Raw genomic sequence first — 226,995 nt, 5'->3', positions numbered from 1 at the left:
GGCTGTGCTGCACCGGCATCGCGAGGCCGGCGACCGGGTTGTGATCGCCACCGGCGCGCCGCCGGAGCTGGCGCGCGCGATCCTGGCCTTCGTCGCGCACGAGGCGGTGCCGGTGATCGGCACCCAGGTCGGGCCGCGCCTGGGCGCGATCGTCGCCGTGCGCCACTGCCACGCCGAGGAAAAGATGCGGATGCTGCGCGAGCGCGGGCTGGGCGAGGTCGACATCGCCTATTCGGACTCCAGCGCCGACCTGCCGCTGCTGCTGGCGGCGACGTCGCCGGTGGTGGTGAATCCCAAGCACGACAGCGTGGAGATGTTCCGGCGCACCCTGCCGGCGGGCACGCCGATCCTCAACTGGGGATGCCGGGACCGTGGCGGGGAGCCGGTGGCGGGCGTCGCAAAAGAGTAGGGGATGTCGCCCTACGCGTCGCCCAGTCGCTTGATGAACCGCACCGTCCCGTCGCTGAAGCCGCAGGCGCGGTAGAACGCGTGCGCGTCGGTGCGCTGCGAACCGCTGGCCAGCTCCAGCCGGGCGGCGCCACCTGTACGGGCGCGGCGCTCGGCCTCGCGCAGCAGCTGGCGGCCCAGGCCCTGGCCGCGGGCCGATGCGCTGACCACCAGCGCCGTGATGCGGCAGGTGAGCGTATCCAGCGGCAGGTAGTACATGAAATCCAGCGCCACCAGCCCCGCGACGGCGCCCTCCACGCGCGCGACCACCAGCGCCTGGCGGTCGTTGTCGAGGATCGTGCGGATCCGGCGCGCGGCATCCTCCTCGTCGCAGGGGTAGCCCAGCTCGCAGAGCAGGGCGGCGACATCGTCGGCGTCGATCGGGCCCACGCAGCGCAGGTCGGCGTCCGGCAGGTCGCCGCGATACGCGAACGGGCCGCCGCTCATCGAGTCCCGTAAAGCACGATCGTCTTGCCGCGGGCGTGGAGCTTGCCGTCGATCTGCAGCTTCTTCAGCACCCGGCCCGCCATCTCGCGCGAGCAGCCGACCAGGCGCGCCAGCTCCTGCCGCGATACCCGCAGCTGGGTCCCTTCCGGGTGGCTCATCGCCTCCGGCTCGCGGGTCAGGTCGTGCAGGGTGCGGATGATGCGGTCGGTGACGTCGAGGAAGGCCAGACGCCCGGCCTTGCGGCTGGTGTCGAGCAGGCGCCGTGACAGCTGCACGCCGATCGCGAACATGATCGAGGTGGCGTCGTTGGCCAGGGTGCCGTCCAGCAGCTGGTACAGCCGCTCGTAGCTGATCTCGGCCAGCTCGGTCGGGACGCGCGTGCGCAGGATCACCTCGCGCACGTCCGTCTCGATGAACAGCCCCATCTCGCCGACGAATTCGCCGTTGCCGAAATAGCCGAGCACCAGCTCGCGGCCGTCGTCCTCCTCGGTGATGATGCTGACCGAGCCACTGATGACGAAGTACAGCGTGCTGGCGGGATCGCCAGGGCGGAACACCTCCGTGCGCGGCGGATAGCGCCGACGATGGCAGTGGGCGAGGAAGCGTTCGATGGTCGCGGGGGACGGTGCCATCGGATGGGAAGGGCGGCGATAGCTGCTGATCAGGGCCACAGGGCTTTGCTTCATGCAAGGGGGAACGGGGGAACCGCCGAGATTAGGCCGTCCGTGGCCCCGGGGCAAACGGCGTTGCCCCATGGCCACCCACTTTGCCGCATAATTCCGCACTTCGTCCGTCCGCCCGGGGACCGTCCGACGTGGTCAAACCACTGCCTCGCCTGAAGCTCCAGGGCTTCAACAATCTCACCAAGTCGCTGTCGTTCAACATCTACGACGTGTGCTATGCCTCGTCGGAAGACGAGCGCAGGCGCTACATCGAGTACATCGATGAGCAGTACGACGCCGATCGCCTGACCCAGATCCTGTCCGACGTGGCCGAGATCATCGGCGCCAACATCCTCAATATCGCCCGCCAGGACTACGATCCGCAGGGCGCGTCGGTGACCATGCTCATCTCCGAGGAGCCGATCATCGACAAGAAGGACGCCGGCAAGGAGATCATCTCCGAAGCCGTGGTCGCGCACCTGGACAAGTCGCACATCACCGTCCACACCTATCCGGAAACCCACCCGGACAACGGCATCGCGACCTTTCGCGCCGACATCGACGTGTCGACCTGCGGCGTGATCTCGCCGCTGAAGGCGCTGAACTACCTGATCGAGAGCCTCGAGTCCGACATCGTGGTGATGGACTACCGCGTGCGTGGGTTCACCCGCGACATCAAGGGCAAGAAGCACTTCATCGACCACAAGATCAACTCGATCCAGGACTACCTGGCCAAGAACATCAGGGCGCGCTACGAGATGCTCGACGTCAACGTCTACCAGGAAAACATCTTCCACACCAAGTTGCACCTGAAAGAGTTCGACCTGGACCAGTACCTGTTCGAGGAAAAGGCGCGCAACCTCTCGTTCAAGGAGCGGATGAAGATCGAGGCGCGGCTCAAGCGCGAGATCGAGGAGCTGTACCACGGGCGCAACCTGATCGACTGAGCCCCGCGCGGGATGGTCGATACGGCAAGGCCCCGCATTGCGGGGCCTTTTGCGTCGTGGAGCGTGCTTGTCGCCAGCGCTTCAGGCCCGGTACGCCACCGCCTTCATGAACTTCGACGCGGCCGCCATCAGGCTCGGGATCGGCTGCGGCAGGATGCGCGCGCCGGCCATCTCCGCGTTGAGCGCGTGGCGGGCCTCGTCGATCTTCATCTGCTGCAGGATCTTGCGGCTGCGCCGGTCGGCGTCGGGCAGCGTCTGCAGGTGTTCGTCCAGGTGCGCCTCGACCTGGCGCTCGGTCTCGACCACGAAGCCGAGGTTCCAGCCATCGCCGCGCAGCCCGGCCGCCAGCCCCAGCACGTAGCTGCCGCCGTACCAGAGCGGGTTGAACAGGCTGGGACGGCTGTCCAGCTCGCGCAGGCGGTCGGCGCACCAGGCCAGGTGGTCAGTTTCCTCCTGCGCCGCCTCGAGCAGGTGTTCGCGGGTGGCGTCCTCGCGGGCGACGGCGGCCTGGCCGAAGTACAGGCCCTGCGCGCAGACCTCGCCCACATGGTTGATCCGCATCAGGCCCGCGGCGTGGCGGCGCTCGCCGGGCGAGAGCGCGGCATCGGGCGTGGTGCCAGCGGGGTTGTCGCGGCTGGCGGCGGGCTGGCCGAGCAGGGTCTCCAGCGCCCGCTGCGCCTCGACCAGGACGCGGTCGAGCGGATTGAGACGACGCGGCGCGGCGCGCGGCGGGGCGGGGATCGTGGCCGGAAGGGTCGGGGCGGGGGTGTCTGGCATGCTGTCTTCCCAGGGGCGGCGCCGGTCGGAAGCCGCCATGTTGGCGCCTGGCACTGCCCGGCGCCAGCGCGGGAGCCCGCTGGCTTGCACGCGCCGGGCGTGCGGGCTACAATTCCGCTTCTGTGTTCCACCCCCACAACGCGAGGCGAAGTTCCGGTCACGGAACCAGCCCGACCAGGCACCCGCCCGGAGTCACTCAATGAAGACCTTTACCGCCAAGTCCGAGACCGTCCAGCGCGACTGGTATCTCGTCGACGCCACCGGCAAGACGCTGGGCCGCCTGAGTTCCGAACTCGCGCGCCGCCTGCGCGGCAAGCACAAGCCCGTCTACACCCCGCACGTCGACACCGGCGATTACCTCATCGTAATCAACGCCGAGAAGATCACGGTGACCGGCAAGAAGCTGACCGACAAGCTCTACCACCGCTTCACCGGCTATATCGGCAACCTCAAGACCGAGTCCCTGGGCCAGGCGCTGGAGCGCCACCCCGAGCGCGTGATCGAGATGGCGGTCAAGGGCATGCTGCCGAAGAACACGCTCGGCCGCGCCATGTACCGCAAGCTCAAGGTGTACAAGGGTGCCGAGCACCCGCACGCCGCCCAGCAGCCCCAGTCCCTGGATATCTAAACGATGGCTATCACCCAGAATTACGGCACCGGCCGTCGCAAGTCCGCCACCGCCCGCGTGTTCCTGCGCAAGGGCAGCGGCAACATCACCGTCAACGGCCTTCCGCTGGACAAGTTCTTCGGCCGCGAGACCGCGCGCATGATCGTGCGCCAGCCGCTGGAACTGACCAAGAACACCGAGAGCTTCGACATCCTCGTCACCGCCGCTGGCGGCGGCACCACCGGCCAGGCCGGTGCGATCCGCTTGGGCATCGCCCGCGCGCTGGTCGAGTACGACGAGACGCTGAAGATCGAGCTGCGCAAGGCGGGCTTCGTGACCCGCGATGCGCGCGAAGTCGAGCGCAAGAAGGTCGGCCTGCACAAGGCACGCCGCGCCACGCAGTTCTCCAAGCGTTAATGCTGCACTGACGCCACCGCATTGCGGTGGCGTTACAATCCGCGCCATAGCCCCGTCGCCAAGCGGTAAGGCACCTGACTCTGACTCAGGCATTCGGTGGTTCGAATCCATCCGGGGCTGCCACATCAAGCTGGGTGCTGCGGCATCCGCGTTCTCGAGAGACCCGCCTTGTGGCGGGTCTTTTCGTTTGCGCGCCAACTGCGTGCCCCCACCCCAGCCCTCCCCTGCACGCGGGGGAGGGGGCAGAGGCGTGTTGGCCGACGGGACGCGCGGGCGGACTCCCTCCCCCGCCTGCGGGGGAGGGCTGGGGTGGGGGCCCGCCGAAGCTACGCACCGTAAAGTGCATACATATCCCCCGAAGACCATTCACCCCCGCCGTCCGCACGCTAGAATTCGCCGATGACGGCTTCCTTCCTCCCGCCTCTGTCCGATGCGCGCCGCGTGCTGGACGATCTCCGCGTGCGCGGCTATGCCGTACTGCCCGCCGCAGAAGTGCTGGCGCTTGCGCAGGTGGGGCCGGAAGACCTGCGCGCGCTCGAACCGGGCTGGGATGACTTGCCGCCCGACGACTATCTGCGCGACGGCGGCCGCTACCGCAGCCGTCGCCATTCCTGCTTCGTCGTCGACGGCGAACAGGTGCAGCAGGCCTCCCACCGCGCCCACTGGCAGTCGCTCGACTACAACGCCTTGCACGGCGGCATGCTGCGCATGTTCGAGCCGGTCGGTCCGCAAACCATCGCCGCCCCGGCCTGGACCTCGCTGCTGCGCGGCCTGGGCCAGTGGTGCTCGGCGCTGCACGGCATGCAGCCCTGGTACGTGGAGGCGCACCAGTTCCGCATCGACACCGCCGACGGCATCGGTCGGCCAACGCCCGAGGGCGCGCATCGTGACGGCGTGGATTTCGTCGCCGTGATCCTGGTCGGGCGCCACGACATCAAGGGTGGCGAGACGCGGGTGTTCCAGGCCGAGGGCCCGGACGGGCAGCGTTTCACCCTGTTCGAACCGTGGTCGCTGCTGTTCCTCGATGACACCAGGGTGATCCACGAATCCACCCCGATCCAGCCGGCCTCGGACGATGCGCCAGGGCATCGGGATACCCTGGTGCTGACCTTCCGCGCCGGCGCCTTCCAGGGCGACGACTGAGCGGGCGCGCGTTGCCGTCACCACGGCACGACCGCATCACTGCCCGAAGTGTCATCCCGACCGCAGCCCGCCTGAAGTGTCATCTCGATCGCATCACCGCCCGAAGTGTCATCTCGAGCGCAGCGAGAGATCTCGCCCGGCCGGCCCCTGATGCCGCAGCCTGATCATTCGCTGCATCGGGGCTGACATTCCTCCGCCTGGCCAGCGCACCGAAAGGCATCCGCGCCAGCCCGCTGGTTACAATTGAAATCACGAATCCCGTTCCGGAGCAGGCATGAAACTCGGTTCACTCAAGGAAGGCGGCCGCGACGGCACCCTGGTCGTCGTCTCGCGCGACCTCACCCGCGCGGTGCGCGCGGCGGGTATCGCCCCGACCCTGCAGCGCGCGCTGGAGGACTGGGACAACACCGCGCCGCGCCTCAACGCGCTGGCGCAATCACTGGAAAGCGGCGATGCCGACGGGGTGTTCGACCTGGAAGCGAACGCGCTCGCCGCGCCCTTGCCGCGCGCCTACGAATTCGTCGACGGCAGCGCCTACCTGCCGCACGTCGAGCGCGTGCGCCGTGCCCGCGGCGCCGAGGTGCCAGAAAGCTTCTACACCGATCCGCTCATGTACCAGGCCACCAGCGCCGGCTTCCTCGGCCCGCGCGATCCGGTGAAGGTGGTCAGCGAGGACTACGGCATCGATTTGGAAGCCGAGATCGTGGTGATCACCGACGATGTGCCGATGGCGGTCACGCCGGAGCAGGCCGCCGGGCGCATCCAGCTCATCGGCCTGGTCAACGACGTCAGCCTGCGCAACCTGATCCCGGGCGAGCTGGCCAAGGGCTTCGGCTTCCTGCAGTCCAAGCCGCGTTCGGCGCTGTCGCCGGTGTTCGTCACGCCCGACGAACTGGGCGACCACTGGCGCGGCAGCAAGCTGCACCTGCCGCTGCTCACCCACGTCAACGGCGAATGGTTCGGCGCACCGGAGGCGGGCGTGGACATGCAGTTCGACTTCGCGCAGCTCGTGGCGCACGTTGCGAAGACGCGTCCGCTGTCGGCCGGCACCATTGTCGGCTCCGGCACGATCGCCAACCAGGACACCTCGCTTGGCGCCTCGTGCTTTGCCGAAAAGCGCACCGTCGAGACGCTGGAAACAGGCAAGCCGGTGACGCCGTTCCTGTCCTTCGGCGACAGCGTGCGCATCGAGATGCTCGACCGCGACGGCCGCAGCATCTTCGGCGCCATCGAGCAGCGGATCGAACGCTACGCGCCCTGACGGGCGGGAAGCTGACGCGATGGATGGCGCCCGGGCCAGCGCGACGCCGGGTGACGATGGCGTGCTGGATGCGCGGCGCGATGCGCGCAGGAACGGCATGGCAGCTCGGCCCGTGCGCCCGCATGGGGCCGTCGCTGTCCGGCGAAGCACGGACACTACGTAATAGCAGGACAGGGTCGGTCGGCCCAGGGGGCGGTTGGGTGGGCGAGGAACTGAGGCTGTATTCGTATTGGCGATCCAGCGCGGCCTATCGCGTGCGGATCGGGCTCAACCTCAAGAACCTCGCCTACGACACGGTGCCGGTCCACCTGCTGCGCGAGGGCGGCGAACAGCTGGCACCGTCCTTCGCTGCCACCAATCCGCAGAAGCTGGTGCCGGTGCTGCAGCACGGGCAGCGCATGTTTCGCCAATCGCTGGCGATCCTTGAATACATCGATGAGGTCTGGCCGACGCCGTCGCTGCTGCCGGCCACCTCGCGCGAGCGCCAGCGGGTGCGCGCGCTGGCGCAGCTGGTCGCCACCGACATCCATCCGCTCAACAACCTGCGGGTGATGCGTTACCTGGAGGGCGAATGGAACGTGCCGCAATCCGAGCGCGACGCTTGGACCAGGCACTGGATCACGGAAGGTTTCGATGCCTTCGAGGCGCTGCTGCAGGACCATCCGGCGACCGGCACCTTCTGCGACGGCTTCGCCCCCACCATCGCCGACTGCTGTCTGGTGCCGCAGGTCTACAACGCGCGCCGCTTCGGCGTGGACATGGCGCGCTATCCGGTGATCGCCGCGATCGAAGAAGCCTGCCTGCAGCTGCCCGCGTTCCGCGACGCCGCCCCCGACCGCCAGCCGGACGCGCCGCGGTGAGGGCGGTTGGCGGCGGATCACCTTGGCTTGTCATTTCGACCGCAGGGAGAAATCCGCCCTACCGGAATTCCGATGGCAGGTTTCTCCCTGCGGTCGAAATGACAGCTCTGGTAGGCCCCGCCCTTCGGGGGAAGCAGCCGCGTAACCGGATCGCAGCCCCTCAGCCGTTGCCGAACACGTCCGCGTAAGGATCGTGCTCGCCGCTCCCGCCCTCAGACAGCCTGAACTTCAGATCCAGCCCTTCGCGTGAATCGGCGGCGCGCAGCGCGGTCTCGCGCTCGATCCGGCCATCCTTGTACAGCCGGAACAGGCACTGGTCGAAGCTCTCGATGCCTTCTTCCAGCGACTCTTCCATCGCCTGCTTCATCTCGTGCACCTGGCCGCGGCGCAGCAGGTCGCGGATCATCGGCGTGTTGATCAACACCTCGGTCGCCGGCATCCGGCGGCCGTCCATGCCCACCACCAGCCGCTGCGACACCACCGCGCGCAGGTTCAACGCCAGGTTCATCAGCACGTTCTTGTGCGCGGCCTCGGGGAAGAAGTTGAGGATGCGCTCGATGGTCTGGTCGGCGTTGTTGGAGTGCAGCGTGGCCAGGCACAGGTGGCCGGTCTCGGCGAAGGCGATCGCCGCCTCCATCGTGGTTGCGTCGAGGATCTCGCCGATCAGGATGACGTCCGGTGCCTCGCGCATCGCGTTCTTCAGCGCGTTGTGGAAGGCGTGGGTATCCAGGCCGACCTCGCGCTGGTTGACGATCGACTTCTTGTGCTTGTGCAGGTACTCGATCGGATCCTCGATGGTGAGGATGTGGCCCGCGGTCGTGCTGTTGCGGTAGTCGATCATCGAGGCCAGCGAGGTCGACTTGCCCGAGCCCGTCGAGCCGACCAGCAGCACCAGGCCGCGCGGCGCCATGATGATGTCCTTGAGCACCTGCGGCAGCTGCAGCTCCTCGATCGTGGGGATGGTGCTGCGGATCGCGCGGATCACCATGCCCACTTCGCCGCGCTGCTTGAACACGTTGACGCGGAAGCGCCCGGAGTCCTGCAGCGAGATCGCCATGTTGAGCTCGAGGTCGCGCTCGAACTGGGGCACCTGGCCCTCGTCCATCAGCGAGTACGCGATCTTCTTGACCATGCCGGGCGGCAGGCCGGTATTGCCCAGCGGATAGAGCTTGCCTTCAACCTTGATGTAGACCGGCGCGCCCGTCGTCAGGAACATGTCCGACGCGTTCTTTTCCGCCATCAGCTTCAGGAAATAGCCGATGTCCATGTACCAATCCCCAATGGCCCGCCCTGACCGTTGCGCATCGGGCGAAGGCTGTCGACAATGGCCGCGCATCCCGTAGACGGCACGGCCCCCCTAATGGCAACAAGCTTCGCATACTTCAGGACCACGCTGCAGGCACTGGCATGCGGATGCGTGCTGGCGCTCACGGCTTGCGCGACGATGCCGCCTCCTACCGCCGAGCTTGCCTCGGCGCGGCAGGCGGTGTCGCGCGCATCCGATGCCGATGCCGAGCAGTACGCGGCCGCCGAGCTGGCGCGCGCAGGCAGCCTGCTGACCCAGGCGCAGGCGGCGATGGCAAACAGGCAAGAGGGCGAGGCGCGCGACCTGGCGCTGCGTTCTGCAGCGCTGGCCGAACTGGCCACCGCGCGCAGCCATGAGGCCACGGTCCGCGCCGAGCTTGAGCAGCGCCGCGCCGAAGTGGCCGACCTGCAGCAGCGCCTGCGCCGTGAGGACACGCCATGAAGACCCGGCTGCAAGTTGCCGCCTGCCTGTGCCTGCTGCTGGCGCTGCCGATGGCGCAGGCCCAGGACACTCCCGAGGTCGCGGGCCTGAACCAGCGCCTGGTCGCGATCGACGCGGACCCTGCGCTCAATACGCTGGCCTCGCTGGAACGGATGCAGGCGCGACAGGCCGTGCAGGCGCTGGCGGCCACGCGCAGCAGCCGTCAGCGGCCCGCCGCGCTGGAAGTCGCGCAGTGGCGCGTCGAAACCGCCGAAGTGGCGGTGCAGACCGAAGCGGCACGGCGCGAGATCGACCGGCTTGACCGCGAACGCTCCGACCTGCTGCTCGAGGCCAGCCGCCGCGAGGCCGCGCGCGCGCGCCAGGAGGCCGAGCGGCTGCGCATCCAGACCCAGATCCAGGCCGAGGAAGCCGCGCGGCTGCGCGAGACCGCAGAGTCCGAATCGCTGGCCCGGCAGGAGGCCGAAACCGTCCTGCAGGGCGTGTCCTCACGTGAGGCCGCACGCCTGCGCGCGTCCCGCCAGCGGGCCGCCGAGCTCAAGCGCCAGGAAGAAGAGCTGATGCGCAGCCTGGAGTCCGGCGGCGACACGCCCTGAGCCTGCGTGGGGCAGGTTTCAACGCTTTAATCAAAGGCTTACGAGACTTCGGCGCTTTCGGACGCTTGGCTCCGTCTCGACCTTGCTGAACCGGTCCGGTGCGTCGCGCCGGTTCCGTGACGGCGGCATGCGGTGGCCCCCGGAAGGGCCCTTGTCCACCCCAGTGGGGAGGAGTAGGGTCGGATGACCAGGCGGCAGCTTTCTTCCCCAGCCACCTGGCGACAGAGCCAGACCGATGACCGAGCCGATCACGAACCAGGCGCCCACCCCCGGCAATGCAGGCCGCCGGTGGGCCGTGGGGGCGGGACCCGCCCCGCGTCCGGTCTGTACCCCCGACGACGCCCCGTGCCCTCACCGGCCGGGGCGTTTGCATGTTCGCAGGAGGAATTCCATGTTCGAAGGGCAACCCCAGGCGGAACTCGACAAGCTGATCAAGGGCCATCCCGAGTTCAAGCAGCTCTACCAGCGCCACAAGGAGCTGGACAAGAAAGTGCTCGATGCCGAACTCGGCGTGCTCCCGATCGATGAAACCACCCTTTCGCAGATGAAGCGCGAGAAGCTCGCTGCGAAGGACCGCCTGACCCGTCTCTACGACGTGCTGAAACACTGATGTTCCCGGACGTCACGGGCGGCGGCGGCCATCCTCGTCGGTCGCCGCCGCCCGTGAGCTGTCTGCCGACCACCGTGAGCACGGCGGTCGTGGGCCGGTGCGATAATCCGTGCTTTCCCGCACGCACCCGACCCGCATGACGATCCATTCCTCCGTCCTCGGCCTCATCGCCGACACCCCGATCGTCAAGGCCCAGCGCCTGGACACCGGCCTGTGCGAGCTCTACCTCAAGCTCGAAAGCCAGAACCCCGGTGGTTCGATCAAGGACCGCATCGGCCTGGAGATGATCGAGGCCGCCGAAGCGCGCGGCGAGCTGCAGCCCGGCGCCACCCTGGTGGAGGGCACCGCCGGCAACACCGGCATCGGCCTGGCGCTGGTGGCCCAGCAGAAGGGCTACCGGCTGCTCCTCGTGGTCCCGGACAAGATGAGCCGGGAGAAGATCTTCAACCTCAAGGCGATGGGCGCGGAGGTGGTGCTGACCCGCTCGGACGTCGCCAAGGGCCATCCGGAGTACTACCAGGACCTGGCGGCGCGGATCGCGTCCGAGACGCCCGGCGCCTACTTCATCAACCAGTTCGGCAACCCGGACAACCCGGCCGCGCACGAGCACGGCACCGGGCCGGAGATCCTGCGGCAGATGGAGGCCGTGGGCGGGCTGGACGCGATCGTGTTCGGCTGCGGCAGCTCGGGAACCATGACCGGCCTGTCGCGCTGCTTTGCCGAGCACGCCCCACACGTGGAGATGGTGCTGGCCGACCCGGTCGGCTCGATCCTGACCGAGTACATCAACGAGGGCACCCTCAGCGAGAAGTCCGGCAGCTGGATGGTGGAAGGCATCGGCGAGGACTTCCTGCCCTCGATCTCGGATTTCTCGCGGGTGAAGAAGGCCTACGCCATTCCCGACAAGGAGAGCTTCCTGGCCGCGCGCGAGCTGCTGCGCAAGGAAGGCATCCTCGGCGGCTCGTCCACCGGCACCCTGCTGGCCGCCGCGCTGCGCTGGTGCGGCGAGCAGACCACGCCGAAGAAAGTGCTGGTCTTCGTCTGCGACACCGGCAACAAGTACCTGAGCAAGCTCTACAACGACTACTGGATGCTGGACAACGGCTTCCTGGAGCGCGAACAGCATGGCGACCTGCGCGACCTGATCCTGCGGCCCTACTCGCAGCGCGACACCGTGGTGCTGGCCCCGGGCGACCTGCTGGTCACCGCCTACCAGCGCATGAAGCTCTACGAGATCTCGCAGCTGCCGGTGATGGATGGCGACAGCATCGTCGGCATCCTCGACGAATCCGACGTGCTGCTGCACGTCTACGGCGACGAGAACCGCTTCCGCGACCCGGTCTCGACCGCGATGGTCAGCAAGCTCGACATCCTCGACGTCAAGTCGCCGGTCGAGTCGCTGCTGCCGGTATTCGACCGCGGGCAGGTTGCGATCGTGCTCGACGGGGAGCGGTTCCTGGGGCTGATCACCCGCATCGACCTGCTGAACTGGTTGCGAAGGCGGGTGCAGTGAGCGCCCGGGCGGAGGTCGGCTCAATGGTAGAATCCCCGCCCCGGAATTCAATGGATTCAGCGACATGACGGACCCCCGCGAGGCGGTCGACACGGCGGCGTGGGGGCTTGGAACCAAGGCGATCCATGCCGGCCAGTCTCCGGACCCGAGCACCGGCGCGGTGATGCCGCCCATCTACGCCACCTCGACCTACGCCCAGTCCAGCCCGGGCGTACACCAGGGCTTCGAGTACTCGCGCACCCACAATCCCACGCGCTTCGCCTACGAGCGCTGCGTGGCGGGCCTGGAAGGCGGCACGCGCGGCTTCGCGTTCGCGTCCGGCATGGCGGCCACCGCCACCATCCTGGAGTTGCTGGACAGCGGCGACCACGTGCTGGCGATGGACGACCTCTACGGCGGCAGCTTCCGTCTGTTCGAGCGCGTGCGCCGGCGCAGCGCCGGGCTGGACTTCAGCTTCGTCGACATGACCGACCCGGCAGTGTTCGAGGCCGCGCTCACGTCCAAGACTAAAATGGTCTGGATCGAGACGCCGACCAACCCCCTGCTGAAGATCGTCGACATCGCCGCGATCGCGCAGATCGCGCGCCGCCACGGCGCGTTGGTCGTGGTCGACAACACCTTCGCCTCGCCAATCCTGCAGCGGCCGCTGGAACACGGCGCCGACATCGTCATGCACTCGGCGACCAAGTACCTCAACGGCCACTCCGACATGGTCGGTGGCATGGTGGTGGTGGGCGACGACGCCGACCTCGCCGATCGCATGGCGTTCCTGCAGAACTCGGCGGGCGCCGTGCAGGGACCGTTCGACAGCTTCCTGGCATTGCGCGGCCTGAAGACCCTGCACCTGCGCATGAAGGCCCACTGCGAGAACGCGCACGCGATCGCGGAGTTCCTGCAGGCGCACGATGCCGTGCAGGACGTGATCTACCCAGGGCTCACCTCGCACCCCCAGCACGCGCTGGCCAAGCGCCAGATGGACGACTTCGGCGGCATGCTCTCGTTCCGCATCAAGGGCGGGTTCGATGCAGCGAAGCGCTTCTGCGAACGCACCCAGCTGTTCACGCTGGCCGAATCGCTGGGTGGCGTGGAAAGTCTGGTCAATCATCCGGCGGTGATGACGCATGCGTCGGTGCCGCAAGAGACGCGGGCGCGGCTGGGGATCGGGGATGACCTGGTGCGGTTGAGTGTGGGGGTGGAGCACCTTCGCGACCTGTGTGCGGACCTCGCACACGCCCTGCGGGGTTAGAGAGTCCGTGACGAACGTGGTGACAGGAATCAGGAGCGGCAGTGCCGCCGCCGGCAAACCCCTGGGTGGGCAGTTGTTGTGGGTCGATGCGCTTGGCAGCTTGCGGCGGCCGGAGTTCTGGACCTTTTCGGCATGGCTGGACATCATCAGCCGTTATCGTCGGTCCCGGCTTGGCGTGCTTTGGCTGTTCGTTCCGCCGGCGACAACCGTGCTGGTAATTGGCAACTTCTACGCAGGCTTCTCGGGCCGGGATCCCCGATCGTTCATGCCGTACATGGGCATGGGATATCTGATCTGGCGATTCATCACCCAGGTCATTGGCGAGACCTCATCCGTGATGCTGTCGCACCGCCCTTTCATCATGGATGGGAGGACCCGGTTTACCGACTACATATTCCGTGCGCTGTCAAAAGCAGCAATCTCCGCATTCGCCGCGTTCGCAATCGTCTCGATCGCGTTTCTGTTATCGCCTATGGCAAGCATCCAGGGCTTCTTGACGCTGTTCCTGACGGTGCCGCTGCTCGTGATCAACGTTGTTGCCCTTGGGGTAGTGGTGTCACTTCTGGGGGCCAGGTACCCGGACATACAGGAGCTGACCACGACGCTCTTCCTGTTCGGCTTCCTGCTGACACCGATTCTCTGGGATCCAGCCTTCGTTCCCAAAGAGAGCATCCGGGCGACCCTGATGTACGTGAATCCAGCATTTCATCTGGTCCAGATGATCAGGTCGCCCTTCCTGGGAGGGAGCGTCGAGTCGGTCACCTGGATCTACGTGGCAATCATGACGACGGTCATGTTGATCCTGTCGACCATCCTTTACCGCCGCTACGCGCGATTCATTCCCCTCTGGATCTGATCGATGGCCAAGCTCGTTCTGGAAAATGTCGGCCTCGATGTGCCCATGTATCTTCATGGCGAACGTCGTATGGGGAGCTGGTGGGGTGTGCTGGGAGGAGCCGCGTTCTCCGCGCCCAAGCGCCAGTTCGTGACTCTGGTGGAATCCGTGTCGTTCGAGATCAACGATGGCGACAGGCTTGCCGTCATCGGCAGGAACGGTGCGGGCAAGTCGACGCTGCTGCACATACTGACAGGGGCCTATCAGCCTACGCGTGGCAGGATCCATGTCGAAGGATCCAGACATGCACTGATGAACCTGTCTCTGGGTTTCAATGCGGACGCCACCGTGGTCGAGAACATCCTGCTTCGATGCGCGGCCATGGGAACCCCGCTCGAGGAAGCGCGCGCAATTATTCCCTCCGTCCTGTCGTTCTCAGAACTTGAGCACAAGTCCTTGCATCGCCTCAGGACGTTGTCGGCGGGCCAGAGAATGCGGCTGGGGTTCGCGATTTCGACCTCCACGCATCACGACATCATGATTCTTGACGAATGGATCGGTACCGGGGACGCAGCGTTCGTGGAGCGTGCCAAGGAACGCATGATGAACCGTGTCGGCGGCAGCAAAATCGTGGTGCTTGCAACGCACAGTCTTTCTTTGATCCGGCAAGTCTGCAATCGTGCGATCCTCATTGACAATGGTCGAGTGAAGAGCGTCGGTTCGGTCAATAAAGTAGTCGGCGTCTACAAGGAGTTGCTCCGCCGTCATGCGTACCAGGAGCAACTCAAGCGGCAGGCGGTCGTGGCTTCCGAGCAGGCGTCGTAGCGTTGGAGGCCAAGTTCCATCGCCGCCATCCAGACGGACGAGGCGGACTGGAGCGAGGGAGTAATACCAATGGGAGCAGGTGAGCGGCTGGAGACGAACAGCCTGTCGCGGCAGCTGTTGCAAGCGCGTCGTGATTCGGTCCGGCTGCGTCAAGAGATCGAAGAACTGCGGAGCAGCACATCCTGGCGCATCATGGCTCCGCTACGGGCGTTGATCGGGTGGCTGCGTACCACGCCAGAGGTGGCCGTTGTTGCGCCAAAGGTCGAGCCCGACGCGAGAATCCCCGCGGAGATCGTGCGAACGGATCTTCCCGACACCGGCGGCGACGTCAGTTTCCGCCTCGTCGACGTTGCCCCCTACCTGGCGGGACTGTTGTCGGACGAGGTGATCGAGTCCCTCGTGTGCGGGCGGGACTGCCAGTCACTCGAGTGGAATTTTGGTCGTGATGCGGCACACGCGATCGCTGTGATCTCTGGTCCCACCCTGGCTGCCGAGCTCGCCTTCGACGTGCCGGTACTGAGGCTGAGCCCGGTGGACGCATCGGAGACCTTGCGCAACAAATCGCCCGCGTTCCTGCTCCTGGACACGGATCTCCACGACATGGACGCAGGGTGGCGGCATGAACTCAGGGTCGAAGGCGGCCCGGTGCGGTCGGTCCTGGATCAATGCGCATCGCTGGGCATTCCAGTCGTGGTGTGGCTCCGCTGTGACCCTGGTGATTATCCCTACCTTAGGCAGTGGGCTGTCATCGCCGACCACGTCTATGCCATCGATCGCGCCGTCCATGAGCGCGCGCTGCAGGACGTGGCCCCGGGGAAGCTGGGGCTGATTGGCCCCAGGATCCAGCCGAGGTTGCACAACCCACTCAAGACCGACCCGTTGTCCGCATTGAAGCCGGCGGGGCAGTTCATCGTGCTCCACGATGCGCTTGCCGACGCAAGCGCGCCATCCACGCCAGCAGGGGTTGGGTCCCCGCACGCGTCGGTCTGGTTGCTGGACAGCTATTGGGATGTCGCCACTGCCAATGCCGAGGCCGCACAATCGGATGCGCATGTTCTGGTGGGTACAGTCAGCTGGGTCGACAAACTGGTGCTCTCCAAGATGGCGGATGCCGAACTGTTCACCGCGAGTCAAGTCAGGCCCTCTTGGAGGATCCAGCAGGAAATGTTGAGGGCGGCCGCCTGCGGCTCGCTCGTCGTGGTGGATCCCGCTGTTGCTGAAGCTTGGCCGCTGCAGAGCCTGCAACCGTTCGCAACCTCCGTGGAAGATGGCCTTTCACATGCTTCCGATGACTTCGGCACGGCGGTGTGGCGCAGAAGGATGGCGGATGAGTTGCTCGCCGGACATACCGTTCTGGATGCGCTGACGACCATGCGGCGCGATCTCGACGTGCGCGTACCAACGCGAACGTCCATGCTCTCCTGCCTGCTTGTGACTCGTCGCCCCGAGCGCGTGCTGGAAGCGTTGGAAAACTTCCGGCGGCAGTCGCATACCTGCTGCGAGTTGATCGTTGTCCTCCACGGTCAGGAAATGCCGCCTGTAGAGCTCTCGGCCGGAAGTCGACGGGTTGTCGTGCTCGAGGCGCCCATGTCCGTTGGCCTTGGCGACTGCCTCAACCTGGCGGTATCGCGCGCGCGCGGCGAGTACTGGGCAAAGATGGACGATGACGACTATTACGCTCCGGAGTATCTGACGCGAGTCCACGCCCTGCTCGAAATGGCAGCTGCGGAAGTCGTTGGAATGCCACTGCTGTTCACGCGGTTCGAGTCTGATGGCGCCGTTTACTGCGACCCTTCACGGCTGGGCTTCGCTTTCCACGTGGCGGACGGGTGGCGAAGAGGTGAGATCTGTGGCGCAACCCTGGCTGGCACCACAGACGTGTTGCGCCGCCTCCCGTTCGGTAGTGGCCGCAGGCGTGGCGTCGACTCCCAGTTCCTGGACGACTGCAGTCGACAGGGCATAAGGATCGCGGTGGGCGACGGGTTCGGCTTTCTGTGCCGGCGTAGCGCCGATGCGTCCCAGCACACCTGGGAGGGTGACGAAGATGGCGTGCGCGCCCGTGGGCTGCGTCTGGATCCCGAACAACGTACGGCCGCGGGGTTGCCCGCATGATGCCTGCTTGCCCCCGGATATTCATCTTGGGAAGCTGCGTGTCACGGGACGCGTTCGCGCTGACCGGCCATGGCCTGGAGCTGGCGGGCTACATCGCCCGCACCTCGCTGGCCAGTGCGTTCCTGACCAGGCCCGCCCCCCCCAGCGTGCGAGCAAATGTGCCGCGCATCGCCAGCCGGTTCCAGCGGCGGATGGTCGATATCGATCTGCGCAAGCGTGCGCTTTCGGTCATCGAGGGAGCGCAGTTCGACTTCCTCCTGGTCGACCTCATCGACGAAAGATTCAATCTGGCGCGGTTCGGCGGCTCCAATACCGTCCCGGAGCTGTTCACGCTCTCGCGTGAATTGGCCAGCGTCAGCGGATGGACGGGGCCGGTGGTGACGCCAGGCACGAACCAGCACCTCGCTGTCTGGAAACGGGGTGTCGGTCGCCTGCTGCGGACCGTACCGCCTGCCCGCATCATCGTGAACCGTGCGTTCTGGGCAAGAGAGTTCGACAATGGCGAGCCGCTCGAGAACCAGGCATTGATTGCTCAAAGAAATCGCACACTCGAGACCATGTACGGGTATCTACAGAGGAACGGCGTCGGCGCAGTGATCGATTATCCCGATGGTATATTTGCCGACCCTGGCCACAGATGGGGCGTCGCCCCTTTCCATTACGCGACCAGGATGTACGAACTCATGATTGCACAGCTCCAGGCGATCTGTGCGGTGCCCGGGCATATGCCATCGGTCGGGTTCGACGCTGATCCGGAGACCCTCCGGGTCGAGGACGGAAGTGGGAAGTGACTTCGTACATTGGCTTTCTGTGCGGGCGTCGCCCGCCTCAGGTGAAAATGAATCCGTGAATAGACTCCACGACCCTCGGATCGAAGTGATCGGCGCGCTGGTGCGCACCGGTGATCTTGTCCTCCAGGTCCACGCCCGACTCGAAGCCGCACCAGGAGACTTGCACAAGCCGGAGCCGGCAGTGCAGGTTCGGCGGATGCCCGCCGGCGGCGACGTCCTGGGCGGCCCGATACTTGAACAGTTGGGGCTTGCAGAACTGCATGCTTTCCAGACAGGCCTGATCGGCAGCCAGTCGGGCCGCGTAGGCCTGATCCTGCTGCCCGTCGAACCCGCCCGCGGATGGGCGGATGTGCTTGGCCGGATCGCGGCCGAGCATCGGGCAGTCGTCGAGCTTCATTCACCGCACGCGGAGGAGTCCAAGAGGCTGGGCGGTTTCCTGTGCAATCACGGCTACACCAGCATGGCCTGTGTACGGCGGGATCCCGTCGTGTTGCTCATCCCCGTAGGCACCCGGGCCGAGCGGGCACCGCTCAAGGCACTCATCGGCGGGACCAGGAAGTTGGGGCCGGGGAGTAAACCTGTGATCCGGGTCGAACCGGAGATCCCTGTCGTTCCGGCGTTGGTCGTGCCGGAAGCGGGGAACGGTGAGCCGGACGGCGTGGTCATGGTGGAACAAGTATCCGAAGGCGGACGCAGCGGCGTCGACAGTTCCGACGAGATTGCTTCGCTGCAGTCGGAAATCATCGAACTGCGCGGGCACCTGGCCAGGGTTGAGCAACGTTCTGCAGGGCAGATCGAACTGCAGGCGCTCGAACTTTCGCGGCTGAAGGCGGAGATGCGTACCCGCACAGACATGCTCCATTCGCGCCACGAGGCCCTCCTCAACGGCAGGATCTTCAGCGCGCTGCGGCGGCTATCCGGGCTACTCCGGTGGCCCATGCGGGCCGGGAAGGCGGTGTCCTCACCGCAGATCACCCGGGCGGTGCCGTCGGCCCACCCGACGACCGGCGAGCACGACCGCCGGGCAGAGCTCCAGGCCTCTGGCCAGGGGCAGCCTCAGGTTGCGGCGCCCGGCAAGGCTGGTTCTGCCGGAGCGGGCGCTGCAGGTGCACCTGCTCCGCAGACCATTCCTCCCCCGCAGAGCGTCCGGATTGCAGGGGTGCCCTACATGTCCCGGAAGAAGGGGGGTGTGGTCGGTGCGGAGGTGACTTACCCGGGCGAGCCGCTCATCTCCGTCATCATGACAACGTACAACACGGAGAACTACGTCGAAGCGGCGATCCGCTCGATACTCGAGCAGAGCTGGCGCAACCTGGAACTGGTCGTCGTCGATGACAGCAGTTCCGATTCGACCCGGGCGCGCGTGGAAGCGCTGCAGAGGAAAGACGGCAGGATCAAGCTGTACTGCTTCGGCGAGAACAACGGAACGTACTTCTGCAAGAACTTCGGCATCACGAAGTCGTCCGGCTCTGTCGTCACGTTCATGGACAGCGACGACATCTCGCTGCCTGCCCGTATCGAGAAGCAGTTTCACGCGCTCAACCGGGCAGGGGTTGCCGTGAGTACCTGCAACCATGTCCGGAAGAATGAAGAAGACGGCAGCACGATCCTGATCAACGGCGTCGCCGAGCGTGTGGCGTACATCAGCCAGATGGTCAAGAAGAGCGTGATCGAGGAGATCGGCTATTTCGATACCGTCAGGACGTCTGCAGACGACGAGTTCCTGAGACGCGTACGCATCACGTATGGCCTGGAAGCCCAGGTCAACGTGAAAGACGTCCTGTACGTGGCGCTGCTCCGGGACGGTTCCCTGACCAGCGACCCGGCCAATGCGATCAACTTCGTTCAGGATCGAAATGCGGCGCAAAGCTTCCTCTCGCCGCAGAGGAGGCATTACGCGGCGATGTGCGACAAATGGCACAAGCACCTGGACGAGCGCGGCTTGAGGCCTTACATGCCGTTTCCGGTCGTGCGGCGCCCATATCCGGTGTTTGGACGGTTGCTGGTCGGCGAGGGCCGTTATGACGGCAACAAGATCACGGCGTGCATGGCGACATACCCGCCCCGTGAAGACAAATTGCGCATCGTGGTGGCCGCCCTTCTGCCGCAGGTGGATACGATCAACATCTACCTCAATGGATACGACGACGTCCCCGCCTTCCTCAAGCACTCGCGCATCAATGCCGTAGTGGGCGGACCGGATCTGCGGGACAACGGCAAGTTCCATTTCACCCAGGACGTGCCTGACGGGTTCTGCTTCACGGTGGACGATGACATCGCTTACCCGCCCGAGTATGTGCAGAGCCTGATCCGGAAGATCGAGTTTTATGAACGAAATGTGATCGTTGGCCTGCACGGAACCATCTATGCAAAGCCGATCAGGAGCTTCTTCCGGGGGCGGACGCTGCTCCACTTCGAAGAAGGACTCGATACCGACATCATCGTCAATCAGCTCGGTACCGGTACAGTCGCCTTCCATACGGATCTGCTGCGCCCGGAGCTCGCGTGGTTCGAAACAACGGGGATGGCGGACGTATGGCTGGCGCTGGAGACCCGGCGTCGGCGCATTCCGCTGGTGGCGATTGCGCGCCAGGCGCACTGGTTGCTGCCCATAGGGACCGAGGAAACGACGCTCTTCAGGGAATTCCGCAAGAATGACGACATGCAGACCGACGTGGTGCGGCAGCTTTCGCCATGGCGGGAGGAACTCAGCCGGGATCTAGCGTTGTCGGTAGCGGGGAAGAAACAGAAGTTGGGAGAAAGCTACGCCAGGCTGCTGCCGATGCTGGGCGTGGGCGATGCGGCCCGACGGGCCTAGGAAATCCATGAACAGCGGAGTGGAGCGACGGATGGGCAGATTCATCACGGTACGGAGATTGGGTGGATTGGCGTTGGCGCTTGCGGGATTGGCCGGGATCTCGGCCGGAATCCTCACTGGCAGCACCGCGTACCTGGTGTTCGGGATGGTGGCCTGGTGGCTACTGGTGTTCGGAGGGGTTGCGGCCCTGCTCCAGCGGGCAAGCATGCTGATGCGGATGGTCGCCGCGACCAGGGCGGATCTCGAGACGCTGGCATCCTGGCAGCAACGGCATCCCGGTGAACTCTGGAAGCAGTTGGCGCGTATTGAAAAGGAACACCGGCGAGCGGTCGGACAAGCGCAGGACGAGACGGTGCGCCTTCGCAAGGAAACAAAACGCGGTCTTGCCGTACTTGAACGCTCCCTCGCAATGATTGCCGAAGAGCAGTCCGGCGCTGCCACCGTGAATGCTGCCAACCAGCTCTCGCTGGTCTCCGCGCTCGTAGACGCCACGAGCAACCAGCGCACGGCGGCAGTCGAGCTGGAGTCGGTCAAGACGGCGATTGGTGGGATCCCTGTGCAGCTGTGCGAGGCGCAGGCAGGGGTACTACAGGCGCAGGCCGATGTACTACAGGCCCAGGCGGACGCCGCGCAGGAGACGCGCCGCAGCCTGATGGAGCACTCCAGCCTGGCCATGCGCGTCTACAGGGATATCCACAGCGAGCTTGACGCTCGCCAGGGGCCGTTGGATGAAGCGGTCAAGCAGTTGGGCCGACAGGCCGGTGCGATCGTCGAGCTGAAATCCGTCCTGGACGGCGTCGACAACAGGTTGCAGGAAACGGGCAAGAGCGTGGAGGCAACCAGCAAGGGGCTGGAGGCGACGAGCAAGGGCATTGAGGCGACGACCAAGAGCATTGAGGCGGCGAGCAAGGGCATTGAGGCTACAAGCAAGGGAATCGAGGCTACGAGCAAGAGCCTGGAGGAATTGCGGGCTGATTACGAAGGCGACAAGCGCAAGCTCAAGGCGCTATCCCGCGACGAAAAGCAGCTGCGCAGCATCTCCCGGCGGGGACTGCAGTGGCTCAAGTACGAAACGGTACGTGAAGTCGAGGCCGTGCTGCAGCTTCGCCAGATACTCCAGGTCGATCTGCCGACGCCTCTCCTCGGAGGCTGGGCGATGGACCCGGAATCCGTGTACGGGCTGGTCCAGCTGCTGCTCGAGCGGCGGCCGCGGCTGGTTGTCGAATTGGGCAGCGGTGCGTCGACCGTCTGGGTCGCGCTGGCGCTGCGCCGCATCGGCGCAGGCAGGATCATCTCCTATGACCACTTGCCCGAGTATGCGGACCGGACGCGCGACGCATTGCGCAGCGCCGGACTCGAGGAGTGGGCGGAAGTGAGGGACGCGCCGCTGGCCGATGTAACCATCGGTGATGCGACATATCCCTGGTACTCGATCGGAGAAGCGGGCAAGGATGCACCGATCGACATGCTGATGGTGGACGGCCCTCCGGCGTCCACCGGGCCTCTGGCGCGATATCCGGCGGTCCCGCAATTTTTCGGGGCATTGGGCGAAGGCGGCATCGTCGTTGTCGACGACGCGACCAGGGCGGACGAGGAGGAGATGCTTGAGCGCTGGAGCCAGGAGTTCCCGCGCCTCAAGCCAGCCGATAGCCTCGGTCCCAGGACGGTCGTGCTGGCGCTCGAACCTGCGCCTGCAGCGGCAGGAGCTGACAACCCGTGAGTTCCGGCATCGCCAGCGGCCTGGCTCCGAGGGTGGTTCGTGACATGCTGGAATCGCTCACGGGGCCCAAGGAGCACGCTGCTTTCGATGCCACTGCACTGCGCATGCGCTCGGCGCCAGCGCGTGAGGTGTTGGCCTGGCTCGCATCGGGTGGCCTTGCGGGACTCGATGCGGTGTTGTCCATCGCACATGTGGCAATGCGCGACCCCGCGTCGGTCGAAGCGAGCCGGTGGCGTTCATTCGATCCGGCCGTCGCGTCGCGCCTGGCCAGGCTGTTCGCCATGCAGGACATCTTTGCGGGTGATCGGCGGGACGCCCACGCCATCTACCAGGCAATCGTGAAGGTGCATGGCCCACGCTACCTGCCCCGGCGCCACGTGAACTCGGCCTTGCAGGTCGCCCTGTGCATCGCCGACTACGCCGCCGCGGTGGCGTTGCTCGAGCTGCTGCCAAAAGAGAGCTATGAGCACAGATACGCCTTGTGCGACCTGGCCAATCCGTTCTCCGGCAGTCCGCATGCATCGATGGAACGCTGGCTGGCGCGGGTGAACCAGATCCTGTGGGAGCGGCGCGTCGAGCCGGTTGGCGTCGCTTCCATCGATCCGTTCCCGTTCGACGGACTTGCGTGTGACCTGGCTGCCGGCACGGTCGAAGGTCCGCTGGTGACGATAGCGATCAGCAGCTGGTGCCCCGACGCGAGCCTGATCTCGGCCGTAGGCTCCATCGTCAACCAGACCTGGCGAAACCTGGAAATCCTGCTGGTGGATGACGGCTCTCCGGCCGACTACGACGCGATCCTCGCCGCAGCAGTCGACCTTGACCCCGAGCGCATCCGGCTGCTCAGGCAGGAGCGCAACGGCGGCACCTACGTCGCCCGCAACCGGGCGCTTGCCGAGGCCTCCGGCGAATACTTCACGGTCCACGATTCGGACGATTGGGCGCACCCCAGCCGGATCGAACGCCAGGTTGCCATGCTGCGTGCGGACAAGGGCCTGGTGGCGAATTACTGCACGGGCCTGCGGGCCGACGACAACCTGCTTGTCAGCCTGCCCGGAGTTCCCGCGTTCAGGACCAATGAGTCGTCGCTGCTGTTCAGGCGCGCCCCGGTCATGGACGCAATCGGCTACTACGACCCTTCCCGCAAGGGCGCCGACACCGAGTTTTCGACGCGCCTTCGCCTGCATTTCGGCGAAAAGCGCATCGCCGTGCTGCCCGACATCCTGACCTTCATCAGGCTCAGCAAGGGGTCGCTGTCCCGGGCCGAGCTCCGCCCCGGCTGGCGGCACCCTGCGCGCGCCATGTATCGCCGCAGTTTCGAGGCGTGGCATGGCCGCAACTCGAACATCACGATCCGCACGCCGGACCCGGCGGAACAGAAGTTCCCCAGGCCCTCGCGGTTCCAGTCGGTTCCGCGGGCAGGCGCGGCGTTGGATATTGCCTTTCTGTCCGATTACCGACTGTCCTCGCCCGGCGCCGAGCAAACCTCCGATGAAATCGCCGTCATCGCGGAGTCGCAACGCAGGGTCGCCATCATCCAGCAGGACCTGTTCACCAACCTGACCCCCCTGGCCGTCGAACCGTACGACGTGCAGGTACAGGACCTGCTCCAGCGGCAGGCGGTGGAGGAGATCGACCTGGGTGGCCATGCGCGCGTCGGGACGCTGGTGGTCACCCAACCGGCGCTGCTGACCTACATGACCCTCCTGCGTTCGTCCATCGACGTGGACCGGGTGCTTCTGCTCGAAGACACGGCCGCGCAGTCGGGCGCGCACGCCGGTGACGACAGGAGCCTGTCGGAGCGGGCCTGCAGGGTCATATTCGGGCTCAACCCTCTGTGGATACCGAGGGAGCCAGCCAACGGCTCAGCCACGCCCGTCGCTGACCGCAGGTGGCCCCGCGCTGTGGCGCCGCGGCACTGGCGGACACCCGCGCGGGAGAGCGTCGAGCCGCGTGAGCCGGTCCTGGGGGTCGAGATCCCGCCGGCGGGGCGCCTGCAGCCCTGGCTGGACCGCCTGGCCAAGCTGCACGAGCGGCCAGTGCTCGCATGGGCCACTGCCGGAGGCCGCGACGCGGATGGTCTGCCCGCACCATGGACCGTTTACGATCGCGCGATCGCCCTCAAGCCGACCTACCTGGCGCTGGTCGATTTCTGGATCGATCCGACGCCGCCGGAGGGCGCGTCGTCGCCCCCGACGGGCGTCCTTCAGGCGATGGCGGCCGGCTGCATTCCGATCCTGGATCCGGGCTGGCGGTTACAATTCGGCCAGGCCGCGGTCTACGCGGCGCCGTCACACCTGGCTCGCGTCATCCAGACGCTCGGCTCCAGCCCACAGCTGCGCCGCCGCACGTTGGAACACGGGCCTGCATTCGTCGACCGGCATGCCGGTCCCGCCGCCTTCGGCAACCGTGTGCGCGCGTTATCAACATGACAGGAACTTGAACAAATGACCGAGAATTCCGGCGCCGAGAAGCGCCTGGCCATCGTGGGGCTCGGCTACGTGGGCTTGCCGCTCGCGGTGGCATTCGGGCACAGGATGGATGTGGTGGGCTATGACATCAGTGCCGAGCGTGTGGCAGAGCTGGGCAATGGACACGATCGTACGCTTGAGGTCGACAGCGAGGAACTGGCGGCCGCATCCAGGCTCACCTTCACCTGCGACCTCGACAAGATCCGCGACTGCAGCGTCTTCATTATTACCGTGCCCACACCCATCGACACGGCGCGCCGCCCCGATTTCGACCCGCTGTTGAAGTCCAGTGCGGCGATCGGTTCGATCCTCAAGCGCGGCGATATCGTGATCTACGAGTCGACGGTATACCCGGGCGTGACCGAAGAAGTCTGCGTGCCGGTGCTCGAGAAGGTGTCGGGCCTGAAGTTCAACGAGGACTTCTACTGCGGCTACAGCCCAGAGCGGATCAACCCGGGCGACAAGGAACGTACCGTCACCAAGATCACGAAGGTGACAGCTGGGTCCACGCCCGAAATCGCAGACTACGTCGACGACCTGTATGCGTCGATCATCGAAGCGGGCACGCACAAGGCCAGTTCGATCCGCGTCGCCGAAGCGGCCAAGGTGATCGAGAACACCCAGCGCGACGTCAACATCGCGCTGATGAACGAACTTGCGCGAATCTTCAATCGCATCGGCATCGACACGCACGAGGTGCTTGCAGCGGCCGGCACGAAGTGGAACTTCATGCGGTTCTCGCCCGGGCTTGTTGGAGGCCACTGCATCGGGGTGGATCCGTACTATCTCGCCCACAAGGCAGCGATGCTCGGATACAACCCCGAGCTGATCCTTGCAGCACGTCGAATCAACGATGAGATGGGACCCTATGTGGCAAGCCAGGTCATGAAACTGATGGCGCAGGCGCGGATCAACATCGTGGATTCGCGCATCCTTGTGCTGGGGCTGGCATTCAAGGAGAACTGTCCGGACGTGCGTAACACCAAAGTCGTGGACGTGATCGAAGAGCTACGGGCCACGAACGCGCGCGTTGATATCCACGATCCGTGGGTGGATGCCAGTGAAGCGATGCACGAATACGGCGTGGAGTTGCTGTCCGACCCGGGCGCGGGTCAGTACGACGCGGTTGTCCTGGCTGTTGGGCATCGCGAGTTCGTTCCCGACGATTCCGGCGCAGCAGTCGAGTCGTTCCTCAAGCCTGGCGGAATCATCTTCGACGTGAAGGGTGTGCTGCCGCGCGCGCACAACGTTTTCAGGCTGTGATTACTGATCATTCGAGGAGAGCACATGGGTTTCTCTATTTCCAAGTCCTCTTTGCGGCTGCAACATTCCTGGTCGCGGACTGGGGTGAGCCAGGTGGGGCAAGGGATCGCCCGGTGCAATAAGTCCGACTTGCCGTTCCTCTGTCATTCGGCTGGTGTGAGTAGTCACGCCACGTATGGCAATGTCCTCCCGTCTTTATCTGCGAAAAAAAAAGGGAATGATATGTCACTCGCGAAAAGAGATGCCAGCGGTCACTTCGTCCGCAGCGAGTCCCGTACCGGCAGTCCGAGAGATTACAAGACGTGGCCATTGCCTGCGCTCAATAGAGGGCGTCAATAATGAAGGTAGCGCTCATCACCGGGGTCACGGGCCAAGATGGTGCGTACCTGGCCAGCTTTCTCTTGGAAAAGGGGTATAAAGTTCACGGCGTCAAGCGCCGCACCTCTCTCTTTAACACGGCTCGCATCGACCACCTTTTGGAAGGCCCCCCGGGGCAAAGGGGGCAATTCGTCCTTCATCACGGAGATATGACGGACAGTTCTTCCCTGACTCATATCCTGCAAACCGTAAAGCCTGACGAAGTCTACAATCTGGCCGCACAAAGCCACGTCGCGGTGTCCTTCGAGGAACCGGAATATACGGCCAACTCCGATGGCATGGGGGCATTGCGCTTACTGGAGGCTATCCGCTTCCTGGGGCTCGGACCTACATGCCGGTTCTATCAAGCATCGACATCCGAACTGTATGGACTAGTTCAGGAAGTTCCACAGCGTGAAACGACGCCATTCTACCCGCGCTCGCCTTATGCTGTTGCCAAACTTTACGCCTACTGGATCACGGTCAATTATCGTGAATCCTATGGCATGTACGCATGCAACGGGATACTTTTCAACCACGAGAGCCCAGTTCGAGGGGAAACCTTCGTTACCCGCAAGATCACCCGTGCCCTTGCGCGCATTAAACTCGGCAATCAATCCGTACTGAAGCTGGGCAATCTGGATGCACGCCGCGACTGGGGGCACGCACGTGATTACGTTGAGGCGATGTGGCTGATGCTCCAGCAGGACGAGCCGGAAGACTTTGTAATCGCAACAGGCGTGCAGTATTCGGTGCGCGACTTTATTCGGGCGGCCGCAGACGAGATCGGGATGAAAATCACTTTCGAAGGCGATGGCCTTGATGAGGTTGCGCGCGATGAATCCGGCCGTGTCGTCGTCAAGGTGGACCCCCAGTATTTCCGGCCGGCCGAAGTTGAAACACTCCTGGGCGATGCAGGCAAGGCGCGGGCGAAACTGGGCTGGGTCCCACGAACCAGCTTTCATCAGCTCGTAAAGGAGATGGCCGCGGCCGACTTGGCAGAGGCTCGCCGCAATGCCTGAGAAAGTACCGTTTGACCTGAGCGGCAAGAAGATATTCGTTGCCGGTCACCGGGGAATGGTAGGCTCGGCGCTGCTGCGACGCTTGGAGCGCGAGGGTTGCGAAACCGTCACTGCTCCGCGGAATGTGCTGGACCTTACGCGCCAAAGTGCCGTAGAGGATTGGTTCGAGCATCAACGGCCAGATGCTGTCTTTCTCGCGGCAGCGAAGGTCGGTGGAATTGTTGCCAACGATACTTGGCCGGCGGATTTTCTCTACGAGAATCTGATGATCGAGACCAATATCATTCACGCTTCGCACCGGGCAGGCGTCTCGAAACTCATGTTCCTGGGGTCGTCCTGCATATACCCAAGAATGGCACCGCAGCCAATCCTGGAAGATGCATTGCTCACCGGTCCGCTGGAGCCGACGAATGAGTGGTACGCGATAGCGAAGATCGCGGGAATCAAGCTTTGTCAGGCGTACAGGCGCCAGCATGGCGACGATTTCATATCAGCCATGCCCACCAATCTCTACGGAACTGCAGACAACTACGATCTCACCACCAGCCACGTCTTGCCTGCTCTCGTACGGAAGGTGGTCGAAGCTAGAGAGGCGGGGCGAGACACCATCGAAATCTGGGGGACGGGGACACCTCTCCGCGAGTTCCTGCACGCCGATGACCTGGCCGACGCCTTGGTCTTCCTTATGAAGAACTACTCCGATGATCTGCACGTCAATGTCGGCTCCGGGGAAGAGATATCGATATACGATCTGGCGACAGGGATCGCAGCGGCTGCGGGCTATGACGGGCGCATCGTGGTCGATCCTTCCAAACCGGATGGTACCCCACGAAAACTCATGGACTCGGGACGGCTTTTCGCTATGGGCTGGCGGCCGAGCGTCAGTCTGGAAGCTGGACTGATACGCACATTGCGAGAGTACGAAAACTTGCGCGTTGCCTCAGACAGGAATGGTGAATGAGCATGGTGAGCTACGAGAAATTGCATCTTGGATGTGGGAGCAGGCATATCCCCGGCTGGTTTCACGTTGACGCGCTCGACCTTCCGCACGTCGACCATGTAGGCAGAGTGGAAGACCTGTCCTTCATCCCGGACAACTCTGTCAGTTTGATCTACGCATGCCACGTGTTGGAGCACTTTGGGCGCATGACGTATGCAGCCGTGCTGCAGGAATGGCAGCGAGTGCTGGCTCCTGGCGGTGTGTTGCGCCTGGCAGTGCCGGATTTCGCGGCCGCGGCCCGACTTTATGTGTCTGGCGGTCTTCCTCGCGGGATCGAAGATATATGTGGTCTCGTATGCGGCGGACAGCGGGACCAGTACGACTTTCACCATGTGATCTTTGATGAGCTTTCGCTCACACGGGCACTACGAGATGCAGGCTTCCTGGAAACGCGTCGATGGGATTGGCGTCACACGGAGCATAGCGGCATGGACGACTATTCTCAGGCTTATATTCCGCATATGGACAAGGAGAGCGGAGTTCTGGTTTCTCTGAATATTGAAGCCGTAAAGACCGCTAAGGTCAGCCAGCCGTGAAGAGAGTATTCTTTGCCGGAGATATGACGTCTACTCCGTTTCAGAGGGGGCATAGACGTGATAAGCTGAAGTTGCCCCAGGATATTATTATTGTGGATGCCGCCGAGGACGCGGATGTTTTTGTCGGCAGGTTTCTGTACGACGTCGCGGGCTTCTTTCACTTCAACAGAACGTACTATTTGTGGACACACGAGCCATCATGGCTCTTAGCGGGTGGGAAGACCATCCGCGACTTAACGTCGGGCCGTGAGGTTCACGTAAGTACTGCCTGGAATGGCGACATATACTTGGATCCGCTTTTTTTCTTTCCGTTTGCCCAGTTTGAGCCAGTGCGTGCTAAGGAGTTGGCGAAGGGAAAATCAGAATTCTGCTCGATTCTTGCAACGTACCGTAAATACAACGATAGATATCGTCACGGCGTCAATGTCGATCTCACCGAATATCGGCAGAGGTTGGCGATGGACTTGCAAGGAAAGTTCAAGGCTTGCCATGTTTTCGGCAAAAACTGGCCCAACTCGGTTGCCCTTGAAGGAGAGAGTCGGGCTGGTGCTTGGCACGACGCCAAGCTTGAAGCGTTGCAGGTTTACGCCTTCAATCTGTCTCTCGAGAACACAATCATCGAGAACTACGTGACGGAGAAGATCTGGGACTCTTTCCGTGTGGGCTGTGTCCCGGTTTACTACGGCACCGGAAGCGGTGTCGAATCTGTGGTCAGCAAGGATAGCTATATCAACTGTGCAAACTTCTCGTCGGTTGAGGATTTATTCGAGCACATGAGATCCATGACTCTAGACGATCGTCTCCGGATTATGGAAAGCGCATACAGTGACATCGAAAAGATTCATAGGACAGCATCAAAAAGTAGAATCAGCGCAGCGATCATTGACATATTTGTGTCGCGCATTAGGCAGATTTGATCTCAACAGTCCGCAGGTTCCAGTACGCGGATGCGCAAGCGGTCAGCCAGAGCCTGCCGGCGTTTGCGATGACCGCGGTTGCCTGGGCAGCGTGCTGGAGTATTTCTCCCGCCGTAGACTATTCCAGTTGCAAGTGCGTGCGGCATAGACGTCTTCGGTGAGCAGTTCTTCACTGTCAGGCGACAGGCCCGCGATGCCTGAACGGTCTGTTCGAGCGCATGCAAGAGCCCAGCCACACAGCGGGTCGGTCGACTTGGTGCCTATCTGATGTTCTCGGGTCGACACCTGTTCAATTTAACGTGCACCTTTCTCGTCAATCTTAAAGTCGTATGTCAAAACTTCTAATTTGGGATCTGGACGATACGCTTTGGCAGGGCACCCTGGCCGAAGGCGATGTGCCGATCCTCCATCAGTCAAGGATTGATGCGATCCGGCAGCTCAACGGTGCCGGTGTGGTCCACTCAATCTGCTCCAAGAACGATCGGCAGACGGCGAAATTCGAGCTCGAGCGGTTCGGCCTGTGGAACGAGTTTGTGTTCCCCGAAATCTCCTTCGAGCCCAAAGGCGAACTCGTCAAGCGCATCATCAGCGACATGCAGCTGCGCGCGCCCGACGTCGTGTTCATCGATGACAATGAGATGAACCTGCGCGAGGTGGAGTTCGTCAATCCGGGCATCCGCACGATCGACGCCAGGGGTGACGCGGCCGATGTGTTCCTCGCGGAACTGCTGGAGAAGACCAAGGGAATCAGCAAGTCGCGGATTCCGGAATACCGGATCCTCGAGCAGAAGCGTGCCGACCGCGAGACTGGCCAGTCATCGAACGAGGAGTTCTTGCGGTCGTGTGACATTGCCGTGGCCCTGGTGCGCAGGACCGACAACCTTCGATATGCGGGACGCATCGAGGAGCTGATCAACCGCACGAACCAGCTGAACTTCACCAAGTCGCGTGTCGAGCCGGGCTCGATGCCCGAATACATCATTGATGTAGCCCGAAACGAAACCTATTCGGTCTTCGTGTGGGACCGGTATGGCTATTACGGTCTCGTTGGTTTTGCGGCAGTTGAGAACAAGACGGTCCTGCGACACTTCCTGTTCTCGTGCAGGACCATGAACATGGGGGTCGAGAACGCCTTGGCATCGGTGCTCAAGAAGACCTTCAAGTCGGTCACGCCACCGGTCGAAGCCACCAAGCCAGACTGGATCAGATTGGTACAACCTGACTCCGAAGAATTTGCACAGAGGACGGGGGCAGAGTCGGAAGCAGGCACGCCGACGATCCGGGTAATGGCGAACTGCCAGTCCGGGGCCATCGCGCACTACATGGGCGGGCAGGACGTGGAGTTCGACAACTGGCCGCGAACGTTCAAGCTGGAGGACGCGCTGGGCCCCGGCCTGGGAGAGTCGCCGCAGCCGCTGCTGATCTATGGTGCGTTCTTCGACTACGACACGCGGTACTGGTCCAAGCCGCCGAGCGATGCGGTGTACCGGAGCGCGGTGGAGCGGCTGATTGTGTTGTCCAAGGAGACGGGGAGCCGGCTGATCGTGATCCTGCCTAAACCTGAGTTCAGCCAGGAACGCGCGGTGGACGGCATCACCTGCGAGCGCTTCGCCCGGCTCAACGCGATATGGAGCGAACTCTCGGGCCCTGCCGGACACGTGGAGCTTGTCCGGTTGGGCGTAGACGTGCCGCTGGGCGACGTGGTCGATCCGCGCCATTTCGACCGGACCACGCTCAAGCTCCTGGGTGAGCTGATGCGCGAGCGTGCCGGAGATTGCAGGGGGGGGCGTTGAGCGGGTGGGCGGTCGGGCCTGCCGGCACAGCCGGCGGCTCGAAGAGTCATTTCAGGCCTGACATCCAGGGACTGCGCGCGATTGCAGTCCTGCTGGTGCTGGTCTACCACGTGTGGCCCGGGATCCTGCCGGGCGGCTTCATTGGCGTGGACGTGTTCTTCGTTATTTCCGGGTTCCTGATCACCTCGCTGCTCAGGAGGGAACTGGAACTGCACGGGCGCATCGGGTTTGCCGACTTCTACGCGAGGCGGGTGAAGCGGCTGCTGCCCGCGGCGCTCGTGGTGCTGATGGCGATCCTGCTCGGAACACTGCTGTTTCTGCCTGTCACCAACTGGCGCTCGGTGAGCCATGAGGTGGCCGCAGCCGCGCTCTATGTCGAGAACTGGTGGCTGGTCCATCAGGCTGTCGATTACCTGGCGCTGGACGGCGCTGCGTCCCCCGTCCAGCATTTCTGGTCACTGTCGGTTGAAGAGCAGTTCTATTTCTTCTGGCCACTGCTGCTGGCGTCAGCCTGGTACGTCGGCCGCCGGCGCGGTGGGTTAGCCACCACCATCGGGCTGCTCGGCCTGGTGTTGTCGGCATCCCTCGTGTACTCGGTCTGGTCCGGTCTGGCCGGGAACTCGGCGGCCTATTTTTCGACGCTGTCGAGGGTCTGGCAGCTGGCCGCGGGCGGAATGCTTGTGTTTCTTCCTGTGCCTCGCGCCGCAACGGCATTCACGTGCCTGCTGGTCGGACTGGTTGCGATCGCCCTTTCCGGGGTGCTGCTTTCCGGTGAACTTCCTTATCCGGGATACCTTGCCCTGGGTCCGACGCTGGGAGCTGCGCTGGCGCTGTACGGCGGGGGTGCGTACGGGCGTAGCGTCGCGACGCGCTGGCTGGCGTCCAAGCCAGCTGGATTCATTGGCGACGTATCGTATTCGCTCTACCTGTGGCATTGGCCGCTGATCGTCTTTTACAAGGCGTGGGCAGGGGTCGACCCTGGGTGGCTGGATGGTCTGGCGCTGATGGCGGCTGCGCTGATACTGGCGGCCCTGACGAAGCGCTACGTGGAAGACCCGTTCCGCCGCGGGCATGGATCCGCGGCCCGATGGCGCACGATTGCGTCCGGCCTGGCGGCAAGCCTGCTGGTGGTGGTGGCAGCGTTGTGGATGGCGTCCGCGGTTGGCGAGGGCGACGAGCAGCAGCCGGCTGCGGAGGACTCCCGATACCCGGGCGCGATGGTGATGTTGCGCCAGGAGCCACTGCAGGATCCCTTGCCCGATGAGTTCCTGCCCAGGCTTCCGCACGTCGAGCAGGATGTCGCCGATGCCTACCAGCAGGACTGCATCCAGAACATTGGCGGTACCGAGGTCAAGCCATGCCGGTACGGGGATCCGGGGGCGCGGCTTCGCATTGCCGTCGTCGGGGATTCCCATGCCGTCCATTGGCTGCCTGCATTCGAACTGCTGGCACGCGATCATGACGTCTACATCGAAGGCCTGACCAAGACCAGCTGCATCACCTCCGGGCTGCCGGTCTACCACCAGAAGCTGACGAAGCCCTATGTGCAGTGCAATGCCTGGACGCGCAACGTCATCGACTACCTCAACAAGCAGCCGTTCGACCTTGTCGTGATCAGCCAGTCGCCAAGGCACCGCATTGCGGGGCGGCAGGGACGGAGCCCGCAGTCGCAGGCGGACGATATCGCACGCGGCATGGCCGATGTCTGGTCCGGGCTCCGCAAGGACACGAAGCTTGCGGTGATCCGGCCGACGCCCTGGCAGACCACGCTGGTACGCGACTGCGTGGCAAGCAATGAGCCGCCTTACGAAGCCTGCACGGAGGAACAGGACAAGGTGCTGTTCCACAATGCGCTATCCAGCTTCGCAGGGATTTCCGGTCATTCGCTTCTGGATTTCACCGACATGTTCTGCCGCGATGGCCGCTGCCCGCCTGTGATCGGCAACGTGTTCGTGTACCGCGATTCCCACCATGTCACGGCCAGCTACATGCGCACGCTGGCGCCGGTGCTCGCGCAGAGATTGGGGGTGCCGTTGCCCGCTCTTCGCGCACCCGGAACTTCGGCGCCCGGGCCTTCGGTCGTGGTGTCCAGGCCGTCGCCCGAACTGGCAGCGGCGGACCGGGACGATGCCTTCGCCCACGGCTGCTTGCAGCCGCTGAGGCATGCGACGCTCAAGGTGTGCCGGTACGGGTCGAAGCTGGAGTCGACGCGACTGCGCGTCGCCGTGGTTGGCGATGCGACAGGCGCCAATATCCTTCCAGCGCTGAAGGAAGGTGCGGTCGAGCGCGGTTGGCGCATCGAGACCTACCTCAAGGAAAGCTGCTTCTGGTCCGATAGACCCGTCTGGAACAGAAAGCTGCGCCGGCCCTACACCGAATGCACGTCCTGGAGCGCACGCGTGACACGGGCAGTGATTCAATCGCAGCCGGACCTTGTGCTGCTTGCGCAGTCACCTACATACACCGATGATCGTTCGCGCACGATCGAGTTGGCGACCCCGAGGTTGGCTGCTGGCTCCGCGTCACTGGTTCGAGAACTGCAGGATGCGGGGATCAAAGTGGTCGTGCTGAGGTCGCTTCCGGTGCTTTCCCAGAGCGTCCCGCAATGTCTGTTGATGCGCAGGGATCCTTCGATATGCGGAGACGATCGTGCAAGCAGCCTGCGGACAGGCGCGCTCGATCTGGTCGCTGCGGAGACGCCGGGGGTGGCGCAACTCGATCTGACCAGTGCGTTCTGCACCGATCGCAGATGCGAGCCGATCATCGATGGGGTGCTGGTCTATCGGGACGGCACCCAGCCCACCCGGACCTTCGCACGGACACTGGCGCCGGCCGTTGAAGCGCAACTGCTATCCGTGTCAGGCGCTGAACCGGCATTGGGGCGATGACGTGAAGCCTGCTGGCAAAGCGTTTATTCTTTGCGCCCGGTCAAAAACGACCCGTTCCGTATCCGAATACCCCGGAGTGTTTCCCATGAATCCCAAGTACCTTCTGGTTGCCCCGTTGGCCCTCGTCCTGGCGTTGTCCGGCTGCGGCCGAACGGATGCTCCGACGACCGGAGCGGCCACCGCGCCGGCAGCCGAGTCCGCGTCGCAGGCCCAGCCCGCCGCGAAGGCGGGGCGCGAGACCTTGGCCATTGGCGACGGGGTTGTCCTGCCCGGCGGCTTCTCGATGCGGTCCAGGTCGACGAGTGGCGAGGGTGCCGACGCATCGCATGTTGCGCGGGCAGAGTTCAGGGGGGCGCCGGCCGAAGCTGGAAACGCGCTTCGCAAGGTCCTTGTCGAGGCTGGTTATCAGCAAGCCAGCGCCACCGAGGATGCGGATGGCATCGCGACCCGCATTTTTCGGTCCGGGGATGGCGAGCGGGTCAGGGTCGTATTGATCCCGAAGGGTCCGGCCCTCCAGGTCGAACTGCAGGACGCGAATGCTGGTGGGCTTGCGACCTTCTACTGGCGGGACGGGGCAAGCTCGAACTGAGGACCCGGTTCGGCGCGGACGCTAGCCCGGTCTCGGAATGCGCCACCGGGGCAGCCTGCCGCGGTGCGCAGTACCGGGCTCAGCTGTTGCCGGGTGTTTGCTGGCCGAGGATCTCGACAATCCGCTGCGATGCCTTGCCGTCGCCATACGGGTTGGCAGAATTGGCCATCGTCCTATAGGCACCCGGGTCATCGAGCAGTTCGATGACGGCGCCTCTGATTCGCGAAGGATCAGTCCCCACCAGGCGGATCACGCCTGACTCCACGCCCTCGGGGCGTTCGGTGGAATCCCTCATTACGAGAACCGGTTTGCCGAGGGATGGCGCCTCTTCCTGGATCCCGCCCGAGTCGGTGAGGATCAGGTCGGCGCGCTGCATCAGGCGCACGAAAGGAAGGTAGTCCATGGGCTCGACGAGCGTGATGCCGGGAACGCCTGCAAGTGCACGCTGTGCCGGGACGCGGATGTTCGGGTTCGGGTGGACCGGGTAGACCACATCGACCCCGGAGCTCGCGATATCCCGCAGCGCGTCGCAGATTCGATCGAATCCCGCGCCGAAGTTCTCGCGGCGATGACTGGTGACCAGAACGAGCCCGCGATCGCCCGCGATGCCGGGCAACTGGGCATCCAGTTGCTGCTGAAGCACTGGGTCCGAGTCGATCCCTGCGGCAGCCTGCAGGATCGCATCCACTGCGGTATTGCCGGTGACGTGAACCTGCGCAGCCGGAATCCCTTCGTCCTGCAGGTTGCGGGCCGCCCTTGACGTCGGCGCGAAATGCAATTGCGCCAGCGGCGCCGTCAGCCGCCTGTTCATTTCCTCGGGGAAAGGCGATTGCATATCGTGTGTACGCAAGCCGGCCTCGATGTGCCCAACCGGGACACGTGCGTAAAAGGCGGCCATTGCCGCGGCCAGCGTCGTGGTCGTATCCCCGTGCACGAGTACAAGATCGGGTCGGTGCAACTGGATCACGTTGTGGACCCCCGCGAGCGCGCGCCCGAACAGGTCGGCTACGCCCTGGTCGGGCCGCATCAGGTCAAGGTCGACGTCGGGGTCGATCGCGAAGAACGACAGCACCTGATCGAGCATGCCGCGGTGCTGCGCGGTGACGACGACCGTCGCTTTCAGTCCCTGCGCCTGGCGTACGGCCTTGATGACGGGGGCCATCTTGATTGCTTCGGGCCGGGTGCCGAAGACGAACATCACCTGCTTGATTGCTGCCATCTCTCTGCTGTCGGAAGATCGCGGGTACGTTGGGTGGGGACGCCTTGTCTACAGCGCAGCTTCAAGCTGGGGCAGCAGCTGGAACAGATCCCCCACAAGCCCGATGTCCGCGATCTCGAAGATCGGTGCGTCCGCGTCCTTGTTGATCGCCACTATCATGCCGGCGTCCTTGATTCCCGTCAGATGCTGGATCGCACCGGAGATACCGACGGCCACGTACAGCTCCGGGGCGATGATCTTGCCGGTTTGCCCAACCTGCAGCTCGTTGGGCACGTAGCCTGCGTCGACCGCTGCGCGCGAAGCACCTACTGCCGCGCCAAGTCGGTCCGCGAGCTTGTAGATGACCTCGAAGTTTTCCTTCGATCCCACGCCGCGGCCGCCGGAGACCACCCGCTTGGCGCTCTGCAGGTCGGGGCGGTCGGATTTGGCCGCAGCCAGGCCAAGGTGCCGGGTATGGCTGGGCAGCGTGGCGTCCACGCTGACAGCCTCGACCGCCGCGCTGCCACCCTTGCCGGCCTCCGGCCAGGATGCGGTGCGGACCGTCGCTACGACCGTGCGGTCGGCCGGTGCGCGCACGGTGATGATCGCGTTGCCGGCGTAGATCGGGCGCTTGAACTCATGCGGGCCCTCGACCGCCATCAGGTCCGAAACCTGCGCGACACCCAGTAGCGCGGCGATGCAGGGTGCGAGGTCCTTGCCGAACGTCGTGCTGGGCAGGAATACGTGGCTGTACCCCTCGGCCAGCTTCACTACCTGCGGCGCCAGGATCTGGGCGACGGGCTGCGCGTTGGCATCGTTGGCGACGGCGAGCACCTTCGACACGCCGGCAACCTGGGCAGCCTCGGCGGCAACGACGGACGGATCGGCCGCGAACACGGCCACATCGATCGCCTCGGGCGATAGCGCTTGCGCAGCACTCACCGTCCGTGCGGTGGAGGCATTGAGCTTGCCGCCGAGGTGTTCGGCGACGATGAGGATTCTGGACATGGGATGTGCTCCTGGCCGTTTCCCGCAGAATCGGGAATCCGGTGCCTTTGATGGGGTAAGTCGCTGGGTCCGCCCGGGCGGCAGCGACAAGGGTTACAGCAGTCCTTTTTCCTTCAGCGCCGCGACCAGCTCCGCCGCGTCCTTGACCATCACGCCCTTGCTGCGCCCGCCGGGCGCGGCGTAGGCGGTCGTCTCGAGAAAATCGCCCGACTCCACGCCCAGGTCGTCCAGCTGCAGTGTTTCCATCGGCTTGCTCTTGGCCTTCATGATGTCGGGCAGCTTGATGAAGCGCGGCTCGTTGAGGCGCAGGTCGGTGGTCACCACCGCCGGCAGGTCGACTTCAAGTGTCTCGAGACCTGCATCGACCTCGCGCACCACCGTCGCCTTGCCGTTGGCGATATCGAGCTTGGAGGCGAAGGTCGCCTGTGGGCGGCCCCACAGCGTGGCAAGCATCTGCCCGGTCTGGTTGGCATCGTCGTCGATCGCCTGCTTGCCCAGGATCACCAGGTCCGGCTGCTCCTTCTCGACGAGCTTGAGCAGCGTGCGGGCGGCGGTCAGCGGCTGGATGGCGCGGTCGGTGACCACATGGATCGCGCGGTTTGCGCCCATCGCCAAGCCGTTGCGCAGGTGAGCGGCGGCATCAGCGGGGGCGATGGTCACGACGACGACTTCGGTCGCAATCCCCTTGTCGCGCAGGCGCAGTGCCTCCTCGAGCGCGATCTCGTCGAAGGGATTGGCCGACAGCTTGACACCTTCGGTGACCACGCCGGAGCCGTCCGGCTTGACCTGGATGCGGACGTTGAAGTCCACCACGCGCTTGTAGGCAACGAGGATCTTCATGGAAAGGGAGTCCTTGGGGAGGCGGGGCGACAGAGCGCCGAATGCGTCCGATTTTACCGGTCCTCGCGATGCGATGCGAACAGACGGAACGCGCGCCCCCTGGCTTGCGGGCCAGTCCCCGGGTAGCCAGTCACCGGGCGCTGGATGCGAGAATCGGACCCTGTGCACCCCCGTAGGTCCCGGAGCATGCCTTGCGGATCCTGTTGATTGCCTATGAATTCCCGCCTGGCCCTTCCCCGCAGTCGCTGCGCTGGTCCCGACTGGCGCGTGAGCTGGTCCGGCACGAAGCGAAGGTCCTCGTACTGACGGTCAGGCGCGATGGTGAGCGCGTTCGACTGCCGCTGCCCGAGGGACTGGTTGTCGAGCGCACCCCCCCGGGCGCGGCATCGGGCCTGGTCGCGCACCTTCAATCGAGGCACGTCAGCGAATCCACGGCATCGCCGGAAACCATGGTCGCGGGGCCGCGGCCAGTCGACACGGCGCTGGCACCTGCCCCGGACAGCATGCTGAACTGGAAAGGACGCTTGGTGGCGCGCCTTGATCGGGTCGTCGGGGCGTTCACGTTTCCAGATGCATTCGGACAGTGGGAGGTGGCCGCGCGCCTGCGGTTGCGGCAACTGCTGGAAGAGTTCCGCCCGGACGTGGTGATCAGCTCCCACGAACCGGCCACGACATTGCGGCTGGGTCGCATGGCGCGCGAGCTGGGCTTCGCGTGGCTTGCAGACCTTGGGGATCCGGTCCTGTCGACCTATACACCGGCAAGGTGGCGCTGGCGGGCGCGTCGGGTCGAAGCATGGACCTGCAGGAATGCAGGTCATGTCACCGTGACGACGGCAACGACGAAGGCGATGCTGGCAGCGCGCCATGGTGTCGATGCGACGCGCTTCAGCGTTTTGCCGCAAGGCTACGATAGCCTGGAGACGGCCGCGGCCCCGGCCGCCTCACCCGTGTCGTTCGACGCGGGGACGCTTGAGCTGGTGTACACGGGCAGCTTCTACGCATTCAGGCATCCACGCGCACTCGTCGAGGCCGTGCTCGAGTGCGAGGGAGTGAGGCTGACCGTCGCCACCCGCACCCCGCCGGCCTGGTTGCACGAAGTGTCCGCGGCGTATCCGGACAAGCTGCGTCTGACAGGTTTCCTGACCCATCCACAGGCGCTGGCACTGCAGCGTGGCTCGGACATCCTGGTCAATATCGCGAACGATGACGAGGTGCAGGTCCCCGGCAAACTGTTTGAGTACATCGGTGCGACGCGCCCGATCCTTCACATCGGCGGGGGCGCGGACGTCGCGGCAATGCTCCACGGACGACGTCGGGGCATCGTGGCCGCCGATCGCACCGATGCGGTGGTGGAGACGCTGAGGCAACTCCTGCAGTTCAAGCGCGATGGCGACCTGGCAACACGGTTCGACCTGCGCCCCGGGCTCTTTCCCGAATACGAGTGGACCGATATCGGGCGGCGGCTCTTCGAGATCGTGCGCGGGCTGGCGAAGTCTTCGTAGCGGCACTGGGGGCGACGCATTGCCGGCCAGGCATTGCCCTAAGGTACGTGGCACGATCATCCTCGCTGGGTAGAATCGTGGCATTCGCGCATACAGAGGCAGCCATGGCGACATCCAAGCACTTCCCAGACGCCCGCACGGCGCTCGAAGATCTCGTGGCCGACGGCCAGACCCTCGCCGTCGGCGGTTTCGGTCTGTGCGGCATCCCCGAGGCCCTGATCGCCGCGCTGCGGGATTCCGCGGCCCGGGACTTGACCGTGATCTCCAACAACGCCGGCGTCGACGGCTTCGGCCTCGGCCAACTGCTGGAAACCCGCCAGATCCGCAAGATGATTTCCTCCTACGTGGGCGAGAACAAGGAGTTCGAGCGCCAGTACCTGGGCGGTGAGCTGGAGCTGGAGTTCAACCCGCAGGGGACGCTGGCCGAGCGGTTGCGTGCTGGCGGGGCGGGGATCCCGGCCTTCTTCACCCGGACCGGCTACGGCACGGTGGTGGCGGAGGGCAAGGAAACCCGCCAATTCGGCGAGCACTGGTACGTGATGGAAACCGCGCTGGTGGCCGACGTTGCGCTGGTCAAGGCGTGGAAGGCCGACGAGGCGGGCAACCTGGTCTTTCGCAAGACCGCGCGCAACTTCAACCCCGCCTGTGCGATGGCTGGCAAGGTCTGCGTGGTTGAGGTAGAGGAGATCGTCCCGACCGGCAGCATCGATCCCGACCACGTGCACCTGCCCGGCATCTATGTCGACCGCATCGTGGTCAATCCCAACCCCGAGAAGCGCATCGAGCAGCGCACCGTGCGAGGAGCGAACTGATGGCCTGGACCCGCGACCAGATGGCGCAGCGCGCCGCACAGGAATTGACCGATGGCGCCTACGTGAACCTCGGTATCGGCCTGCCGACGCTGGTGGCCAACTACATCCCCGATGGCGTGGACGTCTGGCTGCAGTCGGAAAACGGCCTCTTGGGCATCGGCCCCTTCCCGGGTGAGGACGAGGTCGATGCCGACCTGATCAACGCCGGCAAGCAGACTGTCACCGCGCGAAAGGGCGCCAGCTACTTCGGCAGCCACGACTCCTTCGGGATGATCCGTGGCGGCCACATCGACCTGGCCATCCTCGGCGCGATGCAGGTCACCGACAAGGGTGACCTGGCCAACTGGATGGTGCCCGGCAAGATGGTCAAGGGCATGGGCGGGGCGATGGACCTGGTGGCCGGGGTCAAGCGCGTGGTCGTGCTGATGGAACATACGGCGAAGAACGGCGAGCACAAGATCCTGCCCGAATGCACCTTGCCGCTGACCGGTGTAGGAGTAGTGACCCGGGTGATTACCGACCTGGGCGTGTTCGATGTCACATCTTCAGGGCTGCGGGTGCTCGAAATGGCCCCGGACGTCACGCGGGATGTGCTGATCCAGAGGACCGGGGTGCCACTCCTGCCCGCTTGAGCATGGCTTCAGTCCCGGTTTAGGCTGGCCGCCGCGTTTTGTCGTTCCGGCGTGAGAGAGAACCTGATCTGCAGTGCCGTTTCAAAGACTTGAAGCGGCCCTGTCGCTGCGCGAACGACCATGGCAACTCCACCGCAGCGCTCCTTTCGGCTTCCGGTCGGGGCAGCGCTGGCTTATGCTGCAAGACTCTCCGCGGGGGGCGGGGCCTATTTCCATACTCGGGATTGCGACATGCGCAAACATTTGCTGGGACTGATGCTGATCACCGGCATGGCCGGCTGCACTTCGGAGTCGGACATCGTCCCGGCAAGCGGAACGGCGGACAGCGTCGGACTGGCCAACCCGGACACCGCACCGACAGCCGCGTCGCTGGCCGCGATGCGGGAGTCCACCGCAAGCTTCGCCGCGCTGCCCGATCGGGGCGAACTGCTGGCCTACGGTGGCGCGCGCAAGGCGCGGACCTCAGGCGCGTATACCTGGCACCCGGTGGCGATCAGCGAAGAACATGCGCTGAACGCGATCGGTAGCGGGCGCCTGGTGCTCAACACCCCCGACGGCCAAGCCTTGGATCTCCAGTACGAACGGCACGAAGAGCAGCCTGACGGCAACTGGACATGGATCGGCCGCAGCGACGATGGCACGAGCGCCGTCCTCACGTTCGGCGAGAAGGCCGTGTTCGGCATGATCAGTGGCGATGATGCGCATTATCGCGTACGCACCGATCGCTCCGGCGCCTGGGTGGTGGCCACCGATCCGCGCCTGGTGGCGGCCAATGGAGGCCGGCCGAAGGACGGCAACGACGTTCTCATGCCGCCGGAGAGCCGCGCATTGGCGGCCGCGGTGTCACGCCATCTGGACTCCAAATCGATGGCCACCAGCGACGCTATTCCCAACAAGGCGACCGCTGTAGTTGACGTCCTCATCGGTTACTCCAGCACGATTGCCAGCGAGCTCGGCAGCCAGGCGGCTGCGATCACCCTGATGAGCAATCTGGCGGCTGCCGCGAACGCTGCCTACGCCAACAGCGGCGTGAACATGCGCTTGCGCCTGGTGCATGCCATGTCCGTCAGCTATGCGGACAACACCCGTAACCGCGACGCGCTGCAGCAGCTCACCGGCTACAACGTCGACACCCAGCAGCCGGTCACGCCAAACGCGGCCTTCAATGCACTGCGTGCCGCGCGCAACGAGTATGGCGCGGACCTTGTGGCCTTCGTTCGGCGCTACCGGGAACCCGAGCAGGACGGTTGCGGTATCGCCTGGCTGCTGGGAATGGACCAGTCGGGCATCTCCACTGCCGATGAGGCATTCGGGTACGCCGTCGTCAGCGATGGGTCCGACCGCGACGAAGGCGACAACAACACCTACTTCTGCAGTCAGTTTTCGCTGGCGCACGAGCTCGGCCACCTGATGGGCCAGGCCCATGACCGCGACAACGCGACGGATGCTGGCGTGCACAGCTACTCGTACGGCTACCGTGAAGCGTCCCCGACCGGGTTCTTCACGATCATGGCGTATCCCTCCGGGAACGCCCAGATTGAAGCGCCGTATTTCGCCAACCCCGCGGTGCGCTTCAGCAATCGTCCGACCGGAACCTCGACTACCGACAACGTTCGCAGCATGAATAGCACCATGCCGATCGTCGCTCGTTTCAGGAATACCGTGGTTCCAATGGTGAACGCCTACAGCGACTTCAACGGCGATGGTCTGTCCGACGTTGTCTGGAGGAACAACTCCAGTGGCCAGAACCAGCTGTGGGCTTCGCCGGGCTTCGGTAGTCAGGCGTTGACCGGAGCGGACTCCACCTGGCTGCACGCCGGGATTGGTGACTTCAATGGCGACGGCATGAGTGATCTTGTCTGGAGGCGGGGCACCACCACCCTGATCTGGTATTCGGGCAATTCCAACACACGAGCTACCCTGACCAGCCTGGCCGCACAATGGCAGATCAGCGGGGTGGGTGACCTCAATGGTGATGGCAAGGACGACCTGGTCCTGCGCGACTCGCGGACCAGTGGACTGATCGTCTGGTACTCGGCCAATTCCGCGACGCGGAAAAGCTTGTCTCCCGTCAACAGTACGTGGGCATTGGCGGCAGTCGCCGACCTGGATGGGGACGGCAAGGATGATCTACTGTGGCGATCCAATACGGGCGCCAACATGGTCTGGTCCGCCGGTGAGTATGCGCAGCGCAGGAGCTTGGCCGCTCTGGTGCCGACGTGGAGCTTGGCTGCCTCGGGAGATCTCGATGGCGATGGGAAGGCAGACCTGATCTGGAGGCACGCCGCGAATGGCGCCAGCGTTGTCTGGCGAGCCGGAAACTTGAACACCCGCTGGTCGCTGTCGAGCCTCGATTCAACCTGGACGATCGCCGCGGTGGCTGACTACAACGGGGACGGTCGCGACGATGTGCTCTGGCGCAGGAACACTGGCGCTAATGTCGTCTGGTTTTCAGGGAATGTATCGACCCGCACCTCTCTGCCGGTTGCCCCGGGTGGCAGCTGGAGAGTGCTCAGGTAGAGGCGGGGACGTCCCCAATCCGAGTGGATGATGCGCTGGAATGCCAGCGCATCGTTGCCATCACGGTGGGTTTTGCGTGGGCGGATCCGTTGCAGGCAGGGCCGTGCTCAAGGGGCCGGGCTAGGTCTTTGCTGCAATCTCAGTCGTCCTGCTCGGGCTGTGTCTGTTCACCCGACCAGCGAAGTTTCGTCAAAATGCAATCCGCACTCCCGCTTCAATCCAAAGAAGCGTGTGGCCTCTTCGCTGACCCCATCCGACAGCGGTCGCGTCGTATGCACATCCCCGATCGAGACGTAACCCTGATCCCATAGCGGGTGGTAGGGCAGGCCGTGGCGGGACAGGTACTGGCCGACATCGCGGTCGCTCCAGTCGGCGATCGGGTGCAGCTTCCAGCGGCCGTCCTTGCGCTCGAGGAAGTCGATGCCGGCGCGGCTGCGGCTCTGGCTGCGGCGCAGCCCTGCGATCCAGGTGCCGACGCCGAGCTCGGCCAGGGCGCGCTGCATGGGTTCGACCTTGCGCAGGCGGTTGTAGCGGGTGATGCCGTCCGCGCCTTCTTCCCAGATGCGGCCCATGCGGGCTTCCATCCAGGCGACGCCGAGCTGCGGGCGGTAGACCTTGAGGTTGAGTCCGAGCTGGTCCGTCATCTCGTCGATGAAGCGGTAGGTTTCGGGAAACAGGTAGCCGGTATCGATCACGATGACGGGGAGGTCGGCGCGCTGGCGGGTGGTCATGTGCAGCGAGACCGCGGCCTGGGCGCCGAAGCTCGACGACAGGGCGTGGGAGCCGGGCAGGGTGTGCAGGGCCCATTCCAGGCGCTCTTCGGCGCGGCGACCGCCGAGCCAGCGGTTGAGTTCGGCAAGCGCCTGCGGCGATTCGGCGGCGGCGGCGGGCGTGGGCAGGTTCATGCGGGATCTTCCAGGAGCGTGCTGGCGATCGGGCCGTGGCGGCGATCCTTCTCGGGGATATCGACCACGTCGGTGCGCAGCAGGAAATCGCCGAAACCCTCGCCAGGCAGTCGCGAATCCGCGTAGCTCGCGAACAGCGGCTCGAGCGCGGCGAGGATCTCGGCTTCGGTGATGTTTTCGCGGTACAGCGTGTTCAGGCGCTGGCCGCGATGGTCGGCGCCGAGCATCAGGTTGTAGCGGCCCGGTGCCTTGCCCACCAGCGCGATCTCGCCCAGGTAGGGGCGCGAGCAGCCGTTTGGGCAGCCCGAGACGCGCAGCAGGATCGGCGCTTCGGCCAGACCGTGCGCTTCGAGCAGCGGCTGCAGCTTGGCGGTGAGGTCGGGCATGTAGCGTTCGGCCTCCGCCATCGCGAGCGCGCAGGTCGGCAGCGCGACGCAGGCCACGGCGCTGCGCGCCAGTGCGGTGGGCGCGCGGTTCTCGGCGTCCAGCGCGTGCTGTACGACCAGGGCATCGATGCGCGCGCGCTCGTTCGCCGGGACGCCGGCGATGATCAGGTTCTGCGTTGCAGTGAGGCGGAACTCGCCCTGGTGGATGCGCGCAATCTCGCGCAGTCCGCTCAGGTGCGGGGCGCCGGGCCGGTCGGCGATGCGGCCCGACGGCAGCGACAGGGTCAGGTGCCAGCGCCCGTCATCGCCCTCGACCCAGCCGAAGCGGTCGCCGTTGTGGTCGAAATGGAAGGCACGCGCAGGCTCCAGGCGGAAGCCGGCGCGCTGCTCCATCTGCGCCACGATGGCGTCCAGGCCATGGTCGTCGATGGTGTACTTGAAGCGCGCGTGCTTGCGCTCGATGCGGTCGCCGAGGTCGCGCTGCACGGTGACCGCCGCCTTCGCGATCTCGAGCACGCGCTCGGGCGGCACGAAGCCGATGACGTTGGCCAGGCGCGGATAGGTCTTGGGATCGCCGTGGCTCGCGCCCATGCCGCCGCCGATGGCAACGTTGAAGCCGGCCAGCTGGCCGCTGTCGTCGACGATGGCGATCAGGCCGAAGTCGTTGGCGAACACGTCCACGTCGTTGAGCGGCGGCACCGCCACGGCCATCTTGAACTTGCGCGGCAGGTAGGCGGCGCCATAGATCGGGTCTTCCTCGATGCCGCTGTCGGCCAGCTTTTCCTGGTCCAGCCAGATCTCGTAATAGGCGCGCGTCCTGGGCAGGAAGGCCTCGGACAGCTGCTGCGCCCATTCGTGCACCTGCGCGTGCAGCCGCGACTGCAGCGGGTTGCTTGCGCCCAGCACGTTGCGGTTGACGTCGCCGCAGGCCGAGACGGTGTCGAGCGCGGCGGCGTTGATCGCCTGCATCGTGGCTTTGAGTTCACGCTTGATCACACCGTGGAACTGGAAGGTCTGGCGGGTGGTGACGCGCAGCGAGTCGTTGGCCCAGGTGGTGGCGACGGCATCGAGCTTGAGCCACTGCTCCGGCGTGAACACGCCGCCCGGCGCGCGGATGCGGATCATGAATTGATGCGCGGGCTCGAGCTTCTGGCGGCGGCGCTCGTCGCGGATGTCGCGATCGTCCTGCTGGTAGCTGCCGTGGAACTTGACCAGGCGCTGGTCTTCGAACGACAGCGACCCGGTGACCGGATCGGCCATGCCTTCCAGCAGCGTCCCTCGCAGGCTGCGGCTGCCGGTCTTGATGTCTTCGACGGAAGGATGGCTCATGGCGTTGCGGGGGCTCGAATTTGCTCCCTCCCCCGCGCGCGGGGGAGGGTTGGGGTGGGGGCACCTTCCCACGCAGGCGGGGGAAGGGATGGCATCGGGTCAGTACACATCGCGGCCGTAGCGGCCTGCGGCCTGCAGACGGGTGAGGTAATCGGCGGCGGCCTCGGCATCGCCGCCGTTGTGCGCGGCGACGATGTCCAGCAGCGCGGCGTGCACGTCCTTGCCCATCGCGATCGCGCCGCACACGTACAGATGCGCGCCGCCCTGCAGCCAGTCGTAGACGTCGCGGCCCTGCTCACGCAGCCGGTCCTGCACGTAGACCTTGGCCGACTGGTCGCGTGAGAAGGCCAAGTCCAGCCGGTGCAGCTCCTTGCGCTGCAGCGCGTCCTGCCACTCGACCTGGTAGAGGAAGCCGGTGTTGAAGTGGCGCGCGCCGAAGAACAGCCAGTTGCGTCCGCCCGCGCCGGTTTCCGCGCGCTCCTGGACGAAGCCGCGGAACGGCGCCACGCCCGTTCCCGGGCCGATCATGATGATGTCGCGCGACGGATCGGACGGAACCCGGAAGCGCTCATTGGGTTCGATGTAGACCGGCACCTGGCCGGCGTCCTCCAGCGCTGCGAGGAAGCCGCTGGCCGCGCCGATGTGTTCGTGGCCGTGGGCGCTGTAGGCCACCACATCCAGGGTCAGGTGCGCTTCCTCGCCGACGCGCTTGCGGCTGGACGCGATGGAGTACAGCCGCTGCGCCTGCGGCCGCAGCGCCGCCAGCAGCGCGGCGCCGTCCCAGTCCGCCGGCCAGCGGCGCAGCACGTCGGCCAGCTGGTGGTCGGCGAGCAGCGCGGCGAAGCCGGCGTTGCCGGGTTCGAGCAGCTGGCGCAGGTCGTCGGCGCCGGAGCGTTCGGCCAGCGCAGCCAGGAACGGCCGCGACAGCCGGCTGAGCTCGCGCCGGGTCGCCAGCCATTCGGCCAGCGGCAGGCTTTCGCCGTCCAGGCTGATGGCGGCATCGCCGCCAAGGCGGGCGGCCTCCAGCACCGGCACGACCAGCGCCTCGGGGTTGCGATGGCGGATGCCGAGCGAGTCGCCGGGCTCGTAGGCCAGGCCCGAACCGTCCAGCGACAGCTCGATATGGCGCACGTCCTTGTCGACCGTGCCGTAGCGGCGGAAACCGGTGCCGCGGAACTCGCGCCCGCTGAGCGACTGGTTGGCCAGCACTTCGGCCGGGAACGGGCGCTCGTGCGACCAGCTCGCCGCCGGCCGCAGCGGGGTGACGGTGGCCATATGCGCCGCGGTGGCGGTTGGCGCGGACTTGAGGTGTTCGCGCGCCTGCTCCAGCGCGGCCTCGCGCCACGGCCCGGCAATGGTGTCGATGTCGAGGTCGGCCAGGCCCGGGTCCGCCACACGCTGCGCGCCGAGTTCAGCCAGGCGCGCGTCGATGCGGCAGGCAATCCCGCAGAAATCGGCGTAGCTGGTGTCGCCCAGGCCAAGCACGGCGAACTTCAGCTCGGGCAGCTTCGGCGCGCGCCTGCCCTGCAGGAACTCGACGAAGCCGATCGCGTCGTCGGGCGGATCGCCTTCGCCCTGTGTGCTGATCACCACGTAGAGCAGGCGCTCGCCGGCGAGTTCGCGGGTGGCGTAGGCATCGGTGCGCACCAGGCGGGCGGGGAGGCCGGCGGCCTGCACCTTCTCGAGCAGCGCCTCGGCCGCGCGGCGGGCATTGCCGGTCTGGCTGCCGTAGAGGATGGTCAGCCGCGGGCTGTCCGCTGCATCCGCGCGCGGCGCTGCGGCGGATGCGGTGGCGGGCGCGGCGCCGCGGCTGGCCAGGCCGGCGGCATATCCGGACAGCCACCACAGCCCGGCCGGCTCCAGCCCTTGTGTGAGGCGGAACAGCGCATCGGCCGTGTCCTGGGGAAACGGCAGTGCAGGCAGTGCGGCGGGTGCGGACATCCTCGCGTGGGTCCTTCTTGACTGTGCGCCACAGGCTAGGCGTGCGCAGGCAGGGCCGGAAAGGATCGACGGTTATGCAGTCATGCCCTGCGGTGATTTACGGGGACGGTGGGGGTGTTAGCTACAATCGCCGCCGACATGAGCCTTCTCTATCCAGCCCCCGCAGTGGACGCAACCGACCTCGATCGGCTCGAGGCCGAGAGCCTGCACATCCTGCGCGAGGTCGCGGCCGAGTGCCGCAACCCGGTGCTGCTGTATTCGATCGGCAAGGACAGCTCGGTGCTGCTGCACCTGCTGCTCAAGGCGTTCGCGCCGGCGCTGCCGCCGATCCCGCTGCTGCACGTGGACACCACCTGGAAGTTCCGCGAGATGATCGCCTTCCGCGATCGCCGCGTCGCCGAGACCGGCATCGAGCTGCGCGTCCACATCAATCCGGACGGCGTGCGCGACGGGGTCGGCCCGTTCAGCCATGGCGCAAGCGTGCATACCGAAGTGATGAAGACCCTGGCGCTCAAGCAGGCGCTGGAAGCCGGCGGCTACGACGCGGCGATCGGCGGTGCGCGCCGCGACGAGGAGAAGTCGCGCGCCAAGGAGCGCGTGTTCTCCTTCCGCGACGGCAAGCATCGCTGGGATCCACGCCGGCAGCGGCCCGAGCTGTGGAACCTGTTCAACGCACGCGTGGCCGAAGGCGAGAGCGTGCGCGTGTTCCCGCTGTCCAACTGGACCGAGCTGGACGTGTGGCGCTACGTGCGCCGCGAGAACATCGACGTGGTGCCGCTGTACTTCGCGGCCGCACGCCCCGTGGTGCGCCGCGACGGCACCTGGATCATGGTCGACGACGAGCGCTTCGTGCTGCGCGAGGGCGAGAGGGTGGAGCAGCGCCGCGTGCGCTTCCGCACCCTGGGCTGCTACCCGCTGACCGGTGCGGTGGAATCGTCCGCCGCCGACCTCGACGCGGTGATCGCGGAAATGGAAACCAGCGCGCAGTCCGAGCGCGCCGGTCGCCTGATCGACCACGCCGATGGCGATTCGATGGAGAAGAAGAAGCGGGAAGGGTATTTCTGATGTGCAGTGGTTGGTGGCGCGCATGCTCGGGATGACAGGCCTCGGAGTACGAGGGTCGTGGAAGGAAGAAGGACAGCGATGAATAGCGTGGCCGTCAACAGGCATCCGGTGCGTGACGCAGACACTGCGCCTGTGTCCCTGGCTCCGGATCTGGAGTCGCGCGGGCCGGCATCCGGCTCACGGTTCCTGCGCCTGATCGCCTGCGGCAGCGTCGATGACGGCAAGAGCACCCTGATCGGGCGCCTGCTGCACGAGGCCGGCCGGGTCGCGGACGACGAACGCGCCGCGCTGGCGCGGGCGAGTGCCTCCCACGGTACGCGCGGAGACGAGATCGACTACGCGCTGCTGCTCGATGGCCTGGACGCCGAGCGCGAACAGGGCATCACCATCGACGTGGCCTGGCGCCACCTGCAGACCGCCCGGCGCCGTTTCCTGATTGCCGACTGCCCGGGCCACGTGCAGTACACGCGCAACATGGCGACCGGTGCCTCGGTGGCCGACCTGGCCATCGTGCTGGTCGATGCCACCAAGGGCCTGCTGCCGCAGACCTTCCGCCACGCCGCGATCCTGTCGCTGTTCGGCGTGCGCCATGTGCTGCTGGCAGTCAACAAGATGGACCGGACCGGCTACGACCAGGCGGTGTTCGACGCGATCGCGACGCGCTTTCGCGCGCACGCGGCCAGGCTGGGCGTGCCCGACGTGGTCGCGATTCCCGTGGCCGCCGCAGTCGGCGACAACATCACCACGCGCTCGCCGTCGATCGACTGGTACGCCGGGCCGAGCGTGCTCGAGCACCTTGAGAACGTCGAGATCGCGACGCCCGATCCCGCGCTGCCGGTGCGACTGCCGCTGCAGTCGGTGCTGCGCGATGCCGGAGGCGGCCGCTGGCTGGCCGGCACCATCGCCGCGGGCACGCTGCGGGTGGGTGATGCGGTACGCGTGGAGCCGGCCGGCGCCGCCAGCCACGTGGCCGCGCTTGGCATCGGCGGGGTAAGCACCGGGTCGGCGGGTCCCGGCACGGCGGTGGCGGTGCAGCTTGCAGACGAGGTCGATGCCGGCCGCGGCCACGTGCTGGCCGGCGGCAACGAGCCGCTCGCCCACAGCGACCAGTTCGTCGCCGACGTGCTGTGGTTCGACGAAGCGCCGCTGCTTCCCGGGCGCCGCTACCAGCTCAAACTCGGTGGGCGCACGGTCGGCGCGCGGATCAGCGAGCTGAAGTTCCGGCACGATCCGGAGAGCCTGCAGCCGCTGGCGGCCAAGCGCCTGGAGTTCAACGAGATCGGCGAATTGGTCCTGTCGCTCGACGCCGTGGTCGCCTATGCGCCCTACGCCGAGAGCAAGGCGCTGGGCGGCTTCATCCTGGTTGATCCGATCAGCCGCGCCACCGTCGGCGCGGGCATGATCCGCCACGGTCTGCGCCGCGCCGACAACATCCACTGGCAGGCGCTGGACGTCGACCGCAAGGCGCGCGCCGCGATCAAGGGCCAGCAGCCGCGCTGCGTCTGGTTCACCGGGCTGTCGGGCGCCGGCAAGTCGACCGTCGCCAACCTGGTCGAGCGCGGCCTGCTGGCGCGCGGCCTGCACACCTACCTGCTCGACGGCGACAACGTGCGCCACGGCCTCAACCGCGACCTCGGATTCACCGACGAGGACCGGGTCGAGAACCAGCGCCGCGTGGCCGAAGTGGCGAAGCTGATGACCGAGGCCGGCCTGATCGTGCTGGTCAGCTTCATCTCGCCGTTCCGCGCCGAGCGCGCGGCTGCGCGCGCGCTGTTCGACGCGGGCGACTTCATCGAGGTCTTCGTCGACACGCCGCTGGCAGATGCCGAGCGCCGCGACGTCAAGGGCCTCTACGCCAAGGCGCGGCGCGGCGAGCTGCCCAACTTCACCGGCATCGACTCGCCCTACGAGCCGCCGGAGCATCCCGAGCTGGTGCTCGACACGCAGTCCGCGGAAGCAAGCGTGCTGGCCGAACAGGTGATCGCACGCCTGCTCGACTGAGCCGGCTCAGCGACGCCGCAGCATCCCCACCAGCAGCAGGATCACGATCGCGCCGACCAGCGCGGCCAGGAAGCCCACCTTCTCGCCCGCGCCATACCAGCCCATCGTGCGGCCGAACCAGCCGGCGAGCAGCGCGCCGCCGATCCCCAGCAGGGTGGTCAGGATCAGGCCCATGCGGTCGCGGCCCGGCTTGAGCAGACGTGCCAGCACGCCCACCACCAGTCCCACCAGGATGATCCAAAGCCAGCTGCTGCCGCCGAAAATACCGTCCATCTGTTTCCCCTGTCGTCGTTGAAGTGGCAAGGCTGGCAGGGCCGACGCGTACGCGCCAGCCCCGCGCCGGAGTGGTTTCAGCAGCAGCCGTGGTCGCCGTGGCGGGCGCCGCTGTCGGGCGCGACGGCCGCACCGGTGGTTTCGCCGCGCTGGCTTGCCAGATGGTGTTCGGCGATCACCCGCGCCACCGAGGCGGTGACCTTCTTGCCCATCGGGATGTGCAGGAATTCGTTCGGCCCGTGCGCGTTGGAATGTGGGCCGAGCACGCCGGTGATCATGAATTGCGCGCCGGGGAACTTCTCGCCGAGCATGCCCATGAACGGGATCGAGCCGCCTTCGCCCATGTACATCGCCGGCTGGCCGAAGAACTCCTGGCTGGCGGTATCGATCGCGCGCTCCAGCCATGACGACAGCGCCGGTGCGTTCCAGCCGGTGGCAGCCTTCTCCAGCGCCAGCGTGACCTGCGCGCCGTTGGGCGGATCGCGCAGCAGTTCGGCCTGCAGCAATTCGCCGGCGCGCTTGCCGTCGACGGTGGGCGGCAGGCGCAGCGACAGCTTGACCGCGGTATGCGGACGCAGCACGTTGCCGGCCGAATCCAGCGCCGGAATGCCGCCGACGCCGGTCACCGACAGCGCCGGGCGCCAGGTGCGATTGAGCACCAACTCGGTCAGGTCGTCGGCCATCGGGCGCATGCCCGGCAGCAGCGGGAACTTGTCGTAGATGGCGGTATCCAGCACCTCGGCCGCGCGCTGCGCTTGCGCCAGGCGTTCGGCCGGGATCTCCGCATGCAGGCCTTCAAGCACGATGCGGCCGGTGGTCTCGTCCTCGATGCGCGACAGCAGCTGGCGCAGCAGGCGGAAGCTCGACGGCACCACGCCCGAAGCGTCGCCCGAGTGCACGCCTTCCTCCAGCACCGTGACGGTAAGGTTGCCGCCAGTCAGGCCACGCAGCGAGGTGGTGCACCACAGCTGGTCGTAGTTGCCGCAGCCCGAGTCCAGGCACACCACCAGCGAGGGCTGGCCGATGCGGTCGGCGAGGTGGTCGACATAAGCGGGCAGGTCGTAGCTGCCCGATTCTTCGCAGGCCTCGATCAGCACCACGCAGCGTGCGTGCGGCAGCTGCTGCTCGTGCAGCGCGAGGATCGCGGCCAGCGAGCCGTAGATCGCATAGCCGTCATCCGCGCCGCCGCGGCCGTACAGCCTGTCGCCGCGCAGCACCGGCTTCCACGGGCCGAGGTCGTCGTCCCAGCCGGTCATCTCCGGCTGCTTGTCGAGGTGGCCGTAGAGCAGCACGCAGTCGTCGTCGCTGCCACCGTGCGCGGCGGGGATCTCGATGTAGATCAGCGGCGTGCGGCCTTCCAGCTGCACCACTTCCACCTGCATGCCCGGGATCGGCTGCGCGCGCGCCCAGGATTCCATCAGCTTCACCGCGTCGGCCATGTAGCCGTGCTTCACCCAGTCGGCGTCGAACATCGGCGACTTGTTGGGGATGCGGATGTATTCGACGAGCTGCGGAACGATCTCGTCGTCCCACTTGGCGCCGACGTAGCGGTCGATCTTGCTGGCGTCCATCAGGCGTGTCCGGTGCGAAAACGCCAATTCTACCCGTGGGGTGCGTGTAGGGCTTTTCCGACGCCCGTATGCGGCGTAACCCGGTAGCGCCACAGCGCCTGCGGCGATGCCGCTCGGCGGCGCAGCGCAGGAGACTGTGCTTACCGGCCGCGGAGACCGCGCCGGGGGCAAGGAAACCCGACTTCACCACCAGGAGATCCGACATGAACAAGATCAAGGCACTGTTCTCGACGCTGGCGCTGTCCCTGCTGCTGGCCGGCAGCGCGCTGGCCACCGAGAAGGTCAACATCAACACCGCCGACGCCGCCACGCTCGATCGCGTGTTGCACAACGTCGGCGCCGCCAAGGCCGACGCCATCGTCGCCCACCGCAAGGCCAACGGGCCGTTCCAGAGTCCCGAGCAACTGGCCCAGGTGAAGGGCATCGGCCTGCGCACGGTCGAACAGAACCGCGATCGCATCGTCGTCTCCGCCCCGCGCCCGGCCAAGCCGGCCGCGGCGGGTGCCGCCGCCGGCCGCACCGCCGCGCAGACCCGCTGACCCCAGTTGGCGGACGCGCAGGGACGCGCGCCCGCGACGGGAGCAGGGATGCTCCGGGGACCGGCCGGAGGCCGCCACAGGGACGTACCCGCCGCCCGTTCCGCGCCAGGATGGCATGGACGGGCGGCTTCACGTCTGCAGTATCGGACCGCCACGAAGTTCCGGGATTGACCGGCTTCGCCGTTGTAAAGCTCTTCTTCACTTCGTTCGGAATGACAAACCGGACTTCTTCAGCATTGCCCTGAGCAGACGCTGTCATCCCGAGCGCAGCGAGGGATCTCGCCGCCATGGCTACACTGGCGGAATGACTTCGCGCTCGCGCGTCATCCCAGCCAACCAATACCGCCGGCTGCGCTGGGCCAACCATGCGGGCTGGACCCGCGAAATCCACGCCGAGCCCGGTGCCGACAGCTGGCGCTGGCGCATCTCGATTGCCGAACTCGAGGCTGTCGCGCCGTTCTCGCGGTTTCCGGGCGTCGAGCGCGAGCTGGTCCTGCTTCGCGGCGAAGGCCTGCAGCTGCGCTTCGAAGACGAGTCGCCTGTCGAACTGGATCCGCCCCATGGCCGACTCCGTTTTGATGGCGGACGCGCGCTGGCCGGCGAGCCGCGCGGGCGCTGCGAGGTGTTCAACCTGATGTGGCATCGCGACGCCGCCTCGGCGCAGCTCTGGCATCGCCCGCTGGCGGGCCCGATGCTGGTCTTCGTCGATCCGGGCTCGACCTGGATCGTGCACCTGCTGGGCGGTCACGCGCGCATCGGCGGGGACGCAGCGCTGCCCGCGCTGGCGACGGGGGACACCGCGCTGCTGGCCGCCAACGGCGAACGCACGCGCTACGTGATCGAAGGCGGCGGCGAGGCGCTGCTGGTGCGGATTAACGGCCCGACACGCTGACGCGGGCGCTGCATGCGCTGCGCGCGGGCAGGCGCGTACACCGGCTGTGGGACATCGCCCGGCGGCGATTCAGTACACGTCACGCCGGTAGCGGCCCTCCGCGCGCAAGCGCTCGAGCGTGTCTTCGCCCAGCGCCTCGCGCAGCGCGGCGTCGACGCCGGGCGCCATGCCCTGGAGGCTGCCGCAGACCAGGATGCTGGCGCCGTCCGCAACCCGGGCCCGCAGCGCGGGCGCCGCAGCGCGCAGCGCGTCCTGCACGTAGCGCGGGCCGGCCCCGTCGCGGGAAAACACCAGGTCGCTGCGCTCGATCACACCGTTGCGGGTCCAGCGCTCGATGTCCTGCGCGAAGAACGCATCGCAGGCCTGCTGGCGCTCGCCGAACAGCAGCCAGTTGCGGCCGGCGCCCGCGGCCTCGCGGGCCTTGAGAAGCGAACGCAGCCCGGCGATGCCGGTGCCGTTGCCGATCAGCAGCAGCGGCCGTTCGCCGACGGGCGGATGGAAGTTGGGATTGCGGCGGATGCGCAGGTCGATGCCGTCGCCCACATCGGCATGCAGGCACAGCCAGCCGCTGCCCAGGCCCGGGCGGCCATCGTCGCGCTGCATCTGCCGCACCAGCAGCTCCAGCGCACCATCGCCGGGGAGCGAGGCGATCGAGTACTCGCGGTGCGGCAGCGGCTGCAGCGCATCGACCAGCGCCTGCGCATCGACGGGCGGAGTCACTGCATCGGGCAACTGCGCGCGCGACAGCGCCTCGCGCAGTGGCATCGCCTGCGATCCGAACCGCACCACGGTCGCGCCATCGAGCGCGCAGGCTGCCAGCAGTGCATCGACCTCGGCAGTTGGATTGCGCGGACCAATCTCGGCGATGTCGCCGGCCTGCCACGCGGGCGCCGTCCCAGGCGGCGGCTGCAGCGCGAGGTGGAACGCAGGGCCGCCCAGGCTGCCCGGATTGAGCAGGCGGCGCGACGCCAGTCGCCAGCATTCGTAGCGCGGCGGCGCCCAGTCGGGCATCGCCTCCGCGCCTGCGGCCAGGGCCAGGTGATGTTGCCAGTGTCGCAGCGTGCCCGGGTCGCCGTTGTCGACCTCGGTCAGGTCGAACATCGCATTGGCGCCGGACTGTCGCAGCCACTGCTCGAGCTGGTGTCCGAACCCACAGAAGTGCGCGTAACTGCGGTCGCCCAGCGCCAGCACCGCGTACTCCAGATCCGCGAGGCCCGCGTGCCCCGCCATCGCCGCACGCACAAAGGGCAGCGCCGGGTCAGGCGGGTCGCCTTCGCCGGTGGTGCTGACGATGAACAGCGCGCGCCGGGTGCGCGCCAGCATCGCCGCATCGACCGCCGACAGCGGCAGCAGCGCAACCTGCGTGCCGGCGGCGCGCAGCGAGGCGGCGGTATGCGTGGCCAGCTCGAGGGCGAAGCCGGTCTGGCTGGCGTGGGCGACCAGCCAGGGCAGCGCTGCGCCGGTGTCGGATGCCTGCGTCTCGCGGTCGCGCGTGCGCAGCAGCAGCCATGCGACTGCTGCGAGATACGCCACCAGGCTGCCGGCGGCCAGCCACCAGTGGCGTGGCCGCGGCGAGGCCGGCCACCAGGGCTCGTTGTGCAGGGGCAGCAGGGCCAGCGCGGCGACAAGCAGCGCCGCCAACATTGCGGCGTTGCCGAGCAGGGCAGGCCAGCGCGGTGGCGTCGTGGGCGCCGTCGCGGTCATGGCGCGAGGCAGGCCTCGAATGCCGGCGTCGTCAGCGGTTGCGCGTTCGCGTCCGCTGGCAGCAGCCGGGCCGCAAGGCCTTGCGCTTCGGCGAACGCGGCGCCGGCCTCCAGGCCCATCACGGTCAGCGCGGTGGACCAGGCGTCGGCCAGCATCGCGCTGCCCGCGATGACGCTGACGGCGGCAGGTGCATCGGCCACGGGCGCGCCGATGCGTGGATCGATGGTGTGCGACAGCTCGCGGCCGTCGACCTCGAAGCGCTGCCAGTACGCCCCGGAGGTGGCGATCGCCGCATCGTCGAGCGTGACCACGCAGGGCTCGGCGTCGTCCACGTCGCCGCTCTCGACCAGCACGCGCCACGGTGTGCCGTCGGGCTTGCGCCCATGGCCTCGCAGTTCGCCGCCGACGTCGACCAGTGCGGCGCCGATGCCGCGCTGGCGCAGCAGCTCCACCACCGCGTCCACGCCGTAGCCTTTCGCGATCGCGGACAGGTCCAGCGCCAGTCCACCGGGCTGCCGCAGGCGCCGCGCGTCGCGATCCAGCTGCAGCTGGCGCCAGCCGGATGCGTCGCGTGCACTGGCGAGCGTTGCACCGTCCGGCACGCCGCGTGCGTGCGCGTGCGCGCCGAAGCCCCAGGCACCAACCAGTGCACCGATGGCAGGATCGAAGGCGCCATCGCTGTCGTGTGCCACCTGCAGCGCGCAGTCCATCACCCGGAAAAAATCATCGGGCAGCGATTGCCAGCTGCCGGCGGGCGCGCGGTTGAAACGGGAGAGGTCCGAGCCGGGTTCCCAACTGCTCATCTGCGACACGATCGCGTCCAGCCGCGCCTGCACCGCGCCATGCAGCAGGTCCAGCGGCTCGCTGCGCGGTGCGTGCAGGTCCACGCGCCAGCGCGTGCCCATGGTTTCGCCGTACAGCGTGTGCAGGACGAGCGGGCTGGCGGTGGAATGGGCGGTTGTCATGCAAGGTCTGGTGAAGGGGTCCCGACGTGTGCTCTCTGAGTTATCTCTGACGTTGCGCATAACGGCGGATCGGAGCCGCGACAGCAACGACCCGTTAGCCGCGCACTGGCGTCCTGTGGCCGCGGACAAGCGCGCCATGGGCGAACCCGGTCTGCTCGCGCGGCACTGCCGCGCGACCGGGTGAGCGCCTGGCGCCATGCGCCGGGCCGGACCGACCGCGCAGCGGACGGGCGCGCGCCCGAGTCAGGGCAGGATGCCCTGACCGAGGGAGGAGCGGCTACGGGGCGACAGGGCGTGGCGTCCATCCGGAGGCGTCAAATGGGCGCGCGACTCCAAAGTTGGGGCAGTTGCGGAGGTTCCGGCCATCACAGCTCAATGCAGGATCAAAATGGATCCCGGCGTTCGCCGGGATGACGACGGCAAGGGGCTAGGCGGCTAGGCAGCGCGGCGGTCACTACTGCGGCAGTACTTCCAACGTGGCGACGTACGACAGGCGGCGCTGGGTGGCCTGCGGGATCGACGGCTTGTCGTCCTGCACGCTGGTTTCCAGCCAGTACATGCCGGGCTCCGGCCAGGTGATCCGCAGCAGGCCTTCGGCATCGCTGGTCGCGGCCTGGTCTTCCTGCGCGTTGCGATAGCGGGTACCGCCGCGCACGATCTCGAATTCCAGCCCGGCGGCAGGCTTGCCGTCGACCAGCACGCGGAAGGTGGCTTCCTCGCCCGCGACCAGGTCGTTGGGGTGCGTCACCGGGGCCAGTTCGATGCCCTTGCCGGTCGGTGCGAGCGCGGTCTCGTTGGGAGCGCCGTTGGTGACGAAGGTTTCCACGCGCCCGACGGTCTGGGTGACCTGCAGGTTCTGCGCGTCCTTCGGTACCTTGGTCGCCAGTTCTTCAGCGCTTGCATTGCGCAGGAAGCCGCCGCGCGTTGCAGGGGCCGCGCCCGGGCCGCTGACCGGCTTGCCTTCGGCTTCCGCCGCTGCCTTGGCGGCGAGACTTTCGGGCGTGTCCCAGCGCGCGGAGAGGCCGGCGTTGGCGTTGGCGATGCGATAGGTGCCCTGCTGCGCGAGCTGCACGTCGAAGGTGCTGCGGTACTTGCCGGTGCTGGCGTTCTGCAGCTCGACCGTGCTGCCGTCCGGCGCGGTGGCGGTCACGTTGTCCAGGCGCATCGGCACGTGGTCGGGGAAGAACAGCTGGTTGGACACCGCGCCGTCGAAGGTCACCCACACGTCGCTGCCGTTGACCACGGCCTGCGAGGGGATGATCCATTGCTTGTGCGCGGCGGCCGACAGCGGCAGCAGCGCGGCGATCGCCAGGGCGAGCAGGGACGTACGCTTCATGGATGACTCCTTGATCGAAGGGGATATGCGTGCGCGCTCAGGGCGTGAGCCTGAGCGATACGGTGCCGAGTTCGCTGCTGCCCTGCGCGCGGCCGGACTGCGCGGCCTTGACCGGCCAGCTGAAGGGGATCTTGAGCAGTTCGCGGCCGCCGACCTCGCGCACGGCCTCGACCACCAGCGTGTACTCGCCCGGCGCCAGCTTCGACAGCTCCGGGTGCGAATCGTCGAAGCCCAGCTCGTGCGTGCCGGCCGGGCGCGTGGGCCCGGTGACGCCGTCAACCGGCACCTCGAGCGTGCGCCCGGATTTGCGCCACCACTGGCGCAGGTCGGGCAGCCACTTGGTGCCGTGGCCTTCGCTGGTGTCCTTGCTCATGTACCAGGCCGCGAGGTTGGCCGCGTGCTTGCCGCCCGGGCCTTCCACGAATATCGCCACGTAGGGCCGGTGGTACTCGGCGACCTTCATCTGCGGGATCTGCACCGAGACGGTGACGTCGGCGGCCTGCGCCGGGAGGGCGAGCAGGCTGCCCAGTGCAACGGTCAGCTGGATGCGCATGGCAAACCTCTTGATGTTCGAATCAGTGGATGAACAGCAGCGCCAGCAGCGCCGGTATCAGCAGGCCCAGGCCGACCCAGGGCCAGGTCATGCGCCGCTGGCGCGCATGCATCTGCAGCAGCAACAGGCCGGTGACGGTAAATACAACGCAAGCCAGGGCGAAGATGTCGATGAACCAGCCCCAGGCCGGCCCGCTGTTGCGGCCCTTGTGCAGGTCGTTGAGGTACGAGATCGCGCCGCGGTCGGTGCGCTCGTACTCGATGTCGCCGGTCTCGCGATCGATGCTCAGCCAGGCATCGTGGCCGGGCCCCGGCATCGACAGGTAGACCTCGTCCTCGGACCACTCCGCCTCGCGGCTGCCGATGGACGCATCGAGCGTTCCCGACAACCAGGCCGCCACCTCGCGCGGCAGCGGCGCATTGCCCTCGTCGCGCCCGGCCGGCAGCGCCCGCAGCAGGTCGGGCGGCAGGATGGCGGTGCGGTTGTCCACCCGCGGCTCGGCCTCGATCTTCGACGCGTGGTTGAGCGTGATCCCGGTCACCGCGAACAGCAGCATGCCCACCAGGCACAGCGCCGAGCTGATCCAGTGCCACTGGTGCAGCGTGCGCAGCCAGAAGCCGCGGCGCTGCTGGCGGCCCAGGTCGGGTAACGGAGCCTCGTGGGCCGGCATGAAGAAGGGTCGAGGGGGAGGGGTGGGCAATTATATGCGTCAGACGAGAAGGGTTCTCATTCCGCCCGGCTGTGACGCCCGCGCCCGGAACCTCGGGGCGCGTGCGTGCACGTGCGCTCAGAACTGCACGTTGACGCTCAGCCACAGGTTCCGCGCCTTGTCCTTGTTGTTGTAGTCGTCCAGGTAGGTCGGGGCCCATTCGCCGGTGTTCGCGTTCTCCGTCCAGAGCGTCTGGAACGAGGTGAAGTCCTCGTCGAGCAGGTTGTTGATCCGCGCGTTGACGCTGACGTTGTCGTTGAACCGGTACTGCGCGCCGAGGTGGAGCACGGTGTAGTCCTCGTAATCGTGGCGCACGCCGTCGATGATGTCGCGGTAGCGCCTGGAGCGCGTCTCCGAGATCAGCTGCATGCTGAAGCGGTCCGTCGCCTGCCAGCCGAGGCTGGCGTTGGCCATGTGCTTGGCGGTGTCGGTCAACGGCAGGCCCGCCTGCGCGCCGCTGAGCTGCTCGCTGTCGGTGTAGGTGTAGTTCGCGCGCAGCGACAGGGCTTCGGTGATGCCCCAGCGCCCGGCCAGTTCGGCGCCCTGGATGCGGACCTCGTCGATGTTGATGTTCTGCGCGTAGGTCGTGTAGCCGAGTTGCGCGAAGTCGCCGAGATTGGCGCAGGGGCGCACGCCGCCGGTCTGCTCGCAGCTCAGGTTGGACTCGCCCCGGGCGATCTTGTCCTCGAAATCGTTGCGGAAGACGGTGGCATTGAAATTGTGGCGGCTGTCGGGCGAGGTCCAGTACAGGGCGATCTCGCTGTTGACGCTGGTCTCGGGCTGGAGGTCGGGGTTGCCGACGAAAGGCGAGGTGCCCTGGCCGCCGAAACCGGTGATGCCGTCGTACAGGTCGGTGGTCTTGGGCGTCTTGTAGCCGGTGCTGACACCGCCCTTGAGCGTCCAGGCCGGGCCGATATCCCAGACCGCGTAGGCGCGCGGACTCAGGTGGCTGCCGAACACGTTGTGGTCGTCGTGGCGCAGGCCGAGGGTGATGGTCAGCGCCTCGATCGGACTCCAGTTGTCCTCGGCGAACAGCGACCACATCTTGTGCTCCTGCACCGTCCCGTTGCCTTCGCCGCCGCCCTCCAGGCCGAACACGCCGTCCGCGAGTTCGCCGTCGATGGCCTGGCCGCCGACGATGAAGTGGTGCTGTTCGCCCAGGGCGAAGTCGAGCTTGGCGTCCAGCGTGTACTGGTTGCTTTCCATGGTGCGCTTGGGGCGCGGCAGGAAGGTGTCGGCGACCAGCTGGCGGCGCTCGTCGCGGGTCAGCCCCGCGTACGGGCCGGCGTTGCAGGTGGCTGCGTCATCGCAGTACATGTCCAGGTGGAGCAGGCGCTCGGCCACGGTGAAGGGCAGGGTGCGGCCGTGGTTGGCAGTGTCGATGTGCGCCAGCGAGACGAAGCTGCTGCCCCACTCCCAGCGGCCCTGGTGGGTGATCGCCCACTGGTCGCGGGTGAACTCCTGGTCTGCGGCATAGCCCACGCGCGGCGCGGAGCGCCACAGGCCCTCGATCCCGTCGACGGTGCCCAGCGGATAGGTCTCGGTGCCGAGGTTGTTGATGTAGGGCGTGTTGTCGTAGACCTGTTCGGACTTGTCGTAGTCGAAGACCAGGCTCTGGTATTCGCTCGGCGTCCAGCTCAGGGTGGCCCCCATGGTCTTGTTGGTGTTGTCCACCGTCTTGCCGCCGCCGCCGAAGCCCAGTGAGCGCTCGAACTCGGTGCCGTCGGGTGCGGTGATGATCTCGTATTCGGGTGTGGATGCGTCGCGGTCGTAGCGCGAAGCGCGCACGCCCAGGCCGAGCCTGTCCTTGACCAACGGGCCGCTGACGGCGAAGTCGAGGGTGGTGTCGGTGCCGAAGTCGTCGTTTTCCTGGAAGTTGCGCGAAACCGTCGTCGAACCACTCCAGCTGTCACCGACCTTGCGGGTGATGATGTTGATCACGCCGCCCAGGGCGTCGGCGCCGTACAGGGTGGAGGCCGGGCCGCGGATCACTTCGATGCGCTCGATCATGTCCAGCGGTGGGATGTGGTTGAACTGGTTGCCGCCGAAGTTGTTGGGGTAGATGTCGCCGTGGTTGTTCTGGCGTCGGCCGTCGATCAGGATCAGGGTGTAGTCCGCACCCATGCCGCGCATGCTGATCGTCTTCTGGCCGGTCTTGTCGGAGGTTTCCCCCACGTCCACGCCCTCCAGGTCGCGCACCGCATCGATCAGGGTGATGTACGGCCGCGTGGTCAGCTCCTCGCGGGTGATCACGCTGATGCTGGCGGGCGCGTCGGTGATCTTCTGCTCGAAGCCGGCGGCGGTGACCACGACGGCGTCGAAGTCGACCGGGGCGAGCACCGGGGCCGGAGCGGGAGTCGGAGCTGCCGCGGCGTGGGCCGAGAGGCCGAGGGCGAGGGTGCAGGTCAGGGGCGAGCGGCGCAGCAGGCTGCGCAGGGAGGAGGTGGGCATGATGTCGTCGTTCAAGGTGGCGTGGGGCGACCTGGTCGGCGGGGCGGGCGCTGGGCTGGCGGCCGGGCCGGACGCGAGAGATGGGTGTGGCGGTCAGGCGCGCGGCGGTGCGTTCGCGGGCGGCCGCCATGCGGCGGTCGGCGAAGCAGGAGCGAACTGGGGCAGGCGCCTGGACACGTTGGATTTCCCGAAGGGCGGCAGCAGATGCGCCCGATCGTGAAAATGGTAAACGAGAATCCTTATCAAACGCAATCGCAACATCGCCTGGGGCGACGCTGGGTGCTGCTTTCTGCCTCTCATGCCGCCGTGAGACTGGTAGCAACGCCTAGGCAGCGACTGCCGCTTGTACCGAGGCCACCCAATATCTCGTCATCCGCGCGAAGGGCTTCGCAACAGCCGCAGGCTGGTCAAGCGGTGATCCATGCTGACTTCAGCTATTCACGCGTTCGATGAATGTGTCCCGGCGAACTCGCTCGAAGGCACCTGCACGAGGCACCGCTTTCACGGAATGCTGGGCACCAGGGAGCCCAGCTTCCCGAAGGAGCCAGGCCATCTCAATCCCGGTCGTCCCGCACCCAGATGCCACCATCGACAGCCCTGACCGGGAACTTCGCCACCGGCTCATAGGCCGGGGCGCACAGGGCACGACCGTCACGGATATCGAAGCGGGCCCCGTGCAGCACGCATTCCACGGTGCCGTCGCCGATCTCGAAGCTGCCGGCCGACAGTTCGAAATCCTCGTGCGTGCACTTGTCCTCGAGCGCGTAGAGGCTGCCGTCGAGGTTGAACACCACGATGCCGGCACCGGTGACCTCGTCGAAGCCGGTCTGCATCTCGCCGGGCAGCAGTTCCGAGGTCGCGCAGATGCGGGTCCAGGTCTCGCTCATGCGCCTGCCCCGTCGTCGAAGCGCTTCTCCAGCACCTCGAACCGCAGGTCGTCGCGCAGCGGGACGCCGAAACGTTCGTCGCCGTAGGGAAACGGCTTCAGGATGCCGGTGCGGCGGTAGTCACGGCGCTGGTACCAGGCGATCAGCTCGTCGCGCAGGTCGATCACGGTCATCCGCATCGCCGGCAATGCCCACTCCTCGCGGGCCACGCGCTCGCATTCGGCCAGCAGGCGGGCGCCGAGACCGCCACCCTGCAGGCCAGGCTGCACGGCGAACATGCCGAAATACGCGGCATCGCCGTCGTCGGCCACGTGTGCGCAGGCGACCAGGCCGTCGCTGCCATCCACCACCAGCACGCGGCTGCGCGGCCGCGCCATGTCCGCGCGCAGCACCTGCGGGTCGATGCGCGCGCCGTCCAGCAGGTCGGCCTCGGTGGTCCAGCCGGCGCGGCTGGCCTCGCCGCGGTAGGCGCAGGTGACCAGTGCCACCAGGGCTGGGATGTCGGCTTCGGTGGCGGTGCGGGGGGCGTCAGGCGGCATGCCGGCATTCTAGTGCGACGACCCAAAGGGTGTCCGCGAAGCGTGGCGTGTCCGGCCATGCGTCTGAAAAGCGGGTGTTGCGGGGAAAGGGCCGCGCATGCGGCATCGGCCAACGCATCAAGGGGGCATCGCCCAAACTTGTCATCTCGAACGCAGTGAGAGATCCCGCCACCTGAGACGGGCGGCTCGCCGAGGACCAGATCTCTCACTGCGTTCGAGATGACAGGACTGGGGACAGGCCACTCACCCCAGCAGCCGGCGCACCTTCTGCAGCGCCATCACGAACGCGTCGATCTCTTCATGCGTGTTGTAGAACGCCAGCGAGGCGCGGCAGGTCGCCGCGACGCCATAGAACTGCAGCAGCGGATGCGCGCAGTGCTGGCCGGAGCGCACGGCCACGCCCTCGAGATCGAGCAGGGTTGCCAGGTCGTGCGCATGCGCGCCTTCGACCAGGAACGACACCACCGCCGCCTTCTCCGGCGCGCGACCGATGATGCGCACGCCACCGGCGGCGTCGAGTGCTTCGGTCAGGTGCGCGAGCAGCTCGGCCTCGCGCGCCTCGATCGCATCCATGCCGATGCCCTGCAGGTAGTCCACCGCCGCGCGCAGGCCGACAAAGCCGGCGATGTTGGGCGTGCCGGCCTCGAAGCGGTGCGGCGGATCGTTGAACACGGTGCCGTCGAAGCTGACCTCGCGGATCATCTCGCCGCCGCCCAGGAACGGCGGCATCGCCTGCAGGTGCTCGCGCCGGCCCCAGAGCACGCCGGTGCCGGTCGGGCCGCACATCTTGTGGCCTGTGAACGCATAGAAGTCGCAGCCGATCGCGGCCACGTCCACCGCCCGGTGCGGCACGGCCTGCGAGCCGTCGACCATGGTGACGATGCCGCGCCGACGTGCCTCGCGACAGATCTCGCGCACCGGGTTGACTGTGCCCAGCACGTTGGACACGTGGCTGATCGCCAGCAGCTTCACTTCCGGCGTCATCGCCCGACGCAACGCGTCGAGGTCGAGCGTGCCATCGGGCGTGATCTCCGCGACCCGCACCGTGGCGCCGGTGCGCTCGGCGACCAGCTGCCAGGGCACGATGTTGGCGTGGTGCTCCATGCGCGAGACCAGGATCACGTCGCCGGCGCGCAGCCGCGGCAGCGCCCACGAATACGCGACCAGGTTGATGGCGAAGGTGGTGCCGCTGCACAGCACCAGCTCGTCGCTGCGTGCGTTGATGAAGCGCGCCAGCGTGGTGCGCGCGGCTTCGAAGGCTTCGGTGGCCTCGGTGCCGAGCGTATGCACCGCGCGGCTCACGTTGGCGTTGTGGTGGCGGTAGAACGCGTCCATCGCCTCGATCACCACGGCCGGCTTCTGTCCGGTGTTGGCGCTGTCCAGGTAGACCAGCGGCTTGCCGTGGACCTGCCGCTGCAGCAGCGGGAAATCGGCGCGTACCTTCAGCCAATCGGGTCCTCCTCCTTCCCCCGCTTGCGGGGGAAGGCCGGGATGGGGGCGCGTCAGGCCCGTCGTACTCACGCCGACAGCCCCTCCAGCGTCGCATCCAGACGCGCCAGCAGGGCGTCGCGCACGGCAGGGTCCTGCACCGCCACCAGCGGCTCGCGGCAGAATGCAGCGGTCAGCAGCTGCCGCGCCTCGTCCTGCGGCAGGCCCCGCGCGCGCAGGTAGAACAGCGCGTTCGCGTCGATCTGGCCAACGGTCGCGCCGTGTGCGGCCTGGACCTCGTCGGCGTGGATCACCAGCACCGGCTGGGTGTCGATCTCTGCGGTGGACGACAGCAGCAGGTTCTTGTTCGACAGGCGCGCATCGGTACCGTCGGCGCCCTTGTGGATGGTGATGCCGCCATGGAACACCGCGCGGCCGCGGCCGGCGCCGATGCCGCGCCACAGCAACTCGCAGCTGGTATCGCGTGCGACGTGCTCGATCCCCAGCCGCGTGTCCAGGTGGCGGCGACCGTTCGCCAGCAGCACGCCATGTGCAGCCAGCGCGGCGCGCTCGCCCTCCAGGCGCACGTTGAGCTCATGGCGCGACAGCGCGCCGCCGAGTTCCAGGTCGACGCGGTGATAGCGCGCGTCGGCCTGCAGGACGACATCGGTGCGGGCGAACGAGGTCGCGCCGTCGGCCGCGCGCTGTACCCGCGCGTGCTCGAGCAGCGCGCCCTGCGCGACCGAAATCTCGACGGTGCCGGTGTCGAGATGGCGATGCTCGCCAGCAGCGAGGTGGTGCTCGACGACGCGCAGTGCGGCGCCGGGACCCACCTCGATACGGTGGTGCAGGTGCCAGGCCAGTGCGTCCGCCTCGCCGGCCGCGCCGACGAAGACCAGGTGGACGGGGCGTTCCGCCTGCGCGCCCGGGTCCACGCGCAGACGCACGCCGGTCTGCGCCAGCGCCGCGTTGAGCCGCGCGAATACCGAATCGCCCGGTGCCATGGGCGCATCACCGGTGGTTTCGGCGGGGGTTACCGGTTCGCCGGGTTCGCCTGCAGCGAGCTGGACGCCGTCGGGCAGTTGATCGAGCTGCGACAGCGCCGCGTCGAAGTGGCCGTTGACGAACACCAGCCGTGGCGCCGGAACGTCGGCAAGCAGACCCGGATCGATCGCGGGCGCGCCCCCGGTCTGGCTGAAGCTGCGCCGCTCCAGCGCGCGCAGCGGGGTGTACTTCCAGCGCTCGCTGCGTGCGCCCGGCAGCCCATCTCGCAGTGCTGCATCGAGCAGGGCGCGGCGTGAGGCGTCGCCGGAAAATCCCGAGGCCAGCGATTCGAGCAGCGGGCTGGTCACGCGGCGGCCCCCGGTGCCTGGCGGCCGGCGATCCATTCGTAGCCGTGTTCCTCCAGCTGCTGCGCCAGCTCCGGCCCACCGGATTCGACGATGCGGCCATCGGCCAGCACGTGCACCACGTCGGGCCTGATGTGGTCGAGCAGGCGCTGGTAATGGGTGATCACCACGAAGGCGCGATCAGGCGAGCGCAGCGTGTTGACGCCTTCGGCGACGTGGCGCAGCGCATCGATGTCCAGGCCCGAATCGGTCTCGTCCAGGATCGCCAGGCGCGGTTCCAGCACGGCAAGCTGGAAAATCTCGTTGCGCTTCTTCTCGCCGCCCGAGAAGCCCTCGTTGACGCCGCGATGCAGCAGCTTGTCGTCCAGGTGCAGCACCGACAGCTTCTCGCGCACCAGCTTGAGGAACTGCATCGAGTCCAGCTCCTCCTCGCCGCGCGCCTTGCGCTGCGCGTTGAGCGCGCTGCGCAGGAAGTAGGTGTTGTTCACGCCGGGGATCTCGACCGGGTACTGGAAGGCCAGGAACACGCCGGCGGCAGCGCGCTCTTCCGGCGCCAGTTCCAGCAGCGGCCGGCCATCGAACTCGACCGTGCCCGCGCTGATCTCGTAGCCCTCGCGACCGGCGAGGATGTTGCCAAGCGTGGATTTACCGGCGCCGTTGGGGCCCATGATGGCGTGCACCTCGCCCGGCTTCACGTGCAGCGAGAGGCCTTTGAGGATGTCGCGTCCGCCGATGGCGGCGTGGAGATTGTCGATCTTGAGCATGGTGGGTTCCGTAGTTGTCTTCGCTCCCTCACCCGCTTGCGGGGGAGGGCCGGGGTGGGGGTGCGTCGCGTCGGACCGTCCCCCATCCACCCTTCGGGCACCTTCCCCCGCATGCGGGGGAAGGGAGGTTTCTGGCTTAGCCGACCGAGCCTTCCAGGCTCACGTCCAGCAGCTTCTTGGCTTCCACCGCGAACTCCATCGGCAGCTCGCGGAAGACCTGCTTGCAGAAGCCGTCGACGATCAGGCTCACCGCGTCTTCCTCGGAGATGCCGCGGGCGCGGCAGTAGAACATCTGGTCGTCGCTGATCTTGGAGGTGGTGGCCTCGTGCTCGACCGTGGCGCTCGGGTTCTTCACCTCGATGTAGGGGAAGGTGTGCGCGCCGCACTTCTTGCCGATCAGCAGGCTGTCGCACTGGGTGTGGTTGCGCGCGCCCTCCGCGCCAGCGGCGATCTTGACCAGGCCGCGGTAGGTGTTCTGCCCGCGGCCGGCGCTGATGCCCTTGCTGACGATCTTGCTCTTGGTGCGTTTGCCGACGTGGATCATCTTGGTGCCGGTGTCGGCCTGCTGGCAGTGGTGGGTGAGCGCGACCGAGTGGAACTCGCCGGACGAGTCGTCGCCCAGCAGCACGCAGGACGGGTACTTCCAGGTGATCGCCGAGCCGGTTTCGACCTGCGCCCAGACCACCTTGCTGCGCGCGCCGCGACATTCGGCGCGCTTGGTGACGAAGTTGTAGATGCCGCCCACGCCGTTCTCGTCGCCGGGGTACCAGTTCTGCACGGTCGAGTACTTGACCTCGGCATCGTCCAGCGTGACCAGCTCGACCACCGCCGCGTGCAGCTGGTTCTCGTCGCGCATCGGCGCGGTGCAGCCTTCGAGGTAGGACACGTGCGAGCCCTCCTCGGCGATGATCAGGGTGCGCTCGAACTGGCCAGTGTGGCCGGCGTTGATGCGGAAGTAGGTGGACAGTTCCATCGGGCAGCGCACGCCCTTGGGGATGAACACGAACGAGCCGTCCGAGAACACCGCCGAATTCAGCGCCGCGAAGTAGTTGTCGCCCACCGGCACCACCGTGCCCAGGTACTTGCGCACCAGGTCGGGGTGGTCCTGGATCGCTTCGGACATCGAGCAGAAGATGATGCCTTTCTCGGCCAGCTCCTTGCGGAAGGTGGTGCCGACCGAGACCGAATCGAACACCGCGTCCACCGCCACGCCGGCCAGCCGGGCGCGCTCGTGCAGCGGCACGCCAAGCTTGTCGTAGGTGTCGAGCAGTTCCTGCGGCACTTCGTCGAAGGATTTGTACTTCGGGCCCTTGGGCGCGGAGTAGTAGCTGATCGCCTGGAAATCGATCGGCGCGATCCTGAGCTTGGCCCAGTGCGGCGCGGTCATGGTCAGCCAGTGCCGGTACGCGGCCAGGCGCCACTGCGTCATCCATTCCGGCTCGCCCTTCTTGGCCGACACGGCGCGGACGACATCCTCGTCCAGGCCGACCGGCAGCGAGTCGGACTCGATGTCGGTGATGAAGCCGGCATCGTAGCGACGGCCGAGCTGTTCGTGGACTTCCCTGTTGGCGACGGGTGCTTCTGCGAGTTGGGTGGCCATCTGGCTGCCTGTGGGGTTCATGCGTTGGCCAGTCGCGCGTCGATGCGCCGGCCGGATTGGGGTTGCGGAGGCGGAACGTCGCCGAGCATCTGCGCCAGGCTCACGGCGCGCAGCGCGGCGGAGACCACGTCGTTGATGCGGCGCCAGTTGCCGCGCACGCCGCACTGCTGCGAGATGCCGCAGTCGCCGTGGTCGAGGCTGCACTCGGTCATCGCCAGCGGGCCTTCCATCGCCTCGACGATCTCCACCAGGCTGATCTCGGCCGCCGGCCGCGCCAGGCGATAGCCGCCGTGGGCGCCGCGGAAGCCTTCCACCAGCCCGGCCTGCGCCAGCGGCTTGAGCAGCTTGCTCACGGTGGGGACTTCAAGCCCGGCGCGTTCGGCCAGCTCGCTCGCGCTCAGCACGGCGTCCGGCCGCGCGGCAAGCACGGTCAGCACGACGGTGGCGTAGTCGGTGAGCTTGGTGACGCGGAGCATGGCGGGGGCATTCCTTGAAAGCGGACCAAAATTGTACGCTTTAAGGCGTCTCGCCTCAAACCCACGGCGCGCGGGCATTCATGCGCGGCGCCGCCGCCGCGGTATGGGGCGCAACACGCCGTCCCACACCCGCGACTGCCGCCCGCATCCGTCAGGCGCGAAGCTTGCCTCGTCGGATGCTGGGCGGTACGGGCGGCGCCCGGCAGTCCGCGCCGGTCATGCCACAATGCCGCCTCCCGCCGCAAACGCTATCCGCGATGTCCAAGAACAAGAAGAAGATCGAAGCCCGCATGTCGCCGATCCACGGCAACGGCATATTCGCCAGCGAACTGATCAAGAAGGGCGAGCGGGTGATCCGCTACAAGGGCGTGCTGCGCACCCACGCGGAGGTGGACGAGGACTACGGCGAGGACGACGAGAACGGGCACACCTTCCTGTTCACGCTCAATGACGAATACGTCATCGATGCGAACGTCGGTGCCAACGTCGCACGCTGGATGAACCACAGCTGCGATCCCAACTGCGAGTCCGAGGTCGAGGAAGATGCCAAGAGCCGCAAGGACAAGGACAAGGTCTTCATCAACGCGCTGCGCAACATCAAGCCGGGCGATGAGCTGACCTACAACTACGGCATCGTCCTGGACGAGCCGCATACCGCCAAGGCCAAGAAGCTCTGGGCCTGCAAGTGCGGCTCGAAGAAGTGCACCGGGACCATGCTCCAGCCAAAGCGTCCCAAGCGCTGAGGCTCGCGCCGCGCGGGCGATGCCCGGAGCGGACAGAAGGTTGCCATGACCGATGGGACGCGCTGCGATGGGCGCGCGCCCCTAATCTGCGCCCCGGACAGTGCTGGAGGGGCATCGCGTGGGGCGCAGGGATCTGATCTGGCTGGGATTCGTGCTGCTGTCGGCGCTGGCTGCGCCGGCCGCCGCCGTGGAGATCGATGGCCACATCGGTGCCGACGAATGGGCCGGCGCCCGCCACATCGCCGATTTCCGCAAGGTCCAACCGCTGACCGGCGAACCCGGTTCGCTGCGCACCGAAGCCTGGGTGCTGGCCACCCCCGAAGGTCTGGCGGTCGCCTTCCGCAATGCGCAGCCGCCGGAAGTGCCACGCACCCGGCAGAAGGTGCGACGCGATTTCCAGGAGCAGGTGGACCGGGTCAACGTGTTCATCGACTTCGATGGTGGCGGGCGCACCGGATACGCCTTCACTGTCAGCTCCACCGGCGGCATGGCCGACGAGATCATCACCAACGAGAACCAGTTCAGTTCCGACTGGGACGGGCTCTGGCAGCAGGCGGTCAGCGAGGACGAGGCCGGCTGGAGCGCCGAGATCCTGGTGCCTTGGCACACCGCGTCGATGCAGCCGATCGAGGATGGCGAGCGCACGCTCAAGCTCTACCTGGCGCGCGTGATCGGCTCCACCGGTGAGCGCGTGGCCTGGCCGACGGCAAGCTTCGAGCGCTCGCGCTACCTGTCCGACTTCGCGCCGCTGGTGGTGCCCGGCTACGATCAGTCGCTGCTGGCGGTCACGCCCTATGTCTCCGGTCTGTACGACAACGTCCGCGGCGGCGGCGAGGGCAACGCCGGTGCCGACCTGTTCTGGAAGCCGAGCGGCCGCTTCCAGCTCTCGGCCACGGTCAACCCCGATTTCGGTCAGGTGGAAAGCGACGACCTGGTGGTGAACTTCAGCGCCACGGAGACCTTCGTCAGCGACAAGCGCCCGTTCTTCACCGAGAACCAGGGCATCTTCGAATACACCACGCCCTCGGATTCCAGCCAGCTGCTTTACACCCGGCGGATCGGCGGGCCGGCCGATGACGGCGGCGGCGCCAGCGACATCGCCGCCGCGGTCAAGCTCAACGGCAGCGTCGGCGACGTGAAGTACGGTGTGTTTTCGGCCGACGAGGCGGGCGAGGCCGGACGCAGCTTCCATGCGCTGCGCCTGGTGCAGGACTTCCAGGACCAGAACCTCGGCGTGATGCTGACCCGCGTGGAGCGGCCGTTCCTCGATCGCGAAGCCACCGTGCTGGGCGTGGACCACAACTGGCGGCCGACGCCGCGCTGGAACCTGCGCAGCCGCGTGCTGGGCAGCCGCATCGATGACGACGGCACCCGCAGCAGTGATCTCGGCGCCACGCTGTGGGCCGACTACGAGATGGACCACGGCTGGCGCCAGCAGTGGATCGCGATGCACTTCGGCGACGAGTTGGAGATCAACGACGCCGGCTATCTGGCGCGCAACAGCGTCAACTACCTGCACTGGCAGGTCTCGCGCCGCTTCACCGACCTGCCCGACGAATCGCGCGCCGCCTCGGTCGACTGGCGCGCGCGCGTGAGCGGCAATCACAACAACCACGGCGACCGCCTCAACGACCAGCTGCGGATCAGCCGCCAGGCCCAGTTGCGCGACGGCAGCAGCGCATTTGCACAGGTCAACATCAACAGTCGCGGGGTCAGCGACACGCTGCTGCGCGGGCGCGGGAACGTGCGCCTGCCGGCCAACTTCAACGCCTATTACGAGTTCGAGCGGCCGCGCAAGGGACGCTGGGCCCACGACGTCGAGGTCGAGCTGTTCGGCGGCGGTCTGGAAGGCAACCGCAAGCTCGGTGGCGCGCTGTGGTACGGCGCGACCTATTTCGTCACGGATGCCTTCAGCCTCAACGCCGGAGCAGCCCTGATCCAGCGGCCGGACTGGCTGATCTGGCAGGGCGCCGACAGCGGCAACCTGGTGGGGGCGTTCGAAGGCAAGGAAGCCAAGCTGCTGGCAGGCCTGGACTGGAACATCAGCGAACGCCAGGAGCTGCGGGTGAAGCTGCAGGCGATCGGCATCGATGCGCGCTTGCGCCAGGCCTGGCGCTTCGACCCGACCGGGCATGCGATCGCCGCAGCGGACCCGGTCGAGGATTTCAGCGTGCGCAACCTCGCCTTCCAGATCCGCTACCGCTATGAACTGGCGCCGCTGTCGCACCTGTATGTGGTCTACGGCCGCGGCGGCTTCGACCGAAGCGCGATCGCCGATGGCGTGGACAATGCGCTGGTGGACAGCTTCGACCTGCGCGACGACGAGCAACTGCTGGTGAAGCTCAGCTACCGTTTCGAGATCTAGCGCGACGTCTGCAGGTCATCGACCGCTGCATGCGATCCGTTGCCGCGGTGCGGTGATGCGCCGATCCGTCATCGAACCCCGATCCGTCATCTCGAACGCAGTGAGAGATCTGCTTCACCGGGCAGGAGATTTCTCACCTCGTTCGAAATGACATCGATTCCATAGAGATGACATCGATATCCAGACGACATCGATAGCGAGACGACATCGGGGTCGTGCGATATGACCGTGCCGCCAGATCGCAATGGTCTGCCCACGCGCCTTCAGCGCGCGGCGTCGCGCAGGTCCACCGCGGCGATGCGCCAAGCGCGCTGGGCCGCGGTGGCGCCGTCGACCTGCGAGCGGCGCAGGGTATAGCGCCCCGCCTGGTGCTGGACGCTGCCGTCGGCGCGGCTGCTGGTGACCGTGACCGGCACTTCCACGTAGACCGAACCCGCCGCGCCTTCGGCCGGACGCGGTTCGCCGACGGTGAGTTCAATCGAGGTGGTGCCGGCGAACGTGGCTGCGAACTGTGCCGGCGTCTGCTCCGCGCCCTGGCCATCCGACCACGCGGCATGCGCGGCCGGGAAGTCGCGCGCGTTGATCGCGGCGTAGTAGCCGCGCAGCACGTCGCGTGGATCTTCCAGGCCGGACGTGGCTGGCGCCGGTGCTGCGGCGACACCCACGGCGCCGGGCGCGACCAGACCCGCCTCGGGGTTCTGTTCCAGCGGAGGCAGGCCGAAGCTGCCGTTGCCTGGAAGTGGCTCCGGTGGTGGCGGGGGCGGCGGCGATCCGGCCAGCGGCACTCCGCCGGGTCCAGGCGCAGCAGGCATGTCGGTGACCGAGCCCCCGGCCTGCTGTGGTCCAGGCAGCGGTGCGTCGGGCGCGACCTGGCCGCCCTGCGTCGGCTCGGGCTCACCGCAGCCGGCAAGCGCCATCAGCGTTGCCAGACAGAGCCATCGTGCGGCAACAGGGACGATATGGCGAAGGCGGCGTGGCATCGGCAGGATCACGTGCGAACGGGAGGGGAAGTGTGCCAGCGACGCCCGCATGCACCGCGTCAGCTCGGATCCCGCAGTGCGTGGCGTCGCGGCTGCAGCCAGGCCAGCAGCACGCCGAGCAACAGCATGCTGGTGGTGCCCAGGGCGGCCTGCCGCGCGATGAAGCCTGCTGGCAGCGGCTGCGCGGCGTAAGCCAGCAGGCAGCCCGGTACCGCTGCCGCCAGCGCCATCGCAAGGCCGAAACGCAAGCCCTGCCGCAATGTGTGCCGCTCCTGCACGAACCCCTGGCTGAAGATCCAGGTCATCGCGAAGCCGAGCAGGGCGTGCGCCAGCAGTACCCAAGGCAACTGGCGCGCGCCGTCGCGGGCATCGCGGTACTCGTGCGCAAGCGCTGCATAGTCCGGCGCCAGCAGCACGCCGTGGATCAGGAACGACAGCAGCAGCGCAGTGAACGAGACCACGGTGCCGCAGATCCAGAACCGCTTGTCCATCGTGCGATGTCCCGTTGGCGATGCGGGGATGCTACCCGGTGACGGATGCAGATGCCGGTGAGGCGCGCCGCGTCAGAGGGCCGCGCTGCGGTATTCCTGCTCCAGCCGCTGCTTCAGTGCGTCCTCGAGCCCAAGCTGGCGCGCAAGCTCGTCCAGGTAGGCGCGCTCCATGAAGTTCTGTGCGTCGGCCGCGACGAGGCTGGCGAGGTACATCTCCGATGCGATCTCGGGCGTGGACGCGGCACGCGCCACCTCGGCCGGATCCAGCGGCTTGTCGAGTTCGGCCTTGAGCCAGCGCTGCACTTCCGCGCCCGGCGCAATGCGCGCGAATTCGCCTTCGATCACCTCGCGCTCGCGCGCGTCGATATGGCCGTCGGCCTTGGCGGCTGCGACCAGGGCCCGCAGGATCGCCTCGCCGTGGACGCTGGCCTGCGGCGGCGGCAGGCGGTCGACGGTTTCCGGCTGCACCGGCGCGCCCTGCTGCGCGCGGTAGTCGCCATAGGCGCGATAGGCCATCACGCCCAGCGCCGCCAGGCCGCCATAGGTCGCGAGCTTGCGCGTGGCCTTGTTGCGGCCCAGCAGCAGCCCCAGCGCGCCACCGCTCATCGCGCCCTTGCCGAAATCGGAGCCGAGCATGCCGCCCAGTCCGCCGCGGCCGTCCTTGCCGGAGAGCGTGGTCGGTGCCGCCGACTTGAGCAGCTGGTCGAGGAATCCGTTGAGGCTCATGGTCGGGCGTCCGTTGGGGGATGGACGCATGCTACCCGCACAAATGGAAACGGGACGGCAATCGCCGTCCCGTTTCCGTGTCCTGCTTCGAAGGTGCCGGGATCAGCCCGCGGCGTCCTTGAGCTTCTTCAGCGGACGCACCTTGACCTTCACCGAGGCGGGCTTGGCGGCGAACCACTGCTCTTCCTTGGTGAACGGGTTGATGCCCTTGCGCTTGGGCTTGGCAGGCACGCTGACCGCGCTGAACTTGGCCACGCCCGGCAGGGTGAAGCTGCCGGTGCCCTTCTTGTTGAGCGAGCCGTGGATCGCGCCTTCGAGCGAACCGAGCACGGCGCGGACGTCTTTCGCGGCGAGGCTGGTGGCTTCAGCGATGTGCGCGATCAGGCCCGACTTGGTCAGGGCTTCCTTGATCGCCTTGGGTGCGGTCGCCTTGGCGGCCGGCTTGGCAGCCTTCTTGGGAGCTGCCGCCTTCTTGGTCGGAGCCTTCTTCTTTGCCATGGGTCTGTGTTCCCTCGTCTGTGTCTGTGTGGTCTGCGTTCTGTTCTGGCCGAACGTGCCGGCAGGCGCAATGTAGGGCATCCGCAACGCCCCGCCAATAGGAAACCACGAAAAAACTGCGGCGATCGTGCTGTCGCGTCAGCGGTCGCGGGCCTCGCGCGCGGGCCGGCGCAGCGGTGGCCAGCGCCACCAGCAGGCCAGGACGATCGCGGCGAAGACGGAATAGGCCAGCACGAACAGCCACCAGGGGGCCTCGAAGAAGATCAGTCGCGACAGCCAGTGCTGGATGAAGGATCCGCCGTAAGTGTCCTGTCCGGCACGGATTCGCAGCGCCTGTTCCCAACTGGTGAGCGGGCACAACTGACCGAACCAGGCTTGCAGTGCGATCACCAGCATCAGCGCCAGGTGCGTGCCGCGCAGCGCGAAGCTGCGCACCCAGCGCCAGCCGAGCGGGCCACCCGCCAGGATCGCCAGCGTGCCCAGCACCACGAACCCCACCACGCCCGCGTGCAGGGCAAGGATCGCGTCGGCGAGCGCGGCGGCGATGTGCGGCGACATCCCGGCGCGCTCAGTCGTCGTCGTGGCGCGGCGAATACGCCGCCACTAGCGCCTGCTGCACCTGCGCCGGCACCGCTTCGTAATGACTCTGTTCCAGGGTATAGCGTCCGCGGCCGGCGGTGATCGACTTGAGCTCCGCGGCATAGCCCTCCAGCTCCGACAGCGGCACCTGCGCGCTGACCGCGATCTCGCCGTTGCCGGTGGCGTCGGTGCCGTTGATGCGCGCGCGCTTGCCGGCGAGGCTGCCGCTGATGTCGCCCATGGCGCTTTCCGGCGCGTGCACCGCCAGGTCGACGATCGGCTCGAGCACCTGCGGCCTGGCCTTGCCGATCGCATCGAGGAAGGCCTTTCTGCCGGCGGCCACAAACGCGACCTCCTTGCTGTCGACCGGATGATGCTTGCCGTCGTGCACGATCACGCGCAGGTCCTGCATGGGATGGCCCGAGATCGCGCCAGAGTGCAGCACCTGGCGCACGCCCTTCTCCACGGCCGGCAGGAACTGCCCGGGGATCACGCCACCCTTGACCGCGTCGACGAACTCGAACCCGGCACCGCGCGGCAGCGGCTCGACCCGCAGCGAGACCTCGCCGAACTGGCCGGCGCCGCCGGTCTGCTTCTTGTGGCGGTGGTGCCCTTCGGCAGCGCTGGCGATCGTTTCGCGATAGGCGATGCGCGGCGCGCGCGTGTCCACGTCCACGCCGAAACGCTCCTTCAGCCGCTCCAGGTTGATGCGCAGGTGCAGGTCGGACAGGCCGCGGATCACCGTCTCGTTGGTTTCCTCCTCGTGCTCGACCTGGAAGCAGGGATCCTCCTCGGCGAGCCGCTGCAGCGCGGTCGCCAGCTTCTGTTCCTGGCCGCGGCTGCCGGCCACGACCGCCAGGCCGAACATCGGCTTGGGGAACGCGACCGGCGCGAGGTGGATGTGGTCCTCGTCGTGGCTGTCGTGCAGCACCGCGTCCACATGCAGGTCCTCGACCTTGGCGACCGCGGCGATGTCGCCCGGGACCGCGTGGTCGATCTCCACGTGCTCGCGCCCGTGCAGCCTGAAAAGATGGGCGACCTTGAACGGTTTGCGCCCGTCGTCGACGAACAGCTGCGCGTCCCTGCGCACCGTGCCCTGGTAGACGCGGAACACGCCGAGCTTGCCGACGAAGGGGTCGTGCACGATGCGGAACACGTCGGCGACAACGTGCGCGTCGGGATCGGGCGTGGTCGTGATCGGCCGTGCACCGGCGCCGCCGCCCTTCAAGAATGGCGGCGGATTGGCTTCGCCCGGATGCGGGAACAGGTGGCCGACCACGTCCAGCAGCTCACCGATCCCGACGCCACTGCGCGCCGAGCAGAAGCACACCGGCACCAGGTGGCCTTCGCGCAGGCACTGCTCGAAGGCGCCATGCAGTTCGTCGCCGGACAGGCCCGCCTCGCCGAGGTCGAGGTAGTGGTCCATCACCGTTTCGTTGATCTCGACCACCTGGTCGAGGATCCGGCGGTGCCAGTCCGCGACCTGGCCCAGGTCGCTGTCGCCGTCCACCTGGCCGAAGCAGTCGACCACCCGCGTGCCGCCGCCGGCGGGAAGATTGACCGGCAGCACTTGCGGGCCGAAGGCTTCGCGCAGCCGCTCGAGCACGCGCCCGGGATCGGCACCTTCGGCATCGATGCGGTTGACCACGATGGCGCGGCACAGGCCGCGCTCCCCGGCGCGCGCCATCATCCGCCGCGTGCCGTACTCCACGCCGCCGGCGGCATCGACCACCAGCAGCGCGGTCTCCACGACCGCAAGCGCCGACAGCGCCGGGCCGCGGAAATCCGGATAGCCGGGCAGATCGATCAGATTGAGGTGGAAGGACTCGCCGCTGCCGGTGTGGTGGTCGATGCTGGCGATGGCGGCGTCCACGGAGTGGCCGCGTTGCTTCTCGATCGGGTCGAAGTCGGACACGGTGCTGCCGCGTTCGATGCTGCCTGCCGTCTGGATTGCGCCGCCGGCATGCAGCAGGGCTTCGAACAGGGTGGTCTTGCCGGCGCCGGGGTGGCCTGCGAGGGCCACGTTGCGGATCTGCTGTGTCGAGTGGGGCATGGTGCCGTTTCCTCCCTGTCGTGACGACGCGCCGGTGGCCGGCGCGGGGCGCGCGGACCGGCAACGCGGAGGAACCGGCGCACATCTCCGGAACCCTGCGGGCGGTCCGCATGGCGCCGTCATGGCTGTCCGCGGGAGGAACGCTGCCGTTCGAGCGTTCGCTCGAGGGCGGTCATGGCGGGAGCACACCTTAGCGCGTCGCCAAGCGCGGGGCGCGTTGCGACGCAGCAAGCCGGCCCGGGCGGGATTTCTCCCTTCGGTCGAAATGACAGGCGAGAGTCGAAATGACAGGCGGGAGTCGAAATGACAGGCGGGAGTCGAGAACGGCAGGTGGGAGTCACGCTGCAGCACCAGCGTGATTCCGGCTGAAATCCACTTGTCATTTCGACCGAAGGGAGAAATCTCCTTCCAACGCCACGACCTTACGCGGAGGTAACGCGCCGCTGCGTACGCTGCCTGCTTTCCCCCGAACAAGGAGCAAGACGATGGGTATCTCCCGCAAGGCAAGCGCCCACTGGGAAGGCGACTTCAAGACCGGCAAGGGCAGCCTGAGCACGCCCGCCAGTGGCCTGCTCGACGGCACGCGCTACGGGTTCAACAGCCGCTTCGGCGACGAGAAGGGCACCAATCCCGAGGAGCTGATCGCGGCCGCGCATGCCGGCTGCTTCACCATGGCGCTGTCGGCCAAGCTCACCGAGGCCGGGCATCCGCCGCAGTCGCTCGACGGCAGCGCCGAGGTCGATCTGTCGATGGAAGGCGGCCCGTCGCTGAGCGCGATCCGGCTGAAGATGAAGGCAAAGGTGCCTGGGCTGGACGAGGCGAAGTTCCGCGAAATCGCCGAGGACGCCAAGCAGAACTGCCCGGTCTCACGCGCGCTGAGCGCAGTGCCGATCACGCTGGAGGCCGAATTGCTTGGGTGAACCGCTACGTTCGGTTCTGATGGTCCACGGCGGCGGCGGTGGCGGCTGGGAGTGGGTCATGTGGCAGGGCGTGTTCGAAGCCGCGCGCCTGCAGGTGAATGCGCCCGACCTGCAGGCTTCGCCGCGCGGCCTGTCCGAAACCCGGTTTGATGACTACGCCGCCCAGGTCCGCATGGGCCTGGAAGCGCTGCCGCGTCCGCGCGCGGTGGTCGGCGCCAGCCTCGGCGGCCTGCTGGCCGCGGTGTGCGCTGATGCGGCCGATGCCGCGGTGCTGGTCAATCCGCTGCCGCCCGCGCCCTGGCACGCCCAATTGCCGCATCGCGACTGGCCCGACGTCGTGCCCTGGCAGCGCGATGCGCGCCTGACCGGCACCCGGCGCGCGCTGCCCGATGCCGACGAAGCCACCGCGCTGTTCGCGTTCCGGCACTGGCGCGATGAAAGCGGGCGGGCGATGCGCGAGGCGTACGCCGGTATTACGGTGGCGCGGCCGGCCTGTCCCCTGCTGTGCATCGTTTCGATGGTCGACGACGACGTGCCTCCGGCGCTGACCGCGGCGTTCGCCGGTGACTGGGATGCGTCGCTGCTGCGCGCGCAGGCGGTGAGCCACGTCGGTCCGCTGCTCGGGCGCGGCGCCGCCGACTGTGCCGCGCAGGCACTGACCTGGCTGTCGGCGCGGTAAATGACCTGCCGTGGTCGTGTGGCAAGCGCTTTCGATTCAGCCCTGCGTTAGCGGTGCGCGCCTAGCGTGTCCAAGCGCCTCCAGTTCCGGCGCGGGGAGCTCCACGATGAAGCCCATGGCCATTGCGCTTGCCGTCGCGCTGGTGCTGTCAGGCGGCACTGCGTCCGCACAAGTCCACGATGATCGCTACGGCCCGGCGCCGTATGGCGACTACAGCGACCGCTCCGGCAGCGACCGGCATGAAGCCGATCAGCTGCGTGGCTCCGACCTTCCCGTGCAGCAGGATCGCTACGCGCAAGGCGAATACGACTGGGCACGCGTACTGCGGGTGGACCCGGTGTTCGACGGCCGCAGCCGGCCGGTACAGGCGCAGCGCCACTGCCAGACGCGCCGCGACGGCTACGTGTCGAGCGATCCCTATCGCGGTGACGATTATTACGACGACGGGCGCTACGCCAGCGACGGATACGGCGACCGCTACGGCCAGACACGGCGCGACGACAACGGGCGCATGGTCGCGACCGTGATCGGCGGCATCGCCGGCGCGGTGCTCGGCAGCAAGGTCGGCAACGGCAGCGGACGCTATGTCGGTACGGCGGTTGGCTCGATGGTCGGCGGCATGGCCGGACGCGGCATCTATGACGCCAACCGCGAACGCGATGCCTACGTCACCGTCTGCGAACCGGATCCATACCGCGGCGACGGCATGGGCGGATACGACACCTACGGGCGCGATGCCCAGGACCAGGCCGTCGATCGCTACGACGTGATCTACGAATATGCGGGGCGGGAGTACACCACCCGCACCAGCTATCACCCCGGCGATCGCATCCGGGTGCGGGTGGACGTGCGCGCGGAATAAGCGGTGCCATTGCGGCGCAAGATGCAGGGGCCTTCGGGCCCCTGTTGCGTTGCGCGGCCGCTTGCGAAAGTCGCTGACGGTCCTGCTTCTACTGCCTCACCGGAAAAGGAAACAAGGGGGACGTCCTCGCCGGCGCGCGCCGGCGGCTACCAGCGGATCACCCCGTCGATCACGGTCTGCACGCGGCCGCCGGACCAGACATCGCCGGCCTCGTCGACCTGCAGTTCGATGATCGCGTCGAAGCCGACCTCGCGGCCCTGGCTGATGCGGTAGCTGCCGTCGGATCCGGGCAGGGCGTCGCGCGACGCCAGCCATGCGGCCAGCGTGGCATTGGCCGCACCGGAGGCCGCGTCCTCGAAGCAGGCCGTCTGTCCCACCCAGGCGCGCACCGCCAGCGCATAGTCGCTGCTGTCGCTGCTGTCGCTGCGTGCGAACGCGCACAGACCCATGCTGTCGGTCGCATGCGCCAGGCGTTCGATCGCGGCCCAGTCCGGCGCTGCGCCGCGCAGTGCGACTTCGCTGGCGAGTTCGGCCAGCCACCAGCGGCGGCCGCCGTCGACCAGCGCCTGCGGCAGCGCACCTGTCGCCAGCCCGGTCATGGCGTCGCGCAGCTGCGGATGGTCGGCGCCGGCGACTTCGACGATGCGCGCGCGCGGCGTGCGCACCGCGATCGTGCGCGACGCGCCCTCGCCCCGCACGCGCAGCGGCAGTTCGCCGGCGATCCCGGCCTGCACCAGCAGGCCGTCGCGCGGCGTTGCCAGCCCGGCCTGCAGCACCGCGTGCGCGGTGCCGACGCTGGGATGCCCGGCGAAGGGCACCTCGCGACGCGGGCTGAAAATGCGGATGCCGTAGCTGGCTTCAGGCGTTGGCGCGGGGAAGACGAAGGTGGTCTCGGGCAGCCGCGTCCAGCGTGCGATCGCCTGCATGCCCTCGTCGTCGAGTCCGCTCGCGTCGAGCACCACGCCGAGCGGATTGCCGGCGCCGGGGCGGTCGGCAAAGACGTCGAGCTGCAGGTAACGGCGATCGGGCATGCGGAGCTGGCCTGTGGTCCGGGTAGAATTCGCGTTTGCCATCCGCGCGCGCGGATGGGGCCGCCCGTTATACCGGAATCCATTCGTCCCCATGCCATCTCCTTCGACCGGCACGCCCTGGTTCGTGCTCAAGTTCGGCGGCACTTCGGTGTCGCAACGCCATCGCTGGGACACCATCGGCGAGTTGGCGCGCAAACGCGCGGAGGAATGCGGCGGCCGCGTGCTGGTCGTGGTATCGGCGCTTTCGGGTGTAACCAACGAACTGACCGCGATTGCCGATGGCGCCGCGGACAGCGTCGCGCGCGTCGATGCGCTGGTCGCGCGTCACCGCGCCTTCGTGCAGGAACTCGAACTCGATCCCGACACGGTGCTGGGTGAGCGCCTCGATGCGCTGCGTGGACTGCTGTCGGACGCGCGCGCCGGTATGCGTCCGCTCGGCTGGCAGGCCGAAGTGTTGGCGCAGGGCGAACTGCTGTCCTCGACCCTGGGCGCAGCCTATCTGCGATCCCGGGGCCTGGATTTCGGCTGGACCGATGCGCGCGGCTGGCTCGATGCGATCGAACTGCCCAACCAGAGCGACTGGGGCCGGCGCCTGTCGGTGTCCTGCCGACGCGAGGTGGACGACGACTGGCGCACGCGCTTCGCCGCGCAGCCGTCGCGCCTGCTGCTCACCCAGGGCTTCATCGCCCGCCATGGCGACGGCGGCACCGCCGTGCTCGGCCGCGGTGGTTCGGACACGTCGGCGGCGCTGTTCGGTGGCCTGCTGCGCGCGCGCTGCGTGGAAATCTGGACCGACGTGCCGGGCATGTTCACCGCCAATCCGCGCGAAGTGCCCGACGCGCGCCTGCTCACGCGCCTGGACTATGCCGAGGCGCAGGAAATCGCGACCACCGGCGCCAAGGTGCTGCATCCGCGCTCGCTGGGCCCGTGCCGGGTGAGCGGCGTGCCGATGGCGATCCTCGACACCGAACGCCCGCACCTGCCGGGCACGCGCATCGACGGCGATGCCGCCCCAGTGCCGGGGGTCAAGGCGATCAGCCGCCGCAACGGCATCGTGCTGGTGTCGATGGAAACGGTGGGCATGTGGCAGTCGGTCGGCTTCCTCGCCGACATCTTCGAGCGCTTCCGCCGTCATGGCCTGTCGGTGGACCTGATCGGCTCGGCCGAGACCAACGTGACCGTCTCGCTCGACTCCAGCGAAAACCTGGTCAGCACTGACGTGCTGGCGCGCCTGTCCGAAGACCTGGCGCAGATCTGCCGGGTCAAGGTGATCGCGCCCTGCGCGGCGATCACCCTGGTGGGCCTTGGCATGCGCTCGCTGCTGCACAAGCTCTCCGATGTCTGGGCGACGTTCGGGCGCGAGCGCGTGCACCTGATCTCGCAGTCGTCAAACGACCTCAACCTCACCTTCGTGATCGACGAGGTCGATGCCGACGGCCTGCTGCCGATCCTGCACGCAGAGCTGATCGATTCGGGCGCGATGCCGGTCTACGAGACTGCGGTGTTCGGCCCGCGGTGGAAGGACATCCTCGGCACCGCGCGGCCGCGGCCGGTGCCGTGGTGGCGCGGCGCGCGCGAGCAGTTGCTGGCGCTGGCCGGGAGCGGCACGCCGCGCTATGTCTACCACCTGCCGACGGTGCGCGAGCGCGCCCGCCAGCTGCTGGCGGTGGACGCAGTCGACCGGCGCTACTACGCGATCAAGGCCAATTCGCACCCGGCGATCCTGCGTGCGATCGCGGCCGAGGGCTTCGGCCTGGAGTGCGTGTCGCTGGGCGAAGTGGAGCACGTGTTCGACAGCGTGCCCGGCTTCGATCCGGCGCGTGTGCTGTTCACGCCCAGCTTCGCGCCGATCGACGAATACGCGCAGGCCTTCGCGCGCGGCATCACGGTCACGGTCGACAACTGCGAGCTGTTGCAGCGCTGGCCCGAGGTGTTCCGGGGGCGCGACCTGTGGCTGCGCATCGACCTCGGCCATGGCGACGGCCACCACGAGAAGGTCACCACCGGCGGCAAGGCTTCGAAGTTCGGCCTGGCGGCGGGCCGGGTGGAGGAGTTCGACGTACTGGCGCGCGCGCTGGACGTGCGCATCACCGGCCTGCATGCGCACCTGGGCAGCGGCGTGGAGACGCGCGAGCACTGGCGGCAGATGGTCGACGAGATGGCCGGCTTCGCCCGCCGAATCGGCACGGTGGAGGTGTTGGACATCGGTGGTGGCCTGCCGATTCCCTATGCGGCCGATGACGAGCCCTTCGACCTGGAGGACTGGGACGCAGGCCTGGCCGAGGTCAAGGCGGTGCATCCGGGTTTCCAGCTCGCGATCGAGCCAGGCCGTTTCATGGTCGCCGAGGCCGGCGTGCTGCTCGCCCATTGCAGCCAGGTGGTGGAGAAGGATGGCGTGCATCGCGTCGGCATGGACGCGGGCATGAACGCGCTGATCCGGCCGGCGCTGTATGACGCTTGGCACGACATCGTGAACCTGTCGCGGATCGAGGATGCGGACGCGCGCGATTTCGACGTGGTCGGGCCGATCTGCGAATCCAGCGACATCTTTGGCCATCGCGTGAAGCTGCCGGAGGCCACCGTGCCGGGCGACGTGATGCTGGTGGCCGACGCCGGCGCCTACGGTTACACCATGGCCAGCACCTACAACCTGCGGGCCCTGCCGGTCGAGGACATCATCGAATGAGCCAGTGGGTTTTCCAGCGCGACGCGATCCGCGCCTTCCGCTTCGTGCGCTGCGGCTTCGATGCGGCCAGCGGCGTCGCACAGCTGGTCTATGCCTTCGACGACGGGCCGGAGCTGGTCGAGACCGTGACCGTGCCGGGCGCGCCGTTCGAGCTCGACGGCGCGCGCGCTGCAGCCGCGGAGCGCGCGCTGCAGCTGCTGCACCTGGTCGCCGGCGTGAGCTACTACAAGGCGGCGGTGCCGCCGGAGATCCGCATCGAGTCCTACGCCATCGATGCGGCCACGGCCGAACTGCTGCAGGAGGTCTACGTCCACGGCCTTGGCGAATTCGCCTATCGCAACGGTCTGGACCTGCACGACAGGATCAGCTTCCCCGCGGAGAAGCCCTCCCCTTCAAGGGGAGGGTTGGGTGGGGATGGTGTCCTCATCGACGACCTGCGCCACCACGCCCTCGTAGCCATCGGCGGCGGCAAGGATTCGCTGGTCAGCATCGAGGCGCTGCGCGTGCTCGGCGTCGAGCAGACCATCACCTGGATCGGCGGCTCGCAGCTGATCCGCGCCTGCGCCGAGCGCACCGGCCTGCCGACGCTCAACATCGGCCGCCAGCTGGCGCCGGAACTGTTCGACTACAACCGCCAGGGCGCGTGGAACGGCCACATCCCGGTGACCGCGGTGAACTCGGCGATCCTGGCCTTTGCCGCGATCGTGCTGGGCGTGGACCAGGTGGTGTTCTCCAACGAGCGCTCGGCCAGCTACGGCAGCCTGATCCTCGCGCCGGATGGAAGCATCACCGGCGAGGTGAACCACCAGTGGTCCAAGGGCTGGGCGTTCGAACAGGCCTTTGCCGCGCACTTGCGCTCGCACGTGGCCGGGGAACTGCGCTACTACTCGCTGCTGCGGCCGCTGAGCGAGCTGGCGGTGGCGCGCCAGTTCGCGAAAATCGACCGCTACGACGCGCACTTCTCAAGCTGCAACCGCAATTTCCACCTGCTCGGCGAGCGCCCGGTCAACCGCTGGTGCGGCGTGTGCCCGAAGTGCCACTTCGTGTTCCTGGCGCTGGCGCCGTTCATGCCCAAGCCGCGGCTGGTTGGCATCTTTGGCCGGAACCTGCTCGACGATCTGGCGCAGGTAGCCGGTTACGACGCGCTGCTGGAGTATCGCGACCACAAGCCGTTCGAATGCGTGGGTGAAGGCCGTGAATCGCGCGCCGCGATGGCTGCGTTGGCGGCGCGCCCGGAGTGGCGCGAGGACGCGATCGTGGCCAGGTTCGCGCGCGAGATCGCGCCGCAGCTGGGCGACGACGAGGTCGACGTCGAAGCCCTGCTGGTCGTCGACGACGAGCACGGCATCCCCGCGCCGCTGTGGGAGCGCCTGCGTGCGCGCCTTGCCGCCTGAGATCGCCGCGCTTGCCGGCAAGCGCGTTGCGCTGTGGGGCTGGGGTCGCGAGGGGCGGGCGGCATATGCGGCGCTGCGCGCAGTGCCCGCACGGGAAACGGGCAATGGGGAATCGGAACAACGGTTTCCTGCTTGGCTGACCCTGTTCTGCACCAGCGCGGAAGCGGAAGACGCGCGGGCGCTGGGCGATCCCGGGCTGGCGGTCGAGACCGAGGCGAGCGCCGAACGGCTGTCGGCCTTTGATATCGTGATCAAGTCGCCTGGCATCAGCGCGTACCGGCCCGAGGTGCTCGCGGCCGCAACGCAGGGCACGCGCTTCATCGGCGGCACCGCGCTGTGGTTCGCCGCGCGCCCGGATGCGCGCACGGTCTGCGTGACCGGCACCAAGGGCAAGAGCACGACCTCGGCGCTGCTGGCGCACCTGCTGCGCGCCGGCGGCCATCGCACTGCGCTGACCGGCAACATCGGCCAGCCGCTGCTGGAGCTGCTCGATGGCGACGCAGCGTACTGGGTGGTCGAACTCTCCAGCTACCAAACCCGCGACGTGGCCGCGAGCGGCGTGCGCCCGGACGTGGCGCTGGTGACCAACATCTTCCCCGAGCACCTGGACTGGCACGGCGGACAGGCGCGCTACGTCGAGGACAAGCTGGCGCTGGTGACCGAAGGGCATCCGCGCGTTGCCGTACTCAATGCCGCCGATCCGACCCTGGCGGCACTTGGCGGCGGCCTGGCCGAAAGCCAGGTGCATTGGTTCGGCGACGAAGCCGGCTGGCACCTGCGCGGCGACGCGCTGTGGCGCGGCGAGCGACAAGTGCTCGATACGCGCACGCTGCCGCTGCCGGGCCGGCACAACCGCGGCAACCTGTGCGGCGTGCTGGCCGCGATCGAGACGCTGGGCCTGGACGCGGAGGCGCTCGCGCCGCATGCCGCCAGCTTCCGGCCGCTGCCGCACCGGCTGCAGAGCCTGGGCACGCGCGACGGGGTCGAGTTCGTCAACGATTCGATCAGCACTACGCCGCACGCCAGCCTGGCGGCACTGGACGTGTTCGCCGGGCGCAGGGTCGCGATCCTGGTGGGCGGCCACGACCGCGGCCTGGACTGGAGCGGATTCGCCGCCGCCATGCGGCAGCGGCCCCCGGCGGTGATCGTGACCATGGGCCAGAACGGGCCGCGCATCCATGCGCTGCTGGAGGATGCGGCCGTGGCTGCGGGCTTCGCTCTGCATGCGGCCGACGACCTGGCCGCAGCCGTGGCGGCAGCGAAGGTCGCGCTGGAAGGCGAGGGCGTGGTCCTGCTCTCGCCCGGCGCGCCGAGCTTCGGCGCCTACCGCGATTACGCCGAGCGCGGGCGCCACTTCGCCGCGCTGGCGGGATTCGATCCGGCCGCGATCACGGCGATCCAGGGGATCGGCATCGCCTGAAGGCGCGTGCCCAACACTGCGTCGGCCGACCCCGACGCCCCACACGCCCACCCACGCCGTACTGCGCTAGGCTGCCGGCTTCCCGCACGGAGTCCGCCCATGTACCGTTCCGTCACCCTCTCCGCACTGCTTGCAGCCGCGCTGTACGCGGCCCCAGCTGCGGCCGCAATGAAGGCCGAGCCGCTGGAATGGAAAGTGGGCGAGGACAGCTTCAGCGGCTGGCTGGTCTACGACGATGAAGACGACGACCTGCGTCCCGGCCTGGTGATGGTGCCCAACTGGATGGGCGTCACCGACGATGCGCTGGAGCGCGCGAAGGCCGTTGCCGGCGACGATTACGTGGTGCTGGTGGCCGACGTCTACGGCAAGGACAACCGGCCCGCCGACAGCAGCCAGGCCGGCAAGCTCGCCGGCAGCCTGCGCGGCGAGGACCGCGGGCCGCTGCGCGCGCGCATGCAGGGCGCGGTCGACACGCTCAAGGCGCAGGCGGGCAAGGCACCGCTGGATGCGGGCCGGATCGGCGCCTTCGGTTTCTGTTTCGGCGGCTCGGCGGTCCTGGAGCTGGCGCGCAGTGGCACCGACGTGGCCGGCGTGGTCAGCCTGCACGGTGGCCTGGCCCCGGGCGCACAGTCGAAGACCGTCGCGCGCATCAGCGCACCGGTGTTGGTGCTCAACGGCGCCAACGACACCGCGGTCGACGATGCGCAGATCCTGGCCTTCGAGCAGGAAATGGATGCGGCTGGCGCGGACTGGCAGTTCGTCAATTTCAGCGGCGCGGTGCACTGCTTCGCCGAGCCCTCCGCCGGCAGCGATCCGGCCAGCAACTGCCGCTACGACGCACGCGCGTCGCGGCGTGCGTATCGGATGATGGATGGCTTTTTCGAGGAAGTGTTCGGACAGGATTGAGGCGGAGCGGGTTACGGGTCGATCAAAGGCCCGGAGGTGATGATCGCGGCTGAAGCCGCTCCCACAGGGCATCGATCCATGCTTCGCTTCCGCTGTAGGAGCGGCTTCAGCCGCGATCAGGAACAACGAGCCTGCTCAATACCCCCGATCCACCGCATACCGCGCCAGCCCGCGCAGCGCGGCCATCGCCTCGTTCTCCGGCAGGCGGGCCAGCGCGGCCTCCGCGGCCGCCGCATAGTCGCGCGCCCGGTTGCGGCTGTATTCCAGGCTGCCGGCCGCTTCGATCGCGGCCAGCACCTCCGGCATCGCGCCGGTGTCGCCCTGCTCGATCACCGTGCGCAGGCGCGCACGGGTGGCATCGTCGGCCCGGGTCATGGCATGGATCAGGGGCAGGGTCGCCTTGCCCTCGGCCAGGTCGTCGCCCAGGTTCTTGCCCAGCGCGGCGGCGTCGCCGCTGTAGTCGAGCACGTCGTCGGCGATCTGGAAGGCATAACCGAGCTGCATGCCGTAGTCGTACAGCGCCTGCTGGGTGGCCTCGTCAGCGCCCGAGGCCAGTGCGCCCAAGCGCGTGCCGGCGGCGAACAGCACCGCGGTCTTGCGCTCGATCACGCCCAGGTAGGCGGCCTCGTCGGTGTCGGGGTTGTGCACATGCAGCAACTGCAGCACCTCGCCTTCGGCGATGCGGTTGGTGGTGTCGGCCAGCAGCTGCATCACCGCCATGCTGTCGAGTTCGACCATCAGCTGGAAGCTGCGCGAGTACAGGAAATCGCCCACCAGCACACTGGGCGCGTTGCCCCACAGCGCGTTGGCGGTGCGGCGCCCGCGGCGCAAGTCCGATTCGTCGACCACGTCGTCGTGCAGCAGGGTCGAGGTGTGGATGAACTCGATGATCGCCGCCAGCTGGTGGTGGCGCGCCTCGACCGTCCCGGTGGCGCGGCCGGCCAGGGCCACCAGCATCGGCCGCAGGCGCTTGCCGCCGGCCGACACGATGTGTTCGGCGATCTGGTTGATCAGGACCACGTCCGAGGCCAGCCGGCGGCGGATCAGGGCGTCGATCGCGGCCATGTCGGCGGCGGCGAGCGCCTGGATGGCGGGCAGGTCGAGTCCGGGCGCGGCGGGGGCAGGGGCGTCCATGGACGGTCCGTGGATGGGGGAGCCGGCGATTATACGAAGCCTGCCGCGCCGGCCGTGCGGCGTAGTCCTACGCGTCGGCGCGGTGCGGCCCGACGCCGGTGGCCGCCGGGCTATAATCCAATGCCTTTCGCCGGGCACGCCGGCGACACCTGAGGAATCCCATGGCCCGCGGCATCAACAAGGCGATCCTTGTCGGCAATCTCGGCAACGACCCCGAAACCCGGTACACACAGGGCGGCATGGCCGTCACCAAGATCAGCCTGGCCACCACCTCGGTGCGCAAGGACCGGGACGGCAACAACCAGGAAAAGACCGAGTGGCACCGGGTGACCTTCTTCGGCAAGCTCGGCGAGATCGCGGCCGAGTACCTGCGCAAGGGCTCGCAGGTCTACGTCGAGGGCCGGATCAGCTACAGCGAGCACACCGGCGACGACGGCCAGAAGCGCTACTACACCGACATTGTCGCCGACGAGATGCAGATGCTCGGCGGCCGTGGTGAAGGTGGTGGTGGTGGTGGTGGTGGTGGCTCGTACGAGCGCAGCCCGCGCCCGCAGCGCCAGGAAGCGGCCCCGCGGCAGGAATCGGCCCCGCGCCAGCAGCCGGCCCCCTCGCGCCAGGCGCCGCCGGTGGACGACTTCTCGGACGACGACATTCCCTTCTGAGCCGACGCCCATCCGACCGCGCATGCAGGCAGCGCCCGTGACGACCTGGCTGGTGACCGGTGGCGCCGGTTTCATCGGCGCCAACTTCGTCCTCGACACGGTGGCGCGCGGCGTGCGCGTCGTCAACCTCGATGCATTGACCTACGCGGGCAACCTCGACACGCTCGAGGGACTGCACGGCAACCCCGGCCATGTCTTCGTGCACGGAGACATCGGCGATCGCGCACTGGTCGCGCGGCTACTGGCCGAGTACCAGCCGGGCGCGGTGCTGAATTTCGCTGCGGAAAGCCACGTAGACCGTTCGATCGACGGCCCGGCGGCCTTCGTCCAGACCAATGTCGTCGGCACCCTGGCCCTGCTGGAGGTGGCGCGCGACCACTGGAAGTCGCTCGAGGTCGAGGCGCGGGCCGCGTTCCGCTTCCTGCACGTGTCGACCGACGAGGTCTACGGGGCGCTCGGCGAGACCGGCCGGTTTACCGAATCAACGCCCTACGCGCCGAACTCGCCGTATTCGGCGTCGAAGGCGGCCTCGGACCACCTGGTCAGGGCGTTCCACCATACCTACGGGCTGCCCACGCTCACCACCAACTGCTCGAATAACTACGGACCCTATCACTTCCCCGAGAAGCTGATCCCGCTGGTGATCGCGCGGGGGCTGGCAGGCGAGTCGTTGCCGGTGTACGGCGACGGCAGGCAGGTGCGCGACTGGCTGTTCGTGGCCGACCACTGCGAGGCGATTCGCACCGTGCTCGCCCGGGGGCGGGTGGGCGAGACATACAACATCGGCGGCGACGCCGAGAAGCAGAACATCGAAGTGGTCCAGGCGATCTGCTCGCTGCTCGACCAGCGTCGGCCACGCCCGGATGGCAAGCTGCGCGCGTCGCAGATCACCTTCGTCGCCGACCGACCCGGCCACGACCGCCGTTACGCGGTCGACGCCTCCAAGCTGCGTGACGAACTGGGCTGGGCGCCGAAGTACAGCTTCGAACGCGGCATCGCCGAGACCGTCGACTGGTGCCTGGCCAACCAGGCCTGGGTGCAGCGCGTGCTCGACGGCAGCTATCGCCTCGAACGCATCGGGGAGACGGCATGATCGCGCGCAAGGGCATCGTGCTCGCGGGCGGTTCCGGGACCCGGCTGTACCCGATCACCCAGGCCATCAGCAAGCAGTTGCTGCCGGTCTACGACAAGCCGATGATCTACTACCCGCTCAGCGTGCTGATGCTGGCGGGCATCCGCGAGGTGTTGATCATCAACACGCCGCACGAGCAGCACCTGTTCAAGGCGCTGCTTGGCGACGGCTCGCAGTGGGGCATGCGCATCGAATACGCCGCGCAGGCCAGTCCAGACGGACTGGCGCAGGCTTTTGTCATCGGCCGTGATTTCCTCGACGGCGCACCCAGCTGCCTGGTGCTGGGCGACAACATCTTCCACGGCCCGGGCCTGACCGACATCCTCCGCCGCGCCGACGCGCGAGACGGCGGCGCGACCGTGTTCGGCTACTGGGTTTCAGATCCCGAGCGCTACGGCGTGGCCGAGTTCGACCGCGAAGGCCGCGTGGTGGATATCGAGGAAAAGCCCGCTGCGCCACGCTCGAACTATGCCGTCACCGGTCTGTATTTCTACGACGGCCGCGCCGCCGACTTCGCGTCCACGCTGCAGCCCTCGTCGCGTGGCGAACTCGAGATCACCGACCTCAACCGCTGCTACCTCGAACGGGGCCAACTGCACCTGGAGCGCCTCGGACGCGGCTACGCCTGGCTCGACACCGGCACCCATCAGTCGCTGCTCGAGGCCTCCAACTACATCGGGACCATCGAGGCGCGCCAGGGCCTGCGCGTATGCTGCCCCGAGGAGATCGCCTGGAACAATGGCTGGATCGACGAAGCGCAGCTGCAGGCGCTTGCAGCTCCGCTGGTGGGGAACGGCTACGGCCGCTACCTGCTGGGGCTGCCCGATCGCGGGTTCGTGCCTTGAAGCTGGTCGAGACCGGCCTGCCGGGCTGCGTGGTGATCGAACCGAAGGTGTTTGACGACGAGCGGGGCTTTTTCTACGAATCCTTCAACCGGGACAGGCTCGCCGCGCACGGGCTGTCGCCAGCGTTCGTGCAGGGCAACGTGTCGCGCTCGGCTCGGGGCGTGCTGCGCGGACTGCACTACCAGTGGCCCAGGCCGCAAGGGAAATACGTGTCGGTCCTGGAAGGCGAGGTGTGGGACGTGGCCGTGGACATCCGCGGTGGCTCGCCGAATTTCGGCCAGTGGGCCGCGGTGCTGCTGAGCGCGGAGAACCGCCGCCACGTCTGGATCCCGGAAGGGTTCGCACACGGATTCGTCGTGCTCAGCGAGCAGGCGCTGGTGAGCTACCTGTGTACGGCGACCTACGATCCGTCCGCGGACGCCGGTATCCGCTGGAACGACGCCGACCTCGCCATCGATTGGCCGCTGGCCGATCCACAGCTGTCGCCCAAGGATGCCCGGGCGCCGTTTCTGGCCGACGTCCCGACCGAACGGCTGCCGCTCTACGCGCCATGAGGATCCTGCTGCTTGGCGCCAACGGCCAGGTCGGGCGCGAGCTCCGGCGGTCGTTGGCGGCTGGCGAGCTGGTGTGCGGCACGAGGGGCGGACGCCTTGCCGATGGGCAGGCGTGCGAAGCCGCCGACTTCGACGTGCCTGATTCGCTGCCCGCGCTCGTCGCGCGCATCGGCCCCGACATCGTGGTCAACGCCGCCGCCTATACCGCAGTCGACCGCGCCGAGTCCGAGCGCGAGGCCGCGTTCCGCGCAAATGCGCAGGCACCCGCGGCGCTCGCGGCCGCGTGCGCCGCGCGCGACGCGCTGCTGGTGCATTACTCCACAGACTACGTGTTCGACGGCACGGGCACGCGCCCGTACCGCGAAGACGATCCTGTCGCGCCGATCAACGTGTACGGGGAGAGCAAGCTGGCCGGCGAGCAGGCGATCCGCGCAAGCGGTGCCCGGCACATGATCCTCCGCACGGCCTGGGTCTACGCCGACCACGGCAGAAATTTCATGTCGACGATGCTGCGGCTGGCGCGAGAGCGCGACGAGCTGCGCGTGGTCGCCGACCAGATCGGCACACCGACGCCCGCAGCGCTGATCGCCGATGTCACGGCGGATATCCTCGCAAAGCCGTTCGCTGTGTCCGGCCTGTGGCACCTGACCGCGCAAGGCGAAACCAGCTGGCACGGATTCGCGGAGGCCATCGTCGAGCGGGCACATGCGCTGGGCCGGATCGAGCGCCGGCCCAGCATCGTTCCGATCGCCACCGCCGACTATCCCACGCCGTCGCGCCGGCCGGCCTACTCGCGGCTGGACTGTTCCAGGCTCGAGTGCGATACGGGGATCAGGTTGCCCGACTGGGAGACTGCGCTGGCGACCGTTCTGCGATAGGCTCGCGTCGGCGAGGGATGGGGATCCCTGCACCGGTCCACGGGGACGGGATGTCGTCGATGAGGGGGAAGATCATGGGCATGCGTTGTGCTGCCGCACTCGCGGTGTGGGCGTTCTTTGCGCTGGTGTCGATACCGCTGGCCGGCCATGCGGTCCAGCCGCACATGGTCGAACCGTTCATCGAAGAGGGCGGCATCCGCGACGTCAAGATTTCGCCAACGGGCGAGCACCTCGCGATGACGATGCGGGTGGATGGCCAGACCGGGTTGATGATCGTCGCGCGCGGGGAGACGGGCGCCAGCGCCGTCATGCGGTTCGCACGCGGTACGCACGTGCACGACTTCTGGTGGGTCAACGAAGAGCGGGTGCTGATGTCGCTGGCCGAGACCTTCGGTACCCGCGACGATCCGCTGCTGACCGGCGAGCTGTTCGGCATGAACGCCGATGGCGGCCGCAAGGAACTGCTGGTGGGTTATCGGGCCAAGGGGGTCCAGACGGGCACGCGGATCGGTGTCGACAGGGAGGGCAGGGTCGCCGCATTCCTGGTCGATCCGCTGCCGGACGACGACCAACACGTCCTGGTCACGATCCGTTCGTTCGCCAGGGATCCGTATTCCCGGATCGAGCGGATGAACGTCTACGACGGCCGGCGCGCGCTGGTGGCGCCCTCTCCCGTGTCGGCGGCCGACTTCGTCACCGACCACCAGGGGCGGGTGCGCTTCACGGTCGGGCACGTGTCGGACAACTACAGCCAGCTCTTCCATCGCAGGGACGATTCGGCGCCCTGGGAACAGATCAACCACGAGCGCACCAGCAACCGGGTCGAGCGGCCGCTGGGATTCGCCGAGGGCGACACGATCGCCTACCTGCGCGTGTCGCAACCGACCGGGCCCGACCGGATCGTCGCCCTGGACACCGTGACGGGAGAACGCAAGGACGTCGCCGGCGATGCCGTCGTCGATCCGCAGCCGGTCCATCTCCACGGCGGGGTTCGTCCGATCGGCGCCTGGTACCTCGGAGGCAAGCCGCGGCTGGCGTTCTTCGACGAGCAGAGCGCGGAGGCACGCCTGCAGCACATGCTCCAGCGGGCTTTCCCCGGGACCCGGGCATCGGTCCGGTCTTCCACGCTCGACGGAAGCCTGCGAGTGGTGCTGGTGGAGAGCGATGTCGATCCGGGCAGCTTCTACCTGTTCGATACCGGCACGGCGAACGCGGAGCTGCTCGTCGTGCGCGACAAGCAGATCGATTCCACGCGAATGGCGCCGATGACGCCGATCGAACTGAAGGCGCGCGATGGCGTCGTCCTCCATGGGTTGATGACGGTGCCGCTGGGATCGGACGGCAAATCCCTGCCGATGGTGGTCATGCCGCATGGTGGTCCATTCGGCGTCTTCGACGCTTGGGGTTTCAACGCCGACGCCCAGCTTCTCGCCGCCGCCGGCTATGCGGTGCTGCAGGTGAACTTCCGCGGATCGGGCAACCATGGCCGCGCGTTCAGGCAGGCGGGCGCGCGCCAGTGGGGCGCGGCGATGCAGGACGACGTCACCGACGCGACCCGCTGGGCGATCGGGCAGGGTCATGCCGATCCGCAGCAGATCTGCATCTACGGCGCGAGCTATGGTGCCTACGCCGCGCTGATGGGCGTGGTGCGCGAACCCGGTCTGTACCGGTGCGCCATCGGCTATGTCGGCGTCTACGACCTGCCGATGATGCAGCGGGACGATATCGGCCGCAGCCGCTCGACCGCGACGTGGATGCGCGAATGGGTCGGGTCCGATGCGGCCGCGCTCGAGGCCGTATCCCCGACCCGGCGCGCCGCAGAAATCAAGGTCCCCGTGTTTCTCGCGGCGGGTGGCGAGGATTTCGTCGCCCCGGTCGAGCACACCAAACGCATGGAGTCGGCGCTGAAGCGCGCCGGCGTTCCGGTCGAAGCCCTGTACTACCCGAAGGAGGGCCACGGCTTCTACGAGGTCGCGCATCGCAGGGAGTTCTATACCCGCCTGCTGGGATTCCTTGCCCGTCACATGGACTCCGCCCCGGACTGAGGCAGCCCGCGCGCTGGTCGAGGCAGGGTTCCCAGGAAGGCATGGGTCTGACTTTCTGGCTGGCCACCCGCCGCACGCCGATGTGCCGGAGTCCGGCCATGCCGCCGTGAAGCTGAAGCCCTCAGACGGGCTTGTGGGCGCCACGGCGCATGTGCCGGAAGCCCTTTGCGTGGCAGGTGCGCGAGCGCCTACCATCCGGGCATCCCTTCCAGGAGTGGTCCGAATGATGCTGCGACATGCACTGCTGCCGATCTGCCTGCTCGCCGCGCTTCCTGCCCTGGTTGACGCACGCGGCTTCGACGTGCGCGACCTGGTCCAGCTTGACCGCGTGTCATCGCCGCTGCTCTCGCCTGACGGGCATGTCGTTGTCTTCGCCCAGCGCAGCGTCGACGCCGAGCTCAAGGCGACCACGGCGCTGTACGCGCGGCACCTGCTCACGCGCGACGCGGCGCCGCCGAAGCGGATCACGCCCGAGGGCTGGAACGTCAACTCGCCCTCGTTCTCCAGGGACGCGCAGACGCTGTACTTCCTCAGTGCGAAGGGCGGGTCGCAGCAGCTCTACGCGATGCCCGCGGGCGGCGGCGAGCCGCGCCAGCTCACGGCCTTCGCGCTCGACGTAGGCAGCTACCGGCTGTCCCCGGACGACGCGCGCGTGGCGTTCAGCGCCGACACCTTCGCCGAATGCGCGGCAGACCTTGCCTGCACGAAGAAGAAGCTCGATGCGCGCGCTGCGGACAAGGCGAGCGGGCGCGTCTACGACCAGCTGTTCGTGCGCCACTGGGATACCTGGAACGACGGGCGCCGCAGCCGCCTGTTCGTCGCCACGCTGCCGGGCGCAGGCACGGTTCCGGTCGCCGATGCCAGCCTGCTCAGCGGCGCGCTCGACGGCGACATTCCGGCCAAGCCCTTCGGCGATGCCGGCGACTACGCCTGGTCGCCCGATGGCGGCCATGTCGTCGCGAGCGTGCGCATTGCCGGCAACAGCGAGCCCTGGTCGACCAACTTCGATCTCTACCGCCTGACGCTCGACGGCGCCGCGCCGGTCAACCTCACCGAAGCCAACAAGGCCTGGGACGCCGGCCCGGTCTACAGCGCCGACGGCGCGACGCTGTTCTATCGGGCGATGAAGCGCCCCGGCTTCGAGGCGGATCGCTACGCGATCATGGCGATGGACGTGGCCAGCGGCCGCACGCGCGAAATCGCCCCGGACTGGGACCGCTCGCCGAGCAGCCTCAAGTCCGCTGCCGATGGCAGGTCACTGTACGTGACCGCGCAGAGCACGGGCGAGTACCCGCTGTTCCGCATCGACGTCGCCAGCGGCGAGGTCACCGAGCTGGTCGGCGACGGCACGGTCTCGGCCTTTGCGGTCGAGGGCGACACGATCGCGCTGACCCGCAACACCATCGACAGCGGCGACACGCTCTACGTCGCCATGGGCGAAGGCCAGGGCCTGCGCCAGATCACCGCGACCGCCGCCGAGCGCCTGCCGGACGTGCAGTTCGGTGCCTACGAGCAGTTCTCGTTCAAGGGCGCGGGCGGTGCGACGGTCTACGGTTACGTGGTCAAGCCGGCCGGCTACCGGGAAGGCGGCAGCTACCCGGTCGCATTCCTGATCCACGGTGGCCCGCAGGGCAGCTTCGGCAACGGCTGGAGCTATCGCTGGAACCCGCAGACCTACGCCGGCCAGGACTACGCGGTGGTGATGATCGATTTTCACGGCTCGACCGGCTACGGCCAGGCCTTCACCGATGCGATCAGCGGCGACTGGGGCGGCAAGCCGCTGGTCGACCTGCAAAAGGGCTGGGAGGCGGCGCTGGCGCAGTACGACTTCCTCGACGGCGACCGGGCCTGCGCGCTGGGCGCCAGCTATGGCGGCTACATGGTCAACTGGATCGCCAGCCAGTGGAGCGCGCCCTGGAAGTGCCTGGTCAACCACAACGGCGTGTTCGACACGCGCTCGATGGGCCTGGTGACCGAGGAGCTGTGGTTCACCGAATGGGAGTTCGGCGGCACCGTGGCTGAGCAGCCGCAGGCATACGAGAAGTTCAACCCGGCGCGCCACATCGACAAGTGGAAGGTGCCGATGCTGGTGGTGGCGGGGCAGAACGATTTCCGCGTGCCGCTCGACCAGAGCCTGTCCAGCTTCACCGCGCTGCAGCGCGCCGGCATCGAATCGCAGCTGCTGTACTTCCCGGACGAAAATCACTGGGTGCTCAATCCGCACAACAGCATCCTCTGGCACGACACCGTCAATGCCTGGCTCAAGCGCCACACCGGCGAGTGATTTCCGCGGAAAGCCGGCGCCAGCCGGCTTTCCTCTTCTGCGCGGGCGCTTTCCCGCGATCCACTGGAGCCGCGCATGGCGATCGACAACGCCGCAGCCTCGACTGCAATCATCAGCAACGACATCGTCGCCTTCGGGCTGATCACCGCCACGCTGGGGCTGATCTTCTGGTTGGCCACCGGCCCCACGCCGATGTGGAAGAAGTTCTTCGCCTGGGTGCCGGCGCTGCTGCTGTGCTACTTCGTGCCGGCGCTGTACAACACCGTCGGCCTGGTCGATGGCGAAGGCAGCAGCCTGTATTACCTGGCCAGCCGGCTCATGCTGCCCGCGGCGCTGGTGCTGCTGACCCTGTCGATCGACATCCAGGGCATCCTGCGGCTGGGTCCGAAGCTGTTGTTCGTGTTCTGCATGGGTACGCTGGGCATCGTGCTGGGCGCGGTCGTGACCTTTCAGCTGATGGAGTGGCTGTGGCCGGCCGCGGTGGCCGGCGACACGTGGAAGGGCATGGCGGCACTGTCGGGCAGCTGGATCGGTGGCGGCGCCAACATGGTGGCGATCCGCGAGATCTACGATGTCGATGCCACGCTGTTCGGCCAGTTCGCCGTGGTCGACGTGGCCATCGCCAGCCTGCTGATGGCGACCCTGCTGTTCCTGGCCAACCGTGCCCCGCAGATCGACGCGCGCAATGGCGCCGACACCCGCGCGCTGGACGAGATGCAGCAGCGCATCTCCGCCCATGAGGCGGCCAATGCGCGGATCCCGACGCTGTCCGACCTGATGATCATCATCGCCTGGGCATTCGGCATCGTCGGCCTGGCGCACGCGATCGCCGAGCCCGCGTCGGCGTGGTTCAAGGCCAATGCGCCGTGGTCATCGCAGTTCAGCCTGGATGCGCCCTTCGTCTGGATCGTGGTGCTCTCGACCCTCGGCGGCCTGGTGCTCAGCTTCACCCGGGTGCGGCGTCTGGAGAACGCGGGCGCCTCCAAGGTCGGCACCGTGTTCCTGTACTTCCTGATCGCCTGCATCGGCATGCAGATGGACTTCCTCAAGCTGGCCAACCGTCCGGAGCTGGCGTTGATCGGCCTGCTGTGGATGTCGATCCATGTGGCGGTGATCTGGTACGCCGCGAAGCTGGTGAAGGCGCCGCTGTTCTACTTCGGCGTGGGTTCGATGGGCAACGTGGGCGCCGCTGCGTCGGCGCCGGTGATCGCGGCTGCCTTCCACCCGACGCTCGCGCCGGTGGGCGTACTGCTGGGCACCGTCGGCTACGCAAGCGGCACGGTGATCGCGTACTTCCTGGGCCAGGTCCTGCGGATGATGGCGGGGCAGTAGGGGCGGCTTCCTGGCCGAACACTTCCGCTGCGAGTGGCCGACACTCTCCGGAGCTCTGGGCGACCTGTCGTTGCAAGCCCGAGGCGCATGGGCTTCGGAAGGGGCCGCAGCGCCGCGGGAGGGGATGGCGAACCGCTCGGGCAGACGTCCATGTCCGCACTCGCGGCCGCGGCACATCCATGTGCCGCTTGCACCATCCCCTCCCGCGGCGCTGTGGCCCCATCCGCAAGCAACGCGCCCGATCCGCAAGTAATGCGCCCTCATGCAATGTCCGCGAGCGGAGCGAAAAAACGGGGCCTTCCGGCCCCGTTGATCGATCCAGCGCAGGCAGCGGCTGCATCAGCAACAGCGAAACCCGCCTCGGCCTCCGTAGCGTGCCTCCTGGCGCTCGCGGAAGAAGGTCTTGTAGTCCATCGGCTCGCGGTCGGGATGCTTTTCCAGCGTGTGCCGGACGTAGTTGTCGTAGTCCGGAACGCCGCAGCACAGGCGCGCGGTCTGCACCAGCCTTCGCCACACCTGCTTGTGGGTGGCGAAGTGGTCGAGGGTGACGAGCTGGCCACCCATCAGAGGTACATCTGCTGCTGTTCGGGGGTCAGCGCCACGTGGGGCGTCTCACGGTCGGTGCGCACCGCGCTGGCGCGGGCCTTGCGGATCGCCACGATCGAATAGAACAGCACGCTCAGCACCACCAGCAGGAACAAGGCGGTGAGCCCGGCGTTGACGTAGTTGTTGATCATGATCTGCGACATCCCGTCGAAGTCCTTCGAAGGCGCGATCAGCTCGCCGCGCCCGATCGCGTCGCTGTAGCGGTTCGCCTGCGCCAGGAAGCCCACGCCCGGATCGGCATCGAAGATCTTGATCCAGCCGGCATAGGTGGTGCACACCAGCAGCCAGATGGTCGGCACGATCGAGACCCAGGCGTAGCGGTCCTTCTTCGTCTTGAACAGCACCACCGTGCACAGCATCAGCGCGATGCCGGCCAGCATCTGGTTGGCGATGCCGAACAGCGGCCACAGCATGTTGATGCCGCCCAGCGGATCGTTCACGCCCTGGTAGAGGAAGTAGCCCCACAGCGCCACGCAGCCGGCGGTGGCGATGAGGTTCGGACCCCAGGATTCGGTCCTGCGCATCACCGGCACGAAATTGCCCAGCAGGTCCTGCAGCATGAAGCGGCCCGCGCGCGTGCCGGCATCGACCGCGGTGAGGATGAACAGCGCCTCGAACAGGATCGCGAAGTGGTACCAGAACGCCATCATCCCTTCGCCGGGGATCACCGCATGGAAGATCTGTGCGATGCCCACCGCCAGCGTCGGCGCGCCGCCGGCGCGGGACAGGATCGAGTTCTCGCCGATGTCGGCGGCCGTTGCGGTGAGCACCTCGGGAGTGACCACGAAGCCCCATTCGGAGACGGTGCGTGCAACGGTCTCCACGTCGGTGCCGATCACCGCCGCCGGGCTGTTCATCGCGAAGTAGACGCCCGGGTCGATGATCGATGCCGCGACCATCGCCATGATCGCCACGAACGATTCCATCAGCATGCCGCCGTAGCCGATGTAGCGCGCGTGGCCCTCGTTGGCCAGCAGTTTCGGGGTTGTTCCGGAGCTGATCAACGCGTGGAATCCCGACACCGCGCCGCAGGCGATGGTGATGAACAGGAACGGGAACATCGAGCCCTTCCACACCGGTCCCGTGCCGTCCGTGAACTGGGTCAGCGCCGGCATCCGAAGATCCGGCATCACGATCAGGATGCCGATCGCCAGGCCGACGATGGTGCCGATCTTGAGGAAGGTCGACAGGTAGTCGCGCGGCGCCAGCAGCAGCCACACCGGCAGCACCGCGGCGACGAAGCCGTAGCCGATCAGCATCCAGGTGATCTGGGTGCCGGTGAAGGTGAAGGCCGGGCCCCAGGTGGGATGTGCGGCCACGTCGCCGCCAAACCAGATCGCCGCCACCAGCAGGATGATGCCGACCACCGAGATCTCGCCGATCTTCCCGGGCCGGATGTAGCGCATGTAGATGCCCATCAAGATCGCGATGGGGATGGTCGCGATCACCGTGAACATGCCCCAGGGGCTTTCGGCCAGCGCCTTCACCACGATCATCGCCAGCACCGCCAGGATGATGATCATGATCAGGAAGGCGCCGAACAGGGCGATGGTGCCGGGAACCTTGCCCATCTCCTCGCGCACCAGGTCGCCCAGCGAGCGCGCGTCGCGGCGGCTGGAGATCACCAGCACCATGAAGTCCTGCACCGCGCCGGCCAGCACCACCCCGAAGATCAGCCACAGCGTGCCGGGCAGGTAGCCCATCTGCGCGGCCAGCACCGGGCCCACCAGCGGGCCGGCGCCTGCGATCGCGGCGAAATGGTGGCCGAACAGCACGTGCTTGTTTGTGGGCACGTAATCCAGGCCGTCGTTGCGCAGCACCGCCGGGGTGGCGCGGGTCGGGTCCAGGCCGAGCACGCGGTTGGCGATGAACAGCCCGTAGTAACGGTATGCGACCAGGTAGATCGACACCGCGGCGATCACGATCCACAGCGCGTTGATCGATTCGCCGCGGCGCAGTGCCACCGTACCCAGGCAGATCGCGCCGATCAGTGCGAGTGCAGCCCACAGGACCTTGCCGAATCCGCCTTTCATGGATCGCCTCGACTGTTGGGGGTACAGAAGGCCTTTTACGCCGATCCGCGCCGATCGCCAATATTGCGCTGCCGCAAGCGGCTGCCCCCGGGCGGGCGGACGTGCGCTACAGCCAGCGCACCTTGCGCAGGTAGCGGTACAGCGTCGCCACCACCAGCGCCACCACCGCGATCAGCAACGGGTAGCTCCAGCGACCGTCCAGTTCGGGCATGTGCGGGAAGTTCATTCCGTACCAGCTCGCAATCAGCGTTGGCGCCGCGAGCAGGGCGGCCCAGCCGGCGAGCTTCTTCACCACCTCGCCCTGTGCCTGGGTCACCAGCGCCTGGTTCACGGCCAACGCGGTGCTCAGCATGTCGCGCAGCACCTCGATGGTCTGGTTGATGCGCACGCAGTGGTCGAGCACGTCGCGCAGGTACAGCCGAGCCTCTTCCGGGATCAGCGGGCTGCTGCTGCGGACGAGTTGCGACAACACGTCCTGCATCGGCGCCACGTTGACCTGCATGTAGGTCAACTCGCGCTTGAGGTCGTAGAGGCGGATGACGGTGGCGCGATCGAAGGACTCGCTGACGATGTCCTGCTCCAGCGCCGGCAGGGTGGCCTTGAACTCGTCCACGATCGGCAGGTAGTTGTCGACGATGGCGTCGAGCACCGCGTACAGGCCGAACGAGGGGCCGAGCGCCAGCAGCCCCGGCTCGCGCTCCACCCGCAAGCGCGCCGGCGCATACGACAGGGATGCGCCGTGGCGCACGGTGACCAGGTAGCGCGGTCCGAAGAACACGTGGGTTTCGCCATAGGCGATCTTCTGCGCGACCACCTGCGCGGTGCTGGCGACCAGGAACAGCGAGTCGCCATAAGCCTCGACCTTCGGTCGCTGGTGGGCCTTGTGCGCGTCCTCGATGGCCAGATCGTGCAGGCCGAATTCCTCCTGCAGCGTTTCCAGGACCGCATCGTCCGGCTCGTACAGCCCGATCCAGACGAAGCTGCCGTCTTCTTCGGCGAGGACATCGCTGATGGCTTCCAGCGACACGTCGCGGCGCACGCCGTCGCGCGCATAGACGACGCAGTTGATCACGCTGGGCGGGTTGGCGGCAGGGGTTGTTTCCATCGCCCCATCCTGCGCCAGCGCGGCACGGCTCGGCAACCGGGTGCGGGCCGGGGCGCGCGGCTGGCGCGCAGTCGATCCTACTGCGCGACGAAGCGGATGGCCTGGCCGCCGCCCGGGGCAAGCCGCAGGTGCAGCGTATCGGCGGCAGTGACTTCGCGGGTCTCGATCAGGATGTCCTCGCGCCGGGTGCGGTAGTCGGCTTGCTCGCCGTCACGGTAGATCTGGGCGCTGTAGCGGCGGCCCGGATCGAGGAAGTCCAGCGTCACCTCCAGCGTGCGCGGCGCCTCGTCGGTCACCGATCCCAGGTACCAGTCGTCGCCGCCGCGTTCGCGGCGCGCGATGGTCACGAAGTCGCCGACCTCCCCATTGAGCACGCGCGTGGTGTCCCAGTCCACCGGCACGTCCTTGATGAACTGGAACGGGCCCGGGTTGGCCTCGTAGTTGTCCAGCAGGTCGGCCGCCATCTGCAGCGGGCTGTAGACCACCACGTACAGCGCCAGCTGCTTGGCCCAGGTGGTCTCGATGCCGCCGGACGCGCGCGTCTGCATGCCGAAGATGCCGGGCGTGTAGTCCATCGGCCCGGCCAGCAGGCGGGTGAACACCAGGTTGGCCTCGTGTTCGGGTGGATTGCCCGGATGGCCCCAGGCGCTGAACTCCATGCCGCGCGCACCCTCGCGGGTGATCGCGTTGGGCCAGGTGCGGCGCAGGCCCGTATCCTTCACCGGCTCGTGCGGATTGACCGAGATCCGCCGCTTGGCCGCCTCGGTGATCACGCGCTGGTGGTGGTTCACCATGTCCTGGCCCTCGTGCCAGGCGTAGACGAGGTTGCCCTCTGCATCGCGCACCTTGGCCTGGCCGGCATCGGCGACGTAGCCAGTCTTGACCGCCGGGATGCCGACCCGCTGATACAGGTCGAACGCATCGCCCAGCTGCGATTCGTAGTGCGCCGCGTGGCCCGAGGTTTCGTGGTGGCCGACCAGCACCACGCCCTTGCTGCGCGCGTGCGCGCTCAGCGCCTCGATATCGAAGTCGGGGTAGGGCCGGGTGAAGCTGAACTCCTCGCCGTTGCCGAACCAGTCGCCGTCCCAGCCAATGTTCCAACCTTCCACCAGCACGCCGCCAAAACCGTGCTCGGCGGCGAAGTCGATGTGGCGCCGCACGTTCTCGTTGGTGGCGCCGTGCTTCGCACCGGAGGCCCAGGTCTTGAGGTCCAGGTGCATTTCCCACCACACGCCGACGTACTTCATCGGCTTCACCCAGGACACATCGCCAAGACGGTTGGGTTCGTTGAGGTTGAGGATCAGCGAGGACTCCACCAGATCGCCCGCGCGTGGCGCGATCTGCAGGGTGCGCCACGGCGTGCTGAAAGGCGTGGCCACCGAGACCTTCGCCGAGGTGCCGCTGCCCGGCGTGAGCGCGGCCTTGAGCTTGCGTCCCTCGACCCGGGTCAGGTTCATGCCGGAATAGTCGACCAGCGCCGCTTCGTGGATCGACACGTGCAGGCCGTCTCCGGTGCGCAGGGTGATCGGCGTCTGTGCATCGCCGACCTGCTGCAGCGGGGTGGTGTGGTAGAGGTATTCCTCGCGGTTCCATTCGAACGCCGGGATCCACCAGGCGGTGGCGTCCTCGGCCAGGGTGAACTCGGTGAGCTCCTCGGCGATGTTGAGCCGCTCCAGTCCCGGCTGGTCGCGGAACACGTAGCGGAAGCCGAGCCCGTCGTCGTAGAGCCGGAAGACCACGTCGAAATCGCGCTTCGGGCCAGTCCGCTCGCGCAGGGTGACGGTGAGTTCGCTGTAGTGGTTGCGGATCTCGCGGCGCTCGCCCCAGGGCTGTTCCCAGGTCTGGTCGAAGCTGTCGTGGCGCTGCGCGGCGATCTCGAGATTGCGCTCGAACTTCGGAACGTCGGTGAACATCATGCCCAACCGCGAAGGCGCGATGACGCTGCGGCCCTCGCGCATCACCGTGTAGCTGGGACGGCCGTCGTTGTCGGTGGTGAGTTCGACGCAGAGCGTCTTGCCGGGCGAGCAGGCCTGTGCCGTCGGCGATGGCGCGGCGGCCGTCGCGGCCGTCGCGACAGTGCACAGCAGCAGGGCGGCGGACAGGTTGCGGATCGGCATCGTGCGTTCTCTCTGGCTCCCGGGATCGGCCCGATGTTGCCACAGCGTTGGCGGCGCGATCCGTGCATACGTATGCAGCGGATATACCGCGCTGTCCCACCCGTCCATCGACGTACCCCGCAGCAGATTCCCCACTGCGTTCGGAATGACAGGCGCATGCATGCGGCGCGTCGAGACGCGCATGCGTGCGCGGCGGCTACTCGCGCCTGCGCATCGCCAGCCCGCGGGCCAGTGCCACATGCACCGGCAGCAGCAGCGCGATCCAGTGTGCGTTGCGCTGCGGCAGCACCGGCAGCAGGTGCAGGAACAGTGCGATCACCGCGCCCACCGCCACGATCCAGGCCAGCACGCGGAACACCGGCCCCGCCTCGCGGCCGCGTGCGATCCGCCAGCCGCCGTGGAGCAGCAGCAGCGCCAGCGGCGAGAGCAGCAACAGGTTGTGGTTGGCCCAGGCCGCGCGGTGGTCGGTGAAGCCCCACAGGGCCAGCATCACCAGGCCCAGCACGCCGCAGATCGTCCAGAACGGCAGCGCAGCCGCGGCCAGCGCGGCGGGGCGCGTGCGCCCGAGCATCCCGATGCCGGCGGCCAGCAGCAGCCCGGCCAGCAGCCAGGGCCACCACGGGCGCGGCGCTTCGGCCGGTTCCGCGCGCAGGCGGTGCGGCAGCAGCTGCTCGGTGCCGGTGACCAGCGGGCGACCGTCATCGAGCCGGAGTCCGGCGAGTGCATCAGCCAGTCGCATCGGCACGAACGCGTCCTGCCACAGCGAGTTGGGCCGGTCCGCGGACGGGCCCAGGCCCAGGTCGAAACCCAGCCACATCCAGGCTGCGGGCGACGCAAGCCGCACCGCATCGCCGCGGAAGGTATTGCCCCGCGAGCGGCTCGTGAACTGGCGCTGCAGCGTCCCGCCCAGCGCCGCGTCGAGCGCGTCGCGCACGCGCGTGGAGCAGTTGTCGGTGAAGTAGTCGTAGCGGTAGACCGCGTTTTCAGGTCGCGCGTTCTCCGCCAGCGCATCTGCCAGCGCGCGCGCCTGCGCCTCATCGAGGTCCAGCCATTGCACCGATACGCCGCGGCCCACGTCGCGGTAATAGGCCAGGTCCTGCGACAGCGGCAGCGCCACCAGCCGGTAGCGCATGTCGCCCAGAACGAAGCGCGACATGAAGTCCGGCTCTTCCATGTCGAAGAAGCCGAAGTTGTAGGACACCGGCTCGGCAAGCGCCGGATCATCGACGACGATCGCGTTGTGGCCGAAACGTTCGAAGAAGATCTCGCCCGGCTGCATGGTCATCACGCCGATGCGCGGCGCGGCCTGGATGGCCGGCGCAAGCGCCAGCAGCGCGAGCAGCAACATCAGCGAAGGCAGCCACGCCAGGCCGCGCCGTCCGGCGCGCGCACAAGACGCCTGCATTGTCATTTTCGCCGGTATCGTCATTCTTTCAACCGCCGCCACTGCCGCCGTTGCGACCAGGGTTCCTGCATTCATGGGGCAGCGTCAGTCCGCAACGCGATCGGCATGCACGCTCACCTGCAGCGCATGCAGGCGACGCGCGTCTGCGCGCGTGATGCGGAATCCGAAGCGGCCCAGGGTCAGCTCTTCGCCGGCTTCGGGCAGGTGGCCGATCTCGGCGGTGATCAGGCCGCCGATGGTGTCGTATTCGTCGTCGTCGAAGTCCGCGCCGAACCGCTCGTTGAAATCCGAGATCGGGGTCAGCGCATCGACCGCGTACTGGCCATCGGCCTGCGCGGCGATCAGCGCATTGGGGTCTTCCGCGTCGTCGTGTTCGTCGTCGATTTCGCCGACGATCTCCTCCAGCACGTCCTCGATCGTCAACAGCCCGGCGACGCCGCCGTACTCGTCGATCACGATCGCCATGTGGTTGCGCGACTGCCGGAACTCGCGCAGCAGCAGGTTGAGCTTCTTCGATTCGGGGATCAGCACCGCCGGCCGCAGCAGCTCATGGACCGAGCCGGGGCCGTTGTCGGCCACCGCGCAGCGCAGCAGGTCCTTGGCCAGCAGGATCCCGAGGATCTCGTCCTTGTCCTCGCCGTGCACCGGGAAGCGCGAGTGGCCCGATTCAACCACCTGCCGCATCAGGTCCAGGAACTTCGCCTCGGCCGACAGCGCGACCATCTGCGCCCGCGGCACCATCACGTCGCCCACGGTCATGTCGGACACGGCCAGCGCGCCCTCCATCATGCGAAGGGTGTCGGCTTCGATCAGGCCATCGGAATGGGTGTCGCGCAGCAGCTCGACCAGGTCTTCGCGGGTGCTGGGTTCACCGGAGATGGCCGAACTGAGCCGTTCCAGCCAACCGCGCCGCTTTTCCGGGGTCTCGGAGGCGCTACTACTGTCGTCCTCGGACATTGCAGTAAAGGTTTGCTTCGAAAATCGCCCGTTGCGGGCAGCGGGGCAAGTCTACCCGGGTCGGGGCCGTCTGCCCAAATGGCCCGGCCCGGAACGCTGCGATCTGCTGGGGTGGGAAGCGCCCATTCGTCGCTCCGGGACGGCCGCGGCGCGGGCGGACCGGTGCGCCCTCGGGGTTTTCCCACACCACGCTGCGGTCGCCGCCGACGGACTACGGGCCCGGTGGGCGGGGATGCTGGCGTCTCCACTCGTCACGACGTCAAGGAGGACGTTCCATGCAATCCATCACACGACTGGCCGCCTGTGCGCTGGCCTGCCTGCTGCCCGCCATCGGCCTGGCCGTCGACCGGCCCGGCTATGGCGAGGCGACCGAGTACTTCCAGACCGACACGCAGTACGAGGCCTGGTTCAACCTGACCCACGCGCTGCGGCGGGACTTCGACTGGATCTGCGGCGACACATTCTGCGAGGGCGAGTACAGCAACATCCAGTCGCTGCGCTACCGCTGCTCGGTGCATCGGGCCAGCGGGCGGATCGGCATGTGTACGTGGGTGTTCGCGGCCAGCCACGAGGAGATCGCCCAGGCCACCGGCCGGATCGGCGTGCAGCGCGCGTTCTGGCAGTGCCGCACCCCGCTGGCGGCTGGCACGACGATCGACCAGCTGCTCGATGCGCTCGCAGTCGACGAACCGCTGTACGCGGCGTTGCCCGGCACCCAGCGCTCGATCATGGATGGCCTGATCGACTGCCTGTAGGGGCAGGGCGCACGTGCGGAAGGGTCAGGGCTCCGCCTGGTCTTCGGGCAGCAGGTACGGATCATGGATGCCGAGGGCGGCGAGGATTTCGCGCTCGAGTTGTTCCATCGCATCTGCCTCGCGGCTGTCCTCGTGGTCCCAGCCGAGCAGGTGCAGCACGCCGTGCACGGTGAGGTGGGCGTAATGCGCGGCAGTGGACTTGCTCTGCTCGCGTGCCTCGCGCGCCACCACCGGCGCGCAGATCACCAGGTCGCCCAGCAGCGGCATGCGCACGCCGGGCGGCAGGCCTTCGGGCAGTTCGGCTGGAAAGCTCAGGACGTTGGTTGCGTAATCCTTGCCGCGGTAGTGGCGATTGAGCGCGCGGCCTTCGGCCTCGTCGACGATGCGGATCGCGAGATCGGCCTCGCGGATGCGGCCCGCCAGGGCGGCGCCGGCCCAGCGACGGAAACTGGCCGCAGCGGGGATCCCCTTGCGGGGCGCCGCGTAGCCGACGGCGATATCGAGGTGGACAGGGCCTTGGGTCATCATCGCGATTCTAGGCGCAGCGGGGCGCGGTGGGGCGTGCCCGGGCACAGCGTTTTGTCGCGGAATACGCGGATGGACGTGGATCTGGATGAAAGTTGGCCGGGCATGCCGGTGTCATCCGGAAGGGCAGCGACGACTGCGCACAGTGATCTTGGCAGGGGTTGCAACGGGCCGTGCAGCCCCACCTGACGTTCAAAATCCGCGTCCATCCGCGAAATCCGTGGCCAATCAGCGCCCTTCGGTCGGCGGCTCCGCGTCACGGCGCTCGTAGGCCTCGACGATCCGCGCCACCAGCGGGTGGCGGACCACGTCACGCGCCTCGAAGAAGGTGAAGTTGACCCCGTTGACGTCGCGCAGTACCTCGATCGCGTCCTTGAGGCCGGACTTCACGTGCTTGGGCAGGTCGACCTGGGTCATGTCGCCGGTGACCACCGCGGTCGACCCGAAACCGAGGCGGGTCAGGAACATCTTCATCTGTTCGATGGTGGTGTTCTGCGCCTCGTCGAGGATCACGAAGGCGTCGTTGAGGGTGCGCCCGCGCATGTAGGCCAGGGGCGCGATCTCGATGACGTTGCGCTCCAGCAGCTTGAGTACCTTCTCCACGCCGAGCATCTCGTAGAGCGCGTCGTAGAGCGGGCGCAGGTAGGGGTCGACCTTCTGGCTGAGGTCGCCGGGCAGGAAGCCGAGCTTCTCGCCGGCCTCCACCGCGGGGCGCACCAGCACCACGCGCTGCACCCGCGATTCATTGAGTGCTTCCACCGCCATCGCCACCGCGAGGAAGGTCTTGCCGGTGCCGGCCGGGCCGATGCCGAAGTTGATGTCGTGGGTGGCGATCGCGTGCAGGTACTTCGCCTGGTTGGCGCCACGGCCGCGGATGGTGCCGCGCTTGACCCGGATGGCCACGTCCTGCGGCGTGGTGTCGCCGGCGCGGTCGACGTTGGCTTCGTTGAGCCGCAGGTTGATCGCATTGCTGTCGAAGGTCTCGGCGCCGGCCTCTTCGTACAGATCACGCAGCAGCCGCTCGGCCTGCGCGACCATCCTCGCATCGGGGCCGGAGACGCGGAACACATTGCCGCGGTTGGCGATCTCGACCCCCAGCCGCAGTTCGATCTGGCGCAGGTGGCCGTCGAAGGGCCCACCCAGGTTGGCGAGGCGCTCGGTGTCGGGTGGGTCGAGGGTGAAGTCGCGCTGGGTCTGGGTTGCCATAGGCGGCGGAGAGTAGCGCACCCGGTCATCACGCCGTGTCGCCGAGGCGTCCGTTCAGCCCGCATTCCAGCATTAATTGATCAGGCAATTAATATTGCCGGCATGGACAGCAAACCTCCCCGCAAGCACCCCGGCAGCACCGGGCGCCCCGCGCAACGCGCCCCGGGGCGCCCGCCCGACGACGCCGACCGCCGCGCGCTGGCGCTGGATGCCGCGCTGGCCTGTTACGTCAGGCGCGGCATCGCCGCGACCACCCTGCGCGACATCGCCGATGAGGCCGGGGTCACGCCGTCGCTGCTGCACTACTACTTCGGCGATGCCGCCGGCCTGCGCGAGGCGGTGACCGCCGAGCGGCTGATGCCGGTGTTCATCGAGATCCGCGACCTGCTGCTGGGCATGCCCGACGCGCCGCTGCGCGAGGTGCTCACCGCCTTCGTCGATGCCCTGTGCGACATGGTGCGCAGGTACGCCTGGCTGCCGGCGCTGTGGATCCGCGAGGTGGTCAGCGAAGGCGGCAGCCTGCGCGACCTGCTGGTGCAGCGACTGGCGCCGCAGATCGCCGGCGTGCTGGCCGGGCGCTTTGCGCAGGAGCAGGCCGCCGGCCGGCTCAACCCCGCGCTGGACCCGCGGCTGCTGATGGTCTCCCTGCTCGGTCTGACCCTGTTTCCAGCCGCCGGCACGCCGATCTGGCGACAGATCTTCGACAGCAGCGACCTTGGCATCGACCACATCCGCGATCACGCCGTCGCGCTGCTCCTGCGCGGCATGGAGCTGCCCGAATGACCCGTTCGAAATCCGCCCGCGCCACGCTGGCCGCCTGCGCGCTGGTGGCCACGCTGCTGCTTTCTGCCTGCCGCCAGGACGTGCCCGAGGCCCTGGGCACGCTGGAGTACGACCGCATCGCGCTGCCGGCGCCAGCCGCCGAGCGCATCGTCGAGATCGCCGTGCGCGAGGGCCAGCGCGTGGAGGCGGGCGCGCGCATCCTCAGCCTGGAGCCGTCGCGCGGCGATGCGCAGCTGGCCGCGGTCGCGGCCGACGTCGCGCGCCAGCGCCAGGTGCTGGCGGAGCTGCGCAACGGCGCGCGCAGCGAGGACATCGACCAGCTGCGCGCCAACCTCGCCTCCGCACAGGCGCAGGCGCGCGATGCACGCGCCTACTCCGCGCGACTGCAGCCACTGGGTTCGCAGCAACTGGTGGCGGCCGCCGATGTCGACCGTGCACGCGCGGCCGCAGCCAGCGCCGACGCCCAGGTCGCGGCCGCGCGCGCCGCGCTGGCGGAACTCGAGCGCGGCGTGCGTCCGGAACAGATCGCCCAGGCCGAAGCCGCGCTGGCGGCCGCGCAAGCGCAGTTGCGCGCGCAGTCGGTGACCACTGGCAAGCTCGACGTGGTCGCGCCGCGCGCCGGCCGTGTCGACAGCCTGCCGTATCGCCTCGGCGACGAGCCTTCGCCCGGTGCGCCGCTGGCGGTGATGCTGGTCGGCGACGCGCCCTATGCGCGCGTCTACGTGCCCGAGCCGCTGCGCGCCCGTGTCGAGGTCGGCGATGCCGCCACCGTGCACGTCGGTGCCCAGGGCGAGCGCAGCTATCGCGGCCGCGTGCGCATGGTCCGCAGCGAACCCACGTTCACTCCGTACTACGCGCTCACCGGCAAGGACGCGGCGCGCCTGAGCTACCTGGCCGAGGTGCAGCTGGAAGGCGAGGGCGTGGCCGAACTGCCGGCGGGCCTGCCGCTGCGGGTGGAATTCCAGCCGTGAGCGTCGACGCGATCGCGGCCGCACCTGCGGTGGATGCGGACGCCGCCATCCGCGCGCGCGGCATGGTCAAGTGCTTCGGCGCGCTGACCGCGGTCGACCATGTCGACCTGACCGTCCCGCGCGCCCACGTCTACGGCTTCCTCGGTCCGAACGGATCCGGCAAGTCGACGACCATCCGGATGCTCTGCGGCCTGCTCACGCCAACCGAAGGGGAGATCGAGGTGCTGGGGCTGAAGATCCCGGATCAGGCCGACGCCTTGCGCCTGCGCATCGGCTACATGACCCAGAAGTTCTCGCTGTTCGAGGACCTCACCGTACGCGAGAACCTGGAATTCCTCGCCGCCGTGTACGGGCTGTCGCGTGCCGATACGCGCGCGCGGGTCGACGAGCTGCTTGGCCTGTACCACTTCGAGGACCGCCAGCGGCAGCTGGCCGGCACCCTGAGCGGCGGGCAGAAGCAGCGCCTTGCGCTGGCCGGCGCGGTGATCCACCGGCCCGAGCTGCTCTTCCTGGACGAACCGACCAGCGCGGTCGACCCCGAGTCGCGACGCGACTTCTGGGAAAAACTCTTCGAGCTGGCCGACGCCGGCACCACCCTGCTGGTCTCCACCCACTACATGGACGAGGCCGAGCGCTGCCACCGCATCGCCATCCTCGATGGCGGCGTGCTGGTGGCCGACGGTGCCCCGGGCGAACTCGCCGCCGAGTTGCGAGGGCGGAGCGTCGAGGTGCGCGCGGTCCATCCGCGCCGCGCGCAGCGGCTGCTGTCCAGCTTGCCTGGCGTGCTGAGCGTTGCGCAGATCGGCAACACCCTGCGCGTGCTCTCGGCGCCCGGCCGTGACAGCGCCGAGGCGGTGGCGCGCGCGCTGCGTGAAGCGGCGTTGGAGGCCGAGGTGCTGCCGTCGGAGGCCAACCTCGAGGACGTGTTCGTCGCCGCCACCCGCGGGCGCGACGAGGGCGGAGCGGAGCAATGAAGTGGTGGCGCAGGCTGTGGGCGGTGGTGCTGAAGGAACTGCGCCAGATCCGGCGCGACCGCATCAGCATGCTGCTGATCGTGGCGATTCCGGTGATCGACCTGCTGATGTTCGGCTACGCGATCAACTTCAACCCGCGCAACCTCGACGCGATGATCATCGACCAGGCCAACACCGCGACCTCGCGCGCGGCGGTGATGGACATGCGCGCGACCGGCATCATCGAGATCACCGGCGTCGGCGACAGTCCGGCCCAGGCCATGGAACAGCTGCGGCGGGGGCGCCTCAGCGTAGCGATCGTGTTGCCGCCGGACTACGAGCGGCGTCTGGCCGACGGCAGGCCTGCGGTGCAGGTAATGGTCGACGGCACCGATACCGTGGTGCAGGCGGCCGCAGTGCAGCTGGCGCAGCTGCCGCTGGAAGCAGTGAACGGGCGCCGCGCGCAGGCGCCGCCTGCGCAGATCGAGGTGGTGAGCTTCTACAACCCGGAGCGCCGCTCGGCTGTGAGCATCGTGCCGGGACTGATCGGCATCATCCTGACCATGACGATGACCATGTTCACCGCGATGGCGGTGGTGCGCGAGCGCGAGCGCGGCAACATGGAACTGCTGATCGCCACGCCGCTCAGCCGCGCCGGGCTGATGATCGGCAAAGTGCTGCCCTACGCGGTGATCGGACTGGTGCAGACCACGCTGATCCTGGCGCTGGGCATCTGGATGTTCGACGTGCCGCTGCGCGGCAGCCTGCTCGATGTCTACATCGCCGCGCTGCTGCTGATCCTGGCCAACCTCGCCATGGGCCTGCTGATTTCCACCCGCGCCAGCACCCAGTTCCAGGCGATCCAGATCACCATGTTCGTGTTCCTGCCCTCGATCCTGATCTCGGGCTTCATGTTCCCGTTCGCGGGCATGCCCGACGTGGTGCAGTGGGGCGCGGAACTGCTGCCGATGACCCACTTCCTGCGCTTGGTGCGCGGCGTGATGCTGCGCGGCGCCAGCCTGGTCGATCTGTGGCCGGGCGTGCTCGCGCTCCTGGCGTTCACCCTGGTCACGATGACGCTGGCGATCCTGCGCTTCCGCAAGCGGCTGGACTGAGCGGCTGGTATAGCAGATCTCTCACTGCGTTCGAGATGACACTCCGGGCAGTCGTGCAAGCTCTTCCGCTGTCATGTTGAACCGTTCGACTGTCATCTCGAACGCAGTGTTCGACGGTCATCTCAAACGCAGTGTTCGACGGTCATCTCAGACGCGGTGTTCGACTGTCATCTCGAACGCAGTGAGAGATCTTCCCCGCGCAACCTCAATCCGCTTCGCCGCCGTCGACTCCCGTCACGCGCCCGCGCAGCGAGTTGCTCATCGCCTCGGTGATCACCACATCGACGAACTGCCCGGCCAGGCGGGCCGGTCCGGCGAAATTCACGGAACGCATGTTCTCGGACTTGCCGGTCAGCTCGGCGGGATCGCGGCGCGACGGCCCCTCCACCAGCACCCGCTGCACGCTGCCGACCATCGCCTGCGAGATGCGTGCCGCGTTGGCATTGATCGTGGCCTGCAGCCGCGACAGCCGTGCATGCTTGATCGCGTCGGAGACATCGTCCGGCAGGTCGGCGGCCGGCGTGCCTGGCCGACGTGAGTAGATGAAGGAGAACGACTGGTCGAAACCCACGTCCTCGATCAGCTTCATGGTCTTCTCGAAATCCGCATCGGTCTCGCCGGGGAAGCCGACAATGAAGTCCGAACTGACCGAAATGTCCGGCCGCACCTCGCGCAGCCTGCGGATCTTCTGTTTGAACTCCAGTGCCGTGTAGCCACGCTTCATCGCCGCCAGGATGCGGTCGCTGCCCGACTGCACCGGCAGGTGCAGGTAGTTGGCCAGCTGGGGCACGTCGCGGTAGGCCTCGACCAGCGAGTCGGAAAACTCCAGCGGGTGCGAGGTGGTGAAGCGGATGCGCGCGATGCCCTCGATGCCGGCGATGGTGCGAATCAGCAGGCCCAGGTCGGCCGGCTCGTCCGCGCCCTCCATGGCGCCGCGGTAGGCGTTGACGTTCTGGCCCAGCAGGTTGACCTCGCGCACGCCCTGCGCAGCCAGCTGCACGATTTCCACCAGCACGTCCTCGAACGGGCGGCTGATTTCGGTGCCGCGGGTATAGGGCACGACGCAGAAACTGCAGTACTTCGAGCAACCTTCCATAATCGACACGAACGCGCTTGGGCCTTCGGCACGCGGCTCGGGCATGCGGTCAAACTTCTCGATCTCGGGGAAGCTGATGTCGACCTGCGGGCGCTTGGACTCGCGTCGCGCGCGGATCAACTCCGGCAGCCGGTGCAGGGTCTGCGGGCCAAACACCAGGTCCACGTAGGGCGCGCGTTTGACGATCGCCTCGCCCTCCTGCGAGGCCACGCAGCCGCCGACGCCGATGATGACCTCGCGCCCCCCGGCCTTGAGCGCCTTCCAGCGACCGAGCTGGCTGAACACCTTCTCCTGCGCCTTCTCGCGGATCGAGCAAGTGTTGACCAGGACCACGTCGGCCTCTTCGACGTTCGTGGTCAGCTCCAGTCCGTCGCTGGCGGCCAGCACGTCGGCCATGCGCGCCGAGTCGTACTCGTTCATCTGGCAGCCGTGGGTCTGGATGTAGAGCTTGCCGCGGGACGCCCCGCCGGTGGCGGCGGGGGCGGTGTCGGGCGGATCCGTGAGGACGGGCAGTTCGATCATGGCGTTTCCGGGGCGCGGTGGGGAGGCGCTCCACAACAGCGAAGCTGGTCTTCCAGGCCGGATGGCTGGTGCGTCAACTCTGTCATCCCGAGCGCAGCGAGGGATCTGTTGACCGATCCTCGCCGCGCTGGCGATGACAGCGGGCCGGTGCGACAGTTTAGGGCCTCCCGGTTCTTCTTTTCTGCGCGGCGTCCGCTTTCCAAACCGTGCGCCGTTTATCAATCAAGGACTTGGCAGCCGGGCGGGAAGGGTGGACACTGCGCGCATGAAAGGGGGGTGGGGACTCGTCGCGATCGTCGGGCTGGCGCTGTTGGCGCCGGCCGCGTCGTCGTGGGCCGGCACCATCTACCGCTGCGACAGCGCAGACGGTGCCCGCAGCTACGTCAGCAAGCGGGTCAAGGGCGCCACCTGCGTGGCGGTGAGCAACTACCGCAGCAGCCCGGCCCGGCCCGCCGCCGTGCAGGGGGCGGGCAGTGCCTCCCCGGCCAACCCGGTGGCCGGTTCCCCGGCGTCGATCAACAACAACAACGCGCCGGCGACCTTCATGGGCGGGGCGGGTTCGACTGCCCGGCAGCCTGCCGCCGCCGCGCCGAAGCCGGTCGCAGCCGCCTCCGCGGCGTCGGCGCAATCCACGCGCCGGCTGCAGCAGGGGCAGGTCTACTCCTACATCCAGGACGGCGTGCGCCACTACACCAGCCAGCGGCCGAAGAGCGGTGGCGCCTCGGCCGTCCGCACGATCAACTACAGCTTCTTCGAGACCTGCTACGCCTGCGCGCCGCTGCCGGGCGTCAATTTCGGCAACGTACGACTGAACACCACGGCCTATGCGGCCGAAGTGAAAGCCGCCGCCGCCGAATTCGGCGTCGAGGAAGCGATCGTGCGCGCGATCATGCATGCCGAATCGGCCTTCAACCCCAACGCGCTCTCACGCGCCGGCGCGCAGGGCCTGATGCAGCTGATGCCGCCCACCGCACGCCGGTTCGGGGTCACCAATTCCTACGATCCGGGGCAGAACATCCGCGGCGGTGTCGAATACCTGGGCTGGCTGCTGAAGCGCTTCAACGGCGACCTCACCCTGGCCGCGGCCGGCTACAACGCCGGCGAAGGCGCGGTCGACCGCCACAAGGGCGTGCCGCCCTACAGCGAGACCCAGCGCTACGTGGTGCGCGTCGCCCAACTGGCCGAGCGCTACCGCGGGCACGTCGCGGCGAACTGAGCTCCGGCGAGTGTCGCAAGGGCCGTCGTGTCGTGACGGACGGCGCCAAGCCCGCTCCCGCGCTCGCCCTCCACGACCGCATTGCCGTTGTGCGCACGCAGGCGCAGCCAAGGGCGCGTCCCGGCACCCCCGGACGCGGTCCCGCATGGCGGGTTGCCCGGCAAATCGCTGGCGGACAAGGGAAAACAGGCGCCACGACAGCGCAGACATTGTCGCCGCATTCAGCGTTCCGCTACACTTCACCGTTCTTTGCGCCCGCCTCCGGGGACCGGGCGCGCGGCAGCCACAATCAAATCAGCGACCCAGAAAGTTTCGCGGAGAGCCGGATGGCCAACGATGCGGTATACGACCCCGATGACGGGGCACCCGACCACCAGGGCCGGCGCAGGTTCCTGACCGCCACCACGGTGGCAGTGGGCGCGGTGGGGGCCGGATTCGCGGCTGTGCCGTTCATCAAGTCCTGGAACCCCAGCGCCCGCGCCCAGCTTGCCGGCGCGCCGGTGACGGTGGACATCAGTGCCCTGCAGGACGGCCAGCGCCTGATGGTGGAATGGCGCGGCCAGCCGATCTGGATCGTGCGCCGCTCCGAGGCCATCCTCCAGGCACTGCCGACGCTCGATGACCAGCTGCGCGACCCGAATTCGGAAAACGCCGACCAGCAGCCGGCCTACATCCAGCAGCAAAGCCCGCAGCTGCGCTCGTTCAGGCCGGAAATCTCCGTGCTGGTGGGTCTGTGCACGCACCTGGGCTGCTCGCCGGAAATGGTCGCCGAGATCCGTCCGGCGCCGTTCGACCCGAACTGGCAGGGCGGCTACTTCTGCCCCTGCCACAAGTCGAAGTTCGACATGGCCGGCCGCGTCTACCAGGGCGTGCCCGCCCCGACCAACCTGGTGGTGCCGCCGCACTATTTCGCGGACGACGCCACCATTGTCGTCGGCGTCGATCCGGGAGCCGCTTGACATGTCGAACGTGATCGAACGCACCGCCAACAACGTGTGGGACTGGTTCACCCTGCGTGCGCCGGGCTTCATGCCCTTCTACCGCAAGCACATGACGGAGTACTACGCTCCGAAGAACTTCAACATCTGGTACATCTTCGGCGTGCTGTCGATGGTGGTGCTGGTCAACCAGATCCTGACCGGCATCTTCCTGACGATGCACTACAAGCCGAGCGCGGCGGAAGCCTTCGCCTCGGTCGAATACATCATGCGCGACGTGGAGTGGGGCTGGCTGATCCGCTACATGCACAGCACCGGCGCCTCGCTGTTCTTCATCGTGGTCTACATCCACATGTTCCGCGGACTGATGTACGGCAGCTACCAGAAGCCGCGCGAGCTGGTGTGGATCCTGGGCATGCTGATCTACCTGGTGCTGATGGCCGAGGCGTTCCTGGGTTACGTGCTGCCCTGGGGCCAGATGTCGTTCTGGGGCGCCAAGGTGATCATCTCGCTGTTCGGCGCGGTGCCGGTGATCGGCAACGGCCTGACCGAGTGGATCATGGGCGACTACCTGCCCTCCGACGCCACCCTCAACCGCTTCTTCGCCCTGCACGTGATCGCGTTGCCGCTGGTGCTGCTGCTGCTGGTCGTGCTGCACCTGGGCGCGCTGCACGAGGTCGGGTCCAACAACCCCGACGGCGTGGAGATCAAGAAGGGCCCGAAGGGCAACCGCTGGTCGAAGACCGCGCCGGCCGACGGCATCCCGTTCCACCCGTACTACACGGTCAAGGACAGCTTCTACGTCTGCTTCTTCCTGATCGTCGGCGCGTTCATCATCTTCTTCGCCCCGGCGTTCGGCGGCTGGTTCCTCGAGCATGACAACTTCACCGAGGCCAACCGGCTGGTGACGCCCGAGCACATCAAGCCGGTGTGGTACTACACGCCCTACTACGCGATGCTGCGCGTGGTGCCGCACAAGCTGTCCGGCGTGCTGGTGATGTTTGGTGCGATCGCGATCCTGTTCCTGGTGCCGTGGCTGGACCGGGCGAAGGTCAAGTCCTACCGCTACCGCGGGCTGATGTCCAAGGTGCTGCTGGGCCTGTTCGCGATCACCTTCTTCTGGTTGGGCAAGATCGGCGCGGGTCCTGGCACCGACGCGACCGAAACGATCGTCGGCCGCTACCTGACCGCGTTCTACTTCCTGTTCTTCCTGACCATGCCGCTGTGGACGGCGCTCGACAAGACCAAGCCGGTTCCGGAACGGGTGACGACGCATGACTAAGACCTTCATGACCCGCATCGCCGCGTTCGCCGGCGGGCTGCTGCTGTCGTTCTCGGCGCTGGCCGCCGGTGGCGGCAACCTGCAGCAGGCCGGCACCGACCTGGGCAACCGCGCCTCGCTGCAGCGGGGCGCGCAGTTGTTCATGAACTACTGCGCCGGCTGCCATTCGCTCAAGTACCTGCGCTACTCGCGCGTGGCCGAGGACCTGGGCCTGAGCGAGGACGAGGTGATGACCAACCTCAACCTCACCGGCGCCAACTTCGGCGAACACATCATCTCGTCGATGCCAGCCGAGCAGGCGACGAAGTGGTTTGGCCAGGTGCCGCCGGACCTGACCCTGATCAGCCGCGTGCGCGGCAGCGACTGGGTCTACACCTACCTGAAGTCGTTCTACCTCGACGACACGCGTCCGCTCGGCTGGAACAACACCCTGTTCCCCAACGCCTCGATGCCCAATCCCTTCTGGAAGCAGCAGGGCCTGCAGCACGCGGTGTTCGCCGAACAGGATCCGGCGACGGGCGAGGCGGCGGTCGAGCGCCTGGAGATCTCCTCGCCGGGCACGCAAAGCGCGGCAGAGTTCGACCAGACCGTGCGCGACCTCACCGCCTTCCTTGAATACGCCGGCGAGCCGGCCGTGCTCAAGCGCCAGGGGATTGGCGTGTGGGTGCTCCTGTTCCTGTCGTTCCTCACGCTGCTGGCATGGCTGATGAAGAACGAGTACTGGAAGGACGTGCACTGATCCACTGGTGATGCGGGGACGGCGTGGTCCGGCATTTGGCCGACCGCGGCGGCCGGACACATCGTCCGGGGCGAAGACCGGGTGACCGCCTGCGGTGGGCAGGCGGCACCATGTGACCGGCGGATTCCGGTCGCTGGAGAAGCCGTTGATGGCAGCGAGTCCACGTATGCGCAATGCAATGACCCTGTTTTCCTCCGTCGACGACGTGCTGTGCCATCGGGTGCGGCTGGTCCTGGCCGCCAAGGGCGTCACCTACGACCTGATCCCCGTCGACGCGCAGAACCCGCCGCCCGACCTGATCGACCTCAATCCCTACCATTCGGTGCCGACCCTGGTCGAGCGCGACCAGGTCCTGTACGCGGCCAGCGTGGTCAGCGAGTACCTGGACGAGCGCTACCCGCATCCGCCGCTGATGCCGGTCGACCCGCTCTCGCGGGCGCGCCTGCGCTTGGCGATGCTGCGCATGGAGCACGACTGGGTGCCGCAGGTGCAGGCGGTGCAGTTTGGTGGCAGGCAGCAGGCCGACGCTGGCCGCAAGCGCCTGAAGGAACTGCTCACCGCCTCGATCCCGCTGTTCAAGGCCAGCAAGTTCTTCCTCAATCCGGAAATGAGCCTGGCCGACTGCGCGATGGCGCCGATCATCTGGCGCCTGCCGGCGCTCGGTGTGGCCCTGCCCAAGGACGGCAAGGTGATCGAGGACTACGGCAACCGCATCTTCCGCAATCCCGGTTTCCTGCGCAGCCTCACCCCGCAGGAAAAGCACCTCAACGTGCTGCCGGCCTGACCAGGAAGGCCGGGAGCCGGGTCGGAGCGATCCGATCCTGCACTCCGGCCCCCGATCTCCGATCTCCAGCGATGCCAGACTCTCCCGCCAGCATGACCAGCCATCGTCCGTACCTGTTGCGGGCGCTGTATGAGTGGATCGCCGACAACGGAATGACGCCGCACATCCTGGTCGACGCCCAGCTGCCGGGCGTGCGCGTGCCGCCGCACACGGTCAAGGAAGGCCGGGTGGTGCTCAACATCGCCGACCGTGCCGTGGCCAAGCTCGAACTCGACAACGAGGCGGTGCGCTTCACCGCGCGCTTTGGCGGCGTCAGCCATCCGGTTACGGTGCCCGTGTCCGCGGTGCTGGCGATCTACGCGCGCGAGACCGGCCAGGGCATGGCGCTGCCGGAAGATTCCGGCGCAACCATGCCGCCGCACGACGATGAGCCCACGCCGCCCGACGACACGCCCGGGGAAGACCCGCCGAAGCGCGGCGCGCACCTGCGCGTGATCAAGTAGCGCAGGGCAGCATCGGGCCGGGCCTGCGTGCCCCGTAACCGTCATTCCAGCGAACGCCCGGCCACCGTCATTCCAGCGAACGCTGGAATCCATTTCGGCAGTGCCAGCCTGCACAAGCAGCTGGCGTCGCCCCGCCCGAAGTCCGCCGCGATCGCGCCGCAATGTGGGCCCCCGTGACCCTCAGTGCAGCACCACCGCCTGCGCGGCCCGCGTCGGCCCGCTGAACCGCACCAGCTCGTCGCCATGCAGCACCAGTCGCCCGACGTGCCGATGCACGCCGTCCTCGGAATACTCGAAGCGGAAACTCCGCTCCAGGCCGAGCCGCCCGTCCGCGTGGCGGCGCAGCCGCAGCCCGCTGGCGTGCACGCTCTGGTCCAGCCAGATCACGCCGGCCACCTCGCAGGCGTTGCGGCCCACCTGAGCCGCGCGCTCGGCCGCGGCACGGGCGGAATTCCACCAGGCATAACCGGCGGCGCAGGCGATCATCAGGGCGATCAGGGCAGGGAAGTCGGGCATGGCGGGCAATGTGGCGCCCGCGCAGGCCGATTGCAATCCACGCATCGCCGGGCGCCGCGAACTTCCCGGTAGGAGCGGCTTCAGCCGCGATCGATGTATCCCGAATCGCTTGGGTGCAAGGCGCTGCGCTGGTCGCTGAAGCGCCCCGCCTTCGGGCATGCGTGCCGTTCGGAGCGCGTTCGCGGCTGAAGCCGCTCCTATGGGGGCGGAGGGCCGAGCTTGAGCGACAGGTCGATCGCGTGCAGGTGCTTGCTCAGGGCGCCGATCGAAATGCAGTCCACGCCGTCAAGCGCGATCGCACGCACGCCCGCCAGGTCCACGCCACCGGAGACTTCCAGCGGGATCCTGCGATCGGGTGCAAGCGCGTGGGCGATGTCCACCGCTTCGCGGCGCGTGGCGGCATCGAAATCGTCGATCAGGATGCGGTCGCAGCCGGCGGCAAGCGCCTCGCGCAGCTGGCCCAGCGTTTCGACCTCGACGATCAGCGGCAGTGAAGGCTGCGCGGCGCGCGCGGCGGCGATCGCGGCCACCACCGAACCGAACGCGCGCACGTGGTTCTCCTTGAGCATCACCGCGTCGTACAGCCCCATGCGGTGGTTGTCGCCGCCGCCCGTGCGCACCGCGTACTTCTGCGCGGCGCGCAGGCCGGGCAGGGTCTTGCGGGTGTCGAGGATGCGCGTTCCGGTGCCGCGGACGGCATCAACATAGGCGGCGGTGGCGGTGGCCGTGCCGAACAGCGTCTGCAGGAAGTTGAGCGATGCGCGCTCGGCGCTGACCAGGGCGCGCGCATGGCCGTGCAGCGTGGCCAGGACCGTGCCCGCAGCGACACGGTCGCCTTCGGCCACGCGCCAGTCGATCCGCACCTCCGGGTCGAGCGCGCGGTGGCAGGCGTCGAACCACGGTCGCCCGCAGACCACGGCGTCCTCCTTGCACAGCAGGTAGGCCTGGTCGTCCGCATCCGGCAACAGCGCAGCGGTGACATCGCCGCTGCCCAGGTCCTCGGCCAGCGCGCGGGCGACGTCATCGGCAATGATCGCCGGGTCCACCGCGGCGCGGTCGCCGCCGATCATGCCCTGGGGAAATCCGCGACCTGCGCGGTGGCAATGGACTCTTCGGCCAGCAGCACCGGGATGCCGTCGTCGATGCGGTAGACCAGCTTGCGGTCGTGCGTCACCAGCGCCTCGCGCATTGGCGAGGACTGCGCGGAACCGTCGCCGCGGCGCAGTCCGCCGGACGCGACCGCGGCGTTGAGCGCGGCCAGCCCGGCAGGATCGAGCAGGGCCAGCGGTTGCCGGCTCACGGGGCAGACGAGGAGGTCGAGCAGCTTGCGGTCCATGGCGGGAAGGCGATCGGATGAACCGCTAGAATACGTCTTTAGGTCCGGGGACGACGAATGTCCGCTTCACCTGCAAGCCCGCTGGTCGGGGTCGTGATGGGTTCGCGCTCCGACTGGGAGACGATGCAGCACGCCGTGCAGAAGCTCGAGGCGCTGGGCATCGCGCACGAGGTGCGCGTGGTCTCCGCGCACCGTACGCCCGACGTGCTGTTCGACTACGCCGCCACTGCGCAGGAACGCGGGCTGCGCGCGATCATCGCCGGCGCCGGCGGCGCGGCGCACCTGCCGGGCATGCTCGCGGCCAAGACCGCGGTGCCGGTGCTCGGCGTACCGGTGCAGAGCCGCGCACTGAACGGGATGGATTCGCTGCTGTCGATCGTGCAGATGCCCGCGGGCATCCCGGTGGCCACGTTCGCGATTGGCCAAGCCGGTGCGGCGAACGCCGCACTGTTCGCCGCGGCCATGCTCGCGCACGGGCAGCCCGAGGTTGCGGCCGCCCTGGCCGAGTTCCGCCAGCGCCAGACCGATGAGGTCGCCGGCGCCGACGACCCGCGCCAGTGAGCGGTCGATGACCACGGTCGGCATCCTGGGCGGCGGGCAGCTCGCGCGCATGCTGGCGCTTGCGGGTGCGCCGCTGGGCCTGCGTTTCCTGATGATGGATACCGCTGCCGATGCCTGCGCGGGCCAGTGCGCGCCGCTGCTGGTGGGCGACTACCGCGACGAGGTGGCGCTGGCTGAGTTCGCCTCGCGCATCGACGTGGCCACCTTCGATTTCGAGAACGTGCCGGCCGCCAGCGCCGAGTGGCTGGCGCAGCGGGTGCCGGTGCACCCCGGGCCGCGCGCGCTGGCGACGGCGCAGGACCGGCTGGCCGAGAAGACGCTGTTCCGCGAACTCGGCATCCCCTTGCCCGACTTCGTCGACGTCGACACGCGCCAATCCCTCGATGCCGCGGTCGCCCAGGTCGGCATCCCCGCCATCCTCAAGACGCGCCGGCTGGGCTATGACGGCAAGGGCCAGTTCCGGATCCGCACCCTGGACGATGTCGAGGCCGCCTGGCAGGCGCTGGGCACGCAGGCGCAGAAGGTCGGGCTGATCCTCGAGGCCTTCGTGCCTTTCGAGCGCGAACTGAGCGTGGTCTCGGTGCGTGGCCGCGATGGCGAATTCCGCACCTGGCCGCTGACCGAAAACTGGCACGTGGATGGGGTGCTGTCGGCAAGCCTGGCCCCGGCGGACTGCGAGCCGGGGCTGGTCGCGCAGGCGCACGCGCATGCACGCGCACTGGCCGAACGTCTCGACTACGTGGGCGTGTTCGCGCTGGAGCTGTTCTGCCGCGACGGCGTGCTGCTGGCCAACGAGATGGCGCCGCGCGTGCACAACTCGGGGCACTGGACGATCGAGGGCGCGGACACTTCGCAGTTCGAGAACCACCTGCGCGCCGTGCTGGGGCTGCCGCTGGGCGAGACCCGGTCGCTGGGCCATGCCTGCATGCTGAACTGGATCGGGTCGATGCCCGATGCCGATGTGGTCCTGCGCGAACCGGGCGGCCACTGGCACGACTACGGCAAGCAGCCGCGCGAAGGCCGCAAGGTCGGCCACGCGACATTGCGCGCCGATGACACCGCCGCGCTCGCACACGCGCTGCGCAACGTGGGCGCGGCACTCGGGCGTGAGGAGCAGGTGGCGCCGGTGCTGCGCGCGCTGGGGGCGGAGAACGGCTGAGGCGCGGCGGAGAAGCACTGCGCCTTGTCGGTTGGATCGCGCCGCCTGCCTGGCCCCCACCCCGGCCCTCCTCCGCTTGCGGGGCAGGGCCGGGGTGGGGGCCGGAGCCGCGGCAGCCCCTCAGCGCATCCGTGTCGCCACTGTCTTCCAGTCCACCAGCTGCCAGAACGCGGCCAGATAGCGTTCGCGCGGGTCGGCCTGGTTCTGTGCGTAGGCGTGCGGCCACAGGCAGCAGGCCAGCAGGGGCGTGTCGTTGCCGGTCAGCGGCGTGGTCGACTGCGGCGCGACAAGGATCGCCAGGCGCCCGTCGCGGCGTTGTACCAGCCACAGCCAGCCTGCCCCGGACAGGCGCGTGGCGGCCTCGGCGAAGCGCTCCCGCATTCGCTTCACGTCGCCGAAGGCCTGGCTGATCGCATCGCCCAAGGGGCCACCGGGTTCATCGTGCCCATCGCCGACGGGCGGCCGCAGCGCCGCCCAATGGAAATCCTCGGCCCAGGCCTGTGCGGCGTGCGCGGCGAGGGCGCCGCTGGCGTCACGGACCAGGTCGGTCAGTTCCGGCGCCGGGTCGGCGGCGGCTTCGCCCAGCAGCGCGTTCAGCGCATCGACGCCGGCCTGTTGCGCGCGCCGGTGCCGCTCCACGGCCTCGGCCGGAAAATGCGGCGCGAAAGTGGCAGGGTCGCAGGGCAGCGGGCGAGGTTCGATCGGCATGGCGTCGGGTCCGGATGGCCGGCGGAGCAGGGGAGCGCGGCATACAATACGCAAAACCGAATTCCGGTGGCCCGCTGTCGCGCGCTGCCGCACAGGAGTAGCGTGATGACGCCGCTGGACCGCATCAAGGCCGAAGTCGAACACCATCCCGTCGTGCTGTTCATGAAGGGCACCCCGCAGTTCCCGATGTGCGGCTTCTCCAGCCGCACGATCGAGGTGCTCAAGGCGGCCGGCGCAAGCGGCATCCACACCGTCAACGTGCTGGCCGAGCCCGAAATCCGGGCCAACCTGCCGCGCTTCTCGAACTGGCCGACGTTCCCGCAGCTTTTCATCCACGGCGAGCTGATCGGTGGCTGCGACATCACCCTGGAGCTGCACGAGAGCGGCGAGCTGGCGCGCATGATTGCGGAAGTGCAGAAGGCGTGAGCGGGGCGCCCGCGACGCCCGCGGACCGTCCGCTCGATGGCCGCGCGGTGTTGGTCACCGGGGGCCACGGCGGGCTCGGCCGTGCCGTGGCGCTGGCCTGCGTGGCCGCCGGCGCGATGCCGGTGCTGCTCGGGCGCAAGTCGCGCAAGCTTGAGCAGGTGGCCGACGCCATCGAGAAGGCCGGCGGGCAGGCGCTGCTGTACCCGCTCGACCTGGAAGGCGCCGCGCCGGACGACTACGCCGAACTCGCCACCCGCATCGGCGACCGCTTCGGCCACCTCGATGGCCTGGTCCATTGCGCCGCCGACTTCGCCGGCCTGACGCCGCTCGAGCACACCGATCCCGCCGCCTTCGCGCGCGCCATGCACGTCGACCTGACCGCTCGCTGGTGGCTCACCCAGGCCTGCCTGCCGCTGCTGCGCGCTTCCGACGCAGGCACGGTGGTGTTCGTGATCGATCCGGCGCCCTGCGCGGCGCCAGCGTACTGGGGCGGCTACGGCATCGCCCAGCACGGGCTGGAGGCACTGGTGGCGATGCTGGATGCCGAAACCGCCTCCACGCCGCTGCGGGTGCGCGCGTTGCGTCCAGGCCCGATGCGCACGCCGCTGCGGGCGCGTGCCTATGCCGCCGACAGCGACCGCCTGGCGCGTGACCCGGCCGGCTTCGCTGACGCCTGCGTCGACCTGCTCGCCCCGGCGGCGGATGCGCAGTGACCATCCTCCAGGCCGCCCTGCTGCTGTTCCTGATCCTGGACCCACTGGGCAACATCCCGGTGTTCCTGAGCATGCTGCGCCGGCTCGAGCCGCAGCGCCAGCGCATCGTGCTGGCGCGCGAACTGCTGATCGCGCTGGCCGTGCTGATGCTGTTCCTGTGGGCGGGCAAGTACGCGCTCGAGGTGATGCACCTGCGCCAGGAGGCGGTGGCGATCGCAGGCGGCATCGTGCTGTTCCTGATCGGCATCCGCATGATTTTCCCGCCGCCCGAAGGGCTGATGGGCGAGATCCCCAGCGGCGAGCCCTTCATCGTGCCCATGGCGATCCCGCTGGTCGCCGGCCCCTCGGGCATGGCCGCGGTGATGCTGATGGGCAGCAAGGAGCCCGAGCGCCTGGTCGAATGGAGCCTGGCGCTGCTGCTTGCCTGGGTGGCAACGGCACTGATCCTGTTCTCTGCCACGTCGCTGTACCGCCTGGTGGGCGCGCGCGCCCTGACCGCGATCGAGCGGCTGATGGGCATGCTGCTGGTGGCGATCTCGGTGCAGATGCTGCTGGACGGGCTGACCGGCTATCTCCGCCTGCCTGTCGCCGGCTGATGTTGCGCAGCAACAAGTACTTGGTGCCGCTCCACCGTATCTGCCATCAAAGCGAGCACGGTCAAGCACTTCCGCGTCTTTGAGAACTGTCTTTTTGCTGTCATGTGCAACGGTTAATGTGTTAATCTGAAGTTAACCGAACGCCCCGTCACGCCCGCCTCACGGGCCGCTGCATTTGCACGCTGCGCATTCGGTTTCCACCACCAAGACCACCCCCGCATTGAGGCAAACCACATGACCCACCGCAACCGCATCCGGCTGTCGAAACTGTCGATCGGTCTGATCGCTGCGCTCGCCGCAGCGCCCGTATTCGCCCAGAGCACCTCCGCCGGCGTCGGCGGCCTGGTGACCGACAACGGTGGCCAGCCCGTCGCGGGCGCGGAAGTGGTCATTACCCATGTCGAGTCGGGCACGGTCAGCCGCGCCACCACCGACGGCAGCGGCCGCTACAACGCCCGCGGCCTGCGCGTCGGTGGCCCGTACGAGATCACGATCACCAAGTCGGGTGAAGGCACCAGGACCGAGGACAACGTGTACCTGGCGCTGAACCAGGTGAACACGATCAACGCATCGCTCGCTGCGGACGTGACGACCCTTGGCACCGTCACGGCCGTCGGCGTGGCGGGCGGCTCCGACATCTTCAGCGCCAGCAAGATGGGGACCGGGACCAACATCTCGCAGCAGCAGATCGAGGCGCTGCCGTCGGCCAACCGCAACATCCAGGACTATGTGCGCATGGATCCGCGCATCGCGCAGAGCGACAAGTCGCGCGGCGAGATCAGCGTGGGCGGCCAGAATCCGCGCTACAACGCCATCCGCATCGACGGCATCAACACCAGCGATACCTTCGGGCTGGAGTCCAACAATTTCCCGACCATGCGCCAGCCGGTGTCGATGGACGCCATCGAGGCGATCAACGTCGACATCTCCAACTACGACACGACCATCACCGGCGCCACCGGCGCGGTGATCGACGCGGTGACCAAGTCGGGCACCAACGAGTTCCATGGCTCGATCTACGGCGCCTACCGCGATGGCGACTGGTGGGGCGAGCACCCCGTGTCCGGTGCCGATTTCACCGGCTTCAACGATGAGCAGACCTATGGCGCCACCTTCGGCGGCCCGCTCATCAAGGACAAGCTGTTCTTCTTCGTGAACTACGAGAAGTTCAGCCGCGACCGCGCCGGTTCCTCGTTCGGTCCAATCGGGTCCGGCGCCAACACCGTGGTCAACGTCACCAATGAGCAGATCGCCGAGGCTCAGCAGATCGCGCGCGAGGTCTACAACGTCGACATCGGCAGCATGGAATCGCCGCCCAGCATCAAGAACGAAGTCGAGGAATACGCGGCCAAGATCGACTGGAACATCAACGACAACCACCGTCTGTCCGCGCGCTTCTCGAAGCTCGAGCAGGTGGAACCGAACCTGGCCGGTTCCAGCAACAGCATGAACTACAACAGCCACAACGTCGGGACTTCGGGTCCGGCGCTTGGCCTCAACAGCCGCTGGTACGACGTCAACAAGAATGTCGAAACCTCGGTCGTGCAACTGTTCAGTGACTGGACGGACAGCTTCAGCACCGAGTTCAAGGTCGGCCGCCGCACCTACGACTCGCTCAGCACCGTCTACTCGCGCCTCCCGCAGGTGGTCGTCACGTTCGGGCAGGACGATGACGGCGCCAGCCTGGTTGCCCCGCCGTACCTGAACTTCGGTGCCGACGAATTCCGCCACGGCAACCAGATCAACACCACCACCGACAACGCCTTCGGTGCCGCGACCTGGTTCGTCGGCGACCACACGCTCAAGTTCGGCTTCGACTGGGAACAAAACGACGTCTACAACCTGTACGCCCAGAACATCTGGGGGACCTACGTGTTCGCCGGCCTCGACGCGTTCCGCGACGGCGAGTACTCGGTGTACGACCTCAACGCACCCGTGCCGGGCAACGACCTCAGTTCGGTGGCGATGCGCTACAAGCACGCCAACACCGGCCTGTTCGTGCAGGACAGCTGGGCGGTCAACTACAACCTGACCCTGATGTTCGGCCTGCGCGTCGACCTGCCGAGCATGGACGACGTGCCGGTGCACAACCTGCTGGTGCAGGAGTACTACGGCTACGACAACCGCGAGAAGATGGACGACGCGCTGGTCCAGCCGCGTTTCGGCTTCAACTACACCTTCGACAGCGACCTGCCGACCCAGCTGCGCGGCGGTGTCGGCCTGTTCCAGGGCTCGGCCGCGAACGTGTGGGTGGGCAACTCCTACCAGAACACCGGTTTCGGCCTGATCGGCTACAACGACCGCAATCCGGCCGACGGCTGGCTGCCGGTGCAACTGGACGACGTCGACAACATGCCCAGGCCGGATCCGGCCAGCGGCTACGGCATGATGGTCAACCTGATGGACCGCGACTTCGAGCAGCCGTCGGTGTGGAAGGCCAACCTGGCCCTCGACAAGGAACTGCCGTGGCACGGCATCGTGGCGTCCGCTGAGCTGCTGTATACCCGCGTCAACAAGGGCCTGCACTTCGAGCGCCTGGACCTGGGTGCACCCACATACATCGATGATCAGAACGATGGCCGGACTTTCTACACCACGAATGTCTATGCGCCACCGGGCTCCTCGAACCGCTCGCGCGCAAACGGCGGCGCCGGCGTGGCCGATCTGGCCGACACCATCCCCGGCTACGAGAACGTGACGGGTTGGGCCGGTGACGGCGTCATCCTGATGACCAATACGGACAACGGCCGCAGCGCGCAGTTCACCGTCGGACTGAACAAGCCTCTGCTCGACACCTGGGGCTGGTCGCTGCACTACACCTACACCAACGCCACCGAGGTCAACCCGCTGACCAGTTCGCGAGCGATTTCCAACTGGTCCAACAAGGCGATCTTCGACCCCAACTCCGACGATGCCGCGACTTCCAACTACGAGATCCGCGACCGCATCACCGGCACCATGCAGTTCCGCAAGTCGTTCTTCGACGACTACGCGACGATCTTCTCGGTGTTCTACGAGGGCCGCTCGGGTGCGCCGCACAGCTGGCGCTTCGCCAACGACATGAATGGAGACGGCTACACCAACGATCTTCTGTACGTGCCGGGCACCGTGGGTGAGGTGATCTTCACCGGTGGTGCGGCGATGGAGGCGGCGTTCTTCGACTGGGTTGCCGAGAACGGCCTCGCCCGCCAGGGCGGCGCGGTCGCAGAACGCAACACCTTCCGCAATCCCTGGGTGAACCAGTTCGACCTGCGCATCAGCCAGGAACTGCCAGGCTTCTTCAAGGGCCACAAGTCCGAGATCTGGCTGGACGTGATGAACGTGGGCAACCTGATCAACAAGGACTGGGGCCGCATCCAGTACAACTCGCCGTACGGCGATCGCGTTGCGGTGGGCTTCCAGGGTGTCGACGCAGCGACCGGTCGTTACATCTACGACTTCAACAGCGATCCGGTCAGCAGTTCGAACCGCAATGGCGTCACCTCGCCGGTCTGGACCGACTGGGAGTCGCGCTGGTCGCTGCAGCTGGGCTTCCGCTACAAGTTCTGACCGCCCGCGGTCTGCGACACCGAAACGGCCGGGGCAACCCGGCCGTTTCCGTTTGCGAGGGCGGCTGCGCTACAGTCGCCAGCCTGACGAGAGAGCACGAATGGAACAGCCCACAAGCGAAGCGGCAACCACTTCCCTGCCGGTGGTGAGCACCCGGATCTATCCCAGCGGCGCACTGGACATCCTCTCGCGCGACGAGGTCGCGCGGCTCAAGGACGCGTCCAGCGGCGGCATGCACGACCTGTTGCGCCGCTGCGCGCTGGCGGTGCTGACCAGCGGCAGCGCCTCGGATGATCCGCGCGCCGCGCAGGAGCTGTATCCGAGCTTCGACATCCAGGTCCTGCAGCAGGACCGCGGCGTACGCATCGAGCTGAACAACGCGCCAGCGATGGCCTTCGTGGACGGCCACATCATCCGTGGCGTGGCCGAGCTGCTGTTCGCGGTCGTGCGCGACCTGGCCTGGACCGCGATCGAACTCGCCCCGGAGCTGGATGCGGAACTGGAGACATCCGCCGGCCTCACCAACGCCGTGTTCGGCCTGCTGCGCAACGCGCGCATCCTGCGGCCGGCCGATCCGAACCTGGTGGTGTGCTGGGGCGGCCACTCGATCGGCCGCGAGGAGTACCAGTACACCAAGAACGTCGGCTACGAACTTGGCCTGCGCGGCCTCGACATCTGCACCGGCTGCGGCCCGGGTGCGATGAAGGGCCCGATGAAGGGCGCCACCATCGCCCACGCCAAGCAGCGCCGCCGCCGCACCCGCTACATCGGCATCACCGAGCCGGGCATCATCGCGGCCGAATCGCCCAACCCGATCGTCAACCACCTGGTGATCATGCCGGACATCGAGAAGCGCCTGGAGGCGTTCGTCCGGCTCGGCCACGGCATCATCGTGTTTCCCGGTGGTGTCGGCACGGCCGAGGAAATCCTCTACCTGCTCGGCATCCTGCTGCGCGAGGAGAACGCCGACCTGCCGTTCCCCTTCATCCTCACCGGCCCGACCGCGGCCGCGCCGTACTTCGAGCAGATCGACCAGTTCATCCGCCTGGCCCTGGGCGACGCCGCGGCCCGGCGTTACGAGATCATCATCGCCGACCCGGAGCGGGTGGCGCGGCGCATGGGCACCGGCATCCGTGACGTGCGCGAGTACCGCATCGCGCAGAAGGACTCGTTCTACTTCAACTGGGGCCTGGACGTTCCGCTCGACTGCCAGCAGCCGTTCGTGCCCACGCACGAGGCCATGGCCGCGCTCGACCTGCGCCACGGCCGCCGCCCGCAGGACCTCGCCGCCGACCTGCGCCGCGCGTTTTCCGGCATCGTCGCTGGCAACGTCAAGGAAGAGGGCATGCGCCGCGTCGAGCAGCACGGCCCGTTCCAGATCCATGGCGACGTGGACATCATGCAGGCACTTGATGCGCTGTTGCAGGCATTCGTCGAACAGCGGCGCATGAAGATCTCCGGGCAATACAGGCCGTGCTACGAGGTGGTGGCATAGGCCCGCGTTGCTCCCTCCCCCGCCTGCGGGGGAGGGCTGGGGTGGGGGCCGCCCTTCAGCCCCGCCTCGGCAGGGTGAGCGTCGCCACGTGCTCGCCATCGGTGGCGTGGACCTCCACGCCGCCGAGTCCGCCGGTGAACACCTGGATGCGCGATCGCACCGCGTTCAAGCCAATTCCGTGCCCGGCCGAAGACCGCGCCTGCTCCGTCGGCAGCGAATTGCGCACCACGATGGCGATGGATGTCGGCGTCTTGTGCAGCGAGATCGCGACATGGCCCCCACTCCGGCTCGGCTCGATCCCGTGCTTGATCGCGTTTTCGACCAGCGGCTGGATCGACAGCGGCGGAATCGTGATGTCGGCCAGCGCGTCGGGCGACTCCGCGATGTCCCAGTGCACCTGCAGCCGGTCGGCAAAGCGCAGTCGCTCGATCTCCAGATAACGCTGCGTCAGCGCCAGCTCTTCCGCCAGCGGCACCTGCTCACGGCCTGAGATCGCCGCGCGGAACAGGTCCGCCAGGTCCAGCAGCAGCTGTTCGGTGGCCTGCGGCCGCGCGTGCACCAGCGCGATCCCGGTGTTGAGCGCGTTGAACAGAAAGTGCGGGCGGATGCGTGCCTGCAGCGCGTCGACCTCGGCCTGCTTGGCGCGCACCGCCAGCTGCCGCTCCCGCCACTGGCCCCGGAACGCGGCCAGGCCAAGCAGCCCCACCGTCAGCGCGATCGCGGTGAGCCGCAGCGCGAACGCAAGCCAGCCACCGTGCGGGGTCGGCCACAGGTCGCGCAGCGTCCACCACGCCAGCGCGCTCACCAGCCAGGTGCTCAGCAACAGTGCGCCCAGGGCGGCACGCGCCACTGCGACCGGCGTGGCGCCAGCCAGTCGCCGCCGCAGCAGGTACAACAGGCCCATCGTGGTGAGGAAGACCCACTGGACCCCAAGCGATGCCATCCCGAAATAGGCGATCGGCTCGTCGGTGGCGCCGGGGGCGAGCGTCAGCACGAGCGCGAGCGCCTCGCCTGCCAGGACGACCCAGATCACCGTGCCGGCCTGCCACAGCGTGTCCAGGGGGGCGGAGGGGGCGTGGCGCTTGCTGGAAAAAGTCATGCAGGGACGGGGCCCGTTCGGATGCCTCGATGGAAGACCTGTAGCCACTTCGGCCACCCACGCCCCGGATCGCGCCGTTCGTCCCGGAAGTGCTGGTTGCCAGAAGTGCCCCGGACTAGGGTATGCCGTCCACATGGGGAGTGGTATGCCAATCTTCCAGCAAACGGTCGACCCGCGCAGGGGCAGGGGGCTGCCGCGTCGCGGCGCCGGCTTCAGCCTGATCGAACTGATGGTCGTCGTCGCCGTGGTCGCGATCCTCGCCGTCGTTGCCTATCCGTCGCTGACCTCCGTGATCAATTCCAATCGCCTGAGCTCCAACGCCAACGAGCTGGTGGCGTCGCTGCAGTACGCGCGCAGCGAGGCAATCCGCAGGAACGCGCGGGTCTCGGTGTGCGGAAGCTCGGATGGCGCGACCTGCGACGGCACCTGGACCGAATGGCTGACGGTCCTGGACAGCGATGACAGCATCCTCAGGCGCGCAGCGGTCCGCAGCCCGGTGCAGATCACTGCCGACGAGGACTCCATCACCTACCGGCCCAACGGCTTCGCCACTGCCGCGGCGATCACCGTCTGCATTCCGACCGCCAGTCCGCCCGAGAACCAGCGGGTGGTCAGTGTGACGGTTGCAGGGCGGGTCGCCACGGCCGCGGCGAACGGAGGGGGCGCTTGTCCGTGAGAATAGGATCGACAATGAATCGCAATCGACGCAGTCGGGCGGCGGCGTGCCGCCGCAGGCAGCAGGGCATGAGCCTGATCGAAGTGCTTGTGGCAGTGCTCATCATGGGCATCGGCCTGCTTGGCATCGCCGCGATGCAGGCGGTGGCCCTGCGCAACGGGCAAAGCTCGCTCGAGCGCACCCAGGCGGTCATCCAGAGCTACGCCATCCTCGACGTGGTCCGGTCGAACCGGGCCAATGCGCTGGCCGGCTACTACAACACGCCCGGTACGAACCCCCAGTGCGCCGCGGCGACGGCCAGTGGAAGCGAGACCGCGGGTCAGACGTCGGCCCGGACCGACGTCAACGCCTGGCTGGGATCCTTGAAGAGTTCCATGGTCAGTGCCGCCAACGCGGCCACCGATACCAGCACCTGCGGAGGCGTCAGTTGCGTGGCCAATACCATCGACGGTGCGACCTGCACGATCACGGTGCAGTGGGACGACAGCCGCGGCACCGGTACCGCTGCCGGCCGGGAAGGCAGCAGCCAGCGGCGCGTTGTCACGGTGGCGGCAATATGAGTGCCTCGATCCATCATTCCAGCCCGCAGCGCAGGCAGTCCGGCCTGGGCCTGATCGAGCTGATGATCGCCATGCTGATCGGCCTGCTGGTCTCGGCCGCGGCGATCGGAATCTTCCAGTCGAACAAGCGCGCATTCGCCGCCACCCAGGGGCTGGGACGCATCCAGGAAAGCTCCCAGGCCGCGTTCGAGATGATGGCGCGCGACATCCGCGAGGCCGGCGGCAGCCCCTGCGACGCGGAGATGGCGGCGGGCAACATCATCACCAACGCATCGACGTCCACGCCGACGTCCACCAACTGGTTCGTCGGCTCGACGCGGCCGCTGCATGGCTTCGAGGGCAGTGGGCTGACCGGCCAGGTCGCCACCACCGACGCGATCCAGGTGCTGCGCATGGACCAGGACGTGCGCACGCTCACCACCGACATGGCGACCGGCGCCACCAGCGTGACCTACACGCCAGGTGAGCCGCAGTTCGCCGCCAATGACGTCATCATGGTCTGCGACATGCGTGTCCTGGGCATCTTCCGGGCCAGCGCCGCCAGCAGCGTCACCGGCGCCAACGGCGCGGTCTCCTTCGGCACTGGCGTCAACGCCTGCAGCTATTTTCCCCAGCCCAACGCCGGCATCTGCGTCGCCGGTACCGCCTACCTGTTCCCGAGGTTCTCCACCGTCAGCCGCCTGCAGGGCGTGCGCTGGTATGTCTGCGACCCGGATGGCGTCGCCGCCAACGGCTACTCGCTGTGTCGCCGGGTCAACGACGGCGCCCAGGAAGAGGTGGTGCCGGGCGTGCAGGACATGCAGGTGCAGTACCTGGGCAATGCCGGCTACGTCGATGCGTCCTCGCTGACCACCGCCGCCGACTGGAACGCCATCCGCGCGGTGCGCATCGCGCTCACCATGCGCGAGGCCGAAGCGACCAGCGCGGGCAGCACCACCGGCCAGCCGCTCGTGCGCACGGTCAACCACGTCGTCAACCTGCGGAACCGGACCCTATGAACAGGCCAGTCGCCCATCCCGGCGCACGCCAGTCGGGCGTATCCCTCGTCATCGTGCTGATCCTGCTCCTGGTGATGACCATCCTCGGGCTGGCGGTCATGCGCGGTACGCTGCTCGAAGAGCGCATGAGCGCCAACATGTACGACCGCAGCCTCGCCTTCCAGCAGGCCGAATCCGCATTGCGCGAAGCAGAAGCCGCGGTGCGGGCATCGGTGCTGGCCGACGGCAAGGGCTGGGTGGTCGGCGTGCGCTGCGGCGACGACGCGGCACACCCCGGCACCATCACTGCAAGCCTGTGTTCGGTTCCGGCCAATGTGTACACCGCCGGCACGACCTGCACGGCGGCGGCGACCAAGGGGACGGACTGCTGGTTCAACGCCAACGACCGTCTGGGCACTGCCAACGCCGCGCTGGGCATTACGGACACCTCGGCCGGCGCGCCCCAGTACTACATCCAGTACATGGGCCTGCGCGACAGCGCCGATGACCTGGGGCTCGGTGCCAGCGCCGGCAGCATCCAGTACGGCGGCGGCGGCGGTGGCGTGATCCAGGAAGCGATGTATCGCGTCTTCGCGCGCAGCCACGCCCCGGCCGGCAACGCCGACCGGTCGGTGGTGGTGCTGCAGGGCAACGTGGTCGCCCGGTAACCGGTGCGATCCGACACAAGAGTGGTGGAGAACGATATGGAACGCATGACCAGGCAGGTCGCTCGACCCGGCCGCACCGGCGCACACCGCCTTGTGGCCATCCTTGTGGGACTGTTTGCCGTGTTCAGCTCGACCTCCGCGCTGTCCGGCGTTGCGATCGACAACAAACCGCTGACGGTGACCAACAGCGTTCCCGGCAACCTGGTGCTGCTGCCGTCGGTGGAATGGCCGACCGTGGTGACGCATGCCAACGCGCCAGGCGTGGCGGAGGGAACTGCGAACTATGCATCGGCTACTGCCTATGCCGGTTACTTCAATTCGGGACTTTGCTACGCCTACCACTTCGACGTCGTCGAGGCGAACAGGTATTTCTATCCGCATTCAGCCACCAGCAGTGGTCACAGTTGCGCCGGTCAGACCGGGGGCACGCCTTCCCAGCGCCTCTGGAGCGGCAACTTCCTGAACTGGTCCGCGATGCAGGCCATCGACACCTTCCGGCTGGCGCTGACGGGCGGCTACCGCGTGCATCGGCCCGCGGACGGCACTCCGGCCGCCGGCTACAGCGAGATGAACAACGTCACGTATCTGGAGAAGGCGAACTCGGACCGGTGGGAGAATGGATACACACCACTTCGCAGGCTGGCTAGCAACGCTGGCAACTCGACGCCGGTCCAGACCAGCACGCTGCGAACGCGCATTGGTGGTCTGCGCAGCCAAATGTGGTTCATACCGTCTTCGTCCGGTGAGATGGGAAGTGCGCAGGCATGGAACGCGCCCGCGGCACTTGCGCGGCCCGTCACGGGCGACGTGCAACAGGCTCCCGCAGGTACCGCGGTGACGGCGGTCCCCTACAACCCGCAGTACAACCTGTTGCCGAACTCCGACACCACCACCGTCATCAACGACACGGCCTGCGGCGTGGGTGAGTTCGGCTGTGAAGCCACAACGATCCAGACCTGCCCGGCCAGCCATCCCACCCTTTCTAATGGCCGTTGCTACAACAACCGGAATCAATGGGTCAATCCCACCAATGCAACCCGTTATCGTCACACCACATACGGCCGCAACCAGGCCTATGCCCTCAGCATGCGCGTAAAAGTCTGCGATGGCAGCCTCGATACCCGCAGCCTCTGTACCCGCTATGGCAGCAACTACAAGCCCGAAGGCCTGCTGCAGCAGAACTCCAAGAAGACCCGCTACAGCCTGTTTGCCTACCTCACCCAGGACGGTGGCTCGAGCCGGCGCGGCGGCGTCATGCGCGCCCGGCAGAAGCTGATCGGCCCGGTGACGGCAGCGGAAACCGCCGGCACCGAGAAGCCGTACCCGGATCGGGTGGGCCGCATTTCGGGCGTGGACAACGCCGAATGGGACCTGGCGACGGGCAAGATCATCAACAACCCGGACAGCACTGACAGCAGCTCGACTTCGACGCGCGTCGGTGCCTGCGCCAGCGGATCGGTCGCTCCTGACGGAAGCGGCTGCACGATCCAGTACAGCGGCGTCATCAATTACCTGAACCGGTTTGGCCAGATCAATACCGGCATGGCGACGCTGAAGGCGTACGACAATCTCAGCGAGATGTACCACACCGCGCTGCGCTACCTGCGCGGTGTCGGCAACGTGTCCGCCTACAGCAACCTGGCCGGTGTGAGTCCCAATCTCACCCGCTACCAGTACGCGGATGGGCTTCCGGTGATCGATAACTGGTACGGCACGGGTGCCAACGCGGCTGTGACGCGCTGGAACGCGGATCCCGACGATCTGCGGACGGTCGGCACCGACCGCGATCCTATGCTGTACCAGTGCCAAGCCAACGTCTTCCTGGGCATCGGTGACACGGCGACCCAGAACGAAAGCAAGGACCATTCGGGTAGCGGCGACATTGCCACCGGCTTCGTGGACACGTGGCTGAACTACATGGTCGCCGCGGATCGCGATACGCGTGCCCAGAACTCGACTGCGGCGCTGGCGTACTGGGGGCACGTAACCGATATCCGTACTGACGTGCCCAACACGACGCTGAGCACCACTCCGGCCCGCGCCAAGGGCCAGTCGATCAGCACCTACTGGGTCGACGTGGTCGAGCTGAACGACCTCAAGGCGAAGAAGACCAACCAGTACTACCTTGCGACCAAGTACGGCGGCTTCACTATTCCGGAAACGTCCTACGACGCGAATGGCAACGCCGCGCGTCCGGCTGACAACTGGTTCGAAACCACCAACAAGACCGCCTGGACTTCGGCCACGCAAACGGCGAAGGCGCAGACGGGGCTGGGTGGCACGGGCGACTTCAACCTGCCCAACAACATGTACCTGGCCAACAACGGCCAGGCGATGATCGACGGCCTCAATGCCGCCTTCCAGAAGATCGCCGACGACATCACCGGCTCCGGCGGCTCGTTCGCCAGCAACTCCACCAGGCTGGAAGCCGGTTCGCGCACCTACCAGGCCAAGTACGTGTCCAACGGCTGGGGCGGGCAACTGATCGCCGCCGACGTGAACGTCAGCACCGGCACCCTGACCAACAGGTGGGATGCATCGGACTGGCTTGGGCACGCAGCCGGTGAGACGAAGATCAATACGGCGGCCGCCGGTGGCGGCACCAGTTACTGGAACTACACGCAGCGCAAGATCCTGTTCAACAGCAGCGGCACGCTCACGAACTTCATCAGCAACTGGAGCAACTACACCAGCCTGACGAGTCCGACAGTGGTGCGCCCCGCTGCATGGAGTTCGACAACGACCATCAGCAATGAACAGCTCCGCTACGTGCTCGGCGAACGCGTGCATGAGCGCCAGTCGGTGGTCACGGGCAGCCTGCGTCAGTTCCGCAACCGGCGCGGCATGCTGGGCGACATCATCAACTCGCAGCCGGTGTACGTGGGGCGGCCCAACGCCAACCTCTACAGCGACGACACCAGCTATGCCACGTTCGTGGCGGCGCAGGCCGGTCGCGATCCGGTGGTCTATGTCGGCGCCAACGACGGCATGCTGCACGCCTTCCAGGCGCCGGATGCGTTGGACACCACCAACGCGGGCGACGGCGGCAAGGAGCTGTTCGCCTTCATGCCGACCGAAGCGATGTCCGTCCTCACCCAGCTGGATGCGTCGACGAACAAGTATCCCAACTGGCATCCCGAGTACGACCACGCCTATTCGATGGACGGCGAGATCACCGTTGCCGACGTGAAGGATGGCACGACGTGGAAGACGATCCTCGTTGCCACGATGGGGCGCGGCGGCAAGAGCATCTTCGCCCTGGACGTGACCGACCCGACCAATCCTTCGCTGCTGTGGGAGAAGCGTTCTGACGACGCCGCCATCGGCAACCTGATGGGCAACGCCCTGGGCCGCCCGATCATCGCGGCCGTCGCTGCAGGAGACTGGCGCGTGTTCCTGGGCAACGGGGCCAACAACCAGGCGGAAAGGTCGGCATTGATCATGCTCGATGCGATCAGTGGCGTGAACAAGGGTTCGATGGACACCGGCATCGGCAGCAACAATGGGCTGTCGGCCGTCAATGTCTGGGATGCATACGGGGCGAGCGAAGGCGCGCCGCGGGATGGCTACTTCGACTCCGTCTACGCCGGTGACATGGAAGGCAATCTCTGGAAGTTTGATGTGCGCAGTGGCGGCACCGCGACCAGGCTGTTCGCCGCGGGCACGACGCAGCCGATCACGGCCGCTCCGCTGGTGGCGTCCAACCCCTACAGCCCGCCGGACACCTGGGTGTTCTTCGGTACCGGCCAATACCTGAGCATGGCCGACATCAACGAAACCGCCAACGCGAACGTCCAGAGCTGGTACGGGATCATCGATCGTGGATCCACCGTTGCGAAGACCTCGTTGAACGCTGTCAGGATTACCGCCGAGGACAGTGTCGGGCGCGTGATCGAGCGGGCCGGCGCCGCGGGCACGAACGGCTGGTACATCAATCTCGTGTCGCCTGCCGCGACCGCTGGCGGCGACCCGGTGACGCGCGGCGAACGCATGGTGTTGCCCAACTTCTTCCAGGGCATGTCCCTGATCGGCACCACGCGGTTCCCGGACTCCACGGACCCATGCGCGCCCGCGGGCAAGGGCTTCACCATGGCGATCGACCCATTCACCGGCGGCAGGCTGTCGAACCCGTTCTTCGATATCGATGGCGACGGATCCGTCGGCAGCGATGGCGATTACCACGGCGGCGACACTGAAACGCCTTACTCCGGCGTGGCCTATGACAGCGGCCCGAACAACCCGATCTTCCTCGGCGAGTACATGTACACGAGCCTGGACGACGGCAGCTATTCCCAGATCAAGACCAGCTCGGGAGCGGCCAACATCAGGCGCGTGTCCTGGAGGGAGTTGTTGAATGCACAGTAATCAGGTCATGCCGCGCCGTGGGTTCTCTGGCCGCGCGGCTGGGTTCTCGTTGATCGAGCTGATGATCGTGGTTGGCGTCATCGCGATCCTCGCCGCGATCGCGTATCCGAACTACCGGGAGTACGTGATCAACTCACGGCGGGCGGCCGCGGCGGCCTGTCTGCAGGAGAAGGCGCAGCTGATGGAGCGCTTCTACACGACGAATCTGACCTATGTGGGAGCAGGCGTCCCGGGAGGCTGCGATCCCGAGATCAACGGCTTCTACACGTTCAGTGTTCCCGCGGCTAGCCCGACGACGGCGCGGACGTTCACATTGCAGGCTGTGCCAGTGACTGGCCGGCAGGACGACCCAAAGTGCGGAACCCTGACGATCAACGATCAAGGAACGCGTACCGAGGGCGGTGCGGCAACCAACGCGACCGAATGCTGGTAACGGACCGGTTCTGTCGGCGTTGCCGGTAGCCACAAAGCACAAGGGCCGCGGAATCCGCGGCCCTTGTGGTATCTGCATGTCTGGCGCCCGAAGTTGGACTCGAACCAACGACCCCCTGATTAACAGTCAAGTGCTCTAACCGGCTGAGCTATTCGGGCGGGGACGGCTATTCTAATGTGTCGTGGGCCGGGGTCAAGGAGAGCCGCCTGCCACCACCTCGGCCAGATCGAAGGGGCAGGGCTCGTCGGCCGCTGGCCGCTCGCTCCGCACCCGCCCCACGTTGTTGACCGCGAGCGTCCCCGTGAAGCGGCCTCGCGCGCAGGCCTGCAGGGTGAGGTTGGCGTTGGCGGCCCGGCCGTCGCTCTGGTAGCGCAGATAGTCTCGGTTGGACGCGAGCGACAGCAGGTTGCGGCTCCGGGCGGGCGGCTCGCGGATCTGCAGCAGATCGGCGGGTGCTCCCGGTTGGCGGTCGCGATCGGGATCGAGGAATACCAGCCAGCCCTCGCTCCAGTCGCCGCCGCTCCTGCAGCTCAGTTGCCCGGCTTCGCGGGGGCAGACGACCACCTGCATGCGCCGCATGATGGCGTTCGTCCTGGCCAGCGCCATGTCCACGCGCAGGTTGGACAGGGTGGTGGAGGATCGGCTGCGGTCCAGGAACCGGGCCATGTCGGGCAGGACGATCGTGACGAGGATGGAGAGGATTCCCGCCACTACGATGAGCTCCACCAGTGTGAAGCCGTTCACTTTTTGCTGCATCGCGGAGCCCTCCTTGGCCTGCGGTACGCCAGTGTGTGGAGGGGTGCACGGATGCGAAGTCGGGCCGCAAAGGAGACGGGGGTAGGAAAACTCCCCGCCTGGCCCCATTTCCAGCAGGGCCGCCTCTCGGCGCACGTGGAGGATGGGTGCAACCGGCCCGGAAACCCGCCGGGCCGGGCTGGCCGCGCAAATCGGCGGACGGGCGCCGGGCGATGGCCGCCGAGGCCTGTCTCCTGGCGGTTTTGATCGCGGCTGAAGCCGCTCCTACACTGGACCCACATGACCTCAGCTCTTCACCCCGCAAGCTTCCAGCTCGTCGCGCCGTACCAGCCGGCGGGCGACCAGCCGCAGGCGATCGAGAAGCTGGTCGAGGGCTTCGAGAGCGGGCTGGCGCGGCAGACACTGCTGGGCGTGACCGGATCGGGCAAGACCTACACGATCGCCAACGTGATCCAGCAGGTGCAGAAGCCGACCCTGGTGATGGCGCCGAACAAGACCCTGGCGGCGCAGCTGTACGGCGAGTTCAAGTCGTTCTTCCCGCACAACGCGGTCGAGTATTTCGTCAGCTACTACGACTATTACCAGCCCGAGGCGTACGTGCCGTCCACCGACACCTTCATCGAGAAGGACAGCTCGGTGAACGAACACATCGAGCAGATGCGGTTGTCGGCGACCAAGGCGCTGCTGGAGCGGCGCGACGCGATCATCGTGTGCACGGTCTCGGCGATCTACGGCCTGGGCGATCCGAACGAATACTTCCGGATGGTGCTGCACATGGTGCGCGGCGAGCGCATCGACCAGCGCGAGCTGATCCGGCGCCTCACCGAGATGCAGTACGCGCGCAACGACACCGAACTGCGCCGCGGTACCTATCGCGTGCGCGGCGAGGTGGTGGACGTGCATCCGGCAGAGTCCGACGACGAGGCGCTGCGCATCGAGCTGTTCGACGGCGAGATCGAGAAGCTGACCCAGTTCGATCCGCTGACCGGCGAAACCAAGCGCACGCTGGCGCGCTACACCATCTACCCCAAGTCGCACTACGTCACCACGCGCCGCACCACGCTGGAGGCGGTCGAGGCGATCAAGCTCGAACTGCCGCTGCGGCTGGAGCAGTTCTACGCGCAGAACAAGCTGGTCGAGGCGCAGCGCCTGCAGCAGCGCACCCAGTTCGACCTGGAGATGATGGCCGAGGTCGGCTACTGCACGGGCGTTGAGAACTATTCGCGCCATCTCACCGGCCGCATGCCCGGCGAGGCGCCACCGTGCCTGTTCGACTACCTGCCGCCGGACGCGCTGCTGGTGGTCGACGAATCGCACGTGACCGTGCCGCAGGTGGGCGCGATGTACAAGGGCGACCGCTCGCGCAAGGAGACGCTGGTGGAGTTCGGTTTCCGGCTGCCCTCGGCGCTGGACAACCGGCCGCTGAAGTTCGAGGAATGGGAGCTGCGCTCGCCGCGCACGATCTTCGTCTCGGCCACGCCGAGCAAGTACGAGATCGAGAAGTCGGAAGGGCAGGTGGTGGAACTGCTCGTGCGCCCGACCGGCCTGATCGACCCGGAGGTCGAGATTCGCCCCGTCGCCACCCAGGTGGACGACGTGCTTGGCGAAATCACCAAGCGCGTGGCGATGGGCGACCGCGTGCTGATCACCACGCTCACCAAGCGCATGGCCGAGAACCTCACCGAATACCTGGGCGAGCACGACGTGCGCGTGCGTTACCTGCACTCGGACGTGGACACGGTGGAGCGCGTGGAGATCATCCGCGACCTGCGCCTGGGCAGGTTCGACGTGCTGGTGGGCATCAACCTGCTGCGCGAAGGCCTGGACATGCCGGAGGTGTCGCTGGTGGCGATCCTGGACGCGGACAAGGAAGGCTTCCTGCGCTCGACCGGTTCGCTGATCCAGACCATCGGCCGCGCCGCCCGCAACCTGCGCGGCAAGGCCATCCTGTACGCGGACCGGGTCACCGATTCGATGCGGCGCGCGATCGACGAAACCGACCGCCGTCGGCAGAAGCAGGTCGAGTACAACGCCGAGCACGGCATCACCCCGCAGTCGGTGGTGCGTGCGGTGATGGACGTCATGGAAGGCGCTCGCGACGAGCCTGCCGCGGCCCGCACCGCCGCCGGCAGGGCCAGGCGCGTGGCTGACCAGGCCGAGGACTACGCCACGCTCGACCCGGCCAAGCTCGCCGCCCGGCTCAAGTCCCTGGAACAGCAGATGTACCAGCACGCCCGCGACCTGGAGTTCGAGGATGCGGCGCGGGTGCGCGACGAGATCCGGAAGATCAGGGAGGCAACCTTGGCGGGGTGAGCGGCCGCTCTGCCCCTTCCCCCGCTCGCGGGGGAAGGCCGGGATGGGGGCAAGACGGTGGCGACTTCGTCGGGGTTCCTGCGACCGGTGGCCCCCACCCCAGCCCTCCCCCGCAAGCGGGGGAGGGAGTGATGGCCCCCGGGCCCGGGGAGCGACTGGCCCTCCCCGCAAGCAGGGGAAGGCGCGGTTGGCCCCTTCCCCCGCTCGCGGGGAGGGAAGGCGCGGTTGGCCCCTTCCCCCGCTCGCGGGGGAAGGTTGGGATGGGGGCACGCGCGAAGCGCGCACCCGATGGCAACCGCCGCCAGGTTCCGCTAGAATTCGTCTCCCGCCGCGATGGCGGGTCCTCCAGCCCTTCCGCGGGCGGGGGCATCGGGCCTCGCCCGATCGCGCTTTTCGGGCGGTTAGCTCAGCGGTAGAGCACTACCTTGACATGGTAGGGGTCGGGGGTTCGAAACCCTCACCGCCCACCACGCGATGCGTGGATTCCTAAGCTTCTGCATATCCTGCGGCCCTGTGCTGTCCTGCAGCGCGTCCGCGGGATGCTGATGGCGCACGCCATTGTTCTTCCGCTTCGGCGGCGACCCCCGGCTGCAGCGCCGGCGTAATCCAGCCTGCATCCGCCCGGCTCCCGCCGGGACGCCGGTCTGGAATCGCACCCGGCAAGAGCCGTGGCGCCGCATCGGCGGTCTCATCGCCGCGCGCGCTGACGAGCGCGGCAGTCCGGATGCAGGCACGGCGGGAACAGAAAAAACCCCCGCCGGAGGAGGAATCCGGCGGGGGCGAGCATGTCCGGTGGGAGGGAATCAGAACCGGTAATTCATGCCGAGGACATAGGTACGACCCCATTCGATGCGTTCGAGTGGGCGGTCCTTGCTGCCCGAGTACGTCCGGTAGGACTCGTCGGTCAGGTTGCTGGCCTGCAGCAGCAGGGTCATGCCGGACAGCGCGCTCTGGGCGCCGAAGCTGTAGCTCACCTGGGCGTCGGTGATGTTCTCGCCGACCACGTAGCGCAGGGTGCGTTCGCCGGAGAAATTGCCGATCTCGCCGATGAAGTCGGAGCGGCGACGCTGGCTGACGCGCGCTTCGAAACCGTTGCGCTCGAAGTAGGCGGTCAGGTTGTAGACGCGGTCCGACAGGCCGGGCAGGGTGATCGGATCGGTGCCGACGCTGCTCTCGTTCTCCGGCGCGAGGATGGTGATGTCGCTGTCGTTGAAGCTCGCGCTGGCGATGACGCCGAAGCCGCGCATCGCGTCGCCGAACACCAGGTCCAGCGGCAGCGAAGCGGACAGCTCGAGGCCCTGCAGCTTGCCGCCGGAGCCGTTGAATGGCGCCGAGTAGCGACCCTCGTTCGACACCACGATGCCGGGCGGCAGGGTCGCGCCGTTGGCTTCCAGCCATGAGGCGACCTGGTCGGTGAAGTCGTAGCCGTCGCGCGTCTGCGTGTAGATGTAGCTGCGCAGGTCCTTGTAGAAGTAGGCGGCGGCCACGTAGGCGCGGTTGCCGAAGTACTTCTCGTAGGAGATGTCGAAGGCGTTGGCGCGCCAGGGATCGAGTTCGGGGTTTCCGCCGCTGGCGCCCGGGATGCCGGTCGAGGTGTCGACGCCGAACTCCATCGATGCGCGCAGCTGGTCGACGCGCGGACGCGCGACCTGGCGGGCCAGGGCGACGCGCAAGGTGCTGTCGTTCTCGAACAGGAATGCGAGGTTCAGGCTCGGCAGGATGTCGGTATACGTCTTGCCCTTGGTGATCGGGATCACCTGGCTGCCGACCGGCTGCGAGCCGTCCCAGTAGTTCGCGCTGGACGATTGGTCGGCATGCTGGACCTGGATGCCGAAGTTGCCGCGAACGCCGACGTTGCCCCAGTTGGTGTCGATGTTGGCCTTCGCGAAGCCGGTGCTGATCTGCTCGTCGACGGCCCATGCCTTCGGGATCAGGTAGTCGAGGTCCTCGACGGGATCGAAGGTCATGTAGCGGGCAACGGCCCCTGGCACGTTCCACGCGGGGATGTAGCCCACGCCGGCGAAGCCCAGGTCCACCAGGCCGTACTGCAGGTCACCCGCGATGGGGGTGTCGCCCTGCGGCCCGAGGTTGATGCTGCCCTCCGGCTGGCGCTTGTTCTTGGAACGGTCCGCGTAGTTGAGGCCGATGTCGAGGTCCGACACGAAACCGTCCAGCGGCAGCGAGGCGGCGAGCTTGAACGCGGTCAGTTCATCTTCGACGCGCGGCGTCTTGCCATAGCCGGAGCCGTAGATCGTGTTGGTGAGGAAGAGCGCATCGGGATTGGAATAGTCCCGGCCCGGCACCAGCTGCGAGAAGCCGTCGGTGCGGAAGTCGAGCTGGAGGCTGTCGAGCTGCGGTTGCGGCATCAGCTGCGTATTGTTCTCGAGGCCCAGCTCATCGCGCGTTGTGCGCGACCAGCTGATGTCGGCGACGACGCGTGCCGCGCCAACGCTGAAATCATTGTTCCAGCCGAAGGCTTCGATCTTGTCCTCGCGGCTGTTGTACATGCCGCGGACCAGCGGATAGACGTTGTTGGCGGTGCCGCCGGTGAAGGTGTTGTTGCCGTTGATGCGCGGGTCGGTGACGTCGAGCCGGACCGCGCCGCCCGTTCCGTTGTAATCGCCGAGCGGGACTTCAAACTGGTTGGCCGTATCGACCTGCTCGGCCTTGGAGTAGAACAGGTCGAGGGTGCTGGTCCAGGCGTTCGACGGACGGTACTGCAGCGTCGCCATCACGCCGTCGCGCTCGAGCTTGCCGGTGCGGCGCAGGGCCTTGATGCCGTCGGAGTAGTAGGTGCCTGCAGCGACGCCGGGGCGCCAGTTGTCGCCGATCGCCTGCCACGGCTCGTAAAGGCCGACCTGGTTCTCCTGGATCGGCGTGTTCGAGTGCGACCAGCCGATCGATACGCCGAACGTGCCGTCGGCGAACTGGTCGATGTAGCTGGCGTTGAAGCGGCTGCCGTCGTCGCCGACGTTGCCGGCCGAGCCGAGCGAGCTCTCCTGGTAGCGGCCGCTGACCGCGACCACGGTGTCGCTGAAGTTCAGCGGGCGCGCGGTCTGCATGTCGAGCGTGCCGGACAGACCCTGGCCGATCAGCCCGGCATCGGGCGTCTTGTAGATCGTCACGCCGCTCACGAGCTCCGACGGGTACTGGTCGAACTCGACGCTGCGGTTGTCGCCAGTGCTCACCATCTCGCGGCCGTTGAGCAGCGTCGTCGAGAAGTCAGGCGACAGGCCTCGGACGCTGATGACCTGGGCGCGACCGGCGACGCGCTGCGCGGAAACGCCCGGCAGGCGCGAGATCGACTCGCCGATGCTGACGTCGGGCAGCTTGCCGATGTCCTCGGCCGAGATTACTTCGACGATCGAGGTGGCTTCGCGTTTGGTCGAGATCGCGTCCTCGATGCCGCGGCGGATGCCCGTCACCATCACGGTCTCGAGTTCCATCACGTCGTTGGCGGTTTGCGGATCCTGGTCCACCTCAGCGGTTTGCGCGTGCGCATTCGACGCTGCCAGCGCGATGGCCGATGCCAGTGCCACACTCAACAGGTTGCGTTCTGGTGTCAACATTGTCCCCTCCCGAAGGAATGCTGGTTCTGCGAATCAAGACGCCGACGACGCGCCGGCGCTCGTGCTGATTGCATGGTTGAATGGTAGGCGTGGTGCACAGCGCCGGGGCCGTCCTGCATACGTATTCATGCGGGATCCAGCCACAAGATGGATGGATCAGGCGAGACCTTGCGTATCCGCGTCGAGAGAGCCGAACCACGCGCGGTGTGGTGGGAGATCGACGTTGTCTGCGCGAACGTCGCAACGTGGCAGCCCTTCGACATCGAGCGTGATCGCTGCCCCCAGGTTCAGCGGAAGGTGCAGCGTCGTGGCCTCGTTCGACAGGTTGAACGCGACAACCATCCGCTGGGTATCGCTTTCCCGCACGAACGCCAGCACCGGTTCGGGCGTATCGAGAAAACGGATCCTGCCTCCTACCAGCGCCGGCTGGTTGCGGCGCCACGCAAGGAAGGCCCGCGTGGCATTGAGCACGGATTCCGGCTTCCCATCCTGCGCCTCGACGCTCAGCGCAAGGTGTTCCGTTGGCACCGGCAGCCACGGCCTGCCGACGGTGAATCCCGCCAGCTCACTGTCGTCCCACGGCATCGGCGTGCGGCATCCGTCGCGACCCTTGAAATTCGGCCAGAAGGTGACGCCATAGGGATCCTGCAGCGCTTCGAAGGGGACGTCGGCTTCCGGCAGGCCGAGTTCCTCGCCCTGGTACAGGCACACCGAACCGCGCAGCGAACACACCAGTGCGACCAGCATCTTCGCGAAATCGGGGCCGGCGTCGGCGCCGCCCCAGCGCGTCACCGCGCGCTGCACGTCGTGGTTGGAGATCGCCCAGCAAGGCCAGCCGTCGGTCATCGCTGCTTCAAGGCGCTCGACGGTGCCGCGGATGTAGGCTGCACTGAAGTCGTTGGTCAGCAGCTCGAAGCTGTAGCCCATGTGCAGTCGCTGCGGGTTGACGTACTCGGCGGTCGTGGCGAGCGAGTCCTCCGAGGAAATCTCGCCGAGCGTGGTGGCGCCGGGATAGCGGTCGAGCAGGGCGCGCAGCGATTCGAGGAACGGCAGGTTCTCGGGCTGGGTGTTGTTGTGCCAGTGGTACTGGTAGGCGTAAGGGTTGTCGGTGCTGAAGCCGCGGCCTGCGCGCAGGTGTGCGGGCTTGGGCGGGTTGTCGCGCAGCTGGCGGTCGTGGAAACAGAAGTTGATCGCGTCCAGGCGCAGTCCGTCGACGCCGCGGTCGAGCCAGAACTTCACGTTGTCCAGGGTCGCTGCCTGCACGTCCGGGTTGTGGAAGTTCAGGTCCGGCTGCGCGGCGAGGAAGTTGTGCAGGTAGTACTGCTCGCGGCGCGGCTCCCAGCGCCAGGCAATGCCGCCGAACAGCGACATCCAGTTGTTGGGCGGTGTGCCGTCCTCGCGCGGGTCGGCCCACACGTACCAGTCCGCCTTCGGGTTGTCGCGATCCATGCGGCTTTCGCGGAACCATTCGTGCTGGTCGGAGGTGTGGCTGAGCACCTGGTCGATCACCACGCGGATACCGAGGCCGTGCGCCTTCGCCAGCAGGCGGTCGCAGTCCGCCAGCGTGCCGAACAGCGGATCGACGTCGCGGTAGTCGGCGATGTCGTAGCCGAAATCGGCCATCGGTGATTTGAAGAACGGCGAGATCCAGATCGCGTCCACGCCCAGCGAGGCGATGTAGTCGAGCCGCTCGACAATGCCAGGCAGATCGCCGACGCCGTCGCCATCGGTGTCCCTGAAGCTGCGCGGGTAGACCTGGTAGATCACCGCGCCACGCCACCACTCCGTTGTTGAAACGTCCGCTGCCACACGTGACTCCGACCTGCTCTGGACGGACGGCACTATTCCACAGCGGCTGTGCCTTGAAGCCTGTCGAGGGCCGTGTTGGCGTATGAATACGTATGCATGAAACGTGCGTGCGCGCACGGCGCCCGTGCCTGCCGTCGGCACGATAGGCCTGAAAACAAGGCATGGAGTGTCGTTCTGGCGAGTCCGTGAACGGCCACCGCCTGCTGCCGCGCTGCAAGCACGACCGCCGACAAAGCGGTGACAATGCGGGCGGCGCACACGGGGAGCAGGGTTCGCATGGCGAGCAAGCCGCAGCTGTCGTTCTGGCAGATCTGGAACATGTGTTTCGGGTTCCTCGGAATCCAGTTCGGTTTCGCGCTGCAGAACGCGAACGTCAGCCGCATCTTCCAGACGCTCGGCGCGGACATGGAGCAGGTGCCGGGGCTGTGGATCGCCGCGCCGCTGACCGGCCTGCTGGTGCAGCCGGTGATCGGCTACTTCTCCGATCGCACCTGGACGCGGCTCGGGCGTCGCCGTCCCTACTTCCTGTGGGGCGCGATCTTCTCCACGCTGGCCCTGTTCGTGATGCCCAACTCGCCGCAGCTGTGGATCGCCGCGGGCATGCTGTGGATCCTGGACGCCTCGCTCAACGTGTCGATGGAACCGTTCCGCGCCTTCGTCGGCGACCAGTTGTCGCCCAGGCAGCGCCCGATCGGCTATGCCATGCAGGGCTTCTTCATCGGCATAGGTTCGGTGGTGGCCAGCCTGCTGCCGTGGCTGCTGGCGAAATGGGGCGTGCCCAACAACGCGGCGCCCGGCGAGGTCCCGGACACCGTGCGCTACGCCTTCTACGCTGGCGGCACCGTGCTGTTGCTGGCGATCCTGTGGACGATCCTGCGCACGCGCGAATATCCGCCCGAGGTACTGCGTTCGTTCGATGATGCCGAGCCCGAGGGCAGCGGCGCGGCGGATACGGCGCAAGTACCTCCGGCGCGCGGCGGCCTGCCGTGGCTGCTGGTCGGCTCGGCGGGCGTGCTCGCGGTCTGGCTGCTGGGCTGGGACCGCCTGCTGTACGTGCTCGCTGCGCTGCCGCTGGCCTATGGCCTGCTGCGACTGCTCGCGCCACGGCTGCGGCGGGACGCGATGCTGCCGACGCTGACCGCCGACCTGCATGCGATGCCCGGCACGATGCGGCAGCTGGCGCTGGTGCAGTTCTTCTCCTGGTTCGGTCTGTTCTGCATGTGGATCTACACCACCGCGGCGGTGACGCGGCACCACTACGCGACCACCGACACCGCGTCGGCTGCCTGGAATGAAGGCGCCAACTGGGTGGGCGTGCTGTTCGCGGCCTACAACGGCTTCGCTGCGTTCGCGGCCATCGCGATCCCGTGGCTGGCGCGGCGCATCGGCCTGCGCGGCAGCCACCTGCTCAACCTCTGGCTCGGCGGCCTTGGCCTGCTGTCGATCGCATTCGTGCGCGATCCGCAGTGGCTGCTGCTGTCGATGGTGGGCGTGGGCTTTGCGTGGGCTTCGATCCTGTCGCTGCCGTACGCGATGCTGTCCGACAGCCTGCCGGCCGCGAAGATGGGCGTCTACATGGGCATCTTCAATTTCTTCATCGTGATCCCGCAGCTGGTCGCGGTCAGCACACTGGGCGTCCTGCTGTCCAAGCTGTTCGACGGCGATCCTCTGCGGGTGCTCGTGCTTGGTGGCGCCTGCCTGTTCATTGCCGGGCTGTGCACGCTGCGCGTGCGCCTGCCGCTCTCGCACGCCCTGCCGCGCACCGCCACCGGAGCCTGACCATGCGTCCGTCGATCCTCGCCGTCCTCGCCAGCACCTGCCTGACTGTCGCCTGCGGTGGCGCGCGGACAGAAGCGCCCAATCGTGCGCCTGCGGCACGCGACTCCGTCGCTTCCCATCAACTGCACGGCACGCTCGAGCCGTTCGCAAGCCATGCCGTGTACTTCGTAGTCACCGACCGCTTCGTCAACGGCGATCCGGGCAACGACCATCGCGACCAGGGTGGTGCCAACCGCAGCTTCGACATCCCGCTGCCGCCATGCGATGGCGTCGCCGGCAACATCGGCTACCTGGGCGGCGACTTCAGGGGACTGGCCGACAATCTCGACTACATCCACGGCATGGGTTTCGGCGCGGTCTGGATCACGCCCATCGTCGACAACCCCGACGAGGCCTTCACTGGCGGCACTGCGCCCGGCTGCGACAGCAGCCTCAGCGACCGCGGCAAGTCCGGCTACCACGGCTACTGGGGCGTGAACTTCCATCGCGTCGACGAGCACCTGCCCAGTCCCGGCATGGAGTTCCCCGACCTGGCGCGCGCGATGCATGCGCGCGACATGAAGCTGGTGCTGGACATCGTCGGCAACCACGGCTCGCCGGCATGGACGATGCCATCGGGCCAGCCGATGTTCGGTCGCGTGTATGACCGCGACGGGCGGCTGCTGGCCGACCACCAGAACCTGCCGCCGCAGCAGCTCGATCCGGCCGGCAATCCGCTGCATGCCTTCTACAGCAACGTCGGTCCGGTGGACGCCGCGCAGGGTTCGATCTACGACGGCAACCTGGCCCAGCTCAGCGACTTCGATGCGGACAATCCGCAGGTACTCGAGTATCTGGCCGGCGCCTACGAGCACTGGATCGACCAGGGCGCCGATGCCTTCCGCATCGACACCATCGGCTGGATGCCGGGCAGCTTCTGGCAGCAGTTCAGCGACCGCATCCGTCGCAAGCGGCCGGGCTTCTTCATGTTCGGCGAGGCCTTCGACTACGAGGCCAGCAATATCGCCGTGCATACGCACAAGGGACACGGCGAGGTCAGCGTGCTCGACTTCCCGATGAAGCAGGCGATGGACGAGGTGTTCGGCCGCAAGCGTGCGGGCTACGAGCGGCTGGCGCCGGCGCTGCACCTGCAGGGCGGCCCGTATGCCAATCCCTACGACCTGGCCACCTTCTACGACAACCACGACATGCCGCGCATGGACGCCAGCGACGAGGGCTTCATCGACGCGCACAACTGGCTGTTCACCGCGCGCGGGATCCCGGTGCTGTACTACGGCTCGGAAACCGGCTTCATGCGCGGCCGCGCCGAGCACGCCGGCAACCGCAACTACTACGGACAGGCGCGCATCGATGCCGCTGCGCAGAGCCCGATCCATGCCTCGCTGCAGCGCATCGCGAGACTGCGCCGCGAGTCACCGGCGCTGCAGCGCGGACTCCAGCTCAACCTCAAGCTGGAAGGCGACCAGGCCGCCTTCTACCGCGTCCATCAGCACGGCGGCATCGCACAGACCGCGCTGGTGCTGCTCAACAAGGGCGATACCGCAGCGCAGATCGTGTTGGACGGACCGGTGCAGCCCGGCATCTGGCGCGATGGCTTCGACGGCAGCCCGGTGCAGATCGCCGCGCGCGTCGACATCGAGGTCCCGGCGCACGGCGTACGCGTGCTGCTGTACGACGCGCCGCTGGACGATGCCGGCCTGCTGCAGCTGCTGACGCAGGCGATGTCAGCGCACCGGCCAGGCGGGCAGGTCGACGCCGGGGGCAGCGACGGTTGACGCTTACGCACCACGCCCTGCGCGCGGTTGCTCTCAGGCCACAGTCGACTCGCAGCTCGAACGCCGCACCACCAGCGTTGCGGGCAGCCGCTCGCTTTGTGCCGCTGCCCCCTCCACCAGGGCAACCAGCCTGTCCACCAGCAGCTCCCCGGCCAGGGTGGTGTTCTGGTTGATCGTGGTCAGCGCCGGGGTCGCCATGCGCGCGGTGGGGATGTCGTCGAAGCCGACCACAGCCACGTCTTCGGGAATGCGAAGCCCGCGCTCGGCGAGTGCGTGCATGGCGCCGATCGCGATCAGGTCGCTGGCCGCGAAGACCGCGTCGAAGGGCAGTCCGCGCCCGAGCAGTACCTGTGCGGCGGCGTAGCCCGAGTCTTCCGAGCTTTCCGCGTCCGCTTGCAGCGCCCGGTCCAGGCCGGAACCGGCTTCGCGAAGTGCCGCGTCGCAGCCTTCGTAGCGCTCCAGGAATTCTGGGTAGTGGCTTGAGGCATCGCCCAGGAAGGCGACGCGTCGGCGCCCGATCGCCGCAAGGTGCGTGCCGGCCTGGTGTCCGCCACCGATGTTGTCGCAGCCGATCGACAGGCCCGGCTGCCCTGGCAGCACCGCGCCCCAGCGCACGAAGGGCGTGCCCTGCGACATCAGCGTGGCCAGCTTGCCCTGGTAGGCGAGATAGTCGCCGTAGCCGAGCAGGATCAGCCCATCGGCCTTGTGGCTGTCGCCGTAGTCGGCGTGCCAGTCGTTGGACAGCTGCTGGAACGAAATCAGCAGGTCCTTGCCGCGACGTGCGCAGGCGCGCGTGATCGAACCCAGCATCGGCAGGAAGAAGGGATTGATGTGCGATTCGTCCGAGGTCGGGTCCTCGAACAGCAGCAGCGCCAGCGTGCCCGACTGCTGCGCACGCAGGTTGGAGGCGTTCTTGTCGACCTTGTAATTGAGTTCCTCGGCGATCGCCATGATCCGCCGCCGGGTCTCCTCGTTCACCATCGGGCTGCCACGCAGGGCGCGCGAAACCGTTGGCTGGGACACGCCCGCCAGGTGCGCGATATCGAGCGAAGTGGCTTTTCCCCGGATGTTCATGCGGCCCGCTGCAGATGGCTCGCAGCATCATGCCACCGACCACGCGCACCCCGCGGTGCAGCGCAACAATCGCCGATACGGGGTAGAATCGCGGGAGATCCGCCACGAGGTGGCCTGCGGAAACGCGGGCCGAGCGTGCGACATGAGCACTACCACCGCCCAGCGCTGAGTACCCCCTAGGCCACCCGCAGGGCGCCCTTGTGGCGCTTTTTTTGTGGCCGGCGGCCGCGGACATCGCGAACAGCGACGTGCGAGGCCGTAGCACCGGCTTCCCCATCCGGTCCAGCGATGCTGCCGTTCTGCCGGTTCAAGACTCCCGATTCCAGATGCCCGACATGATCACCATCACCCTCCCAGACGGCAGCCGCCGCGAGTTCGAACATCCCGTCACGGTCATGGACGTCGCCCAGTCGATCGGTCCGGGCCTGGCCAAGGCCACCGTGGCCGGCAAGGTCGATGGCCGCCAGGCGGACGCAAGCGACCTCATCGACCGCGACGCGACGCTGCAGATCCTGACCCCGAAGGACGCGGAAGGCCTGGAGATCATCCGCCACTCCGCCGCGCACCTGGTCGGCCACGCGGTCAAGCAGCTGTATCCGGACGCGAAGATGGTGATCGGGCCGGTGATCGAGGAAGGCTTCTACTACGACATCCACTCCGAGCGCCCGTTCACGCCTGATGATCTGGCGGCGATCGAGCAGCGCATGCGCGAGCTGATCGCGCAGGACTACGACGTCATCAAGAAGATGACGCCGCGCGCCGAAGTGATCGAGGTGTTCAAGTCCCGCGGCGAAGACTACAAGCTGCGCCTGATCGAGGACATGGCGCCGGAGATCACCGCGATGGGCCTGTACCACCACCAGGAATACGTGGACATGTGCCGCGGCCCGCACGTGCCGAACACGCGGTTCCTCAAGGCCTTCAAGCTCACCCGCATCTCTGGCGCCTACTGGCGCGGCGATTCGAAGAACGAGCAGCTGCAGCGCATCTACGGCACCGCCTGGGCCGACGAGAAGCAGCTCAAGGCCTATATCCAGCGCATCGAGGAAGCCGAAAAGCGCGACCATCGCCGCATCGCCAAGGCGCAGGGCCTGTTCCACCTGCAGGAAGAGGCGCCGGGCCTGGTGTTCTGGCACCCGAAGGGCTGGGCGATCTGGCAGGTCGTGGAGCAATACATGCGCCGCGTCTATCGCGAGACCGGCTACGGCGAGGTGCGCTGCCCGCAGATCCTGGACGTGGAGCTGTGGAAGAAGTCCGGCCACTGGGACAACTACCAGGACAACATGTTCTTCACCGAATCGGAGAAGCGCACCTATGCGCTCAAGCCGATGAACTGCCCGGGCCATGTGCAGGTGTTCAACCAGGGCCTGCACAGCTATCGCGACCTGCCGATCCGCTACGGCGAATTCGGCGCCTGCCATCGCAACGAACCCTCCGGCGCGCTGCACGGCATCCTGCGCGTGCGCGGCTTCACCCAGGACGATGGCCACGTGTTCTGCACGGCCGCGCAGGTCGAGGACGAAGTACGCGCCTTCCACGCGCAGGCGCTGCGTGTCTACGCCGACTTCGGCTTCGAAGACATCCAGATCAAGATCGCGCTGCGCCCCGAACCGCGCCTGGGCGACGACGCCACCTGGGACACGGCCGAGGATGCGTTGCGCAACGCGCTGCGTGCCTCGGGCGTGGAGTGGCAGGAGCTGCCGGGCGAGGGCGCGTTCTACGGCCCCAAGATCGAATACCACCTCAAGGACGCGATCGGGCGCACCTGGCAGCTCGGGACCATGCAGGTCGACTTCATGATGCCGGGCCGGCTGGGCGCTGAATACGTGGATGAACAGAGCCAGCGGCAGACCCCGGTGATGCTGCACCGGGCCATCGTCGGCTCGATGGAGCGCTTCATCGGCATCCTGATCGAGCACCACGCAGGCTCGTTCCCGGCCTGGCTGGCGCCGGTCCAGGCGGTGGTGATGAACATCACCGACGCCCAGGCGGATGCTGCGGCCGATGTCGCCAAGCTGCTGAATTCCAAAGGATTCAGGGTCGAATCCGACCTGCGCAACGAAAAGGTCGGCTACAAGATCCGCGAGCACACCATGCAGCGGGTGCCCTACCTGCTGGTGGTGGGCGATCGCGAGAAGGAGGTCGGGGCGGTCGCGGTCCGGACCCGCGCGGGCGAGGACCTGGGCAGCATGCCGGTCGAGGACTTCGCCGCGCGCCTGTTGTCGGAAACCCGCGACTGACGGTTGTATCGTGGCCCGAATCCGTTAAAAATCCGTACCTACACCCCCGGCGGGTGCCCCGAGCCGCCCGCCACCCCCATTCCGGAGACGCAGTATTAGCACCCAGGACAAGCAGAATCGCCGTAACAACGAGATCCGCGTACCGCGCGTACGCGTGATCGGTTCCGACGGAGAGATGGTCGGCGTGTTGTCGCGCGACGAAGCATTGCAGAAGGCCCAGGAAGAGGGCCTCGATCTGGTGGAGATCCAGCCCAACGCGGATCCGCCGGTGTGCAAGATCATGGACTTCGGCAAGTTCAAGTTCGACTTGCAGAAGAAGGCCAACGAGGCCAAGAAGAAGTCCAAGCAGGTCGAGATCAAGGAAGTGAAGTTCCGCCCGGTCACCGACGACGGCGACTACCAGATCAAGCTGCGCAAGATGCGCGGTTTCATCGAGGAAGGCGACAAGATCAAGGTCAACATCCGCTTCCGTGGCCGCGAGATGAGCCACCAGGAACTCGGCCGCGAGATGGCCGCCCGGATCGAGGCCGACCTCGGCGAGGACATCGTCATCGAATCGCGCCCGCGCCTGGAAGGCCGGCAGATGGTCATGATGATCGCCCCGAAGAAGAAGTAATCGCGGGCGAAGCCCGCGATACCCCCGTTCCCCTCCGCCCGTTTACGGGCTGAAGAGGCGCGCTTGCGGGCCACGGGCCCGCGCGCCGATGAATGCCCTGCGCGCTGCGCGGGGCCGGGGCGCGGAGCGGGGCAAAGGGTGGGGGAGCGCGCCGCAAGGCGCGCTTCGCTTTTACGGACTTTGCGTCGCTCCGGCCTGCCCCCACCCCAACCCTCCCCCGCGAGCGGAGGAGGGAGCAGGAACGCCCCACCCCAGCCCTCCCCCGCGAGCGGGGAGGGAGCAGAAGGGCGAACCTCGCAATTGCAGGCCCGCCCGCCAGCAGGCATAATGGTCGGCCCGGTTCTCCGGGGCGCTGTACGCAACACCTTTGGACCTGCCCTGCTTCCTTCGGGAATCAGCGGCTTACACACCGGCCAGGCAGGACGGAAAGAGCTTCCGCAATCGCGGACGCCGCCCGGGCCAGTACTAGAAACGACCCCAAGGAATCGCAATGCCCAAGATCAAGACGCATCGGGGCGCGGCCAAACGCTTCCGGAAGACTGCTTCCGGCAAGTACAAGGCAGGCCACGCCAACCGCAGCCACATCCTCACCAAGAAAGCGACCAAGCGGAAGCGCAACCTCCGGCAGACGAACCATGTTCGTGCCGAGGACGCGGGCCGTCTGAACCGCATGCTTCCGTACCTTTGAGGAGGGCTGAATAATGGCAAGAGTAAAGCGTGGTGTGCAGGCGCGTCGTCGCCACAAGAAGGTCATCGGCCGTGCCAAGGGCTATTACAACGCCCGCCGCAAGGTCTTCCGCGTCGCCAAGCAGGCGGTCATCAAGGCCGAGCAGTATGCCTACATCGGCCGCAAGCTGAAGAAGCGCAATTTCCGCTCGCTGTGGATCGTCCGCATCAACGCGGCGGCCCGCATCAATGGCCTGAGCTACAGCCGCTTCATGAACGGGCTGCTGAAGGCCGGCATCACCCTGGATCGCAAGGTGCTGGCGGACATCGCCGTGCACGACGCGGCCGGGTTTGCCGCGCTGACCGAAAAGGCGAAGGGCGCGCTCGCGGCGTAATGCACGTGTCCCGTCGCGGCCGTCGGCGCTTGGCGCGGGCGGTGGCCGGGAGACAAGCTGTACACGCATGGGGAAGGGCGCAAGTCCTTCCCCATTCGTTTTTTCAGGGTCCGGGCACTGCGCGCTCGTCATTCCCGTGTTGTCACCCCACGGTGCTGCCGTCCAGCCAACGCCGGATCGCTCTCCCGGAGCAAGTCCGGGATCGGGGATGACAGGGGGCAGACGGCTCGATCGTCGGCAAGACCGGACCGGGTCCGGAACTGAGGAAGCTCGATGAGCGACATCGAATCACTGTCGAAACAGGCGCTGGCCGATATCGCCGCCGCACCCAGCGCCGACGCGCTCGAGTCGCTGCGTGTGGCGCTGTTGGGCAAGAGCGGCAGCATCACCGCCCAGCTCAAGTCGCTGGGCGCGCTGCCCGCCGAACAGCGCAAGGCGGTGGGCGAGGCAATCAACCGCGTGCGAGATGCGGTGGGGCAGGCGCTGTCGGCGCGCAAGGTGGCGCTTGAGGATGCAGAGCTCGATGCGCGCCTGGCCGGCGAATCGATCGACGTGACCCTGCCCGGGCGCGACGCCGGCCGCGGCGGCATCCACCCGATCAGCCGCACCATGCAGCGCATGGCCGACATCTTCGGCCGCCTCGGCTACGACCTCGCCGATGGCCCGGAGATCGAGGACGACTGGCACAACTTCGAGGCGCTGAACTTCCCGCCGCACCACCCGGCGCGCGCCATGCACGACACCTTCTACTTCGGCGACGGCCGCCTGCTGCGCACCCACACCTCGGGCGTGCAGGTGCGCTACATGGGCCAGCATGCGCCGCCGCTGCGGATGATCGCGCTGGGCAAGGTCTACCGCTCCGACTCCGACCAGACCCACTCGCCGATGTTCCACCAGTGCGAAGGCCTGCTGGTCGACGAGCATTCCACCTTCGCCGACCTCAAGGGCACGCTCGCCGAGTTCGTGCGCGCGTTCTTCGAGCGCGATTTCGAGATGCGCTTCCGGCCCAGCTATTTCCCCTTCGTCGAGCCCGGCGCCGAGGTCGACATCGCCTGGCAGCGCCCCGACGGCAGCACCCGCTGGCTGGAAGTGCTGGGCTGCGGCATGGTGCATCCCAACGTCCTGCGTGCGGTTGGCATCGACCCCGAGCGCTACACCGGTTTCGCCTTCGGCATGGGCGTGGAGCGCCTGGCGATGCTGCGCTATGGCGTCGACGACCTGCGCGCGTTCTTCGACAACGACTTGCGCTTCCTCAGGCAGTTCGCCTGACCCACAGGTTGTCATCCCGACCCCGGACCCGATCCGGGGGAGGGATCTGTTTTTCAGCAAGCCGGCGGAGATTCCTCGCTTCGCCCGGAATGACAGAATGAGAGAGTGACGGAATGAAGTTCTCCGAAAACTGGCTCCGGCAACACGTCCCCACCGACGCCACGCGTGCGCGCATGGTCGAGGTGCTCACCGCGATCGGCCTGGAGGTCGAGGACGTGACGGTGCTGGGCGAGGCGCTGGATGGCGTGGTGGTTGCGCGTATCGTCTCTGTGGAAAAGCATCCGGAAGCGGACCGCCTGCAGGTTTGCCAGGTCGACGCCGGCACCGGCGAGCCGCTGCAGATCGTCTGCGGCGCGCCCAACGCGCGTGCCGGCCTGGTCGCGCCGTTGGCCACCATCGGCACGACGGTCGGCGAGCTCACCATCAAGGCCGCGAAGCTGCGCGGCGTCGCCTCCAACGGCATGCTGTGCTCGGCCAGGGAGCTGGGCATCGACGTCGACGCCGCCGGCCTGCTGGAGCTGCCCGACGACGCGCCGGTCGGCACGCCGCTCGCCGACTACCTCGGCCTCCCCGACGCCAGCATCGAGATCAAGCTCACCCCCAACCGCGCCGACTGCTTCAGCCTGCGCGGGATCGCCTTCGATGTCGCAGCGGCGCTGGGCGGCGAGGTGGCCCCCTTCGACGCCGCATCCGTGCCGGCCACGATCGAGGCCACGCTGCCGATCGAACTCGGCGCCCAGGCCGATGCGCCGCGCTATCTCGGCCGCGTGATCGAAGGCGTGGACGCAACCGCGGCAACGCCGTCGTGGATGGCAGAGCGCCTGCGCCGCAGCGGCATCCGCCCGGTCAGCTTCCTGGTCGACGTCACCCAATACGTGATGCTCGAACTCGGACAGCCGATGCACGCCTTCGACCGCGACCTGCTCAAGGGCCCGTTAGGCGTGCGCCGCGCCCGCACGGGCGAAACGCTCAAGCTGCTCGATGGCCGCGATGCGGTGCTGGACGACGAGTTCCTCGCCATCACCGACGCCGATCGCGTGGTCGCGCTGGCCGGCGTGATGGGTGGCTTCGATACCCGCGTCACCGATGTCACGCGCAACGTGTTCCTGGAGGCCGCGCACTTCGCGCCGGCCGCGATCATCGGCCGCAGCCGCCGCCTCGGCATGCACACCGATGCCGCGCACCGCTTCGAACGCGGCGTGGATCCGCAACTGCCGCGCGATGCGATCGAAGTGGCGACGCGGCTGATCCTCGACATCGCCGGCGGCCAGCCTGGCCCGGTGGTCGAGGCGGCGCTCGAGGCGCACCTGCCGCAGCCGCAGGCGATCACGCTGCGTCGCGCCCGCCTGGCCCGCGTGCTGGGCCTGGACATCGCCGATGCCGAGGTGGCCCGGATCCTGCGCGCGCTGGGCATGGACGTGAAGACGACCGACGAGGGCTGGGACGTCGTGGCGCCAAGCCGCCGCTTCGACATCGCCATCGAGGAAGACCTGATCGAGGAAGTGGCCCGCATCCACGGCTACGACGCGATCCCCACCACGCTGCCCGCGGGCGCGGCCCGCATCGCCGTGCCGAGCGAAACCCGTGCGGGCGAGGACGAGCTGCGCGCGCAGATGGCGGCGCGCGGCTACTTCGAGGCGGTGAACTTCGCCTTCGTCGACGAGGGGCTGCTGCACACCTGGCAGGCGCAGGCGGGCGGGGTGCCACTGGCCAATCCGCTCAGCGCCGAACTGGGCGTGATGCGCACCCGGCTGCTGCCCGGCCTGGTGGCCGCCGCGGCGCGCAACCTGTCGCGCCAGCAGTCGCGCGTGCGCCTGTTCGAGCTGGGCAAGGTGTTTGCCGCGTCGGCAGATGGCGAGGCGCCGATCGAGACGCCGCGCATTGCCGCGGTGATCCAGGGCGGCGCGCAAGCCGAGCAATGGGGCGCGGCGGTCCGTGGCGTGGATTTCCATGACCTGAAGGGCGACCTGGAGGCACTTGCCGCCTGCACCGGCGCGCGCCTGGATTACCGCCCCTCGGATGCGCCGCATGGGCATCCGGGCCGCAGCGCCGAGGTCGTACGCGTCGACGGCGACGCGCCCCGGCGGCTGGGCTGGATCGGCGAACTGCATCCGCGGCTGCTGCGGGCGCTGGACCTGGAAGGCACGGTGCTGGCCTTCGAGCTAGACCTGGAGCCGCTGCGCATGCGCGCCGTGCCGCGCGCCACCGCGCTGTCCCGGTTCCCGTCGGTACGCCGGGATCTCGCGTTCGTCGCCCCGGAGGGCGTGCCCTGGTCGGCGCTGGAAGCCACCGTCCGCCAGGCCGCCGGCCCGCTGTTGGCCGAGCTCCGTCTGTTCGACCGTTATGTAGGCAAAGGGGTCGATCCAGGATTCAGAAGTCTCGCAACTGGCTTGATTCTCCAAGATAATTCGCGCACTCTCACCGAGGGTGACGTGGATGTTGCGGTCGCTGCGGTCATCGCAGCGCTGCAGCACGAGCACGGCGCCAGGATCAGGAGCTGACGTGGCACTCGGGGGGATGGCGTGGCGTTGACGAAGGCGGAAATGGCCGAAAAGCTCTACGAAGAAGTCGGGCTCAACAAGCGCGAGGCGAAGGAGTTCGTCGACGCGTTTTTCGGCGTGCTGCGCGAGGGCCTGGAAAAGGGGCGGCAGGTGAAGCTGTCCGGCTTCGGCAACTTCGACCTCCGCCGCAAGAACGAGCGCCCGGGTCGCAACCCCAAGACCGGCGAGGAGATCCCGATCTCCGCGCGCACCGTCGTCACCTTCCGCCCGGGCCAGAAGCTCAAGGAACGCGTGGAAACCTATATCGGGCCGCGCGATGCTTGACCCCGGCAGCAACCGCGAACTCCCGGCGATCCCGGCCAAGCGCTACTTCACTATTGGCGAAGTCAGCGAGCTGTGCGACGTCAAGCCGCACGTGCTGCGCTACTGGGAAACCGAGTTCCCGAGCCTCAAGCCGGTCAAGCGCCGCGGCAACCGCCGCTATTACCAGCGCCACGACGTGCTGATGGTGCGCCAGATCCGCGGCCTGCTGTACGAGCAGGGCTACACCATCGGCGGCGCCCGCCTGCGGCTGGAGGGCGAGGACGCCAAGCAGGAATCGGCGATGAGCAGCCAGATCGTGCGCCAGGTGCGCATGGAGCTGGAGGAAGTCCTGGTCCTGCTGAAGCGGTAGCCGCACTGCGGCCGGACGCCACACAATGATCAGGCGCCGGCGGACCCGCGGGCCCTTGCGTCGCGTATAATCGCCAGCCAATCCGGGGTATAGCGCAGCCTGGTAGCGCACTTGTCTGGGGGACAAGTGGTCGTCGGTTCAAATCCGGCTACCCCGACCAACACACCGTCCGGCAACGTCCGGACGATACGAATAACCCCCGATCCTGTCGGGGGTTTTTTCGTTCCTGCGCGGCTGCAAGGGTCTACCTGCCACGGCACTGCGCCGTGCAGGCATGGCTTCACACGGCGCCAAGCGGTGCGTGCGTACGCTGCCGCCGTCGTTGATCACGGAGACGGGCAGTGGCGACCAAGAAGAGCGGCAGCGGCAAGCGTGAACTGATCGCACCCAATGGCGACAAGCGGCTGGTGCGACGCGACGCGGAAGGCAGGTTCAAGGAAAGCGACGACCTCGGGCGCTCCCTGTCCCAGGATGTCAGGAAGTCGGCCAAGACCACGGTCAAGTCCGGACAGGGCGACCGCGGGGATCGCAAGCGCTGACTTCGCGCGCCACCGGTGGGATCCAGGCAACTGCGGTGCCGTCCATGGCCGTATCGCGGCCGTGGACGAAGCTGCGTATGTCATTGCATCGGGACCTGGAACTACTGGATCCCCTGACGCGGGAACTGCAGCGCCTGGCGGTGGTTCAGCGCTGAGCGCCGGTGGCCGCTTGCCACTGCAACTGGGATGTTCGATGCGACCGATCAGGATGCTGTGCCTCGTCCTGCTGTTGTTTCCGCCGATCGTGTTCGCGCAGGCGCAGCCCGTGCCGCCGGTGGAGGTGGAAGCAGCGGGCGCAGCTGGGCCCGATACCGGTCCGGACATCGTCGACCACCAGACCATAGTCGTCTCCGGCGCGCTGCCGGGTCCCGGCCTGTGGAAGGTGCGCAAGGACGGGCGCACGCTGTACGTCCTGGCCACGCTGTCGCCGCTGCCCAAACGCATGGAGTGGGAGTCGGCCGGGGTTGAATCGGTGGTGGCGCGCTCGCAGCAGGTGCTGCTGCCGCCCTCGTTCACGCTCGATGCCGACGTAGGCATGTTCCGCGGATTGATGCTGGTCCCGTCCCTGCTCAAGGCACGACGCAATCCGGACGGGCGCAGCCTGCAGGAGGTGGTGCCGGCCGCGCTCTACGCGCGCTGGTCGCCGCTCAAGCAGCGCTATCTCGGCGGCGATCGCGGCGTCGAACGCTGGCGTCCGATCTTCGCCGCGCAGGAGCTGTACGAGGCGGCGATGCGCCGCTCGGGACTGGCGCGCGAGGATGTCGTCGACAAGGAGGTGCGGCGCATGGCCAAGCGCCATGGCATCACGCTGCGCGCGGTGAACTTGAAGGTCGAGCTCGAAGATCCGAAGGCGGCGATCCGTGAGTTCCAGTCGACCACGCTGGCCGACACCGACTGTTTCGCCCGCACCCTCTCGCGCATCGAGACCGACCTGGAAGCAATGCGCCAGCGGGCCAACGCATGGGCCACCGGCGATATCCACACCCTGCGTGCGCTGCCGGTGGAGAACCAGTACAGGGCCTGCATCGATGCGGTCACCGGCAGTGGGCTCGCGCAGCGGCTGGGCATCGATGACGTGCGTCCGCGGCTGGCTGCGATGTGGCTGGGTGCGGCCGAGGAAGCGCTGGCGGAACACGCCACCAGCTTCGCCATGCTGCCGCTGTCGCTGGTGACCGCGCCCGACGGCTACCTCGCACAGCTCGCCGCAAAGGGTTACGAAGTCGAGGCGCCGCAGGTGGTCGCCGTGCCGGAACAGGCACCGCCAGCCGACGGCGACGCGTCAGGCTGAGGCGAACCAGGCGCCGCCACGCGGTCGGCGCCCCTTGTTTGTCGTGCCTCAGCCGGTCGCCGCGTTGCGCGCAGGTTCGCCCAGCGCGGGCCAGCGGCGCAGCACGGCGGTGCGGATGCCGGCTTCGTCCAGCCCGGCCTCGGCCAGCAGGTCCTCGCGGCTGGCGTGGTGCTGGAACGCGTCGGGCAGGCCCAGCTGCAGCACCGGCAGGGTGATGCCCTCGGCCTGCAGCAGCTCGAGCACGCCCGAGCCGGCGCCGCCCATCACCACGTTGTCCTCGAGCGTGACGAAGCCCGCATGGGTCTTCGCCAGCTCCACCAGCAGCGCGCGGTCGAGCGGCTTGATGAAGCGCATGTTGACCACGGTCAGGCCCAGTTCGGCGGCCACAGCGTCGGCCGCGGGCACCAGCGCGCCGAAGGCGAGCAGGGCGACGTGCGCGCCGCGGCGGCGCAGATCGGCCTTGCCGATTGGCAGGGTGTCCAGGGCCTCGCCGACGGCGATCCCGGGGCCGGTGCCGCGCGGGTAGCGCACCGCCGCCGGGCCTTCGTGGCGGAAGCCGGTCGACAGCATCTGCCGGCATTCACGTTCGTCGGCCGGCGCCATCACCACCATGTTGGGCACGCAGCGCAGGTAGCTCAGGTCGAGGTTGCCGGCGTGGGTCGCGCCATCGGGGCCGACCACGCCGCCGCGATCGATCGCGAACAGCACGTCGAGCTTCTGGATCGCCACGTCGTGCACCAGCTGGTCGTAGCCACGCTGCAGGAAGGTCGAGTAGATCGCGACCACGGGCTTGGCACCCTCGCAGGCCATGCCGGCCGCCAGCGTCACCGCGTGCTGCTCGGCGATGGCGACGTCGAAGTAGCGATCGGGGTACTCCTTCGAGAAGCGCACCAGACCCGAGCCCTCGCGCATCGCCGGGGTGATGCCCAGCAGGCGCTCGTCGTCGGCGGCCATGTCGCACAGCCAGTCGCTGAAAACGTCGGTATACGTCGGCTTCTTCGCGCCACCCTTGGCCACCACGCCGGTGGTCGGGTCGAATGGCGAAACCGCGTGGTAGCCGATCTGGTCGCCTTCGGCCAGTTCGTAGCCCTTGCCCTTGGTGGTGATGACGTGCAGCAGCTGCGGGCCTTTCATGCCCTTGAGCGTCTTCAGCGCGCCGACCAGCGCCTTCACGTCGTGGCCGTCGATCGGGCCGGTGTAGTGGAAGCCCATTTCCTCGAACAGCGTGGACGGCACGAACATGCCCTTCCAGTGCTCTTCCCAGCGGCGCACGAACTTCGCCGGCGGCTTGTTCTTGTCGCCCAGCAGCTTCTTGCCGCCTTCGCGCAGCGCGTTGAGGGTGCGGCTGCCGGTCATGCGGCCGAGCATGCGGGTCATGCCGCCGACCGCCTCGCTGATCGACATGCGGTTGTCGTTGAGGATCACCAGGATGTCCGGTTCCGGGTCCATGCCGCCGGCATGGTTGAGCGCCTCGTAGGCCATGCCGGCGGTCATCGCGCCGTCGCCGATCACCGCCACCACCTTGCGCTCGTTGCCGGCGCGGGCGTTGGCGATCGCCATGCCCAGCGCAGCCGAGATCGAGGTGCTGGAGTGGCCGACGCCGAAGGTGTCGTAACCGCTTTCCTCGCGCTTGGGGAACGGCGCCACGCCGCCGGCCTGCTTGACGGTGTGGATGCTGTCGCGGCGGCCGGTCAGGATCTTGTGCGGATAGCACTGGTGGCCGACGTCCCAGACGATGCGGTCCTCGGGCGTGTCGTAGATCCAGTGCAGGGCGGTGGTCAGTTCGACCACGCCCAGGCCCGCGCCGAAGTGGCCGCCGGACTTGCCGACGGATTCGATCAGGTAGTTGCGCAGCTCGTCGGCGACGGCGGGCAGTTCCGCCTCGTCGAATGCGCGCAGTTCGGCGGGATTGCCGACGCGCGCGAGGCGCGGATAGCGCTTGGAATCGATCATCTGCACATTGTAATCCTGCACCGCCTGCGCGACGTGCAGGCGCTGCGACGGGTCAGCGACCGCGCAGGCGGCCCAGCAGCCCGCCAGAGCGCGCCTGCGGCACGGGTTCGGGCGCCGCCTCGGCGACCGCCTCGGCCGCGCCCGTGGCGAGGTTGGCGTTCACGAAGTCGACGATTTCCTCCAGCGCGATGTCGCTGGTTGCGGCAATTTCGGCCAGCGTGGCCGGCGCCTTCATCATCGCGGTGGCGATGCGGAAATGGCGCGGAAACTCGCGTTCGGTCTGCGGCCAGCGGTTGAGCCGGTACTTGGCGCCCGGATCATGGCCGGGCAGCAGGCTGCCCTGGCCGCTGGCCAGCGCCCCCACCCAGACCAGGCGCGCCAGCGGCTGCGGCGGGCCGGCAGCGGCCGCCTCGCGCTCGAAGGTCGCCGCGTCCACGACTTCCAGCGCGGCCTCGGACACCTCGCCTTCGAAGTAGGGCATCAGCGGCTTGAGGGCGGCCGGCCCGTGATAGGTGCGTGCGCCGGCATCGATCAGCAGGGTGGGGCCGCTGGGTCGACGATAACGACGCAGGCCGGCAAGCTCGCCTGACGTGAGCCGCACGAACAGGGTGGCGCCCTGCGGGGGCTGGGTCGCGGGCTCTGCGGATGCCGGAGCAGGCTCGGCGACGGGCTGCGTGTCGATGGGCTCGGGTGCCGGAGACGGGATCGGTCCGGCGGCTTCGGGCATTGCTGTGGGCTGGGCGGGCGGCGCGTCCGCGGCTCCAGCCGGTGCGGCTTCCGCAGCTGCAGGCAGCGCGGCATCCACGACATCCACGACATCCGGCCCGGGCTTCGCTTCGGCTTCGCCGGCGACCTCCTGCAGCAGCGCGGCGATCGAGTCGGCGCTGAACGGGCGGCTGAGTCGGAAGTCGGTCTGCGCGCGCGTGGCCGAGGTCAGGCCGACCACGCGCTTGCCCGACGCGTGCAGGCGCAGCCAGCTCATCGGACCGTACATGCTGTCCATGTCGACCACGATGTGGTCGGCCTGGGTTTCGGGGAGCAACTGCCAACGGCCGCCGAGGCGCTGGTTGGCTTCGATGAAGGCCGCCTTGAGTGCGGTTTCGGTTGCAGGGTCCATCCCGGCCAGGCCGATGGTCAGGGACATTGCGCGGATTCATTACGGATGATCCCGCGAGTGTAGCCGACCGGAGCGCGGGTGCGCCCGGGCGGCGGTCGAGCTGCGATGCGGCAGCTTGCGAAGGCTGCAGGCCGCGATGGCCGCCGGGAGGCGGCCCGGGGGCCGTGGCGAGCTGCGGGCAGGCTGCCCGGTGGCCCGCGAGATCCCCTACTGGCGCGGCCGTCGCCGCTTGGGCAGGTGCGAGCGCAGGAAGGCCATCTGGTCGGCAAGGATGTTGCGGTTGGACAGGATCAGGTGCTCGATCCAGCTCGGCCGGTAGGGCACGGCCAGCAGCGGCATCGAGGCCTGCTGCGGGGTGCGCCCGCCCTTGCGCGAATTGCAGTGGAAGCAGGCACAGACCACGTTTTCCCAGGTGTCGCGGCCGCCGCGCGAGAGCGGCACCACGTGGTCGCGGGTGAGCAGCTGGCGGCTGTGGCCCTTGCCGCAGTACATGCACAGGTGCTGGTCGCGCGCGAACAGCGAGGCGTTGGTGAGCGCGGGCGTCGGGTCGAGCGCCTGCGGGCGCACCGTGCTGCGCGCGGCGATGATCGGATGCAGCTCGAGCGTGCTGCGCATGCCGGTGAGGCGGCTGGTGCCGCCGCGCACGTTGAGGCAGGGGTCGCCGAGGGTCCAGGCGACCGCACCGCGCGCATACAGGCAGGCTGCGTCCTGCCAGCTGATCCAGTTCAACGCGCGGCCGTGGGCGTCGAGCGAAAGCAGCCGCACCGAATCGAGGCGGTGCGGCAGTGCATGCGGGACCGGAAATCGAGGGGCGACGACGCCTTCCGGAATCCCAGGGATTCCGGGGGGAATCTCGCGAAGCTGCGCTCTGTCAGACTCCATCGGACGCCGAGCATAACGCCATTCGATGACGATTGCGCGACCGGCGGCGGTGCCCGCAGCCGGCCACTGCGGGGGCGATCAGGCGTATCGACACGACGTGCAGCGCGACGCGGGCGCACCAGCCTCAGGCGTCGAACGCAGCCTCGTCCAGCGACAGCAGCGGCGCCGGGCCGCTGTCGATCGCCGCCTTGTGCGCCAGCGTGCGCGGCAGCAGGCGCGCGTAATAGAAGCGCGCGGTCTCGCGCTTGGCATCATTGAAGGCCTGCGGCTGCGACGAGGCATCGGCCGCGGCCACGCTGCGCGCCCACCAGTAGGCCAGCGCCACGTAGCCCGAATAGAACAGGTAGTCGTATGCCGCCGCGCCGATCTCTTCCGGATCCGCCGCCGCACGCTTGGCGATCGCAATGGTCAGCGCCTGCCACTCCTGCGCCTTCTCCATCAGCGGGCCGATGAACTCGGCCATCGCCGGGTTGCCAACCTGCTGCTCGCAGAACACCTGCACCATGCCCAGGAACGCCTTCAGCCCCGCGCCCTGCAGCTGCATGGTCTTGCGGCCCATCAGGTCCAGCGCCTGGATGCCGGTGGTGCCCTCGTAGAGCGTGGTGATGCGCGCATCGCGCGCCAGCTGCTCCATGCCGTGCTCGGCGATGTAGCCGTGGCCGCCGAAGCACTGCAGCGCGTGGTAGGTGCACTCCACGCCCCATTCGGTCAGGCAGCCCTTGACGATCGGGGTGAGGAAACCGAGTAGTTCGTCGGCCGCCTTGCGCTCATCCTCGCTGGCCGCGTGTGCGGCCAGGTCGACCTGCAGGCCTGCGTGGTAGGCCAGTGCGCGGCCGCCCTCCACCAGCGCCTTGCAGGTGAGCAGCATCCGCCGCACGTCCGGCTGCACGATGATCGGATCGGCCGGGCGCTCGGGGAACTTCGCGCCCGACAGCGCGCGCGACTGCAATCGTTCGCGCGAATAGCGCAGCGCGTTCTGCATGGCGCGTTCGGCCAGGCCCAGGCCCTGGATGCCCACGCCCAGGCGCGCGGTATTCATCATGGTGAACATCGCCATCAGGCCGCGGTGCGGCTGGCCGACCAGCCAGCCTTCCGCGCCGTCGAAGTTCATCACGCAGGTGGCCGAGCCATGGATGCCCATCTTGTGCTCGACCGCGCCGCAGCGCACCGCGTTGCGCTCGCCCACGCTGCCTTCGCGGTCGACCCTGAGCTTGGGTACGACGAACAGCGAGATGCCCTTGCTGCCGGCCGGTGCGTCCGGCAGCCGCGCCAGCACCAGGTGGATGATGTTGGGAGTGAGGTCGTGCTCGCCGGCGGTGATGAAGATCTTGGTGCCGGTGAGCGAGTACGCGCCGTCCGCCGCGGGTTCGGCGCGGGTCTTGAGCAGCCCCAGGTCGGTGCCGCAGTGCGGCTCGGTCAGGCACATGGTGCCGGTCCACTCGCCGGTGACGAGCTTCTCCAGGAACACCTTCTGCAGCCATTCCTCGCCGTGGTGCTGCAGCGCGCTGGCGGCGCCGTGCGAGAGCAGCGGGAAGTTGCCCCAGGCCAGGTTGGCCGAGTTGATCATCTCCTCCAGCGGCATGCCGGCCACGTGCGGCATACCCATGCCGCCGAACTCGGCCGGCGCCGACAGGCCGCTCCAGCCGCCCTCGGTGAACTGGCGGTAGGCCTCGGCAAAACCGGGCGCAGTGGTGACGCTGCCGCTGTCCTTGTCGTAGACCACGCCGTGCTCGTCGCCGGCCTTGTTCAACGGCGCCAGCACCGTGCCGGCAAAGCGCGCGGCCTCGTCGAGCATGGGATCGATGATGTCGCGCCCGGTGTCTGCGAAGCCAAGGCGGGCGAAGCCGGACTCGACGTCCAGCAGGTCGAACAGGGTGAAGCGCATGTCGCGCAGCGGCGCGGAATAGGTGCTCATCGGAATGCTCGCAGGTCAAGTAGCGGTGCGGTCAGCGCAGTACGCCCGGCAGGCCGGGCACCGGGCTCAACCGGCTGTCGCGCTTGACCTCGTAGTCGCGGACCTTGCCGCGGTCGGTGGGCGCGGCGTCGATGGTGCCTTCGAGCCGGTACTGCACCCCGCGGCCGTCGGCCAGCCTGCCGGCCAGCAGCAGGCGCGCATCGGCGGACGGAGCGAAGGCCACGGTGATCACGTCGGCCGATTCCGGCCCGATGGTCAGCGCCGGCTGCGCGGCCAGGGTGCCGGCCGCCTGCTCGTCGACGGTGAAGGCCAGCGACACCGCCTCGAAGCGCATCGGGATGCTGCTGTAGTTCTGCAGCCGCAGCTCGATCGACCAGCCACCGTCGGCCCCGACCGTCAGCTGCTGCAGGCTGGCCGTCGGCTCCGACACCCGCCGCGGCACGCCGCGGCTCGAGCACGCCACCAGGGACACCACCAGCAGCAACGCCAGCACACGCCATCCAAGCTTCATCGCAACCCCACGCGTCGTCACGGATGCCGCGAGGATACTACGACGTACGGTAGAGGTTGGTCGGGCGGCGCGGGGCGCCTGAATCCCTGGCGGACCAGGTTCCCCTGCTTGCCCGACGGACCGGCCGCCCGTATCATGCGCGGCTCGCACGGCCCAGCGCCGGAGCGCGTGGCCGGGTAGCTCAGTTGGTAGAGCAGGGGATTGAAAATCCCCGTGTCGGGGGTTCGACTCCCTCCCCGGCCACCATTGCAGAGAGAAGAAGAGACCGCCTCAGGGCGGTTTTTTTCTGCCTCCCTCGGTTCTCCGAGTCTGAACTGTGTAGGACTTTTCCTACACCTCGTCGCGTTAGCCGCTGACTGTGCTTCCCCGTGCCGCGGCGCAAGCTTGTCTCCGCCCCGGCAGCGACCATCGGAGAATGGCGCTGCAGGGACGCGGGTCCGGCCGGAGAATGCCGAACCAGCCGGGGCACCTTTCTTTCGAAGGTGCCGGAACATGATTCGTGAACTGATCGAGATCGAGGCCTCCGCGGGAGGCTGGCGGGTGCGCAGCCAGGGCGTGGCCGAGGCCGAGGCGCTGTACCGGCCGACCAAGCTGCAGGCGATCGAGGAGGCGCACACGATGGCCTCGCGCCGCTATGTGGAAACCGGTCATCCGACGGCGGTGCTGGTGCCGATGGGTGGCGGTACGTCGGTGGTCATCGCCACCTGCGGTTGACTGAAGCCCCTGCGGGCTGCGGGCCTCAGTTGCGGGACTGCGCACCGGTCGTGAGGATATCCGAGGCGATCTGTTGCGCCTGTTCGCGCAGCTCAGGGATGGCGATGCTCTCCCACAGGTCACCGATGCGCAGGGCGCCCAGGACGTACAGGCCCGGGTCGGGCCGGCCGCTGCGGTTGTAGACGTGGCCGATGTCGCTGCTGGCCACGCCCAGCCCCTGCGGCCCGGGCAGGACCAGGCCGCGTCCGCGCAGCGCCTGCAGCAGGGTGCCGGGGCGCAGGTCGATGTTGGTCTCCACGCCGGTGGCGTTGATGATCCAGTCGGCGCGCAACATGTGTTCGCGCAGGCCATGGCGCGGGCGGAAATGCACGTGGCTGCCGCTGGCGGGGTCCGCCGTGATTGCCTGCAGTCGGCCGGCCCTGCTCTGGAGCTGGCCGCTGGTGCGCAGCGCGTCCAGGGTCGCGGCTACCTCCGGCGCGATGCGGTGGCGGTGGATGTCCCAGTAGCGCACGGCGTGACGCAGGAAGCGGCGACGCTGTGCGTCGTCGAGCGATTGCCACAGCGCCTGGCCATGGTGGCGCAGCCGGTCAAAGCTCCATTGCCAGGGTTCGCCGGTCGCAACCGCCGCCTCGATCCGGCTGCGCAGCACGCGCCAGCGATCGCGAACGCCGAGCGGCAGCAGGTCATCGACGCTCGTGCCGTGCTGCGGGCCGGTCGGCGCATGCGGCAACGGCATCAGGCCATGCCGCGAGAGCACGTGGATCGGTCCGCGGTGTCCGGCCGCGGCGAGGCTGAGCGTGGCATCGACCATGCTCAGGCCCGAGCCGAGGATGCAGACCGCGTCGTCGGGGTCGATGCGCTGCACCGCGTCGTAGTCCCAGGCTTCGGCCAGGCGCATCCCGGGATGCTGCAGGTATCCGGGCAGGGGCCGGGACGCGTTGCCGATGGCGAGCACCACGTGGCGCGCGAGTGCGCTGCCGCCGTCGGCCAGGTGCACGCGGAAGCCTTCGTCCAGGCGCTCGATATCGACCGCTCGCTCGCGCAGGTGCGTGGGCGCGCGCTGCGCGGGCAGGGTTTCGAGCGTATGCCGCAGGTAGCGTCCGTAGTCGCGACGGCGGGCGAAGCTGTCGCGCAATCCGTCTTCGCCGATGGCCGCATCCTGGGCGAGGAAGCGGACGAAGTGGTCCGGCTGCCCGGCGATCGCGCTCATGCGCGACGCGACCACGTTGAGCAGGTGCTCGGCGCGCCCGGTGGCGTAGGCCGCGCCCCGCGCAAGCTGCGCATCTGGTTCGATGATCGCGACCGTCTCCGCGCAGCGGTCATCCATCAACAGCCCGATTGCGACGAGGACGCCCGCGGCACCGCCGCCGACGATCAACGTGCCGAAGCGGGGTTCATCGGCGGAAGCAGGTGTCATGCGGACTGTGCGATGGGCTCATGCGGGCATTGTGGCATCCGGTCCGCGCGGCGGCGATGCCGAGCGGGTCCTGAACTTCCGGATCCAGGCAAGGCCTGCCGCAGTCGCCACGGGCGCATCATGAGGTCGAATCACGAGCTGCGGCCTGAGGAGGCGACGATGGATACGAAGAAGCTGAAGCTGATGACGATCGCCGCGTCGGCGGCGCTGCTGGCGCTGGCTGCGTGTGCTTCCAGTGCCGGGCTGGATGCGGCAGGAAAGCGTGCGCTTTACCAGGCGCATGCCGGCGAGCCGGTGCCGAGTTTCCGCTTCTTCGGAAGCATCAACGGCTGGACGCCATTGGGCGACAGCGAACTGGTGGTGTGGACCAGGCCCGCCGAAGCGTGGCTGCTGGCGCTGCAGGGCCCATGCCCGGACCTGGAGTTTGCGCCGGCGATCGGGTTGACCAGCCAGATGAATCGCGTGCATGCGAGCTTCGACAAGGTCATCGCACGGGGCGCAGGTTCGATGCGAATGCCGTGCCACATCCGGGAGATCCGTCCGCTGGATGTCAAGGCGCTGCGTGCGTCGGAGAAGGAGTTGCGCGAAGCGCAGGTGCAGGAGCGCGAAAGCGGATCCTGAGGCGCACGTCGCTGTCGCGCGACGCGGGTTCGGCGCATGGGGTGCGAAGCTGGACGAGCGTCATTCCAAGGCAAGCATGGGATTCATGTTGCTCCTGGCGACGCTGCGGCTGTGAAAATGGATCCCCGGCTTTCGCCGGGATGACGGTGATTGGCGTTCGCTGGGGCGACGGTGGTTTGCGTCGCCGGGATGGCCGTTGCTGGTGTTGCAGCGCCTCACCTTGACCGTCATTCCAGCGAACGCTGAAAGCGATTTTCAACAGCCCGCAGGGCTGGTCATCCATGGTGCTCCTCGGCAGCCGGCGGCCGTCGAAAAGCAGCGCGACAGCCGCTCAGTGCGCTCCGTCTTCCGGCACGTAGCCTGCGGGCTTGTCCGCGCCGCCGGCGAACAGGAACTTCTGCATCTCTTCCTCGAGGAAGGCGCGATGCTTGGGGTCGAGCGGCGAGAGGCGGTTCTCGTTGATCAGCATGGTCTGGTGCGCTAGCCACGTCGCCCAGGCGGACTTGCCGATGTTGGCGAACACGCGCTTGCCCAGTTCGCCCGGCCAGGGCACGAAGTCCATGCCCTCGGTATCACGTTGTTCGTAGCTGCAGAAAACGGTGCGGGCCATGCTGTGCACTCCGGTAGATGCCAGCCCCTATTGTAGGAGCGGCTTCAGCCGCGGGGCGTTCATGTGAATAGATGCGTGGCGAGGGCTGCGGCCGTGCCGATCGGCGGCTGAAGCCGCTCCTACGGAGGCAAGGTTGATTCGAGGAGGGTGCGGATGGGGGCGGGGATGCCGAGGGATGGGAGTTCATCGCGGCTGACCCAGCGCAGGTCGAGGTTGTCCTGCACCGACGCGCGCAGCATGACCCCGCGCCATGTGATCGGCTGCAGCGTGAGGCGGAAATGGGTAAAGCCGTGCGCGATCGGGTCGAGCGCTTCGCCGCTGTCGAAACCATCACGGACGTGGCGTTCGAACCACGTGCGTGCGGCGCCCGCCTCCGGGTGATCGGGCAATGACCAGAGAGCGGCCCAGATGCCGGTCGGCGGGCGACGCTGCATCAGCACACGGCCTTCGGGATCGCGAATGAGCAGCACCAGCGTTTGCCGTTCGGGCAGCGGCTTGCCAGGCCTGGGCGTGGGCAGGTCGTCGACGCGGCCCTGTTGCAGCGCCACGCAGTCGTGCTGCAGCGGGCACAGCATGCAGGCCGGATCGTGGCGCGTGCACAGCGTCGCGCCGAAATCCATCTGCGCCTGGGTGTAGTCGGCCATGCGGCCTTCGGGCACGCCGGGAACATGCAACGTGGCGATGGTCCAGAGCCGTTTCTCGACCGCGGGAAGCCCCGGCCAACCCCCGACGCCGTGCACGCGGCACAACACGCGCTTGACGTTGCCGTCGAGGATCGCAAAGGGCTCGCCCCATGCCTGCGACAGGATCGCGCCCGCGGTGCTGCGGCCGATGCCGGGCAGGGCGAGCAGGGCATCGAAGTCGCGCGGCAGCTCGCCGCCATGCAGCCCGACGCAGCGCTGCGCGGCAGCATGCAGGTTGCGCGCGCGGGCGTAGTAGCCCAGGCCCGACCACAGTGCGAGTACCTCGTCGAGCGTGGCTGCGGCAAGCGCGCGCACGTCCGGCAGCGCAGCGACGAAGCGCTCGAAATAGGGCACGACCACGCGCACTTGGGTCTGCTGCAGCATGATCTCCGACAGCCACACCCGATACGGCGTGCGTGGATGCTGCCAGGGCAGGTCGTGGCGACCGGAGACGTCGAACCACTGCAGCAGGCGCTCGGCGTAACGGTCAATGGCCGGCTCGTCGCTGATGGCGGCGCGGCTCATGGTGTTGACGCCCCGACGTCTTCGAACTCGATGCTGACGCCTTCAAGCCTCGCGCCCGAGATCTCCATCGCGTCGGCTTCAAGCCTCCCGTTGAGCGGCGGCAGCAGGCTGCCCCGATCCATGTCCGATGCCCAGGCCACCAGCCCGGGCACGTCGAGTTGGCCGTCGAAGCGCAGGTCGTCGCGCTCCACGCGCAGCGCAAGCGGCGCGCTGAAATCGACAGGACCCAGATAGCTGGTGGACAGCGCCAGCGGCTGCTCCGAGGCGCCCAGCGGCGGCGGCAGCGCCGGCCAGTCGGCGGGCCACTGCGCGATGCGTCCGTCGAGCTGCACCAGCAGCTGGCGACCCAGTGCCAGCCGTCCGCGTGCATCCAGCTCCGGCACCAGCCCGCCGCCGCGCAGCGCAACGCCGGCCGGCAGCAGGGTCCAGGCGCCGTCATGCGCGCGCAGCGGCCCCTGCAGGCCCAGGGAAAAAGGAATGCTCGTGTCGCCCGAAATGAAGTGTCCGCCCGCGCCGAACCTGGCCGGCAGCAGCGCCAGTGCTCCATCCCAGTGCAGGGCGCCCGACAGCGTCACCTGCGCGGGCAGCCGCCAGCCTGCGCGTGCGGGTGTGACCGCGCCGACGACCGCGAAGCCGCGCCCGCTCGCCGGGCGCTGCAGCGTCGCCGCAAGATCGAAGGGCGCACGCATCGACGCATCCACGTAGCGGCCTGAAGCGCGTGCGCGCACCGGTGTGTCGTCGCGCAGCTGCGGCAGGCCGAGGGCGAAGGCTTCGATCCGCCAGCCGCCACCTTCGACACGGCCGTTGCGCACCTGCAGCCCGCGCGTGAGCGTGGGCACGCGGCCATCGCCCGGCGGGCGCGTGGCCAGCCAGTGCTGCAGCGCCGCCACATCGAGCACCGGCGCATCCAGCTCGACGCGCACCAGCTCCAGCGGATCGCCAAGTCCGCGGATCGTGCGCCACGGCAGGGAGACCAGCAGTCGCCGTGCCTGCAGCAGTGGACGCTCCGCACCGGGCTCACGCACGACCAGGTCGCGCACCACGAAACTCGGCTGGCGCCCCAGCCGCGTGGCCGCATCGCCTGCGGCGCTGATCTCCAGTCCCATCGACGCGCCGACGCGGGCCAGCACCAGCGGCACGATCCGCTCCGGCGGCAGCGCGATCCAGACAACCAGCGACAGCAGGACCAGCAGCGCAAGCGCCGCCGCGCACAGCAGCAGGAGGATCCGTCGCCAGCGCCGGCGCGCCTGCGGCGGCCTGGCCTGGCGCGGGGTCGCGCTCACCCGAGCGTTTCGGGCAGCAGCGCGTCGACGAAAGCTTCGGCGTCGAACACGCGCAGGTCCTCGGGGCGCTCGCCGATGCCGGCGAAGCGGATCGGGATGCCGAACTCGCGCGCCAGCGCGAACACCACGCCGCCCTTGGCGGTGCCGTCGAGCTTGGTGACCACCAGGCCGGTGACGTTGACCGCGGCATGGAACTGGCGCAGCTGCGACAGCGCGTTCTGGCCGGTGGTGCCATCGATCACCATCAGCACCTCGTGCGGCGCGGTCGGGTCGATCTTGCCCAGCACGCGGCGGATCTTGCTCAGCTCGGCCATCAGCCCCTGCTGGGTATGCAGGCGCCCGGCGGTGTCGGCGATCAGCACTTCGCTGCCGCGCGACTTCGCCGCCTGCAGCGCATCAAACGCAACCGAGGCCGGGTCGGCGTCCTGGCCCTGCGCGATCACGGCCACGCCGTTGCGATGGCCCCAGGCCTGCAGCTGCGCAACGGCGGCGGCGCGGAACGTGTCGCCGGCGGCCAGCATCAGCGAACGCCCTTCATCCTTGAAGCGACGCGCCAGCTTGCCGATGGTGGTGGTCTTGCCGACGCCGTTGACGCCAACGGTGAGGATCACGAACGGCCTGGCCGCCCGGTCGATCAGCAGCGGTTTGGCGACCGGCTGCAGCATGGCGATCAGGTCCGCGCGCAGCGCGGCCAGCATGGCCCTGGCGTCGGCGAACTCACGGGCCTTCATCCGCTTGCGCAACTGTTCGACCAGTTGCGTGGTGGCGGTGACGCCGACGTCGGCGGTGAGCAGCGCGGTCTCGATCTCGTCGAGCAGGTCGTCATCGAGCTTCGGGTTGCGCGAGAACAGGCCGCCGACGCTGCGCGCGAATACGCTGCCGCGCAGGCGATCGCGCCAGCCGGTCTTGCCCGGGGCCGCGGGCGGCGTCGTAGGGGCGGGTTCAGCAAGCGGCGTCGAATCGGCGGTAGGGGGCTGGCCGGATGCTGCAGATGCAATGGGAACCGCAGCTGCGGGAGACGCGGGCGCGACCGGCGCAGCTTGCGTTGCCGGCGGCGGCTCCGGTGCGGGCGGCAGCGGAGACGGCGCCCGCAGTTCCGCGGGTGCCGGAGACGGCAATGCCGCTTCGCTTTCCTGCGAGGGCACGGCGATGGAAGGTTGCGTCGAGGGTTTGCCCGTTGGCTCCGGCGTGCTCGGCGGTTCCTGCGCGGGAGGCGGCGGCTGTAGTGGCGCGGACTGCTGCTCCGACTCCACAGGCGCTGCAACGGCGCCGGCATCCGGAAACGCGGCCGCCAGTTCCTCGATGCTGTAGCGGCTCTTGCGCTCGCCCGGGCCGGTCCCGCTACGGTCGTCGTCAGCAGTCTCGTGGTCTGGCTTCTTGCGGCCGAACAGTCGGATCATCGGGCGGGTGCGGACCGGTCGGGGGGCGGTCCCAAAGGCCGGCCATGCTACCACCGGGCGCGGGGCCACCCGTGACTGCAGGCCCTTGGCATCCGTGTCCGGATCGGGTTCCATCGACTCCCCGTTGAAGCTGTCCGTCGCAGGAGTCCGCAATGCCGCAATCCCCCCGTTTCCGCCTGCCGGCAGGCGCGCTGATGCTGGCGCTGTCGCTTGCGCCGGGCCAGGCAGTGCTCGCGCAGCCGCAGCTGGTGGAGCCGCAGGCAGCCCCGGCAGCGGCCGATCCGGCCTCCGCCAGCCAGGCGGACCAGGCACTGCGCGCGCTGTACACGCAGGAGTGGGAATGGCGCCAGCGGGAGTTCGAGCGCGAGAAGATCGACGGCCGCTGGCAGGCGTCGGGCCGCATGCCGTCGATCGCCGCGGAAGACTGGGAGCGTCGCGCCGGCTACTGGAAACAGGTGCTCGAAGCGCTCGACGTGATTGCGCCCGATGCGCTGTCGCCGCAGGAGCGTGTCAACGCAGCGGTGTTCCGCAGCATGATCGAGGCCGACCACAACTCGGCCGCCTGGCGCACCTGGGAGGCGCCCTTCAACAGCGACTCCTTCTTCTGGGGCTATCTGGTCCCGCGCCAGCCCTATGCGCGCGAGGCGGAATGGGAGCGCCTGTTCGGGCGCCTGCGCGACCTGCCGCGCCACTTCGACCAGCACATGGCCAACATGGAGCTGGGCCTGGCGCGCGGCTGGAGCGTGCCGCGCGTCAGCATCGAGGGCCGCGACCGCACCATCGAGCCCTATACCCGCACCGATGCGGGAAACCCTTTCATCGCCTCGATCGAGGCGATGCCGGCCTCGATCCCGGAGCCGCGCCGCAGCGAGCTGCAGGCCGAGGGGCGCAGGCTTGTGCTCGAACACGTGGTGCCCTCGTACACGAAGCTGCTGTCCTTCATCCGCGAGGACTACATGCCGCGCGCGCGCACCACGATCGCGGCCAGCGACCTGCCCGACGGCCGTGCCTTCTACCGCACCCAGCTGCGCGAATACGTCACCCGCGACATGGAGCCGCGGGAGATCCACGAGATCGGGCTGGAGGAGGTGGCGCGGATCTCGGCGGAAATGCGCGAGGTGATGGCGCGCGCTGGCTTCCAGGGCAGCTTCGAGGAGTTCCTGCAGTACCTGCGTACCGATCCGAAGTTCTATGCGCGCACCCCGCGCGAGCTGCTGGCCGCCGCGTCGTACATCGCCAAGAAGGTCGATGGCCAGCTCAAGTACGCGTTCAACACGCTGCCGCGCTACCGCTTCACGATCCTGCCGGTGCCCGACGACATCGCGCCGATCTACACTTCCGGCCGCGGCGGCCTGGATGCGTGCCTGTTCAACACCTACGACCTGGCCTCGCGCCCGCTGTACAACCTGCCGGCGCTGGTGGTCCACGAATGCGCGCCAGGGCACAGCTTCCAGGCGGCGCTTGCACTGGAGGCGCCGGCGCGGCCGGAGTTCCGCCAACAGATCTACTTTTCCGGCTATGGCGAGGGCTGGGGCCTGTACACCGAATGGCTGGGCACACAGATGGGCATCTACGAGACGCCCTACGAGGAGTTCGGCCGGCTGACCTTCGAGATGTGGCGCGCCGCGCGCCTGGTGATCGATACCGGCATCCACGAGTACGGCTGGAGCCGCCAGCAGGCAGTCGACTACCTCGCCAGCCACACCGCACTGGCGCGGCACGACGTGGAAACCGAGGTCGACCGCTACATCTCTTGGCCGGGACAGGCGCTGGCCTATTACCTGGGCTACCGCACCATCCTCGACCTGCGCGCGGAGGCCGAGCGTGAGCTGGGTGACCGCTTCGACCAGCGCCCCTTCCACGACACCGTGCTCAACCTCGGGTCGGTGCCGCTGCCGGTGCTGGAAGAGGAGGTGCGCGCATTCATCGCCGCGCAGAAGGCGGCGCCTGCGCCATGAGCCGTGCGCCCGGCAGCGTGCGCATCATCGGCGGCCGCTGGCGCGGCACGCGCCTGCCGGTGGCGGACGCGACCGGGCTGCGTCCGACCCCGGACCGCACCCGCGAGACGTTGTTCAACTGGCTGCAGCCGGTGCTGCCGGGCGCGCGCGTGCTGGACCTGTTCGCAGGCAGCGGCGCGCTGGGGTTGGAGGCGGTTTCGCGAGGCGCGCGCGAGGCGCTGCTGGTTGAGCGCGATGCGCGCCAGTGCGAATCGCTGCGCGCGGTGACGGCCAGGCTGGAAGACGGGCAGGCGGCGACGATCCTGCAGGCCGACGCGCTGGCCTTCCTGCGCGCGCCGCTGCATGGCCGCTTCGACGTGCTGTTCGTCGATCCACCGTTTGCAGCAGACCTCTGGGAACCGGTATTCGCGCAGCTCGATCCGTGGCTGGCCGACGAGGCCTGGCTCTACGTCGAGGCGCCGCTGCAGCGCAGCATCGAACCCGGTACGGGCTGGCGGCCGCACCGCGAAGGCACGACCCGCGAGACCCGCCACGCACTGTACCGGCGCATCGGCTGAACGGCGCCGGGCCGCGCTGCTACACTGGCCGCGACTCCGGACAGCGACTGCGCAACCGCCAAGATCATGAGCCCGGCCCGTACCCGCACCGCGGTCTATCCCGGTACCTTCGACCCGATCACCAACGGCCACATCGACCTTGTCGACCGTGCCGCGCCGCTGTGGCAGCGGCTCGTGGTGGGCGTGGCCGCAAGCCCGTCGAAGAAGCCGACGCTGTCGCTGGAGCTGCGCGTGCGGCTCGCGCGCGAAGCCCTGGCACACCACACCAACGTGGAGGTGCAGGGCTTCGACTCGCTGCTTGCGCATTTCGTGCGCGAGGTGGGCGGCGGCATCCTGCTGCGCGGCCTGCGCGCGGTGTCGGACTTCGAGTACGAATTCCAGATGGCGAGCATGAACCGCCACCTGATTCCCGAAGTGGAAACCTTGTTCCTCACCCCGGCCGAGCAGCACGGTTTCATTTCATCGTCGCTGGTGCGCGAGATCTCGCGCCTGGGCGGCGACGTGTCCGGCTTCGTGCCGGCGGCCGTGGCCGAGGCGCTGCAGGCCGAGTGGCAGCGCGCCGCGGATTGATATCCATCCCCACACCTCACCCGGAGTACCCGAGATGAAACTGTTGAACAGCATTGCGCTGGCCGCGTGCCTGCTGCTGCCGCTCGCGGCATGCAACAAGGAAGAGGCCGCGCCAGTCGAGCGCGCGCCGCTCGCCTCGCCGACCACCGACGACAAGGCCGCCTGGCAGGACTACCTGAACGACCAGATCCCGCGTCACATGGAGGGCATCACCGCCCAGCCCTACGTGTACCGCGTGCCGGCCAACGACAACCCGAATGATCCGGAGGAGTACAACCGGCTCCTGGAGAAGGCCACGATGGACGTCGGCCGCGGCATCGTGAAGGGCAACATCCTCGCCTACGCCGGCCTCAACCCGACCAAGACCGCCGACCTGATCGTGTCCGCGTTCGAGACCGTGAACCCGAACACCATGAAGGAAGTGCGCGTGGTCTACATCGGCGACAGCGCCAACAACGACCGCGTCCGTGCCGCCGTCGAGCCTGCCGGCGTGGAATACGTCTTCGTCGAATCCAAGTGACCATCCGGCCGCGCCCGCGCAAGCGGGTGCGGCTGCCGGATGGTCTTCCTTCCACCCGCTGCGCGGGTTCGGAATGGGGGCACCCGTGTAGGAGCGGCTTCAGCCGCGATCGCGCGACCCGATGCGTCGCGCCACCTCATGTGGTGATCGCGGCTGAGGCCGCTCCTGCAAACAGCCTGGGGTCAGTGGCGGCCCGCGCCATTCCGCCGGTGGAACGGACCGTTGGCGGTGCAGGGCATACAATGCGGGCATGGCCCTGAAGATCAACGAGCTCTGCGTCAACTGCGACGTCTGCGAGCCGGCCTGCCCGAACAGCGCGATCACCCAGGGCGAAACCGTCTACGTGATCCATCCGGACCTGTGCACCGAATGCGTCGGCCACTTCGACGAGCCGCAGTGCGTGATGGTGTGCCCGGTCGAATGCATCGACCCCGATCCCGAGCATCCCGAAAGCGAGCCGCAGCTGCTGGCCAAGCTGCTGCGCCTGCAGGGCGGGCAATCCCAGGCCAATGCGCCGGAGGAGAATCCTTGAACACCCTGTTCCGCACGGTCCTGCTGCTGGCCTTCCTGGCTGGCTCCTCCGCACTCGCGCGCGAGACGAAGCCGGCGCATCCGCCGGGCGCGGCGATCGCCTCGGCGCATGCACTGGCCACCAACGCCGGTTTCGAAACCCTGCGCGCCGGCGGCAACGCCTTCGATGCGGCGATCACGGTGTCCGCGGTGCTGTCGGTGGTCGAGCCGATCTCCTCGGGGCTGGGCGGTGGCGGCTTCTTCCTGCTGCACGATGCGAAGACCGGTCGCGACGTCTTCGTCGACGCGCGCGAGACCGCGCCAGCCTCGGCGACCCCGGAGCGCTACCTCACGCCCGATGGCGAGTTGGATCGCGACCGCGCGATCAACGGTCCCTGGTCTGCGGGCATTCCGGGGCTGCCGGCGGCGTTCGTGCACCTCGCGGAAAAGTACGGGGAGCTGCCACTGGCGACCTCGCTGGCGCCGGCGATCCGCGTCGCGCGCGACGGCTTTCCAGTCTACGAACGCTTCGCCCGCGGCTACCAGCAGCGGCGCGAGGTGATGGAGCGTTACTCCGGCACGCGCGCGGTGTTCCTCGCCGGCGGCGCTGCGCCGGAGCAAGGCGACGTGTTCCGCCAGCCCGACCTGGCGCGCACGCTGCAGCTGCTTGCCGAGCACGGTTTCGACGGCTTCTATCGTGGCGAGGTCGGAAAAAAGCTCGTCGCCGGCGTCAACGCCGAGGGCGGACAGTGGAGCGCCGACGAACTGGCCGCGTACACGATCAAGGAGCGCGAGCCGATCCGCTTCCGCTACCGCGACTGGGACATCGTCACCGCGCCACCGCCGTCGTCCGGCGGCATCGCGCTGGCGCAGATGCTGCAGATCCTGGAGGGATGGGACCTCCAACAGCTCGACGAGGCCGCGCGCACGCACCTGGTGGTCGAGTCGATGCGTCGCGCCTTCCGCGACCGCACCTTCTACCTGGGCGATCCGGATTTCGTGCAGGTGCCGCAGCGCCTGCTGACCAGCAGCGACTACGCCGCCGGCCTGCGCGCGACGATCAATCCAGCGCGGGCCACGCCCAGCGACATGCTGTCGGGCGAGCAGACGCCGCTGGAGGACGAGGAAACCACGCACTTCTCCATCATCGACGGCGCCGGCAACCGCGTCGCGGTCACGCAGACGGTGAACCTGCTGTTCGGCTCGGGCCTGGTGCCGCCCGGCACCGGCGTGCTGCTCAACAACGAGATGGACGACTTCGCGCTCAAGCCCGGCACGCCCAACGCGTTCGGGGTGATGGGTTACGACGCCAACGCGCCCGCACCGGGCAAGCGCATGCTCAGCTCGATGACGCCGACCTTCATGCAATCGGGCGAGCGCGTGGTCGCGCTTGGCACGCCCGGCGGCAGCCGCATCATCACCATGGTGCTGCTGGGCATCCTCGGCTACGACGCCGGGCTCGATGCGCAGGCCGTCGCCGCGCTGCCGCGCTACCACCACCAGTGGATGCCGGACGTGATCGGCGCAGAGAGCGGCGCATTCACGCCGCAGGTGGCACAGGCGCTGCGCGCGCTCGGCCATACGCTCAGGCTGCCCGGCGACGAGGCCGAAGGTGGCCGCGGCTCCAGCCATGTCTGGGGCAACCTGCAGACGGTGGAATGGAACCTGCGCGACAACACCCTGCACGGCGGCAGCGACCCACGCAATCCGGTGGGCAAGGCGGCGGTTGAAACGGCGGTTGTCACGGAGCGCTGAGGCAGGATCCAACCCGGGAAAACGGCATGAAGCTCTGGTCGATCGAAGGCAATTCGCAGCGTCTGGATGGCGGCTCGATGTTCGGCAATGCGCCGAGGGCAATGTGGACCAAGTGGATGGTTCCGGACGAACTCAACCGCGTCAGCCTGGCCACGCGCGCGCTGCTGGCAACGCCGCTCAACGGCAGGACGGTGCTGTTCGAGACCGGCATCGGCGCCTTCTTCGATCCAAACCTGCGCGAACGCTTCGGCGTGGCCGAGAGCCACCACGTACTCCTCGATTCACTGCGTGAGGCCGGCTTCGAGCACACCGACATCGACGTGGTCGTGCTCAGCCACCTGCATTTCGACCACGCCGGCGGCCTGCTGGCGCCGTGGTCGGCGGAGCGTGGGCTGGAGCTGCTGTTCCCGAACGCCACCTTCGTCATCGGCCGCCAACACTGGCAGCGCGCCCGCAGTCCGCACCTGCGCGACCGCGCCAGCTTCATCCCCGAACTGCCCGCCCTGCTTGAGGCCACCGGCCGCATCGAGTTCGTCGACGGCGACCGCACGCCTTCGCTGGGCGACGCGGTGCGTTTCCACTACAGCGACGGCCACACGCCGGGGATGCTGCTGGCCGAGATCCTCGGCCACGAACTGCGCGAGGGCCGGCCGCACGGCGGCGTGGTCTTCTGCGCCGACCTGGTGCCGGGCCTGCCCTGGGTGCACGTGCCGATCACCATGGGCTACGACCGCTGCCCGGAGCTGCTGATCGACGAGAAGCAGGCCTTCCTCGCGGACAAGCTTGCGCGCGACGTGCACCTGTTCCTGACCCATGATCCGGACGTGGCGCTGGTGCAGCTGGCACGCGACGAGCGCGGGCGGTTTTCCGCCGTCCACCAGCACGCGCGGCTGGCCGCGCGTGCATTGATCCGGGACGCGACGCCGTGACCCCACGCATCAGCCTGTTCATCGCCGCGCTGCACGCGCTGCTGTACCTCGTCCTGGCCGTGCGCGTGGTGCTGCAGCGCCGCGCGAAGCGGATCGGTGTCGGCAGCGGCGGCGACCAGGCGCTGGCGCTCAGGGTGCGGGTGCACGCCAACTTCGGCGAGTACGTGCCGCTGGCGCTGGTGCTGCTGGCCCTGCTCGAACTGTGCGGAAGCCCGTCGGTCCTGGTCTGGAGCTGCGGCCTGGGGCTGCTGGTCGCGCGCCTGCTGCACGCCATTGGCCTGGGTGGATCGGCGGGCTACTCGTTCGGACGTTTCGCCGGGACCCTGCTCACCTTCGTGCTGCTGCTGGTGATGGCGCTGGCGGGGCTGTGGCAGATGCTGGCCGTGCAGCTGGTCTGAGCGCACCGGTCATCAGTCTCCGCTGCGCGAGCGCCTCCCGCGCTTTGGCAGCTGCGCCTCGATCAGCACCAGGACCGCCTGCTTGAGCGGTTCGCTGCAGGCACGGAAGCCCTGCAGCAGGCGACGTTCGACCAGGTCGTCGACGAACTCGGCATCGGCCGCGGGGACGCCCTCGCTGGGCGTCGTCGCCGTGCCGCGGCCAGTCGCGAGCCATTCGTAGGACACGCCGGTGGCCATGGCGAGTTCGGCCAGCCGCTCGCTGGACGGATGGACGCCGCCGCGCGCGCTCTCCCAGTTGCCGACGGCGCTGCGGCTGACGCCGAGCGATTCGGCCAATTCGGCCTGCGAGAGGCCGGCGCGCACCCGGGTGGTCCGGATGCGGGTACTCAACTTCATGCCGGTATCCGTGTGCGGGGCCAGACGGTATAGCACGGGTCCGGCTCGCCGATGACAGTGATTCTGTCGTGTCAACGAAATTGACATCGCTTGTCCAGCTTCGTTGGCATGATTTCGCAAGTCAATGATTTTATTAGTCAAGATTTTGGATTGTCAGCGATACTGTCGCATTCCGACCCCCTTGGCCCATTGCTTGCAACGCGCGCATGGCCGAGGGTTGCACCGTGGTCGCGTCGGCTCCAGGGAAGGAAGCCATCAGGAGCGGTGCCGCAGGGAGATGCTGGATGCAAGCGCAGGTTCGGCTGGGTCGGCATCTGTCGGCCCAGCCGGATCTATTTTGGCGGTGTCCCTACCCGCCTCGGGGCCCGGCCCCGCTTGCATGCCGCGCCCGTGGCGGCCAGCATCGGGACATGATCAAACCATCCAGCCTTCTTTCGTTTTGCGCCGTGGCGCTGGCCCTGCTGCCCGCCACCCCTGCAATCGCCAGCGGCGAGGCCGGCACGGCGGCATCTGCAGTGGCTCCGCAGATCCGGTTCAACCAGCTCGGCTTCCATCCCGATGCGGCCAAGCTCGCGGTCGTAGAAGGCGCAACCGGCGCGCGTTTTGAAGTGGTCAGCGACACTGACGGGCAACTGGTGCTGGAAGGCGATCTGTCGACGGCGGCGCGCTGGGCGCCCGCCAATCGCGCTGCCGCCATCGCCGACGTCACGGCGCTGCCGGCCGGCGAATACCGGCTGAAAGTGGACGGGTTGCCTGCGTCTGATCCGTTCCGCGTGGATGTGCAGCCCTACGCGGCGCTGGCCGATGCCGCGCTCAAGGGCTTCTACTTCAACCGCGCGGGCACGGCGCTCGAGCCCGCGCATGCGGGCCGGTATGCACGCGCGGCGGGGCACCCGGATACGCAGGTACGGGTACACGCGTCCGCCGCGTCGGCCTCGAGGCCCGAGGGCAGCCTCGTCTCGGCGCCAAGCGGCTGGTACGACGCGGGCGACTACAACAAATACGTGGTCAATTCCGGCATCACGATGTACACGCTGCTGGCCGCGTGGGAGGACTTCCCGGAGTTCTTCCGCGGTCGCGACATCGGCATTCCCGAAAGCGGCAACGCCGTGCCGGACCTGCTCGACGAAGCCTGGTGGAACCTGCGCTGGATGCTGGAGATGCAGGATCCGGCCGACGGCGGCGTCTATCACAAGCTCACCAACCTCCGGTTCGACGGCGTGGTGATGCCCGATGCGGCCACCAAGCCGCGCTACGTGGTGCAGAAGGGCACCGCCGCGGCGCTGGATTTCGCCGCGGTCATGGCGATGGCTGCGCGCGTGTATGCGCCGTTCGAGGCGCAGTTCCCCGGTGTGCCGGCGCGTATGCGCGAAGCGGCCACGCGTGCCTGGGGCTGGGCGCAGGCGCATCCGGACGTGGCCTACCGGCAGCCCGCGGACGTGCACACCGGTGCTTATGGCGACGAGTCGCTGGACGACGAGTTCGCCTGGGCCGCGGCCGAGCTGTACCTGCTGTCCGGCGACGATGCCTATCTTGCGGCCTTCGAGCGCCACGCCACCGAGCCCGCAGTGCCGTCGTGGGCGCAGGTCGGTGCCCTGGGCTGGAGCTCGCTGGCGCGCCATCGCGAACGCCTGCCCGAAGCCGCGCGTGCGCGCGTGACCAACGGCATCGAGGGCCTGGCCGCACGCCTGGCGGCGGTGTCGGCGGACTCGCCCTGGCGCGTGGCGATGCAGGCGGAGGATTTCGTCTGGGGCAGCAGCGCGCAGGCGCTTAACCAGGCGCTGATGCTGGTGCAGGGCTATCGGCTGTCGGCGCGCCGCGAATACCTGGACGCGGCGCAGTCGCAGCTGGACTACGTGCTGGGGCGCAATCCGCTGGGCGTGTCCTTCGTGACCGGGCACGGTTTGCGCACGCCGATGCACATCCACCACCGGCCTTCGCAGGCCGACGGCATCGCCGAACCGGTGCCGGGGCTGCTTTCGGGAGGCCCCAATCCGCGGCAACAGGATGCAGGCGACTGCCCGCTGCCGTATGCCTCGAAGCTGCCGGCGCTGTCGTGGCTCGACCACGACTGCAGCTATGCCAGCAACGAGATCGCGATCAACTGGAACGCGCCGCTGGTGTACGTGGCAGCTGCGATCGAGGCGCTGACGCCGGCGGAGTAGGGTTTGCTGTCATCGCACGGATGGCGGAGCGATGGACGCGGGCGTAAAAAACGGTTGTTCTTCCATCGAGAGGAGTCGGCCGGATTGCAAGCGACTGGATCAGGCCTGTGGCCGGGAGTCGTCCCGGGCTGGGGGTTGCTCCCCGGCTCGGTCGGCCATCCATGGCTGACTCGCCGCCGCAGCGCATCCATGCGCTGCTCTACGCAACCCCCACCCCGGGACGACCATCGTCGAGTCATTGGCGTGGCTTCGAAAAAAAAGCTCCACCCGGAGCATCGCAGCACCAAACGCAGCGAGCCGTGCCTTGGCGACCGGGGGTCGCGGAGAGCAAAACATGGATGTTTTGCGCGCGAGTCAGGGCAGGATGCCCTGACCGAGCGAAAAGCGATCCCCGGTCGACAGGGCGCGGCGTCAATTCGAAGCACGCGACCCTCCGAAAATCAGAAGCTAGATTTCTCGCTACGCTCGAAATGACAATTTTTCAGCGTCGCCTTGGCTCGGAATGGCAGAGCCGGGCACCGCGGTGCGGGACGCGACACGGAATCCGCGTCCGTGCCACTTCAGTCCACGCGCGTGCCGAAGATGCGATCGCCGGCGTCGCCCAGGCCGGGCAGGATGTAGCCCTTCTCGTCGAGGCGCTGGTCGATGGAGGCGGTGTAGACCGCGACATCCGGGTGCGCTGCTTCGAGCGCGCGCAGGCCTTCCGGCGCGGCGACCAGGAAGATGCCGCGGATCCGGCGCGCGCCGGCGCGCTTGAGCATGTCGATGGTGGCGATCAGGGTGCCGCCGGTGGCCAGCATCGGGTCGAGGATCAATGCGTCGCGTTCATCCAGGCGGCCGGTCAGCCGCTCGAAATAGGTGGCCGGCTGCAGCGTCTTCTCGTCGCGCTGCAGGCCGACCACGCTGACTTTCGCAGCGGGGATCAGCGCCAGCACGCCAGGCAGCATGCCCAGGCCCGCGCGCAGGATTGGCACCAGGGTGATCTTGGCGCCGGCGATGCGGCGCACGCTCACCTCGCCGGCCCAGCCCTGCGTCGTGGCGGGCTCGGTTTCCAGGTCGGCGGTGGCCTCGTAGGCCAGCAGCGTGCCCAGTTCGGTGACCAGCTCGCGGAAGGCCTTGGTGCTGAGCGAAGCATCGCGCAACAGGCCGATCTTGTGCTGTACCAGCGGGTGGCGGACTTCCATCGTCTTCATGTCACGAGTGTGACCGAATCGCGACGCCGCCGGTAGCGCGGCGCGGGCGCTGTCATCGCCCTGCAACGCGAACGACATAGCTTGCGCACCCGGTATTCACACTTTCCGGATCCCCATGCCGCGTCGCCATCCCCTCCGTCTCGCCATCGCGTTTGCGCTGGCTGGTTCCGTCCCCGCAATGGCGCAGGATGCCGCGCCCCAGATGCCCGGGCCAGCCGCCGTCGACCTCGATGCCGTGGTGGTGCGTGCGCAGTACGAATCGCAGGCGCGCGCGATCGACAGCAAGCGCAGCGCCGACGCCATCCAGGACGGCATCTCGTCCGATTCGATGGGCCAGTACCCCGACCAGAACGTGGGCGAATCGCTCTCGCGCCTGCCTGGCATCAGCGTCACCCGCGACCAGGGCGAGGGCCGCTACGTGGTGATCCGCGGCCTCGACGCCGCGCAGAATTCGGTCGTGGTCGACGGCATCGGCATGGGCACGCCGGAGGACAGCAGCCGCGCCGCGCCGCTGGACGTGATCCCGTCCGAGTCCACCGAGCGGCTCACCGTGATCAAGGCGCCGACCCCGGACATGCCCGGCGACTCGCTGGGCGGCGCGATCCTGGTCGAATCGGCTTCGGCCTTCGACCGCAGGGGCCGCAACATGCGCGCCAAGCTCGAGGCCAGCCACCAGAACCTGAGCGGCGAGACGAGCCCCAAGGCCGCGTTCAACTTCAGCGAGGTCTACAACGACACGTTCGGCGTGGCGCTTGGCCTGAGCTGGCAGGATCGCGACTATGAGTCGGACAACATCGAGGTCGAATACGGCGACCAGTTCGAGGAGGTCACCGGCGACCGCTTGACGCCGGTCGAGATCCAGCAGCGCAAGTACTCGATCAACCGCGAGCGCACCGGCCTCAACCTCAACCTCGACTGGCGACCCGACAAGGACAACCACTACTACCTGCGCACGCTGTACACCGACTTCACCGACGCCGAAACCCGTCAGAACCAGATCATCCCGGTCGGCGAAGGCGACATCGCCGGCTACGACAGCGACAGCTGGACGGTGGAAGAGATTTCCGCCGACGATTTCAGCCGCCGCCTGCGCTACCGCACCAAGGCCGAGGACACCTTCACCGCCAGCGCCGGCGGCATGAACCGCATCGGCAACTCGCAGCTGGACTACCAGCTCGGCTGGACCAAGGTGCGCGAGCGCGTGGACGACGAGGTCGAGATGCGCTTCGAGTACCTGGGCGAGGACGACATGGCGATCCGGGTCGGCCCCGGCAGCCTTCCTTCGTTCGACGTGATCGACCCGGCCGGTGGCGACGCCTGGCTGCGCAACGCCAACTATGGCCTCGACCGCCTGGTGGTGGCGCCCAAGCAGGTCGACGACGAGTCGCTGAGCGCGAAGCTCGATTTCACGCGCATGGGCGACAGCGTGACATGGAAGGCGGGCTTCCTCGGTCGCTGGCGCGATCGCGACGTCAACGTGGACGAGGCCGAGTACCGGCGCGGCCCCGACGTAGACCTGGCGGACTGGACCACGGGCACGCCCTCGTACCGCCACGGCCATCTCGGCGACGGCCTCTCGTCCGACGCCATGCGGCGCTGGCTGGCCACTCACCAGGGCGAGTTCTCGGACCGCCCGCAGGACGTGGCCGAGAACAGCATGATCTCGCTGGTCGAGGACTACAGCGCCAGCGAGGACGTGCTGGCCGGCTACCTGATGGCGACGATGGACTTCGGCAACCTGCGCCTGATCGCTGGCGCGCGCGTGGAGCGCACGCAGTTCGAGGCCAGCGGCTGGATGCTCGACCTGGACGAGGATGGCGCACTCACTGCCAGCCGCAGCGCGGCGTCGAGTTCCTACACCAGCGTGCTGCCGGGCCTGCACCTGCGCTACGACACCGACGGTGACTGGGTGCTGCGCGGCGCGGTCACCAAGACCATCGCCCGCCCGAGTTTCGGAGACATCTCCCCGCGCGTGAGCATCAACCGCGACGACGAGGAAGTGGAGCTGGGCAACCCGCAGCTCGATCCCTACGAGTCACTGAACTTCGATCTTTCGTTCGAGCGCTACATCGGTGATTCGGGCATCTTCTCGGCGGGTATCTTCCACAAGTCGATCGACGGCTACATCGTCGACGTCTGGACCCAGGACGATCCCGCGTTCCCCGGTTACGAGGTGACCAGGCCCGTGAACGGCGACGATGCCGACGTGTTCGGCGTCGAGCTCAACTGGCAGCAGAAGCTCGACTTCCTGCCGGGTGCGTGGAGCGGGCTGCTGGTGGGGCTCAGCGGCACCTGGCTCGACACCGAGTACTCCGTGGGCGGCGCCAGCTACTCGCTGCCCAACGCCTCCGACCGCCTGTACAGCGCGCACGTGGGCTGGGAGAACGACCGCATCAGCACCCGCCTGGCCGCGGTGCACCGCAGCGAATACCTGGACGAGATCGGCGACGACGCGCGCTATGACCTGTGGGTCGCGCCCAATACCCAGCTTGATTTCAGCATGGACTACAGGCTGGGTGCGGGCTGGAGCGTGTACTTCGAGGCCTCCAACCTGCTTGATGAACCGCTGGAGCTGTACCAGGGCTCGCGCGACTTCACCCTGCAGAACGAGCTGTACGGGCGCAGTTATTCGCTCGGCGTCAAGGTCAACTTCTGAGGTGCATATGGATCAGGAAATGAAGATGCGCCGCGGCCGCTGGCAGGCACCTGCGACTGCAGCCCTCGCGCTTGCGCTGGCCGCGTGCAGCGGCGGCGCCGCCCCGATCGCCACGCCGACGCAGGACAGCGAGGACCGCGCCGACCGCGCCCGCGAAGCCGTCCGCGCGCAGCCCGCCACCGAAGCGGCGCGCGTGCCCGAAGCCTTCGCCACGCCGATGACGCCCGACGACAACATCGATTCGGTGGCCAGCTGGACCGCACCCGATGGCAGCGTGCTGGTGCTGGCCACGGCCAAATCCACGCACCGGCTGGTGCTGTACGACGGCGCGACCGGCGCCCTCGTCCGTCACGTGGGCGTGCGTGGTGCGGGCTCTGGCCAGTTCGACCGGCCCAACGGCATCGCCGTGGTCGACGACCTGGCCTTCGTGGTCGAGCGCGACAACCGTCGCGTACAGGTGCTGCGCCTCCCGGGCATGCAACACGTGGCCGAGTTCGGCGCAGACGTGCTGCAGCTGCCGTACGGGCTGTGGATCAACAAGCTGGACGGTGGCTACGAGGTTTATGTCACCGATGCCTACATGGCCGGCGAGGACGCGCAGGGCGAAGACATCCTGCCGCCGCTTGCCGGACTCGACCGCCGCGTGCAGCGCTTCGCGCTCGCAGCCGACGGCGATGGTCTGCGCGCGCGCCATGTCGGCGCGTTCGGCGATACCTCGCCCAAGGGCGCCCTGCGCGTGGTGGAATCGCTGTGGGGCGACCCGGACCACGGCCGCCTGCTGGTGGCCGAAGAGGACGAGACCTACGCCAACGAGTTCAAGGTCTACGACCTGGAAGGCAGGTTCAGCGGCCAGACCATCGGCGCGCGGTTCCTGCAGGCGCAGGCCGAGGGCATCGTGCTCAGGCAATGCGGCGATGGCAGCGGCTGGTGGATCACCACCGAGCAGGGCAAGGATCGCACCGTGTTCCACCTGTTCGACCGGCGGACGCTGGAACACGCCGGCGCGGTGGCCGGGGCGACGGTGGCCAATACCGACGGCATCTGGCTGCACCAGGCGGCGACGGCGCGCTTCCCGCAGGGCGTGCTGTACGCGGTGCACGACGACCAGGGCATGGTGGCGATCGACTGGCGCGAGATTGCCGCTGCGCTGTCACTGCCGGCCTGCGAGGTGCGCTGAGGTGCTGCGATCCCGTGGCATGCGCGTCCTGCTGTCGGCGCTGCTGCTGGTGCCGGCATCGGCCGGACTGGCCGAGGCGCCCGCGCGCGAGGTCGAGGCGAACACGCTGGTGCCGGCGGGCGTGGTGCGTTACGCGCCGTCGGTGTTTCCGGACCGCATCATCGCGGTGCCCGCGCAGGATGCATCGACCGGGTTCGCCGTGAGCTGGCGCACCGGCGTGGGCGTCGAAGCACCGCTGCTCGAGATCACCACGGCAAAGGATTCGCCCGACCAGTGGGACGGCGACATGCCGCCCAGGCGGCTACGTGCGCAGACGCGCACGCTGGATGCGGGCAACGGCCCGGCCCATCACCACCGCGTCGCGGTCGATGGGCTGCAGGCCGGCACCCTGTACGCCTGGCGCGTGCAGGGCGAGGGCACCTGGAGCCCGTGGCGGCAGCTGCGCACCGCCGCGCCGGCCGGCACGCCGCTGGAGTTCCTGTACTTCGGCGACACCCAGAACCGCAACGCCAGCCTGGTGACGCGGGTGATGCACGAGGCGCTGCGCCATGCGCCGCGCGCGGACCTGGCGCTGTTCGCCGGCGACCTGGTCAGCGAGGCCGTCGACGATGACGAGTGGGGCGAGTGGTTCGATGCGACGCTGCCGCAGTCGGCCACGATGCTGCTGGCGCCGGCGCCGGGCAACCACGAGTTCTTCGAGGAGTTCGAGGACACCCCGCGCGAGCGGCGCGTGCTGGGCGATCCGTGGCAGCTGCATTTCGCGCTGCCGGGCAACGGCGCGGCCGGCGTGCAAGCGACCACGTACTGGTTCGACTACCAGGGCATCCGCTTTGCCGTGCTCGACGGCACCTCGACACTCGACCTCGACGCAGGTCCCGCGCAGGCTGCGTGGCTGGACACCGTGCTGGCCGCCAATCCACATCGCTGGAGCATCGTGCTGGTGCACCAGCCGTTCCACTCGCCGCGCGCGGGGCGCGACAACCGCGCGCTGCGGCGCCACCTGCAGCCGGTGGTCGAGAGGCATCGCGTCGACCTGGTATTGCAGGGCCACGACCACACCTACGGCCGCCGCGGTGGCGGCAGTGCGAAGGCAGCCACGCCGCAGTACGTGGTCTCCGTTGCCGGGCCAAAGCAGTACCGGGTCTCCGAGCAGGCGCGCGCCACCATGTCGCCGGTGGCCGAGGACACGCAGCTGTTCCAGGTGCTGCGGCTGCAGGACGGTCGGTTGTCGTACGAGGCGCGCACGGTCACCGGGCGGCTGTACGACGCGTTTACCCTGGTCGATCAAGGCGCGGCCGGCAAGCGCATCGAGGAGCAGGTGGAAGGACGCATCGACGAACGCCGCTGCCTGCGCGCGCAGACCCTGCGCGGCCGTGCGGATCGGTGCTGGGAATGAACGCCGGGAGCGCAGGCGTGATGAAGCAACGGATGCTGGTTGCGCTGCTGCTCGCCGCCTGCGTGCTGCCGCTGTCGGCGCGCGATGCGGTGCTGCATCCGTTCCATGCGGTGCAGCCCGCGGCCGCGCCGGAGGAAGTGCTGCTGGCGGTGGAGATTCCGGCCGGCAGCGCGACCAAGTACGAGATCGGGGCGGACGGGCTGGTGTACGTGGACCGGTTCGTGTCGATGCCGGTGGCGTATCCGGCCAACTACGGCTCGATCCCGCGCAGCCTGGCCGGCGACGGCGATCCGCTCGATGCGCTGGTGCTGACGCGCGCGCCGCTGCACCCGGGCGTGCTGGTGCGGTTCCGTCCGATCGGGGTGCTGCGCATGCGCGACGACGGCGAGCAGGACGACAAGATCATCGGCGTGCCGGTCGACGCGGTCGACCCGAGCTACGCGGACGTGCGCGACATCGGCGAGCTGCCTGCGGCCGAGCGCGCGCGCATCGAGGCGTTCTTCCGCGTCTACAAGGATCTGCCGGAGGGGCGTGGGGCAGTGGAGCTGGACGGCTTTGGTGACGCGGCCGAGGCGAAAGTGCTGGTGCGCGAGGCGCTGGAGCGGTTTCCTGGCGCGCGCGCAGCGCGCGTCAGGCCGCTTCCAACGCCTTCTGCCGCGGGCCTTCGCGCAGGGCCTTGCCGACCATCGCCACCAGCAGTTCGAGCTCGTCGGAGGTGGTCTCGAAGCGCGGGGTGAAGCGCAGCGAGTTGGCGCCGCCGTGGATCACGCCGATGCCGTGCTCGCGCAGCCACTCCTCGGTCGAGCCCGCGCCGTAGCACTTGAACTGCGGCGCAAGCTCGCAGGAAAACAGCAGGCCGGTGCCCTGCACGCCGGTCACCAGGCCGCCGAGTTCGCTCTTCAACACTTCTAGCCTGACGACAGCCTCACGCCCGCGCTCGCGGATGTTGGCGCGCAGCTCCGGCGTGATCGCGTCCAGCACCGCGCAGGCGACATCGAGCGCGCGCGGGTTGGTGGTCATGGTGTTGCCGTACACGCCGCTGCGATAGAGCTTCGCGGTGGCCTGCGTCACCGCCAGCACCGACAGCGGGTACTGGCCGGCGTTGAGCGCCTTGGAATAGGTTTCCATGTCCGGCGCCGCGCAGCCTTCGAAGCCGGGGTAGTCGACGATCGACAGAACGCCATGCGCGCGCAGGCCGGCCTGGATCGAGTCGACCAGCAGCAGCGTGCCGTGCGCGGCGGTGAGTTCGCGCGCCGCGTCGTAGAAAGCACGCGGCAGGGCGCGGCCGGGGTCGCCTTCGCCCATCACCGGCTCCAGGAACACCGCCTCGACGAACCAGCCGTTGGCGTCCGCGTCGGCGAAGGCGCGGCGTAGCGCGTCGGCGTCGTAGGGTTCGATCGCGATCAGCGAATCCTCGCCACGGAAGCTGGCCAGGTGCTGCATATAAGCCTTGCGCGAGGAATCCGAGTACAGCGCGGGGCGCTCGGTGCGGCCGTGGAAGCTGCCCTTGACCACGATGCGCTTGATCGTCTTGCCTGCGTGGCGCGCACCCGGGTCGGTCATCAGCCTGGTATTGACGTCGGCGATGCGCGCGGCCAGGCCGACCGCTTCGGAGCCCGAGTTCAGGCACAGAAAGTGCGAGAACGGGCAGCCCCCGGCGCTGTGGCCGATCTCGCGGCGTAGCGCGCGCTCCAGGCGCAGCTGCGACAGGTTCGGCGTCATCACGTTGGCCATGGCCTGCGGCTTGGCCATCGCCTCGAGCACCGCCTTGGGCGCGTGGCCGAAGCCGAGCATGCCGTATCCGCCCGAGTCGTGGACCACGGCGCCCTTGAGCGTGACGACCCACGGCCCGCGCGCGGTCAGCGCGACATAGGGGTTCACCGCGTCGATGGAGTAGAAATTGACGTAGCCGGCCTGCACCGCCTCGATCTGGGCGGATTCGTCCAGCTCCAGCAGGTCGGCGAACTCCGCTGCGATCCGTGCGTGTTCGGCGGCGGCGGCGTCGATGGCTTCGCGCAGCTCGGGATGCGCGGCGGCCAGGCGCTCGACGGTGGCATCGTCCAGGCCGGTGGTGCGGCGCTGGCCGCCGTGGGCGCGCAGGGGGGCGAGGGCAGCGGTCATGGACATCGGCTTCTCCAGGGAGCGGGCCGCGGCACGGTCGCGTGCCGGGCGGGTGGGGCGGCGTCGAAACGGCGCTCTGGCTTCTATTATCTCGATCCCTTCGGCGCATGACAGGGTGGATCTGCGCAGAATTCCGTATGATTTCGGCGAATCGACGAAGGGTTTGCGCACATCATGAAGATCACCCCGGCCGATGCGCTCCTGTTGTCCGCCCTGCGCGAGAACGCCCGGGCCTCAACGGCGCAGATCGCGCGCCAGCTAGGCCTGTCGCGCACCACGGTGCAGAGCCGGATCGAGCGGCTCGAGCGCGAGGGCGTGATCCGCGGCTACACGGTGCGGGTCAACGAGGAGGTCGAGCGCGGACACATCCGCGCCCACATCCTGATCACCGTGCTGCCCAAGCAGATGCCGGCGGTGGTGCAGGCCCTGCACGACATGCCGCAGGTGCGCAGCCTGCATTCGGTGAGCGGTGCGCACGACCTGGTGGCGATGGGCGTGGTGCCGACGGTGGTGGACATGGACGAGCTGACCGACCGCATCGGCGCGATCGACGGCGTGGAGCGCACGACGTCGGCGGTGATCCTGTCGACCAAGTTTGAAAGGTGACGGCTTCGGGGAGTGGGAGCCGCTTGCGGAGCAAGCCGTGGGGTGGGGCAGGCCGCGGCGGCACGGCGTGAGATCTCTCACTGCGTTTCGAGATGACAGGCGTTGCGTTCGATGGCAGGCGTTGCATTCGGGATGACAGGCGGTGTGCACAGTTCCAGGGATTGTCATCCCGAACGCAGTGAGGGATCTCCTCCCGGCAGCCGCGCTTCCACCCCCTACAATTCCCCGATGAAGAAGTCCGACTTCCACTACCCCCTGCCGCCCGAACTGATCGCGCAGGAACCGCTGGCCGAGCGTTCGGCCAGCCGCATGCTGGTGGTGCCGGCGGGCGACGCAGCGCTGGTGGATGCGCAGGTGCGTCAGTTGGGCGAGTGGCTGCGCCCCGGCGACCTGCTGGTGTTCAACGACACCCGCGTGATCCCGGCGCGGCTGTTCGGGCAGAAGGAGACCGGCGGCCGGGTCGAGATCCTGATCGAGCGCCTGCTGCCAGACAACAAGGCGCGCGCGCAGCTGGGCGCCAGCAAGGCGCCCAGGCCCGGTTCGCGGATCGTGCTGGATGCGGGCGGCATGGCCGAAGTGCTGGATCGCGATGGCGGTTTCTACCACCTGCAGTTCGAAGTCGAAGGCGCGCTTGAATCCTGGCTGCTCGGCGCCGGGCGCCTACCGCTGCCGCCCTACATCCGCCGCGAACCCGGCCGCGACGACGCCGAGCGCTACCAGACCGTGTTCGCGCGCGAGGTCGGCGCGGTCGCCGCGCCCACTGCCGGCCTGCATTTCGACGATGCGCTTCTGGCCGACCTGCGGGACCGCGGGATCGAATCGGGCCACGTCACCCTGCACGTGGGCGCGGGCACCTTCCAGCCGGTGCGGGTCGACGACCTGCGCCACCACGCCATGCACAGCGAGTGGATCAACGTCGGCGCCGGGCTGGTCGCGCAGGTGCGGCGCACGCGCGAGGCCGGCGGCCGCGTGATCGCGGTGGGCACCACCGTGGTGCGCGCGCTGGAGAGCGCGTCGGTTGATGGCGAGCTGCATCCGCACTCGGGCGAAACCAGCATCTTCATCTTCCCCGGCTACCGCATCCGCAGCGTGGATGCGCTGCTGACCAACTTCCACCTGCCCGAATCGACCCTGCTGATGCTGGTCTCGGCCTTCACCGGGCGCGAGCGGATCCTGGCTGCCTACGCGCACGCGGTGCGCGCGCGCTATCGGTTCTTCTCCTATGGCGACGCGATGCTGCTGCTCGGGGATGCATTCCGGGCCTGAGCCTGCGTGCAGGACCCCGCGTTCCACCGGCACCGCGTGCCTGCGTGGACGCGGATGAGTACAATTCTCATTCCGGATGCGGCCAGCGCCGCCCGCCCCACGATCCAAGGAGTCGACCATGCGTCTTGCCCACGCCGCGCGCGTACCCGCTCTTGCGGCCCTGGTCCTGCTGGCCGCCTGCGGCCAGCGCGAAACCCCGGCGCCCGCGACGGAACCGGGCGCGGACGCCGCGCCGGCCGCCGCCGGCGAGGTCAACCTCTACACCACCCGCGAGCCTGGCCTGATCCAGCCGCTGCTCGATGCCTTCACCGCCTCCTCGGGCATCAAGGTCAACACCGTGTTCGTGCGCGACGGCCTGCTCGAGCGCGTGCGCGCGGAAGGGCAGCGTTCGCCGGCCGACGTGCTGATGACCGTCGATACCGGCAACCTGCTCGACCTGGTCGGCAACGGCCAGACCCAGGCCGTGCAATCGCAGGTGCTGGCCGACGCGGTGCCCGCGCACCTGCGCGGCGAGGATGGCCAGTGGTTCGCGCTGTCGCTGCGCGACCGCATCCTCTACGCCGACAAGGACCTGCAGCTCGAGAGCTTCACCTACGAGCAGCTGGCCGACCCGCAGTGGAAGGGGCGCGTGTGCATCCGCTCGGGCCAGCATCCCTACAACACCAGCCTGATCGCGGCGATGATCGCGCACGCCGGGGTCGAGAAGACCGAAGCCTGGCTGCAGGGCGTCAAGGCCAACCTCGCGCGCAAGGCCGCAGGCGGCGACCGCGACGTGGCCCGCGACATCCTCGCCGGCATCTGCGACATCGGCATCGCCAACGCCTACTACGTGGGCCGCATGAAGAACGCCGACCCGGGCAGCGAGCAGCACCAGTGGGGCGAGGCGATCCAGGTGATCCGCCCGACCTTCGCCAGCGCCGCCGACGGTGGGACCCACGTCAACATCAGCGGCGCGGCCGTCGCGCTGCACGCGCCCAACCGCGACAACGCGGTGACATTGCTCGAGTACCTGGTGTCCGACGAGGCGCAGAGCCTGTACGCGAAGGCGAACTACGAATATCCGGTCAAGGCCGGCGTTGAACTCGATCCGGTGGTGGCCAGCTTCGGGCAGATGAAGATCGACGCGCTGCCGCTCACCGAGGTCGCCAGGCACCGCAAGCAGGCCAGCGAGCTGGTGGACCGGGTTGGATTCGACAACTGACCGATGCGCCTGGTCCGGCGCCATGCGTGAGAACGCGATGACCGCCCTTGTCACCGCGACGCCGCCGGCCGCATCGCGGTCGTGGCCGCGCCTGGACGGCTGGCTGCTGGCCGCGCTGCTCATCGCGACGGTGGTCGTGCTGCCGCTGCTGGCGCTGGCATGGACGGCGGTGCAGGGCAGCGACGGGCTGTGGTCGCACATCGCGGCCAACGTGCTGCCGCGCGCGGCCTGGAACACCTTGCTGCTGCTGCTGGGCGTGGGCGTGCTGGTGGTGTCGATCGGCACCGGCGCGGCGTGGCTGGTGACCGCCTACGAGTTCCCGGGCCGCGCCACCATGGCCTGGGCGCTGCTGTTGCCGCTGGCGGTGCCGACCTACATCGTCGCCTACGCCTACCTCGATCTGCTGCATCCGCTGGGGCCGGTGCAGGGCGCCGTGCGCGCGCTGCTCGGCTTCGACAGCCCGCGCGATTTCCGCCTGCCCGACATCCGCGGCCTGGTCGGCTGCATCGTGCTGCTGGGCTTCGTGCTGTATCCCTATGTGTACATGACCACGCGCGCGATGTTCATGACCCAGGCCGCGAGCCTGCTCGAGGCTGCGCGCACGCTTGGCTCCGGACGCGTGGCGCTGTTCACTCGCGTGGCGCTGCCGCTGGCGAGGCCGGCGATCGCGGTGGGCGCGGCGCTGGCGCTGCTGGAGACGCTCAACGATATCGGCGCCTCGGAATTCCTCGGCGTGCAGACGCTCACGGTCTCGGTCTACACCACCTGGATCACCCGCAGCGACCTGCCCGGCGCGGCGCAGATCGCGCTGGCGATGCTGCTGCTGGTGGTGCTGCTGATCGCGCTGGAGCGGTATGGCCGCCGGCACCAGCGCTATGCCAGCACGCTGCGGCCGCGGCCGATGCAGCGCCAGCGCCTGCACGGCGGCGCGGCCTGGCTTGCACTGGCGCTGGCGCTGCTGCCGGTGCTGGTGGGTTTTGTCGCGCCCACCGCCTACCTGTTCGTGGAAACCTGGCAGCGGCTGGAGCAGGACGCGGGCGTGTCGCCGATGCTGTGGACGAGCGCCTGGAACACGCTGCGCGTGGCCGCACTGGCCACCGTACTCACCGTGGTCGCCGGGCTGGTGCTGGCCTGGGCCCTGCGGCTTGCGCAGGCGCGCCGCGCGCCGCGCCTGGCCGCGACCGCACTGCGCCTGGGCAGCCTCGGCTATGCAGTGCCGGGAACGGTGCTGGCGATCGGACTGCTGGTGCCGCTGGCATGGTTCGACGACGGCGCCAACCTGGCGCTGCAGTGGTTCGGGGGCACGCCGCGGATGCTGCTGATGGGTTCGGTGTCGGCGCTGGTGCTGGCCTATGTGCTGCGCTTTGCGATCATCGCCGCCGGCGGCGCCGAGGCCGGGCTGGCGCGCATCCCGGTCTCGCTCGACCAGGCCGCGCGCGGTCTGGGCCACGCGCCCGGCGCCATGCTGCGGCGCGTCCACCTGCCGCTGCTGCGCCCGGCGCTGGCCGCGGCCGCGCTGCTGGTGTTCGTCGATGCGATGAAGGAGCTGCCGGCGACCCTGCTGCTGCGGCCGCTGAATTTCGAGACGCTGGCCACGTGGCTGTACGCGGACGCGGCCCGCGGCGCCTACGAGGACGGTGCGGTGGCCGCGCTGCTGATCGTGCTGGCCGGATTGCTGCCGGTGATCCTGCTGGCGCGCACCGGCCTGGCCTACGGGCGCGAGGTGACGGTGCGATGAGCGCAACGATGCTCGAGCTGCGCGACATCCGCGTGTCCTATCCCACCCCGGCCGGCCCGCGCGTGGTGGTCGACGGGCTGTCGCTGGCGCTGGCCCGGGGCGAGGTCGGCTGCCTGCTCGGCGCGTCGGGCTGCGGCAAGACCACCGTGCTGCGCGCGATTGCCGGCTTCGAGCCGCTGCAGGCCGGCTCGTTGATGCTGGACGGCCAGCTGCTGTCCTCGACCACGCAGATGCTGCCGCCGGAGCGGCGCGGCGTGGGGATGATGTTCCAGGACTACGCGCTGTTCCCGCACCTGGACGTGGCGCGCAACGTCGGCTTCGGCCTGTCGCGCCAGCCGCGCCGCGAGCGCGAGGCACGCGTGGCCGAGGTTCTTGAGCTGGTCGGCCTGCCCGACCGCGCCGGCGCCTGGCCGCACGAGCTGTCCGGCGGCCAGCAGCAGCGCGTGGCGCTGGCGCGCGCGCTGGCGCCATCGCCCTCGCTGCTGTTGCTCGACGAGCCGTTTTCCAACCTCGACATCGACACCCGCGAACACCTCGCCGCCGAGCTGCGCGTGATCCTGCGCCGTACCGGCACCACCGCGCTGCTGGTGACCCACGACCAGGCCGAGGCCTTCGCCATGGCCGACGCGATCGGAGTGATGGACCAGGGCCGGATCCTGCAGTGGGCCGATGCGGCGACGCTGTACGCGCATCCGCGCGACCCCTTCGTGGCCAGCTTCATCGGACGCGGCTGCGTGCTGCCCGCGGCTGCGCTGGGCCTGGCCGGCGGTGGACGCGTGCTGCTGCGACCGGACCTGCTGCTGCCGGATCCGGCCGGGACGATCCAGGCCGAAGTGGTGACGATCTCGTTCCGCGGGCCGGGGCGGGTGGCGCTGCTGCGCCTGGGCGGTGGCGAGATGGTCGAGGCCGACCTGCCCGCGGACCTGGCGCAGGCGCCGGGCACGATGCTGGGCCTGCGGCTGGCCGACGACGGGCTGGTGCGGTTTCCGTAGTGTCACGTTTCCAACCCGACCCGATCCCAATTCCAACTCCGCTCACCGACCCCTGACCCCATGTCCCGCATGCACTTCGAGCTGATCACCACCGACGGCGCCGCGCGCCGCGGGCGCCTTACGTTCCCGCGCGGGGTGGTGGAGACGCCCGCGTTCATGCCGGTCGGCACCTATGGCACGGTCAAGGGCATGCTGCCGGGGCAGGTGCGCGACACCGGCGCGCAGATCATCCTGGGCAACACCTTCCACCTGTACCTGCGGCCCGGCCTGGAGGTGATCCAGGCGCACGGCGGGCTGCACGGTTTCGCGCGCTGGGACGGGCCGATCCTCACCGATTCGGGCGGCTTCCAGGTGTTCTCGCTGGCGCATCGACGCAAGATCACCGAGGCCGGCGTGACCTTCGCCGCGCCCACCGACGGCTCCAAGGTGTTCCTTGGCCCCGAGGAATCGATGCACATCCAGAAGGTGCTGGGCAGCGACATCGTGATGATCTTCGACGAGTGCCCGCCGGTGCAGGTGGACGGCAAGCCGGTCGACATGCGCGTGGTCGAGCGCTCGATGGAGCTGTCGCTGCGCTGGGCCGAGCGCTCCAGGCGCGCGCACGAGGGCAACGACGCCGCGCTGTTCGGCATCGTCCAGGGCGGCGTGCACCAGGACCTGCGTACCCGCTCGGCGGAGGGTCTCAAGGCGATCGGCTTCGACGGCTACGCCATCGGTGGCCTGGCGGTGGGCGAGACCGAGGACGAGCGCAATGCCATGCTCGAGCACACCGCGCCGCAGCTGCCGGCCGACCGCCCGCGCTACCTGATGGGCGTGGGGCGGCCCGAGGACCTGGTCGAGGCGGTCGCGCGCGGCGTGGACATGTTCGACTGCGTGATGCCCACCCGCAACGCGCGCAACGGCCATTATTTCACTTCCACCGGCGTGGTTCGGGTGCGCAACGCGAAGTACGAGCGCGACCTGCGCCCGATCGAGGAAGGCTGCGGCTGCGTGGCCTGCGCCGGCGGCTACAGCCGCGCCTACCTGCGCCACCTCGACCGCTGCAACGAGATGCTGGGGCCGATCCTGGGCACCCTGCACAACCTGTGGCACTACCAGAAGCTCATGGCCGACATGCGCGCGGCGATTGCCGCGGGAACCTTTGCCGCCTTCCGCGAGTCCTTCCACGCGCTGCGCCAGCCGCGCTGACGGTCCACGCCGCGCCCCCCGGGGCGAGCTGGCCACGCCGCCGCAGCAGCTGCCGCCACCCCCGTTCCGGTCCAGACCGGGCCGGTCCCCGCTGCGCGGCCTGCCCGCGCAGGCCACGGCGCCGGCCAGCGGCGGCGCCGTGGCATAATTGGCCGCTGTTTTTCGACGGATCCCACCATGAACCTGCTCGACCTGCTCATTGCCCCGGCCCACGCCCAAGCCGCCGCTGCCTCCACCGGTCCCGGCCTGATGGGCGCCGTGCTTCCCTTCCTGGTCCTGTTCGCGGTCATGTACTTCCTGATGATCCGCCCGCAGATGAAGAAGCAGAAAGAGCATCGCGCGATGGTCGAGAAGCTCGCCGTCGGCGACGAGGTGATCACCAGCGGCGGCATCGCCGGCGTGGTACGCGCGCTGGGCGAGAGCTTCGTGACCGTCGAGATCGCCGATCGCGTCGAGATCCGCGTGCAGCGTGGCGCGGTGGGCAACGTGCTGCCCAAGGGCACGCTCAAGTCGGCCTGAGGCCGCGAACCACCACCGCGGCCGGTCCGCGGACGGCGTAATGCCGCATCGGCTCCCCGACCGTGTCGGGGGCCGACCCCCGGGGGTGCGCCCCCTTTCGCCAGGCGATACCCGCAATGCTCGAATTTCCCCGCTGGAAATATGCCCTCATCGTGATCGTGGTGCTGTTCAGCACGCTCTATGCGTTGCCGAACCTCTACCAGAAGGATCCGTCGGTGCAGGTCACGAAGAACCGCCCGGGTGCGGTCGTCGACGAGGCGCTGGTGCAGCGGGTGGAAGGGCTGCTGTCCGAGGCCGGCATCACGCCGCGCTCGGTCACCCTTGAAGGCGACCAGGTCCTGATCAGGCTGCCCGATGCGCCGACCCAGACCCGCGCATCCGACGTGCTGCGCCCCGCGCTGGGTCAGGATTTCTCGGCCGCACTCAACCTGGTCCCGACCACGCCGGCATGGCTGGAAAGCCTTGGCGGGCGGCCCATGTCGCTGGGCCTGGACCTGCAGGGTGGCGTGCACTTCATGATGCAGGTCGACCAGAAGGCTGCGCTGGAAAAGCGCCTGGACGGCTACGCCGACACGATCCGCACCACGCTGCGCGAGGCGCGCATCGGCTACACCGGCGCCGACCGCCGGCCGGACGGCACCATCCAGGTCACCCTGGCCAATGCCGCGGATGCGGCGCGCGCGCGCGGAGCGATCGTCACCGCGATGGGCGGGCTGGGCGGCGCGGCGCTGGGCACGGGTGCCCCGACCATTTCCGTCGACGGCAACCGCATCAGCGTGCGGCTGTCGGACGCCGAACTCGGCCGCATCGCCACCGATGCCATCGAGCAGAACCGCAACGTCATCGCCAACCGCATCAATGCCATCGGCGTGGCCGAGCCGTCGCTGCAGCGCCAGGGCGAGGATCGCCTGGTGATCCAGCTGCCGGGGCTGCAGGACACCGCCGAGGCCAAGCGCCTGATCGGCGCGACCGCGACCCTGGAGTTCCGCGCCGTCACCGGCGACGAGGCGCAGGCCGCAGCCGCGCTGGCCGACAACAACGTACCGGCCGGCTCGCGCATCTACCACGACCAGAACGGCCAGCCGCTGCTGCTGTCGCGGCGGCTGCTGGTGTCGGGCGACGAGCTGGTCAACGCGCAGCCGCAGGTCGATGCCCAGACCGGCCTGCCGGCGGTGTCGATCACGCTCAACGCCGCCGGCGGCAAGCGCATGCTCGACCACACGCTGGAAAACGTCGGCAATCGCCTCGGCATCGTCTACGTCGAGCGCATCCCGACGGTCACCGTGGTCAACGGCGAGGAAGTGCGTTCGGCACGCACCGAGGAGCGCGTGATCAGCTCGTCGACGATCCGCGGCGTGTTCGGCAAGGATTTCCAGACCACCGGCCTGAGCCGCGAAGAAGCCGCGGCGCTGGCCAAGCAGCTCAAGGCCGGCGCGCTGGCCGCGCCGATGGACTTCGTCGAGGAAGGCGTGATCGGGCCGAGCCTGGGCGCAGAGAACGTCGCACGCGGCACCCAGGCGGTGCTGTACGCGTTCATGTTCACCCTGGTGTTCTTCGCGCTGTACTACCGCATGTTCGGCCTGATCACCTGCGTGGCGCTGCTGCTCAACCTGCTGATGGTGGTGGCGGTGATGTCGCTGTTCGGCGCGACCATGACCCTGCCGGGCTTCGCCGGCCTGGCGCTGTCGATCGGCATGTCGGTGGACGCCAACGTGCTGATCAACGAACGTATCCGCGAGGAGTTGCGCGCGGGCCTGCCGCCACGCACGGCGATCGCCACCGGCTATGAAAAGGCGTCGGGCACGATCTTCGACTCCAACATGACCGCGCTGCTGGCGGGCGTGGCGCTGTATGCCTTCGGCACCGGGCCGCTGCGCGGCTTCGCGGTGACGATGGTGATCGGCATCCTGACCTCCGTGTTCACCGCGGTCACCGTCTCGCGCGGCGTCGCCACGCTGCTCTATGGCGGCAGGCGCAAACTCAAGTCGATCGCGATCTGATCGCTCGACACACTGGAAGACACATGGCTCTTTTCCCGTTGAAACTCATCCCGGCCGTCACCCACATCGATTTCATGCGGTGGCGGCATGTCACGGTCGGCTTCATGCTGGTGTTGATGGTCGCCTCGATCGTGCAGATCGCGGTCAACAGCTTCAACTTCGGGTTGGACTTCACCGGCGGCACCTCGGTGGAGCTGGTGTTCGAGAAGCCTGCCGACGTGGACGCGGTGCGCGAGCGGCTCGAGGCCGCCGGCTACCCGGGCGCGCAGGTGCAGACCATGGGCACGGCCAGCGACCTGATGATCCGTCTGCAGCCCAAGGACGGGGGCAGCGATGCCGAGGCGATCAACCGCACCGCCGACGACGTGCTGAGGTCTGCGGGCACCGAGGACAATCCCGCCACGATCAAGGGCCGCTCCTACGTCGGTCCCCAGGTCGGACAGGACCTGGCGAAGAAGGGCGTCTACGCGATCGTGTTCGTGGTGCTCGGGTTCCTGATCTACATCGGGTTCCGGTTCGAATGGAAGTTCGCGGTCTCGGCCATCGTCACCACGCTGGGCGACCTGCTGATTGTCGCCGGCTGGTTCTCGCTGGCCGGGCGTGAGTTCGACCTCACCCTGCTGGCCGGCCTGCTGACGGTGATGGGCTTCTCGATCAACGACACCATCGTGGTCTTCGACCGCGTGCGCGAGAACTTCCGCGGCATGCGCGCCGAACCGCTGGCGGTGCTCAACGCCTCGATCAACCAGACACTCTCGCGCACGATCATCACCTCGGTGGTGGCGTTCCTGACCGTGCTGGCGCTGTACGTGTACGGCGGCGGCTCGCTGGCGGGCATGTCCGAGGCGATGATGATCGGCATCGTGATCGGCACGGCATCCTCGATCCTGGTCGCCTGCCCGCTGCTCACCTTCGGCGTGCTGCGCGTGAGCAAGCAGGACCTGCTGCCAAAGGCCCGCGACGAAGAGGCACTGGCACGCCGGCCATGACGGGGGCGGTCACGCCCTGATCCATGCGAAAAGGCCGCGCAATGCGCGGCCTTTTCTTTGCCTGTTCTCACGATGGAGTTGGAGGCTGTTCAAATGGGGCCCCCGTCTTCGGGTGGACGCCGCGCCCTGTCGACCGGGGTCGCTTTTCGCTCGGTCAGGGCATCCTGCCCTGACTCGCGCGCAAAACATCCATGTTTTGCTTGTCGCGATCCCCGGTCGCCAGTGCACGGCTCACTAGGATTGGGGCTGCGACGCTTCGATGGGCAGCTTGTCGGAGCCATGCCAGTGACTGGGCGATGGGCGTTCCGGGGCGGGGGTTGCGGAGAGCAGCGCATGGATGCGCTGCGGCGGCGAGTCAGCCATGGATGGCTGACCGAGCCGAGGAGTAATCCCCGGCCTGGGACGACCCCCCGGCCGAAGGCGGGAGTCCGCCTCCGCACCATGGCAGGCTCCACGCACACGAAAGAACTCCTTTCTGCCCCGGCGCCCCGCCGCAACCTGTGCCGCTCGCCCAAGTGGGGACGCAACGCCCCAGTCGAAGATCAGTCGAACGCTGCCGCGTATCCCGACGCCACGATGGCTTTCTGCAGCGCGTCGGTCACCTTGACGTTGCCGGCCAGCAGTTGCCGGCCGGTCGCCGCGCCCGGGATATGCATCGGCGCCGTCGCGGCGCCGCGGAAGTCGGCCACGCGGCCGCCTGCCTCGCGCACCAGCAGCACGCCGGCGGCGACGTCCCAGGCCTGCACGCCGCCCTCGAAGTAGGCGTCGCAGCGGCCGGCTGCGACCCAGGCCAGGTCGAGCGCGGCCGAACCGGTGCGGCGCACGTCCTCGGCTTCGGCCATCAGCAGCTTCAGGCAGTCCAGCTGCGCGCCGATGCGCTTGCGCTCGCGCGGCGCGAAGCCGGTTGCCAGCATCGCGCCGGACAGGTCCCTGCGCTCGGACACCCGGATGCGCTTCTCGTTGAGCTGGGCGCCGCCGCCGCGACTGGCGGTGAACAGCTCGTTGCGCAGCGGGTCGAACACCACCGCGTGCAGCGGCTCCGGGCCTTCGCACAGCGCCAGCGACACGCACCAGTGCGGAATGCCGTGCAGGTAGTTGCTGGTGCCGTCGAGCGGATCGATGACCCAGGTATAGCGGCTGGGGCCACGGTTGCCCTTCTGCGCGCCGCCTTCCTCGCCGAGGATGGCGTAGTCCGGATTGGCCCGGCGCAGTTCCTTGATGATCGCTTCCTCGGCCAGCCCGTCCACTTCGCTGGCGTAGTCCATGCGGTCCTTTTCCACCACGTTCAGCGCGTCCAGGCGGTGCATGTGGCGCAGCAGCACGTTGCCCCCGGCGCGCGCGGCCTTGACCATGACATTGACGGCGGGGGCAAGCATCGGGGGGAACTCCGTGGGGGCGCGGCGGGCGGCGGGTGGAAAGAGCGGACCGGCGCGAGGGCCGGGCGCGCAGTTTACCATCCGCGCCATGAGCGAATTCCTGCACGCGGCCGACCACATCCGCATCGTCCTGGTCGGCACCCAGCATCCCGGCAACATCGGAGCGGCGGCGCGCGCGATGAAGACGATGGGGCTGGGCCGGCTGGTGCTGGTGGCGCCCGAACGGTTTCCCCACGCCGATGCGTCGGCGATGGCGGCCGGCGCCGACGACGTGCTTGAAGCCGCGACACGGGTATCGAGCCTCGCCGAGGCAGTGGCCGACTGTCGCCTGGTGCTGGGCTGCACCGCGCGCAGCCGGCGCGTGGCGCTCGACGAACTGCTGCCGGCCGATGCCGCCGCGCGCTTGCTGGGCGCGGCCGGCGGCGGCACCGCGGCGGCCCTGGTGTTCGGCCGGGAGCGTACCGGCCTGGACAACACCGAGCTGCAGCTCTGCCATGCGGCGGTGCACATCCCGGCCGATCCGGTGTACAGCTCGCTCAACCTCGCCGCGGCGGTGCAGGTGCTGTCGTACGAATTGCGCATTGCAATGCTCGGGTTGCGCGGGGCCACGCAGGCGCCGCTGCCCGCAGTGGCCGCCGATGGCGACCTGCCGGCGAGCCACGCGGAACTCGAGGGATTCTTCGCGCAGCTTGGCGACACCCTGGATGCGATCGATTTCCACAAGGGTCGCGCGCCGCAGTCGGCGATGCGCAAGCTGCGCCGGATCTTCCTGCGCAGCCGCCTCGACGATCGCGACGTGCGCCTGCTGCGCGGCGTGCTGGCCGACGCCCAGCGCATGGCGCGGCTGGCGGGCGAACGCAACGGCTGAGCCGTTGCGAGGCCGTTGCTGCGGTCGCCCACCGTGTGCGGGGCCACGGCAGGACATCGAATGTCCCGCGATGACCCGGCCATCCGCATCGCAAACCCGTGCGCAGCGCGAACAGTCGCTACCGGCGAAGGCGGTTTTCGGCTAGGCTCGCCGCGGTACCCGTGCCCGAGCCGAATCCGGAACCGTCCCTTGCCTGCGTCTCCAGCCGGTTCCCATCGCCTCCTGCTTCTGCTGGTGCTCTGGTTCGCCTCCCTGGCGCCGGCGCTGGCCGACGATGGCGTGCTTGTGCTTGGACGCATCAGCGACGACCCCAAGGCCCACTACGAGCAGCTCAAGCCGCTGCTCGACTACGTGGTGCCGCGCATGGCCGACGTCGGCATCCGCGAGGGGCGCGTGCTGATGGCGCGCGATGTGCAGCAGATGCAGAGCTACATGCGCCGGGGCCGCGTCGACTGGGTGACCGAAACCGCCGGCACCGCGATGGTGCTGGCCGACCGCGCCGGGGCGCTGCCCCTGCTGATGACCGAACGCGACGGCGTGGACCGCTACCGGACGATCTTCTTCGTCCGCAACGACAGCCCGGTGCGCGAACTGGCCGACCTGCGCGGCCACAGCATCGCGTTCCAGAACCGCTCCTCCACCAGCGCCTACTACGTGCCGGCGGACGAACTGCTCGGGATCGGCCTGCGCCTGGAGGTCCTGCTTTCGCCGATGGACCGGCCCGGCGCGGATTCGGTCGGTTACGTGTTCGGGCGTTCCGAACTCAATGTGTCGGCCTGGGTGCACAAGGGCCTGGTCGATGCCGGCGCGATGAGCAACCTGGACTGGGTCAATCCGCAGCGGGTGCCGCCCTCGTACCGCCGCGACTTCCGCATCGTGCGCGAGACCGGCGAATTCCCGCGCGCGCTGGAGATGGTGCGCGGCGATCTCGATCCGAGGGTGCGCGAGCGGCTGCGCGAAGTGCTGCTCGGCGCCGCCGCCGATCCGGACGCGGACGAGGCGCTGCTGCGGTTCTTCAAGACCACGCGCTTCGCGCCAATCGACGATGACATCGCGGCCGGGTTGCGACGCCTGCGCCTGGGCGTGGCGCGCGTGGTCCGGGAGGTCGAGTGAACAAGCCGCGCTTCGGCCTGCAGGCCCGGTTCGCGCTGCTCGGTGCCTTCGTGCTGCTGGCAACGCTGTTGCTGGTGGCGCTGGTGCTGCAGCGGCAGAACGAGCTGCACGGCGAGGTGCAGACGCTGGGCCTGCAGGCGATCGACGATTTTTCTTCGCGGCGCCTGCTGTCGCAGGGCCGGGCGCAGGTGGTGCAGCTGGCCGACTCGCTGGTCAATCCGCTGTACTACTTCGACCTGGAGGCGATCGGTTCGGCGCTGGGCAACGTGCTGCGCCAGCCGGACGTGGCCTACGTCATCGTCTACGACAACGAAGGCCAGGTGATCCACGACGGCAGCCCGGACATCTCGACCTATGGCCAGGCGATGTCCGATCCCTTCGCCTACGAGGTGCTGTCGATCAACGGCCCCCACGTGCAGACCGGCGAGCAGTTGCTCGACGTCGCCGCGCCGATCCGGATGGGCGACCAGCGCCTGGGTGGCGTACGGGTGGGCTATTCGCTGGAGGCGGTGAAGGCCGACGAGCGCCAGATCGGCGGCATCATGTCGGGGCGCCTGGGCGAGGTCAGCCGTGGCCAGCTGCTGTGGCTCGGGCTGCTGCTCGCCGGCCTGGTCGCGTTGCTGGCGGCGATCGGCCTGGTCGTGCAGCGCAAGCTGGTCTCGCCGATCCGGCAGCTGGCCGACGCCGCACGCGGGATCGAGGCGGGCGATTTCGCGGCGGTCGTGCCGGTCACCCGCCGTGCCGACGAGATCGGCGAGCTGGTGCGTGCGTTCACGCACATGCGCGACAGCATCGCGCGGCATGACCGCGATATCCGCCGCATGGCCTACACCGATGCGTTGACCGGGCTGTCGAACCGGCTGGCGTTCCGCGAGATGCTCGACCAGCGCGTGGCCGAGAGCAATGGCGCGGCGCGGCAGCTGGCGCTGCTGTTCACCGACATCGACGACTTCAAGCGCGTCAACGACACGATCGGCCATGATGCCGGCGACGAAGTGCTGATGCAGTTCGCCGGCCGCATCGGCGAGGTCATCGACGCGCACGGCGGCCCCGGTGCGGAACTGTCGCGCTTTGGCGGCGACGAGTTCGTGATCCTGCTGCAGGGCGAGCCGGGCAGCGATATCCGCGAGCGCGCCGGGCACCTGGCCGACGTGCTGGTGGCCGAGCTGGGCCGGTCTATCCCGGTGCGCGGGCGCCCGGTGTTCCTGGGCATCTCGATCGGCATCGCGCTGTTCCCGGACGACGCGACAGACGTGCCGTCGCTGTTGAAGAACGGCGACATCGCCATGTACCAGGCCAAGGTCGCCGGCAAGAGCTGCTACCGCTTCTACAGCCGGGTGATGGACCAGGCGGTCGAGCGGCGCGTGCGCATGGAGCAAGACCTGCGCGGCGCGTGGGAGCGCGGCGAGCTGAGCCTGGCGTACCAGCCGCTGTACCGGCTGTCGGACGGCAAGCTGGTCGGCGCCGAAGCGCTGCTGCGCTGGCGGCATCCGGAGCACGGCCAGGTCTCGCCCGCGCTGTTCGTCGACGTGGCCGAGCAGAGTGGCCTTATCGAGGTCATCGGGCCGCAGGTGATGCGCGCGGCGTGCATCGACGCGCGCGGCTGGCAGCGCGCCGTGGCCGGTGCGCAGGGGCTGTTCGTGTCGGTCAACGTGTCGCCGCGGCAGCTGCGCGCGGGCGACCTGGCCGCACACACCGAGGCGGTGCTGCGTGAGACCGGGCTCGCGCCGCAGCACCTGCACATCGAGCTGACCGAGACCGCGGTGATCGCCGACGAGGCGCGCGTGAGCAGCGTGCTGGCGCGGCTGCGCAACACCGGGGTGAAGGTCTGGCTGGACGATTTCGGCACCGGCTTCTCGGGCCTGAGCCACCTGCGCCGGGTGCCGGTGGACGGGGTCAAGATCGACCGCAGCTTCATCGCCGACGTGCTGCGCGATCCGGACGACCTCGCGCTCACCACCGCGATCATCGCGATGGCCCATTCGCTGGGCATCCAGGTTGTCGCCGAGGGCGTGGAGAAGGAGGGGCAGTACGCCATCCTGCGCGAACGCGGCTGCGACATGGCCCAGGGTTTCTGGCTCGGCCACCCGGTGGCCAATGCGGAGTTCGTGCGGCTGCTGGGGTAGGGTGCGACGCGGTGAGGTCACGCCCTTCGGATGGGCCGCAGCGCCGCGCGGGGACATGGCGCACCGCTCGGGCAGACATCCATGTCCGCACTCGCGGCCGCGGCACATCCATGTGCCGCTTGCGCCATGTCCCCGCGCGTCCCCGCGGCTTCGTGGCCCGGGGTACTTCGCTTCGACGTGCGCAGTGATGTGCTGACGCGGTGCGGCTGCGCCTTGGTGGACCTGGATGAACAGCGGGATGCGAACCGCGTGGGCGGCCGCCTGTCGCTTCAGGCGAACAGGCCGCCCAGCCACTGCGTGGCCGCCGCTGCCAGCGTGCCGCTGAGGATGCCGAACACGACGATCGCGACGATGCCTGCGGTCCAGCAGACCAGCATCAGCCCGCCGTCGCGCTCGAGCAGGGCGAAGGCGTAGACCAGCAGCAGGCTGCCGAACAGGTAGTTGGTGAACGGGATCGGCAGCGCCAGCAGGATGCCCAGCAGCACCAGCAGCAGGCCGGTGAACATCGAGGCGGCGCGGTGTTCGATGACCGCGGTCAGGCGCGGCTTGACCACGCGTTCGAGCCGGGTCAGCCAGGGATCGAGCGTGCGCTGGAACCCCTGCAGCGTGGCGCGGCGTGGGCCGCGGCGGGCGACGAAACGCGGCAGCCACAGCCTGCGCATCCCGACCAGCAGGTGGACCCCGACCAGCATCGTCGCCGGACCGCTGATCGCGCCGGCCACGCCCGGGATCGGGATGAACGCTGGCAGGGTCGAGACGAACAGCAGCATCCCGAACACCTGCCGGCTCAGCCCGGCCAGCAGGTCCTCCAGCCGCAGGTGGTCTTCGCCGTTGCCGCTGGCCAGGGCGTCGAACAGTTCCCGCGTACCCAGGGGTCCCGACGCCGCGCGACCGGTGGATGCGGCGGCGTCCTCAGTGTCCACGGTCGCTCGCATCCACACGCTGCAACAGCAGCTTGTCGATCCGAGGGCCATCCAGGTCGACCACCTCGATGCGCCAACCGCTCCATTCGAAGTGCTCGCCCACGTTGGGGATCCGCCCGAAGCGCGCGATCACCATGCCGGCCGCGGTGTGGTAGTCGTGATCTTCCTCGCCGGGCAGGGCGCCGAGGCCGATCAGTTCGCGCACCGTCTCCACCGAAGCGCCGCCGTCGACCAGCAGCGAGCCGTCGTCGCGGGTGGTGATCTGCGACACCGCATCGGCGCCCTCGCCGGTCTGGGTGCGGCCGATCACCGCCTCGAGCACGTCGTTGACCGTCACCAGCCCGGCCACGTCGCCGTATTCGTCCACCACCAGCGCCAGCGAGTACTGCTCCTCGCGCAGGATCTCCAGCACCTTGAGCGCGGGCGTCGATTCGGACACGAACAGCGGCTCGCGCAGGTACTTGAACAGGTCGAACTCGGGCTCCTCCAGGCGGTCGATCAGCGACTTGACCTCGAGGATGCCGACCACGTCGGCATCGTTGCCGCGGTACACCGGATAGCGCGAGAACGGGGTGGCGCGCATCACCGCCAGGTTCTCGTCGAAGCCCTCGGCGACGTCCAGCCAGGCGATGCGCGTGCGCGGCGTCATCAGGCTGGCCGCGGTGCGGTCGCCCAGGCGCAGCACACGATTCATCATGTTGCGCTCGTCCGAGTCGATCACGCCCTGCTCATGGCTTTCGCTCACCAGCAGGCGGATCTCCTCTTCGGTGACCTGCGCGGCCTCGGTCTTGTGCAGCCGCAGCAAGCGCAGCAAGGCGCGCACGGACGTGGTCAGCAGCCAGACGGCGGGCGTCGCGATCCGCGAGAGCCCGTGCATCGGCAGGGCGATGATGGACGCCAGCCGTTCCGGGGCCAGCAGCGCCAGGCGCTTGGGCAGCAGCTCGCCCAGGACGATGGTGAGGAAGGTGATCAGTCCCACCGCCACGACGAGGCCAACGGTGCCGGCGTAGCTGCCCAGCGCGGGCACGTTCTGCACGAGCCAGCCGCCGATGGTCGCGCCGATGGCGTCGCCGCCGAACATGCCGGTGAGGATGCCGATCAGCGTGATACCCACCTGCACGGTGGACAGGAAGCGCTCGGGGTGCTCGGCCAGCTCCAGCGCCTTGCGCGCGCCGCGGTGGCCCGCCGCCATCTGCCGCAGGCGGCCCTTGCGCGAGGTGACCACCGACATCTCCGACAGTGCGAAGAAGGCGTTGCAGCCGATCAGGACCAGGACGATGAGCAGCTCAAGCATCGCGGACCTGCGCGGCTGGATGCGTGGCCGGAGCCGCTGCGGATGCCGTTCGCGCGACGCTCAATGCAGGCGCCGGGCGGATGGGACGGTCATTGCTTGGCCAGCGGAGAGGCGGGGGAGGGTCGTCGTCCATGGGGCGGCGGCGCGGCACGGGGGCGCGGCAGCGGATCATAACACCCTGTCCGGCAAGGCCATCTCGCATGCGGGAACTTGCGGCGATGGCCGTGGGCGTCATCGAACGGTCATAATTCCGCCCCGAAGGCCGTCCACCCCGAGACGGCGGGATCTTCCGATGTTCTCCTTGCAGACCATGTTCGGCCAGGGCAACCAGTTCTATTCGCTGCTCGAGGACGCCGCGGTGGCGGCCAACGACGCGGCCAGGGCCCTGCACGCCATGCTCAAGGAGGCCGACCGCCAGCCGGCGCTGGATGCCTTCAAGCTCGCCCGGCTGCGCGAGCGCGAAGCCTCGGACAAGATCAGCCAGGCGCTGGTGGACAGCTTCATCACCCCGATCGAGCGCGAGGACATCGAGGCGCTGGGCTCGGCCCTGTACAAGATCCCCAAGCAGATCGAGAAGTTCGCCGACCGCTACTCGCTGGCCACCCAGCACCTGGAGCACATCGATTTCGCGCCGCGCGCGGCGATGCTCGAACAGGCCTCCGAAGTGGTGGTGCAGATGGTCAAGGCCCTGCGCCCGATGAAGCTCGAGCCGATGAAGGCGCTCAACGACCGGCTGCGCTCACTGGAGAACGAGGCCGACCGGCTGATGCTCGAGCTGTACCGCGACATCTATTCGGGCAGGCTCGATCCGCTGCAGATGTTCCTGCTCAAGGAATTCTTCGAGATCCTGGAAAAGGCGATCGACCGCTGCCGCGAGGCCGGCGTGGTCGCCTACGAAATCGTGCTCAAGAACTCCTGACCGGGCCGCGACGATGCTGACCCTGGTCCTGATCGTGGTGATCACCGCGCTGGTGTTCGAGTACATCAACGGTTTCCACGACACCGCCAACTCGATCGCGACCGTGGTCGCGACCAAGGTGCTCTCGCCGATGCAGGCGGTGGGCCTGGCAGCCTCCATGAACCTGATTGGCGCGCTGGCCGGCACAGCGGTGGCCAAGACCATCGCGTCGGGGCTGATCGACGCCGGCGTGATCGAGGTCGGTTCGCAGCTGATCCTGTGCGCGCTGTTGGGCGGCATCACCTGGAACCTGGTCACCTGGTGGTTCGGGCTGCCGTCCTCGTCCTCGCATGCGCTGATTGGCGGCCTGATCGGCGCGGCGCTGGCGGCGGCTTACAACGACGTCGGCGTGGTGATCTGGTCGGAGCCGGCCGAGCCGATCTACCACAGCGCCGGCGTGCTGTGGAAGGTGGTCGTGCCGATGGTGTCCTCGCCGGTGCTGGGCTTCGCGGCCGGCTTCCTGATGATGGGCGTGCTGTTCTTCGTGATTTCGATGATGGCGCGCAGCGGCGGGGTGCTGGCATGGCTCGCGCGGCCGCGCTGGGTCAACGGCTTCTTCGGCAAGGCGCAGATCGTCAGCGCCGCCGGCATGGGCTTTGCCCACGGCATGAACGATGCGCAGAAGACCATGGGCATCATCGCGCTCACCCTGGTCAGCGCGCAGGCGGCCGGCACGCTGGACGATCTGCCGGGCTGGCTGGCGTTCCTGCACCCGTCCGAAGGCGCGCTGGTCGATGGCGACATCGAAACCTGGATCAAGGTGAGCTGCGCCCTGGTGATGGCGGCCGGCACCGCCGCCGGCGGCTGGCGGATCATCAAGACGCTTGGCCACAAGCTGGTCAAGCTGCATCCGATCCACGGTTTCGCGGCCGAGACCAGCGCCGCCTCGGTGATCCTGGCGGCCTCGTCGCTGGGCATCCCGGTCTCGACCACGCACAACATCTCGGCGGCGATCATGGGCGTGGGCACGGCCAAGCGCCTGAACGCGATCAACTTGACCGTGGTCCACAAGATGATCTGGGCCTGGATCCTGACCATCCCGATGTCGGCCGGCATCGCCTACGGCCTGTTCCGGCTGATGCAGGGCATGGGCTGGGCGTAAGGCGCGGGGTTGGGGTCAGAGTCCCTTTTCGCTCTGGCAACGTACTGCACCCGCGATATCACACAGCGAAAAGGGACTCTGACCCCGGTTTCCAGTTTTGATCCGACCCCGGTTTCCCTACAGCAGGTCGCCTTCGGCCGAGAGCGCGCGCTCCAGGCGGTCGCCCATGCCGCCGATCTCGTACAGGACCCGGCCGACTTCGGCGGCGGTCAGGCCGTCGTAGGGGCGGTTCTCGCACAGCTGCAGGTAGGGCACGCCATCGAGTTCGCCGATGGCCAGGTAGCCCACGCGCGTACTCCAGTTGAAGGCAAGCGCGCGGCGCGCGTCGATGCCGGTGATCGGCGCGATCACGGTGCTGGTGCGCAGGTAGTTGCGGCCATCGTCGTCCTGGATCTCGGACAGGAAGATCGCCTGGTGGCGGCGCCCCGCGTCGAGCGTCAGCTCCACGCACATCACGTACGGCTCCTGCATGGTGACCCGGAACTCGCCGCCGAGGAGGTGACCGCGGATCTGTTCGAAGTTCTGCATGGCGCGGATGGCTCGCACGGACGGAACGGATATCCTAGTCGCCGATGGACGCCGTGTCTGCCGACCTGCCCGCCGCCCGCATCATGGCCGCGATCCGTGACGTGCCGCGTGGCGCGGTTGCCGGCTACGGGCAGATCGCGCGCCGCGCCGGCCTGCCCGGGCGCGCGCGGATGGTGGCGCGGCTGCTGTCCGGCAACGAGGACGATACGCTGCCCTGGCACCGCATCCTGCGCAGCGACGGGAAGATCGCATTTCCGCCGGGCTCGCCTGGCTTCCGTGAACAGGTGCGGCGGCTGCGCGCGGAAGGCGTGGTGCTGGAGAAGGGCCGCGTGCGCATGCCGCGCGCCGATGCGGACGACGACCTGGATGCCGCGCTGTGGGGGCCGGGCGCCTGAGCGCCGCGATATCCGCGGGAAAGACCATCCCGCCGCGCGTCGACCGGCCGCGCAGGCATCCACCGTTATCATGGACGACCGTGCAGGAGCGCCGATGTTCACCAACCTTCCCCCCGTCACCAAGGCCCTGCTGATCGCCAATTGCGCGGTCTTCGCGCTGCAGCTGCTGCTCGGGTCCGCGCTCGATCCGCTGATGCTCTGGCCCTGGTTGCCGTCCGAGCTGGCGCCGTATGCGCAGCAGGGGTTCATGCCCTGGCAGCTGCTCACCCACGGCTTCATGCACAGCCCCGGCAACATCGCGCACCTGCTGTTCAACATGCTGGCGCTGCTGATGTTCGGCGCGCAGCTCGAATACACGTGGGGCCAGCGCCGGTTCCTGACCTATTTCCTGGTGTGCGTGGTCGGCGCCGGGCTGTGCCAGCTGGCGGTGGTGTCCTGGGGGGTGCGCAACGGTGGCGGCTTCTACCCCACGCTGGGCGCATCGGGCGGCGTGTTCGGGCTGCTGCTCGCCTACGGCATGCTGTTCCCGAACCAGCGGGTGATGCTGCTGATCCCGCCGGTGCCGATGAAGGCGCGCACGCTGGTGATCGTCTACGGCCTGGTCGAACTGGTGCTCGGCGTCACCGGCACGCGTTCGGGCGTGGCCCACTTCGCGCACCTGGGCGGCATGCTGTTCGGCTGGCTGCTGATCCGGCACTGGCGCGGCCAGCCGCCGTTCGGCGGCAGGCGCATCCGGCGCGTGGTCTAGGAAACACCCACGGGGCGGGATGAGTCGTTGGGGTGGCGATCGCGGCTGAAGCCGCTCCTACAACAGGAACGGTTCGCCTTCGCCGTGCTGCTTGTAGGAGCGGCTTCAGCCGCGAACACCGCGGCGCGATGCCGGGATCGCGCGCCATTCGTGAGCGCGCGACTGAAGCCTTCCTACAGGGGCGTTCACTCAGCGCCAGATCGAAACCTGCTCCTCGGGCTTGCGCGTCATCGCGTTGCTCGCCTTGCACTTGAACGTCTCGACGAAGGCCGGATGGTTGACCAGCGGCCCGTTCGCGCGCCACTGGCCCGGTGCATGGGGCCGGGTCGAGGCGTCCTGGGTCGCGGTGTCCGCCGCCAGCTGTTCGCGCCACAGCCCGGCCCAGGCGCCGAAGAACGACTCGCGCGCGGCGTTGTCGAGCGTCGGCTGGGCGCTGGCGAGGGCGTCGAAGGCCAGCTCAACCGCGGCCAGGTCGGCGACGTTCTGCTCGCGCGTCAGCGCGGCGTCGACGCGCAGCCCGGTCGTGGCCGGATAGGGGTAGGACGCGTACTGCGTGGCCAGCTGGTTGGCACGGGCGGCGAACGCAGCCTCGTCTTCCGGTGTCCACCAGCTGCGCACGTTACCCGAGGCATCGACCAGCTGGCCCTTGAGGTCGACCGCGCGGCTGAGTTCGTGGCCGACCAGGGCGCCGAAGCTGCCGTACTGCGCGGCCATGTCCTGCTCCATGTCCAGCACCGGCGCCTGCAGCGCGGCGGCGGAGACGACCAGCCGGTTGTGGGCCAGGTCGTAGGCCAGCGCAGGTTCCTGCGGCAGCAGGTCCCAGCGTCGATGCGCGTCGGCGCGGCCGATGCGGCGCATCTCTTCGCGATGGTGCCAGGTCGATGCGATCAGCATGTTGCTGCCGAAGCTGGTGCGCCCCATCGGCTGCACGGTGTAGTCGATGTCGTCGCGCGGGGCGCCGACCTCGATGGCGAGCGATTCCAGCTTGGCCTTGGCCTCGGTGCGCGCGGCGTCCGACATCCAGCTGTTGCGCTCGACCGCGCGCAGCAGGGCGCCACGCACATCGCCGGCGATGGATTCGGCGCGCGAGCGGGTGGTCTCGGGCAGGAACCTGGCGACGTATTCGCGCGCCATCATCGGGCCGGCGGCGCGGTTGATCGCATCCAGCACCTGTGCGTCGCGCACCGGCGGTGCCGACCAGCCGCGCAGCACGCGGCCGTTGAAGGAGAAGTCGGCGTCGCGGAAATCCTTCGACAGGTACGGCGCCATCGCGTTGCCGATCTGGTAGCGCAGGTAGACCTTCCACTGCGCCGGCTTGAGCGTGCGCACCAGGCCGTCGAGCTGGGTGAAGTAGTCGGGGTGGACCATCGAGACCGATTCGGCGGTGACGCCCTGGGCCTCCAGGAAGTCGGCCAGCTGCAGGTTGCGGAACTGCTTGGCGAAGCCTGCGGTCGGCACCGGCGCAAAGTTCTCGCGTGGGTCGCGCAGCGAGGTGATCGGGCGCGACAAGCGCGCGATGCGGGTTTCCAGGTCCAGCACCAGCGCCATCTCGTCCTTGAGCTGGTCGGCGGGCGTGCCGGTGAGGGCGAGGATCTTCTCGACGTACTCGGTGTAGCGGCCGAGCAGGGCGCGGGTGTCGGCGTCCTCGCGGGTGTAGAAGGCCGGATCGGGCAGGGCCAGGCCGCCCTGCGAGAAATAGCCGACATGGCGGTTGAAGTCGCCCATGTCGATGTCGGCAGTGAAGTTGAACGCCACCGGGATCCCGACCTGGTGCAGGGCGGCGATCGACGGCGCCACATCCTTGCTGCGCTTGATGGCGTTGATGCGGCTGATCAGCGAGGCGATCGGCTGGGCGCCGTCGCGTTCGATCGCCGCCTCGTCGATGCCGCTCGCCCAGAAGTCGCCAAGCAGGCGCTGCACGTCGTTCTGCGGGTTCAGCACGGCCTCGTCGAGCAGGGCCCGCTGCTGCAGCAGTGCGCGCTGGCCCAGGGTGCCGAGCGCCGAAACCCGGCCGCTGCCGGCGACGACGGTATTGGCGGCCAGCCAGTCCTTGTTGACGAAGCTGTAGAAGTCACTGCACGCGGTGATCGCGGGCGTCGCCGGCTGCGCGGCGCGGCGCTTGCGCTGGGCGTCGGCATCACTGGACGCCAGCACCAGCACGAGACTGGCGGCGAGGGCAACGACAAGCGGCTTCTGGATCGGCATGGAGCAGGTCCGGGATGACGGGGAGCCCGGGATTCTAGCAAGACCCCCGTTGTCGCCTTCACCCCCGCCGCACGCGACTTCGGATGGGCCGCAGCGCCCCGGGGTGAGAGGGCGCACCGCTCGGGCACACGTCCATGTGCGCACTCGCGGCCGCGGCACATCCATGTGCCGCTTGCGCCCTCTCCCCCCGGGTCACTGCGGCGTCGCGACTTCTGGTGTCGTGCCTGCGGGTTGCCAAGTCCACGGCGAGCTCGTGGATGATTGATCTGGGGAGGCTGCCGGAGCAAGGAAGGACTGTCGAATGACCTCCCTTCCCACCGAAGTCCGGAGATTGAATTGGCGCGAGCCCCGCACTGGCGGCTGGGGGTCGCGACAAGCGCGCCATGGATGGTGCGCGCCCGAGTCAGGGCAGGAGGCCCTGACCGAGGGAAAAGCGACTCCCAGGCGACAGGGCGGGGCTTCTGGCCGAAGCCAGGCAACGGGAAGGCAGGTTGGAATCCCGACAAACTTCCGCGCAGCCACTCGCTTCGACAAAGAAAAAGCCCGGCATTTGCCGGGCTTTTCCAGGAGCGCGTAACGAGAACGTCCGCTTACCAGATCACGACCTGCTTGTCGCCGTCGCGGACCATCGGGTCGCCGGGCTTGCAGTTGAAGGCCGCGGCGAACGCCGGCAGGTTCGACGGGGCACCCATGGCGCGGAATTCGGCCAGCGCGTGCTCATCGGTGACCAGGCGCTTGCTCAGCTCTTCGGGCGTGAAGTTGCGGCGCCACACCGTGGCCCAGTTCAGGAAGAAGCGCTGGTCGCGCGTCAGCCCGTCGGTCATCGGATCCGGCGTGTCGCCGGCGGCCTTCTTCATCGCGTCGTAGGCCATGGCCAAGCCGCCCAGGTCGCCGATGTTCTCGCCCAGCGTATGGGTGCCGTTGAGCGCGCGGCCGTCGGCGGTCTTGTAGCCGTCGAACTGTGCGACCAGCTTGCCGGTGCGCTCCTTGAACGCGGCCGCATCGGCCTCGGTCCACCAGTTCTCGAACTTGCCGGTCGCGCCGAAGCGGCTGCCCTGGTCGTCGTAACCGTGGCTCATCTCGTGGCCGATCACCGCGCCGATGCCGCCGTAGTTGACCTCGTCGGTGGCCTCGGGATCGAAGAACGGCGGCTGCAGGATCGCGGCCGGGAACACGATCTCGTTCTGCAGCGGGTTGTAGTAGGCGTTGACCATCTGCGGCGGCATCTGCCACTCGGTCTTGTCGACCGGCTCGCCGATCTTGCCGATCGAGAAGCGGTAGTTGAACGCCTGCGCCGCCAGCACGTTGTCGAGATAGCTGTCGCGGCTGGTGGACAGGCCGCTCCAGTCGCGCCACTTGTCGGTGTAGCCGATCTTGGTGGTGAAGGCGGCCTGCTTCTCCAGCGCCTTGGCCTTGGTTTCCTCGCTCATCCACTCCAGGTTCTGGATGCGCGCCTTCAGCGCATCGCCCAGGTTGGCGACCAGTGCTTCCATCTTGGCCTTGGACTCGGCCGGGAAGGCCACGTCCACGTACATCTGGCCCATCGCTTCGTCGACCTGGCCGTTGATGGTGTCGAGCACGCGCTTCCAGCGCGGCTTCATTTCCTTCTGGCCACTGAGCGTCTTGTTGTGGAACTCGTAGTGCTGCTGCACGAACGCGTCGGACAGGTAGGGCGACGCGCCGTCGACCACGTGGAAGCGCAGGTAGCTCTTCCACTGCTCGACCGGCACGTCGGCCAGCATCGCGTCGAGTTCCTTGAAGTAGTCGGGCACCGACACCGAGAACAGCTTCGGCTGCGCGATGCCCTGGGCCTCGAAGAACTTCGTCCACGAGAAATTCGGCGTCAGCTTGTCCGCGTCGGCGACCTGCATCGGGTTGTAGTACAGCGAGACATCGCGAGAGAGCTCCGCGCGCGACTTCGACACCTTCGCCAGCCGCGTCTCGAACGCCATCACGTCCTTGGCCTGCTGCTGCGCATCGGCCGCGGGCACGCCGGACAGTTCCAGCACCTTCGCGATATGGGCCACGTAGGCCTCGCGGATCTGAGCGTGCTTGTCGTCGCTGTAGTAGGTGGTATCGGGCAGGCCCAGGCCGCCCTGGCCGGTGGCGGCGATGTTGATCGAGGAATCCTGGAAGTCGGGCATTGCGCCGACGCCGATCAGGAAACCCTGGCCCTTGGCCGCGGTCTGCTGCAGCCACTGCACGATGCCCGCGCTGTCGGACAGCGCGTCGATCGCGGCCAGTTCGTCCTTCAGCGGCTCGATGCCCTGGACATTGATCTTGGCCTCGTCCATGCCGGTGGCCCAGAAGTCGCCGACCAGCTTCTCCACGCCGGTGGCGTTGTCGAGGCCTGCGGCGTGTTCGGCCAGCTGGCGCTGGATCGCGGTGGAGCGCTCGTCGAGCATCTCGAACGCGCCCCAGCTGGTGCGGTCGCCCGGCACCGGGTTGGCGGCGAGGAACTTCGCGTTCGCGTAACCGGCGAAATCGACGCAGGCGTTGCGGCTGTCGTCCAGGTCGGCGAACTGGAACCGGTTGACGGCCGGCAGGCTGGCCTCGTCGAGGGTGAAGGCGGGCGGCGTCGCAGCCGGCGCCACGGTCGCCGCTTCGGGCGCGTCGTCCCCGCGGCAGGCGGACAGGGCAAAGGTCACGGCAAGGGAAAGCAGCAGCAGGCGTGGGGCGGTTGCGCTCAAGGCAGTCTCCGGATCTGTGGACGGCGACGACGGCCCCGCCGACGCCGATGTGGGCGCACTGTACGCCCGCGCCCGGCAGCCTGCGGGTGTCGGAGGTCATGCGCGGCGCCGGCCCGGTCCAGGCGGTGGCGGCCCCGGCGTGCAGAATCAGGGCATCAGGCAATCAGGCGGTCAGCTTTCCGGCGGGCCCGACGCTCCGGGAGGATGGTCTCCACCCGGCCCGTCGATCCGCTGGCTCTGGCGCCGGGGCGGGGTGAACGGCGTCGGCCGCGGAGCGGCGCCGCCATCGGTGTTCTTGAGCAGCAGCGGGATGCCCGCGCTGGTGGCGTTCTCCGCGGTTTCCAGCTCGAAGCGTTCAGCGTCCAGGCGCCGCACCTGGGCGGCGATCTGCGCCGCCTCGTCGGCGGGCACGCCGATCGCCCGCAGCGCGGCTTCGCCGAATGACACCGCCGACTCGAAGGTCTCGCGGATCTGGAAATCGACGCCGGCGTTGACCAGCTTCAGCGAATGCTGGCGATCGTAGGAGCGCACCAGCAGCCTGGCCTGCGGGAAATGCTGCTTCGCCAGCAGCACGATCCGGTCGGCGGTCGCGGGGTTGTCGATGCAGACCGCGATCGCGCGCGCCGAACCCGCGCCCGAGGCGTGCAGCACGTCCAGCCGCCCGCCGTCGCCGTAGTACACCAGGAAGCCGAAGCCGGCCGCGCTCTGGATCATCTCGATATCGGTGTCGATGATGGTCACGTCGACGTCGCGCGCAAGCAGCGACTGGCTCATCACCTGGCCGAAGCGGCCGAAGCCGATGATCAGCACGCTGCCGGCCTGGCCCGAGACCGCTTCGACCCCGTCCAGCGATGGCCGGTGCTTCGGCACCAGCCGGCGGGTGGCCAGCACCACCAGCGGCGTCAGCACCATCGACAGCACCACGGTCGCGGTGAAGCTGTCGTTGGTCTCGCCGCTGATGACGCCTGCGGCTTCGGCGGCCGAATACAGCACGAAGGCGAACTCGCCGCCCTGCGCCATCAGCGTCGCGCGGTCCAGGGCATCGCCGTGGCTGCTGCGCAGCAGGCGCGCGACCAGGTAGATGCACAGGCCCTTGGCCAGCATCATCGCCGGCACCGCGAGCGCGATCAGCTGCCAGTTCCCGCGCACCACCGCGAGGTCGAGCGACATGCCCACGGCGAGGAAGAACAGGCCGAGCAGGATGCCGCGGAACGGCTCGATGTCGGCCTCGATCTGGTGCCGGAACGTGGACTCCGAAAGCAGCACGCCGGCGAGGAAGGCACCCATCGCCATCGACAGCCCGCCCATCTCCATCAGCAACGCGGCGCCCAGCACGACCAGCAGCGCCGCTGCCGTCATCACCTCGCGCGCCTTGGCGGCGGCCAGGATCCGGAACAGCGGGTTGAGCAGGAACAGGCCGGCCACGATCAGCGCCGCCAGGGAAGCGACTGCGATGCCGAAACTGACCAGCCGGGGCGGCGCGTCCGGATCCACCGGCGCGTGCGACATGAAGGCCACCAGCGCGAGCAGCGGCACGATCAGCAGGTCCTCGAACAGCAGGACCGAGACCATGCGCTGGCCGCGGGGCAGGGCGATGTCGCCGCGTTCGCCCAGCAGCTGCATCACGATCGCGGTCGAGGTCAGCACGAAGCCCGCGCCGCCGATGAACGCCACCGGCAGCGGGAAGCCGAACCCGAACCCGACTGCGGTCAGCGCCAGGGTGGCGAGCCCGATCTGCAGCGTGCCGAGGCCGAAAATCTGTCGCCGCAGCCCCCACAGGTGCGAGGGCCGCATCTCCAGCCCGACGACGAACAGGAACATCACCACGCCGAGTTCGGCGAAATGCAGGATCGACTGGGGGTGCGAGAACCATCCCAGCCCGAACGGGCCGATCACCAGTCCGGCGGCGAGGTAGCCCAGCACCGACCCCAGCCCCAGCTTGCGGAACAGTGGCACCGCCACCACCGCCGCGCCCAACAGGGCGACCACCTTGACCAGGCTGGCCGGGTCGGCTTCGGCGGCCACCGGGGTCAGCGTCTCCGCGTGGGCGCGGTCAGCGAGAGCAGCAGGAAGCCGCCAACGAGGGCGGCGTTCTTCATGAAGTGCAGCAACTGCGCGCTGCGCGCAGGCTCGCCCTGCGACCAGAATGGATGCCAGAGCACCGCCTCGGCCAACACCAGGGCCGCGGCCAGCAGGGCGCTCCAGCGCAGCCGCCAGCCTCCCGCGACCGCCAGTCCGACCAGTAGCCCGGCCACGCTGAAGCTGAGCATCTCGCCGCTGGACTTGCCGCCCTGCACCACGTTCCACAGGCGCCATGCGCCCATGACGATGAGGACGCTTGCGAGCAGCAGGCGGGCGAGGGTGATTCCGGGACTCGATTGCGGCGTGCGGAAGGACATGCGGCGTTTCGCGTGGTGGGAACCCGCAAAGGGTGTCACAGGCGGGCGCACCGGTTCCAGTGGGCGGCCGGTGGCCTCGGCGCAACGATTGCCATCGGGGTCCCAGCGTGGGCGCAGGCACGCTGCCAGCTGACCGGCCAGGGCCGATGGGCGGCCCAAGGCTGGCGCAGGCAGGGGTCCAGCCCCTACAATGGCGGCGTTTGCAACACGGCTGCCCCTGCCTCGCGCAGGTTCACGATCCTGGCAGGCCGGCCCCGGGCACTCCCCGGCGGCGTCCTCTCCCGCACGTCTTTCGTCGCGCAGACACGGCCCGGAACCTCCGGCAGCCGTCAAATATTGCCCGCAACGCGGATCTGGATGGTTCCGGGCAAGCCAGTCGAAAGGTGCTGATTCGATGCCCGTGCCCACCCGGTGGATGCACGGCACGAAGTACTGCGGCTGTGAAGGAGTGCAATCCACATGACGTTTGAATCCCTCGGGCTTTCGCCCGCGTTGCTGCGCGCGCTGTCCGATGCCAGCTACACCACCCCCACGCCGATCCAGGCCCAGTCCATCCCCGCGCTGCTGTCGGGCAAGGACCTGCTGGGCGCTGCGCAGACCGGCACCGGCAAGACCGCCGCATTCGGCCTGCCGCTGCTGCAGAAGCTGTCCAAGGAAACGCCGCCCAAGGGTCCGCGCAAGCCGCGCGCCCTGGTGCTGGTGCCGACCCGCGAGCTCGCGGTGCAGGTGGCCGAGAGCATCAAGACCTACGGCCGCCACCTGCGGCTGAACGTGACCATGATCTTCGGCGGCGTTGGCATGCAGCCGCAGATCGACAACCTGCGTCGTGGCGTCGACATCCTGGTCGCCTGCCCGGGCCGGCTGATCGACCACCTCGATTCGGGCCACGCCAAGCTCGACGCGGTCGAGATGCTGGTGCTCGACGAGGCCGACCGCATGCTCGACATGGGCTTCCTGCCCTCGATCAAGCGCGTGCTTTCGCGCGTGCCGCAGGAGCGCCAGACCGCGCTGTTCTCCGCCACGTTCGAGCCGCGTATCCGCGGCCTGGCGATGGAACTGCTCAGGAATCCGGTGGAGGTGCAGGTCGCCGCGAAGAACACCATCGCCGAGACCATCGTCCACCGCGTGCATCCGGTCGATGCCTCGCGCAAGCGTGACCTGCTGGTCGAGATCCTCAGCCGCCGCCACACCGACCAGGTGCTGATCTTCGGCAAGACCAAGCATGGCTGCAACCGCCTCGCCGAACAGCTCGACAAGGCCGGCCTGCCGGCGCTGGCGATCCACGGCAACAAGAGCCAGGCGCAGCGTCAGAAGGCCCTGGACCAGTTCAAGTCGGGCAAGGCGCGCATCCTGGTGGCCACCGACGTGGCCGCGCGCGGCCTGGACATCCCCAGCCTGCCGCTGGTGATCAACCACGACCTGCCGATGGTGGCCGAGGATTACGTGCACCGCATCGGCCGCACCGGCCGCAACGGCGCCACGGGCGAAGCGCTTTCGCTGGTGGCACCGGAAGAAGGCGGCCTGCTGCGCCAGATCCAGCGCATGCTCAAGGCCGACATCGTGATGCAGACGGTCGATGGCTTCGAGCCGACGCGCCCGATCCGCCTCGACGCGCCGATCCCGAAGAACGGTGGCGGCCAGCAGCGTGGGCAGCCGGCGGGAGGCCGGGCGGCGCAGCGTCCGGACCAGCAGAAGCCCGGCGGCCAGCGCACCCCGCGCAAGGCCGGTGCCCGTGGGCATGGCAAGCCGGCCGACCGCGGCGCGCACGCACATGCGCACACCGGCAAGCCGGCAACGCGTCCAGCCCGCAGCAGCCAGCGCTTCGACTCGCGCGCCTGATCGGCGCACGCAAGGCGGCTTGAATGCAGCGGCCGGCCCCTCGCGGGGCCGGCCGTTTTTTTTGGTTCTTCTCCCAATCAAGGGAGAAGGTGGACACGATCGCGGAAAGTCCCACGCGGGCTTCGAATGGACGCCGCGCCCTGTCGACCGGGGATCGCTTTTCGCTCGGTCAGGGCATCATGCCCTGACTCGCGCGCAAAACATCCATGTTTTGCTTGTCGCGATCCCCGCTCGCCAGGACACGGCTCACTGCGACTGATGCTGCGATGCTTCGGTGGGAGCTTTTTCCAAGCCATGCCAGTGACTGGGCGATGGTTGTTCCGGGGCGGGGGTTGCGGAAAGCAGCGCATGGATGCGCTGCGGCGGCGAGTCAGCCATGGATGGCTGACCGAGCCGGAGAGCAACCCCCGCCCCGGAACGACCCCCGGCCGCAGGCCTGATCCATTCGCCTGCAATCCGGCTAACCCCCTCGAATGGGAGAAGAACCTTTTTTGCGCGCCTGCCGATCGGGCGTGGCTGGCGCGTGGCAGGTGCGATGCGGCCCATCGGGCGTGCCTGCATCTCGAGCGCGGTGCGATCGGGGCGCGCCCACCGGGCTGCGTCAGTCTTCGAACAGCACCACCTGCCGGATCGCCTCGCCGCGTGCGAGGCGGTCGAAGCCGGCGTTGATCCCGTCCAAAGACAGCCTGTGCGTGAGCAGCCGGT

At 68.0% G+C, this 226,995-nt stretch carries 195 protein-coding genes, 5 tRNA genes and 1 pseudogene (2 of these 201 cut by a window edge); 126 read left to right on the top strand and 75 right to left on the bottom strand.

The window, feature by feature from the left end; genetic code table 11:
- Window positions 1-409: the 3' portion of a haloacid dehalogenase-like hydrolase gene (locus ACW5EG_RS12865; protein ID WP_457018586.1), read on the top strand. 311 nt of this gene lie to the left of the window's left edge; 409 of the gene's 720 nt are visible here — the last part of the coding sequence; the start codon falls outside the window, past its left edge; it ends in the stop codon at window positions 407-409.
- 11 nt (window positions 410-420) lie between these two features.
- On the opposite strand, the gene ACW5EG_RS12860 is transcribed toward ACW5EG_RS12865, so the two are convergent.
- Both ACW5EG_RS12860 and crp read right to left on the bottom strand, forming a co-directional pair.
- Window positions 421-894 carry a GNAT family N-acetyltransferase gene (locus tag ACW5EG_RS12860; protein ID WP_457018587.1) on the bottom strand — a complete coding sequence of 158 codons (474 nt, stop codon included), beginning with the start codon at window positions 892-894 and terminating at the stop codon, window positions 421-423.
- The gene (crp, locus tag ACW5EG_RS12855) at window positions 891-1,526 is read right to left on the bottom strand and encodes a cAMP-activated global transcriptional regulator CRP (RefSeq protein ID WP_457018856.1); all 636 of its coding nucleotides are present in this window, start codon (window positions 1,524-1,526) and stop codon (window positions 891-893) included. Before crp ends, ACW5EG_RS12860 begins: the two co-directional genes overlap by 4 nt.
- Window positions 1,527-1,708: 182 nt before the next feature.
- Here crp and speD point away from each other — a divergent pair, with 182 nt between their 5' ends.
- Window positions 1,709-2,503: an adenosylmethionine decarboxylase gene (gene speD, locus ACW5EG_RS12850; RefSeq protein WP_457018588.1), complete on the top strand. Its 795-nt coding sequence runs from the start codon at window positions 1,709-1,711 to the stop codon at window positions 2,501-2,503.
- 81 nt (window positions 2,504-2,584) lie between these two features.
- Here the strand turns inward: speD and coq7 are convergent, their stop codons facing one another.
- Complete coding sequence (coq7, locus tag ACW5EG_RS12845; protein WP_457018589.1) at window positions 2,585-3,280, bottom strand: 2-polyprenyl-3-methyl-6-methoxy-1,4-benzoquinone monooxygenase; 696 nt, start codon at window positions 3,278-3,280, stop codon at window positions 2,585-2,587.
- A gap of 199 nt (window positions 3,281-3,479) precedes the next feature.
- On the opposite strand from coq7, the gene rplM reads away from it, so the two are divergent.
- The 6 genes from rplM (at window position 3,480) to maiA (ending at window position 7,568) form a co-directional block, all read left to right on the top strand.
- Entirely contained in the window at window positions 3,480-3,908 is a 429-nt protein-coding gene (gene rplM, locus ACW5EG_RS12840) for a 50S ribosomal protein L13 (protein WP_457018590.1), read from the top strand.
- 3 nt (window positions 3,909-3,911) lie between these two features.
- Complete coding sequence (gene rpsI, locus ACW5EG_RS12835; protein WP_457018591.1) at window positions 3,912-4,304, top strand: 30S ribosomal protein S9; 393 nt, start codon at window positions 3,912-3,914, stop codon at window positions 4,302-4,304.
- Window positions 4,305-4,352: 48 nt separating this feature from the next.
- Window positions 4,353-4,427 (top strand) — tRNA-Gln (locus ACW5EG_RS12830).
- A 276-nt stretch (window positions 4,428-4,703) separates the two neighbouring features.
- On the top strand, window positions 4,704-5,447 hold the full coding sequence (locus tag ACW5EG_RS12825; protein ID WP_457018592.1) for a 2OG-Fe dioxygenase family protein: 744 nt from the start codon (window positions 4,704-4,706) through the stop codon (window positions 5,445-5,447).
- Window positions 5,448-5,721: 274 nt separating this feature from the next.
- A complete protein-coding gene (locus ACW5EG_RS12820; protein WP_457021723.1) occupies window positions 5,722-6,708 on the top strand; it encodes a fumarylacetoacetate hydrolase family protein in 987 nt (328 codons plus the stop codon).
- A gap of 200 nt (window positions 6,709-6,908) precedes the next feature.
- A complete protein-coding gene (gene maiA / locus ACW5EG_RS12815) occupies window positions 6,909-7,568 on the top strand; it encodes a maleylacetoacetate isomerase (protein ID WP_457018595.1) in 660 nt (219 codons plus the stop codon).
- 160 nt (window positions 7,569-7,728) lie between these two features.
- Here maiA and ACW5EG_RS12810 read toward each other — a convergent pair whose 3' ends face one another.
- A complete protein-coding gene (locus ACW5EG_RS12810; RefSeq protein WP_457018596.1) occupies window positions 7,729-8,835 on the bottom strand; it encodes a PilT/PilU family type 4a pilus ATPase in 1,107 nt (368 codons plus the stop codon).
- A gap of 177 nt (window positions 8,836-9,012) precedes the next feature.
- Here ACW5EG_RS12810 and ACW5EG_RS12805 point away from each other — a divergent pair, with 177 nt between their 5' ends.
- From ACW5EG_RS12805 to ACW5EG_RS12765, 9 genes are all read left to right on the top strand, one after another.
- A complete protein-coding gene (locus ACW5EG_RS12805) occupies window positions 9,013-9,315 on the top strand; it encodes a DUF4398 domain-containing protein (protein WP_457018598.1) in 303 nt (100 codons plus the stop codon).
- Window positions 9,312-9,908, top strand: a complete 597-nt coding sequence (locus ACW5EG_RS12800) for a hypothetical protein (RefSeq protein ID WP_457021721.1) — start codon at window positions 9,312-9,314, stop codon at window positions 9,906-9,908. Before ACW5EG_RS12805 ends, ACW5EG_RS12800 begins: the two co-directional genes overlap by 4 nt.
- A gap of 391 nt (window positions 9,909-10,299) precedes the next feature.
- Window positions 10,300-10,518, top strand: coding sequence for a YdcH family protein (locus tag ACW5EG_RS12795; RefSeq protein WP_457018601.1), 219 nt, complete (start codon window positions 10,300-10,302; stop codon window positions 10,516-10,518).
- Between the two features lie 136 nt (window positions 10,519-10,654).
- On the top strand, window positions 10,655-12,031 hold the full coding sequence (locus ACW5EG_RS12790) for a pyridoxal-phosphate dependent enzyme (RefSeq protein WP_457021719.1): 1,377 nt from the start codon (window positions 10,655-10,657) through the stop codon (window positions 12,029-12,031).
- A gap of 64 nt (window positions 12,032-12,095) precedes the next feature.
- The gene (locus ACW5EG_RS12785; RefSeq protein WP_457021717.1) at window positions 12,096-13,277 is read left to right on the top strand and encodes a cystathionine gamma-synthase; all 1,182 of its coding nucleotides are present in this window, start codon (window positions 12,096-12,098) and stop codon (window positions 13,275-13,277) included.
- A gap of 7 nt (window positions 13,278-13,284) precedes the next feature.
- Window positions 13,285-14,133: an ABC transporter permease gene (locus tag ACW5EG_RS12780; RefSeq protein ID WP_457018606.1), complete on the top strand. Its 849-nt coding sequence runs from the start codon at window positions 13,285-13,287 to the stop codon at window positions 14,131-14,133.
- Window positions 14,134-14,136: 3 nt separating this feature from the next.
- Window positions 14,137-14,937 (top strand): ABC transporter ATP-binding protein, encoded by an 801-nt coding sequence (locus ACW5EG_RS12775; protein ID WP_457018608.1) that lies wholly within the window; start codon window positions 14,137-14,139, stop codon window positions 14,935-14,937.
- A gap of 69 nt (window positions 14,938-15,006) precedes the next feature.
- Window positions 15,007-17,049 (top strand): glycosyltransferase family 2 protein, encoded by a 2,043-nt coding sequence (locus ACW5EG_RS12770; protein WP_457021715.1) that lies wholly within the window; start codon window positions 15,007-15,009, stop codon window positions 17,047-17,049.
- A complete protein-coding gene (locus ACW5EG_RS12765) occupies window positions 17,046-17,840 on the top strand; it encodes a DUF6270 domain-containing protein (RefSeq protein ID WP_457021713.1) in 795 nt (264 codons plus the stop codon). Before ACW5EG_RS12770 ends, ACW5EG_RS12765 begins: the two co-directional genes overlap by 4 nt.
- 37 nt (window positions 17,841-17,877) lie before the next feature.
- On the opposite strand, the gene ACW5EG_RS12760 is transcribed toward ACW5EG_RS12765, so the two are convergent.
- Window positions 17,878-18,237 (bottom strand): hypothetical protein, encoded by a 360-nt coding sequence (locus ACW5EG_RS12760; protein ID WP_457021711.1) that lies wholly within the window; start codon window positions 18,235-18,237, stop codon window positions 17,878-17,880.
- Window positions 18,238-18,327: 90 nt separating this feature from the next.
- On the opposite strand from ACW5EG_RS12760, the gene ACW5EG_RS12755 reads away from it, so the two are divergent.
- From ACW5EG_RS12755 to ACW5EG_RS12705, 11 genes are all read left to right on the top strand, one after another.
- The gene (locus ACW5EG_RS12755; RefSeq protein ID WP_457021709.1) at window positions 18,328-20,658 is read left to right on the top strand and encodes a glycosyltransferase family 2 protein; all 2,331 of its coding nucleotides are present in this window, start codon (window positions 18,328-18,330) and stop codon (window positions 20,656-20,658) included.
- Between the two features lie 31 nt (window positions 20,659-20,689).
- Window positions 20,690-22,378 (top strand): class I SAM-dependent methyltransferase, encoded by a 1,689-nt coding sequence (locus tag ACW5EG_RS12750; RefSeq protein WP_457018613.1) that lies wholly within the window; start codon window positions 20,690-20,692, stop codon window positions 22,376-22,378.
- Entirely contained in the window at window positions 22,375-24,807 is a 2,433-nt protein-coding gene (locus ACW5EG_RS12745) for a glycosyltransferase family A protein (RefSeq protein WP_457018614.1), read from the top strand. The genes ACW5EG_RS12750 and ACW5EG_RS12745 overlap by 4 nt, the downstream gene beginning before the upstream one ends.
- Before the next feature lie 15 nt (window positions 24,808-24,822).
- Window positions 24,823-26,109, top strand: a complete 1,287-nt coding sequence (locus ACW5EG_RS12740; RefSeq protein ID WP_457018615.1) for a nucleotide sugar dehydrogenase — start codon at window positions 24,823-24,825, stop codon at window positions 26,107-26,109.
- Window positions 26,110-26,447: 338 nt separating this feature from the next.
- A complete protein-coding gene (gene gmd, locus ACW5EG_RS12735; RefSeq protein ID WP_457018616.1) occupies window positions 26,448-27,488 on the top strand; it encodes a GDP-mannose 4,6-dehydratase in 1,041 nt (346 codons plus the stop codon).
- Window positions 27,481-28,449, top strand: a complete 969-nt coding sequence (gene fcl, locus ACW5EG_RS12730; protein WP_457018617.1) for a GDP-L-fucose synthase — start codon at window positions 27,481-27,483, stop codon at window positions 28,447-28,449. The genes gmd and fcl overlap by 8 nt, the downstream gene beginning before the upstream one ends.
- Window positions 28,446-29,024, top strand: a complete 579-nt coding sequence (locus ACW5EG_RS12725; RefSeq protein ID WP_457018618.1) for a class I SAM-dependent methyltransferase — start codon at window positions 28,446-28,448, stop codon at window positions 29,022-29,024. The genes fcl and ACW5EG_RS12725 overlap by 4 nt, the downstream gene beginning before the upstream one ends.
- Window positions 29,021-29,941, top strand: coding sequence for a glycosyltransferase family 10 domain-containing protein (locus tag ACW5EG_RS12720; protein WP_457018619.1), 921 nt, complete (start codon window positions 29,021-29,023; stop codon window positions 29,939-29,941). The genes ACW5EG_RS12725 and ACW5EG_RS12720 overlap by 4 nt, the downstream gene beginning before the upstream one ends.
- 329 nt (window positions 29,942-30,270) lie before the next feature.
- Window positions 30,271-31,734: a hypothetical protein gene (locus tag ACW5EG_RS12715; RefSeq protein ID WP_457018620.1), complete on the top strand. Its 1,464-nt coding sequence runs from the start codon at window positions 30,271-30,273 to the stop codon at window positions 31,732-31,734.
- A complete protein-coding gene (locus tag ACW5EG_RS12710) occupies window positions 31,731-34,622 on the top strand; it encodes an acyltransferase family protein (protein WP_457021707.1) in 2,892 nt (963 codons plus the stop codon). Before ACW5EG_RS12715 ends, ACW5EG_RS12710 begins: the two co-directional genes overlap by 4 nt.
- 85 nt (window positions 34,623-34,707) lie before the next feature.
- Entirely contained in the window at window positions 34,708-35,211 is a 504-nt protein-coding gene (locus ACW5EG_RS12705; protein ID WP_457018622.1) for a hypothetical protein, read from the top strand.
- A 79-nt stretch (window positions 35,212-35,290) separates the two neighbouring features.
- Here ACW5EG_RS12705 and wecB read toward each other — a convergent pair whose 3' ends face one another.
- From wecB to ACW5EG_RS12690, 3 genes are all read right to left on the bottom strand, one after another.
- The gene (gene wecB, locus ACW5EG_RS12700) at window positions 35,291-36,430 is read right to left on the bottom strand and encodes a non-hydrolyzing UDP-N-acetylglucosamine 2-epimerase (RefSeq protein WP_457018623.1); all 1,140 of its coding nucleotides are present in this window, start codon (window positions 36,428-36,430) and stop codon (window positions 35,291-35,293) included.
- 48 nt (window positions 36,431-36,478) lie between these two features.
- Window positions 36,479-37,417 (bottom strand): electron transfer flavoprotein subunit alpha/FixB family protein, encoded by a 939-nt coding sequence (locus ACW5EG_RS12695; RefSeq protein WP_457018624.1) that lies wholly within the window; start codon window positions 37,415-37,417, stop codon window positions 36,479-36,481.
- A gap of 93 nt (window positions 37,418-37,510) precedes the next feature.
- Entirely contained in the window at window positions 37,511-38,257 is a 747-nt protein-coding gene (locus ACW5EG_RS12690; protein ID WP_457018625.1) for an electron transfer flavoprotein subunit beta/FixA family protein, read from the bottom strand.
- Window positions 38,258-38,448: 191 nt separating this feature from the next.
- On the opposite strand from ACW5EG_RS12690, the gene ACW5EG_RS12685 reads away from it, so the two are divergent.
- The 4 genes from ACW5EG_RS12685 to ACW5EG_RS12670 all read left to right on the top strand — a co-directional run bounded on the left by ACW5EG_RS12685 (window position 38,449) and on the right by ACW5EG_RS12670 (window position 43,723).
- Window positions 38,449-39,759 carry a glycosyltransferase gene (locus ACW5EG_RS12685; RefSeq protein ID WP_457018626.1) on the top strand — a complete coding sequence of 437 codons (1,311 nt, stop codon included), beginning with the start codon at window positions 38,449-38,451 and terminating at the stop codon, window positions 39,757-39,759.
- A gap of 104 nt (window positions 39,760-39,863) precedes the next feature.
- A complete protein-coding gene (locus ACW5EG_RS12680) occupies window positions 39,864-40,571 on the top strand; it encodes a CoA transferase subunit A (RefSeq protein WP_457018627.1) in 708 nt (235 codons plus the stop codon).
- Entirely contained in the window at window positions 40,571-41,203 is a 633-nt protein-coding gene (locus ACW5EG_RS12675) for a CoA transferase subunit B (RefSeq protein WP_457021705.1), read from the top strand. Before ACW5EG_RS12680 ends, ACW5EG_RS12675 begins: the two co-directional genes overlap by 1 nt.
- Window positions 41,204-41,434: 231 nt before the next feature.
- Window positions 41,435-43,723, top strand: a complete 2,289-nt coding sequence (locus tag ACW5EG_RS12670) for an FG-GAP-like repeat-containing protein (RefSeq protein WP_457021703.1) — start codon at window positions 41,435-41,437, stop codon at window positions 43,721-43,723.
- A gap of 167 nt (window positions 43,724-43,890) precedes the next feature.
- Here ACW5EG_RS12670 and ACW5EG_RS12665 read toward each other — a convergent pair whose 3' ends face one another.
- The 3 genes from ACW5EG_RS12665 to ACW5EG_RS12655 form a co-directional block, all read right to left on the bottom strand.
- Entirely contained in the window at window positions 43,891-44,628 is a 738-nt protein-coding gene (locus ACW5EG_RS12665) for a phosphoadenylyl-sulfate reductase (RefSeq protein ID WP_457021701.1), read from the bottom strand.
- Window positions 44,625-46,343 carry an assimilatory sulfite reductase (NADPH) hemoprotein subunit gene (gene cysI / locus ACW5EG_RS12660; protein WP_457021699.1) on the bottom strand — a complete coding sequence of 573 codons (1,719 nt, stop codon included), beginning with the start codon at window positions 46,341-46,343 and terminating at the stop codon, window positions 44,625-44,627. Before cysI ends, ACW5EG_RS12665 begins: the two co-directional genes overlap by 4 nt.
- Before the next feature lie 99 nt (window positions 46,344-46,442).
- The gene (locus ACW5EG_RS12655) at window positions 46,443-48,284 is read right to left on the bottom strand and encodes an assimilatory sulfite reductase (NADPH) flavoprotein subunit (RefSeq protein ID WP_457021697.1); all 1,842 of its coding nucleotides are present in this window, start codon (window positions 48,282-48,284) and stop codon (window positions 46,443-46,445) included.
- A 138-nt stretch (window positions 48,285-48,422) separates the two neighbouring features.
- Here ACW5EG_RS12655 and cysD point away from each other — a divergent pair, with 138 nt between their 5' ends.
- Together cysD and cysC are read left to right on the top strand one after the other, a co-directional pair.
- Window positions 48,423-49,349 (top strand): sulfate adenylyltransferase subunit CysD, encoded by a 927-nt coding sequence (cysD, locus tag ACW5EG_RS12650; protein ID WP_457021695.1) that lies wholly within the window; start codon window positions 48,423-48,425, stop codon window positions 49,347-49,349.
- Between the two features lie 132 nt (window positions 49,350-49,481).
- Window positions 49,482-51,350 carry an adenylyl-sulfate kinase gene (gene cysC, locus ACW5EG_RS12645; RefSeq protein ID WP_457021693.1) on the top strand — a complete coding sequence of 623 codons (1,869 nt, stop codon included), beginning with the start codon at window positions 49,482-49,484 and terminating at the stop codon, window positions 51,348-51,350.
- A 6-nt stretch (window positions 51,351-51,356) separates the two neighbouring features.
- On the opposite strand, the gene ACW5EG_RS12640 is transcribed toward cysC, so the two are convergent.
- Together ACW5EG_RS12640 and ACW5EG_RS12635 are read right to left on the bottom strand one after the other, a co-directional pair.
- Window positions 51,357-51,623, bottom strand: coding sequence for a GlsB/YeaQ/YmgE family stress response membrane protein (locus tag ACW5EG_RS12640; RefSeq protein ID WP_457018635.1), 267 nt, complete (start codon window positions 51,621-51,623; stop codon window positions 51,357-51,359).
- A 77-nt stretch (window positions 51,624-51,700) separates the two neighbouring features.
- Window positions 51,701-53,194, bottom strand: a complete 1,494-nt coding sequence (locus tag ACW5EG_RS12635; RefSeq protein ID WP_457021691.1) for a M20 family metallopeptidase — start codon at window positions 53,192-53,194, stop codon at window positions 51,701-51,703.
- A 203-nt stretch (window positions 53,195-53,397) separates the two neighbouring features.
- On the opposite strand from ACW5EG_RS12635, the gene ACW5EG_RS12630 reads away from it, so the two are divergent.
- Both ACW5EG_RS12630 and ACW5EG_RS12625 read left to right on the top strand, forming a co-directional pair.
- Complete coding sequence (locus ACW5EG_RS12630; protein WP_457018637.1) at window positions 53,398-53,733, top strand: ComEA family DNA-binding protein; 336 nt, start codon at window positions 53,398-53,400, stop codon at window positions 53,731-53,733.
- Window positions 53,734-54,037: 304 nt separating this feature from the next.
- Window positions 54,038-54,625 carry a HutD/Ves family protein gene (locus ACW5EG_RS12625; RefSeq protein WP_457018638.1) on the top strand — a complete coding sequence of 196 codons (588 nt, stop codon included), beginning with the start codon at window positions 54,038-54,040 and terminating at the stop codon, window positions 54,623-54,625.
- Window positions 54,626-54,694: 69 nt separating this feature from the next.
- On the opposite strand, the gene ACW5EG_RS12620 is transcribed toward ACW5EG_RS12625, so the two are convergent.
- From ACW5EG_RS12620 to ACW5EG_RS12595, 6 genes are all read right to left on the bottom strand, one after another.
- Window positions 54,695-56,329 carry a sulfite reductase subunit alpha gene (locus ACW5EG_RS12620; protein ID WP_457018639.1) on the bottom strand — a complete coding sequence of 545 codons (1,635 nt, stop codon included), beginning with the start codon at window positions 56,327-56,329 and terminating at the stop codon, window positions 54,695-54,697.
- A complete protein-coding gene (locus ACW5EG_RS12615; RefSeq protein WP_457018640.1) occupies window positions 56,326-57,294 on the bottom strand; it encodes an FAD:protein FMN transferase in 969 nt (322 codons plus the stop codon). Before ACW5EG_RS12615 ends, ACW5EG_RS12620 begins: the two co-directional genes overlap by 4 nt.
- Window positions 57,295-57,748: 454 nt before the next feature.
- Window positions 57,749-58,630, bottom strand: coding sequence for a DUF4198 domain-containing protein (locus ACW5EG_RS12610; protein WP_457021689.1), 882 nt, complete (start codon window positions 58,628-58,630; stop codon window positions 57,749-57,751).
- A gap of 37 nt (window positions 58,631-58,667) precedes the next feature.
- Complete coding sequence (locus tag ACW5EG_RS12605; protein WP_457021687.1) at window positions 58,668-59,183, bottom strand: DUF2271 domain-containing protein; 516 nt, start codon at window positions 59,181-59,183, stop codon at window positions 58,668-58,670.
- 22 nt (window positions 59,184-59,205) lie between these two features.
- Window positions 59,206-59,853 (bottom strand): PepSY-associated TM helix domain-containing protein, encoded by a 648-nt coding sequence (locus ACW5EG_RS12600; protein ID WP_457021685.1) that lies wholly within the window; start codon window positions 59,851-59,853, stop codon window positions 59,206-59,208.
- 117 nt (window positions 59,854-59,970) lie between these two features.
- Window positions 59,971-62,343 carry a TonB-dependent receptor domain-containing protein gene (locus tag ACW5EG_RS12595; RefSeq protein ID WP_457021683.1) on the bottom strand — a complete coding sequence of 791 codons (2,373 nt, stop codon included), beginning with the start codon at window positions 62,341-62,343 and terminating at the stop codon, window positions 59,971-59,973.
- A gap of 1 nt (window position 62,344) precedes the next feature.
- Between ACW5EG_RS12595 and ACW5EG_RS12590 the strand changes: the two genes are divergently transcribed.
- Window positions 62,345-62,563: a hypothetical protein gene (locus ACW5EG_RS12590; protein WP_457021681.1), complete on the top strand. Its 219-nt coding sequence runs from the start codon at window positions 62,345-62,347 to the stop codon at window positions 62,561-62,563.
- A 334-nt stretch (window positions 62,564-62,897) separates the two neighbouring features.
- Here ACW5EG_RS12590 and ACW5EG_RS12585 read toward each other — a convergent pair whose 3' ends face one another.
- From ACW5EG_RS12585 to ACW5EG_RS12555, 7 genes are all read right to left on the bottom strand, one after another.
- Window positions 62,898-63,230, bottom strand: a complete 333-nt coding sequence (locus tag ACW5EG_RS12585; RefSeq protein WP_457021679.1) for a non-heme iron oxygenase ferredoxin subunit — start codon at window positions 63,228-63,230, stop codon at window positions 62,898-62,900.
- Window positions 63,227-63,769 (bottom strand): GNAT family N-acetyltransferase, encoded by a 543-nt coding sequence (locus ACW5EG_RS12580; RefSeq protein WP_457021677.1) that lies wholly within the window; start codon window positions 63,767-63,769, stop codon window positions 63,227-63,229. Before ACW5EG_RS12580 ends, ACW5EG_RS12585 begins: the two co-directional genes overlap by 4 nt.
- A 243-nt stretch (window positions 63,770-64,012) precedes the next feature.
- The gene (locus ACW5EG_RS12575) at window positions 64,013-65,275 is read right to left on the bottom strand and encodes a cysteine desulfurase (RefSeq protein WP_457021820.1); all 1,263 of its coding nucleotides are present in this window, start codon (window positions 65,273-65,275) and stop codon (window positions 64,013-64,015) included.
- Between the two features lie 11 nt (window positions 65,276-65,286).
- The gene (gene sufD, locus ACW5EG_RS12570; protein WP_457021675.1) at window positions 65,287-66,549 is read right to left on the bottom strand and encodes a Fe-S cluster assembly protein SufD; all 1,263 of its coding nucleotides are present in this window, start codon (window positions 66,547-66,549) and stop codon (window positions 65,287-65,289) included.
- Complete coding sequence (sufC, locus tag ACW5EG_RS12565) at window positions 66,546-67,310, bottom strand: Fe-S cluster assembly ATPase SufC (RefSeq protein WP_457018648.1); 765 nt, start codon at window positions 67,308-67,310, stop codon at window positions 66,546-66,548. Before sufC ends, sufD begins: the two co-directional genes overlap by 4 nt.
- 136 nt (window positions 67,311-67,446) lie before the next feature.
- A complete protein-coding gene (sufB, locus tag ACW5EG_RS12560) occupies window positions 67,447-68,910 on the bottom strand; it encodes a Fe-S cluster assembly protein SufB (RefSeq protein WP_457021818.1) in 1,464 nt (487 codons plus the stop codon).
- A gap of 17 nt (window positions 68,911-68,927) precedes the next feature.
- On the bottom strand, window positions 68,928-69,386 hold the full coding sequence (locus ACW5EG_RS12555) for an SUF system Fe-S cluster assembly regulator (protein ID WP_457018649.1): 459 nt from the start codon (window positions 69,384-69,386) through the stop codon (window positions 68,928-68,930).
- A gap of 257 nt (window positions 69,387-69,643) precedes the next feature.
- On the opposite strand from ACW5EG_RS12555, the gene ACW5EG_RS12550 reads away from it, so the two are divergent.
- Together ACW5EG_RS12550 and ACW5EG_RS12545 are read left to right on the top strand one after the other, a co-directional pair.
- Window positions 69,644-70,129, top strand: coding sequence for an SET domain-containing protein (locus tag ACW5EG_RS12550; RefSeq protein WP_457021673.1), 486 nt, complete (start codon window positions 69,644-69,646; stop codon window positions 70,127-70,129).
- Window positions 70,130-70,247: 118 nt separating this feature from the next.
- Window positions 70,248-72,494: a DUF5916 domain-containing protein gene (locus ACW5EG_RS12545; protein ID WP_457021671.1), complete on the top strand. Its 2,247-nt coding sequence runs from the start codon at window positions 70,248-70,250 to the stop codon at window positions 72,492-72,494.
- Window positions 72,495-72,757: 263 nt separating this feature from the next.
- On the opposite strand, the gene ACW5EG_RS12540 is transcribed toward ACW5EG_RS12545, so the two are convergent.
- From ACW5EG_RS12540 to fusA, 6 genes are all read right to left on the bottom strand, one after another.
- On the bottom strand, window positions 72,758-73,411 hold the full coding sequence (locus tag ACW5EG_RS12540) for a YybH family protein (protein ID WP_457018652.1): 654 nt from the start codon (window positions 73,409-73,411) through the stop codon (window positions 72,758-72,760).
- A gap of 122 nt (window positions 73,412-73,533) precedes the next feature.
- Window positions 73,534-73,965: a hypothetical protein gene (locus tag ACW5EG_RS12535; RefSeq protein WP_457018653.1), complete on the bottom strand. Its 432-nt coding sequence runs from the start codon at window positions 73,963-73,965 to the stop codon at window positions 73,534-73,536.
- 72 nt (window positions 73,966-74,037) lie between these two features.
- Window positions 74,038-74,691: a tellurite resistance TerB family protein gene (locus ACW5EG_RS12530; protein WP_457021669.1), complete on the bottom strand. Its 654-nt coding sequence runs from the start codon at window positions 74,689-74,691 to the stop codon at window positions 74,038-74,040.
- A gap of 102 nt (window positions 74,692-74,793) precedes the next feature.
- Window positions 74,794-75,189 (bottom strand): HU family DNA-binding protein, encoded by a 396-nt coding sequence (locus ACW5EG_RS12525; protein ID WP_457021667.1) that lies wholly within the window; start codon window positions 75,187-75,189, stop codon window positions 74,794-74,796.
- A 138-nt stretch (window positions 75,190-75,327) separates the two neighbouring features.
- Window positions 75,328-75,747, bottom strand: coding sequence for a DUF2784 domain-containing protein (locus tag ACW5EG_RS12520; protein WP_457021665.1), 420 nt, complete (start codon window positions 75,745-75,747; stop codon window positions 75,328-75,330).
- Between the two features lie 10 nt (window positions 75,748-75,757).
- The gene (fusA, locus tag ACW5EG_RS12515; RefSeq protein WP_457018657.1) at window positions 75,758-77,821 is read right to left on the bottom strand and encodes an elongation factor G; all 2,064 of its coding nucleotides are present in this window, start codon (window positions 77,819-77,821) and stop codon (window positions 75,758-75,760) included.
- 485 nt (window positions 77,822-78,306) lie between these two features.
- Between fusA and ACW5EG_RS12510 the strand changes: the two genes are divergently transcribed.
- From ACW5EG_RS12510 to ACW5EG_RS12500, 3 genes are all read left to right on the top strand, one after another.
- On the top strand, window positions 78,307-78,741 hold the full coding sequence (locus tag ACW5EG_RS12510; protein ID WP_457018658.1) for an OsmC family protein: 435 nt from the start codon (window positions 78,307-78,309) through the stop codon (window positions 78,739-78,741).
- Complete coding sequence (locus tag ACW5EG_RS12505) at window positions 78,734-79,420, top strand: alpha/beta fold hydrolase (protein WP_457018659.1); 687 nt, start codon at window positions 78,734-78,736, stop codon at window positions 79,418-79,420. Before ACW5EG_RS12510 ends, ACW5EG_RS12505 begins: the two co-directional genes overlap by 8 nt.
- A gap of 106 nt (window positions 79,421-79,526) precedes the next feature.
- Window positions 79,527-80,282, top strand: coding sequence for a glycine zipper 2TM domain-containing protein (locus ACW5EG_RS12500; protein ID WP_457018660.1), 756 nt, complete (start codon window positions 79,527-79,529; stop codon window positions 80,280-80,282).
- Window positions 80,283-80,428: 146 nt separating this feature from the next.
- Here the strand turns inward: ACW5EG_RS12500 and ACW5EG_RS12495 are convergent, their stop codons facing one another.
- On the bottom strand, window positions 80,429-81,313 hold the full coding sequence (locus ACW5EG_RS12495; RefSeq protein WP_457018661.1) for a PhzF family phenazine biosynthesis protein: 885 nt from the start codon (window positions 81,311-81,313) through the stop codon (window positions 80,429-80,431).
- 91 nt (window positions 81,314-81,404) lie between these two features.
- On the opposite strand from ACW5EG_RS12495, the gene ACW5EG_RS12490 reads away from it, so the two are divergent.
- The 4 genes from ACW5EG_RS12490 to ACW5EG_RS12475 all read left to right on the top strand — a co-directional run bounded on the left by ACW5EG_RS12490 (window position 81,405) and on the right by ACW5EG_RS12475 (window position 87,719).
- Window positions 81,405-83,999, top strand: coding sequence for a bifunctional aspartate kinase/diaminopimelate decarboxylase (locus ACW5EG_RS12490; protein WP_457021663.1), 2,595 nt, complete (start codon window positions 81,405-81,407; stop codon window positions 83,997-83,999).
- The gene (murL, locus tag ACW5EG_RS12485) at window positions 83,996-85,393 is read left to right on the top strand and encodes a UDP-N-acetyl-alpha-D-muramoyl-L-alanyl-L-glutamate epimerase (protein WP_457021661.1); all 1,398 of its coding nucleotides are present in this window, start codon (window positions 83,996-83,998) and stop codon (window positions 85,391-85,393) included. The genes ACW5EG_RS12490 and murL overlap by 4 nt, the downstream gene beginning before the upstream one ends.
- Entirely contained in the window at window positions 85,383-86,813 is a 1,431-nt protein-coding gene (gene murD, locus ACW5EG_RS12480; protein ID WP_457021816.1) for a UDP-N-acetylmuramoyl-L-alanine--D-glutamate ligase, read from the top strand. Before murL ends, murD begins: the two co-directional genes overlap by 11 nt.
- A gap of 99 nt (window positions 86,814-86,912) precedes the next feature.
- Window positions 86,913-87,719, top strand: coding sequence for a dienelactone hydrolase family protein (locus tag ACW5EG_RS12475; RefSeq protein WP_457021659.1), 807 nt, complete (start codon window positions 86,913-86,915; stop codon window positions 87,717-87,719).
- A 135-nt stretch (window positions 87,720-87,854) separates the two neighbouring features.
- Here the strand turns inward: ACW5EG_RS12475 and ACW5EG_RS12470 are convergent, their stop codons facing one another.
- Window positions 87,855-88,853: a polyprenyl synthetase family protein gene (locus tag ACW5EG_RS12470; protein WP_457021657.1), complete on the bottom strand. Its 999-nt coding sequence runs from the start codon at window positions 88,851-88,853 to the stop codon at window positions 87,855-87,857.
- Between the two features lie 161 nt (window positions 88,854-89,014).
- Here ACW5EG_RS12470 and ssb point away from each other — a divergent pair, with 161 nt between their 5' ends.
- From ssb to ACW5EG_RS12430, 8 genes are all read left to right on the top strand, one after another.
- Entirely contained in the window at window positions 89,015-89,515 is a 501-nt protein-coding gene (gene ssb / locus ACW5EG_RS12465; RefSeq protein ID WP_457021655.1) for a single-stranded DNA-binding protein, read from the top strand.
- 37 nt (window positions 89,516-89,552) lie between these two features.
- Window positions 89,553-90,608 carry a dTDP-glucose 4,6-dehydratase gene (gene rfbB / locus ACW5EG_RS12460; RefSeq protein ID WP_457021653.1) on the top strand — a complete coding sequence of 352 codons (1,056 nt, stop codon included), beginning with the start codon at window positions 89,553-89,555 and terminating at the stop codon, window positions 90,606-90,608.
- Window positions 90,605-91,492, top strand: coding sequence for a glucose-1-phosphate thymidylyltransferase RfbA (gene rfbA, locus ACW5EG_RS12455; RefSeq protein WP_457018668.1), 888 nt, complete (start codon window positions 90,605-90,607; stop codon window positions 91,490-91,492). The genes rfbB and rfbA overlap by 4 nt, the downstream gene beginning before the upstream one ends.
- Complete coding sequence (gene rfbC, locus ACW5EG_RS12450; RefSeq protein WP_457018669.1) at window positions 91,489-92,046, top strand: dTDP-4-dehydrorhamnose 3,5-epimerase; 558 nt, start codon at window positions 91,489-91,491, stop codon at window positions 92,044-92,046. Before rfbA ends, rfbC begins: the two co-directional genes overlap by 4 nt.
- On the top strand, window positions 92,043-92,924 hold the full coding sequence (gene rfbD / locus ACW5EG_RS12445; RefSeq protein ID WP_457018670.1) for a dTDP-4-dehydrorhamnose reductase: 882 nt from the start codon (window positions 92,043-92,045) through the stop codon (window positions 92,922-92,924). The genes rfbC and rfbD overlap by 4 nt, the downstream gene beginning before the upstream one ends.
- A 164-nt stretch (window positions 92,925-93,088) precedes the next feature.
- The gene (locus ACW5EG_RS12440) at window positions 93,089-94,969 is read left to right on the top strand and encodes an alpha/beta hydrolase family protein (protein WP_457018861.1); all 1,881 of its coding nucleotides are present in this window, start codon (window positions 93,089-93,091) and stop codon (window positions 94,967-94,969) included.
- A 223-nt stretch (window positions 94,970-95,192) separates the two neighbouring features.
- Window positions 95,193-97,253 carry a prolyl oligopeptidase family serine peptidase gene (locus ACW5EG_RS12435; RefSeq protein ID WP_457018671.1) on the top strand — a complete coding sequence of 687 codons (2,061 nt, stop codon included), beginning with the start codon at window positions 95,193-95,195 and terminating at the stop codon, window positions 97,251-97,253.
- Between the two features lie 75 nt (window positions 97,254-97,328).
- Window positions 97,329-98,585, top strand: coding sequence for a DUF819 family protein (locus tag ACW5EG_RS12430; RefSeq protein WP_457018672.1), 1,257 nt, complete (start codon window positions 97,329-97,331; stop codon window positions 98,583-98,585).
- Between the two features lie 339 nt (window positions 98,586-98,924).
- Here the strand turns inward: ACW5EG_RS12430 and ACW5EG_RS12425 are convergent, their stop codons facing one another.
- From ACW5EG_RS12425 to ACW5EG_RS12400, 6 genes are all read right to left on the bottom strand, one after another.
- Entirely contained in the window at window positions 98,925-99,149 is a 225-nt protein-coding gene (locus tag ACW5EG_RS12425; protein ID WP_457018673.1) for a YbdD/YjiX family protein, read from the bottom strand.
- Window positions 99,149-101,224, bottom strand: a complete 2,076-nt coding sequence (locus ACW5EG_RS12420; RefSeq protein ID WP_457018674.1) for a carbon starvation CstA family protein — start codon at window positions 101,222-101,224, stop codon at window positions 99,149-99,151. Before ACW5EG_RS12420 ends, ACW5EG_RS12425 begins: the two co-directional genes overlap by 1 nt.
- A 106-nt stretch (window positions 101,225-101,330) precedes the next feature.
- Window positions 101,331-102,329, bottom strand: coding sequence for a magnesium and cobalt transport protein CorA (locus ACW5EG_RS12415; RefSeq protein WP_457018675.1), 999 nt, complete (start codon window positions 102,327-102,329; stop codon window positions 101,331-101,333).
- Window positions 102,330-102,406: 77 nt separating this feature from the next.
- Window positions 102,407-104,446, bottom strand: a complete 2,040-nt coding sequence (locus ACW5EG_RS12410; RefSeq protein ID WP_457021651.1) for a glycoside hydrolase family 97 protein — start codon at window positions 104,444-104,446, stop codon at window positions 102,407-102,409.
- Between the two features lie 196 nt (window positions 104,447-104,642).
- A complete protein-coding gene (locus ACW5EG_RS12405) occupies window positions 104,643-105,875 on the bottom strand; it encodes a lipoprotein N-acyltransferase Lnb domain-containing protein (protein WP_457018677.1) in 1,233 nt (410 codons plus the stop codon).
- 60 nt (window positions 105,876-105,935) lie between these two features.
- On the bottom strand, window positions 105,936-106,808 hold the full coding sequence (locus ACW5EG_RS12400) for an HlyC/CorC family transporter (RefSeq protein ID WP_457021649.1): 873 nt from the start codon (window positions 106,806-106,808) through the stop codon (window positions 105,936-105,938).
- 275 nt (window positions 106,809-107,083) lie between these two features.
- Here ACW5EG_RS12400 and ACW5EG_RS12395 point away from each other — a divergent pair, with 275 nt between their 5' ends.
- Entirely contained in the window at window positions 107,084-107,563 is a 480-nt protein-coding gene (locus ACW5EG_RS12395; protein WP_457018679.1) for a hypothetical protein, read from the top strand.
- Window positions 107,564-107,587: 24 nt separating this feature from the next.
- Here ACW5EG_RS12395 and ybeY read toward each other — a convergent pair whose 3' ends face one another.
- The gene (gene ybeY, locus ACW5EG_RS12390) at window positions 107,588-108,088 is read right to left on the bottom strand and encodes an rRNA maturation RNase YbeY (RefSeq protein ID WP_457018680.1); all 501 of its coding nucleotides are present in this window, start codon (window positions 108,086-108,088) and stop codon (window positions 107,588-107,590) included.
- Window positions 108,089-108,316: 228 nt separating this feature from the next.
- Window positions 108,317-109,294, bottom strand: a complete 978-nt coding sequence (locus tag ACW5EG_RS12385) for a PhoH family protein (RefSeq protein WP_457018681.1) — start codon at window positions 109,292-109,294, stop codon at window positions 108,317-108,319.
- A 102-nt stretch (window positions 109,295-109,396) separates the two neighbouring features.
- On the opposite strand from ACW5EG_RS12385, the gene ACW5EG_RS12380 reads away from it, so the two are divergent.
- The 4 genes from ACW5EG_RS12380 to ACW5EG_RS12365 are packed head-to-tail and all read left to right on the top strand — an operon-like array spanning window position 109,397 to window position 113,116.
- Window positions 109,397-110,077, top strand: a complete 681-nt coding sequence (locus ACW5EG_RS12380) for a TetR/AcrR family transcriptional regulator (protein WP_457018682.1) — start codon at window positions 109,397-109,399, stop codon at window positions 110,075-110,077.
- Window positions 110,074-111,048, top strand: a complete 975-nt coding sequence (locus ACW5EG_RS12375; protein WP_457021647.1) for an HlyD family secretion protein — start codon at window positions 110,074-110,076, stop codon at window positions 111,046-111,048. Before ACW5EG_RS12380 ends, ACW5EG_RS12375 begins: the two co-directional genes overlap by 4 nt.
- 47 nt (window positions 111,049-111,095) lie before the next feature.
- Window positions 111,096-112,022 (top strand): ABC transporter ATP-binding protein, encoded by a 927-nt coding sequence (locus ACW5EG_RS12370; protein ID WP_457021814.1) that lies wholly within the window; start codon window positions 111,096-111,098, stop codon window positions 112,020-112,022.
- The gene (locus tag ACW5EG_RS12365) at window positions 112,019-113,116 is read left to right on the top strand and encodes an ABC transporter permease (protein ID WP_457021645.1); all 1,098 of its coding nucleotides are present in this window, start codon (window positions 112,019-112,021) and stop codon (window positions 113,114-113,116) included. Before ACW5EG_RS12370 ends, ACW5EG_RS12365 begins: the two co-directional genes overlap by 4 nt.
- A gap of 205 nt (window positions 113,117-113,321) precedes the next feature.
- On the opposite strand, the gene miaB is transcribed toward ACW5EG_RS12365, so the two are convergent.
- Entirely contained in the window at window positions 113,322-114,734 is a 1,413-nt protein-coding gene (gene miaB / locus ACW5EG_RS12360) for a tRNA (N6-isopentenyl adenosine(37)-C2)-methylthiotransferase MiaB (RefSeq protein ID WP_457018685.1), read from the bottom strand.
- A gap of 265 nt (window positions 114,735-114,999) precedes the next feature.
- On the opposite strand from miaB, the gene ACW5EG_RS12355 reads away from it, so the two are divergent.
- The 6 genes from ACW5EG_RS12355 (at window position 115,000) to ACW5EG_RS12330 (ending at window position 120,196) form a co-directional block, all read left to right on the top strand.
- On the top strand, window positions 115,000-115,950 hold the full coding sequence (locus tag ACW5EG_RS12355) for a lytic transglycosylase domain-containing protein (RefSeq protein WP_457018686.1): 951 nt from the start codon (window positions 115,000-115,002) through the stop codon (window positions 115,948-115,950).
- Between the two features lie 326 nt (window positions 115,951-116,276).
- Complete coding sequence (gene petA / locus ACW5EG_RS12350) at window positions 116,277-116,909, top strand: ubiquinol-cytochrome c reductase iron-sulfur subunit (protein ID WP_457018687.1); 633 nt, start codon at window positions 116,277-116,279, stop codon at window positions 116,907-116,909.
- Window position 116,910: 1 nt separating this feature from the next.
- Window positions 116,911-118,170 carry a cytochrome b gene (locus ACW5EG_RS12345; RefSeq protein WP_457018688.1) on the top strand — a complete coding sequence of 420 codons (1,260 nt, stop codon included), beginning with the start codon at window positions 116,911-116,913 and terminating at the stop codon, window positions 118,168-118,170.
- Entirely contained in the window at window positions 118,163-118,909 is a 747-nt protein-coding gene (locus tag ACW5EG_RS12340; protein WP_457018689.1) for a cytochrome c1, read from the top strand. Before ACW5EG_RS12345 ends, ACW5EG_RS12340 begins: the two co-directional genes overlap by 8 nt.
- 148 nt (window positions 118,910-119,057) lie before the next feature.
- The gene (locus ACW5EG_RS12335; RefSeq protein ID WP_457018690.1) at window positions 119,058-119,693 is read left to right on the top strand and encodes a glutathione S-transferase N-terminal domain-containing protein; all 636 of its coding nucleotides are present in this window, start codon (window positions 119,058-119,060) and stop codon (window positions 119,691-119,693) included.
- A gap of 71 nt (window positions 119,694-119,764) precedes the next feature.
- Window positions 119,765-120,196: a ClpXP protease specificity-enhancing factor gene (locus ACW5EG_RS12330; protein ID WP_457021643.1), complete on the top strand. Its 432-nt coding sequence runs from the start codon at window positions 119,765-119,767 to the stop codon at window positions 120,194-120,196.
- A gap of 180 nt (window positions 120,197-120,376) precedes the next feature.
- On the opposite strand, the gene ACW5EG_RS12325 is transcribed toward ACW5EG_RS12330, so the two are convergent.
- The 3 genes from ACW5EG_RS12325 to ACW5EG_RS12315 all read right to left on the bottom strand — a co-directional run bounded on the left by ACW5EG_RS12325 (window position 120,377) and on the right by ACW5EG_RS12315 (window position 122,048).
- Window positions 120,377-120,712: a DUF3301 domain-containing protein gene (locus tag ACW5EG_RS12325; RefSeq protein ID WP_457021641.1), complete on the bottom strand. Its 336-nt coding sequence runs from the start codon at window positions 120,710-120,712 to the stop codon at window positions 120,377-120,379.
- A gap of 197 nt (window positions 120,713-120,909) precedes the next feature.
- A complete protein-coding gene (gene nadC / locus ACW5EG_RS12320; RefSeq protein WP_457018693.1) occupies window positions 120,910-121,782 on the bottom strand; it encodes a carboxylating nicotinate-nucleotide diphosphorylase in 873 nt (290 codons plus the stop codon).
- Window positions 121,779-122,048 (bottom strand): Trm112 family protein, encoded by a 270-nt coding sequence (locus ACW5EG_RS12315; RefSeq protein WP_457018694.1) that lies wholly within the window; start codon window positions 122,046-122,048, stop codon window positions 121,779-121,781. Before ACW5EG_RS12315 ends, nadC begins: the two co-directional genes overlap by 4 nt.
- 57 nt (window positions 122,049-122,105) lie before the next feature.
- Here ACW5EG_RS12315 and purE point away from each other — a divergent pair, with 57 nt between their 5' ends.
- Together purE and ACW5EG_RS12305 are read left to right on the top strand one after the other, a co-directional pair.
- Window positions 122,106-122,609: a 5-(carboxyamino)imidazole ribonucleotide mutase gene (gene purE / locus ACW5EG_RS12310; protein WP_457018695.1), complete on the top strand. Its 504-nt coding sequence runs from the start codon at window positions 122,106-122,108 to the stop codon at window positions 122,607-122,609.
- A 7-nt stretch (window positions 122,610-122,616) separates the two neighbouring features.
- A complete protein-coding gene (locus ACW5EG_RS12305) occupies window positions 122,617-123,768 on the top strand; it encodes a 5-(carboxyamino)imidazole ribonucleotide synthase (protein WP_457018696.1) in 1,152 nt (383 codons plus the stop codon).
- A gap of 120 nt (window positions 123,769-123,888) precedes the next feature.
- Here ACW5EG_RS12305 and ACW5EG_RS12300 read toward each other — a convergent pair whose 3' ends face one another.
- Window positions 123,889-124,476, bottom strand: coding sequence for a Fe-Mn family superoxide dismutase (locus ACW5EG_RS12300; RefSeq protein WP_457018697.1), 588 nt, complete (start codon window positions 124,474-124,476; stop codon window positions 123,889-123,891).
- A gap of 105 nt (window positions 124,477-124,581) precedes the next feature.
- On the opposite strand from ACW5EG_RS12300, the gene grxD reads away from it, so the two are divergent.
- The 5 genes from grxD (at window position 124,582) to ppnN (ending at window position 131,255) form a co-directional block, all read left to right on the top strand.
- Complete coding sequence (gene grxD, locus ACW5EG_RS12295; RefSeq protein WP_457021639.1) at window positions 124,582-124,902, top strand: Grx4 family monothiol glutaredoxin; 321 nt, start codon at window positions 124,582-124,584, stop codon at window positions 124,900-124,902.
- On the top strand, window positions 124,899-125,615 hold the full coding sequence (locus ACW5EG_RS12290) for an SDR family NAD(P)-dependent oxidoreductase (protein ID WP_457018699.1): 717 nt from the start codon (window positions 124,899-124,901) through the stop codon (window positions 125,613-125,615). The genes grxD and ACW5EG_RS12290 overlap by 4 nt, the downstream gene beginning before the upstream one ends.
- The gene (locus ACW5EG_RS12285) at window positions 125,612-126,211 is read left to right on the top strand and encodes a YhgN family NAAT transporter (protein WP_457021637.1); all 600 of its coding nucleotides are present in this window, start codon (window positions 125,612-125,614) and stop codon (window positions 126,209-126,211) included. The genes ACW5EG_RS12290 and ACW5EG_RS12285 overlap by 4 nt, the downstream gene beginning before the upstream one ends.
- Window positions 126,212-126,445: 234 nt before the next feature.
- Window positions 126,446-129,760 (top strand): TonB-dependent receptor, encoded by a 3,315-nt coding sequence (locus ACW5EG_RS12280; protein ID WP_457021635.1) that lies wholly within the window; start codon window positions 126,446-126,448, stop codon window positions 129,758-129,760.
- Window positions 129,761-129,860: 100 nt separating this feature from the next.
- Window positions 129,861-131,255, top strand: a complete 1,395-nt coding sequence (gene ppnN, locus ACW5EG_RS12275; RefSeq protein ID WP_457021633.1) for a nucleotide 5'-monophosphate nucleosidase PpnN — start codon at window positions 129,861-129,863, stop codon at window positions 131,253-131,255.
- A gap of 55 nt (window positions 131,256-131,310) precedes the next feature.
- On the opposite strand, the gene ACW5EG_RS12270 is transcribed toward ppnN, so the two are convergent.
- Window positions 131,311-132,354: a sensor histidine kinase gene (locus ACW5EG_RS12270; protein WP_457021631.1), complete on the bottom strand. Its 1,044-nt coding sequence runs from the start codon at window positions 132,352-132,354 to the stop codon at window positions 131,311-131,313.
- 145 nt (window positions 132,355-132,499) lie between these two features.
- On the opposite strand from ACW5EG_RS12270, the gene ACW5EG_RS12265 reads away from it, so the two are divergent.
- The 6 genes from ACW5EG_RS12265 to ACW5EG_RS12240 are packed head-to-tail and all read left to right on the top strand — an operon-like array spanning window position 132,500 to window position 140,033.
- Window positions 132,500-133,030, top strand: a complete 531-nt coding sequence (locus ACW5EG_RS12265; protein WP_457018704.1) for a GspH/FimT family pseudopilin — start codon at window positions 132,500-132,502, stop codon at window positions 133,028-133,030.
- A 14-nt stretch (window positions 133,031-133,044) separates the two neighbouring features.
- Entirely contained in the window at window positions 133,045-133,590 is a 546-nt protein-coding gene (gene pilV / locus ACW5EG_RS12260; RefSeq protein ID WP_457018705.1) for a type IV pilus modification protein PilV, read from the top strand.
- Window positions 133,587-134,588 (top strand): PilW family protein, encoded by a 1,002-nt coding sequence (locus ACW5EG_RS12255; protein ID WP_457021629.1) that lies wholly within the window; start codon window positions 133,587-133,589, stop codon window positions 134,586-134,588. Before pilV ends, ACW5EG_RS12255 begins: the two co-directional genes overlap by 4 nt.
- Entirely contained in the window at window positions 134,585-135,235 is a 651-nt protein-coding gene (locus tag ACW5EG_RS12250; protein ID WP_457018707.1) for a pilus assembly PilX family protein, read from the top strand. The genes ACW5EG_RS12255 and ACW5EG_RS12250 overlap by 4 nt, the downstream gene beginning before the upstream one ends.
- 36 nt (window positions 135,236-135,271) lie before the next feature.
- A complete protein-coding gene (locus ACW5EG_RS12245) occupies window positions 135,272-139,600 on the top strand; it encodes a pilus assembly protein (RefSeq protein WP_457021627.1) in 4,329 nt (1,442 codons plus the stop codon).
- A complete protein-coding gene (locus tag ACW5EG_RS12240; protein WP_457018709.1) occupies window positions 139,590-140,033 on the top strand; it encodes a type IV pilin protein in 444 nt (147 codons plus the stop codon). The genes ACW5EG_RS12245 and ACW5EG_RS12240 overlap by 11 nt, the downstream gene beginning before the upstream one ends.
- 81 nt (window positions 140,034-140,114) lie before the next feature.
- On the opposite strand, the gene ACW5EG_RS12235 is transcribed toward ACW5EG_RS12240, so the two are convergent.
- Window positions 140,115-140,191 (bottom strand) — tRNA-Asn (locus ACW5EG_RS12235).
- 34 nt (window positions 140,192-140,225) lie between these two features.
- Complete coding sequence (locus ACW5EG_RS12230; RefSeq protein WP_457018710.1) at window positions 140,226-140,789, bottom strand: GspH/FimT family pseudopilin; 564 nt, start codon at window positions 140,787-140,789, stop codon at window positions 140,226-140,228.
- A gap of 279 nt (window positions 140,790-141,068) precedes the next feature.
- Here ACW5EG_RS12230 and uvrB point away from each other — a divergent pair, with 279 nt between their 5' ends.
- Both uvrB and ACW5EG_RS12220 read left to right on the top strand, forming a co-directional pair.
- Window positions 141,069-143,102 carry an excinuclease ABC subunit UvrB gene (gene uvrB, locus ACW5EG_RS12225; protein ID WP_457018711.1) on the top strand — a complete coding sequence of 678 codons (2,034 nt, stop codon included), beginning with the start codon at window positions 141,069-141,071 and terminating at the stop codon, window positions 143,100-143,102.
- A 395-nt stretch (window positions 143,103-143,497) separates the two neighbouring features.
- A tRNA-Val gene (locus ACW5EG_RS12220) sits at window positions 143,498-143,572 on the top strand.
- Window positions 143,573-143,905: 333 nt separating this feature from the next.
- On the opposite strand, the gene ACW5EG_RS12215 is transcribed toward ACW5EG_RS12220, so the two are convergent.
- Both ACW5EG_RS12215 and ACW5EG_RS12210 read right to left on the bottom strand, forming a co-directional pair.
- Window positions 143,906-146,671 (bottom strand): TonB-dependent receptor, encoded by a 2,766-nt coding sequence (locus ACW5EG_RS12215; protein ID WP_457018712.1) that lies wholly within the window; start codon window positions 146,669-146,671, stop codon window positions 143,906-143,908.
- Window positions 146,672-146,827: 156 nt separating this feature from the next.
- The gene (locus ACW5EG_RS12210) at window positions 146,828-148,480 is read right to left on the bottom strand and encodes an alpha-glucosidase family protein (protein WP_457021625.1); all 1,653 of its coding nucleotides are present in this window, start codon (window positions 148,478-148,480) and stop codon (window positions 146,828-146,830) included.
- Between the two features lie 276 nt (window positions 148,481-148,756).
- Here ACW5EG_RS12210 and ACW5EG_RS12205 point away from each other — a divergent pair, with 276 nt between their 5' ends.
- Window positions 148,757-150,259: an MFS transporter gene (locus ACW5EG_RS12205; protein ID WP_457018714.1), complete on the top strand. Its 1,503-nt coding sequence runs from the start codon at window positions 148,757-148,759 to the stop codon at window positions 150,257-150,259.
- Window positions 150,260-150,261: 2 nt separating this feature from the next.
- The gene (locus ACW5EG_RS12200) at window positions 150,262-152,034 is read left to right on the top strand and encodes an alpha-amylase family glycosyl hydrolase (protein WP_457021623.1); all 1,773 of its coding nucleotides are present in this window, start codon (window positions 150,262-150,264) and stop codon (window positions 152,032-152,034) included.
- Between the two features lie 33 nt (window positions 152,035-152,067).
- On the opposite strand, the gene ACW5EG_RS12195 is transcribed toward ACW5EG_RS12200, so the two are convergent.
- The gene (locus ACW5EG_RS12195) at window positions 152,068-153,108 is read right to left on the bottom strand and encodes a LacI family DNA-binding transcriptional regulator (RefSeq protein WP_457021621.1); all 1,041 of its coding nucleotides are present in this window, start codon (window positions 153,106-153,108) and stop codon (window positions 152,068-152,070) included.
- A gap of 335 nt (window positions 153,109-153,443) precedes the next feature.
- Here ACW5EG_RS12195 and thrS point away from each other — a divergent pair, with 335 nt between their 5' ends.
- The 11 genes from thrS to ACW5EG_RS12140 all read left to right on the top strand — a co-directional run bounded on the left by thrS (window position 153,444) and on the right by ACW5EG_RS12140 (window position 163,295).
- Window positions 153,444-155,348, top strand: a complete 1,905-nt coding sequence (gene thrS / locus ACW5EG_RS12190) for a threonine--tRNA ligase (protein ID WP_457021812.1) — start codon at window positions 153,444-153,446, stop codon at window positions 155,346-155,348.
- 94 nt (window positions 155,349-155,442) lie between these two features.
- The gene (infC, locus tag ACW5EG_RS12185) at window positions 155,443-155,964 is read left to right on the top strand and encodes a translation initiation factor IF-3 (RefSeq protein WP_457018864.1); all 522 of its coding nucleotides are present in this window, start codon (window positions 155,443-155,445) and stop codon (window positions 155,962-155,964) included.
- Window positions 155,965-156,454: 490 nt separating this feature from the next.
- Window positions 156,455-156,652: a 50S ribosomal protein L35 gene (gene rpmI / locus ACW5EG_RS12180; RefSeq protein ID WP_141622780.1), complete on the top strand. Its 198-nt coding sequence runs from the start codon at window positions 156,455-156,457 to the stop codon at window positions 156,650-156,652.
- A gap of 13 nt (window positions 156,653-156,665) precedes the next feature.
- Window positions 156,666-157,025 carry a 50S ribosomal protein L20 gene (gene rplT, locus ACW5EG_RS12175; RefSeq protein ID WP_457018717.1) on the top strand — a complete coding sequence of 120 codons (360 nt, stop codon included), beginning with the start codon at window positions 156,666-156,668 and terminating at the stop codon, window positions 157,023-157,025.
- A gap of 273 nt (window positions 157,026-157,298) precedes the next feature.
- Window positions 157,299-158,294 (top strand): phenylalanine--tRNA ligase subunit alpha, encoded by a 996-nt coding sequence (gene pheS, locus ACW5EG_RS12170; RefSeq protein ID WP_457018718.1) that lies wholly within the window; start codon window positions 157,299-157,301, stop codon window positions 158,292-158,294.
- A 113-nt stretch (window positions 158,295-158,407) separates the two neighbouring features.
- Window positions 158,408-160,795 carry a phenylalanine--tRNA ligase subunit beta gene (pheT, locus tag ACW5EG_RS12165; protein WP_457021619.1) on the top strand — a complete coding sequence of 796 codons (2,388 nt, stop codon included), beginning with the start codon at window positions 158,408-158,410 and terminating at the stop codon, window positions 160,793-160,795.
- A gap of 21 nt (window positions 160,796-160,816) precedes the next feature.
- A complete protein-coding gene (locus ACW5EG_RS12160) occupies window positions 160,817-161,119 on the top strand; it encodes an integration host factor subunit alpha (RefSeq protein WP_457018720.1) in 303 nt (100 codons plus the stop codon).
- The gene (locus ACW5EG_RS12155; protein ID WP_457018721.1) at window positions 161,112-161,468 is read left to right on the top strand and encodes a MerR family transcriptional regulator; all 357 of its coding nucleotides are present in this window, start codon (window positions 161,112-161,114) and stop codon (window positions 161,466-161,468) included. Before ACW5EG_RS12160 ends, ACW5EG_RS12155 begins: the two co-directional genes overlap by 8 nt.
- Before the next feature lie 83 nt (window positions 161,469-161,551).
- A tRNA-Pro gene (locus ACW5EG_RS12150) sits at window positions 161,552-161,628 on the top strand.
- A gap of 181 nt (window positions 161,629-161,809) precedes the next feature.
- A complete protein-coding gene (locus tag ACW5EG_RS12145) occupies window positions 161,810-162,007 on the top strand; it encodes a hypothetical protein (RefSeq protein WP_457021617.1) in 198 nt (65 codons plus the stop codon).
- 193 nt (window positions 162,008-162,200) lie between these two features.
- Entirely contained in the window at window positions 162,201-163,295 is a 1,095-nt protein-coding gene (locus ACW5EG_RS12140; protein ID WP_457021615.1) for a TraB/GumN family protein, read from the top strand.
- Between the two features lie 48 nt (window positions 163,296-163,343).
- Here ACW5EG_RS12140 and dxs read toward each other — a convergent pair whose 3' ends face one another.
- From dxs to ACW5EG_RS12115, 5 genes are all read right to left on the bottom strand, one after another.
- Window positions 163,344-165,248 (bottom strand): 1-deoxy-D-xylulose-5-phosphate synthase, encoded by a 1,905-nt coding sequence (gene dxs, locus ACW5EG_RS12135; protein WP_457021613.1) that lies wholly within the window; start codon window positions 165,246-165,248, stop codon window positions 163,344-163,346.
- A 52-nt stretch (window positions 165,249-165,300) separates the two neighbouring features.
- Window positions 165,301-166,392, bottom strand: a complete 1,092-nt coding sequence (locus ACW5EG_RS12130) for a hypothetical protein (protein ID WP_457021611.1) — start codon at window positions 166,390-166,392, stop codon at window positions 165,301-165,303.
- A 180-nt stretch (window positions 166,393-166,572) separates the two neighbouring features.
- Window positions 166,573-167,247, bottom strand: a complete 675-nt coding sequence (locus tag ACW5EG_RS12125; protein WP_457018726.1) for an HNH endonuclease — start codon at window positions 167,245-167,247, stop codon at window positions 166,573-166,575.
- 124 nt (window positions 167,248-167,371) lie between these two features.
- Window positions 167,372-169,162, bottom strand: coding sequence for an acyl-CoA dehydrogenase C-terminal domain-containing protein (locus ACW5EG_RS12120; RefSeq protein WP_457021609.1), 1,791 nt, complete (start codon window positions 169,160-169,162; stop codon window positions 167,372-167,374).
- 31 nt (window positions 169,163-169,193) lie between these two features.
- Window positions 169,194-169,673 carry an NDR1/HIN1-like protein gene (locus ACW5EG_RS12115; protein WP_457021607.1) on the bottom strand — a complete coding sequence of 160 codons (480 nt, stop codon included), beginning with the start codon at window positions 169,671-169,673 and terminating at the stop codon, window positions 169,194-169,196.
- A gap of 170 nt (window positions 169,674-169,843) precedes the next feature.
- On the opposite strand from ACW5EG_RS12115, the gene ACW5EG_RS12110 reads away from it, so the two are divergent.
- Both ACW5EG_RS12110 and ACW5EG_RS12105 read left to right on the top strand, forming a co-directional pair.
- Window positions 169,844-169,919: transfer RNA gene (locus tag ACW5EG_RS12110), tRNA-Phe, on the top strand.
- A 246-nt stretch (window positions 169,920-170,165) separates the two neighbouring features.
- Entirely contained in the window at window positions 170,166-170,387 is a 222-nt protein-coding gene (locus tag ACW5EG_RS12105; protein ID WP_457018729.1) for a hypothetical protein, read from the top strand.
- Between the two features lie 25 nt (window positions 170,388-170,412).
- Here ACW5EG_RS12105 and ACW5EG_RS12100 read toward each other — a convergent pair whose 3' ends face one another.
- Window positions 170,413-171,804 carry an FAD/NAD(P)-binding protein gene (locus tag ACW5EG_RS12100; protein ID WP_457021605.1) on the bottom strand — a complete coding sequence of 464 codons (1,392 nt, stop codon included), beginning with the start codon at window positions 171,802-171,804 and terminating at the stop codon, window positions 170,413-170,415.
- 159 nt (window positions 171,805-171,963) lie between these two features.
- Here ACW5EG_RS12100 and ACW5EG_RS12095 point away from each other — a divergent pair, with 159 nt between their 5' ends.
- On the top strand, window positions 171,964-172,425 hold the full coding sequence (locus ACW5EG_RS12095; RefSeq protein ID WP_457021603.1) for a DUF6491 family protein: 462 nt from the start codon (window positions 171,964-171,966) through the stop codon (window positions 172,423-172,425).
- A gap of 331 nt (window positions 172,426-172,756) precedes the next feature.
- Here the strand turns inward: ACW5EG_RS12095 and ACW5EG_RS12090 are convergent, their stop codons facing one another.
- The 4 genes from ACW5EG_RS12090 to ftsY all read right to left on the bottom strand — a co-directional run bounded on the left by ACW5EG_RS12090 (window position 172,757) and on the right by ftsY (window position 176,926).
- Complete coding sequence (locus ACW5EG_RS12090; RefSeq protein ID WP_457021601.1) at window positions 172,757-173,035, bottom strand: oxidative damage protection protein; 279 nt, start codon at window positions 173,033-173,035, stop codon at window positions 172,757-172,759.
- Window positions 173,036-173,154: 119 nt separating this feature from the next.
- The gene (mutY, locus tag ACW5EG_RS12085) at window positions 173,155-174,243 is read right to left on the bottom strand and encodes an A/G-specific adenine glycosylase (RefSeq protein ID WP_457021599.1); all 1,089 of its coding nucleotides are present in this window, start codon (window positions 174,241-174,243) and stop codon (window positions 173,155-173,157) included.
- Window positions 174,240-175,526, bottom strand: a complete 1,287-nt coding sequence (locus ACW5EG_RS12080) for a hypothetical protein (RefSeq protein WP_457018734.1) — start codon at window positions 175,524-175,526, stop codon at window positions 174,240-174,242. The genes mutY and ACW5EG_RS12080 overlap by 4 nt, the downstream gene beginning before the upstream one ends.
- The gene (gene ftsY / locus ACW5EG_RS12075; RefSeq protein ID WP_457018735.1) at window positions 175,523-176,926 is read right to left on the bottom strand and encodes a signal recognition particle-docking protein FtsY; all 1,404 of its coding nucleotides are present in this window, start codon (window positions 176,924-176,926) and stop codon (window positions 175,523-175,525) included. The genes ACW5EG_RS12080 and ftsY overlap by 4 nt, the downstream gene beginning before the upstream one ends.
- A 152-nt stretch (window positions 176,927-177,078) precedes the next feature.
- Between ftsY and ACW5EG_RS12070 the strand changes: the two genes are divergently transcribed.
- The 8 genes from ACW5EG_RS12070 (at window position 177,079) to ACW5EG_RS12035 (ending at window position 184,123) form a co-directional block, all read left to right on the top strand.
- On the top strand, window positions 177,079-178,884 hold the full coding sequence (locus ACW5EG_RS12070; RefSeq protein ID WP_457021597.1) for a DUF885 domain-containing protein: 1,806 nt from the start codon (window positions 177,079-177,081) through the stop codon (window positions 178,882-178,884).
- Window positions 178,881-179,441 carry a 16S rRNA (guanine(966)-N(2))-methyltransferase RsmD gene (gene rsmD / locus ACW5EG_RS12065; protein WP_457021595.1) on the top strand — a complete coding sequence of 187 codons (561 nt, stop codon included), beginning with the start codon at window positions 178,881-178,883 and terminating at the stop codon, window positions 179,439-179,441. Before ACW5EG_RS12070 ends, rsmD begins: the two co-directional genes overlap by 4 nt.
- A gap of 66 nt (window positions 179,442-179,507) precedes the next feature.
- Window positions 179,508-180,011 carry a pantetheine-phosphate adenylyltransferase gene (gene coaD / locus ACW5EG_RS12060; protein ID WP_457018738.1) on the top strand — a complete coding sequence of 168 codons (504 nt, stop codon included), beginning with the start codon at window positions 179,508-179,510 and terminating at the stop codon, window positions 180,009-180,011.
- 34 nt (window positions 180,012-180,045) lie between these two features.
- Window positions 180,046-180,531 carry a hypothetical protein gene (locus tag ACW5EG_RS12055; RefSeq protein WP_457018739.1) on the top strand — a complete coding sequence of 162 codons (486 nt, stop codon included), beginning with the start codon at window positions 180,046-180,048 and terminating at the stop codon, window positions 180,529-180,531.
- A gap of 250 nt (window positions 180,532-180,781) precedes the next feature.
- Entirely contained in the window at window positions 180,782-181,063 is a 282-nt protein-coding gene (locus ACW5EG_RS12050; protein WP_457018740.1) for a YfhL family 4Fe-4S dicluster ferredoxin, read from the top strand.
- Window positions 181,060-182,796, top strand: coding sequence for a gamma-glutamyltransferase (ggt, locus tag ACW5EG_RS12045; protein WP_457018741.1), 1,737 nt, complete (start codon window positions 181,060-181,062; stop codon window positions 182,794-182,796). Before ACW5EG_RS12050 ends, ggt begins: the two co-directional genes overlap by 4 nt.
- Window positions 182,797-182,822: 26 nt before the next feature.
- Window positions 182,823-183,725 carry an MBL fold metallo-hydrolase gene (locus ACW5EG_RS12040; RefSeq protein WP_457018742.1) on the top strand — a complete coding sequence of 301 codons (903 nt, stop codon included), beginning with the start codon at window positions 182,823-182,825 and terminating at the stop codon, window positions 183,723-183,725.
- Window positions 183,722-184,123, top strand: coding sequence for an MAPEG family protein (locus ACW5EG_RS12035; protein ID WP_457018743.1), 402 nt, complete (start codon window positions 183,722-183,724; stop codon window positions 184,121-184,123). Before ACW5EG_RS12040 ends, ACW5EG_RS12035 begins: the two co-directional genes overlap by 4 nt.
- A 12-nt stretch (window positions 184,124-184,135) precedes the next feature.
- On the opposite strand, the gene ACW5EG_RS12030 is transcribed toward ACW5EG_RS12035, so the two are convergent.
- On the bottom strand, window positions 184,136-184,519 hold the full coding sequence (locus ACW5EG_RS12030) for a helix-turn-helix transcriptional regulator (RefSeq protein ID WP_457018744.1): 384 nt from the start codon (window positions 184,517-184,519) through the stop codon (window positions 184,136-184,138).
- 410 nt (window positions 184,520-184,929) lie between these two features.
- Here ACW5EG_RS12030 and ACW5EG_RS12025 point away from each other — a divergent pair, with 410 nt between their 5' ends.
- Window positions 184,930-186,684, top strand: coding sequence for a glycoside hydrolase family 9 protein (locus ACW5EG_RS12025; protein ID WP_457018745.1), 1,755 nt, complete (start codon window positions 184,930-184,932; stop codon window positions 186,682-186,684).
- A 560-nt stretch (window positions 186,685-187,244) separates the two neighbouring features.
- Here the strand turns inward: ACW5EG_RS12025 and upp are convergent.
- A complete protein-coding gene (gene upp / locus ACW5EG_RS12020) occupies window positions 187,245-187,877 on the bottom strand; it encodes a uracil phosphoribosyltransferase (RefSeq protein ID WP_457018746.1) in 633 nt (210 codons plus the stop codon).
- A 115-nt stretch (window positions 187,878-187,992) separates the two neighbouring features.
- Here upp and ACW5EG_RS12015 point away from each other — a divergent pair, with 115 nt between their 5' ends.
- The 4 genes and pseudogenes from ACW5EG_RS12015 to ACW5EG_RS12000 form a co-directional block, all read left to right on the top strand.
- A complete protein-coding gene (locus ACW5EG_RS12015; RefSeq protein WP_457018747.1) occupies window positions 187,993-190,533 on the top strand; it encodes a TonB-dependent receptor in 2,541 nt (846 codons plus the stop codon).
- A 19-nt stretch (window positions 190,534-190,552) separates the two neighbouring features.
- Complete coding sequence (locus ACW5EG_RS12010) at window positions 190,553-191,710, top strand: phytase (RefSeq protein ID WP_457021593.1); 1,158 nt, start codon at window positions 190,553-190,555, stop codon at window positions 191,708-191,710.
- A 19-nt stretch (window positions 191,711-191,729) separates the two neighbouring features.
- A complete protein-coding gene (locus ACW5EG_RS12005; protein WP_457018865.1) occupies window positions 191,730-193,106 on the top strand; it encodes a metallophosphoesterase in 1,377 nt (458 codons plus the stop codon).
- A gap of 32 nt (window positions 193,107-193,138) precedes the next feature.
- A pseudogene (locus tag ACW5EG_RS12000) lies at window positions 193,139-193,714 on the top strand (inorganic diphosphatase); the annotation flags it as partial.
- Window positions 193,715-193,736: 22 nt separating this feature from the next.
- On the opposite strand, the gene ACW5EG_RS11995 reads toward ACW5EG_RS12000, so the two are convergent.
- On the bottom strand, window positions 193,737-195,233 hold the full coding sequence (locus ACW5EG_RS11995; RefSeq protein ID WP_457021591.1) for an aminotransferase class III-fold pyridoxal phosphate-dependent enzyme: 1,497 nt from the start codon (window positions 195,231-195,233) through the stop codon (window positions 193,737-193,739).
- Between the two features lie 168 nt (window positions 195,234-195,401).
- On the opposite strand from ACW5EG_RS11995, the gene ACW5EG_RS11990 reads away from it, so the two are divergent.
- The 9 genes from ACW5EG_RS11990 to secF all read left to right on the top strand — a co-directional run bounded on the left by ACW5EG_RS11990 (window position 195,402) and on the right by secF (window position 205,726).
- Window positions 195,402-195,833 (top strand): Lrp/AsnC family transcriptional regulator, encoded by a 432-nt coding sequence (locus ACW5EG_RS11990; protein WP_457021589.1) that lies wholly within the window; start codon window positions 195,402-195,404, stop codon window positions 195,831-195,833.
- A gap of 228 nt (window positions 195,834-196,061) precedes the next feature.
- Window positions 196,062-197,099 carry a tRNA preQ1(34) S-adenosylmethionine ribosyltransferase-isomerase QueA gene (queA, locus tag ACW5EG_RS11985; protein WP_457021587.1) on the top strand — a complete coding sequence of 346 codons (1,038 nt, stop codon included), beginning with the start codon at window positions 196,062-196,064 and terminating at the stop codon, window positions 197,097-197,099.
- Window positions 197,100-197,217: 118 nt separating this feature from the next.
- Window positions 197,218-198,300 (top strand): Fe(3+) ABC transporter substrate-binding protein, encoded by a 1,083-nt coding sequence (locus tag ACW5EG_RS11980; protein WP_457018753.1) that lies wholly within the window; start codon window positions 197,218-197,220, stop codon window positions 198,298-198,300.
- A 37-nt stretch (window positions 198,301-198,337) separates the two neighbouring features.
- Complete coding sequence (locus tag ACW5EG_RS11975; RefSeq protein WP_457021585.1) at window positions 198,338-200,038, top strand: ABC transporter permease; 1,701 nt, start codon at window positions 198,338-198,340, stop codon at window positions 200,036-200,038.
- Window positions 200,035-201,030, top strand: a complete 996-nt coding sequence (locus ACW5EG_RS11970) for an ABC transporter ATP-binding protein (RefSeq protein ID WP_457018755.1) — start codon at window positions 200,035-200,037, stop codon at window positions 201,028-201,030. Before ACW5EG_RS11975 ends, ACW5EG_RS11970 begins: the two co-directional genes overlap by 4 nt.
- Window positions 201,031-201,090: 60 nt before the next feature.
- Entirely contained in the window at window positions 201,091-202,218 is a 1,128-nt protein-coding gene (gene tgt / locus ACW5EG_RS11965) for a tRNA guanosine(34) transglycosylase Tgt (protein ID WP_457021583.1), read from the top strand.
- A gap of 177 nt (window positions 202,219-202,395) precedes the next feature.
- Window positions 202,396-202,737, top strand: a complete 342-nt coding sequence (gene yajC / locus ACW5EG_RS11960) for a preprotein translocase subunit YajC (protein ID WP_457018757.1) — start codon at window positions 202,396-202,398, stop codon at window positions 202,735-202,737.
- A 116-nt stretch (window positions 202,738-202,853) separates the two neighbouring features.
- Window positions 202,854-204,737, top strand: coding sequence for a protein translocase subunit SecD (gene secD / locus ACW5EG_RS11955; protein WP_457018758.1), 1,884 nt, complete (start codon window positions 202,854-202,856; stop codon window positions 204,735-204,737).
- 23 nt (window positions 204,738-204,760) lie between these two features.
- Window positions 204,761-205,726 carry a protein translocase subunit SecF gene (gene secF / locus ACW5EG_RS11950; RefSeq protein WP_457018759.1) on the top strand — a complete coding sequence of 322 codons (966 nt, stop codon included), beginning with the start codon at window positions 204,761-204,763 and terminating at the stop codon, window positions 205,724-205,726.
- A 542-nt stretch (window positions 205,727-206,268) separates the two neighbouring features.
- Here secF and ACW5EG_RS11945 read toward each other — a convergent pair.
- On the bottom strand, window positions 206,269-207,102 hold the full coding sequence (locus ACW5EG_RS11945; RefSeq protein ID WP_457018760.1) for an inositol monophosphatase family protein: 834 nt from the start codon (window positions 207,100-207,102) through the stop codon (window positions 206,269-206,271).
- Between the two features lie 88 nt (window positions 207,103-207,190).
- Here ACW5EG_RS11945 and ACW5EG_RS11940 point away from each other — a divergent pair, with 88 nt between their 5' ends.
- The 3 genes from ACW5EG_RS11940 (at window position 207,191) to ACW5EG_RS11930 (ending at window position 211,209) form a co-directional block, all read left to right on the top strand.
- On the top strand, window positions 207,191-207,970 hold the full coding sequence (locus tag ACW5EG_RS11940) for an RNA methyltransferase (protein WP_457018761.1): 780 nt from the start codon (window positions 207,191-207,193) through the stop codon (window positions 207,968-207,970).
- 189 nt (window positions 207,971-208,159) lie between these two features.
- Window positions 208,160-209,083, top strand: coding sequence for a phosphate/phosphite/phosphonate ABC transporter substrate-binding protein (locus ACW5EG_RS11935; RefSeq protein ID WP_457018762.1), 924 nt, complete (start codon window positions 208,160-208,162; stop codon window positions 209,081-209,083).
- Window positions 209,080-211,209 (top strand): putative bifunctional diguanylate cyclase/phosphodiesterase, encoded by a 2,130-nt coding sequence (locus ACW5EG_RS11930; RefSeq protein ID WP_457018763.1) that lies wholly within the window; start codon window positions 209,080-209,082, stop codon window positions 211,207-211,209. Before ACW5EG_RS11935 ends, ACW5EG_RS11930 begins: the two co-directional genes overlap by 4 nt.
- A 269-nt stretch (window positions 211,210-211,478) precedes the next feature.
- Here ACW5EG_RS11930 and ACW5EG_RS11925 read toward each other — a convergent pair whose 3' ends face one another.
- Window positions 211,479-212,132 (bottom strand): exopolysaccharide biosynthesis protein, encoded by a 654-nt coding sequence (locus tag ACW5EG_RS11925; protein ID WP_457018764.1) that lies wholly within the window; start codon window positions 212,130-212,132, stop codon window positions 211,479-211,481.
- A complete protein-coding gene (locus tag ACW5EG_RS11920) occupies window positions 212,122-213,426 on the bottom strand; it encodes a hemolysin family protein (RefSeq protein WP_457018765.1) in 1,305 nt (434 codons plus the stop codon). Before ACW5EG_RS11920 ends, ACW5EG_RS11925 begins: the two co-directional genes overlap by 11 nt.
- Before the next feature lie 292 nt (window positions 213,427-213,718).
- Between ACW5EG_RS11920 and ACW5EG_RS11915 the strand changes: the two genes are divergently transcribed.
- On the top strand, window positions 213,719-214,345 hold the full coding sequence (locus ACW5EG_RS11915) for a DUF47 domain-containing protein (protein WP_457018766.1): 627 nt from the start codon (window positions 213,719-213,721) through the stop codon (window positions 214,343-214,345).
- 13 nt (window positions 214,346-214,358) lie between these two features.
- Window positions 214,359-215,486, top strand: coding sequence for an anion permease (locus ACW5EG_RS11910; protein WP_457018767.1), 1,128 nt, complete (start codon window positions 214,359-214,361; stop codon window positions 215,484-215,486).
- Between the two features lie 117 nt (window positions 215,487-215,603).
- Here ACW5EG_RS11910 and ACW5EG_RS11905 read toward each other — a convergent pair whose 3' ends face one another.
- Window positions 215,604-216,032 carry a hypothetical protein gene (locus ACW5EG_RS11905; protein WP_457018768.1) on the bottom strand — a complete coding sequence of 143 codons (429 nt, stop codon included), beginning with the start codon at window positions 216,030-216,032 and terminating at the stop codon, window positions 215,604-215,606.
- A 26-nt stretch (window positions 216,033-216,058) separates the two neighbouring features.
- Here ACW5EG_RS11905 and ACW5EG_RS11900 point away from each other — a divergent pair, with 26 nt between their 5' ends.
- Both ACW5EG_RS11900 and ACW5EG_RS11895 read left to right on the top strand, forming a co-directional pair.
- Window positions 216,059-216,409 (top strand): MGMT family protein, encoded by a 351-nt coding sequence (locus ACW5EG_RS11900; RefSeq protein ID WP_457018769.1) that lies wholly within the window; start codon window positions 216,059-216,061, stop codon window positions 216,407-216,409.
- Window positions 216,410-216,503: 94 nt separating this feature from the next.
- The gene (locus tag ACW5EG_RS11895) at window positions 216,504-217,157 is read left to right on the top strand and encodes a rhomboid family intramembrane serine protease (RefSeq protein WP_457018770.1); all 654 of its coding nucleotides are present in this window, start codon (window positions 216,504-216,506) and stop codon (window positions 217,155-217,157) included.
- 189 nt (window positions 217,158-217,346) lie between these two features.
- Here ACW5EG_RS11895 and ACW5EG_RS11890 read toward each other — a convergent pair whose 3' ends face one another.
- The 4 genes from ACW5EG_RS11890 to ACW5EG_RS11875 form a co-directional block, all read right to left on the bottom strand.
- A complete protein-coding gene (locus ACW5EG_RS11890) occupies window positions 217,347-219,362 on the bottom strand; it encodes a M13 family metallopeptidase (protein ID WP_457018771.1) in 2,016 nt (671 codons plus the stop codon).
- Between the two features lie 590 nt (window positions 219,363-219,952).
- Window positions 219,953-222,028 (bottom strand): M13 family metallopeptidase, encoded by a 2,076-nt coding sequence (locus tag ACW5EG_RS11885; RefSeq protein WP_457021810.1) that lies wholly within the window; start codon window positions 222,026-222,028, stop codon window positions 219,953-219,955.
- Window positions 222,029-222,223: 195 nt separating this feature from the next.
- Window positions 222,224-224,077 (bottom strand): monovalent cation:proton antiporter-2 (CPA2) family protein, encoded by a 1,854-nt coding sequence (locus ACW5EG_RS11880; protein WP_457021581.1) that lies wholly within the window; start codon window positions 224,075-224,077, stop codon window positions 222,224-222,226.
- Window positions 224,078-224,082: 5 nt separating this feature from the next.
- Window positions 224,083-224,451 (bottom strand): hypothetical protein, encoded by a 369-nt coding sequence (locus ACW5EG_RS11875; protein ID WP_457018773.1) that lies wholly within the window; start codon window positions 224,449-224,451, stop codon window positions 224,083-224,085.
- A gap of 459 nt (window positions 224,452-224,910) precedes the next feature.
- On the opposite strand from ACW5EG_RS11875, the gene ACW5EG_RS11870 reads away from it, so the two are divergent.
- Complete coding sequence (locus tag ACW5EG_RS11870; RefSeq protein ID WP_457018774.1) at window positions 224,911-226,290, top strand: DEAD/DEAH box helicase; 1,380 nt, start codon at window positions 224,911-224,913, stop codon at window positions 226,288-226,290.
- A 601-nt stretch (window positions 226,291-226,891) separates the two neighbouring features.
- On the opposite strand, the gene ACW5EG_RS11865 is transcribed toward ACW5EG_RS11870, so the two are convergent.
- Window positions 226,892-226,995, bottom strand: partial view of a zinc-dependent alcohol dehydrogenase family protein gene (locus tag ACW5EG_RS11865; RefSeq protein ID WP_457018867.1) — the end only. 1,024 nt of this gene lie beyond the right edge of the window; the window shows 104 of its 1,128 coding nt (coding positions 1,025-1,128); the start codon falls outside the window, past its right edge — the gene reads right to left on this strand; its stop codon occupies window positions 226,892-226,894.

The sequence above is a fragment of the Luteimonas sp. A611 genome, from assembly GCF_054072715.1.
This window is presented reverse-complemented; position numbering and strand designations above follow the sequence as displayed.

What these genes read in the sequence shown, in the direction of transcription:
- ACW5EG_RS12860 (WP_457018587.1), bottom strand. Translation starts at nt 894, where the DNA reads ATGAGCGGCGGCCCGTTCGCGTATCGCGGCGACCTGCCGGACGCCGAC.
- crp (WP_457018856.1), bottom strand. Translation starts at nt 1,526, where the DNA reads ATGGCACCGTCCCCCGCGACCATCGAACGCTTCCTCGCCCACTGCCAT.
- coq7 (WP_457018589.1), bottom strand. Translation starts at nt 3,280, where the DNA reads ATGCCAGACACCCCCGCCCCGACCCTTCCGGCCACGATCCCCGCCCCG.
- rplM (WP_457018590.1), top strand. Translation starts at nt 3,480, where the DNA reads ATGAAGACCTTTACCGCCAAGTCCGAGACCGTCCAGCGCGACTGGTAT.
- rpsI (WP_457018591.1), top strand. Translation starts at nt 3,912, where the DNA reads ATGGCTATCACCCAGAATTACGGCACCGGCCGTCGCAAGTCCGCCACC.
- ACW5EG_RS12825 (WP_457018592.1), top strand. Translation starts at nt 4,704, where the DNA reads ATGACGGCTTCCTTCCTCCCGCCTCTGTCCGATGCGCGCCGCGTGCTG.
- ACW5EG_RS12820 (WP_457021723.1), top strand. Translation starts at nt 5,722, where the DNA reads ATGAAACTCGGTTCACTCAAGGAAGGCGGCCGCGACGGCACCCTGGTC.
- ACW5EG_RS12810 (WP_457018596.1), bottom strand. Translation starts at nt 8,835, where the DNA reads ATGGACATCGGCTATTTCCTGAAGCTGATGGCGGAAAAGAACGCGTCG.
- ACW5EG_RS12805 (WP_457018598.1), top strand. Translation starts at nt 9,013, where the DNA reads ATGCCGCCTCCTACCGCCGAGCTTGCCTCGGCGCGGCAGGCGGTGTCG.
- ACW5EG_RS12800 (WP_457021721.1), top strand. Translation starts at nt 9,312, where the DNA reads ATGAAGACCCGGCTGCAAGTTGCCGCCTGCCTGTGCCTGCTGCTGGCG.
- ACW5EG_RS12795 (WP_457018601.1), top strand. Translation starts at nt 10,300, where the DNA reads ATGTTCGAAGGGCAACCCCAGGCGGAACTCGACAAGCTGATCAAGGGC.
- ACW5EG_RS12790 (WP_457021719.1), top strand. Translation starts at nt 10,655, where the DNA reads ATGACGATCCATTCCTCCGTCCTCGGCCTCATCGCCGACACCCCGATC.
- ACW5EG_RS12785 (WP_457021717.1), top strand. Translation starts at nt 12,096, where the DNA reads ATGACGGACCCCCGCGAGGCGGTCGACACGGCGGCGTGGGGGCTTGGA.
- ACW5EG_RS12775 (WP_457018608.1), top strand. Translation starts at nt 14,137, where the DNA reads ATGGCCAAGCTCGTTCTGGAAAATGTCGGCCTCGATGTGCCCATGTAT.
- ACW5EG_RS12770 (WP_457021715.1), top strand. Translation starts at nt 15,007, where the DNA reads ATGGGAGCAGGTGAGCGGCTGGAGACGAACAGCCTGTCGCGGCAGCTG.
- ACW5EG_RS12765 (WP_457021713.1), top strand. Translation starts at nt 17,046, where the DNA reads ATGATGCCTGCTTGCCCCCGGATATTCATCTTGGGAAGCTGCGTGTCA.
- ACW5EG_RS12760 (WP_457021711.1), bottom strand. Translation starts at nt 18,237, where the DNA reads ATGAAGCTCGACGACTGCCCGATGCTCGGCCGCGATCCGGCCAAGCAC.
- ACW5EG_RS12750 (WP_457018613.1), top strand. Translation starts at nt 20,690, where the DNA reads ATGGGCAGATTCATCACGGTACGGAGATTGGGTGGATTGGCGTTGGCG.
- ACW5EG_RS12740 (WP_457018615.1), top strand. Translation starts at nt 24,823, where the DNA reads ATGACCGAGAATTCCGGCGCCGAGAAGCGCCTGGCCATCGTGGGGCTC.
- gmd (WP_457018616.1), top strand. Translation starts at nt 26,448, where the DNA reads ATGAAGGTAGCGCTCATCACCGGGGTCACGGGCCAAGATGGTGCGTAC.
- fcl (WP_457018617.1), top strand. Translation starts at nt 27,481, where the DNA reads ATGCCTGAGAAAGTACCGTTTGACCTGAGCGGCAAGAAGATATTCGTT.
- ACW5EG_RS12725 (WP_457018618.1), top strand. Translation starts at nt 28,446, where the DNA reads ATGAGCATGGTGAGCTACGAGAAATTGCATCTTGGATGTGGGAGCAGG.
- ACW5EG_RS12715 (WP_457018620.1), top strand. Translation starts at nt 30,271, where the DNA reads ATGTCAAAACTTCTAATTTGGGATCTGGACGATACGCTTTGGCAGGGC.
- ACW5EG_RS12705 (WP_457018622.1), top strand. Translation starts at nt 34,708, where the DNA reads ATGAATCCCAAGTACCTTCTGGTTGCCCCGTTGGCCCTCGTCCTGGCG.
- wecB (WP_457018623.1), bottom strand. Translation starts at nt 36,430, where the DNA reads ATGGCAGCAATCAAGCAGGTGATGTTCGTCTTCGGCACCCGGCCCGAA.
- ACW5EG_RS12695 (WP_457018624.1), bottom strand. Translation starts at nt 37,417, where the DNA reads ATGTCCAGAATCCTCATCGTCGCCGAACACCTCGGCGGCAAGCTCAAT.
- ACW5EG_RS12690 (WP_457018625.1), bottom strand. Translation starts at nt 38,257, where the DNA reads ATGAAGATCCTCGTTGCCTACAAGCGCGTGGTGGACTTCAACGTCCGC.
- ACW5EG_RS12680 (WP_457018627.1), top strand. Translation starts at nt 39,864, where the DNA reads ATGGCGACATCCAAGCACTTCCCAGACGCCCGCACGGCGCTCGAAGAT.
- ACW5EG_RS12675 (WP_457021705.1), top strand. Translation starts at nt 40,571, where the DNA reads ATGGCCTGGACCCGCGACCAGATGGCGCAGCGCGCCGCACAGGAATTG.
- ACW5EG_RS12670 (WP_457021703.1), top strand. Translation starts at nt 41,435, where the DNA reads ATGCGCAAACATTTGCTGGGACTGATGCTGATCACCGGCATGGCCGGC.
- ACW5EG_RS12665 (WP_457021701.1), bottom strand. Translation starts at nt 44,628, where the DNA reads ATGAACCTGCCCACGCCCGCCGCCGCCGCCGAATCGCCGCAGGCGCTT.
- cysI (WP_457021699.1), bottom strand. Translation starts at nt 46,343, where the DNA reads ATGAGCCATCCTTCCGTCGAAGACATCAAGACCGGCAGCCGCAGCCTG.
- ACW5EG_RS12655 (WP_457021697.1), bottom strand. Translation starts at nt 48,284, where the DNA reads ATGTCCGCACCCGCCGCACTGCCTGCACTGCCGTTTCCCCAGGACACG.
- cysD (WP_457021695.1), top strand. Translation starts at nt 48,423, where the DNA reads ATGAGCCTTCTCTATCCAGCCCCCGCAGTGGACGCAACCGACCTCGAT.
- ACW5EG_RS12640 (WP_457018635.1), bottom strand. Translation starts at nt 51,623, where the DNA reads ATGGACGGTATTTTCGGCGGCAGCAGCTGGCTTTGGATCATCCTGGTG.
- ACW5EG_RS12635 (WP_457021691.1), bottom strand. Translation starts at nt 53,194, where the DNA reads ATGGACGCCAGCAAGATCGACCGCTACGTCGGCGCCAAGTGGGACGAC.
- ACW5EG_RS12630 (WP_457018637.1), top strand. Translation starts at nt 53,398, where the DNA reads ATGAACAAGATCAAGGCACTGTTCTCGACGCTGGCGCTGTCCCTGCTG.
- ACW5EG_RS12625 (WP_457018638.1), top strand. Translation starts at nt 54,038, where the DNA reads ATGACTTCGCGCTCGCGCGTCATCCCAGCCAACCAATACCGCCGGCTG.
- ACW5EG_RS12620 (WP_457018639.1), bottom strand. Translation starts at nt 56,329, where the DNA reads ATGACCGCGACGGCGCCCACGACGCCACCGCGCTGGCCTGCCCTGCTC.
- ACW5EG_RS12615 (WP_457018640.1), bottom strand. Translation starts at nt 57,294, where the DNA reads ATGACAACCGCCCATTCCACCGCCAGCCCGCTCGTCCTGCACACGCTG.
- ACW5EG_RS12610 (WP_457021689.1), bottom strand. Translation starts at nt 58,630, where the DNA reads ATGAAGCGTACGTCCCTGCTCGCCCTGGCGATCGCCGCGCTGCTGCCG.
- ACW5EG_RS12605 (WP_457021687.1), bottom strand. Translation starts at nt 59,183, where the DNA reads ATGCGCATCCAGCTGACCGTTGCACTGGGCAGCCTGCTCGCCCTCCCG.
- ACW5EG_RS12600 (WP_457021685.1), bottom strand. Translation starts at nt 59,853, where the DNA reads ATGCCGGCCCACGAGGCTCCGTTACCCGACCTGGGCCGCCAGCAGCGC.
- ACW5EG_RS12595 (WP_457021683.1), bottom strand. Translation starts at nt 62,343, where the DNA reads ATGCCCACCTCCTCCCTGCGCAGCCTGCTGCGCCGCTCGCCCCTGACC.
- ACW5EG_RS12590 (WP_457021681.1), top strand. Translation starts at nt 62,345, where the DNA reads ATGTCGTCGTTCAAGGTGGCGTGGGGCGACCTGGTCGGCGGGGCGGGC.
- ACW5EG_RS12585 (WP_457021679.1), bottom strand. Translation starts at nt 63,230, where the DNA reads ATGAGCGAGACCTGGACCCGCATCTGCGCGACCTCGGAACTGCTGCCC.
- ACW5EG_RS12580 (WP_457021677.1), bottom strand. Translation starts at nt 63,769, where the DNA reads ATGCCGCCTGACGCCCCCCGCACCGCCACCGAAGCCGACATCCCAGCC.
- sufC (WP_457018648.1), bottom strand. Translation starts at nt 67,310, where the DNA reads ATGCTCAAGATCGACAATCTCCACGCCGCCATCGGCGGACGCGACATC.
- sufB (WP_457021818.1), bottom strand. Translation starts at nt 68,910, where the DNA reads ATGGCCACCCAACTCGCAGAAGCACCCGTCGCCAACAGGGAAGTCCAC.
- ACW5EG_RS12555 (WP_457018649.1), bottom strand. Translation starts at nt 69,386, where the DNA reads ATGCTCCGCGTCACCAAGCTCACCGACTACGCCACCGTCGTGCTGACC.
- ACW5EG_RS12550 (WP_457021673.1), top strand. Translation starts at nt 69,644, where the DNA reads ATGTCCAAGAACAAGAAGAAGATCGAAGCCCGCATGTCGCCGATCCAC.
- ACW5EG_RS12540 (WP_457018652.1), bottom strand. Translation starts at nt 73,411, where the DNA reads ATGGCGCTTGCCGGCTGCGGTGAGCCCGAGCCGACGCAGGGCGGCCAG.
- ACW5EG_RS12535 (WP_457018653.1), bottom strand. Translation starts at nt 73,965, where the DNA reads ATGGACAAGCGGTTCTGGATCTGCGGCACCGTGGTCTCGTTCACTGCG.
- ACW5EG_RS12530 (WP_457021669.1), bottom strand. Translation starts at nt 74,691, where the DNA reads ATGAGCCTCAACGGATTCCTCGACCAGCTGCTCAAGTCGGCGGCACCG.
- ACW5EG_RS12525 (WP_457021667.1), bottom strand. Translation starts at nt 75,189, where the DNA reads ATGGCAAAGAAGAAGGCTCCGACCAAGAAGGCGGCAGCTCCCAAGAAG.
- ACW5EG_RS12520 (WP_457021665.1), bottom strand. Translation starts at nt 75,747, where the DNA reads ATGTCGCCGCACATCGCCGCCGCGCTCGCCGACGCGATCCTTGCCCTG.
- fusA (WP_457018657.1), bottom strand. Translation starts at nt 77,821, where the DNA reads ATGCCCCACTCGACACAGCAGATCCGCAACGTGGCCCTCGCAGGCCAC.
- ACW5EG_RS12510 (WP_457018658.1), top strand. Translation starts at nt 78,307, where the DNA reads ATGGGTATCTCCCGCAAGGCAAGCGCCCACTGGGAAGGCGACTTCAAG.
- ACW5EG_RS12500 (WP_457018660.1), top strand. Translation starts at nt 79,527, where the DNA reads ATGAAGCCCATGGCCATTGCGCTTGCCGTCGCGCTGGTGCTGTCAGGC.
- ACW5EG_RS12495 (WP_457018661.1), bottom strand. Translation starts at nt 81,313, where the DNA reads ATGCCCGATCGCCGTTACCTGCAGCTCGACGTCTTTGCCGACCGCCCC.
- ACW5EG_RS12490 (WP_457021663.1), top strand. Translation starts at nt 81,405, where the DNA reads ATGCCATCTCCTTCGACCGGCACGCCCTGGTTCGTGCTCAAGTTCGGC.
- murL (WP_457021661.1), top strand. Translation starts at nt 83,996, where the DNA reads ATGAGCCAGTGGGTTTTCCAGCGCGACGCGATCCGCGCCTTCCGCTTC.
- ACW5EG_RS12475 (WP_457021659.1), top strand. Translation starts at nt 86,913, where the DNA reads ATGTACCGTTCCGTCACCCTCTCCGCACTGCTTGCAGCCGCGCTGTAC.
- ACW5EG_RS12470 (WP_457021657.1), bottom strand. Translation starts at nt 88,853, where the DNA reads ATGGACGCCCCTGCCCCCGCCGCGCCCGGACTCGACCTGCCCGCCATC.
- ssb (WP_457021655.1), top strand. Translation starts at nt 89,015, where the DNA reads ATGGCCCGCGGCATCAACAAGGCGATCCTTGTCGGCAATCTCGGCAAC.
- rfbA (WP_457018668.1), top strand. Translation starts at nt 90,605, where the DNA reads ATGATCGCGCGCAAGGGCATCGTGCTCGCGGGCGGTTCCGGGACCCGG.
- rfbD (WP_457018670.1), top strand. Translation starts at nt 92,043, where the DNA reads ATGAGGATCCTGCTGCTTGGCGCCAACGGCCAGGTCGGGCGCGAGCTC.
- ACW5EG_RS12440 (WP_457018861.1), top strand. Translation starts at nt 93,089, where the DNA reads ATGGTCGAACCGTTCATCGAAGAGGGCGGCATCCGCGACGTCAAGATT.
- ACW5EG_RS12435 (WP_457018671.1), top strand. Translation starts at nt 95,193, where the DNA reads ATGATGCTGCGACATGCACTGCTGCCGATCTGCCTGCTCGCCGCGCTT.
- ACW5EG_RS12430 (WP_457018672.1), top strand. Translation starts at nt 97,329, where the DNA reads ATGGCGATCGACAACGCCGCAGCCTCGACTGCAATCATCAGCAACGAC.
- ACW5EG_RS12425 (WP_457018673.1), bottom strand. Translation starts at nt 99,149, where the DNA reads ATGGGTGGCCAGCTCGTCACCCTCGACCACTTCGCCACCCACAAGCAG.
- ACW5EG_RS12420 (WP_457018674.1), bottom strand. Translation starts at nt 101,224, where the DNA reads ATGAAAGGCGGATTCGGCAAGGTCCTGTGGGCTGCACTCGCACTGATC.
- ACW5EG_RS12415 (WP_457018675.1), bottom strand. Translation starts at nt 102,329, where the DNA reads ATGGAAACAACCCCTGCCGCCAACCCGCCCAGCGTGATCAACTGCGTC.
- ACW5EG_RS12410 (WP_457021651.1), bottom strand. Translation starts at nt 104,446, where the DNA reads ATGCCGATCCGCAACCTGTCCGCCGCCCTGCTGCTGTGCACTGTCGCG.
- ACW5EG_RS12405 (WP_457018677.1), bottom strand. Translation starts at nt 105,875, where the DNA reads ATGACGATACCGGCGAAAATGACAATGCAGGCGTCTTGTGCGCGCGCC.
- ACW5EG_RS12400 (WP_457021649.1), bottom strand. Translation starts at nt 106,808, where the DNA reads ATGTCCGAGGACGACAGTAGTAGCGCCTCCGAGACCCCGGAAAAGCGG.
- ACW5EG_RS12395 (WP_457018679.1), top strand. Translation starts at nt 107,084, where the DNA reads ATGCAATCCATCACACGACTGGCCGCCTGTGCGCTGGCCTGCCTGCTG.
- ybeY (WP_457018680.1), bottom strand. Translation starts at nt 108,088, where the DNA reads ATGACCCAAGGCCCTGTCCACCTCGATATCGCCGTCGGCTACGCGGCG.
- ACW5EG_RS12385 (WP_457018681.1), bottom strand. Translation starts at nt 109,294, where the DNA reads ATGGCAACCCAGACCCAGCGCGACTTCACCCTCGACCCACCCGACACC.
- ACW5EG_RS12380 (WP_457018682.1), top strand. Translation starts at nt 109,397, where the DNA reads ATGGACAGCAAACCTCCCCGCAAGCACCCCGGCAGCACCGGGCGCCCC.
- ACW5EG_RS12375 (WP_457021647.1), top strand. Translation starts at nt 110,074, where the DNA reads ATGACCCGTTCGAAATCCGCCCGCGCCACGCTGGCCGCCTGCGCGCTG.
- ACW5EG_RS12365 (WP_457021645.1), top strand. Translation starts at nt 112,019, where the DNA reads ATGAAGTGGTGGCGCAGGCTGTGGGCGGTGGTGCTGAAGGAACTGCGC.
- miaB (WP_457018685.1), bottom strand. Translation starts at nt 114,734, where the DNA reads ATGATCGAACTGCCCGTCCTCACGGATCCGCCCGACACCGCCCCCGCC.
- ACW5EG_RS12355 (WP_457018686.1), top strand. Translation starts at nt 115,000, where the DNA reads ATGAAAGGGGGGTGGGGACTCGTCGCGATCGTCGGGCTGGCGCTGTTG.
- petA (WP_457018687.1), top strand. Translation starts at nt 116,277, where the DNA reads ATGGCCAACGATGCGGTATACGACCCCGATGACGGGGCACCCGACCAC.
- ACW5EG_RS12345 (WP_457018688.1), top strand. Translation starts at nt 116,911, where the DNA reads ATGTCGAACGTGATCGAACGCACCGCCAACAACGTGTGGGACTGGTTC.
- ACW5EG_RS12340 (WP_457018689.1), top strand. Translation starts at nt 118,163, where the DNA reads ATGACTAAGACCTTCATGACCCGCATCGCCGCGTTCGCCGGCGGGCTG.
- ACW5EG_RS12335 (WP_457018690.1), top strand. Translation starts at nt 119,058, where the DNA reads ATGGCAGCGAGTCCACGTATGCGCAATGCAATGACCCTGTTTTCCTCC.
- ACW5EG_RS12330 (WP_457021643.1), top strand. Translation starts at nt 119,765, where the DNA reads ATGCCAGACTCTCCCGCCAGCATGACCAGCCATCGTCCGTACCTGTTG.
- ACW5EG_RS12325 (WP_457021641.1), bottom strand. Translation starts at nt 120,712, where the DNA reads ATGCCCGACTTCCCTGCCCTGATCGCCCTGATGATCGCCTGCGCCGCC.
- nadC (WP_457018693.1), bottom strand. Translation starts at nt 121,782, where the DNA reads ATGATCGGCGGCGACCGCGCCGCGGTGGACCCGGCGATCATTGCCGAT.
- ACW5EG_RS12315 (WP_457018694.1), bottom strand. Translation starts at nt 122,048, where the DNA reads ATGGACCGCAAGCTGCTCGACCTCCTCGTCTGCCCCGTGAGCCGGCAA.
- purE (WP_457018695.1), top strand. Translation starts at nt 122,106, where the DNA reads ATGTCCGCTTCACCTGCAAGCCCGCTGGTCGGGGTCGTGATGGGTTCG.
- ACW5EG_RS12305 (WP_457018696.1), top strand. Translation starts at nt 122,617, where the DNA reads ATGACCACGGTCGGCATCCTGGGCGGCGGGCAGCTCGCGCGCATGCTG.
- ACW5EG_RS12300 (WP_457018697.1), bottom strand. Translation starts at nt 124,476, where the DNA reads ATGCCGATCGAACCTCGCCCGCTGCCCTGCGACCCTGCCACTTTCGCG.
- grxD (WP_457021639.1), top strand. Translation starts at nt 124,582, where the DNA reads ATGACGCCGCTGGACCGCATCAAGGCCGAAGTCGAACACCATCCCGTC.
- ACW5EG_RS12280 (WP_457021635.1), top strand. Translation starts at nt 126,446, where the DNA reads ATGACCCACCGCAACCGCATCCGGCTGTCGAAACTGTCGATCGGTCTG.
- ppnN (WP_457021633.1), top strand. Translation starts at nt 129,861, where the DNA reads ATGGAACAGCCCACAAGCGAAGCGGCAACCACTTCCCTGCCGGTGGTG.
- ACW5EG_RS12270 (WP_457021631.1), bottom strand. Translation starts at nt 132,354, where the DNA reads ATGACTTTTTCCAGCAAGCGCCACGCCCCCTCCGCCCCCCTGGACACG.
- ACW5EG_RS12265 (WP_457018704.1), top strand. Translation starts at nt 132,500, where the DNA reads ATGCCAATCTTCCAGCAAACGGTCGACCCGCGCAGGGGCAGGGGGCTG.
- pilV (WP_457018705.1), top strand. Translation starts at nt 133,045, where the DNA reads ATGAATCGCAATCGACGCAGTCGGGCGGCGGCGTGCCGCCGCAGGCAG.
- ACW5EG_RS12255 (WP_457021629.1), top strand. Translation starts at nt 133,587, where the DNA reads ATGAGTGCCTCGATCCATCATTCCAGCCCGCAGCGCAGGCAGTCCGGC.
- ACW5EG_RS12250 (WP_457018707.1), top strand. Translation starts at nt 134,585, where the DNA reads ATGAACAGGCCAGTCGCCCATCCCGGCGCACGCCAGTCGGGCGTATCC.
- ACW5EG_RS12245 (WP_457021627.1), top strand. Translation starts at nt 135,272, where the DNA reads ATGGAACGCATGACCAGGCAGGTCGCTCGACCCGGCCGCACCGGCGCA.
- ACW5EG_RS12240 (WP_457018709.1), top strand. Translation starts at nt 139,590, where the DNA reads ATGCACAGTAATCAGGTCATGCCGCGCCGTGGGTTCTCTGGCCGCGCG.
- ACW5EG_RS12230 (WP_457018710.1), bottom strand. Translation starts at nt 140,789, where the DNA reads ATGCAGCAAAAAGTGAACGGCTTCACACTGGTGGAGCTCATCGTAGTG.
- uvrB (WP_457018711.1), top strand. Translation starts at nt 141,069, where the DNA reads ATGACCTCAGCTCTTCACCCCGCAAGCTTCCAGCTCGTCGCGCCGTAC.
- ACW5EG_RS12215 (WP_457018712.1), bottom strand. Translation starts at nt 146,671, where the DNA reads ATGTTGACACCAGAACGCAACCTGTTGAGTGTGGCACTGGCATCGGCC.
- ACW5EG_RS12205 (WP_457018714.1), top strand. Translation starts at nt 148,757, where the DNA reads ATGGCGAGCAAGCCGCAGCTGTCGTTCTGGCAGATCTGGAACATGTGT.
- ACW5EG_RS12200 (WP_457021623.1), top strand. Translation starts at nt 150,262, where the DNA reads ATGCGTCCGTCGATCCTCGCCGTCCTCGCCAGCACCTGCCTGACTGTC.
- ACW5EG_RS12195 (WP_457021621.1), bottom strand. Translation starts at nt 153,108, where the DNA reads ATGAACATCCGGGGAAAAGCCACTTCGCTCGATATCGCGCACCTGGCG.
- thrS (WP_457021812.1), top strand. Translation starts at nt 153,444, where the DNA reads ATGATCACCATCACCCTCCCAGACGGCAGCCGCCGCGAGTTCGAACAT.
- rpmI (WP_141622780.1), top strand. Translation starts at nt 156,455, where the DNA reads ATGCCCAAGATCAAGACGCATCGGGGCGCGGCCAAACGCTTCCGGAAG.
- rplT (WP_457018717.1), top strand. Translation starts at nt 156,666, where the DNA reads ATGGCAAGAGTAAAGCGTGGTGTGCAGGCGCGTCGTCGCCACAAGAAG.
- pheS (WP_457018718.1), top strand. Translation starts at nt 157,299, where the DNA reads ATGAGCGACATCGAATCACTGTCGAAACAGGCGCTGGCCGATATCGCC.
- pheT (WP_457021619.1), top strand. Translation starts at nt 158,408, where the DNA reads ATGAAGTTCTCCGAAAACTGGCTCCGGCAACACGTCCCCACCGACGCC.
- ACW5EG_RS12155 (WP_457018721.1), top strand. Translation starts at nt 161,112, where the DNA reads ATGCTTGACCCCGGCAGCAACCGCGAACTCCCGGCGATCCCGGCCAAG.
- ACW5EG_RS12140 (WP_457021615.1), top strand. Translation starts at nt 162,201, where the DNA reads ATGCGACCGATCAGGATGCTGTGCCTCGTCCTGCTGTTGTTTCCGCCG.
- dxs (WP_457021613.1), bottom strand. Translation starts at nt 165,248, where the DNA reads ATGATCGATTCCAAGCGCTATCCGCGCCTCGCGCGCGTCGGCAATCCC.
- ACW5EG_RS12130 (WP_457021611.1), bottom strand. Translation starts at nt 166,392, where the DNA reads ATGTCCCTGACCATCGGCCTGGCCGGGATGGACCCTGCAACCGAAACC.
- ACW5EG_RS12125 (WP_457018726.1), bottom strand. Translation starts at nt 167,247, where the DNA reads ATGGAGTCTGACAGAGCGCAGCTTCGCGAGATTCCCCCCGGAATCCCT.
- ACW5EG_RS12120 (WP_457021609.1), bottom strand. Translation starts at nt 169,162, where the DNA reads ATGAGCACCTATTCCGCGCCGCTGCGCGACATGCGCTTCACCCTGTTC.
- ACW5EG_RS12115 (WP_457021607.1), bottom strand. Translation starts at nt 169,673, where the DNA reads ATGAAGCTTGGATGGCGTGTGCTGGCGTTGCTGCTGGTGGTGTCCCTG.
- ACW5EG_RS12105 (WP_457018729.1), top strand. Translation starts at nt 170,166, where the DNA reads ATGATTCGTGAACTGATCGAGATCGAGGCCTCCGCGGGAGGCTGGCGG.
- ACW5EG_RS12100 (WP_457021605.1), bottom strand. Translation starts at nt 171,804, where the DNA reads ATGACACCTGCTTCCGCCGATGAACCCCGCTTCGGCACGTTGATCGTC.
- ACW5EG_RS12095 (WP_457021603.1), top strand. Translation starts at nt 171,964, where the DNA reads ATGGATACGAAGAAGCTGAAGCTGATGACGATCGCCGCGTCGGCGGCG.
- ACW5EG_RS12090 (WP_457021601.1), bottom strand. Translation starts at nt 173,035, where the DNA reads ATGGCCCGCACCGTTTTCTGCAGCTACGAACAACGTGATACCGAGGGC.
- mutY (WP_457021599.1), bottom strand. Translation starts at nt 174,243, where the DNA reads ATGAGCCGCGCCGCCATCAGCGACGAGCCGGCCATTGACCGTTACGCC.
- ftsY (WP_457018735.1), bottom strand. Translation starts at nt 176,926, where the DNA reads ATGATCCGACTGTTCGGCCGCAAGAAGCCAGACCACGAGACTGCTGAC.
- ACW5EG_RS12070 (WP_457021597.1), top strand. Translation starts at nt 177,079, where the DNA reads ATGCCGCAATCCCCCCGTTTCCGCCTGCCGGCAGGCGCGCTGATGCTG.
- rsmD (WP_457021595.1), top strand. Translation starts at nt 178,881, where the DNA reads ATGAGCCGTGCGCCCGGCAGCGTGCGCATCATCGGCGGCCGCTGGCGC.
- coaD (WP_457018738.1), top strand. Translation starts at nt 179,508, where the DNA reads ATGAGCCCGGCCCGTACCCGCACCGCGGTCTATCCCGGTACCTTCGAC.
- ACW5EG_RS12055 (WP_457018739.1), top strand. Translation starts at nt 180,046, where the DNA reads ATGAAACTGTTGAACAGCATTGCGCTGGCCGCGTGCCTGCTGCTGCCG.
- ACW5EG_RS12050 (WP_457018740.1), top strand. Translation starts at nt 180,782, where the DNA reads ATGGCCCTGAAGATCAACGAGCTCTGCGTCAACTGCGACGTCTGCGAG.
- ACW5EG_RS12040 (WP_457018742.1), top strand. Translation starts at nt 182,823, where the DNA reads ATGAAGCTCTGGTCGATCGAAGGCAATTCGCAGCGTCTGGATGGCGGC.
- ACW5EG_RS12030 (WP_457018744.1), bottom strand. Translation starts at nt 184,519, where the DNA reads ATGAAGTTGAGTACCCGCATCCGGACCACCCGGGTGCGCGCCGGCCTC.
- ACW5EG_RS12025 (WP_457018745.1), top strand. Translation starts at nt 184,930, where the DNA reads ATGATCAAACCATCCAGCCTTCTTTCGTTTTGCGCCGTGGCGCTGGCC.
- upp (WP_457018746.1), bottom strand. Translation starts at nt 187,877, where the DNA reads ATGAAGACGATGGAAGTCCGCCACCCGCTGGTACAGCACAAGATCGGC.
- ACW5EG_RS12015 (WP_457018747.1), top strand. Translation starts at nt 187,993, where the DNA reads ATGCCGCGTCGCCATCCCCTCCGTCTCGCCATCGCGTTTGCGCTGGCT.
- ACW5EG_RS12010 (WP_457021593.1), top strand. Translation starts at nt 190,553, where the DNA reads ATGAAGATGCGCCGCGGCCGCTGGCAGGCACCTGCGACTGCAGCCCTC.
- ACW5EG_RS12005 (WP_457018865.1), top strand. Translation starts at nt 191,730, where the DNA reads ATGCGCGTCCTGCTGTCGGCGCTGCTGCTGGTGCCGGCATCGGCCGGA.
- ACW5EG_RS11995 (WP_457021591.1), bottom strand. Translation starts at nt 195,233, where the DNA reads ATGTCCATGACCGCTGCCCTCGCCCCCCTGCGCGCCCACGGCGGCCAG.
- ACW5EG_RS11990 (WP_457021589.1), top strand. Translation starts at nt 195,402, where the DNA reads ATGAAGATCACCCCGGCCGATGCGCTCCTGTTGTCCGCCCTGCGCGAG.
- queA (WP_457021587.1), top strand. Translation starts at nt 196,062, where the DNA reads ATGAAGAAGTCCGACTTCCACTACCCCCTGCCGCCCGAACTGATCGCG.
- ACW5EG_RS11980 (WP_457018753.1), top strand. Translation starts at nt 197,218, where the DNA reads ATGCGTCTTGCCCACGCCGCGCGCGTACCCGCTCTTGCGGCCCTGGTC.
- ACW5EG_RS11975 (WP_457021585.1), top strand. Translation starts at nt 198,338, where the DNA reads ATGACCGCCCTTGTCACCGCGACGCCGCCGGCCGCATCGCGGTCGTGG.
- ACW5EG_RS11970 (WP_457018755.1), top strand. Translation starts at nt 200,035, where the DNA reads ATGAGCGCAACGATGCTCGAGCTGCGCGACATCCGCGTGTCCTATCCC.
- tgt (WP_457021583.1), top strand. Translation starts at nt 201,091, where the DNA reads ATGTCCCGCATGCACTTCGAGCTGATCACCACCGACGGCGCCGCGCGC.
- yajC (WP_457018757.1), top strand. Translation starts at nt 202,396, where the DNA reads ATGAACCTGCTCGACCTGCTCATTGCCCCGGCCCACGCCCAAGCCGCC.
- secD (WP_457018758.1), top strand. Translation starts at nt 202,854, where the DNA reads ATGCTCGAATTTCCCCGCTGGAAATATGCCCTCATCGTGATCGTGGTG.
- secF (WP_457018759.1), top strand. Translation starts at nt 204,761, where the DNA reads ATGGCTCTTTTCCCGTTGAAACTCATCCCGGCCGTCACCCACATCGAT.
- ACW5EG_RS11945 (WP_457018760.1), bottom strand. Translation starts at nt 207,102, where the DNA reads ATGCTTGCCCCCGCCGTCAATGTCATGGTCAAGGCCGCGCGCGCCGGG.
- ACW5EG_RS11940 (WP_457018761.1), top strand. Translation starts at nt 207,191, where the DNA reads ATGAGCGAATTCCTGCACGCGGCCGACCACATCCGCATCGTCCTGGTC.
- ACW5EG_RS11920 (WP_457018765.1), bottom strand. Translation starts at nt 213,426, where the DNA reads ATGCTTGAGCTGCTCATCGTCCTGGTCCTGATCGGCTGCAACGCCTTC.
- ACW5EG_RS11915 (WP_457018766.1), top strand. Translation starts at nt 213,719, where the DNA reads ATGTTCTCCTTGCAGACCATGTTCGGCCAGGGCAACCAGTTCTATTCG.
- ACW5EG_RS11910 (WP_457018767.1), top strand. Translation starts at nt 214,359, where the DNA reads ATGCTGACCCTGGTCCTGATCGTGGTGATCACCGCGCTGGTGTTCGAG.
- ACW5EG_RS11900 (WP_457018769.1), top strand. Translation starts at nt 216,059, where the DNA reads ATGGACGCCGTGTCTGCCGACCTGCCCGCCGCCCGCATCATGGCCGCG.
- ACW5EG_RS11895 (WP_457018770.1), top strand. Translation starts at nt 216,504, where the DNA reads ATGTTCACCAACCTTCCCCCCGTCACCAAGGCCCTGCTGATCGCCAAT.
- ACW5EG_RS11890 (WP_457018771.1), bottom strand. Translation starts at nt 219,362, where the DNA reads ATGCCGATCCAGAAGCCGCTTGTCGTTGCCCTCGCCGCCAGTCTCGTG.
- ACW5EG_RS11875 (WP_457018773.1), bottom strand. Translation starts at nt 224,451, where the DNA reads ATGTCCTTCCGCACGCCGCAATCGAGTCCCGGAATCACCCTCGCCCGC.
- ACW5EG_RS11870 (WP_457018774.1), top strand. Translation starts at nt 224,911, where the DNA reads ATGACGTTTGAATCCCTCGGGCTTTCGCCCGCGTTGCTGCGCGCGCTG.